This is a genomic window from Enterobacter sp. HNDS-6 (genome assembly GCF_039850505.1).
Classification (GTDB): domain Bacteria; phylum Pseudomonadota; class Gammaproteobacteria; order Enterobacterales; family Enterobacteriaceae; genus Enterobacter; species Enterobacter kobei.
On sequence record NZ_CP156673.1, the window covers coordinates 3,056,394 to 3,284,505 of the forward strand.

At 56.2% G+C, this 228,112-nt stretch carries 210 protein-coding genes, 8 tRNA genes, 4 pseudogenes and 1 other annotated feature (2 of these 223 only partly in view); of the genes and pseudogenes, 104 read left to right on the top strand and 118 right to left on the bottom strand.

The genetic code is table 11. The annotated features are described in order from the left end of the window. The 5 genes from maa to acrA form a co-directional block, all read right to left on the bottom strand. A protein-coding gene (gene maa, locus ABFI50_RS14260; RefSeq protein ID WP_014882801.1) for a maltose O-acetyltransferase crosses the window boundary here: on the bottom strand, positions 1–526 show its 5' portion. Its footprint begins 26 nt before the window's first position; 526 of the gene's 552 nt are visible here — the first part of the coding sequence; it begins with the start codon at positions 524–526; its stop codon lies beyond the left edge, outside the window. 209 nt (positions 527–735) lie between these two features. Then, on the bottom strand, positions 736–954 hold the full coding sequence (locus ABFI50_RS14265; RefSeq protein WP_014882802.1) for an HHA domain-containing protein: 219 nt from the start codon (positions 952–954) through the stop codon (positions 736–738). Between the two features lie 27 nt (positions 955–981). Then, entirely contained in the window at positions 982–1,356 is a 375-nt protein-coding gene (tomB, locus tag ABFI50_RS14270) for an Hha toxicity modulator TomB (RefSeq protein WP_008499288.1), read from the bottom strand. A gap of 511 nt (positions 1,357–1,867) precedes the next feature. Continuing rightward, positions 1,868–5,014 (bottom strand): multidrug efflux RND transporter permease subunit AcrB, encoded by a 3,147-nt coding sequence (gene acrB / locus ABFI50_RS14275; protein ID WP_014882803.1) that lies wholly within the window; start codon positions 5,012–5,014, stop codon positions 1,868–1,870. A 22-nt stretch (positions 5,015–5,036) separates the two neighbouring features. Next, positions 5,037–6,230: a multidrug efflux RND transporter periplasmic adaptor subunit AcrA gene (acrA, locus tag ABFI50_RS14280; protein ID WP_014882804.1), complete on the bottom strand. Its 1,194-nt coding sequence runs from the start codon at positions 6,228–6,230 to the stop codon at positions 5,037–5,039. Between the two features lie 141 nt (positions 6,231–6,371). Between acrA and acrR the strand changes: the two genes are divergently transcribed. After that, on the top strand, positions 6,372–7,025 hold the full coding sequence (acrR, locus tag ABFI50_RS14285) for a multidrug efflux transporter transcriptional repressor AcrR (protein ID WP_014882805.1): 654 nt from the start codon (positions 6,372–6,374) through the stop codon (positions 7,023–7,025). 112 nt (positions 7,026–7,137) lie between these two features. Further along, a complete protein-coding gene (gene mscK / locus ABFI50_RS14290; protein ID WP_248216659.1) occupies positions 7,138–10,485 on the top strand; it encodes a mechanosensitive channel MscK in 3,348 nt (1,115 codons plus the stop codon). A 1-nt stretch (position 10,486) separates the two neighbouring features. Here mscK and rsmS read toward each other — a convergent pair whose 3' ends face one another. Together rsmS and priC are read right to left on the bottom strand one after the other, a co-directional pair. Then, a complete protein-coding gene (gene rsmS / locus ABFI50_RS14295) occupies positions 10,487–10,672 on the bottom strand; it encodes a pleiotropic regulatory protein RsmS (RefSeq protein WP_014882807.1) in 186 nt (61 codons plus the stop codon). 14 nt (positions 10,673–10,686) lie between these two features. After that, a complete protein-coding gene (gene priC / locus ABFI50_RS14300; protein WP_014882808.1) occupies positions 10,687–11,214 on the bottom strand; it encodes a primosomal replication protein N'' in 528 nt (175 codons plus the stop codon). Between the two features lie 50 nt (positions 11,215–11,264). Here priC and ABFI50_RS14305 point away from each other — a divergent pair, with 50 nt between their 5' ends. The 9 genes from ABFI50_RS14305 to ABFI50_RS14345 all read left to right on the top strand — a co-directional run bounded on the left by ABFI50_RS14305 (position 11,265) and on the right by ABFI50_RS14345 (position 20,631). Further along, positions 11,265–11,642 carry a DUF454 family protein gene (locus ABFI50_RS14305; RefSeq protein WP_023332251.1) on the top strand — a complete coding sequence of 126 codons (378 nt, stop codon included), beginning with the start codon at positions 11,265–11,267 and terminating at the stop codon, positions 11,640–11,642. Positions 11,643–11,794: 152 nt separating this feature from the next. After that, positions 11,795–12,346 carry an adenine phosphoribosyltransferase gene (gene apt / locus ABFI50_RS14310; RefSeq protein ID WP_000127359.1) on the top strand — a complete coding sequence of 184 codons (552 nt, stop codon included), beginning with the start codon at positions 11,795–11,797 and terminating at the stop codon, positions 12,344–12,346. An 88-nt stretch (positions 12,347–12,434) separates the two neighbouring features. After that, positions 12,435–14,360 carry a DNA polymerase III subunit gamma/tau gene (gene dnaX / locus ABFI50_RS14315; RefSeq protein WP_248216658.1) on the top strand — a complete coding sequence of 642 codons (1,926 nt, stop codon included), beginning with the start codon at positions 12,435–12,437 and terminating at the stop codon, positions 14,358–14,360. After that, positions 13,690–13,754: a sequence feature (DnaX frameshifting element), on the top strand. It overlaps the preceding gene by 65 nt. A 54-nt stretch (positions 14,361–14,414) precedes the next feature. Further along, on the top strand, positions 14,415–14,747 hold the full coding sequence (locus ABFI50_RS14320; protein ID WP_014882811.1) for a YbaB/EbfC family nucleoid-associated protein: 333 nt from the start codon (positions 14,415–14,417) through the stop codon (positions 14,745–14,747). Continuing rightward, positions 14,747–15,352: a recombination mediator RecR gene (recR, locus tag ABFI50_RS14325; RefSeq protein ID WP_014882812.1), complete on the top strand. Its 606-nt coding sequence runs from the start codon at positions 14,747–14,749 to the stop codon at positions 15,350–15,352. Before ABFI50_RS14320 ends, recR begins: the two co-directional genes overlap by 1 nt. 110 nt (positions 15,353–15,462) lie before the next feature. After that, positions 15,463–17,337, top strand: coding sequence for a molecular chaperone HtpG (htpG, locus tag ABFI50_RS14330; RefSeq protein WP_023332254.1), 1,875 nt, complete (start codon positions 15,463–15,465; stop codon positions 17,335–17,337). Between the two features lie 195 nt (positions 17,338–17,532). After that, positions 17,533–18,177, top strand: coding sequence for an adenylate kinase (gene adk, locus ABFI50_RS14335; protein ID WP_006809841.1), 645 nt, complete (start codon positions 17,533–17,535; stop codon positions 18,175–18,177). A 124-nt stretch (positions 18,178–18,301) separates the two neighbouring features. Beyond that, positions 18,302–19,264: a ferrochelatase gene (hemH, locus tag ABFI50_RS14340; RefSeq protein WP_014882814.1), complete on the top strand. Its 963-nt coding sequence runs from the start codon at positions 18,302–18,304 to the stop codon at positions 19,262–19,264. Positions 19,265–19,326: 62 nt separating this feature from the next. Then, positions 19,327–20,631, top strand: a complete 1,305-nt coding sequence (locus ABFI50_RS14345; protein ID WP_014882815.1) for an inosine/guanosine kinase — start codon at positions 19,327–19,329, stop codon at positions 20,629–20,631. Between the two features lie 184 nt (positions 20,632–20,815). Here ABFI50_RS14345 and ybaL read toward each other — a convergent pair whose 3' ends face one another. Together ybaL and ABFI50_RS14355 are read right to left on the bottom strand one after the other, a co-directional pair. Beyond that, positions 20,816–22,492, bottom strand: a complete 1,677-nt coding sequence (ybaL, locus tag ABFI50_RS14350) for a YbaL family putative K(+) efflux transporter (protein WP_045269148.1) — start codon at positions 22,490–22,492, stop codon at positions 20,816–20,818. Between the two features lie 232 nt (positions 22,493–22,724). After that, on the bottom strand, positions 22,725–23,927 hold the full coding sequence (locus ABFI50_RS14355; RefSeq protein ID WP_023332256.1) for an MFS transporter: 1,203 nt from the start codon (positions 23,925–23,927) through the stop codon (positions 22,725–22,727). A gap of 164 nt (positions 23,928–24,091) precedes the next feature. Between ABFI50_RS14355 and ushA the strand changes: the two genes are divergently transcribed. Beyond that, a complete protein-coding gene (gene ushA / locus ABFI50_RS14360) occupies positions 24,092–25,744 on the top strand; it encodes a bifunctional UDP-sugar hydrolase/5'-nucleotidase UshA (protein WP_248196184.1) in 1,653 nt (550 codons plus the stop codon). Between the two features lie 89 nt (positions 25,745–25,833). Here the strand turns inward: ushA and ybaK are convergent, their stop codons facing one another. The 3 genes from ybaK to copA form a co-directional block, all read right to left on the bottom strand. After that, positions 25,834–26,313 carry a Cys-tRNA(Pro)/Cys-tRNA(Cys) deacylase YbaK gene (gene ybaK, locus ABFI50_RS14365; RefSeq protein WP_248196186.1) on the bottom strand — a complete coding sequence of 160 codons (480 nt, stop codon included), beginning with the start codon at positions 26,311–26,313 and terminating at the stop codon, positions 25,834–25,836. Positions 26,314–26,512: 199 nt separating this feature from the next. After that, entirely contained in the window at positions 26,513–27,307 is a 795-nt protein-coding gene (locus ABFI50_RS14370) for a TraB/GumN family protein (RefSeq protein ID WP_063943361.1), read from the bottom strand. 50 nt (positions 27,308–27,357) lie between these two features. Next, positions 27,358–29,856: a copper-exporting P-type ATPase CopA gene (gene copA / locus ABFI50_RS14375; protein ID WP_045281678.1), complete on the bottom strand. Its 2,499-nt coding sequence runs from the start codon at positions 29,854–29,856 to the stop codon at positions 27,358–27,360. 108 nt (positions 29,857–29,964) lie between these two features. Here copA and cueR point away from each other — a divergent pair, with 108 nt between their 5' ends. Then, entirely contained in the window at positions 29,965–30,375 is a 411-nt protein-coding gene (gene cueR / locus ABFI50_RS14380; protein ID WP_014882822.1) for a Cu(I)-responsive transcriptional regulator, read from the top strand. Here cueR and ABFI50_RS14385 read toward each other — a convergent pair. Then, positions 30,372–30,824 (bottom strand): NfeD family protein, encoded by a 453-nt coding sequence (locus ABFI50_RS14385; RefSeq protein WP_023332259.1) that lies wholly within the window; start codon positions 30,822–30,824, stop codon positions 30,372–30,374. The two genes, cueR and ABFI50_RS14385, sit on opposite strands and share 4 nt — an antisense overlap. After that, positions 30,821–31,735, bottom strand: a complete 915-nt coding sequence (locus ABFI50_RS14390) for an SPFH domain-containing protein (RefSeq protein ID WP_008499312.1) — start codon at positions 31,733–31,735, stop codon at positions 30,821–30,823. Before ABFI50_RS14390 ends, ABFI50_RS14385 begins: the two co-directional genes overlap by 4 nt. A 136-nt stretch (positions 31,736–31,871) precedes the next feature. Here ABFI50_RS14390 and fetA point away from each other — a divergent pair, with 136 nt between their 5' ends. Beyond that, positions 31,872–32,543: an iron ABC transporter ATP-binding protein FetA gene (fetA, locus tag ABFI50_RS14395; RefSeq protein WP_063943365.1), complete on the top strand. Its 672-nt coding sequence runs from the start codon at positions 31,872–31,874 to the stop codon at positions 32,541–32,543. Further along, positions 32,536–33,318, top strand: coding sequence for an iron export ABC transporter permease subunit FetB (gene fetB / locus ABFI50_RS14400; protein ID WP_023336832.1), 783 nt, complete (start codon positions 32,536–32,538; stop codon positions 33,316–33,318). Before fetA ends, fetB begins: the two co-directional genes overlap by 8 nt. An 87-nt stretch (positions 33,319–33,405) precedes the next feature. Here the strand turns inward: fetB and ABFI50_RS14405 are convergent, their stop codons facing one another. The 3 genes from ABFI50_RS14405 to tesA are packed head-to-tail and all read right to left on the bottom strand — an operon-like array spanning position 33,406 to position 35,741. Beyond that, positions 33,406–34,260 carry a co-chaperone YbbN gene (locus ABFI50_RS14405; RefSeq protein ID WP_014882826.1) on the bottom strand — a complete coding sequence of 285 codons (855 nt, stop codon included), beginning with the start codon at positions 34,258–34,260 and terminating at the stop codon, positions 33,406–33,408. A 58-nt stretch (positions 34,261–34,318) separates the two neighbouring features. Then, positions 34,319–35,089: an SDR family oxidoreductase gene (locus ABFI50_RS14410; protein ID WP_014882827.1), complete on the bottom strand. Its 771-nt coding sequence runs from the start codon at positions 35,087–35,089 to the stop codon at positions 34,319–34,321. Between the two features lie 28 nt (positions 35,090–35,117). Next, complete coding sequence (tesA, locus tag ABFI50_RS14415; protein WP_014882828.1) at positions 35,118–35,741, bottom strand: multifunctional acyl-CoA thioesterase I/protease I/lysophospholipase L1; 624 nt, start codon at positions 35,739–35,741, stop codon at positions 35,118–35,120. Between tesA and ybbA the strand changes: the two genes are divergently transcribed. The 3 genes from ybbA to ABFI50_RS14430 all read left to right on the top strand — a co-directional run bounded on the left by ybbA (position 35,712) and on the right by ABFI50_RS14430 (position 40,137). Beyond that, positions 35,712–36,398: a putative ABC transporter ATP-binding protein YbbA gene (ybbA, locus tag ABFI50_RS14420; protein ID WP_014882829.1), complete on the top strand. Its 687-nt coding sequence runs from the start codon at positions 35,712–35,714 to the stop codon at positions 36,396–36,398. The genes tesA and ybbA overlap by 30 nt on opposite strands. Continuing rightward, on the top strand, positions 36,395–38,809 hold the full coding sequence (ybbP, locus tag ABFI50_RS14425; protein WP_180253823.1) for a putative ABC transporter permease subunit YbbP: 2,415 nt from the start codon (positions 36,395–36,397) through the stop codon (positions 38,807–38,809). Before ybbA ends, ybbP begins: the two co-directional genes overlap by 4 nt. A gap of 182 nt (positions 38,810–38,991) precedes the next feature. Then, positions 38,992–40,137 carry a porin gene (locus ABFI50_RS14430; protein ID WP_014882831.1) on the top strand — a complete coding sequence of 382 codons (1,146 nt, stop codon included), beginning with the start codon at positions 38,992–38,994 and terminating at the stop codon, positions 40,135–40,137. A gap of 87 nt (positions 40,138–40,224) precedes the next feature. Here the strand turns inward: ABFI50_RS14430 and mnmH are convergent, their stop codons facing one another. The 6 genes from mnmH to ppiB all read right to left on the bottom strand — a co-directional run bounded on the left by mnmH (position 40,225) and on the right by ppiB (position 44,700). Beyond that, complete coding sequence (gene mnmH / locus ABFI50_RS14435; RefSeq protein ID WP_023338130.1) at positions 40,225–41,295, bottom strand: tRNA 2-selenouridine(34) synthase MnmH; 1,071 nt, start codon at positions 41,293–41,295, stop codon at positions 40,225–40,227. Between the two features lie 94 nt (positions 41,296–41,389). Then, the gene (gene purK, locus ABFI50_RS14440; RefSeq protein ID WP_014882833.1) at positions 41,390–42,457 is read right to left on the bottom strand and encodes a 5-(carboxyamino)imidazole ribonucleotide synthase; all 1,068 of its coding nucleotides are present in this window, start codon (positions 42,455–42,457) and stop codon (positions 41,390–41,392) included. Then, positions 42,454–42,963 (bottom strand): 5-(carboxyamino)imidazole ribonucleotide mutase, encoded by a 510-nt coding sequence (purE, locus tag ABFI50_RS14445; RefSeq protein WP_014882834.1) that lies wholly within the window; start codon positions 42,961–42,963, stop codon positions 42,454–42,456. Before purE ends, purK begins: the two co-directional genes overlap by 4 nt. 170 nt (positions 42,964–43,133) lie before the next feature. Beyond that, entirely contained in the window at positions 43,134–43,343 is a 210-nt protein-coding gene (locus ABFI50_RS14450; RefSeq protein WP_023336837.1) for a YdgH/BhsA/McbA-like domain containing protein, read from the bottom strand. Positions 43,344–43,479: 136 nt separating this feature from the next. After that, positions 43,480–44,202 (bottom strand): UDP-2,3-diacylglucosamine diphosphatase, encoded by a 723-nt coding sequence (lpxH, locus tag ABFI50_RS14455; protein WP_347484356.1) that lies wholly within the window; start codon positions 44,200–44,202, stop codon positions 43,480–43,482. 3 nt (positions 44,203–44,205) lie between these two features. Then, positions 44,206–44,700 carry a peptidylprolyl isomerase B gene (gene ppiB, locus ABFI50_RS14460; RefSeq protein WP_014882836.1) on the bottom strand — a complete coding sequence of 165 codons (495 nt, stop codon included), beginning with the start codon at positions 44,698–44,700 and terminating at the stop codon, positions 44,206–44,208. 175 nt (positions 44,701–44,875) lie between these two features. Between ppiB and cysS the strand changes: the two genes are divergently transcribed. After that, positions 44,876–46,261, top strand: coding sequence for a cysteine--tRNA ligase (cysS, locus tag ABFI50_RS14465; RefSeq protein ID WP_087530083.1), 1,386 nt, complete (start codon positions 44,876–44,878; stop codon positions 46,259–46,261). Between the two features lie 89 nt (positions 46,262–46,350). On the opposite strand, the gene ABFI50_RS14470 is transcribed toward cysS, so the two are convergent. The 5 genes from ABFI50_RS14470 to folD form a co-directional block, all read right to left on the bottom strand. After that, positions 46,351–46,878 carry a metal-dependent hydrolase gene (locus ABFI50_RS14470; RefSeq protein WP_045134738.1) on the bottom strand — a complete coding sequence of 176 codons (528 nt, stop codon included), beginning with the start codon at positions 46,876–46,878 and terminating at the stop codon, positions 46,351–46,353. A gap of 73 nt (positions 46,879–46,951) precedes the next feature. After that, positions 46,952–47,968, bottom strand: coding sequence for a Mal regulon transcriptional regulator MalI (gene malI, locus ABFI50_RS14475; RefSeq protein ID WP_063614028.1), 1,017 nt, complete (start codon positions 47,966–47,968; stop codon positions 46,952–46,954). Positions 47,969–48,054: 86 nt separating this feature from the next. Next, a complete protein-coding gene (locus ABFI50_RS14480; protein WP_023332270.1) occupies positions 48,055–49,554 on the bottom strand; it encodes a PTS transporter subunit EIIC in 1,500 nt (499 codons plus the stop codon). Between the two features lie 283 nt (positions 49,555–49,837). Further along, the gene (gene ybcJ, locus ABFI50_RS14485) at positions 49,838–50,050 is read right to left on the bottom strand and encodes a ribosome-associated protein YbcJ (protein WP_035891785.1); all 213 of its coding nucleotides are present in this window, start codon (positions 50,048–50,050) and stop codon (positions 49,838–49,840) included. Between the two features lies 1 nt (position 50,051). Beyond that, on the bottom strand, positions 50,052–50,918 hold the full coding sequence (folD, locus tag ABFI50_RS14490; RefSeq protein ID WP_014882841.1) for a bifunctional methylenetetrahydrofolate dehydrogenase/methenyltetrahydrofolate cyclohydrolase FolD: 867 nt from the start codon (positions 50,916–50,918) through the stop codon (positions 50,052–50,054). A 309-nt stretch (positions 50,919–51,227) separates the two neighbouring features. Here folD and fimA point away from each other — a divergent pair, with 309 nt between their 5' ends. The 6 genes from fimA (at position 51,228) to sfmF (ending at position 57,238) form a co-directional block, all read left to right on the top strand. Beyond that, positions 51,228–51,791, top strand: coding sequence for a type 1 fimbrial major subunit FimA (gene fimA / locus ABFI50_RS14495; RefSeq protein WP_014882842.1), 564 nt, complete (start codon positions 51,228–51,230; stop codon positions 51,789–51,791). 67 nt (positions 51,792–51,858) lie between these two features. Next, positions 51,859–52,404, top strand: a complete 546-nt coding sequence (fimI, locus tag ABFI50_RS14500) for a type 1 fimbrial protein subunit FimI (RefSeq protein WP_014882843.1) — start codon at positions 51,859–51,861, stop codon at positions 52,402–52,404. Between the two features lie 34 nt (positions 52,405–52,438). Beyond that, positions 52,439–53,131, top strand: coding sequence for a type 1 fimbria chaperone FimC (fimC, locus tag ABFI50_RS14505; protein ID WP_014882844.1), 693 nt, complete (start codon positions 52,439–52,441; stop codon positions 53,129–53,131). 14 nt (positions 53,132–53,145) lie between these two features. Next, positions 53,146–55,707 (top strand): fimbrial biogenesis usher protein, encoded by a 2,562-nt coding sequence (locus ABFI50_RS14510; protein ID WP_014882845.1) that lies wholly within the window; start codon positions 53,146–53,148, stop codon positions 55,705–55,707. Beyond that, positions 55,700–56,707, top strand: a complete 1,008-nt coding sequence (gene fimH, locus ABFI50_RS14515) for a type 1 fimbria D-mannose specific adhesin FimH (RefSeq protein WP_023332274.1) — start codon at positions 55,700–55,702, stop codon at positions 56,705–56,707. Before ABFI50_RS14510 ends, fimH begins: the two co-directional genes overlap by 8 nt. A gap of 9 nt (positions 56,708–56,716) precedes the next feature. Further along, positions 56,717–57,238, top strand: coding sequence for a fimbria assembly protein (sfmF, locus tag ABFI50_RS14520; protein WP_023332275.1), 522 nt, complete (start codon positions 56,717–56,719; stop codon positions 57,236–57,238). Positions 57,239–57,289: 51 nt separating this feature from the next. Here the strand turns inward: sfmF and fimZ are convergent, their stop codons facing one another. The 3 genes from fimZ to ABFI50_RS14535 form a co-directional block, all read right to left on the bottom strand. After that, a complete protein-coding gene (gene fimZ, locus ABFI50_RS14525; protein ID WP_014882848.1) occupies positions 57,290–57,922 on the bottom strand; it encodes a fimbria biosynthesis transcriptional regulator FimZ in 633 nt (210 codons plus the stop codon). Between the two features lie 812 nt (positions 57,923–58,734). Next, positions 58,735–59,451, bottom strand: a complete 717-nt coding sequence (locus tag ABFI50_RS14530) for a LuxR C-terminal-related transcriptional regulator (protein ID WP_176260387.1) — start codon at positions 59,449–59,451, stop codon at positions 58,735–58,737. 24 nt (positions 59,452–59,475) lie between these two features. Continuing rightward, on the bottom strand, positions 59,476–60,174 hold the full coding sequence (locus tag ABFI50_RS14535) for an EAL domain-containing protein (RefSeq protein WP_320729087.1): 699 nt from the start codon (positions 60,172–60,174) through the stop codon (positions 59,476–59,478). Between the two features lie 278 nt (positions 60,175–60,452). Between ABFI50_RS14535 and ABFI50_RS14540 the strand changes: the two genes are divergently transcribed. The 7 genes from ABFI50_RS14540 (at position 60,453) to pheP (ending at position 70,455) form a co-directional block, all read left to right on the top strand. After that, positions 60,453–60,529: transfer RNA gene (locus ABFI50_RS14540), tRNA-Arg, on the top strand. Positions 60,530–60,862: 333 nt separating this feature from the next. Continuing rightward, positions 60,863–61,879: an iron ABC transporter substrate-binding protein gene (locus ABFI50_RS14545; RefSeq protein WP_347484364.1), complete on the top strand. Its 1,017-nt coding sequence runs from the start codon at positions 60,863–60,865 to the stop codon at positions 61,877–61,879. A gap of 24 nt (positions 61,880–61,903) precedes the next feature. After that, on the top strand, positions 61,904–63,478 hold the full coding sequence (locus tag ABFI50_RS14550; protein ID WP_023332289.1) for an iron ABC transporter permease: 1,575 nt from the start codon (positions 61,904–61,906) through the stop codon (positions 63,476–63,478). Position 63,479: 1 nt separating this feature from the next. Next, positions 63,480–64,502 (top strand): ABC transporter ATP-binding protein, encoded by a 1,023-nt coding sequence (locus ABFI50_RS14555; protein WP_045269815.1) that lies wholly within the window; start codon positions 63,480–63,482, stop codon positions 64,500–64,502. A gap of 177 nt (positions 64,503–64,679) precedes the next feature. Next, positions 64,680–66,863 (top strand): TonB-dependent siderophore receptor, encoded by a 2,184-nt coding sequence (locus tag ABFI50_RS14560; RefSeq protein ID WP_047626957.1) that lies wholly within the window; start codon positions 64,680–64,682, stop codon positions 66,861–66,863. 127 nt (positions 66,864–66,990) lie between these two features. Then, positions 66,991–68,964 (top strand): PhoX family phosphatase, encoded by a 1,974-nt coding sequence (locus ABFI50_RS14565; protein ID WP_347484368.1) that lies wholly within the window; start codon positions 66,991–66,993, stop codon positions 68,962–68,964. Between the two features lie 102 nt (positions 68,965–69,066). Further along, on the top strand, positions 69,067–70,455 hold the full coding sequence (gene pheP / locus ABFI50_RS14570) for a phenylalanine transporter (RefSeq protein WP_087530077.1): 1,389 nt from the start codon (positions 69,067–69,069) through the stop codon (positions 70,453–70,455). 110 nt (positions 70,456–70,565) lie between these two features. Here the strand turns inward: pheP and ABFI50_RS14575 are convergent, their stop codons facing one another. Together ABFI50_RS14575 and ABFI50_RS14580 are read right to left on the bottom strand one after the other, a co-directional pair. Beyond that, positions 70,566–70,865: a helix-turn-helix transcriptional regulator gene (locus ABFI50_RS14575; RefSeq protein ID WP_014882863.1), complete on the bottom strand. Its 300-nt coding sequence runs from the start codon at positions 70,863–70,865 to the stop codon at positions 70,566–70,568. Beyond that, a complete protein-coding gene (locus ABFI50_RS14580; RefSeq protein WP_047027750.1) occupies positions 70,853–71,215 on the bottom strand; it encodes a type II toxin-antitoxin system RelE/ParE family toxin in 363 nt (120 codons plus the stop codon). The genes ABFI50_RS14575 and ABFI50_RS14580 overlap by 13 nt, the downstream gene beginning before the upstream one ends. A 205-nt stretch (positions 71,216–71,420) precedes the next feature. On the opposite strand from ABFI50_RS14580, the gene ABFI50_RS14585 reads away from it, so the two are divergent. The 4 genes from ABFI50_RS14585 to ABFI50_RS14600 all read left to right on the top strand — a co-directional run bounded on the left by ABFI50_RS14585 (position 71,421) and on the right by ABFI50_RS14600 (position 75,879). Further along, complete coding sequence (locus tag ABFI50_RS14585; protein ID WP_320729089.1) at positions 71,421–72,656, top strand: MFS transporter; 1,236 nt, start codon at positions 71,421–71,423, stop codon at positions 72,654–72,656. Between the two features lie 15 nt (positions 72,657–72,671). Next, complete coding sequence (locus tag ABFI50_RS14590) at positions 72,672–73,697, top strand: sugar phosphate isomerase/epimerase (protein ID WP_320729090.1); 1,026 nt, start codon at positions 72,672–72,674, stop codon at positions 73,695–73,697. Continuing rightward, on the top strand, positions 73,690–74,832 hold the full coding sequence (locus tag ABFI50_RS14595; protein ID WP_320729091.1) for a Gfo/Idh/MocA family oxidoreductase: 1,143 nt from the start codon (positions 73,690–73,692) through the stop codon (positions 74,830–74,832). The genes ABFI50_RS14590 and ABFI50_RS14595 overlap by 8 nt, the downstream gene beginning before the upstream one ends. A 75-nt stretch (positions 74,833–74,907) precedes the next feature. After that, entirely contained in the window at positions 74,908–75,879 is a 972-nt protein-coding gene (locus ABFI50_RS14600) for a LacI family DNA-binding transcriptional regulator (RefSeq protein WP_045281665.1), read from the top strand. Here the strand turns inward: ABFI50_RS14600 and ABFI50_RS14605 are convergent, their stop codons facing one another. Further along, positions 75,880–77,124 (bottom strand): mechanosensitive ion channel family protein, encoded by a 1,245-nt coding sequence (locus ABFI50_RS14605; RefSeq protein WP_014882869.1) that lies wholly within the window; start codon positions 77,122–77,124, stop codon positions 75,880–75,882. Between the two features lie 66 nt (positions 77,125–77,190). Continuing rightward, positions 77,191–78,627, bottom strand: a complete 1,437-nt coding sequence (locus ABFI50_RS14610) for an MFS transporter (protein ID WP_179120592.1) — start codon at positions 78,625–78,627, stop codon at positions 77,191–77,193. Between the two features lie 107 nt (positions 78,628–78,734). On the opposite strand from ABFI50_RS14610, the gene ABFI50_RS14615 reads away from it, so the two are divergent. Both ABFI50_RS14615 and ABFI50_RS14620 read left to right on the top strand, forming a co-directional pair. Then, positions 78,735–79,604 carry a helix-turn-helix transcriptional regulator gene (locus tag ABFI50_RS14615; RefSeq protein WP_063434030.1) on the top strand — a complete coding sequence of 290 codons (870 nt, stop codon included), beginning with the start codon at positions 78,735–78,737 and terminating at the stop codon, positions 79,602–79,604. A gap of 153 nt (positions 79,605–79,757) precedes the next feature. Further along, positions 79,758–80,360 (top strand): hypothetical protein, encoded by a 603-nt coding sequence (locus ABFI50_RS14620; RefSeq protein ID WP_023336855.1) that lies wholly within the window; start codon positions 79,758–79,760, stop codon positions 80,358–80,360. Positions 80,361–80,387: 27 nt separating this feature from the next. On the opposite strand, the gene nfsB is transcribed toward ABFI50_RS14620, so the two are convergent. The 3 genes from nfsB to ABFI50_RS14635 all read right to left on the bottom strand — a co-directional run bounded on the left by nfsB (position 80,388) and on the right by ABFI50_RS14635 (position 82,110). Beyond that, on the bottom strand, positions 80,388–81,041 hold the full coding sequence (nfsB, locus tag ABFI50_RS14625; protein ID WP_014882873.1) for an oxygen-insensitive NAD(P)H nitroreductase: 654 nt from the start codon (positions 81,039–81,041) through the stop codon (positions 80,388–80,390). 120 nt (positions 81,042–81,161) lie between these two features. After that, the gene (locus ABFI50_RS14630) at positions 81,162–81,530 is read right to left on the bottom strand and encodes an MmcQ/YjbR family DNA-binding protein (RefSeq protein WP_014882874.1); all 369 of its coding nucleotides are present in this window, start codon (positions 81,528–81,530) and stop codon (positions 81,162–81,164) included. Continuing rightward, on the bottom strand, positions 81,520–82,110 hold the full coding sequence (locus ABFI50_RS14635) for a TetR/AcrR family transcriptional regulator (protein WP_014882875.1): 591 nt from the start codon (positions 82,108–82,110) through the stop codon (positions 81,520–81,522). Before ABFI50_RS14635 ends, ABFI50_RS14630 begins: the two co-directional genes overlap by 11 nt. A gap of 190 nt (positions 82,111–82,300) precedes the next feature. On the opposite strand from ABFI50_RS14635, the gene ABFI50_RS14640 reads away from it, so the two are divergent. Together ABFI50_RS14640 and ABFI50_RS14645 are read left to right on the top strand one after the other, a co-directional pair. After that, complete coding sequence (locus ABFI50_RS14640; RefSeq protein ID WP_023332301.1) at positions 82,301–83,404, top strand: RomA family MBL fold metallo-hydrolase; 1,104 nt, start codon at positions 82,301–82,303, stop codon at positions 83,402–83,404. 32 nt (positions 83,405–83,436) lie between these two features. Next, entirely contained in the window at positions 83,437–83,778 is a 342-nt protein-coding gene (locus ABFI50_RS14645) for a RamA family antibiotic efflux transcriptional regulator (protein WP_014882877.1), read from the top strand. Positions 83,779–83,835: 57 nt separating this feature from the next. On the opposite strand, the gene ABFI50_RS14650 is transcribed toward ABFI50_RS14645, so the two are convergent. Next, positions 83,836–84,084 (bottom strand): DUF1158 domain-containing protein, encoded by a 249-nt coding sequence (locus ABFI50_RS14650; RefSeq protein ID WP_023332302.1) that lies wholly within the window; start codon positions 84,082–84,084, stop codon positions 83,836–83,838. Between the two features lie 488 nt (positions 84,085–84,572). On the opposite strand from ABFI50_RS14650, the gene ABFI50_RS14655 reads away from it, so the two are divergent. The 3 genes from ABFI50_RS14655 to ABFI50_RS14665 all read left to right on the top strand — a co-directional run bounded on the left by ABFI50_RS14655 (position 84,573) and on the right by ABFI50_RS14665 (position 91,647). Next, positions 84,573–87,281: a cation-transporting P-type ATPase gene (locus tag ABFI50_RS14655; RefSeq protein WP_023336856.1), complete on the top strand. Its 2,709-nt coding sequence runs from the start codon at positions 84,573–84,575 to the stop codon at positions 87,279–87,281. A 160-nt stretch (positions 87,282–87,441) separates the two neighbouring features. Next, positions 87,442–88,503 (top strand): efflux RND transporter periplasmic adaptor subunit, encoded by a 1,062-nt coding sequence (locus ABFI50_RS14660; RefSeq protein WP_333186419.1) that lies wholly within the window; start codon positions 87,442–87,444, stop codon positions 88,501–88,503. 9 nt (positions 88,504–88,512) lie between these two features. Then, entirely contained in the window at positions 88,513–91,647 is a 3,135-nt protein-coding gene (locus ABFI50_RS14665) for an efflux RND transporter permease subunit (protein ID WP_047344446.1), read from the top strand. Here ABFI50_RS14665 and ABFI50_RS14670 read toward each other — a convergent pair. Further along, entirely contained in the window at positions 91,598–92,719 is a 1,122-nt protein-coding gene (locus ABFI50_RS14670) for a YbdK family carboxylate-amine ligase (RefSeq protein ID WP_014882882.1), read from the bottom strand. The two genes, ABFI50_RS14665 and ABFI50_RS14670, sit on opposite strands and share 50 nt — an antisense overlap. A 105-nt stretch (positions 92,720–92,824) precedes the next feature. Here ABFI50_RS14670 and ABFI50_RS14675 point away from each other — a divergent pair, with 105 nt between their 5' ends. Next, positions 92,825–93,715: an oxidoreductase gene (locus ABFI50_RS14675; RefSeq protein ID WP_059372687.1), complete on the top strand. Its 891-nt coding sequence runs from the start codon at positions 92,825–92,827 to the stop codon at positions 93,713–93,715. Here ABFI50_RS14675 and ABFI50_RS14680 read toward each other — a convergent pair. Then, positions 93,712–94,506: a helix-turn-helix transcriptional regulator gene (locus ABFI50_RS14680; RefSeq protein WP_014882884.1), complete on the bottom strand. Its 795-nt coding sequence runs from the start codon at positions 94,504–94,506 to the stop codon at positions 93,712–93,714. The genes ABFI50_RS14675 and ABFI50_RS14680 overlap by 4 nt on opposite strands. Before the next feature lie 76 nt (positions 94,507–94,582). On the opposite strand from ABFI50_RS14680, the gene ABFI50_RS14685 reads away from it, so the two are divergent. From ABFI50_RS14685 to ABFI50_RS14730, 10 genes are all read left to right on the top strand, one after another. After that, the gene (locus tag ABFI50_RS14685) at positions 94,583–96,565 is read left to right on the top strand and encodes an FUSC family protein (RefSeq protein ID WP_333109185.1); all 1,983 of its coding nucleotides are present in this window, start codon (positions 94,583–94,585) and stop codon (positions 96,563–96,565) included. Then, positions 96,558–96,773 (top strand): DUF1656 domain-containing protein, encoded by a 216-nt coding sequence (locus tag ABFI50_RS14690; RefSeq protein ID WP_014882886.1) that lies wholly within the window; start codon positions 96,558–96,560, stop codon positions 96,771–96,773. Before ABFI50_RS14685 ends, ABFI50_RS14690 begins: the two co-directional genes overlap by 8 nt. Next, entirely contained in the window at positions 96,770–97,654 is an 885-nt protein-coding gene (locus ABFI50_RS14695) for an HlyD family secretion protein (RefSeq protein WP_333109187.1), read from the top strand. Before ABFI50_RS14690 ends, ABFI50_RS14695 begins: the two co-directional genes overlap by 4 nt. Positions 97,655–97,705: 51 nt before the next feature. Further along, positions 97,706–98,143: a DUF1795 domain-containing protein gene (locus ABFI50_RS14700; RefSeq protein ID WP_347484376.1), complete on the top strand. Its 438-nt coding sequence runs from the start codon at positions 97,706–97,708 to the stop codon at positions 98,141–98,143. 17 nt (positions 98,144–98,160) lie between these two features. Then, on the top strand, positions 98,161–102,348 hold the full coding sequence (locus ABFI50_RS14705; RefSeq protein ID WP_347484377.1) for an RHS repeat-associated core domain-containing protein: 4,188 nt from the start codon (positions 98,161–98,163) through the stop codon (positions 102,346–102,348). Between the two features lie 2 nt (positions 102,349–102,350). Further along, positions 102,351–102,908: a DUF1629 domain-containing protein gene (locus tag ABFI50_RS14710; protein ID WP_023336864.1), complete on the top strand. Its 558-nt coding sequence runs from the start codon at positions 102,351–102,353 to the stop codon at positions 102,906–102,908. A 161-nt stretch (positions 102,909–103,069) separates the two neighbouring features. Next, on the top strand, positions 103,070–103,636 hold the full coding sequence (locus ABFI50_RS14715; protein ID WP_198925913.1) for a hypothetical protein: 567 nt from the start codon (positions 103,070–103,072) through the stop codon (positions 103,634–103,636). A gap of 157 nt (positions 103,637–103,793) precedes the next feature. Next, on the top strand, positions 103,794–104,180 hold the full coding sequence (locus ABFI50_RS14720; RefSeq protein ID WP_045134287.1) for a hypothetical protein: 387 nt from the start codon (positions 103,794–103,796) through the stop codon (positions 104,178–104,180). A 443-nt stretch (positions 104,181–104,623) separates the two neighbouring features. Continuing rightward, positions 104,624–104,932, top strand: a complete 309-nt coding sequence (locus ABFI50_RS14725) for an HNH endonuclease (RefSeq protein WP_347484380.1) — start codon at positions 104,624–104,626, stop codon at positions 104,930–104,932. After that, a complete protein-coding gene (locus ABFI50_RS14730; RefSeq protein WP_347484381.1) occupies positions 104,932–105,336 on the top strand; it encodes an SMI1/KNR4 family protein in 405 nt (134 codons plus the stop codon). Before ABFI50_RS14725 ends, ABFI50_RS14730 begins: the two co-directional genes overlap by 1 nt. 468 nt (positions 105,337–105,804) lie before the next feature. On the opposite strand, the gene ABFI50_RS14735 is transcribed toward ABFI50_RS14730, so the two are convergent. The 5 genes and pseudogenes from ABFI50_RS14735 to ABFI50_RS14755 all read right to left on the bottom strand — a co-directional run bounded on the left by ABFI50_RS14735 (position 105,805) and on the right by ABFI50_RS14755 (position 108,530). Then, complete coding sequence (locus ABFI50_RS14735) at positions 105,805–106,278, bottom strand: GNAT family N-acetyltransferase (RefSeq protein ID WP_179120601.1); 474 nt, start codon at positions 106,276–106,278, stop codon at positions 105,805–105,807. Between the two features lie 168 nt (positions 106,279–106,446). Beyond that, positions 106,447–107,037, bottom strand: a complete 591-nt coding sequence (locus ABFI50_RS14740) for a hypothetical protein (RefSeq protein ID WP_014882897.1) — start codon at positions 107,035–107,037, stop codon at positions 106,447–106,449. 131 nt (positions 107,038–107,168) lie between these two features. After that, a pseudogene (locus ABFI50_RS14745) lies at positions 107,169–107,586 on the bottom strand (helix-turn-helix domain-containing protein). Then, positions 107,583–107,892, bottom strand: a pseudogene (locus ABFI50_RS14750) (type II toxin-antitoxin system HigB family toxin). Before ABFI50_RS14750 ends, ABFI50_RS14745 begins: the two co-directional pseudogenes overlap by 4 nt. Before the next feature lie 80 nt (positions 107,893–107,972). Next, a complete protein-coding gene (locus tag ABFI50_RS14755; protein WP_048996277.1) occupies positions 107,973–108,530 on the bottom strand; it encodes a nucleotidyltransferase family protein in 558 nt (185 codons plus the stop codon). A 299-nt stretch (positions 108,531–108,829) separates the two neighbouring features. On the opposite strand from ABFI50_RS14755, the gene ABFI50_RS14760 reads away from it, so the two are divergent. Further along, positions 108,830–109,168: a hypothetical protein gene (locus ABFI50_RS14760; protein WP_088127041.1), complete on the top strand. Its 339-nt coding sequence runs from the start codon at positions 108,830–108,832 to the stop codon at positions 109,166–109,168. Positions 109,169–109,309: 141 nt separating this feature from the next. Here ABFI50_RS14760 and ABFI50_RS14765 read toward each other — a convergent pair whose 3' ends face one another. Together ABFI50_RS14765 and ABFI50_RS14770 are read right to left on the bottom strand one after the other, a co-directional pair. After that, positions 109,310–109,765, bottom strand: a complete 456-nt coding sequence (locus tag ABFI50_RS14765; RefSeq protein WP_088127040.1) for a hypothetical protein — start codon at positions 109,763–109,765, stop codon at positions 109,310–109,312. Between the two features lie 294 nt (positions 109,766–110,059). After that, on the bottom strand, positions 110,060–110,944 hold the full coding sequence (locus tag ABFI50_RS14770; RefSeq protein ID WP_014882912.1) for a LysR family transcriptional regulator: 885 nt from the start codon (positions 110,942–110,944) through the stop codon (positions 110,060–110,062). Between the two features lie 119 nt (positions 110,945–111,063). Here ABFI50_RS14770 and gstA point away from each other — a divergent pair, with 119 nt between their 5' ends. From gstA to ABFI50_RS14785, 3 genes are all read left to right on the top strand, one after another. Continuing rightward, entirely contained in the window at positions 111,064–111,669 is a 606-nt protein-coding gene (gene gstA, locus ABFI50_RS14775) for a glutathione transferase GstA (protein WP_023336874.1), read from the top strand. Positions 111,670–111,880: 211 nt separating this feature from the next. Next, positions 111,881–112,699, top strand: a complete 819-nt coding sequence (locus ABFI50_RS14780; protein ID WP_023336875.1) for an AraC family transcriptional regulator — start codon at positions 111,881–111,883, stop codon at positions 112,697–112,699. Positions 112,700–112,774: 75 nt separating this feature from the next. Beyond that, positions 112,775–113,137 (top strand): cupin domain-containing protein, encoded by a 363-nt coding sequence (locus ABFI50_RS14785; RefSeq protein WP_014882915.1) that lies wholly within the window; start codon positions 112,775–112,777, stop codon positions 113,135–113,137. A 65-nt stretch (positions 113,138–113,202) separates the two neighbouring features. Here ABFI50_RS14785 and ABFI50_RS14790 read toward each other — a convergent pair whose 3' ends face one another. Next, the gene (locus ABFI50_RS14790) at positions 113,203–114,084 is read right to left on the bottom strand and encodes a LysR family transcriptional regulator (protein WP_014882916.1); all 882 of its coding nucleotides are present in this window, start codon (positions 114,082–114,084) and stop codon (positions 113,203–113,205) included. 105 nt (positions 114,085–114,189) lie between these two features. On the opposite strand from ABFI50_RS14790, the gene budA reads away from it, so the two are divergent. The 4 genes from budA (at position 114,190) to ABFI50_RS14810 (ending at position 118,058) form a co-directional block, all read left to right on the top strand. After that, positions 114,190–114,969 carry an acetolactate decarboxylase gene (gene budA / locus ABFI50_RS14795; protein ID WP_014882917.1) on the top strand — a complete coding sequence of 260 codons (780 nt, stop codon included), beginning with the start codon at positions 114,190–114,192 and terminating at the stop codon, positions 114,967–114,969. Between the two features lie 58 nt (positions 114,970–115,027). Further along, positions 115,028–116,662, top strand: coding sequence for an acetolactate synthase AlsS (gene alsS, locus ABFI50_RS14800; protein WP_347486117.1), 1,635 nt, complete (start codon positions 115,028–115,030; stop codon positions 116,660–116,662). Between the two features lie 20 nt (positions 116,663–116,682). After that, entirely contained in the window at positions 116,683–117,453 is a 771-nt protein-coding gene (locus ABFI50_RS14805) for a (S)-acetoin forming diacetyl reductase (RefSeq protein ID WP_014882919.1), read from the top strand. A gap of 131 nt (positions 117,454–117,584) precedes the next feature. After that, positions 117,585–118,058, top strand: coding sequence for a cold shock domain-containing protein (locus ABFI50_RS14810; RefSeq protein WP_347484386.1), 474 nt, complete (start codon positions 117,585–117,587; stop codon positions 118,056–118,058). A gap of 108 nt (positions 118,059–118,166) precedes the next feature. Here the strand turns inward: ABFI50_RS14810 and ABFI50_RS14815 are convergent, their stop codons facing one another. From ABFI50_RS14815 to ABFI50_RS14835, 5 genes are all read right to left on the bottom strand, one after another. After that, positions 118,167–118,871 (bottom strand): ABC transporter ATP-binding protein, encoded by a 705-nt coding sequence (locus tag ABFI50_RS14815; RefSeq protein ID WP_014882921.1) that lies wholly within the window; start codon positions 118,869–118,871, stop codon positions 118,167–118,169. Further along, entirely contained in the window at positions 118,858–119,694 is an 837-nt protein-coding gene (locus ABFI50_RS14820) for an ABC transporter ATP-binding protein (protein ID WP_014882922.1), read from the bottom strand. The genes ABFI50_RS14815 and ABFI50_RS14820 overlap by 14 nt, the downstream gene beginning before the upstream one ends. After that, entirely contained in the window at positions 119,687–120,520 is an 834-nt protein-coding gene (locus ABFI50_RS14825) for an ABC transporter permease (protein ID WP_023332327.1), read from the bottom strand. Before ABFI50_RS14825 ends, ABFI50_RS14820 begins: the two co-directional genes overlap by 8 nt. Further along, positions 120,520–121,533: an ABC transporter permease gene (locus ABFI50_RS14830; protein ID WP_014882924.1), complete on the bottom strand. Its 1,014-nt coding sequence runs from the start codon at positions 121,531–121,533 to the stop codon at positions 120,520–120,522. Before ABFI50_RS14830 ends, ABFI50_RS14825 begins: the two co-directional genes overlap by 1 nt. Positions 121,534–121,630: 97 nt before the next feature. Continuing rightward, positions 121,631–123,199, bottom strand: coding sequence for an ABC transporter substrate-binding protein (locus ABFI50_RS14835; RefSeq protein ID WP_014882925.1), 1,569 nt, complete (start codon positions 123,197–123,199; stop codon positions 121,631–121,633). Between the two features lie 201 nt (positions 123,200–123,400). On the opposite strand from ABFI50_RS14835, the gene ABFI50_RS14840 reads away from it, so the two are divergent. Beyond that, positions 123,401–124,099, top strand: coding sequence for a GNAT family protein (locus ABFI50_RS14840; RefSeq protein WP_014882926.1), 699 nt, complete (start codon positions 123,401–123,403; stop codon positions 124,097–124,099). A gap of 33 nt (positions 124,100–124,132) precedes the next feature. Here ABFI50_RS14840 and ABFI50_RS14845 read toward each other — a convergent pair whose 3' ends face one another. From ABFI50_RS14845 to betI, 8 genes are all read right to left on the bottom strand, one after another. Next, positions 124,133–125,827: a thiamine pyrophosphate-binding protein gene (locus ABFI50_RS14845; RefSeq protein WP_045268283.1), complete on the bottom strand. Its 1,695-nt coding sequence runs from the start codon at positions 125,825–125,827 to the stop codon at positions 124,133–124,135. Positions 125,828–125,860: 33 nt separating this feature from the next. Beyond that, positions 125,861–126,601, bottom strand: coding sequence for an SDR family oxidoreductase (locus ABFI50_RS14850; protein ID WP_333155158.1), 741 nt, complete (start codon positions 126,599–126,601; stop codon positions 125,861–125,863). 274 nt (positions 126,602–126,875) lie between these two features. Continuing rightward, on the bottom strand, positions 126,876–127,523 hold the full coding sequence (locus tag ABFI50_RS14855; RefSeq protein WP_333109205.1) for an anti-sigma factor: 648 nt from the start codon (positions 127,521–127,523) through the stop codon (positions 126,876–126,878). After that, the gene (locus ABFI50_RS14860) at positions 127,520–128,074 is read right to left on the bottom strand and encodes a sigma-70 family RNA polymerase sigma factor (RefSeq protein ID WP_347484391.1); all 555 of its coding nucleotides are present in this window, start codon (positions 128,072–128,074) and stop codon (positions 127,520–127,522) included. Before ABFI50_RS14860 ends, ABFI50_RS14855 begins: the two co-directional genes overlap by 4 nt. Positions 128,075–128,117: 43 nt before the next feature. After that, the gene (locus ABFI50_RS14865) at positions 128,118–128,681 is read right to left on the bottom strand and encodes a fasciclin domain-containing protein (RefSeq protein WP_014882930.1); all 564 of its coding nucleotides are present in this window, start codon (positions 128,679–128,681) and stop codon (positions 128,118–128,120) included. Between the two features lie 150 nt (positions 128,682–128,831). Then, positions 128,832–130,496 (bottom strand): choline dehydrogenase, encoded by a 1,665-nt coding sequence (gene betA / locus ABFI50_RS14870; protein ID WP_088127034.1) that lies wholly within the window; start codon positions 130,494–130,496, stop codon positions 128,832–128,834. 13 nt (positions 130,497–130,509) lie between these two features. Beyond that, entirely contained in the window at positions 130,510–131,982 is a 1,473-nt protein-coding gene (betB, locus tag ABFI50_RS14875; protein ID WP_088127033.1) for a betaine-aldehyde dehydrogenase, read from the bottom strand. 13 nt (positions 131,983–131,995) lie between these two features. Beyond that, positions 131,996–132,583 carry a transcriptional regulator BetI gene (betI, locus tag ABFI50_RS14880; protein ID WP_014882933.1) on the bottom strand — a complete coding sequence of 196 codons (588 nt, stop codon included), beginning with the start codon at positions 132,581–132,583 and terminating at the stop codon, positions 131,996–131,998. A 128-nt stretch (positions 132,584–132,711) separates the two neighbouring features. Between betI and betT the strand changes: the two genes are divergently transcribed. The 6 genes from betT (at position 132,712) to ABFI50_RS14910 (ending at position 141,388) form a co-directional block, all read left to right on the top strand. Continuing rightward, positions 132,712–134,745 (top strand): choline BCCT transporter BetT, encoded by a 2,034-nt coding sequence (betT, locus tag ABFI50_RS14885; RefSeq protein ID WP_023332337.1) that lies wholly within the window; start codon positions 132,712–132,714, stop codon positions 134,743–134,745. Between the two features lie 1,066 nt (positions 134,746–135,811). Then, positions 135,812–136,387: a hypothetical protein gene (locus tag ABFI50_RS14890; protein WP_230278590.1), complete on the top strand. Its 576-nt coding sequence runs from the start codon at positions 135,812–135,814 to the stop codon at positions 136,385–136,387. A 115-nt stretch (positions 136,388–136,502) separates the two neighbouring features. Further along, positions 136,503–137,057: a fimbrial protein gene (locus ABFI50_RS14895; RefSeq protein WP_347484394.1), complete on the top strand. Its 555-nt coding sequence runs from the start codon at positions 136,503–136,505 to the stop codon at positions 137,055–137,057. 57 nt (positions 137,058–137,114) lie between these two features. Next, positions 137,115–137,795: a molecular chaperone gene (locus ABFI50_RS14900; RefSeq protein WP_032628755.1), complete on the top strand. Its 681-nt coding sequence runs from the start codon at positions 137,115–137,117 to the stop codon at positions 137,793–137,795. A gap of 172 nt (positions 137,796–137,967) precedes the next feature. After that, positions 137,968–140,331 carry a fimbria/pilus outer membrane usher protein gene (locus tag ABFI50_RS14905; RefSeq protein WP_347484396.1) on the top strand — a complete coding sequence of 788 codons (2,364 nt, stop codon included), beginning with the start codon at positions 137,968–137,970 and terminating at the stop codon, positions 140,329–140,331. A 73-nt stretch (positions 140,332–140,404) separates the two neighbouring features. Next, entirely contained in the window at positions 140,405–141,388 is a 984-nt protein-coding gene (locus ABFI50_RS14910; protein WP_241449015.1) for a fimbrial protein, read from the top strand. A gap of 138 nt (positions 141,389–141,526) precedes the next feature. Here ABFI50_RS14910 and ABFI50_RS14915 read toward each other — a convergent pair. Next, positions 141,527–141,812, bottom strand: a pseudogene (locus ABFI50_RS14915) (methionine synthase); the annotation flags it as partial. A gap of 18 nt (positions 141,813–141,830) precedes the next feature. Beyond that, positions 141,831–141,960, bottom strand: a pseudogene (locus tag ABFI50_RS14920) (putative oxygenase MesX); the annotation flags it as partial. Between the two features lie 156 nt (positions 141,961–142,116). Here ABFI50_RS14920 and ABFI50_RS14925 point away from each other — a divergent pair. Genes ABFI50_RS14925 through ABFI50_RS14940 form a run of 4 tightly spaced genes read left to right on the top strand, consistent with a single transcriptional unit; the run spans position 142,117 to position 145,527 of the window. Next, positions 142,117–143,028, top strand: a complete 912-nt coding sequence (locus ABFI50_RS14925; RefSeq protein WP_023332345.1) for a metal ABC transporter substrate-binding protein — start codon at positions 142,117–142,119, stop codon at positions 143,026–143,028. Positions 143,029–143,030: 2 nt separating this feature from the next. Then, positions 143,031–143,837: an iron/manganese ABC transporter ATP-binding protein SitB gene (gene sitB, locus ABFI50_RS14930; protein ID WP_032637233.1), complete on the top strand. Its 807-nt coding sequence runs from the start codon at positions 143,031–143,033 to the stop codon at positions 143,835–143,837. Then, positions 143,834–144,691: an iron/manganese ABC transporter permease subunit SitC gene (gene sitC, locus ABFI50_RS14935; RefSeq protein ID WP_347484399.1), complete on the top strand. Its 858-nt coding sequence runs from the start codon at positions 143,834–143,836 to the stop codon at positions 144,689–144,691. Before sitB ends, sitC begins: the two co-directional genes overlap by 4 nt. After that, positions 144,688–145,527, top strand: a complete 840-nt coding sequence (locus ABFI50_RS14940; protein ID WP_014882940.1) for a metal ABC transporter permease — start codon at positions 144,688–144,690, stop codon at positions 145,525–145,527. The genes sitC and ABFI50_RS14940 overlap by 4 nt, the downstream gene beginning before the upstream one ends. On the opposite strand, the gene entD is transcribed toward ABFI50_RS14940, so the two are convergent. Together entD and ABFI50_RS14950 are read right to left on the bottom strand one after the other, a co-directional pair. Next, positions 145,481–146,155, bottom strand: a complete 675-nt coding sequence (entD, locus tag ABFI50_RS14945; protein ID WP_347484400.1) for an enterobactin synthase subunit EntD — start codon at positions 146,153–146,155, stop codon at positions 145,481–145,483. The genes ABFI50_RS14940 and entD overlap by 47 nt on opposite strands. Before the next feature lie 59 nt (positions 146,156–146,214). Next, on the bottom strand, positions 146,215–148,455 hold the full coding sequence (locus ABFI50_RS14950; RefSeq protein WP_023332349.1) for a TonB-dependent siderophore receptor: 2,241 nt from the start codon (positions 148,453–148,455) through the stop codon (positions 146,215–146,217). A gap of 145 nt (positions 148,456–148,600) precedes the next feature. Between ABFI50_RS14950 and fes the strand changes: the two genes are divergently transcribed. The 3 genes from fes to entF are packed head-to-tail and all read left to right on the top strand — an operon-like array spanning position 148,601 to position 153,874. Then, the gene (gene fes / locus ABFI50_RS14955; protein WP_014882943.1) at positions 148,601–149,797 is read left to right on the top strand and encodes an enterochelin esterase; all 1,197 of its coding nucleotides are present in this window, start codon (positions 148,601–148,603) and stop codon (positions 149,795–149,797) included. Between the two features lie 10 nt (positions 149,798–149,807). Next, positions 149,808–150,020 carry an MbtH family NRPS accessory protein gene (locus ABFI50_RS14960; RefSeq protein WP_014882944.1) on the top strand — a complete coding sequence of 71 codons (213 nt, stop codon included), beginning with the start codon at positions 149,808–149,810 and terminating at the stop codon, positions 150,018–150,020. Continuing rightward, positions 150,017–153,874, top strand: a complete 3,858-nt coding sequence (gene entF / locus ABFI50_RS14965; protein WP_347484403.1) for an enterobactin non-ribosomal peptide synthetase EntF — start codon at positions 150,017–150,019, stop codon at positions 153,872–153,874. Before ABFI50_RS14960 ends, entF begins: the two co-directional genes overlap by 4 nt. Positions 153,875–153,982: 108 nt before the next feature. Here entF and fepC read toward each other — a convergent pair whose 3' ends face one another. Genes fepC through fepD form a run of 3 tightly spaced genes read right to left on the bottom strand, consistent with a single transcriptional unit; the run spans position 153,983 to position 156,773 of the window. Then, positions 153,983–154,783: an iron-enterobactin ABC transporter ATP-binding protein gene (gene fepC / locus ABFI50_RS14970; RefSeq protein ID WP_347484405.1), complete on the bottom strand. Its 801-nt coding sequence runs from the start codon at positions 154,781–154,783 to the stop codon at positions 153,983–153,985. Then, positions 154,780–155,772, bottom strand: a complete 993-nt coding sequence (fepG, locus tag ABFI50_RS14975) for an iron-enterobactin ABC transporter permease (RefSeq protein WP_347484407.1) — start codon at positions 155,770–155,772, stop codon at positions 154,780–154,782. Before fepG ends, fepC begins: the two co-directional genes overlap by 4 nt. Further along, positions 155,769–156,773, bottom strand: a complete 1,005-nt coding sequence (gene fepD, locus ABFI50_RS14980) for a Fe(3+)-siderophore ABC transporter permease (RefSeq protein WP_347484409.1) — start codon at positions 156,771–156,773, stop codon at positions 155,769–155,771. The genes fepG and fepD overlap by 4 nt, the downstream gene beginning before the upstream one ends. 108 nt (positions 156,774–156,881) lie before the next feature. Between fepD and entS the strand changes: the two genes are divergently transcribed. Beyond that, positions 156,882–158,117, top strand: a complete 1,236-nt coding sequence (gene entS, locus ABFI50_RS14985; protein WP_014882948.1) for an enterobactin transporter EntS — start codon at positions 156,882–156,884, stop codon at positions 158,115–158,117. 83 nt (positions 158,118–158,200) lie between these two features. Here entS and fepB read toward each other — a convergent pair whose 3' ends face one another. Continuing rightward, positions 158,201–159,160, bottom strand: coding sequence for a Fe2+-enterobactin ABC transporter substrate-binding protein (gene fepB, locus ABFI50_RS14990; protein ID WP_180261970.1), 960 nt, complete (start codon positions 159,158–159,160; stop codon positions 158,201–158,203). 187 nt (positions 159,161–159,347) lie between these two features. Here fepB and entC point away from each other — a divergent pair, with 187 nt between their 5' ends. From entC to ABFI50_RS15025, 7 genes are all read left to right on the top strand, one after another. Then, positions 159,348–160,523 (top strand): isochorismate synthase EntC, encoded by a 1,176-nt coding sequence (gene entC, locus ABFI50_RS14995; RefSeq protein ID WP_180261969.1) that lies wholly within the window; start codon positions 159,348–159,350, stop codon positions 160,521–160,523. 9 nt (positions 160,524–160,532) lie between these two features. Next, positions 160,533–162,143 carry a (2,3-dihydroxybenzoyl)adenylate synthase EntE gene (entE, locus tag ABFI50_RS15000; RefSeq protein WP_045268269.1) on the top strand — a complete coding sequence of 537 codons (1,611 nt, stop codon included), beginning with the start codon at positions 160,533–160,535 and terminating at the stop codon, positions 162,141–162,143. Positions 162,144–162,153: 10 nt separating this feature from the next. Further along, a complete protein-coding gene (locus tag ABFI50_RS15005) occupies positions 162,154–163,008 on the top strand; it encodes an isochorismatase (protein ID WP_045268268.1) in 855 nt (284 codons plus the stop codon). Beyond that, positions 163,008–163,763 (top strand): 2,3-dihydro-2,3-dihydroxybenzoate dehydrogenase EntA, encoded by a 756-nt coding sequence (entA, locus tag ABFI50_RS15010; RefSeq protein WP_045268267.1) that lies wholly within the window; start codon positions 163,008–163,010, stop codon positions 163,761–163,763. Before ABFI50_RS15005 ends, entA begins: the two co-directional genes overlap by 1 nt. After that, entirely contained in the window at positions 163,764–164,177 is a 414-nt protein-coding gene (entH, locus tag ABFI50_RS15015) for a proofreading thioesterase EntH (protein ID WP_045268266.1), read from the top strand. It begins immediately after the preceding gene. 149 nt (positions 164,178–164,326) lie between these two features. Then, positions 164,327–166,432: a pyruvate/proton symporter CstA gene (gene cstA / locus ABFI50_RS15020; RefSeq protein WP_023332362.1), complete on the top strand. Its 2,106-nt coding sequence runs from the start codon at positions 164,327–164,329 to the stop codon at positions 166,430–166,432. A 59-nt stretch (positions 166,433–166,491) separates the two neighbouring features. Next, the gene (locus ABFI50_RS15025; RefSeq protein ID WP_014169079.1) at positions 166,492–166,689 is read left to right on the top strand and encodes a YbdD/YjiX family protein; all 198 of its coding nucleotides are present in this window, start codon (positions 166,492–166,494) and stop codon (positions 166,687–166,689) included. On the opposite strand, the gene ABFI50_RS15030 is transcribed toward ABFI50_RS15025, so the two are convergent. The 4 genes from ABFI50_RS15030 to ABFI50_RS15045 all read right to left on the bottom strand — a co-directional run bounded on the left by ABFI50_RS15030 (position 166,686) and on the right by ABFI50_RS15045 (position 169,442). Then, the gene (locus ABFI50_RS15030; RefSeq protein WP_014882956.1) at positions 166,686–167,090 is read right to left on the bottom strand and encodes a helix-turn-helix transcriptional regulator; all 405 of its coding nucleotides are present in this window, start codon (positions 167,088–167,090) and stop codon (positions 166,686–166,688) included. The genes ABFI50_RS15025 and ABFI50_RS15030 overlap by 4 nt on opposite strands. Then, entirely contained in the window at positions 167,071–167,367 is a 297-nt protein-coding gene (locus ABFI50_RS15035; protein ID WP_200924974.1) for a type II toxin-antitoxin system RelE/ParE family toxin, read from the bottom strand. The genes ABFI50_RS15030 and ABFI50_RS15035 overlap by 20 nt, the downstream gene beginning before the upstream one ends. Positions 167,368–167,550: 183 nt before the next feature. After that, positions 167,551–168,294 (bottom strand): 3-oxoacyl-ACP reductase family protein, encoded by a 744-nt coding sequence (locus ABFI50_RS15040; protein ID WP_014882958.1) that lies wholly within the window; start codon positions 168,292–168,294, stop codon positions 167,551–167,553. A 59-nt stretch (positions 168,295–168,353) separates the two neighbouring features. Next, a complete protein-coding gene (locus ABFI50_RS15045; RefSeq protein ID WP_347484414.1) occupies positions 168,354–169,442 on the bottom strand; it encodes an oxidoreductase in 1,089 nt (362 codons plus the stop codon). Positions 169,443–169,601: 159 nt separating this feature from the next. Between ABFI50_RS15045 and ABFI50_RS15050 the strand changes: the two genes are divergently transcribed. The 4 genes from ABFI50_RS15050 to ABFI50_RS15065 are packed head-to-tail and all read left to right on the top strand — an operon-like array spanning position 169,602 to position 174,418. After that, positions 169,602–171,104 carry a sugar ABC transporter ATP-binding protein gene (locus ABFI50_RS15050; RefSeq protein WP_032637214.1) on the top strand — a complete coding sequence of 501 codons (1,503 nt, stop codon included), beginning with the start codon at positions 169,602–169,604 and terminating at the stop codon, positions 171,102–171,104. After that, positions 171,101–172,096: an ABC transporter permease gene (locus tag ABFI50_RS15055; protein ID WP_023332366.1), complete on the top strand. Its 996-nt coding sequence runs from the start codon at positions 171,101–171,103 to the stop codon at positions 172,094–172,096. The genes ABFI50_RS15050 and ABFI50_RS15055 overlap by 4 nt, the downstream gene beginning before the upstream one ends. 19 nt (positions 172,097–172,115) lie before the next feature. Beyond that, a complete protein-coding gene (locus tag ABFI50_RS15060; protein WP_023336903.1) occupies positions 172,116–173,180 on the top strand; it encodes a sugar ABC transporter substrate-binding protein in 1,065 nt (354 codons plus the stop codon). After that, entirely contained in the window at positions 173,177–174,418 is a 1,242-nt protein-coding gene (locus ABFI50_RS15065) for an LVIVD repeat-containing protein (protein WP_248217816.1), read from the top strand. The genes ABFI50_RS15060 and ABFI50_RS15065 overlap by 4 nt, the downstream gene beginning before the upstream one ends. Before the next feature lie 61 nt (positions 174,419–174,479). Here ABFI50_RS15065 and mtnK read toward each other — a convergent pair whose 3' ends face one another. Further along, on the bottom strand, positions 174,480–175,679 hold the full coding sequence (mtnK, locus tag ABFI50_RS15070; protein ID WP_179120622.1) for an S-methyl-5-thioribose kinase: 1,200 nt from the start codon (positions 175,677–175,679) through the stop codon (positions 174,480–174,482). Between the two features lie 104 nt (positions 175,680–175,783). On the opposite strand from mtnK, the gene mtnA reads away from it, so the two are divergent. Together mtnA and ABFI50_RS15080 are read left to right on the top strand one after the other, a co-directional pair. Next, positions 175,784–176,800, top strand: coding sequence for an S-methyl-5-thioribose-1-phosphate isomerase (mtnA, locus tag ABFI50_RS15075; protein WP_347484417.1), 1,017 nt, complete (start codon positions 175,784–175,786; stop codon positions 176,798–176,800). 42 nt (positions 176,801–176,842) lie between these two features. Then, entirely contained in the window at positions 176,843–177,313 is a 471-nt protein-coding gene (locus ABFI50_RS15080) for an SRPBCC family protein (protein WP_347484419.1), read from the top strand. 52 nt (positions 177,314–177,365) lie between these two features. Here the strand turns inward: ABFI50_RS15080 and ABFI50_RS15085 are convergent, their stop codons facing one another. Genes ABFI50_RS15085 through ABFI50_RS15095 form a run of 3 tightly spaced genes read right to left on the bottom strand, consistent with a single transcriptional unit; the run spans position 177,366 to position 179,205 of the window. After that, complete coding sequence (locus tag ABFI50_RS15085) at positions 177,366–177,908, bottom strand: acireductone dioxygenase (RefSeq protein WP_347484421.1); 543 nt, start codon at positions 177,906–177,908, stop codon at positions 177,366–177,368. Further along, positions 177,905–178,594 carry an acireductone synthase gene (mtnC, locus tag ABFI50_RS15090; protein ID WP_014882968.1) on the bottom strand — a complete coding sequence of 230 codons (690 nt, stop codon included), beginning with the start codon at positions 178,592–178,594 and terminating at the stop codon, positions 177,905–177,907. The genes ABFI50_RS15085 and mtnC overlap by 4 nt, the downstream gene beginning before the upstream one ends. Then, positions 178,591–179,205 (bottom strand): methylthioribulose 1-phosphate dehydratase, encoded by a 615-nt coding sequence (locus ABFI50_RS15095; protein ID WP_347484423.1) that lies wholly within the window; start codon positions 179,203–179,205, stop codon positions 178,591–178,593. The genes mtnC and ABFI50_RS15095 overlap by 4 nt, the downstream gene beginning before the upstream one ends. 121 nt (positions 179,206–179,326) lie before the next feature. Between ABFI50_RS15095 and ABFI50_RS15100 the strand changes: the two genes are divergently transcribed. Then, entirely contained in the window at positions 179,327–180,487 is a 1,161-nt protein-coding gene (locus ABFI50_RS15100) for a pyridoxal phosphate-dependent aminotransferase (protein WP_014882970.1), read from the top strand. Here the strand turns inward: ABFI50_RS15100 and ABFI50_RS15105 are convergent, their stop codons facing one another. The 3 genes from ABFI50_RS15105 to ABFI50_RS15115 all read right to left on the bottom strand — a co-directional run bounded on the left by ABFI50_RS15105 (position 180,488) and on the right by ABFI50_RS15115 (position 183,392). Next, the gene (locus tag ABFI50_RS15105; RefSeq protein ID WP_014882971.1) at positions 180,488–181,114 is read right to left on the bottom strand and encodes a ParB/RepB/Spo0J family partition protein; all 627 of its coding nucleotides are present in this window, start codon (positions 181,112–181,114) and stop codon (positions 180,488–180,490) included. Then, entirely contained in the window at positions 181,099–182,322 is a 1,224-nt protein-coding gene (locus ABFI50_RS15110; RefSeq protein WP_248217818.1) for a phosphoadenosine phosphosulfate reductase, read from the bottom strand. The genes ABFI50_RS15105 and ABFI50_RS15110 overlap by 16 nt, the downstream gene beginning before the upstream one ends. Before the next feature lie 167 nt (positions 182,323–182,489). Further along, a complete protein-coding gene (locus tag ABFI50_RS15115; protein ID WP_048997028.1) occupies positions 182,490–183,392 on the bottom strand; it encodes a LysR family transcriptional regulator in 903 nt (300 codons plus the stop codon). 616 nt (positions 183,393–184,008) lie between these two features. On the opposite strand from ABFI50_RS15115, the gene ahpC reads away from it, so the two are divergent. The 6 genes from ahpC to ABFI50_RS15145 all read left to right on the top strand — a co-directional run bounded on the left by ahpC (position 184,009) and on the right by ABFI50_RS15145 (position 190,679). Beyond that, positions 184,009–184,572, top strand: coding sequence for an alkyl hydroperoxide reductase subunit C (ahpC, locus tag ABFI50_RS15120; protein ID WP_014882974.1), 564 nt, complete (start codon positions 184,009–184,011; stop codon positions 184,570–184,572). A 185-nt stretch (positions 184,573–184,757) separates the two neighbouring features. Continuing rightward, on the top strand, positions 184,758–186,323 hold the full coding sequence (ahpF, locus tag ABFI50_RS15125) for an alkyl hydroperoxide reductase subunit F (RefSeq protein ID WP_014882975.1): 1,566 nt from the start codon (positions 184,758–184,760) through the stop codon (positions 186,321–186,323). Between the two features lie 255 nt (positions 186,324–186,578). After that, positions 186,579–187,085: a molecular chaperone TorD family protein gene (locus ABFI50_RS15130; protein ID WP_347484426.1), complete on the top strand. Its 507-nt coding sequence runs from the start codon at positions 186,579–186,581 to the stop codon at positions 187,083–187,085. Next, positions 187,082–189,358, top strand: a complete 2,277-nt coding sequence (locus ABFI50_RS15135; protein ID WP_347484428.1) for a molybdopterin-dependent oxidoreductase — start codon at positions 187,082–187,084, stop codon at positions 189,356–189,358. The genes ABFI50_RS15130 and ABFI50_RS15135 overlap by 4 nt, the downstream gene beginning before the upstream one ends. Continuing rightward, positions 189,355–189,912 (top strand): 4Fe-4S dicluster domain-containing protein, encoded by a 558-nt coding sequence (locus ABFI50_RS15140; protein ID WP_014882978.1) that lies wholly within the window; start codon positions 189,355–189,357, stop codon positions 189,910–189,912. Before ABFI50_RS15135 ends, ABFI50_RS15140 begins: the two co-directional genes overlap by 4 nt. Further along, positions 189,912–190,679, top strand: a complete 768-nt coding sequence (locus ABFI50_RS15145; RefSeq protein WP_014882979.1) for a DmsC/YnfH family molybdoenzyme membrane anchor subunit — start codon at positions 189,912–189,914, stop codon at positions 190,677–190,679. The genes ABFI50_RS15140 and ABFI50_RS15145 overlap by 1 nt, the downstream gene beginning before the upstream one ends. Positions 190,680–190,718: 39 nt before the next feature. Here ABFI50_RS15145 and uspG read toward each other — a convergent pair whose 3' ends face one another. Further along, entirely contained in the window at positions 190,719–191,147 is a 429-nt protein-coding gene (uspG, locus tag ABFI50_RS15150) for a universal stress protein UspG (protein WP_014882980.1), read from the bottom strand. Between the two features lie 378 nt (positions 191,148–191,525). Beyond that, positions 191,526–191,936: a nucleoside diphosphate kinase regulator gene (gene rnk, locus ABFI50_RS15155; protein WP_014882981.1), complete on the bottom strand. Its 411-nt coding sequence runs from the start codon at positions 191,934–191,936 to the stop codon at positions 191,526–191,528. A 269-nt stretch (positions 191,937–192,205) separates the two neighbouring features. Between rnk and ABFI50_RS15160 the strand changes: the two genes are divergently transcribed. Further along, positions 192,206–192,823, top strand: coding sequence for a flavin reductase family protein (locus ABFI50_RS15160; protein ID WP_023336911.1), 618 nt, complete (start codon positions 192,206–192,208; stop codon positions 192,821–192,823). Here ABFI50_RS15160 and rna read toward each other — a convergent pair. Together rna and dcuC are read right to left on the bottom strand one after the other, a co-directional pair. Beyond that, on the bottom strand, positions 192,817–193,626 hold the full coding sequence (rna, locus tag ABFI50_RS15165) for a ribonuclease I (protein ID WP_032637201.1): 810 nt from the start codon (positions 193,624–193,626) through the stop codon (positions 192,817–192,819). The two genes, ABFI50_RS15160 and rna, sit on opposite strands and share 7 nt — an antisense overlap. A gap of 94 nt (positions 193,627–193,720) precedes the next feature. Beyond that, positions 193,721–195,088, bottom strand: coding sequence for an anaerobic C4-dicarboxylate transporter DcuC (gene dcuC, locus ABFI50_RS15170; RefSeq protein ID WP_014882984.1), 1,368 nt, complete (start codon positions 195,086–195,088; stop codon positions 193,721–193,723). Positions 195,089–195,478: 390 nt separating this feature from the next. Between dcuC and pagP the strand changes: the two genes are divergently transcribed. Together pagP and cspE are read left to right on the top strand one after the other, a co-directional pair. Further along, entirely contained in the window at positions 195,479–196,096 is a 618-nt protein-coding gene (pagP, locus tag ABFI50_RS15175; protein ID WP_023336913.1) for a lipid IV(A) palmitoyltransferase PagP, read from the top strand. A 190-nt stretch (positions 196,097–196,286) separates the two neighbouring features. Then, positions 196,287–196,496: a transcription antiterminator/RNA stability regulator CspE gene (gene cspE / locus ABFI50_RS15180; RefSeq protein WP_002439184.1), complete on the top strand. Its 210-nt coding sequence runs from the start codon at positions 196,287–196,289 to the stop codon at positions 196,494–196,496. A 219-nt stretch (positions 196,497–196,715) separates the two neighbouring features. Here the strand turns inward: cspE and crcB are convergent, their stop codons facing one another. Then, entirely contained in the window at positions 196,716–197,099 is a 384-nt protein-coding gene (gene crcB, locus ABFI50_RS15185; protein ID WP_014882986.1) for a fluoride efflux transporter CrcB, read from the bottom strand. A 67-nt stretch (positions 197,100–197,166) separates the two neighbouring features. Here crcB and ABFI50_RS15190 point away from each other — a divergent pair, with 67 nt between their 5' ends. After that, entirely contained in the window at positions 197,167–197,955 is a 789-nt protein-coding gene (locus tag ABFI50_RS15190) for a deaminated glutathione amidase (protein ID WP_014882987.1), read from the top strand. A gap of 125 nt (positions 197,956–198,080) precedes the next feature. Next, on the top strand, positions 198,081–198,281 hold the full coding sequence (tatE, locus tag ABFI50_RS15195; RefSeq protein WP_014882988.1) for a twin-arginine translocase subunit TatE: 201 nt from the start codon (positions 198,081–198,083) through the stop codon (positions 198,279–198,281). 81 nt (positions 198,282–198,362) lie between these two features. Here tatE and lipA read toward each other — a convergent pair whose 3' ends face one another. From lipA to leuS, 14 genes are all read right to left on the bottom strand, one after another. Further along, positions 198,363–199,328: a lipoyl synthase gene (gene lipA, locus ABFI50_RS15200; RefSeq protein WP_050862827.1), complete on the bottom strand. Its 966-nt coding sequence runs from the start codon at positions 199,326–199,328 to the stop codon at positions 198,363–198,365. Positions 199,329–199,535: 207 nt separating this feature from the next. Beyond that, a complete protein-coding gene (locus ABFI50_RS15205; protein ID WP_176260432.1) occupies positions 199,536–200,489 on the bottom strand; it encodes a YbeF family transcriptional regulator in 954 nt (317 codons plus the stop codon). 291 nt (positions 200,490–200,780) lie between these two features. Further along, complete coding sequence (gene lipB / locus ABFI50_RS15210) at positions 200,781–201,422, bottom strand: lipoyl(octanoyl) transferase LipB (RefSeq protein ID WP_048997024.1); 642 nt, start codon at positions 201,420–201,422, stop codon at positions 200,781–200,783. Positions 201,423–201,517: 95 nt separating this feature from the next. Next, complete coding sequence (gene ybeD / locus ABFI50_RS15215) at positions 201,518–201,781, bottom strand: DUF493 family protein YbeD (RefSeq protein WP_003858718.1); 264 nt, start codon at positions 201,779–201,781, stop codon at positions 201,518–201,520. Between the two features lie 105 nt (positions 201,782–201,886). Further along, on the bottom strand, positions 201,887–203,098 hold the full coding sequence (dacA, locus tag ABFI50_RS15220) for a D-alanyl-D-alanine carboxypeptidase DacA (protein ID WP_014882991.1): 1,212 nt from the start codon (positions 203,096–203,098) through the stop codon (positions 201,887–201,889). A gap of 139 nt (positions 203,099–203,237) precedes the next feature. After that, positions 203,238–204,341, bottom strand: coding sequence for an endolytic peptidoglycan transglycosylase RlpA (rlpA, locus tag ABFI50_RS15225; RefSeq protein ID WP_347484434.1), 1,104 nt, complete (start codon positions 204,339–204,341; stop codon positions 203,238–203,240). 16 nt (positions 204,342–204,357) lie between these two features. Further along, positions 204,358–205,470 (bottom strand): peptidoglycan glycosyltransferase MrdB, encoded by a 1,113-nt coding sequence (mrdB, locus tag ABFI50_RS15230; RefSeq protein WP_014882993.1) that lies wholly within the window; start codon positions 205,468–205,470, stop codon positions 204,358–204,360. Positions 205,471–205,472: 2 nt separating this feature from the next. Beyond that, positions 205,473–207,374, bottom strand: a complete 1,902-nt coding sequence (gene mrdA, locus ABFI50_RS15235) for a peptidoglycan DD-transpeptidase MrdA (protein ID WP_347484436.1) — start codon at positions 207,372–207,374, stop codon at positions 205,473–205,475. A 28-nt stretch (positions 207,375–207,402) separates the two neighbouring features. Further along, entirely contained in the window at positions 207,403–207,870 is a 468-nt protein-coding gene (rlmH, locus tag ABFI50_RS15240; protein ID WP_003858701.1) for a 23S rRNA (pseudouridine(1915)-N(3))-methyltransferase RlmH, read from the bottom strand. Positions 207,871–207,873: 3 nt separating this feature from the next. Then, positions 207,874–208,191: a ribosome silencing factor gene (gene rsfS, locus ABFI50_RS15245; protein WP_003858696.1), complete on the bottom strand. Its 318-nt coding sequence runs from the start codon at positions 208,189–208,191 to the stop codon at positions 207,874–207,876. 268 nt (positions 208,192–208,459) lie between these two features. Then, positions 208,460–209,125, bottom strand: coding sequence for a nicotinate-nucleotide adenylyltransferase (gene nadD, locus ABFI50_RS15250; RefSeq protein WP_032645220.1), 666 nt, complete (start codon positions 209,123–209,125; stop codon positions 208,460–208,462). After that, a complete protein-coding gene (gene holA / locus ABFI50_RS15255) occupies positions 209,118–210,149 on the bottom strand; it encodes a DNA polymerase III subunit delta (RefSeq protein WP_023332393.1) in 1,032 nt (343 codons plus the stop codon). Before holA ends, nadD begins: the two co-directional genes overlap by 8 nt. After that, a complete protein-coding gene (lptE, locus tag ABFI50_RS15260) occupies positions 210,149–210,718 on the bottom strand; it encodes an LPS assembly lipoprotein LptE (RefSeq protein ID WP_014882997.1) in 570 nt (189 codons plus the stop codon). The genes holA and lptE overlap by 1 nt, the downstream gene beginning before the upstream one ends. Positions 210,719–210,732: 14 nt before the next feature. After that, complete coding sequence (leuS, locus tag ABFI50_RS15265) at positions 210,733–213,315, bottom strand: leucine--tRNA ligase (RefSeq protein ID WP_023338167.1); 2,583 nt, start codon at positions 213,313–213,315, stop codon at positions 210,733–210,735. Between the two features lie 214 nt (positions 213,316–213,529). Here leuS and ABFI50_RS15270 point away from each other — a divergent pair, with 214 nt between their 5' ends. Then, positions 213,530–214,012 (top strand): zinc ribbon-containing protein, encoded by a 483-nt coding sequence (locus ABFI50_RS15270; protein WP_248082797.1) that lies wholly within the window; start codon positions 213,530–213,532, stop codon positions 214,010–214,012. 79 nt (positions 214,013–214,091) lie between these two features. On the opposite strand, the gene rihA is transcribed toward ABFI50_RS15270, so the two are convergent. From rihA to miaB, 10 genes are all read right to left on the bottom strand, one after another. Then, positions 214,092–215,033 carry a pyrimidine-specific ribonucleoside hydrolase RihA gene (gene rihA / locus ABFI50_RS15275; protein ID WP_047344396.1) on the bottom strand — a complete coding sequence of 314 codons (942 nt, stop codon included), beginning with the start codon at positions 215,031–215,033 and terminating at the stop codon, positions 214,092–214,094. A gap of 120 nt (positions 215,034–215,153) precedes the next feature. Next, entirely contained in the window at positions 215,154–215,879 is a 726-nt protein-coding gene (locus tag ABFI50_RS15280; RefSeq protein ID WP_014883001.1) for an amino acid ABC transporter ATP-binding protein, read from the bottom strand. Further along, positions 215,879–216,553 (bottom strand): glutamate/aspartate ABC transporter permease GltK, encoded by a 675-nt coding sequence (gene gltK, locus ABFI50_RS15285; protein WP_032637193.1) that lies wholly within the window; start codon positions 216,551–216,553, stop codon positions 215,879–215,881. The genes ABFI50_RS15280 and gltK overlap by 1 nt, the downstream gene beginning before the upstream one ends. Next, positions 216,553–217,293, bottom strand: a complete 741-nt coding sequence (gene gltJ, locus ABFI50_RS15290; RefSeq protein WP_014883003.1) for a glutamate/aspartate ABC transporter permease GltJ — start codon at positions 217,291–217,293, stop codon at positions 216,553–216,555. Before gltJ ends, gltK begins: the two co-directional genes overlap by 1 nt. Before the next feature lie 155 nt (positions 217,294–217,448). Then, positions 217,449–218,354, bottom strand: coding sequence for an amino acid ABC transporter substrate-binding protein (locus tag ABFI50_RS15295; protein WP_014883004.1), 906 nt, complete (start codon positions 218,352–218,354; stop codon positions 217,449–217,451). A gap of 401 nt (positions 218,355–218,755) precedes the next feature. Beyond that, on the bottom strand, positions 218,756–220,294 hold the full coding sequence (lnt, locus tag ABFI50_RS15300; protein ID WP_047027570.1) for an apolipoprotein N-acyltransferase: 1,539 nt from the start codon (positions 220,292–220,294) through the stop codon (positions 218,756–218,758). 5 nt (positions 220,295–220,299) lie between these two features. Then, positions 220,300–221,178 carry a CNNM family magnesium/cobalt transport protein CorC gene (corC, locus tag ABFI50_RS15305; protein WP_014883006.1) on the bottom strand — a complete coding sequence of 293 codons (879 nt, stop codon included), beginning with the start codon at positions 221,176–221,178 and terminating at the stop codon, positions 220,300–220,302. Between the two features lie 89 nt (positions 221,179–221,267). After that, positions 221,268–221,735, bottom strand: a complete 468-nt coding sequence (gene ybeY / locus ABFI50_RS15310; RefSeq protein ID WP_176260435.1) for an rRNA maturation RNase YbeY — start codon at positions 221,733–221,735, stop codon at positions 221,268–221,270. Continuing rightward, positions 221,732–222,778 (bottom strand): PhoH family protein, encoded by a 1,047-nt coding sequence (locus ABFI50_RS15315; protein ID WP_014883007.1) that lies wholly within the window; start codon positions 222,776–222,778, stop codon positions 221,732–221,734. The genes ybeY and ABFI50_RS15315 overlap by 4 nt, the downstream gene beginning before the upstream one ends. 163 nt (positions 222,779–222,941) lie before the next feature. Further along, a complete protein-coding gene (gene miaB, locus ABFI50_RS15320; protein ID WP_014883008.1) occupies positions 222,942–224,366 on the bottom strand; it encodes a tRNA (N6-isopentenyl adenosine(37)-C2)-methylthiotransferase MiaB in 1,425 nt (474 codons plus the stop codon). Between the two features lie 135 nt (positions 224,367–224,501). On the opposite strand from miaB, the gene ubiF reads away from it, so the two are divergent. Then, a complete protein-coding gene (gene ubiF / locus ABFI50_RS15325) occupies positions 224,502–225,677 on the top strand; it encodes a 3-demethoxyubiquinol 3-hydroxylase (RefSeq protein ID WP_050862819.1) in 1,176 nt (391 codons plus the stop codon). 116 nt (positions 225,678–225,793) lie between these two features. Here ubiF and ABFI50_RS15330 read toward each other — a convergent pair. From ABFI50_RS15330 to asnB, 8 genes are all read right to left on the bottom strand, one after another. Further along, positions 225,794–225,868, bottom strand: a tRNA-Gln gene (locus ABFI50_RS15330). A gap of 36 nt (positions 225,869–225,904) precedes the next feature. Next, positions 225,905–225,979: transfer RNA gene (locus ABFI50_RS15335), tRNA-Gln, on the bottom strand. 40 nt (positions 225,980–226,019) lie between these two features. After that, positions 226,020–226,096, bottom strand: a tRNA-Met gene (locus ABFI50_RS15340). Positions 226,097–226,113: 17 nt separating this feature from the next. Further along, positions 226,114–226,188 (bottom strand) — tRNA-Gln (locus ABFI50_RS15345). Between the two features lie 32 nt (positions 226,189–226,220). Continuing rightward, a tRNA-Gln gene (locus ABFI50_RS15350) sits at positions 226,221–226,295 on the bottom strand. A gap of 23 nt (positions 226,296–226,318) precedes the next feature. Further along, positions 226,319–226,403, bottom strand: a tRNA-Leu gene (locus ABFI50_RS15355). A gap of 8 nt (positions 226,404–226,411) precedes the next feature. After that, positions 226,412–226,488, bottom strand: a tRNA-Met gene (locus ABFI50_RS15360). A gap of 224 nt (positions 226,489–226,712) precedes the next feature. Next, positions 226,713–228,112: the 3' portion of an asparagine synthase B gene (gene asnB, locus ABFI50_RS15365; RefSeq protein ID WP_014883010.1), read on the bottom strand. 265 nt of this gene lie beyond the right edge of the window; only the last 1,400 of its 1,665 coding nucleotides appear in the window; its start codon lies off the right edge, out of view; it ends in the stop codon at positions 226,713–226,715.

The window sequence follows — 228,112 nt, forward strand, 5'->3', positions numbered from 1 at the left end:
GGTTACCCCCAACGACGACATTAGACGGGACGTCTTTCGTCACGACGGCACCGGAAGCGACGACCACGTTGTCACCCAGGGTAACGCCTGGGTTAATGACCGCCCGTCCGCCAATCCAGACATTATTGCCAATAGTGACGGGCTTACCAAACTCGACGCCGCTATTACGTTCCTCCGCATCCAGGGGATGGGTTGCTGTATAAATATGAACACCCGGCGCGAGCATACAGTTATCGCCAATATGAACAGGACACACATCCAGCATCACGCAATCGAAGTTCGCGTAAAAGTTTTTGCCCAGATAAATGTTATATCCATAGTCGCAGCGGAAACTCGGCTCAATATAAGCCCCTTCACTTTGCCCCAGCAGTTCCGCCAGAATGGTCTGGCGTTCTGTTTTTTCATCAGGCGCAGTGTGGTTATAGCGATGGATGAGATGGCGTGCCCGCAGTCTGTCGGCGCGTAGTGTCTCATCACCCGGGCGGTAATGTTCACCTGAAATCATCTTCTGTTTTTCAATGCTCATCGTAAACCTCTCTGGATGTGATTCCTGAAGGGTAATCGCAACTGGCCAGAAGGGGAACGTTCCCGAAAAGCCGATGTGAGCAGAGTCACAACATTGTTGCTGATGAGCGCGTTTAACACGGAGACCTGGCTTTCGCACAGGGAGCATAACGGGACAGGTAAATACAGCCTAGAACGTGGCGTAGAAACTCTACAGACACACTTCAAAGATCAACGAACAAATTTCCACACGGATGTGGGGATTTTGTCATATAACTTATTCATCGTTAGCTCAGCGAGGCGATGGTCAGCAGCTGAATAAAATACCGCCAGTTCATTATCAGAAAGCTCGTATTTATTCTTTTCAATGACACGTTCGAGGGTGTCAATTGACTGACAACGACGTAAGCGCATCAAATAATCGACCTTTGTGAGTGGTTTTTCAGACATAAATTCACCTTAGTAATTGTAATAATTTTAACAGGAAAGGCTAACGGGGTTAGCTCTGCTCACGTTGACGAAACAGCGGAATAGTCGGTTTCCCGATTTGCGCCATTTTTGCAAATCCTGAGCGTTAATGCCGTAACTACTGAACAACATAAAGGTGTCGTCCAGGTATTCATCAATTTGCTCAATGAGCTTATTATCTTCATTGTACTTAATTTTATAATTAAGTGCGAAGGTAGCGATATGCTCGATAAGCTCGTTCAACTGTAAATTGATGGCAGACGTTGGATCGTTTACCCAGCCATGGTTACTTTCATCAAGATTGGCAAGGCAGTCATGGTACAAGGATTCGCAGAGAAATTTCAACTGCGCGATATCATGCCGTTTTGGCGAGTACTCGTCCATAGCGCATCCCCTTCTGAGTGATTTATTACTCACCGAACATCATTGTCGGGATGGATACAACTGACTTAGCTACATGAGTGCTGTGTTCCTGATAACCTAACTATAAGCCACTCCTGTCTGGATTTCACCGCGCTATTACGAAAAATTACAAATAAAACCGCAGGCTGCGAGACTCTACGCAAATGTTCATCCGGAACGGAACATTTTTATCCAGATTAACGCTTGTTTTGTTAGCTTCCTTACGTTTCATTAGCTTAGGTTTGCGCCTGAAGAAAAAGTTCAAATCCGGAGTTCTGTTTTTCCGAACTTTTAATTAGGAATATTCCTAACCCTCTGACCGAAGAAATGAATTTAAAAAAATCCTGTATTCTCGGATTACGTTATGCGTTATTTATGATATGTCCTGTTACGCTGGCAGAAAATAAATAAAACCACAATAAGCGTATTTTATGATTTTTTCTTAAAATGAAAAAGGCCGCTAATGCGGCCTTTTTATGATGTGAAACCGGTATCAGTGCGGTTCTACCGAATGACTGTGCTCAACATCTTCATTTTTGCGGCTGAAGCGGCGGCGAACCACCACGAAGAACACCGGAACGAAGAAGATAGCCAGCACGGTCGCGGTGATCATACCGCCCATCACGCCAGTACCGACCGCGTTCTGCGCACCGGAGCCCGCGCCAGAGCTGATAACCAGCGGCAGTACGCCGAGGATAAACGCCAGTGACGTCATCAGAATAGGACGCAGACGCATACGTACCGCTTCAAGCGTCGCCTCGATAAGCCCTTTACCTTCTTTCTCCATCAGGTCTTTGGCGAATTCAACGATAAGTATCGCGTTCTTCGCCGACAAGCCAATGGTTGTCAGCAGGCCTACCTGGAAGTACACGTCGTTGGTCAATCCACGGAACGTCGCCGCCAGCAGTGCACCGATAACCCCGAGTGGAACCACCAGCATAACGGAGAACGGAATCGACCAGCTCTCATACAGTGCCGCCAGACACAGGAATACCACAATCAAAGAAATGGCATACAGGGCAGGGGCCTGGTTACCGGACAGACGTTCCTGATAGGACATACCGGTCCAGTCATAGCCGATGCCAGATGGCAACTTGCTCGCCAGCTCTTCCATCAGGTTCATGGCTTCACCGGTGCTTCGGCCTGGTGCGGCCTGACCCAGGATCTCCATTGATGGCAGACCGTTGTAACGTTCCAGACGTGGTGAACCATATTCCCAGCGTGACGTTGAGAACGCCGCGAACGGAACCATCTGACCATTGCTGCCGCGAACGTACCAGTTGTTAATATCGTTCGGCAACATACGGTACTGCGCCTCTGACATCACGTACACTTTCTTCACACGACCACGGTCGATGAAGTCGTTCACGTAGCTACCGCCCCAGGCCGCGCCCAGTGTGGTATTGATGTCGCTGATGGACACGCCCAGCGCCTGTGCTTTCTCCTGGTCGATATCGATCTTGTACTGCGGCGTATCTTCCAGACCGTTTGGACGCACGCCAACCAACAGGTCAGGGTGTTTCGCCACCTCGCCGAACAGTTGGTTACGTGCCTGCGTCAGTTTTTCGTGACCCAGGCCGCCCTGGTCGATCAGCTGGAAGTCGAAACCGGTCGCGGTACCCAGTTCAACAATCGCTGGCAGGTTAAAGGCGAAGACCATCGCATCCTTAATCTGCGAGAAGGTCCCCATTGCACGGCCAGTGATGGCCTCAACTTTGTTCTCTTCGCCCGGACGATCCGCCCAGTCTTTCAGAGAGACGAAGGCGATACCGGTGTTCTGACCACGACCCGCAAAGCCAAAGCCGTTAACCGCAAACACGGACTCAACGTTCGCTTTCTCTTTAGTAAGGTAGTAGTCCGTCACTTCATCCAGCACTTTCTGGGTACGCTCCTGCGATGCACCCGCCGGAAGCTGCGCCATCGTCAGGAACACGCCCTGGTCTTCATCAGGCAGGAACGAGCTTGGCAGACGAACGAACAGATAGGCCATGCCGACGACAATGATGATATAGAGCAGCAGATAACGACCGGTGCTACGCAGGATGTTGCCCACGCTGTCGGTGTAGTGGTGCGTGCTCTTGTCAAACATGCGGTTAAACCAGCCGAAGAACCCTTTATGCTCGCCATGACCGCCTTTCTGAATGGGCTTCAGCATGGTGGCACACAGCGCAGGCGTCAGGATCAATGCGACCAGCACCGACAGCGCCATCGCGGAAACGATGGTAATCGAGAACTGACGGTAAATCGCACCGGTAGAGCCGCCGAAGAAGGCCATCGGGATAAATACCGCCGACAGTACCATCGCGATACCGACCAGCGCGCCCTGGATCTGGCCCATGGATTTACGGGTTGCTTCCTTCGGCGGTAAACCCTCTTCCGCCATGACACGCTCGACGTTCTCTACCACCACGATGGCGTCATCCACCAACAGGCCGATGGCAAGCACCATCCCGAACATCGTCAGGGTATTTATCGAGAATCCAAAGGCCGCAAGGATGGCAAAGGTCCCCAGCAGAACGACCGGCACGGCGATGGTTGGGATCAGCGTCGCGCGGAAGTTTTGCAGGAACAGATACATCACCAGGAAGACCAGGATAATCGCTTCTACCAGCGTTTTAACCACTTCATGAATCGAAATTTTTACGAACGGCGTCGTGTCGTACGGGTAGACGATTTTCAGACCTGACGGGAAGAACGGTTCCATCTTCTTCAGCTCTGCGCGGATCGCCGTGGCGGTGTCCAGGGCGTTAGCGCCGGTCGCCAGTTTAATACCCAGACCGGAAGCCGGTTTACCGTTAAACTTCGCAATGATGTCGTAGTTTTCGCCACCCAGCTCCACTTTCGCTACGTCGCGCAGGCGAACCTGCGAACCGTCCTGATTCACTTTCAGCAGGATTTTGCTGAACTCATCGGCGGAGGTCAGACGGGTTTGCGCGATAATGGACGCGTTAAGCTGCTGGCCTTTCACAGGTGGTGTACCGCCTAACTGACCGGCTGCCACCTGGGCGTTCTGCGCTTTAATCGCGTTAATCACGTCAACCGGCGTCAGCTGGAAGTTGTTCAGTTTGTTCGGATCCATCCAGATACGCATCGCGTACTGAGAACCGAACAGCTGAACGTCACCCACACCGGAAGTACGGCTGATGGCATCCTTCATGTTGGCGCCCACGTAGTCGGAAATATCCTCCTGCGTCATGGTGCCGTTGGTGTTGATAACGCCAACAACCATCAGGAAGCTACTGGACGATTTCTCGACGCTCACGCCCTGCTGTTGTACTTCCTGCGGCAGCAACGGCATTGCCAGCTGCAGTTTGTTCTGCACCTGAACCTGCGCGATGTCAGCATCGGTACCTGACTCGAAGGTCAGGGTGATCTGTACTGTACCGGTTGAGTCACTGTTTGAGGACATGTACATCAGGTTATCGATACCGTTCATGTTCTGTTCGATAACCTGGGTGACGGTGTCCTGCACCGTTTTCGCATCAGCGCCCGGGTAGGTTGCGGAAATTGTCACCGCCGGTGGCGCAATCGTTGGATATTGCGCGACAGGCAGCTTCAGGATCGCAAGTCCCCCGGCCAACATGATGATAATGGCGATCACCCACGCAAATATGGGGCGATCGATAAAGAAATTAGGCATGTCTTAACGGCTCCTGTTTAAGTTAAGACTTGGTTTGTTCTGACTGGTCAGCGGCCGAAGCAGATTGTTTATCGTCAGATTTCACTTCCTGTGCTTTGACCTGCGCACCAGGACGAACTTTTTGCAAACCAGTAACAATCACGCGATCGCCATCTTTCAGACCTTCCGTCACCAGCCATTTATCGCCAATCGCCTGAGTGGCGGTAATGTTGCGCATTTCGACTTTGTCATCCGCCCCGACAACCAGCGCGCTCGCATCGCCACGTGGCGTACGGGTCACACCCTGCTGTGGAACCAGAAGTGCGGTTGGATTGGTGCCTTCTTCCAGACGCGCGCGAACGAACATACCTGGCAGCAGATTTTTATCAGGGTTCGGGAAAATCGCCCGTAAGGTGATGGAACCGGTAGTCTGGTCGACCGTCACATCGGAGAACTCCAGAGTCCCTTCCTGCGGGAACTTGATACCGTCGTTAGTCACCAGCTCCACTTTGGCTTTGCCGTTTTCCTGTTTCAGGGTGCCGTTAGCCAGCTCCTGTTTCAGGCGCAGGAAATCATTGCTGGACTGGGTCACGTCAACGTAGATCGGATCAAGCTGCTGCACGGTAGCCAGCGCAGTGGTTTGTCCGTTCTGTACCAGCGCCCCTTCCGTGACGGAAGATTTACCAATACGACCGCTGATAGGGGAGGTCACTTTGGTATAGGCCAGATTAATACGTGCGGTTTCGACGGCCGCTTTGGCGGCTACCACGGCGGCGTTAGCCTGCTGGGCATCGGCCAGAGCGGTATCATAATCCTGTTGACTGATGTACTTCGTACCGAGCAGTTTTTGATAACGGTTCAGCGTCAGCTGGGCGATTTTGGCGGCGGCTTGCGCTTTTGCCAGGTCGCCTTTGGCGCTTTCATAAGAGGCCTGATAGGTCGCGGGATCAATCTGATACAGAGACTCACCGGCTTTCACATCACCGCCTTCGGTAAAGTTACGTTTCAGGATAATGCCACTCACCTGAGGGCGAACTTCCGCAATGCGATAGGCATTGGTACGGCCAGGTAATTCGGTGGTGATCTGCAGAGGTTCAGATTTGAGTGTCACTACGCCGACTTCTGGCGCCTGCTGAGCTCCTTGTTGAGCTGGTTTGTCGTCACATCCTGTTAGCGCTAAGCTGCCTGAGAGCATCAGAACGACCGCCAGAGGCGTTAACCCTCTGTTTTTGTTCATATGTAAACCTCGAGTGTCCGATTTCAAATTGATCAATGGTCCTGAGTCCAAAAACCCATTGCTGCGTTTATATTATCGTCATGCTATGGTACATACATTCACAAATGTATGTAAATCTGACTCCTGTAAATTCACTCACCTATGGCACGAAAAACTAAACAACAAGCGCTGGAAACCCGACAACATATCCTTGATGTGGCAATACGTTTGTTCTCTCAGCAGGGTGTTTCATCAACCTCGTTGGCACAAATTGCTCAGGCTGCTGGCGTGACTCGGGGTGCGATTTACTGGCATTTTAAAGATAAGTCAGATCTGTTCAGTGAAATCTGGGAGCTTTCAGAGTCCAGCATTAGCGATCTTGAGAGTGAGTATCGGGCAAAATTCCCTGACGATCCACTCTCAGTATTAAGAGAGATATTAGTATATATCCTTGAAGCTACGGTAGTTGAAGAACGTCGCAGATTAATGATGGAAATAATTTTTCATAAATGCGAGTTCGTGGGCGAGATGGCGGTGGTGCAGCAGGCGCAGCGTAGTTTGTGCCTGGAGAGTTATGACCGCATTGAACAAACGCTCACCCAGTGTATGCAGGCGAAGCTGTTACCGGCTAATTTACTGACTCGTCGGGCGGCTATCCTGATGCGCAGCTATATTTCGGGCCTGATGGAAAACTGGCTTTTTGCGCCGGACTCCTTTGACCTCAAGCAGGAAGCACGCAGCTACGTCGCGATTTTACTGGAAATGTGTCAGTTCTGCCCGACGCTGCGCAGCGATGCCCCTTCGTTACCCGCCTGAGCCATTCCAGGATTTATCTTAGAGGATAACGTTCACGCTATTCTGCTTCAGACGAGCGTGATATTCTTCACGCCGGACTATTATCGGTCATCTGCTGACATCATTCACAACTATGCTGCCCATCAATCGCTCGCAACATCCTGTTTTTGCATTGCTCTTTGCTATGCTGTTTTTCTTCTCCACCGGACCGCTTTCGTGGGCCCGCGCAGATAACAGTACGGATATCCCCTCACGCAGTGATGTTCAGTCGCAACTCGACACCCTGAACAAACAAAAAGAGCTCTCTCCGCAGGAGAAACTCACCCAGCAGGATCTGACAGAGACGCTGGAAAACATTGATAAAATTGAGCGCGTTAAAGCAGAAACCACCCAGCTTCGTCAGAAGGTGGCGCAGGCGCCTGAGAACATGCGCAAGGCCACGGAAGCGCTGAATGCGCTGAGTGACGTCGATAACGACGACGAAACGCGTAAGACGCTCGCCACGCTTTCTTTACGTCAGCTGGAGTCGCGCGTTGCCCAACTGCTCGACGATCTGCAAACCGCGCAGTCCGACCTCGCGACCTACAACAGTCAGCTCGTCTCTCTGCAAACCCAGCCCGAGCGCGTGCAAAATGCGATGTATACCGCGTCTCAGCAGCTGCAGCAGATCCGCAACCGCCTGAACGGTACGACGGTGGGGGAAGGGACGCTTCGCCCAACGCAGCAAACCCTGCTGCTGGTTCAGCAGTCATTACTCAATGCGCAAATTGAACAGCAGCGTAAAAGCCTGGAAGGGAATACGGTGCTGCAGGACACGCTCCAGAAACAGCGTGATTACGTCACGGCGAATATTAATCGTCTGGAACACCAGCTTCAGCTGCTGCAGGAAGCGGTAAACAGTAAGCGTCTGACCCTGACGGAAAAAACGGCCCAGGAGGCGGTGTCGCCGGACGAAACAGCCCGTATTCAGGCCAACCCGCTGGTGAAACAGGAGCTTGAGGCTAACCATCAGCTGAGTCAGCGTCTGATTCTGGCGACGGAAAACGGCAACTTGCTGGTTCAGCAAAACATTAAAGTGAAAAACTGGCTGGATCGGGCGCTGCAGGCGGAACGCAACATCAAAGAACAGATCGCGGTCCTGAAAGGTAGCCTCCTGCTGTCGCGAATTCTCTACCAGCAGCAGCAGACGCTGCCGTCCGCCGACGAGCTGGAAGACATGACTAACCGCATTGCGGATTTGCGTCTGGAACAATTTGACGTGAATCAGCAGCGTGATGCCCTTTTCCAGAGCGATAACTTCGTCGCCAAAATTGAAGAGGGTCATTCCAGCGACGTGAACCCGGAAGTGCATGACGCGCTGCTCCAGGTCGTCGATATGCGCCGTGAGCTATTGGATCAGCTCAACAAACAGCTGGGCAACCAGCTGATGATGGCCATCAACCTGCAGATCAACCAGCAGCAGCTGGTCAGCGTTTCCAAAAGCCTGCAGGAGATTTTGACGCAGCAAATTTTCTGGGTGAACAGCAACAAGCCGATGGACTGGGATTGGGTGAAGTCCTTCCCTGAACAGCTGAAAACGCAGATTAAGAGCATGAAAATCACCGTGAACTGGGAGAAAGCCTGGCCTGCGGTAATGATTGCTTTCCTGGCGGGATTACCCCTGCTGCTGATTGCCGGTCTGATTCGCTGGCGTTTGAAATGGCTTAAACAGTACCAGGCGAAGCTGGCCTCGGAAGTGGGGCAACTGCGCAACGACAGCCAGCTCCATACGCCAAAAGCGATTCTGATCGACCTTATTCGCGCCCTGCCGGTGTGCCTGATTATTCTGGCGGTAGGCCTGATTCTGCTCACCATGCAGCTTAACGTCAGCGATCTGCTGTGGGCATTCAGCAAAAAACTGGCGCTGTTCTGGCTGGTGTTTGGCCTGTGCTGGAAGGTCCTGGAAAAAGACGGCGTTGCGGTCCGTCATTTCAACATGCCTGCCCAACTGACCAGCCACTGGCGTCGACAGATTGTACGTGTCAGCCTGGCGCTTCTGCCGCTTCACTTCTGGTCAGTTGTTTCTGAACTGTCTCCGCTGCATCTGATGGATGATGTGCTGGGTCAGTTGGTCATTATGCTGAACCTGCTGCTGATTGCCATCCTCATGTGGCCGATGTGCCGCGATAGCTGGCGTGATAAAGAGTCCCACAATATTCGTCTGGCCACCGTGACAGTACTGGCGATCATTCCGCTGGCGCTGATGGTGCTCACGGCGACGGGCTACTTCTATACCACGCTGCGTCTGTCCGGGCGCTGGATCGAAACGGTCTATCTGGTGATCGTCTGGAATCTGCTCTATCAAACCGTACTGCGCGGGTTAAGCGTCGCGGCTCGCCGTATTGCTTACCGTCGTGCTATCGCGCGTCGTCAGCATCAGGTGAAAGAGGGCGCCGAAGGGGCGGAGCCACAGGAAGAACCGACCATCGCGCTGGAGCAGGTCAACCAGCAGACGCTGCGTATCACTATGCTGGTGATGATCGCGCTGTTTGCGGTGATGTTCTGGGCTATCTGGTCTGATTTAATTACCGTTTTCGCCTACCTCGACAGCATCACCCTCTGGCAATACAACGGCACCGAAGCTGGCGCCGCGGTGATGAAAAGCGTCACCATGGGCAGCCTGCTGTTTGCGCTGGTGTCGTCGGTGGTAGCCTGGGCGCTGATTCGCAACCTGCCGGGTCTGCTGGAAGTGCTGGTCCTCTCGCGGCTGAACCTGCGTCAGGGGGCGTCGTACGCTATCACTACGATCCTGAACTACGTCATTATTATTGTCGGGGCGATGACGGTATTCGGCTCGCTGGGCGTCTCGTGGGATAAACTCCAGTGGCTGGCGGCCGCCCTCTCGGTAGGTCTGGGTTTTGGCCTGCAGGAGATCTTCGGTAACTTTGTCTCCGGTCTGATCATCCTGTTCGAACGTCCGGTGCGAATTGGCGATACCGTCACCATCGGGACGTTCTCCGGTACGGTCAGCAAGATCCGCATTCGTGCCACCACGATTACCGATTTCGATCGCAAAGAGGTGATCATCCCGAACAAGGCGTTCGTGACCGAGCGTCTGATCAACTGGTCGCTCTCTGATACGGTGACGCGCGTGGTGATCCGCCTGGGCGTAGCCTATGGATCGGATCTGGAGAAGGTGAAAGAGGTGCTGCTGAAGGCAGCCTCAGAACATCCGAAAGTGATGCACGATCCGGCTCCGGCGGTGTTCTTCACCACCTTCGGGCCAAGCACGCTGGATCATGAACTGCGTTTATACGTGCGTGAACTGCGTGACCGTAGCTACACGGTAGATGAGCTTAACCGGTCTATCGATCGTCTGTGCCGTGAAAACGATATTAATATCGCCTTCAACCAGCTTGAAGTTCACCTGCGTAACGAAAAAGGTGATGAGCATACGGAAGTGAAGCGCGACATTAAAGGTGACGATCCCACTCCGGCTTAATCTATTTTCCCTCTCCCTGTGGGAGAGGGTTAGGGTGAGGGCTACTGGCCTTCACCTTTCCTTCGAAATCCCGCTGCACAATCGCCAGCGCTTTCAGCACCGTTTCGGCGGGAATATCATGATTCTCCAGCAGCATAATTAAATCGACGGCCAGCTTGACCTCATCGGGTGCATTTTCCAGTGACATGGGGGTGGCTCCTGTTAGCGGGTCAAACGTTCAATGACGCGTTCAATCTCATCCAGCGCCTGACGGCAGCGCACAATGCGGCCTTCCAGGGCGCTAATCTCGCGCATCAATAATTGTTGTTCTTCCAGCGTTTCGCTGTTATTCAGCCGCACTTCGCGCTCACGTTTCATCTCAAACAGTCGGCGTTCAAACTCCTGATTCTCCAGCCGCTTGCGCTGCCATTTGCCGAGTCCGGGCGAGCCGCTGTCCCAGGCGCGTAGCGGCCAGGCGGCAATTTCGCGATGCAGGGCGGTGATTTGCTCAGTGAGATGCTCTGCAAGCCACGCCACCTGTTCCTGCTGTTCACTTTCAACCGCATGGCAAAGCTCGTCAAGGTGGGTCTGCGCCTCAGCCAGGTAATCCTGAATGACCGTACTGCGGGTACGAAAAAGCTGCCGATCAAAGCGCGGCTTCAGCGTGGCGTGCCCCAGCAGAGGGGTGGCCTCTGCTCGCAGGGTGGTCAACTGTTTTTGCAGCGTCTCCAGAAGCAAGGCTGTTTTCAAAACGCTCTCCAGTGGTAAAGTAGCCGTTCAGTTTGATAACGATTCGCATTATGCAGCGTACTATTTTAATCATCATTGGCTGGCTCGCGGTAGTGCTGGGTACACTGGGTGTGGTTTTACCCTTACTGCCCACCACGCCGTTTATCCTGCTGGCAGCCTGGTGCTTCGCCCGCTCGTCGCCGCGTTTTCACCACTGGCTGCTTTATCGCTCATGGTTTGGTGGCTACCTGCGCCACTGGCAAAAACACCGTGCCATGCCGCCCGGCGCGAAGCCGCGCGCGATTGCGGTGATCCTCATTACCTTTGCTATTTCATTATGGTTGGTGAAAATGATGTGGGTGCGGATCCTGCTGCTGATCATTCTGACCTGCCTGCTTATCTTCATGTGGCGGATCCCCGTGGTTGATGAAAAGCAACAAAAGCACTGAAGCCTCATAATGGCTGTTGCAATTATTGCGTACAGCCAGTAAATTCGACCGTTTTCGAGCACAGGCGCGCCTGGTTAAAGGTTAAACGATTGTTACCTTTACCCACTCCGTTGCGCGTCGTGAGTAACACTGTTTCATTTAGGCACAAACCGATGACCGCAACTGCACAGCAGCTTGAATATCTGAAAAACAGCATCAAAAGCATCCAGGACTATCCAAAACCTGGCATTCTTTTCCGTGATGTCACCAGCTTGCTGGAAGACCCGAAAGCGTACGCGCTCAGCATTGAACTGCTGGTCGAGCGTTACAAAAACGCCGGGATCACCAAAGTAGTAGGTACCGAAGCCCGTGGCTTCCTGTTTGGCGCACCGGTTGCGCTGGCAATGGGCGTGGGTTTTGTGCCGGTGCGTAAACCGCGCAAACTGCCGCGTGAAACCATCGCAGAGAGCTACGAGCTGGAATACGGCACCGATCAGCTGGAAATCCACGTTGATGCGATCAAGCCTGGCGACAAAGTGCTGGTGGTGGACGATCTGCTGGCGACCGGCGGCACCATCGAAGCGACCGTGAAGCTGATCCGTCGTCTGGGTGGCGAAGTGACCGACGCGGCGTTCATTATTAACCTGTTCGATCTCGGCGGCGAACAGCGCCTGGAAAAACAGGGCATTACCAGCTACAGCCTGGTGCCATTCCCGGGTCATTAATCCCGGTTTTCACAACCTCGCTCAATGGGTGAGGTTGTGATAGCATTCCCCTCCATAAATTCACCTTCCAGCGTTGCAGAGCCTGCCCATGAGTTATCAGGTGTTAGCCCGTAAATGGCGACCACAAACCTTTGCTGACGTTGTCGGTCAGGAGCATGTGCTGACGGCCCTGGCGAACGGCTTGTCGCTAGGTCGCATCCATCACGCCTATCTTTTCTCCGGCACCCGCGGCGTCGGTAAGACCTCAATTGCCCGTTTGCTGGCGAAAGGTCTCAACTGCGAAACCGGGATCACCGCCACGCCGTGCGGCGTGTGTGATAACTGCCGGGAGATCGAGCAGGGGCGTTTTGTCGATCTGATCGAGATCGACGCCGCCTCGCGCACGAAAGTCGAAGATACCCGCGATCTGCTGGATAACGTGCAGTACGCCCCGGCGCGCGGTCGCTTCAAGGTCTACCTGATCGATGAAGTGCACATGCTGTCGCGCCACAGCTTTAACGCCCTGCTGAAAACGCTGGAAGAGCCGCCCGCGCACGTGAAATTCCTGCTGGCGACGACCGATCCGCAAAAGCTGCCGGTCACCATTCTGTCCCGCTGCCTGCAGTTCCACCTGAAGGCCCTGGACGTAGAACAGATCCGCGCCCAGCTCGAACACATTCTCGACGAAGAGAAGATCGTCCACGAGCCGCGCGCCCTGCAACTGCTGGCGCGTGCAGCGGACGGCAGCCTGCGTGATGCGTTAAGCCTGACCGACCAGGCGATTGCCAGCGGTGACGGTAAGCTCTCTACCGAAGCAGTCAGCACCATGCTCGGTACGCTGGATGACGATCAGGCGCTTTCACTCATCGAAGCGATGATTGCCGCCAACGGTGAGCGCGTCATGACGCTGGTCAATGCTGCTGCTGGCCGGGGGATTGAATGGGAAGCGCTGCTGGTTGAGATGCTCAGCCTGCTGCACCGCGTGGCGATGCTGCAGCTTTCTCCGTCGGCAATTGGCGCAGATATGGCCGCCATTGAACAGCGGATGCGTGAACTTGCCCGCACCGTGCCACCTGCCGATGTACAGCTTTATTACCAAATCCTGCTGATTGGCCGTAAAGAGCTGCCGTACGCGCCGGATCCCCGGATGGGCGTAGAAATGACGCTGCTGCGCGCGCTGGCGTTCCACCCGCGTATGCCGCTGCCGGAGCCGGAAGCGCCGCGGCAGTCTTTTGCCCCGGTCGCCCCAACGGCGGTGATGTCACCTCAGCAGGTGCCACCGCAGCCGACACCGCCGCCGCAAAACGTGCCGCTGTCGGATGCCACCAGTTCGGTGCTTGCCGCTCGCAGTCAGCTGCAGCGTGCGCAGGGAGTAACCAAACCAAAAAAGAGTGAACCGGCAGCGCCAGGAAGAGCGCGGCCGGTGAACAACGCCGCGCTTGAACGACTGGCCTCGGTAACGGAGCGCGTACAGTCGCGCCCGGCACCGTCCGCGCTCGAGCAGAAAGCCCCGGCGAAAGAAGAGGCATACCGCTGGAAGGCGACCACCGTTGTCGAAACGGTAAAGGAAGAGGTCGCTACGCCGAAAGCGCTGAAAAAGGCGCTGGAGCATGAGAAAACGCCGGAGCTTTCCGCGAAGCTCGCAGAAGAATCTATTGCCCGCGATGCCTGGGCCGCTGAGGTCAGCAAACTCCAGCTGCCGAAGCTGGTCGAGCAGGTTGCGCTGAACGCCTGGAAAGAGCAGGACGGTAATCAGGTGCGTTTACACCTGCGTCCTGGTCAGCGACACCTGAATTCGCCAGGCGCGCAAAAGGCGCTGGCCGAGGCGCTCGCCACATTACAGGGTGCGCCGGTTGAATTGACTATCATTGAAGATGATAATCCGGCAGTGAAAACGCCGCTTGAGTGGCGCCAGGCCATTTATGAAGAGAAACTCGCGCAGGCGCGCGAGGCGATTATTGCGGATAACAACATTCAGACCCTGCGCCGGTTCTTCGACGCCGATCTGGATGAAGAGAGTATTCGCCCCATTTGATCGTGAGTCTGACTTACGGTTGTAATCCTTAAACGTGAAAGAAGAGAGAAGCCTATGTTTGGTGGAAAAGGCGGTCTGGGTGGCCTGATGAAGCAGGCTCAGCAGATGCAGGAAAAAATGCAGAAGATGCAGGAAGAGATCGCTCAGATGGAAGTCACGGGTGAATCCGGTGCCGGTCTGGTCAAGGTGACCATCAACGGTGCGCATAACTGCCGTCGCGTTGAAATCGACCCAAGCCTGCTCGAAGACGACAAAGAGATGCTGGAAGATCTGGTTGCTGCCGCGTTTAACGATGCTGCGCGCCGTATCGACGAAACCCAGAAAGAGAAAATGGCCTCTGTTTCCAGCGGTATGCAGCTGCCGCCGGGCTTTAAGATGCCATTCTGATGCAAACCAGTCCGCTGCTCACGCAGTTAATGGAAGCTCTGCGCTGCCTGCCGGGCGTTGGCCCGAAGTCGGCGCAGCGCATGGCGTTCACGCTTTTGCAGCGCGATCGCAGCGGCGGGATGCGCCTGGCGCAGGCTCTGACCCGCGCGATGTCAGAAATTGGTCACTGTGCGGATTGCCGCACCTTTACCGAGCAGGATGTGTGTAACATCTGCTCGAATCCACGTCGTCAGGAAAACGGTCAGATTTGCGTGGTAGAGAGTCCGGCGGACATCTATGCCATCGAACAAACCGGGCAGTTTTCCGGCCGCTATTTCGTGCTGATGGGGCATCTCTCCCCGCTGGACGGTATCGGCCCGGACGATATCGGTCTTGACCGCCTTGAACAGCGTCTTGAGTCCGAAACGATTAAAGAGGTGATCCTCGCCACCAACCCAACGGTGGAAGGGGAAGCAACCGCCAACTACATCGCCGAGCTGTGCTCACAGTACGGCGTAGACGCCAGCCGCATCGCCCACGGCGTGCCGGTGGGCGGCGAGCTGGAGATGGTGGACGGCACCACGCTGTCGCACTCTCTGGCCGGGCGTCACAAGATTATTTTCTGACCAAACGGCGGCTGCGTTCGCGGCCTCCGCTTGAAATTTCTCTCCCTTATCCCCATCTCTCACTCAACGTTTTACAACCCCATTAAATGGCATTGTTGAGGTCGACTTAGATGAAAGGACAAGAAACCCGTGGTTTCCAGTCAGAAGTAAAACAGCTTCTGCACCTGATGATCCATTCCCTGTATTCCAACAAAGAAATCTTCCTGCGTGAGCTGATTTCCAACGCCTCCGATGCGGCGGACAAGCTGCGCTTCCGCGCGCTGTCTAACCCGGATCTGTACGAAGGCGACGGCGAGCTGCGCGTGCGCGTCTCTTTCAATAAAGAGAACCGTACCCTGACCATCGCTGATAACGGCATTGGGATGAACCGCGACGAGGTGATCGACCACCTCGGCACCATCGCCAAATCCGGCACTAAAGCGTTCCTTGAGTCAATGGGCTCTGACCAGGCGAAAGACAGCCAGCTGATCGGTCAGTTCGGCGTGGGCTTCTACTCAGCGTTCATCGTGGCGGACAAAGTCACCGTGCGTACCCGTGCGGCGGGCGACAGCGCGGAGAACGGCGTGCTCTGGGAATCCAAAGGCGAAGGTGAGTACACCGTTGACGACATCACCAAAGCAGACCGCGGGACTGAAATCACCCTGCACCTGCGTGAAGGGGAAGATGATTTCCTGAACGACTGGCGCGTACGCTCCATCATCAGCAAATATTCCGATCACATCGCTCTGCCGGTTGAGATTGAAAAACAGGAAGAGAAAGACGGCGAAACCGTGGTTTCCTGGGAGAAAATCAACAAGGCGCAGGCGCTGTGGACGCGCAACAAGTCTGAAATTAAAGACGACGAATATAACGAGTTCTACAAGCACATCGCCCACGACTTTACCGACCCGCTGACCTGGAGCCACAACCGCGTGGAAGGGAAGCAGGAGTACACCAGCCTGCTGTACATCCCGGCGCAGGCCCCATGGGATATGTGGAACCGCGATCACAAGCACGGCCTGAAGCTGTACGTGCAGCGCGTCTTCATCATGGACGACGCCGAGCAGTTCATGCCGAACTACCTGCGCTTCGTGCGCGGTCTGATCGATTCCAACGATCTGCCGCTCAACGTCTCCCGCGAGATCCTGCAGGACAGCACCGTCACCCGTAACTTGCGCAACGCCCTGACCAAACGTGCGCTACAGATGCTGGAAAAACTGGCGAAAGACGATGCGGAAAAATACCAGACCTTCTGGAAACAGTTTGGCCTGGTGCTGAAGGAAGGCCCGGCAGAAGACACCGCAAACGTTGAAACCATTGCTAAGCTGCTGCGCTTCGCCTCCACGCACACCGACTCCTCCGCGCAGACCGTGTCGCTGGAAGAGTATGTCTCCCGCATGAAAGAAGGGCAGGAGAAGATCTACTACATCACCGCCGACAGCTACGCGGCGGCGAAGAGCAGCCCGCACCTGGAGCTGTTGCGCAAGAAAGGCATCGAAGTGCTGCTGCTGTCTGACCGCATCGACGAGTGGATGATGAACTACCTGACCGAGTTCGACGGTAAAGCGTTCCAGTCGGTTGCAAAAGCCGATGAGTCCATCGACAAGCTGGCGGATGAGGTAGATGAAAGCGCGAAAGAAGCCGAGAAGGCGCTGGAGCCGTTCGTTGAGCGCGTGAAAACCCTGCTGGGTGACCGTGTGAAAGAGGTACGTTTCACTCACCGTCTGACCGATACCCCGGCCATTGTCACGACCGATGCCGACGAAATGAGCACTCAGATGGCGAAGCTGTTCGCTGCGGCGGGCCAGGCGGTGCCGGAAGTGAAATATATCTTTGAGCTTAATCCGGATCATCCGCTGGTGAAACGCGCGGCGGATACCCAGGACGAAGCACGCTTTGCCGAGTGGGTTGAGCTGCTGCTGGATCAGTCCCTGCTGGCCGAGCGCGGCACGCTGGAAGACCCTAACCTGTTCATTAAACGTGTGAATGCGCTGCTTCTGGCGTAACTGACCACGCCTCCCCTGGTCTTCTCCCTCTCCCCGTGGGAGAGGGCCGGGGTGAGGGCTCCAGACCGCACTCACCCAAATTATCTCCCCCCGTTAACCGTTTCAGCCTTCCCGCCTTCCTTGAGCGATGTCCGTTCTGGTGGTATTGTTTAGCGCTTTTGAAAAATTGAAACGACATTTGAGGGGATTTTCGCAATGCGTATTATTCTGCTTGGCGCTCCGGGCGCGGGTAAAGGAACTCAGGCTCAGTTCATCATGGAGAAATACGGTATTCCGCAAATCTCCACCGGTGACATGCTGCGCGCCGCTGTAAAATCTGGCTCCGAGCTGGGTAAACAAGCGAAAGACATCATGGACGCAGGCAAGCTGGTAACCGACGAGCTGGTTATTGCGCTGGTCAAAGAGCGCATTGCTCAGGAAGATTGCCGTAACGGTTTCCTGCTGGACGGCTTCCCACGCACCATTCCTCAGGCTGACGCCATGAAAGAAGCGGGCATCAACGTGGACTACGTTCTCGAGTTCGACGTACCGGACGAGCTGATCGTTGACCGTATCGTTGGCCGTCGCGTACACGCTGCTTCTGGCCGCGTTTACCACATCAAATTCAACCCGCCTAAGGTTGAAGGTAAAGACGACGTGACCGGCGAAGAGCTGACCACCCGTAAAGACGATCAGGAAGAGACCGTGCGTAAACGCTTGGTGGAATACCATCAGATGACCGCGCCGCTGATCGGCTACTACACCAAAGAAGCGCAGGCGGGTAACACCAAATACGCCAAAGTCGACGGCACCAAAGCCGTGGCTGACGTACGTGCAGAGCTGGAAAAAATCCTCGGCTAATCGCGCGTCTCTCACCCGGGTCCCCGGGTGAGAAATATTCTCACCTTACCTATTACAGCAATGGGTTTCGTTTAAACGCATTTCCGCTACAATTGACAACCTATCAAATGGTTAAGAGGCGTGAATGAGTCAGGCGAAAACCGGCATCCTGCTTGCCAATCTGGGCACTCCAGAAGCACCTACATCAGACGCGGTAAAACGCTACCTGCGACAATTTTTAAGCGACACGCGCGTTGTGGATTTCCCGAGACTGCTGTGGTGGCCGCTGCTGCGTGGCGTGATTCTGCCGATTCGTTCTCCGCGCGTCGCCAAACTCTATCAGTCCGTCTGGATGGAGGAGGGCTCGCCGCTGATGGTCTACAGTCGTCGTCAGGAAAAAGCGCTGGCTGCCCGCCTGCCGGATATGCCCGTCGCACTCGGCATGAGCTACGGAAAGCCGTCCCTGGAAAGCGCGGTGGAATCACTGCTGGCGCAGGGCGTGGACCATATCGTCGTGCTGGCGCTCTACCCGCAATACTCCTGCTCGACGGTGGCCGCCGTCTGGGACGAGCTGGCGCGCATTCTGGCGACCCGTCGCCGCATTCCTGGCGTGACCTTTATTCGCGATTACGCCGATAACGATCTCTACATCAAGGCGCTTGCCAACAGCGCGCGCGCATCGTTTGAAAAGCACGGCGAGCCGGATCTGCTGCTGCTCTCCTATCATGGGATCCCACAGCGTTTCGCCAACGAAGGGGATGATTATCCGCAGCGCTGCCGCGATACCACCCGTGAGCTGGTTTCCGCCCTCGGCCTGCCGCCGGAAAAAGTGATGATGACCTTCCAGTCGCGCTTCGGTCGCGAGCCGTGGCTGACACCGTACACCGATGAAACCCTCAAAATGCTTGGCGAGAAGGGGGTTAAGCACATTCAGGTGATGTCGCCAGGCTTCTCGGCGGACTGCCTGGAAACCCTGGAGGAGATCGCGGTGCAAAACCGGGAATTTTTCCTTGAGGCTGGCGGCGAAAAGTACGAGTACATTCCGGCGCTTAACGACTCGCCTGAACATATTGACATGATGGTCTCGCTGGTGACGAACAGCCGCTGATCGCACTCCAGGCCGGGTTTGTGCTACCATTCCCGGCCCATATTCTTCATACAGTTCAGACCATGAAATTTCCCGGTAAACGTAAATCCAAACACTACTTTCCCGTTGATGCGCGCGATCCGCTCCTGCAGCAAATCCAGCCTGAAAATGAAACCAGCGCCGCCTGGGTCGTTGGTATCGACCAGACGCTGGTGGACATTGAAGCGAAAGTGGATGATGAGTTTGTCGCCCGTTATGGTCTGAGCGCCGGTCACTCCCTGGTGATCGAAGACGACGTTGCCGAAGCGCTGTACCAGGAGCTGGTGCGTGAAAATCTCATTACCCATCAGTTTGCCGGGGGGACCATCGGTAACACTATGCACAACTACTCCGTGCTGGCCGATGACCGCTCGGTACTGCTCGGCGTGATGTGCAGTAACATTGAAATCGGTGGTTATGCCTACCGCTATTTGTGCAACACCTCCAGCCGTACCGATCTGAACTATCTTCAGGGCGTTAACGGGCCGATTGGCCGCTGCTTCACGCTGATCGGCGAGTCCGGGGAGCGTACGTTTGCCATCAGCCCTGGCCACATGAATAAGCTGCGCGCCGAGAGTATTCCGGAAGCGGTGATTGCGGGTGCCTCTGCGCTGGTATTGACCTCCTATCTGGTACGCTGCAAGCCGGGCGAGCCGATGCCGGAAGCGACCATGAAAGCGATCGAGTACGCGAAAAAGTACGACGTGCCGGTGGTTCTCACGCTGGGCACCAAATTCGTGATTGCCGATAACCCCGAGTGGTGGCAGGCTTTCCTGAAAGAGCACGTCTCAATTCTGGCGATGAACGAAGAAGAGGCCGAAGCGCTCACCGGTGAGAGCGATCCGCTGCTGGCCTCTGACAAAGCGCTGGACTGGGTGGATCTGGTGCTCTGCACTGCCGGCCCCGTCGGGCTCTATATGGCGGGCTTTACGGAAGAAGAGAGCAAACGAAAAACCCAGCACCCGTTGCTCCCTGGCGCGATTGCCGAGTTCAACCAGTACGAGTTCAGCCGCGGTATGCGCCATAAAGATTGCCTCAACCCGCTGCGTATCTACTCCCACATTGCGCCTTATATGGGCGGACCGGAGAAGATCATGAACACCAACGGGGCGGGTGACGGCGCGCTGGCAGCACTGCTGCACGACATTACCGCCAATGCCTACCACAAAACCAACGTACCCAACTCCAGCAAACACAAGTTCAACTGGCTGACCTATTCGTCGCTGGCGCAGGTGTGTAAGTACGCGAACCGCGTGAGCTATCAGGTGCTGAACCAGCATTCACCGCGCTTAACGCGTGGCCTGCCGGAACGGGAAGACAGCCTCGAAGAGGCTTATTGGGAAAGGTAAAAGCAAAACGGCAACCCGGTTGCCGTTTTTAGTGTTTGTTCCCTCTCCCCGTGGGAGAGGGCCAGGGTGAGGGCATCAGACCGCACAAGGTAAAAGCAAAACGGCAACCCGGTTGCCGTTTTTAGTGTTTGTTCCCTCTCCCCGTGGGAGAGGGTCAGGGTGAGGGCATCAGACCGCAAAAATCTTACCCCGTAACAGCCTCTTCAACCGGCGGTTTCGCCAGCAGCGTCAGCATCGTGTTCGCAATCTCACGTTCGCCCATCACTACCTTATCCGCACCGCGCTCGGTGATGTACTCCACCTCATCGTCATAATGTGCCCGGGCGATAATCTCAATATTGGGGCACTTCTCACGCGCGGTAGCTACAATCTCACCCGCTTCATAGCCATTCGGAATAGTCAGCAGCAGCCAGCGCGCGCAGTCCAGATGTGCCAGCGCCATAATCTCCTCGTTCGCCGCATTGCCCAGTACCGCACGTATACCACGCTCGCGCAGTTCATCAACGCGGGTGCGTGAGGTTTCAATCACCACCAGCGGAATGCCCTGCGCCATCAGCTTCTCACCGAGCAGGCTGCCCACGCGACCAAAGCCGACCAGCAGCGCATGGTTGCAGATATCCACCGGGATCTGCTTCTCCTCTTCGATGGCTTCTTCCAGCGTCTGCTCTTCCAGCGTTTCGGTTTTATCGAGGTATTTTTCCAGCAGGGCAAACAGGACCGGGTTCAGCATAATCGACAGAATTGCCCCCGCCAGCACCAGATTCTGCCCGGCCTGGGGCAGCAGGTTCAGAGCCATACCCAGACCCGCGAGGATAAAGGCGAACTCACCAATCTGCGCCAGGCTGGCGGCAATCGTCAGCGCCGTACGCGGGGAGTGGCCGAACATCCGCACCAGGAAGAAGGCGGCGAGCGACTTACCGAAGATAATGATCGCCAGCGTGCCCAGCACGGCCAGCGGTTGCTGAACCAGAATCATCGGATCAAACAGCATGCCGACGGAGACAAAGAACAGCACGGCGAAGGCATCACGCAGGGGCAGGGTGTCATGCGCGGCGCGGTGGCTCAGCTCAGACTCGTTCAGCACCATTCCGGCGAAAAACGCGCCCAGGGCAAAGGAGACGTCGAACAGTTCAACAGCGCCAAAAGCGATCCCCAGCGCCAGCGCCAGCACGGAAAGCGTAAACAGCTCGCGGGAGCCGGTCGCCGCGCTGCGGGACAGGATCCACGGCACCAGACGACGGCCCACCAGCATCATGATGGCGATAAACGCCACCACTTTACCGATGGTGATACTCATATCCAGCGCCAGCGAGGCGAAGCCGATGTTGTCTTTTTCCATCATTCCGGCGACGGCAGGCAACAGCACCAGCGTCAGCACCATCACCAGATCTTCCACAATCAGCCAGCCTATCGCGATTTGCCCGCGCTGGCTGTCTATCAGCTGTCTCTCTTCAAGCGCGCGCAGCAGCACCACGGTACTGGCGGTTGAGAGACACAGCCCAAATACGATACCGGTCATCAACGACCAGCCCAGCACGGCCGAAAGCGCCATCCCCAGCAGCGTCGCCACCCCTATCTGGGCGATCGCGCCAGGTATGGCGATCGACTTTACCGCCATCAGGTCCTTCAGGGAAAAGTGCAGGCCAACACCAAACATCAGCAGAATCACGCCTAATTCCGCCAGCTCAGGCGCCAGCCTGGTATCCGCGACAAAACCTGGCGTAAACGGTCCCGCCAGAACCCCCGCTAATAAATAGCCGACAAGAGGAGAAATACGCAGTTTATTGGCAATCATGCCAAGGATAAAAGCGAGCACAAGTCCACCAACAATGGTGGTGATAAGCGGTGTGGCGTGGTGCATTCCGTCTCCTTTCGCGGTGAGTGTTCCATTTTTGGCGTGAATACCAAAAGACCAGGTAATAGTTTATGACAATTTTTGCCCTTATGTTTATGAATAATTGTTGAAGTTTGAATAAAACGGCAATATGCGCGTAAAAAAGCGCATATTGATAAATTCAGGTCAGGGATGGAGAGGAAACCCTTATGGCATAAGGGGGGCAGGTAGCCAAAGTTTTACTTTGGCTACCTCTAATTCACGCTTTGTGACGATTATCAGGCAGGAATATGGTCAACATCCCCAGAAGTGGCAGGAAAGCGCAGATTTTATAAACCAGGAAGATGCTGGTGTGATCCGCGACCATCCCCAACACCGCTGCACCAAGCCCGCCCATACCGAAGGCGAAACCGAAAAAGAGTCCGGAAACCATACCGATACGGCCCGGTAACAGCTCCTGGGCATAGACCAGAATGGCGGAAAATGCCGAGGCGAGGATAAAACCAATGATCACGGTTAAAATGCCCGTCCACTCGAGGCTGGCATACGGCAAAATAAGGGTAAACGGCGCGACACCGAGGATAGAGCCCCAAATAACATATTTCCGGCCAATCTTATCGCCCACCGGCCCGCCAATAACCGTTCCGGCAGCAACCGCGAAAAGGAAGGCAAACAGGTGGATTTGCGCATTTTGTACCGATAATCCGAATTTTTGCATCAGATAAAAGGTGTAATAGCTGCTGATGCTTGCCATGTAGAAGTATTTCGAGAAAATCAGCACCAGCAGTACGGAAACCGCCAGAATGACCTTATTCCGGGGCAGGGGATTGATAACCTTCGCTTTAGGTTTCCCCTTATTTACGCGATGCTGAGCGGCATACCAGCGGCTGATCTGCGCCAGCACGATAATCGCCAGCAGTGCGGCCAGCACAAACCACGCCACGTTCCCTTTGCCATACGGGGCGATAATCACCGCCGCCAGCAAGGGGCCGAGGGAGCTGCCAAAGTTACCGCCGACCTGGAAAAGTGACTGCGCCAGCCCGTGACGGCCGCCGGAGGCCATACGCGCCACGCGTGAGGACTCAGGGTGGAAGACGGACGACCCGGTACCCACCAGCGCGGCAGCAATCAACACCGCCTCAAAGCTGCCAGCCATCGCCAGCAATACCAGACCGCTCAGGGTAAAGCACATGCCAATCGGCAGCGACCACGGCATCGGGTATTTGTCCGTCCAGTAGCCCACCACCGGTTGCAGCAGCGAGGAAGCCAGCTGGAAGGTGAGGGTGATCATTCCGATCTGCACGAAAGTTAACGAAAACTCGGACTGCAGCAGCGGATAAATTGCCAGAATCAACGACTGGATCATGTCGTTGAGCAGGTGCGAAAGACTGATTGCGCCTAATACCTTAAAAGAGGTGCGCGATTTTGGCGGCGACGCCGGGGTTGATTCGCTGATTGCCATAAATACCACGTTGTTTTGTTATTAGAGATGCAGGGTGTAATTATTATCCGACTAACATACCCGCCCGGGACATTTGAAGAAAGTCGCAATTCTGAAAACTTATTTGTCTATTATTGTGAGTCACTGTAATTTTTGCCTTTGTCTATTGGTCAGGGAGAGAGAAGATGAAGTTAATGAAGCGGGGCGTCGCGCTGGCGCTCATCGCCGCATGGGGTCTGGTAAGCCTGCCCGCGCAGGCGTATGAAAAAGATAAAACCTATAAAATCACCATTCTGCATACCAACGATCATCATGGTCATTTCTGGCGCAGTGAATATGGCGAATATGGTCTGTCGGCGCAAAAAACGCTGGTGGACGGCATTCGCAAAGAGGTGGCAGCCCAGGGCGGCAGCGTGCTGTTGCTCTCAGGCGGTGATATTAATACCGGCGTGCCGGAATCTGATTTACAGGATGCCGAGCCGGATTTCCGTGGCATGAATCTGATTGGCTACGACGCGATGGCCGTCGGTAACCATGAGTTTGATAACCCGCTGACGGTGCTGCGTCAGCAGGAAAAATGGGCCAAATTCCCCTTCCTCTCCGCCAACATTTACCAGAAAAGCACCGGCGAACGGCTGTTCAAACCCTGGGCGCTGTTTAAGCGTCAGGATTTGAAGATCGCAGTCATTGGCTTAACCACCGACGATACGGCAAAAATCGGCAATCCCGAGTTCTTCACGGATATTGAATTCCGCAAACCGGCAGACGAAGCGAAGCTGGTGATTCAGGAACTGCAGCAGAACGAAAAGCCGGACGTGATTATCGCCACCACGCACATGGGGCACTACGACAACGGTGAGCACGGCTCCAATGCACCCGGCGACGTGGAGATGGCGCGCAGCCTGCCTGCAGGGTCACTGGCCATGATTGTGGGGGGGCACTCACAGGATCCGGTGTGCATGGCATCGGAGAATAAAAAACAGGTGGATTACGTGGCGGGCACGCCGTGTGCGCCGGACCGTCAGAACGGTATCTGGATTGTGCAGGCCCACGAATGGGGTAAATACGTGGGCCGGGCGGACTTTGAGTTCCGTAACGGCGAGATGAAACTGGTGCACTACCAGCTCATTCCGGTCAACCTGAAGAAGAAAGTGACCTACCCGGACGGGAAAAGTGAGCGCGTACTTTACACGCCAGAGATCGCTGAGAACCCGCAGATGCTCTCCCTGCTGACACCGTTCCAGAATAAAGGCAAAGCGCAGCTGGACGTGAAAATCGGCACGCTGAATGGTCGTCTGGAGGGGGACCGCAGTAAAGTCCGCTTCGTGCAGACCAACATGGGACACCTGGTGCTGGCGGCGCAAATGGCGCGCACCGGTGCTGATTTTGGCGTGATGAGCGGGGGCGGCATTCGTGACTCTATTGAAGGCGGAAATATCACCTACAAGGATGTCCTGAAGGTGCAGCCGTTTGGTAACGTAGTGGTCTATTCCGACATGACCGGCAAAGAGGCGATTGACTACCTGACCGCCGTCGCGCAGATGAAGCCGGATTCCGGGGCCTATCCGCAGTTTGCCAACGTCAGCTTTGTGGCAAAAGACGGCAAGCTGAATGATCTGAAGATCAAAGGCGAACCGGTCGACCCGGCAAAAACCTACCGTCTGGCGACGTTGAGCTTTAACGCCACCGGCGGCGACGGTTATCCGCATATTGATAATAAACCGGGCTATGTGAATACCGGCTTTATTGATGCGGAAGTGCTGAAGCAGTACATCGAGCAGAATTCACCGATTGACGTGAACGCGTATGAGCCGAAGGGTGAGGTGAGCTGGCAGTAGTCTGGTATTTTGCCGGGTGGCGGCTTCGCCTTACCGGGCCTACATGCGAATCGTAGGCCCGGTAAGCGCAGCGCCACCGGGCAATTTTCTCAATCCCTGCGCGCAATATCCGCAAACTTCGCGTCCAGCATTTTCGCCAGATCGCCCGCCGCCAGCTCGATATCCAGCCCGCGTTTGCCGCCTGAAATATAGATCGTGTCAAATTCCTGCGAAGGGGCATCAATCAGCGTTGGAAGGCGTTTTTTCTGCCCCAGCGGGCTAATCCCGCCCACCACGTAGCCGGTGGTCCGTTGCGCAACCATCGGATCTGCCATATCCACCTTTTTCGCCCCCAGCGCCTTCGCCACTTTCTTGAGATCGAGCTGTCCGGCGACGGGCGTGACCGCCACGGCGAGATGTTTCATATCGCCGTTCACCGCAACCAGCAGCGTTTTATAGACCTGGTCAGCGTTCAGCCCCAATTTGCGCACCACTTCGTCGCCAAAGTTGGTTTCATTCGGATCGTGATCGTAAGTGTGGATCCGGAAAGAAATGTTGTTTTTTTCGAGTAATTTAACGGCGGGAGTCATAGCTATCCTTCTTACGACAGACAAATCATGCCAACAGCATACGCCTGACGTTTGTCTAAAAAATAGCACCATCTTGCGCAATAGTATTGGCAGTGATGGTCACTTTGAGCGACAATCGGCTCAACCGAAGGTCTCCTTCGGCATAATAAAAACGATGAAATTCCTCTTTGACGGGCCAATAGAGATATTGGCCATTTTTTTATTTCAGCAGCGACGGCAAATTCCCTTCTCCGTACAAATGTAACGCCCCGACCGCAACCACGTATTCCCCGGCAGGTAATGCATGCAGCGTCTCTCGCCAGGCATTGTTGCGCGCATTCATCAGCACATCATACAGCGATTCGCTGAACGTTGACGGCAGCGCCAGCTTTCCGTCTGCTGGCGGCGCATCCAGCCACCAGCCAATCATGGTTTGCAGCAGACGTGCGTTGGTGTGCCAGTGGGTCAGCGTATCATCCAGCAGCATGCGGCCGTCGTCCGGAAGCTGACGCAGGAGCGCAATTTGGCTGTCCGTTCCTTCCAGTTCAATGATGGGCAGATTGTGCGCTCTTGCCAGATTGAGCAGTTGGTAATCAATACCGTAGTCACCGCGCAGACCCAGTCGCTGCGCCTGCGTGGCCTGTAGCACCATCGCAATTTGCCAGAGTGGCAGGGCGTCAATCATAGAGAGCGACACGCCGGTTTCTTCGGCGACGCGCGTCAGTTCCGCCAGTTGGGCTTCGTCCAGACGTTCCGCCAGGGTCAGATCGCTTTCAAGCCCGGCAAACGGTGACTCCTGGCCCGAAATATCCGCCTCGACGACCAGCGCGTCGGCGCGCTTCAGCCGTTTTATCAGACCGGGGGGCAGAGGTGACATATCCTGAGTACCCATATGGATGCTGCCGACCAGATGCAGGTGCTGACCGCCGGGCAGGGAGATATCCAGGCCGGGCCACGCATAACGGCGGGGAAAGAGGGCGCGAAACGAGGTTTTTATACGATTAAACAGGCTCATACGCGCTCCATAAACGGAAAGGTTCATGCTAGCGCGTACGAGAACAAGGTTCAATCTTTCGGTTTAAAGCGCAACAGGCGGTTGGCATTGCTCACCACGGTGATGGAGGAGAGCGCCATTGCCGCACCTGCAACCACCGGGTTAAGCAGCGTGCCGGTCAGCGGCCACAAAATGCCGGCGGCAATTGGAATACCGAGCGAGTTATAGATAAATGCCCCCAGCAGGTTCTGCTTCATGTTGCGCAACGTGGCTTTCGAAATGGCCAGCGCATCAGCAACGCCCATCAGGCTGTGGCGCATCAACGTGATGGCGGCGGTTTCAATGGCAACATCGCTCCCGCCCCCCATGGCGATACCGACGTCTGCCTGGGCCAGCGCCGGGGCATCGTTGATGCCGTCGCCCACCATCGCCACCTGACGTCCCTGGCGTTGCAGGTTCTTAATCGCATCCGCTTTGCCATCCGGCAGAACGCCTGCAATGACTTCATCAATACCGGCTTCTTTCGCAATAGCGTTTGCCGTCGTCGGGTTGTCCCCGGTCAGCATCACCAGGCGATAGCCCGCGCGGTGCAGACGCGCCAAGGCATCCACGCTGTCCTGACGAAGTGGATCGCGCACGGCCAGCAGGGCAGCGGCTTTGCCATCCACCGCCAGCAGAACCGGGGTTGCCCCCTGAGATGCCTGCGCTTTCAGTTCGCTTTCCAGCGCCGCGGTATCAATACCATTATCATTGAGCAAGGCCTGGTTACCCAGCAGCAGCGTATGCCCCTCGGCTTCACCGCTGACACCGAGCCCGCGCAGCGTGCGGAAGTTACTGACCTGCGGCAGAGCCGCAGCATTCGCTTTCTCGAGAATGGCGCGCGCCAGCGGGTGGCTGGAGCCTTGCTCCAGCGCGGCGGCGAGACGCAGCGCGTCCTCCTGCGCGATGCCTGCGGTGTTCACGGCCACAACCTGCGGTTTCCCCTCGGTCAGCGTGCCGGTTTTATCAAACACCAGCGTATCTAGCGTACTGGCCCGCTGCAGTGCGTCCGCATCCCTGACCAGCACGCCAAACTCGGCGGCACGGCCTACGCCGGAGATAATGGACATCGGCGTGGCCAGGCCAAGCGCGCATGGGCAGGCAATAATCAGCACCGTGGTGGCAATCACCAGGGTGTAGACAATCTGTGGCGCAGGGCCGAAGAAATACCAGATCGCCGCGCTCAGCAGGGCAATACCGACCACCACCGGCACAAAAATGGCCGAGATTCGGTCAGCAAGCTGGCCAATCTCCGGCTTGCTGCTCTGGGCCTGGCGCACCATTCGGATAATACGCGACAGCGTAGTATGGCTACCAACCGCACTGGCGGTGAACAGCACGCTGCCGTCCTGAACGACCGTGCCGGCATGGACTGCATCGCCGTCGGATTTCTGCTGAGGGATGGGTTCCCCGGTCAGCATCGCTTCATCCAGCCAGGCTTCGCCCTGGGTTATCGTGCCGTCAACGGGCACGCGATCGCCGGTGGTCAAACGCAGCGTCATGCCGGGCTGCACTTCCGCCAGCGGGACGCTTTTTTCCCCCTCATCCGTGACCACGCGGGCCGTCGGTGGGGTTAAATCGAGTAATCGTTCCAGCGCTTTGGAGGAGCGCTGACGGGCGCGGGCTTCCAGCATATGGCCTAAGTTAATCAGGCCGATAATCATCGCGCTCGCTTCATAATAGAGATGGCGCGCTTCCATCGGGAACCACTGCGGCCAGACGTTAACGCTCATTGAATAGAGCCACGCCGCGCCGGTACCGAGTGCGACCAGCGTATCCATCGTCGCGGTGCGGTTTTTCAGGCTCTTCCAGGCGCTGGTATAGAAATGGCCGCCTGCAAACACCATGACCGCAAGGGTAATCAGACCAATCACCAGCCACAGCGTGCGGTTGTCGGCGGTGACCATCATATTGTCACCCATCATGCCCCAGACCATCACCGGGATCCCCACCAGCAGGGCGACAATCGCCTGCCAGCGGAAGCGCTTCATGGTGGCGATAGCCGTTTCCTGCTGGCGCTCGCGGCGTTCGACATCATCTTCGATGGCCTCTGCGCCGTAGCCCGCTTTCTCCACGGCCTGCACTAACTCTGCGGCGGAGGCACTGCCCATCACCAGCGCAGTACGCTCCGCAAGGTTTACCCGTGCCTGTGCGACGCCCGGTACCGCCTGTAAGGCATTCTGTACCCGGGAGACGCAGCTGGCGCAGCTCATACCGTTGATCAGCAGCTGTTGGCTGTCATCAATATCATCCGCTGCCGGAAGCTCAGGAGTGGCCGCTGTCAGTGCTTCCGACGGGGATGATGACTCTGCCAGCGGTTTAGCCTTTGGGTGGCTCAGCTCCGCCCCATAACCCGCTTGTTTAATGGTATCGATCAGCGCATCCGCGCTGGCGCTGCCGGTCACGGCGGCATGGTCGATAGTCACCTCAGCGCTTTCAACATCAGGACGCTGTTCCAGGCTTTCTTTAACGCGTTTGACACAGTGGCCGCAGGAGAGGCCGTCCAGCGTCAGGTCAATAGTGTGAGACATAACAAAACTCCCGTATAATGAACTGGTCAGTTGTTGACCGGAGTAACGCTTTTCGCTAACTGTTATGAAGGTTAAACCTTCCATCAAGGGGAAGGTCAAGGGGGAAATGTGAATATCAGTGACGTGGCAAAAAAAACCGGCTTAACCAGCAAAGCCATTCGCTTTTATGAAGAGAAAGGGCTGGTAACGCCGCCGTTGCGCAGTGAAAACGGCTACCGCAGCTACACGCAACGGCATCTTGATGAACTGACGTTACTGCGCCAGGCAAGGCAGGTGGGGTTTAACCTGGAAGAGTGCGGCGAGCTGGTAAACCTGTTTAACGATCCGAAGCGCCACAGTGCCGACGTGAAAAAACGCACGCTGGAAAAAGTGGCGGAGATCGAACGCCATATCATCGAATTACAGTCGATGCGTGAACAGCTGTTACAGCTTGCGGATTCCTGTCCGGGTGATGACAGCGCCGACTGCCCGATTATCGACAATCTTGCCGGCTGCTGCCACCGCAAAACCCACGCTTAACAGGCTTTTACCCGCAGGGTAATGCCTTCTACCGCAATGACCTCAACCCGTGTTCCGGCGCTGAGGTCGTCGTCGGCCACCACCGGCCACGAGCTGTCACCTACGCGCATATGCCCGCGCCCGTTCACCAGCGGGGTGTCGAGCGTAAAACGCTTGCCGACGATCTGCTGTCCGCGCTGGTTAAGGTGGGCATCCAGCGGTTTCTGTTCACTTACCTGTCGGTTCAGCCAGCGCCACCACAGCCAGGCGGCCACCAGCGTCAGCACGGCAAACAGCGCCCCCTGCCATGCCCAGTCAAGCGGCAGAAGCCAGACGACCAGGCCGGTAATGACCGCGGCAACACCGCTCCACAGCAGGTAACCGTTGCCGCCCAGCATCTCGGCGGCCAGCAGTAAGCCACCGAGGCTTAGCCAGAACGCATGAGGATGTGCGACGATCAGTTCAATCATTTTTTACGCTCGTTTCCGCTGTCTTTAATCAGTTCGGCAATCCCTGCGATAGAGCCCATCAGGCTGCTGGCATCCAGCGGCATCATCACCACTTTGCTGTTGTTCGCGGAGCCGATCTCTTTCAGTGCATCGGTATATTTTTGCGCGACGAAGTAGTTCACGGCCTGGATATCACCGGCGGCAATCGCCTCGGATACCATCTGGGTCGCGCGGGCTTCCGCCTCTGCAGAACGTTCACGCGCTTCTGCCTGTAAGAATGCGGACTGACGATCGCCTTCCGCTTTCAGGATCTGCGACTGTTTTTCCCCTTCTGCTTTGAGGATTTCGGCCTGACGCACCCCCTCGGCTTCCAGAATATAGGCACGCTTGGTTCGCTCAGCCTTCATCTGGGCGTTCATGGAGGCGATCAGTTCTGCCGGCGGGCGCACGTCGCGGATCTCGATACGGGTGACTTTGATCCCCCACGGGTTCGTGGCCTCATCGACAATGTGCAGCAGGCGGGTATTAATGCTGTCGCGCTGGGAGAGCATCTCGTCCAGCTCCATCGAGCCAAGCACGGTACGGATGTTGGTCATCGTCAGGTTAACGATCGCCAGCTCCAGGTTGCTCACCTCATAGGCCGCTTTCGGCGCATCAATCACCTGAATAAAGCAGACGGCATCAATGGTAACGTTGGCGTTATCCTTGGAGATCACTTCCTGAGAAGGGATATCCAGCACCTGTTCCATCATGTTGATCTTGCGACCGATGCGATCCATGAACGGGACAATCAGGCTCAAGCCAGGCTGTAGCGTGTTGGTATAGCGGCCGAAGCGCTCGACGGTCCACTGATAACCCTGAGGGACAATTTTGACGCCTGCGCCGACGATAACCAGCGCAACGAAGATAAGGACAGGAACAACGATGAGCATAAAAACCTCCTGTTTTGCATGCTATGGCAGAAATGAAAACACTTTTTGTTGATCCTAAGTATACGAGGAAAGTCGCTTTATTATCACTCATCGCCGTAAACTACTGCTCATTATTGGGATAAAGGCAGAAGATCACATGAAGGATAACAGCGCGGTATTAACCATTGAGGACGTGGGCTACCGCACAGGCGGTACCACCATTCTGAATAATGTCAGTTTTAGCCTCTTGCCGGGCGAGTTTCGACTGATTACCGGCCCCTCAGGCTGCGGGAAAAGTACGCTGCTTAAAATCATTGCGTCGCTGCTCACGCCAACGTCGGGAAAGATCTTCTTTGAGGGGAAGGATATTTCAACGCTTTCATCCGAGGCTTACCGCCAGCAGGTCTCTTATTCGGTGCAAACCCCGAGCCTGTTCGACAGCACGGTGTACGATAACCTGCTTTTCCCCTGGCAGATCCGACATAAGACGCCCGATCCTGAACGGTTTTCCGCCGACCTGGCACGCTTCAATCTGCCGCCGGACACGCTGACAAAGTCCGTTTCCGAACTGTCGGGCGGCGAAAAGCAGCGCGTCTCGCTGATCCGTAATCTGCAGTTCTTACCGAAGGTGTTACTGCTCGATGAGATCACCAGCGCGCTCGATGATGCCAACAAGCGCAACGTCAATGAAATCATTCATCGTTACGTCCGCGAGCAGAATATTGCCGTGCTGTGGGTGACGCATGACGCTAACGAAATTACCCATGCGGATGACGTACTGACGCTCCAGCCGCATGGCGGAAAAATGCAGGAGGCAAACCGTGGGTGAGCACAATATTACGAACGAATCCCTGGCGTTTTCGATGGTGCTGGTGCTGATCGCGATTGTCGTCAGCTACCGTGAAAAGCTGGGGCTGGAAAAGGACATTGTGTGGAGTATCTGCCGCGCGGTGATTCAGCTCATTATTGTCGGCTATGTGCTGAAGTATATTTTCAACGTCAACCACGCGGTGCTGACGCTGCTGATGGTGTTGTTTATCTGCTTCAATGCGGCGTGGAACGCGCAAAAGCGCAGTAAATACATAGATAAGGCGTTTGTCTCGTCGTTTATCGCCATTACCACCGGAACCGCATTAACGCTGGCGGTACTAGTGCTTTCCGGCTCAATTGAGTTTACGCCGATGCAGGTTATCCCTATCTCAGGGATGATTGCCGGGAACGCCATGGTGGCCGTCGGGCTGTGTTATAACAATCTCGGCCAGCGCTTCAGCAGTGAACAGCAGCAGCTACAGGAGAAATTAAGCCTGGGAGCGACGCCTAAAGTGGCCTCCGCGCGGCTGATTCGTGAAAGCATTCGCTCATCGCTGATCCCCACGGTAGATTCAGCCAAAACGGTCGGGCTGGTGAGCCTGCCGGGCATGATGTCGGGGCTGATTTTTGCCGGTATCGATCCGGTAAAAGCGATTAAGTATCAGATTATGGTGACATTTATGCTGCTCTCAACGGCAAGCCTGTCCACCATCATTGCCTGTTACCTGACCTATCGGAAGTTTTACAACGCGCGCCATCAGCTGGTGGTGACGCAGTTGAAAAACGTGCGGTGATTATGCCGGGCGGCACTGCGTTTGCCCGGCCTACGATCCGCACTTTTCCAGGCCCGGTAAGCGAAGCGCCACCGGGCATTTTTTTTGTTAGTAGAGCAACGCGTACAGCTGACGACGATACTTCGACGCCAGCGCATCGCCGGTGCCCAGCGCGGCCAGGATCTCCTGGAACATCTTGCGCGCCTGACCGTCTGCAGCAGCGAGGTCTTTTTGCAGATGGCTAAACAGCAGCTCAAGCGCTTCTTCGTTACGCCCCACCTGATGCAGCTGCAGCGCCAGCTGGCTTGCCAGAGCCGCATCGGCCGGGTTGTCAGCGACCTGCTGCTGCAGTTGCTGAATTTCCGGCGTATCTGCCGCCTGTTTCAGCAGTTCAATCTGCGCGACCAGCCCCTGATAGCGGGTGTCCTGATCCTGCAGGGGAACCGTTTTGAGCACGGCTTCGGCGTCTTCTGAACGGTGCAGAGCAATCTGCGTTTCCGCCAGCAGCAGGCCAATCTGACTGTTTTGATTCGAGAGCTGCCACGCGTCTTTAAGCAGCGGCAGCGCCTCGTCGTATTTGCCTTCCTGCATCAGCGCCATGGCTTCCTGCGCTTTCAGCTCTTCTTCGCGCGGGAGGACTTTATCCAGCAGGGCGCGAATGGCCTCTTCCGGCTGTGGCCCCTGGAAGCCATCGACAGGCTGACCGTTCTGAAACAGGTAGACGGTAGGGATGGCGCGCAAACCAAACTGAGACGCCACCATCGGCTCTGCGTCACAGTCCAGTTTGGCAAGAATGAACTGACCGTTGTACTGCGCGGCAAGGCTTTCCAGCACCGGCGTCAGCTGTAAACAGTGCTGGCTGCGTTCAGACCAGAAGTAGAACAGCACGGGTTTTGCCATCGACTGTTCGAGGATCTGTTGCAGGTTTGCTTCAGTAATATTGACGATATTCTGTACGGACATGCGGCCTTCTCTTTTATCGGTTTGTTATTTACATGGGGGTGAGCGCTGTCGCTTCAACTCAACCGTGTAAAATTTTGTCCATCATCCGGCCCGGTAGCAGACGTTTTAACCAGCCAACGGCATGAGTGACCAGCGTTACCGGGTAGCGCATTTTGGGATGTTCACTCTCAAAAGCATGGCGCACTTTGGCAACCACCGCTTCGGGCCCGAGCGTAAATCGTGCGGCAATGCCGGGGTTTTCGACCGGTTTATCCGCCTGCGTCTGGTTAACGTTTTCGGTAAAGCGGGTGCGGATCGGGCCGGGTTCAATCAAGCTGACCTTAATGCCGCTGTGACGTAACTCCATGCGCAGGGCGTCGGACCAGGCCTCCAGCGCATATTTGCTGGCGGCGTAGGCGCCGCGGCCGGGCGTTGATATCAGACCCATCACTGACGATGTCATCACGATGCGCCCCTCGCCGTGCGGCAGCATGGCGGGGAGCAGACGCATGGTGAGCTGGTGGACACCAAAGAAGTTGGTTGAAAACTGCTTTTCCAGCGTTTCGCGCGAGAGCGTATCCAGCGGGCCATACACGCCGTAACCGGCATTATTAAAAAGCCCGTACAGACGATTGTCGGTCAGGGCTATCACCTCATCGGCGGCGCGTTCGACGCTTTCCGGGGAGTCCATATCCAGCAGCACGCCGGTAAAGCCCAGCCCGTTCATGCGTTCGACATCGTCGGGTTTGCGGCAGGCCGCCAGCACCCGAAATCCCTGACGCTTTAATTCGAGCGCGCTTTCAAGACCGATTCCGCTGGAACATCCTGTAATTAAGACCGATTTTTGCATAACTTTACCTGTCAGGATCTCCGCTTAATCAGGAGTCATGTTTAACTAAAGGAGCCAGACGCGTTGCCATCCAGTCGGCAATAAACGGCTGCGCATCGCGATTGGGGTGGATCCCGTCGTCTTGCATCCACTGGGGTTTGAGATAGACCTCTTCCATGAAAAATGGCAGCAGCGGAATATCAAACTCTTTGGCAAGCTTAGGGTAGATCGCGCTAAAGGCTTCATTATACCGACGACCGTAGTTAGCGGGCAGGCGAATTTGCATCAGCAGCGGCTGGGCGTTTGCCGCCTTGATGTCCTGCAAAATGGTGCGCAGCGTCTGTTCCGTCTGCTGAGGCTGGAAACCGCGCAATCCATCGTTGCCGCCAAGCTCAACCAGCACCCAGCGCGGCTGATGCTGTTTGAGTAGCGCAGGCAGGCGCGACAGGCCCTGCTGCGAGGTATCGCCGCTGATGCTGCCGTTGATAACCGTCGTCTTGCTCTGCCATTTATCGTTGAGCAGAGCGGGCCAGGCTGCGCTGGCCGCCATGCGATAGCCCGCGCTCAGGCTGTCGCCGAGAATCAGTAACGTGTCCGCTGCCGCCGCGCGGAAGGTCATCAGAATCAAGAACAGGAAGGGCAAATGCCAGCGGAAAACAGTGTTGAAGTTCATCGTCTTAAGAAGTCCGTCGGTCAGGGGGAACACGAGCTTTCCATCCTTACTGGAGTTGAACTCGTTGTCAAACGCGCTGAAACCATCGCGCTGATTGGCGAATCCGGTTCCGGCAAGTCCACGCTGCTGGCGATTCTGGCCGGTCTGGACGACGGGAGCAGCGGCGAGGTTCATCTTGTCGGGCAGCCGCTGCACCAGCTTGATGAAGAGGCGCGTGCTGCGCTGCGTGCGCGCCACATCGGGTTTGTCTTTCAGTCTTTTATGCTGATCCCCACGCTGAACGCGCTGGAGAACGTCGAACTTCCGGCGCTGTTGCGCGGTGAAAAGAGTCGCGAAAGCCGCGCCCATGCGAAGGCGTTGCTGGAACAGCTCGGTCTGGGCAAGCGCCTCAGCCATCTTCCCGCACAGCTTTCCGGCGGGGAGCAACAGCGTGTGGCGCTGGCGCGCGCCTTTAATGGCCGCCCGGAAGTGCTGTTTGCTGATGAACCCACCGGCAACCTTGACCGTAAAACCGGCGACAAAATCGCGGATCTGTTGTTCTCGCTTAACCGTGAACACGGTACCACGCTGATCCTCGTGACCCACGATCCGCAGCTGGCCGCCCGCTGCGACCGGCGTCTGCGGCTGGTCAACGGTACGCTTCAGGAGGAAGCATGATTGCCCGCTGGTTCTGGCGCGAGTGGCGCTCGCCCTCGCTGCTGATAGTCTGGCTGGCGTTAAGCCTGGCGGTGGCCTGCGTGCTGGCGCTCGGCAGCGTCAGCGACCGTATGGAAAAAGGGCTCAGCCAGCAGAGCCGGGAATTTATGGCCGGGGACCGGGCGCTGCAAAGCTCGCGTCCTGTTCCGCCGGGCTGGATTGAGGAAGCGCACAAAGCAGGGTTGAAGGTGGGGGAGCAAATCACCTTCCAGACCATGACCTTTGCGGGAGACACGCCGCAGCTCGCCAGCGTGAAAGCCGTGGATGATGTCTACCCGATGTACGGTGACTTACAAACCAGTCCGCCGGGGTTAAAACCAACGCCCGGCACGGTGCTGCTGGCATCGCGTTTAATGGCGCTTCTGAACCTGAAAGCCGGTGACAGTATTGACGTGGGCGATGCCACGCTGAAAATTGCCGGGGAGGTGGTGCAGGAGCCCGACTCCGGCTTTAACCCCTTCCAGCTTGCGCCACGCCTGCTGATGAACACGGCGGATGTTCCGGCAACCCATGCTGTCCAGCCGGGCAGCCGCGTCACCTGGCGCTACAAGTTTGGCGGCACGCCAGCCCAGCTTGATGGGTATGAAAAATGGCTGCTCCCGCAGCTTAAACCGGAGCACCGCTGGTACGGGCTGGAGCAGGACGAGGGGGCGCTCGGTAAATCTCTGGAGCGCTCTCAGCAGTTCCTGCTGCTTTCGGCGCTCTTAACCCTGCTGCTGGCGGTAGCGGCAGTGGCGGTGGCGATGGGGCATTACTGCCGCAGCCGCTACGATCGGGTGGCGATCCTTAAAACCCTCGGCGCGGGACGGGCGCAGCTACGCAAGCTGATCGTCGGCCAGTGGCTAATGCTGCTGGTTTTGTCAGTGTTCACTGGCGGAATCATAGGGCTGCTGTTTGAAAAACTGCTGATGGTGATGTTAAAACCGGTGCTTCCGTCCGCATTGCCACCCGCCAGCTTCTGGCCGTGGCTGTGGGCGATTGGTGCGATGGTCGTGATCTCGGTGCTGGTGGGGCTGCGGCCCTACCGGCTGCTGCTCGCGACGCAGCCGCTGCGCGTGCTGCGTAATGATGTGGTGGCGAACGTCTGGCCGCTGAAGTTCTACCTTCCGGTGATTATTGCGGTCGCGGTGGGGCTGCTGGCCTGGCTGATGGGCGGCAGCACGCTGCTGTGGGCGGTGCTGGCCGGTGCGGTTGTGCTGGCGCTGCTGTGCGGCGTACTGGGCTGGATACTGCTCAACGTTCTGAAGAGGCTGACGGTGAAATCGCTGCCCGTGCGCCTGGCCGTTAATCGTCTGCTGCATCAGCCCTGGTCTACGCTCAGCCAGCTGTCGGCGTTTTCACTGTCGTTTATGCTGCTGGCCCTGTTGCTGGTGCTGCGGGGCGATCTGCTGGATCGCTGGCAGCAGCAGCTTCCCCCGGAAAGTCCGAACTATTTTCTGATCAATATCGCGCCTGAGCAGGTTACGCCGCTGAAGGGTTTCCTCTCTGAGCATCATATTGTCCCGGAGTCGTTTTATCCGATTGTTCGCGCCCGTCTGACGCAAATCAACGGGCAGTCGACGGAGGGGAACAAGGACGAGTCGCTGAACCGCGAACTTAACCTGACCTGGCAGGAGAAACGGCCCGACCATAACCCGATCACGGCAGGCACCTGGCCGCCGAAAGCGGGGGAGGTATCAATGGAGGAAGGGCTGGCGGTGCGCCTGAACGTGAAGCTCGGGGACAGCGTGACCTTCACCGGCGATACCCAGGACTTTACCGCCAAAGTCACCAGCCTGCGAAAGGTGGACTGGGAAAGCCTGCGGCCCAACTTCTTCTTTATCTTCCCCCCTGGGGCGCTGGATGGACAGCCGCAAAGCTGGCTGACCAGCTTCCGCTGGGAAAATGGCAACGGCATGCTGACGCAGCTTAACCGGGAATTCCCGACGGTCAGCCTGCTGGATATTGGGGCGATCCTGAAGCAGGTGGGACAGGTACTGGAGCAGGTGAGCCGCGCGCTGGAGGTCATGGTGGTGCTGGTGACCATCTGCGGCGTGCTGTTGCTGCTGGCCCAGGTGCAGGTGGGCATGCGTCAGCGCCATCAGGAGCTGGTGGTCTACCGCACGCTGGGGGCCGGGAAGCGGTTGCTGCGGATGACGCTCTGGAGCGAGTTTGCGCTGCTGGGGCTGGTGGCTGGTCTGGTGGCCGCGATTGGCGCCGAGACGGCGCTGGCGGTGTTGCAGACACGTGTCTTCGACTTCCCGTGGGAGCCTGACTGGCGTCTCTGGCTGATTCTGCCTCTCTGCGGCGCGGTGCTGCTCTCCCTCTGCGGGGGCTGGCTCGGAACGCGCCTGTTAAGGGGCAAAGCGCTGTTCCGGCAGTTTATGGGGTAATCCAGCTCCGTGATAATTGCACGCCGGTTTTTATGCCGGTGTGCAATATTTTAAAAGCACAAAGTGATAATACCCACGTATTTAGTAGCACAAAACATTAAAAACCCGTCCACACAGCCCGATTATTTCCAGTTAATATTCACCCGCTAAATATTTAGCAGCGTGTCTATTAAGGAAAAATAATGACTATAAAAAAATCAGCGCTGGCGGTAACGATTGGCGCGGCAGTGGCATTAACGACCTTCGCTTCTCAGGCGGAAATCACCGTTCTTAAACAGGATCCGCAGGCGGGTAACCCGCTGAGCCGTCTGAACTTTACCGTTGGCGGCAGCATTCGTCCTCAGTTCCAGAACATGACCGGCGACGACGGTAAAAACAGCTACAAACGTAACGGCTTTGACGGCGGTACCCGTTTCCGTTTCGCGGCTGATTACTACCTGTTTGATGATATTAGCTGGATAAGCTACTACGAACTGGGTGTGAACATCCCTGCCCAGTTTAACTGGGATCATCACTATGCAGACGGCGCACACGATACCACTCGCCGTATGCTCTACACCGGCCTGAAGAGCGATACCTGGGGTACGCTGACCTTCGGTCAACAGAACAGCGTTTACTATGATGTGGTGGGCGCGAAAACCGATATCTGGGACTACGACATGATTGCTCAGGCACCAGGTAACGGGATCAATGGCGACTACGACGGTTCTTACCGTTCACGCCAGATGTTGAAATACAAGAAAACCGTGGGTGATGCCGACATCTATGCATCTTACCTGTTTGAAGACAGCGAATACCTGCCGGGTAACGGCCTGCGCTATAAGCGTAAAGGCGGCGGTTCACTGGGCCTGGATTACCACCTGACCACCGACCTGACCTGGGGCGCAGCGTGGAACTACACCCGTGCGGACATGCGTAACCCGGACAACGGCGACAGCAAAACCTACGACCAGAACATCCTCGGTACCGCGCTGAGCTGGACGCCGGACAACTGGACCTTCTCCGCAGGCGGCGGCTGGTACCAGAACTTCCTGACCACCAAAAAAGTGTCTGTTAACGACTACTTTGCGGGCGACGCGTGGGGTATTGAATACTTCGCAGGGTATAAATTCCCGATCGGCCAGTATGCGGTGAAATCCATCCAGCCTTACTTCATGGGTGACCGCATTGAGTATGTGAATGGCCGTAACTACCAGCGCATCGACAATGGCGTGGGTATCAGCTTCCAGCTGGATTACGGTTTCCGCGTGGATTACGAACACGTGTTCACCTCCAGCACCGACAACCTGGGCGACATGAACCTGGTGCGTCTGCGTTACGACTTCTAAGTCGTCTGTTCCCCGGTGGCGCTGCGCTTACCGGGGCTACAAAAGCACGCGTAGGCCGGGTAAGGCGTAGCCGCCACCCGGCTTTTTTCAGCGATTCAACCAGCCCGCAACCTCTGCGAACGTGCCGCGATAAATAATCTTCTCCGCTTTCTTCTCAAGCTGATAGCCGTACATCGGGTCGTAATAGTCGTTAAGCAGGGGCGCAAGCCAGCTAAAGTGAACCTCGGTGCAGCCTGTCCGTTGCTGTTCAAGCAACGCGGAATCGAGTAGGGCTGTCAGTTCCGCAAAACGCTGTAGCCCCAGGCGGCGGCGAATGGCGAACAGCCCGTGGTGCAGATACGCGCTGTACTCTTTCCAGCCGGCCTCTTCACCATAAGCGGCAGAAAAATCCGCCCACATGTGGTCGAAGTACTCTTCACGCAGACGCTCAAGACGAATATCAAACGGATCCTCGACAACCGCGATGGGCGCTTCATTCATGCGGTCGCGCAGGCACTCCGGCAGGTGGTTGGAGCCAATCATTCGACCTTCATCTTCCAGCACCCAGCGTGCGGCATCTTTTTTTAACAGCTCGACGGCAAGATGATTTTCAAAGCTGGCCTGGGACAGTTGCGGAGTAAGCGTGCGGCCAAAGGACGAACCGCGGTGGTGCGCCAGCCCTTCCAGATCGATACCCTGCGCATGCTGCTTCACCAGCAGGGTTTTCCCGTTTCCGGTACAGCCGCCGATAAGCACCATCGGCTTTTGCGATTGCTCAATCGTCACCTGAATCGCCGTCTGGCGCAGGGCTTTATAGCCGCCGCGGATCAGCGGGTAATCGACACCGGCCTCTTTCAGCCAGGCCTGGGAGATATGTGAGCGCTGGCCCCCGCGCGCGCAGCAGAGATAACCTTCAGGGTGAGCAAGGCTGGCTTCACGCCAGGCGTTAATGCGCGCCTCACGCGTCTCGCCGTTGACCAGACTGTGGCCGAGCGCCAGTGCGGCCTCGGGGCCCTGACGTTTATAGCAGGTGCCCACGGCGGCGCGTTCGTCGTCGTTCATCAGCGGCAGGTTAAGGGCGGCGGGCATCGCGCCCTGGGCAAATTCTATCGGCGCGCGAACGTCGATTAAAGGGGTATCAGACGCGAGGATCGCGCGATAGTCCGTTCCATCGTTCATGGGTATTCCAGAAATAAAACCAGCAATGGCGGGGATTTTACGCGCGAGAGGAGAGGCCGGGGAAGGGGAAGATCAACTCCCCGGCACTTATCGCTTATTTAAGCTTTGACTGAGCCCAGACAATGCCGCTCGCATATTCCGGCGGCAGGAGAGGGATCATGGCTTCCAGGGTGGCGCTCAGGCGGCCCGTGTCGCTATCGTTCAGGTTCAGGTGACCCACTTTACGACCCTGGCGGACCTCTTTGTCATACCAGTGCAGATGCACCAGCGGCAGCTTGAGCCAGTCGTAGTTCAGATCGGTCCCGATCAGGTTGATCATTACCGACGGGCTGTTCACGACCGGCTGCGGCAGTGGCAAATCGGTGATGGCACGCAGGTGGAGCTCGAACTGGCTGATGGAGGCACCGTTTTGCGTCCAGTGGCCGCTGTTATGCACGCGCGGCGCCAGCTCGTTGATCAGCAGGCCGGATGGGGTAACAAAACACTCCATCGCCATCACGCCCACGTAACCCAGCTCGTGCATTATGGCTGAGAGCATGTCTTCCGCTTGCGCCTGCTGGTCGGCGTTTGCCTGAGGGAAGGCGACGCTCGTGCGCAGAATGCCGTCCTGATGCAGGTTATGCGTCAGCGGATAAAAGACGGTGTGTCCGTCATGCCCGCGTGCGCCAACCAGGGACACTTCGCCGCTAAAGTTGATGCCCTGCTCAACGATACACTCGCCGTAGCAGTCGTCCGGCAGCTCCGCGGTTTCGTGCGCACGCAGACGCCACTGGCCGCGGCCGTCGTAGCCGCCGACGCGGCGCTTCACGATCGCCAGCTCGCCCAGCATCGCGAACACGTCATTCCACTCGCCTTTATCGGACAACAGCTGCCACGGCGCGGTCGCCAGACCGAGCTTGTCGAACAGCTGCTTTTGCGTCAGACGGTCGGCAATGATCGGAAACACGTCGCGGTTAACGAAGGCGTTATGGCGGGCCAGCTCGCGGGTCAGCGCGGTTTCCGGCCAGCGTTCGATCTCGGCGGTGATCACGCTCTGGTGGAACGGAACCGCTTCCGGTTCGGCATCCAGCCCGACAGGCCAGACGGCAATACCCAGCGGTTCACCGGCCTGGCGCAGCATGCGGCCTAACTGGCCGTTACCGAGGACGCAAACCTGCTTCATGCCGCACCCCGCGGGTCTGGATTATCCAGCACCTCATCGGTCTGGGCTTTACGCCACTCCGCCAGACGCTGGTGTAATGCTTTATCGTGCGTCGCAAGAATTTGCGCCGCCAGCAGGGCTGCATTAGCCGCACCCGCTTTACCAATCGCCAGCGTGCCGACAGGGATACCGCGCGGCATCTGGACGATGGAGTAGAGGCTATCCACACCGCTTAACGCGGCGCTTTGGACCGGGACACCGAGAACCGGTACTAGGGTTTTAGCGGCAATCATGCCGGGCAGATGTGCTGCGCCGCCCGCACCGGCAATGATCACCTCATAGCCATTCTCTTCGGCGCTTTCGGCGAAGCTGAACAGTTTGTCCGGTGTACGGTGCGCGGAGACCACTTCGACGTGGTGCGGAACATTCAGGATTTCAAAGATTTCGGCGGCGAACTGCATGGTAGCCCAGTCGCTTTTGGACCCCATCACGATGGCGACACGCGCCGGATTATTGCGGGAAGACATGCGTCTTAAAACTCCTGTGGTGCGAAACACACTGCTTTCGAGGGCACAGAGAATAGCATGTTATACGGGCAAGGAAAACGGTTGCGCGGTTAAATCTTGAGCCGTTGTAGGCCGTAAGGCATAACAAAACAGACCGCATCTGGCGGTCTGTTTTCGTCGATGGGCAATCATTATTTAGTCAGTTCTGCCGTCATGTGTACGCGGTTGTTGAACTGGGCGCTCGTGATTTTGTAAGACGCGCCTTGTTCAGCAGCCTGCGCGGCAATTTTCGCTTCTGCACGGTCAAGGGTTGAGGCGGTTGCGCTCACGCTTTGAGCGAAAGAACCGAAAGATACCAGGGAAAGAGCGGCAACTGCAACGAAAGTTTTGATGGATTTCATGGTCGTATTCCTAAAGTATTTTATCTGTGATAGGGCGTGTTGCCCTGATGTGATAAATAATAGGCCGACCACGGGCTGATTAAAATCGAAACAATTTGCCAATATTGTTCAAAAAAATAGAATGATAGTGTGAGGGTTAAAACGGAAACGCAATCAGCTCAACACCCTCAGGTGTCACTTTGACCATGGAACCTTCGCTGTGCCAGGCACCCATTACGACGCGATGGGCCGGTTCGCCGTTGGCAAGAAGGGAATGAACGTCAGGGCGGTGGGTATGACCGTGGATTAACCACTGAACCCCATGTTTTTCCATTACGCTCACTACGGCCTGCGGATTGACGTCCATGATGGTCATGGATTTACTGCTGTTAGCGGCTTTACTGCCCGCACGCATTCTGGCTGCGATGCGTTTACGGATAAAGAGCGGCAGGGCAAGAAACAGCGTCTGGATCCAGGGGGTGTGAACTTTGGCGCGAAACGCCTGATAGCCGGTATCGTCCGTGCAGAGCGTATCGCCGTGCATAATCAGCAGCCTGCGGCCATAGAGGTCGAGCACCTGTTCTTCCGGCAGCAGCGTCATGCCGCTTTCGCGGGCGTAGCGCTTGCCGAGCAGAAAATCACGGTTGCCGTGAATGAAATAGCAGGGGACACCGGAATCAACCAGCGCCTTAATGGCGGAGGCGATTTCACGATGCAGCGGGTCAGGATCATCGTCGCCAATCCAGGCTTCAAACAGGTCGCCCAGGATGTACAGCGCATCGGCGCTTTTCGCTTCACCGCGTAAAAAACGCAGAAAACCGGCGGTGATCGCCGGTTCTTCTGTTTGCAGATGCAGATCCGCAATAAAGAGTGTCGCCACGAATTACTCGCTGACGGTCACGCTTGTAATCACAACGTCTTCTTTAGGAACGTCCTGGTGCATGCCGCTGCGGCCAGTAGAGACGGCTTTGATCTTATCGACCACGTCCATACCTTCAACAACTTCTGCGAACACGCAGTAGCCCCAACCCTGCAGGCTTTCGCCGGAGAAGTTCAGGAAGTCGTTATCAGCCACGTTGATGAAGAACTGCGCGGTCGCAGAGTGAGGCGCCTGGGTACGGGCCATTGCCAGCGTGCCACGGGTGTTTTTCAGGCCGTTGTTGGCTTCGTTTTTGATCGCTTCTTTCGTCGCTTTCTGCTTCATACCCGGTTCAAAACCGCCACCCTGGATCATAAAGCCGTTGATCACGCGGTGGAAAATGGTGTTGTCGTAGAAACCTTCGCGGCAGTAGTCCAGGAAGTTTTTAACTGTTTCAGGCGCTTTGTCATCAAAGGTTTTGATTACGATATCGCCATGATTAGTGTGGAAAGTAACCATTTTTGCATCCTGTTCCGTTATTGTGGTACGTCGACCCGCGTTCGGGTCACATATAGGGGCTTGTTATAGCATAACCACAGGACGCGATCACCTTGCATTGTGTGCTGATCCTATTCCGAATTATAGGTATTATAGGGAACAAACAACCCACACACGTGTTTACATGGAATCTTCGATGTTAAAAATCTTTAATACAATGACGCGCCAAAAAGAGGAATTTAAACCTATTCATGCCGGGGAAGTCGGCATGTACGTGTGTGGTATTACCGTTTACGATCTCTGTCACATCGGCCATGGGCGCACCTTCGTTGCCTTCGACGTGGTGTCACGTTACCTGCGTTTTTTAGGCTACAACCTGAAGTACGTCCGCAATATCACCGACATCGACGACAAAATCATCAAACGCGCGAATGAAAACGGCGAGAGTTTTGTTGCGCTGGTGGATCGCATGATTGTCGAGATGCACAAAGATTTCGACGCTTTAAACATTCAGCGTCCGGACAGCGAGCCGCGTGCAACTCACCATATTCACGAAATCATTGAGATCACCGAGAAGCTGATCGCACGCGGTCACGCCTATGTGGCGGATAACGGCGACGTGATGTTCTCCGTGCCAACGGACCCGACCTACGGTGCGCTTTCCCGTCAGGATCTGGATCAGCTGCAGGCTGGGGCCCGCGTGGACGTGGTCGACGTGAAGCGTAATCCGATGGACTTCGTGCTGTGGAAGATGTCCAAAAAGGGTGAGCCAAGCTGGCCATCTCCGTGGGGTGAAGGGCGTCCGGGCTGGCACATTGAATGTTCCGCGATGAACTGCAAACAGCTGGGCAAACACTTCGACATTCACGGCGGCGGTTCGGATCTGATGTTCCCGCACCACGAAAACGAAATTGCGCAGTCCACCTGTGCCCACGGCGGCGAGTACGTGAACTACTGGATGCACTCCGGAATGGTGATGGTTGACCGCGAGAAGATGTCAAAATCGCTGGGCAACTTCTTTACCGTGCGCGACGTGCTCAAGTATTACGATGCGGAAACCGTGCGTTACTTCCTGATGTCCGGCCACTATCGCAGCCAGCTGAACTACAGCGAAGAGAACCTGAAGCAGGCGCGTTCGGCGCTGGAACGTCTGTATACCGCGCTGCGCGGTACCGACAAGTCTGTTCCTGCCGCAGGCGGCGACGCCTTCGAAGCCCGCTTTGTTGAGGTGATGAACGACGACTTCAATACTCCGGAAGCCTACTCCGTGCTGTTCGATATGGCGCGCGAAGTGAACCGTCTGAAGTCAGAAGATATGGCGGCGGCGAATGCGCTGGCCTCTCATCTGCGTAAGCTCTCTTCCGTGCTCGGCCTGCTGGAGCAGGAGCCAGACGCCTTCCTGCAGAGCGGTGCGCAGGCGGACGACGGCGAAGTGGCGGAAATTGAAGCCTTGATCAAGGCACGTCTGGAAGCGCGTCAGGCGAAAGACTGGGCGGCGGCAGATGCGGCACGTAACCGTCTGACAGAGATGGGGATTATTCTGGAAGACGGCCCGCAGGGCACCACCTGGCGTCGTAAGTAATTTTCCCCTCACCCTAACCCTCTCCCACAGGGAGAGGGAATTGTTAGGTTTTCTCCCTCTCCCTGTGGGAGAGGGCCGGGGTGAGGGCATCAGCGCGCACGTTTTCTCCACCACAGCAACCCCATCAGCACCACTCCCGGCAGCCAGACCCACAGCAACTCTGAAATGATCACCTGATGTCCGTACGGCGTGGTATAGCGCGACAGGGCAAACGGCGCGACTTTTATCACCTGCCACGGGGCAAAGAAGCGTTCATCTGACCACGGCCACAGCCAGCCGACCCCTTTTCCGCCGGTCGTCACGGAATCCAGCAGGCTGTGAGACAGCAGTGACACGGTCAAAAAAAGCCAGCAGCGCGTCAGAGGGGTTTTGAACCATCGTCGGCCAATCAGCACGCAAAGTATCGGCACCACAAAGGCAAACAGCAGGGAATGGGTAAAGCCACGATGGCCGAAAACATTGCCGTAAGCAACGCCGAACTTAAACGCCAGCACGTCGGCGTCCGGCAGCATGGCGAGGACAATTCCGGCAAATAACAGGCGGGGAGGGATGACTTTACTTCCCAGGCCTAAGCCCAGGCAAAGGGGAACAGCTGCGTGAGTGATAACGGTAGGCATTGCATTTATCCATGGCAAATCATGGAAATATAGCAGGGTAATGGCGGAAAATACGCTGTGCTATATTCTGATTTTACGCCGACTCGCGTGCGATAAGCTGCCCGGAGAGGGTGATGCGTTGCGTTTGCAGATCTGGCTCTTTCAGCTTACGGATAATCAGCCCTGCCGCCTGACGCCCGGTTTCATCGCTCGCTGAGGAGACATAGGTCAACGACGGTGAGGTAAGGTTAACGTGAAGCATATCTTCAAAACCGACCAGCGCGACCTGCTGCGTCAGGAACACATCTTTACCCACCGTACGCCCCACCTGGTGAATGCCTGAGATGGAGCCGAGCATGGCATCCGGGGAGTGGCAGAGCAGGGCGGTGATGGTGTTGTTCTTCTCAAGCAACTGGCGCGTTGCCATCGCCGCCGCCTGGGTATCATCGGGGCAGGGGGGAGAATATTCGTCACGCCAGACCAGCCCGCTTTGCGTCATGGCACTGCGAAAACCGAGCAGGCGTTGCTCGCGGAGAAGACAGCCGTCGCGCCCGCCAATGTAGGCAATATTGCGATGTCCGCGCTCGATAAGATAGCGCGCGGCCAGGTTCGCGGCCTGGCGGTTATCGCGCATGACCAGGTTACATTTTTCATCCAGCAACGACTGGGAAACGACCACCAACGGCAGCGGGCAGTGGCGAATGTGTTCCGGCAGCGTTGCGGTGCGGGTGTCGGACGCCAGATAGATGACACCCGCCACGCCCTGCTGCTTAAACGAGAGCAGGGTGCGTTCAAGATGTTCACGGTCATTCAGTGGCTGACCGAGAAACACCATATAGCCTTGCTTCTCCAGTTCCTGAACAATGCTCGCCATCACCTTGATGGAAAAGCTGTCGCTGAAGTCCCGCAGGATCAGGCCAATTAAATTAGAGGTGTTGGCGCGAAGGTTGGCAGCGGCGACGTTATGAACATAGCCCAGCGTCGTGATGGCGGCGTTGACCTTCCCGATCGTTGCCTCTGAGATTTTCCCTTTCTGGCGCAGCACCAGTGAGACGGTCGAGACCGAGACGCCCGCGTGCTTTGCGACATCAATAATGCTGACTTTCTTCAAAACCGCTCCCTGAAATTAACCGATTATCAGCCAGATAAAGTAATGCGTCCCCCAGCGTACAGGAGACGCATCACGCCGGCATCTTATTATTTGCCAATCATGGTGGACATGGTCTGGGCGATAAACTGTGCTCTGGCACCGAAAATCACCTGAATACCGTTGTCGCCAACGAAGACCACGCCGCGGGCGCCGAGTCCGTTCAGCCCGTCTTTATCCACTGCCTCGCTTTTCGCCACTTCCAGCCGCAGGCGGGTAATGCAGGAGCCAACGGAATCAATATTCTGCGCGCCGCCCAGCAGGCTGATAATCTCTGTGGCAAGTTCGGAATCGGACTTGTCATTTGCATTGGCAGTGACATCGGTACGACCCGGAGTTTTGACGTCGAAGCGACGGATCACGAAGCGGAACGTAAAGTAGTAAATCAGCCCCATTGGAATGCCGATGATAATGGCATTCAGGAAGTTGGTCTTGTAACCGTTAAAGGACGGCAGGATCCCGAACGACAGGTAGTCGATAAAGCCCGCCGAGAACGATTTGGCGATATGCGCATGCAACAGGTACATGGTCATGTAGGCCAGGCCCGCCATGATGGCATTAAAGACGTAGAGAATCGGTGCCACGAAGATAAAGGTAAACTCTACCGGTTCGGTGATCCCCGTCAGGAAGCAGGTGAGCGCTGCCGAGAACAGAATACCGGCCGCAATCTTTTTGTTTTTCGTGTGGGCTTCGTGATACATCGCCAGGCACGCCGCAGGCAGCGCGAACAGCATCAGCGGGAATTCACCCTGCATGAATTTACCGGCGTTCTGGTAGGTGTCGCTGCTGAAGGATTTCACCCCTTCTTCCAGCATCTTGAACCAGATGGTCTGGTCGCCATGAATCACCTGGCCTGCCTGAGTTGTGTAATCCCCAAACGAATACCAGAACGACGGATACCAGATATGGTGCAGACCGAGGGGGATTAGCGCACGCTCCACCAGGCCGAAGATAAAGGTCGAGGCCGCCTGATTATCGCCGTTAACTACCACGGAGAGGGCGTCGATACCGGCCTGGATATGCTGCCAGACGTACGGCAGCAGCAGACCCATCAGGAATGACAGAAACGCGGTGGCAATCGCCACGAAGCGCTTACCGGAGAAGAAGCCAAGGAACTCCGGCAGCTGCATGGTGTGGAAGCGGTTAAAACACCAGGCCGCAAGGATACCGCAGATCAGACCGCCGAAGACGCCCATCTGCAGCGTTGGTATGCCGACCACCATGGCGTATTTCCCGCCCTGCGAGGCCATTTCCGGCGTGATGCTCAGCACGGTGCTGATGGTGATGTTGGTGACAAACACCGAGACCGCCGCAGAGAGCGCCGCAATACCGGACTCTGACGCCAGGCCCACGGCGGAGCCAATGGCGAACAGCATCGGCAGGTTGTCAAAAATCACCCCGCCCGCGTTCATCATCAGCGGCAGATGGAACTTGTCGCCGAAGGCCAGCAGCAGGCCCGCAGCGGGAAGCAGTGAAATTGGCAGCATTAAGGCGCGACCAATCATCGATAACTTAGACAGCGATTTAACAAACCCTGATATCAGACCCATGCTGATTTCCCCCGAGTAGCGCTTTTTTTGGCGCTGTTATTGTAAGTAGAACGTTTTAGTAGAACGTTCTACTTATCGTGGAGAAAGCATGAAAAACGCGCAACTGAATTCTCACCTTTCAACAGATGAAATAGTGATTATTTGAAGTTGATCGATAATTAACCGTGATGATTGTGGGGGGATGGTGAGAGAAATTGCCGGGTGCGGCTTCGCCTTACCCGGCCTACTAAATGGAGACAGTACGAAGGCCCGGTAAGCGCAGCGCCATCGGGCATCAGACGGCTCAGGCCGTAACCGTCACGTTCTGTCCTTCAAAACTCACGGTCTGGCCCGCGACAATTTTGCAGCGCTTACGGGTTTCCACCGCGCCGTCGACTTTTACCAGTCCATCGGCAATGGCGATTTTGGCCTGCGCGCCGCTTTCGCTCCAGCCTTCCAGCTTCAGCAGATCGCACAGCTCTACGTGCGGGTGTTTACCTAATGAAAATGTCGCCATCTTACGCGTCCTCTACGTCGTGATACTCTTCGCATGCCTGCAACGTATTCTGAATCAGTGTTGCTACGGTCATTGGGCCTACGCCGCCCGGTACTGGCGTGATGTAAGAGGCGCGTGCCGCCGCATCTTCATATACCACGTCGCCGACCACTTTGCCGTTTTCCAGACGGTTAATACCGACGTCCACGACAATTGCGCCTTCTTTGATCCACTCTCCAGGAATAAAGCCCGGCTTGCCAACCGCCACGATCAGCAGATCGGCGTTCTCGACGTGGTGTCGCAGGTTTTTGGTGAAGCGGTGGGTCACGGTGGTCGTGCAGCCAGCCAGCAGCAGCTCCATGCTCATCGGGCGGCCCACGATGTTGGACGCACCGATGACAACGGCGTTAAGACCGTAAGTGTCGATGTTATAGCGCTCCAGCAGCGTCACGATACCTCGCGGGGTACATGGGCGCAGACGCGGCGCGCGCTGGCACAGACGACCCACGTTGTACGGATGGAAACCGTCAACGTCTTTATCCGGAGCGATACGCTCCAGCACCTTCACGTTGTCGATGCCTGCTGGCAGCGGCAATTGAACCAGAATACCGTCGATCTCTTTATCGGCGTTCAGGGTGTCAATCAGTTCCAGCAGTTCCGCTTCGCTGGTGGTTTCAGGCAAATCGTAAGAGCGGGAGACGAACCCCACCTCTTCACACGCTTTGCGCTTGCTACCGACATAAATCTGCGATGCCGGGTTGCTACCAACCAGCACAACGGCGAGCCCGGGAGCGCGTTTTCCGGCAACTTTACGCGCCTTCACTTTTTCCGCGACCTCAGAGCGCACCTGCTGCGCAATCGTTTTACCGTCAATTATCTTTGCTGCCATCAGAGAGATGATTCCGTCTGTAACGTTTGAAAGGGGGGATTGCCTGTATTTTGTCAGAAGCGAGCGCCGCTGTCAGTCACCCTTTACGCGTTTTTATCAGCGAGACGCAAAAACCCTTCTTAGTGGGTGGTCAATTTCTTAGGCAGTATTAGGATGTGACCTGGCGAAATGGCAGCGTTTTGACATATTTAAAAACCTATTCCTGCGCTACTTTGTCTCCTCCGAAATAAGCTTTCAATTAATCAATTGAACGTATTTCTTATTCCCGATTTTCGCGGGAAGGGTTATTTACATTTTAAAGGAATAGACATGAAACTCAGCAACATTGCTTCTACTGTTATTGCTACACTGGCCCTGGTCGCGGGTGCCGCTCATGCTGAAGACCCAGCCACGCCGGTAACCGTAAATGGCGGTACCGTGCATTTTAAAGGTGAACTGGTTAATGCTGCTTGTTCAGTAAATACTGATTCTTCCGAGCAGACCGTTAATCTCGGTCAGTATCGTACCGCGAAATTCACCAAAGTGGGCGACACCACCTCTAATATTCCATTCAACATTGAGCTGAATGACTGCGATCCGCTGGTCGCTAAAACCGCTGCGGTTGCCTTCACCGGTCAGATCGACCCAACCGACAAAACCCTGCTGGCCGTGACGTCCGGTAACAACGACAACACCGCAAAAGGCGTGGGTATCGAGATCCTCGACAGCAAATCCAGCGTGCTGACCCCAGACGGTGCGACCTTCTCTGCCGCTCAGACGCTGATTGAAGGGACTAACACCCTGAAATTCACCGCGCGTTATAAATCAACGGCTGCGACCACTGAGCCTGGCCAGGCGAACGCTGACGCCACCTTCGTAATGAAATACGAATAATTCCCTCGCACAAGGATGTTCAGGCCTCAGGGATGAGGCCGTCATACGCAAATGCCAGGAATGAAGGATGACAAGGACTGGAACACTACTGCTGTTAACCCTTGCGATGGCTGGCCCGGCATCGGCACATACCGTGGTGATCGACGGTGGCAAAGTGCATCTTCGCGGGGAGCTGGTAAACGGCGGCTGCGCCGTGGCGCCCGACAGCCAGAATATGCGCATCGACATGGGGCAGTACCGAACCAATTCATTTTCCGGTGTGGGCAGTTTCTCAACGGTTAACGTGCCCTTCACCGTGCGACTGCTGGATTGCAGCGTGGATGTCTCGCGCACCGTAGGGATCCAGTTTCAGGGTGTTACACCAGAGGAAGATCCGCAGGTTTTTCTGGCGACATCGCGGCCAGGCGAAACACCTGTCAGCAGCGGCGTGGGGTTGGCGCTTTTTGATGAACAGCAGCGTCAGATTATCCCAAATGCAACGGCCGTCAGTTGGTTGCCGGTGAATACCAGCGAGCTCGCATTTCATTTTAGCGCCCGCTATCGCGCTATTTCCGAACACCTCGTGCCAGGCAATATTCAGTCGGATGTCTGGTTTACGTTGATTTATCCATAACACCTGCGAACACATTATTAAAGGTACGGTTTTGATGAATATGCTAATTAAACCAGGACTGATGTTATCGTTTATTTTAATGATGGTTTCTACTTGCGCGAATGCTTCCGGCGGTATTGCGCTGGGGGCCACACGCGTTATTTACCCGGCGGATGCGAAGCAAACGTCGCTGGCGATCACCAACAGCAATAAACAAGAACGCTATTTAATTAACGCGTGGATCGAAAATGCAAACGGGCAGAAGGAGAAAACTTTTGCCGTCACGCCGCCGCTGTTTGTTAGCGAGCCGGACAGTGAAAACACGCTGCGTATTATTTACGCCGGGCCAGCGCTGCCCGCCGATCGCGAGTCGCTCTTTTACATGAACGTGAAGGCGATCCCGTCAGTGAACAAAGCAAAAACAGAAAACAATAACGTGCTGCAGCTGGCGATCCTTTCACGTATCAAACTGTTTGTACGCCCGAATAATCTGGCGATGCAGCCAGAAGAGGCACTCTCTCAACTGCGTTTTGAGCGCGTTGGTAACCATCTCAAGGTCAGCAATGCGTCTCCTTACTACATCACCCTGGTCAACCTGAAGCTGGGCGGTCAGACGCTGGAGAACCTGATGGTGGCACCGAAAAACTCGGCTCAGCAGGTGCTGCCAGCCGGTGCCAGCGGTACGCTCTCATGGCAGAGCGTGAACGACTACGGTGCCATTACACCGGCGCGTAGCGTCAACCTGTGAGCAGAGACAGGGCGATGAAAAACCATCAGGGACGTTACTGCCCGGTTGCGCTGGCGCTGATGGCCGCGCTCTGGCCCCAGGCTGGCTGGAGCGAAAGCTACTTCAACCCGGCCTTCTTGTCTGACGATACTGCCAGCGTGGCGGATTTGTCGCGTTTTGAACAAGGACACCAGCAGGCACCCGGCGTTTATCGCGTGGATATCTGGCGTAACGATGAGTTTATCGGCACTCAGGACGTGCGTTTTGAGCAGGCTGAGAACACGCCACCGGTGGCGGGCGGTCTGACCCCGTGCATTACGCGCGCGATGCTCGATCGCTTTGGCGTCAACGTTGCGGCGTTTCCCGAACTGGCTAACGTGCAGGGCGAAACCTGCGTTCCGTTGACCACGGCCATTCCCGGCAGCGAAACGGTATTTAACTTTGCCTCACAGCGTCTGAACGTCAGCCTGCCGCAGGTGGCTATGCAAAACAGTGCGCGCGGCTACATCCCGCCCGAACAGTGGGATGAAGGTATTCCCGCCGCCCTGGTGAACTACAGCTTCACGGGCAACCGGGGAAGCGAAGACGACAGCTACTATCTCAACCTGCAGAGCGGGCTGAACTATGGTGCCTGGCGTTTACGTAACAACGGCGCATGGCGTTACACCCAGAATAACGGGCAGCGGCACAGTGAGTGGGAGAATATTGGCACCTGGGCGCAGCGCACCGTTATCCCGCTCAAAAGCGAACTGGTGCTGGGCGACAGCAATACCGGGAATGATGTTTTCGACAGCGTCGGTTTTCGCGGCGGACGACTCTATTCGTCCGACAGCATGTACCCGGACAGCCTGCAGGGCTACGCCCCGACCGTGCGCGGTATTGCCAGGACGCCAGCCAAAGTTGTGGTGCGTCAAAACGGCTACGTTATCTATCAAAGCTACGTTCAGCCTGGTGCCTTTGCCATCACCGATCTTAACCCGACCTCCTCAAGCGGTGACCTGGAGGTGACGGTGGAAGAGAAAGACGGCAGCCAGCAGCGCTACACCGTGCCGTATTCCACCGTCCCGCTGCTGCAGCGAGAAGGGCGCTGGAAATACGATCTCGTGGCGGGGGACTATCGCAGCGGTAACAGCGACCAGGATACGCCGTTCTTCACCCAGGGCACCCTGGTGACCGGTCTTGCCAACGGCTTTACCCTGTATGGCGGTACGCAGCTGGCGTCACGCTATACCGCGCTGGCCGTCGGGGCCGGGAAAAACCTCGGTGACTGGGGCGCGGTATCGGTCGATATCACTCATGCCCGCAGCCAGCTCGCGGACGACAGCAAGCACGAAGGGCAGTCGCTGCGTTTTCTTTATGCCAAATCGCTCAACGGCTTCGGCACCAACTTCCAGCTGCTGGGCTACCGCTACTCCACCAAAGGGTTTTACACCCTGGATGATGTCGCCTGGCGCTCAATGGAAGGCTATCAGTATGCCGATAATCAGGACGGTAACGATGTGCCTGACGTACAGAGTTATCACAACCTGACGTGGAACAAAAAAGGCCGCTTTCAGCTCAACGTCTCTCAGTCACTGGGGGATTACGGCTCGGTCTATATTTCCGGGAGTGAGCAAACCTACTGGGGGACGGACGAAACGAACCTCTGGTATCAGCTGGGTTACGCGGGGGGCGTGAAGGGGATCAACTATTCCGTCTCGTGGTCGTGGAACAAATCCGTCGGGATCGACGGGACTGACCGGATCGCGTCGTTCAACGTCTCCGTGCCGTTTAGCTTGTTTACCCGTCAGGGCTATCGCCGGGACAGCGCGATTGACCGCGCCTACGCCACGGCATCCGCCAGCCGAAACAGTGAGGGTGATACCAGCTGGCAAACCGGCGTCAGCGGCACGCTGCTGGAGGACCGCAACCTGAACTACAGCGTGACCCAGGGACACGCCAGCACCAACGGCTCAAGCGGAAGCGCCAGCGCCAACTGGCAGGCAACCTACGGCACGCTGGGGGTGGGCTACAACTATTCCCGCGATCAGCACGATTTCAACTGGCAGCTCTCCGGCGGGGTGGTCGGCCATGCTGACGGCGTGACCTTTAGCCAGCCGCTGGGCGACACCAACGTGCTGATCAAAGCCCCGGGGGCATCAGGCGTCAGCGTGGAAAACCAGACCGGTGTGAAGACCGACTGGCGCGGCTATGCGGTGATGCCGTATGCCACCGTCTATCGCTATAACCGCGTGGCGCTGGATACCAATACCATGAGCAACAACACCGATATCGAAAATAACGTGAGCAGCGTGGTGCCGACCAAAGGCGCACTGGTGCGCGCCAGCTTTGACACCCGTATTGGCGTGCGTGCCCTGCTGACCGTCACACGTGGTAACCAGCCCGTGCCGTTCGGCGCCGTGGTGCGTGAAACCCAGAGTGGCGTGACCAGCATGGTGGGGGATGACGGGCAAATTTACCTGAGTGGGCTGCCGCTCGAAGGCGAACTGCTGATCCAGTGGGGGAACGGGGCACAGTCCCAGTGCCGTGCGCCTTACAGCTTGCCTGAAAAGAGCCTGCAACAGGCAATCACACTTAAGGGGATCCGCTGTGATTAAAATCCACATTTTTGCTTTATCACTTCTGGCTTTACTGCCCGCGTCACACGCACTGGCGACCGTGTGCGTCAACGAAAATGGCGTGCCGACAGAGGTGTACTACGACCTGACGGATAAATTCAACAGCTCGAATAACCAGGTGGGTCAGATTGTGACCCTCAGCGAAAAATCGCAATGGGTGGGGGTGAATGCCGTCTGCCCGAAGGGCACGACCGGCAATACCACCAGACGCAGCTACGTCACCGATTACCCGATCACCGGGACCAGCGATCGCTACCAGTATCTGAAGCTTAACGACTATCTGGATGGGGCCATGAAAATCACGGACAGCTATGCTGGCGAGTTTTACCCCCCGCAAAACTATATCCAGATGGGGAGCCATCCGAACGTCTCAAAAAACAAACCATTTGGCGTTAAGGATTCCAACCTGGTGTTCCGTCTTAAGGTGACCCGGCGTTTTATCAACATGGTGGTGATCCCGCGTGCCACGATGTTCCGTGTTTACGTGACTACGACCGCCTCTGACCCGTTAACCACACCGGTCTATACCATCAGCTACAGCGGAACCATTCAGGTACCGCAAAGCTGCGCAATCAATGCCGGTAATGTGGTTGAGTTTGATTTCGGGGACATTGGCGCCTCCTTGTTCAGCAAAGCGGGCGCGGGTAACAAGCCGGAAGGGGTTTCATCGCAGAGTAAAACCATCGCGATTAAATGCACCAACGTCGAGGCGAATGCCATGCTGACGATGCGCGTTGAGGCTGAAAAGGTCTCCAGTAACGCACTGGTATCGGATAACCCGGATGTGGGGTTCATCATTGCCAACGAGAGTGGTACGCCGTTAACGCCTAACAACCTGACGAGCAAAATTCCGTTCCGTCTGGACGACAGCGCGCAGGCGCAGGTGGGGATCCGGGTCTGGCCAGTGAGCGTGACGGGCAATAAGCCCGCGGAAGGGCGCTTTACCTCGCGCGGGTATTTGCGTGTGGATTACGATTAAGGAGCCGATATGCGAAACGGGATCCGTTTTATCACCGTAGCGATCTTTGCGCTTTGCACACAGGCTCAGGCGGAAACCGCGTTGGGCGAAATTAACATTCAGCTCTACGGCAATATCGTCGATTTTACCTGCGTGGCCGAGGGGAACGACAGTGACAAAACCGTCACGCTGGGCACCTGGCCCACGAAGCAGCTCAGCACTACCGGGAGCCGCACGCAGCCCATGCCTTTTACGCTGAAACTGACCGGCTGTCCGCCAGGGGCCGCGTCCATTACGTTTTCCGGTAAAGCTGACGGGAGCAACAACGGGTTGCTGGCACTGAACGACGCCAGCACGGCAAGCCGCGTCGCCGTCGAGATCAGGGATGCGGATAAATCGCGTCTGGATCTCCAGCAGGCCAGCCAGCCGGTCACGGTCGATGCGCAGGGGAATGCGACACTGTCATTTTATGCCAATTATATTGCTACTGCCGATAACCCTCAGCCCGGAAAGGCTGATGCTGATGCGACCTTCATGATTAATTATAATTAGCACTGACCGCACTCCCTGCAGCTCAGATAAACTGCAGGGAGTGAATTCAGGTTATAGCAGTTCGTGTGCTTTAGCGTAATCAATTAATTCCACGATGCTTTGCACCCCCAGCTTGGAATAAATATTGGATTTGTGCGCGCTAATGGTCTTGTTGCTTAATAGCAATTGCTCCGCAATTTCCTTATTGGACAGCCCATTCGCCAGATAACGTAATACCGTAACCTCGCGATTCGATAACGGCATATCTGCCAGCTCTCCCTTTCCCGACCCCATATGGTTTATAAAATTCAGCGTCTCCGACGGGAAAAAAGAATAGCCCATCAGGATCATCTCTACGGCGTTGTAGATCTCACCCAAATCTTTTCGTTTACTGACAAAGCCGTTGGCCCCGGCGCGAATGGCACGTCCGGCGTAAAACAGTTCTGATTTAGATGATAAGAAAAGAACCTTAATGTCTTTATTTAAGTTTTTGATTCTCTTAAGTAAAGCAAAGGCATCTGTGCCCGTAAGTTCAATGTCAAGGATCACCAAATCGATAGGGTGATTGCGGATGCAGTCAAGAACTTCATGGCTATCGCCAGACTTAAGCTTGACGATGATATTCTTATTTTTCTGTAGCAGGACTTCTATCGACATTCTGACGATAGGATGTTCGTCCATAATGATAACGGATGCCGGTTTCATTTTTAATGCCTCAGATTGTTAAAAGCGTTATGTAGAGTTTTGTAAAACTCTCGAAATGCCGGAAGGATATAATGAGCAGATCCCTATACCGTAGTATTTCCCTGGAAAGAGCGAAAGCATCCCTGTTTACGTAATGAAAAGAACTCTGCCTCAGCGCGGTCGTCTCATTTGGCTGGTGTTGGCAAAAAGGTTTTTCTTATTCAATTTTGATACGCATCTTATTATACAGGGTAAGTTTTTTCCGAAAACCCTGTAAATTACGTTCCGCTTATTGGTTTGTATTATCTTCTGGATCTGAATGGCCTCCTTTTTAAATTTAGCGGAATTATCCTGGTATCCCATTTACCGCATCTTTTCATCTTTATGTAATAACAAAAAATAACAGATGTCTCTTTATGTTGCAAAAATGTTAATGAAATGGCGTCTCGATTTCAGGCAGGATCTTGAGAAGAGGAGGCGAAAAAGTGCCCTCTCAGGGCCTCAGACCTTCATCTGAAAGTCCTTAAGCGATATCAACGTCGCTCCATCATCGTACAGGAGAACGTGCTGCCAGCTTCGCTTCCCGCTCCTGGTGCGTAAAGGGAAGCTGCTTGTTTTTACATCATTATCATCTCGTTAACGCCTTCTGCATTCACTTAACGGATGGAGGAAAGTGCTGCAGTTGATTCAATCTGTGACATTTCACATGGTTCAAGGCCATAAATTAGGAATAGTTATAAAATCGACTTTATTGTTAATATTTAACATTAAATTAACATAATGGGTAAGTAAATTCTTAAAGCGCTTTAGGAAATAAGGGGTTAGGACGTAAGTTAAAACGAGCAGTCTGAGAGGTTATTAAGAAGGTGTAACAATTCCTGGCGATGGCTCAGCCCGAGCTTCATCAGGATGCAGCTGAGGCGATAGATAATGCGGCTATAGGGACGATTCTGCAGAAGGGCAATCTGTCGTAACGTCTTGCCACGGGCAAGCTCCTGCAAAATGGGCCATTCGTTGCGCGAGAACCAGTCTCTATCGGAGCCCTGAAGGGGGCGGGGTTCCATCAGGCTGTGCTGAAGCCCTGCTGCGTTCATCTGACGTTCGAGCACATGAAAAGGACCTGCCGCTTTGCAGAAGAGACGCGCGTCATAATTATCAGCCCGGATCAGCAGCCACGGCGTCAGGAAGGGGGGATACAGGCTATGTCTTCTTAACTGATCCAGCTGATCAATCAGCCCCGTGGAACGGCTTTCAATATCCACTACCAGACGGGCCGAGGGCCATTGGCTCTGCGCGCTCAGCGCATCGTCCAGCGACGTGAAGTCGCAACAGCTGCTTAGCGGAAACTGCCCATTGAGAAAACCGGAGCGCAAAAAATTGTCCTCCGTTACCAGGATGATAAACGGGGCATCGGTTTTTCGGGGCTGGTTGATGGACTGGCTCAAAAACTCGAGTCGGTCGAAAAAGGGGGGGGCAAAAGGTGAGTGCGTAAATCCCAGTGCATCACTTCCTGTACGCCGCCGCCGGTAACGGCGCACTGTCATTCGCATGGCCTCCCTCCTGGAAATGGCGTGTTAATCCTCCGGCCATGTCCAGGACGGCCAGTAATATCCCTGGCCGAGATCGGCACCCGCCTGCAGTGCCCAGATACGATCGCGTTCAGTCTCAATACCTTCGATGAGTACGCTTCCGGCCAGCTGAAAGCAAAGTGAAACCAGTTTCCTCAGTGCAGGTGTGGCGCGTAAACGCCAGAATGCGTTCTTATCGATTTTGATGCCGTTCAACGGTAATCGACAAAATAAAAACGGCTGAATGATAGTTTCGTCGATATCATCCAGCCAGATAGAGTATCCCCGTTCCTGAAGTTGCCGCAGGTTGTTGACGACGCTCTGCTTCTGTGCGGCGGAGAGCGCCAGAAAGAGAGGGAGGTCGACAATCTCAATATTCAGCGGCGCGGTTTTCATATTGATGAGCCGCACAAAAGGCGCAGGTGCCGTCAACACGGTTATCGGCAGATTAATAAAAAGATTATTGCCGTGCGGGGTATTTTTTAATGCGGCCAGTTGCGCTTCAAGCAGCGTCAAAGACGCGTCTGCCGACTGATGGCGGAAGAAGTCCTCGCTATGCTCGGTGTCGGACAAGACGCTCAGGACCTCCACGCCGACCCGGCGCCGGGCGTTGAGGGCGACGATAGGCTCCAGTTTGATGCCGACGATGTCCTGAGAAATAGACTGTAATCGGGGGGGCGTATCGAACGGGTTTTGCGCTGTCACTCCATTGTCCTGTTGTCTGTCAGCCTCCAGGCGGCCGGGATACCTCGCTCTAGTGTGACGAGCTGACGTTCAGGAAAACAGCAGGCGTTACTTAAATGCAACTAAGCCTTTTCGCAGCGCTAAATTTTAAGGTGAAACAGCGAGAAATGTTGAGAAAATAGCCGTATTTACAATCGGCTAGCGGTAATTGCCTCTGAAAGCGGAAAAGGCATTGACTCACCTGCCATTGACCGTATAATTCTTCGCGTTTCACCGCCGCGAAGTTCACTCTTCTCAGTGCGCCCTTAGCTCAGTTGGATAGAGCAACGGCCTTCTAAGCCGTAGGTCGTAGGTTCGAATCCTACAGGGCGTGCCATTTAGTTTCAGATGTTAACGCCTCTTCCTCTTCTCACTATTCCCCTTAGATCTGCAACGAGCTCTATTATTTTCCCTTTTCAGATAAATAACCGCTTAATAAATAGAAGCCTAATTAAAATCCATTAGGGCTGGTCTTAATGTTTTCTTAATCTTTAATTAATCCGTTTTTTAAATCTGGATTTTTATCACTTCACTCCCCGCAAAAAAGAAATTTTACACTTTTACGCTTAAACTGGATTGATACTAATTATCATTAGCGTTTTTGTATGCTTTAATCCTGTCCCACAACGCTATGCGTCATTATTCCCGTTGCTCTATTAAGGATATGTTCATGAATTCTCGCCTGCTGTCCTGCTTCTCGCTTGCCTTGTTGTCATCATCGCTTTTCCTTTCCACACAATCCGTTGCCGCTGATAACAGCGAAGGCATTGTGGTATACAACGCGCAGCATGAAAACCTGGTGAAGTCGTGGGTTGACGGTTTTACCAAAGAGACCGGCATTAAGGTCACGCTGCGTAACGGCGATGACAGCGAGCTGGGTAACCAGCTGGTTCAGGAAGGCAGCGCATCACCTGCAGACGTATTTCTGACGGAAAACTCGCCGTCCATGGTACTGGTGGATAACGCCAACCTGTTTGCCCCGCTGGATGCAGACACCCTGAAGCAGGTACCGGCAGAGTACCGCCCGGCGCATGGCCGCTGGATCGGCATTGCCGCCCGCAGCACCGTATTCGTCTATAACCCGGCAAAACTGAGCGAACAGCAGCTGCCTAAGTCGCTGATGGATCTGGCCAAACCCGAGTGGAAAGGCCGCTGGGCGGCATCACCGTCAGGGGCGGATTTTCAGGCCATCGTGAGCGCAATGCTGGCGCTTAAAGGCGAAAAAGCCACGCTGGAATGGCTGAAGGCGATGAAAGCGAATTTCGTTGCCTATAAAGGCAACAGCACCGTGATGAAAGCCGTCAACGCCGGCCAGATTGATGGCGGGGTGATTTATCACTACTACCGTTTTGTCGATCAGTACAAAACGGGTGAGAACAGCAAAAACACCAAACTCTACTACTTCAAACACCAGGATCCGGGCGCGTTCGTCAGCCTTTCCGGTGGTGGCGTGCTGGCGTCCAGCAAACACAAAGCGCAGGCCCAGGCATTCATCAAATACATTACCGGTAAAGAGGGCCAGGAAAGCCTGCGCACCAACAATGCCTTTGAATATGCGGTGGGCGTGAACGCGGCCTCTAACCCGAAACTGGTCCCGCTGAACGATCTGGATGCACCGAAAGTTGAACCTTCAACGCTCAACAGTAAAAAAGTTATCGAGCTGATGACGCAAGCCGGTCTGCTGTGAGCCTGAGAGTGAAGTGAAGGTCTTATGTCTGGTCTGAGTCTCGACCTCGGCAAAAACAGCGTGCGGGAGCCTGGCCGCAGGCGTCCCGCACTGCCGATGGTAGCGTTAGCTGTCCTTTTTTCTTTACTGGCACTTCTGCCCCTGGGTTTTATCATTGCCATAGGCGTTGAGACGGGCTGGGAAACGATTAGGGCGCTGGTATTTCGCCCACGTGTTGCTGAACTGCTCAGCAACACGCTGTGGCTGACGGCGCTGGCGGTACCGCTGTGTATCGTGACAGGCGTGGCGATCGCCTGGCTCACGGAGCGCACGCAGCTTGCCGGGCGAGGGATCTGGTCCGCGCTGGCGGTCGCCCCTCTGGCGATCCCCGCGTTTGTGCAAAGCTATGCCTGGGTGAGCGTGGTTCCCTCGATGCATGGCCTTTCCGCGGGCGTGTTCCTCTCCGTTTTAGCTTACTATCCGTTTATTTATATGCCGGTTGCGGCGGTGCTGCGTCGTCTTGACCCGACGCTGGAAGATGTGGCCGCCTCGCTCGGCACCCCGCCGTGGCGGGTCTTTTTCCGCGTGGTGCTGCCGCAGCTAAAACTGGCTATCTGCGGCGGCGCGCTGCTGGTGGCGCTGCACCTGCTGGCGGAATACGGTCTGTACGTGATGATCCGTTTTGATACCTTTACAACGGCCATCTATGACCAGTTTCAGTCCACCTTCAGCGGCCCGGCAGCGAACATGCTGGCGGGCGTATTGGCCTTATGCTGCCTGGCGATCTTAGTGCTGGAAGGCGTGACTCGCGGGAAAGCGCGCTATGCACGTATTGGCGCTGGCGCGGCACGTGAACAGAAACGCTGGCCGCTGAAGCCTGCGGCGGCTGCGCTGGGACAGCTGTTTTTCCTCGCGCTGGTCATTCTGGCGCTGGGCGTGCCGTTACTTGTCCTGTGCCGCTGGATTTGGCTCGGCGGCGTACAAAACTGGATGAACGCCGATCTCTGGCACTCCCTGCGCCAGACGCTGATGCTCGGCGTGGGCGGAGCGCTCCTGACGACGGCCTGCGTGATCCCCATCGCGTGGCTTGGGATCCGCTACCCGCACCGTATTTTCCGGATGCTGGAAGGGTGCATCTACATCACCAGTTCGCTGCCGGGCATTGTCACCGCGCTGGCGCTGGTCACGGTCACTATTCATTACGCTCGCCCCATTTATCAGACGGAAATCACCCTGTTCCTGGCCTATCTGCTGATGTTTATGCCCCGCGCGCTCATTAACCTGCGGGCAGGGATTGCCCAGGCGCCGGTTGAGCTGGAAAACGTGGCGCGCAGCCTGGGCAGCACGCCTGCGAAAGCGCTCTGGAGCGTTACCCTGCGGCTGGCCGCACCGGGCGCTGCGGCAGGCGCCGCGCTGGTATTCCTTGGCGTCAGCAACGAATTGACCGCCACGCTGCTGCTCTCGCCGCTGGGAACCCGCACGCTCTCCACCGGATTCTGGGCGCTGACCAGTGAAATTGATTATGTGGCCGCCGCGCCCTACGCGATGCTGATGATCCTGATTTCACTCCCGCTGACCGCCATTCTCTATATGCAGTCGAAAAAAATTGCAGGGCTATGACATGCTTGAATTAACCGCCATTTCAAAATCGTTTTCGGACGTGCAGGTGCTCGACAGCTTAAACCTGAGCGTTGCGCCGGGGAGCCGCACGGCGATTGTCGGCCCCTCCGGGTCGGGGAAAACCACGCTGCTGCGTATTCTCGCCGGGTTTGAGACGCCGGATACCGGCCGCATTGTCATGCAGGGAAAAACGCTGTTTGATGAAAATCATATTGTTCCTGCTCACCTGCGCGGGATCGGTTTTGTGCCCCAGGAGGGCGCTCTGTTCCCCCATCTCAACGTGGCAGATAACATTGCCTGGGGGCTGGACGGTACCCGCCACGAGAAGCGCCAGCGCGTTGAGGTGCTGATGGAGATGGTCTCTCTCGACAGGCAGCTCGCGACGCACTGGCCCCATGAGATTTCCGGCGGACAGCAGCAGCGCGTGGCGCTTGCCCGTGCGCTGGCCCAGCGTCCTTCGCTGATGCTGCTGGATGAACCGTTCTCGGCGCTGGATACCGGCTTGCGCGCCATGACGCGTAAAGCAACGGCCGATCTGCTGGCGGAAGCGGGCGTGGCCTCAATTCTGGTCACCCACGATCAGAACGAAGCGTTGTCTTTTGCCACGCAGGTTGCCGTGATGCGTTCTGGCCGCTTCACGCAGGTGGGAGCGCCTTATGACGTCTATACCCGTCCCGTTGACGAAGAGACGGCGCTGTTTCTTGGCGATGCCGTGATCCTGCCTGCTCAGCTCGCTGGCGGTTACGCCGTGTGTGCACTGGGCGAGGTGCCGACGGACAATCCGCATGCAACAGGAGAGGGGCGGGTAATGATGCGTCCTGAACAATTGCGCGTGACGGCATGTGCGCCTCATGAAAGCCCGGTCTCCATTCTTGATGTCGACTTCACCGGTCAGCTGTCTACGCTGACGCTGGGATTAGCCGGGCATGAACAGCCCGTTATCCTCAGGACCGTCAGTCAGCCGGGCTGGCACCCGGGCGCGGCGGTACGCATTGATGTGACGGGCACTGCGCGCGTTTTATAATCGTAACCACCCCAAAACGGGGTGGTTGTTCCCCATCGTCCTCATTACCTCCCTTCATGAACGCGTGACGCTTGCCAATGCATAGATAATGCGTATAGTTCTCATTTGCATTGCAGTTAATACATTCTAAGGCCCGACAACGGGTCATTTTTTCGCGCACTTTCAAATGAGTTAACGATGGACAACACCAAAATACACAAAACGCTGCTGGCGCTCGCCATTGGGGCGGTGACACATTCCGTCCAGGCGGCGGATGATAAAAAAGAAGATACGCTTGTTGTGCAGGCTGCACCTGCCAGTGACTTTAAACCCGGCGGCGACCAGCTGGTACCGGCCTTTCTTGACGGGCAGGTGGCGAACGGCGGGCGCATGGGGATGCTGGGCCAGCAGAACGCCATGGACGTGCCGTTTAACATCATCAGCTACACCTCGAAGCTGGTGGAAGATCAGCAGGCGAAAACCATCGCTGACGTGGTCGCCAACGATGCGGGCGTGCAGTACGTTCAGGGATACGGTAACAGCGCTGAGACCTACCGCATTCGTGGCCTGAAGTTTGACGGGGACGACATGACGTTTGGCGGGCTGTCCGGCGTACTGCCGCGTCAGGTGGTGGATGCGCAGATGGTTGACCGTATTGAGATCTTCAAAGGCGCCAACGCGCTGATGAACGGCGCGGCAAGCTCTGGCGTGGGCGGGATGATCAATCTTGAACCGAAACATGCGGGCGATACCCCACAGGCAAAAGTGGGCGTGGATTACACCTCAGATTCGCAGTTTGGCACCACGCTGGATGCAGGCCGTCGCTTTGGCGACAGCGACCAGTTCGGCGCGCGCGTGAACCTGGTCCACCGTGAAGGGGAAACCGGCGTACCGAACGACCGTCGCCGCACCACGTTGCTCTCCACCGGTCTCGATTATAACGGCGACAACGTCCGCACCTCGCTGGACCTGGGCTATCAGAAGAAAACCTTCCATGGCAGCCCGACCAGCGTCAACATCTCGGCGGTGGATTTCGTGCCTGAACCGCCGAAAAACGATCGTAACTTCTCGCAGAAGTGGGCCTACAGCAACATCGAAAACGAATTTGGGATGTGGCGCAGCGAATACGACATCACCGATAACTGGACCGCCTATACCGGCCTGGGCGCGCAGCACGCGCACGAAGAAGGGATCTACAGCGCGCCGAAGCTGCTGGACAAAAGCGGCAAAGCCACGGTCAGCCGTCTGGATACTAACCGCATTAGCGATTCCGTTAGCGGGATGGCGGGCATTCGCGGGAATTTCAATACCGGCTTTGTGTCGCACAAGGTGAACGTTGGGTACTCGGCGACGACCAAAAACGAAAAAATCGCGTGGAAAATGTCTGCGACGAAGGATAACCCGACCACCAACATCTACCACAACACCGGCGTTGATATGCCGGACAGCTCCAACTTCAATGGATCAGGTGGCAAATACAGCGATCCGCTAACCAGCGGGCGCACCCGTACTCAGGGCTGGCTGCTGAGCGATACGCTGGGCGTCCTGGACGACAAGCTGCTGTTCACCGCGGGGGCGCGTCATCAGAAAGTGGTCATCCGCGGGTATAACAAAATTACCGGTGCGGAAAACGACGCGGACGGCTTCGACGGTAGCCGCTGGATGCCAACCTACGGCGTGGTTTATAAACCGTGGGAGCAGATTTCCCTTTACGCCAACCACACCGAAGCGCTGCAGCCGGGAAAAACCGCGCCGGACACCGCCACCAACTACGGTCAAAGCACCGGTATTGTTCACTCTAAACAGAATGAAGTCGGCTTGAAGGCAGACTTTGGACGCGTGGGCGGCTCTCTGGCGCTGTTTGAGATCAAAATGCCATCGGCGATCCTCGACGATGACAATCACTACGGCCTGGACGCTGAACAGCGTAACCGTGGCGTAGAGCTCAACGTTTTTGGCGAGCCCATGCTCGGGATGCGCCTGAACGCCAGCGCCACCTGGCTGCAGGCCGAGCTGACCAAAACCAAAAACGGCGTGAATCAAGGCAACGATGCGATTGGCGTGCCGAACTTCTATGCCGTGCTGGGGGCAGAGTACGACATCAAGCCAGTTGACGGCCTGACCGCCACCGCACGCGTGAACCACTCGGGCACGCAGTATGCCGATCTCGCGAACAGCAAAAAGCTGGACAGCTATACCACGCTGGATCTGGGCATGCGCTACCGCTTCGCGCTGAACCACAATGCAAACCAGATGACCGTGCGCGCAGGCATCGACAACGTAACCAATGAAAACTACTGGGCCAGCGTGGACGATTCCGGTACCTACATCACTCAGGGCGAACCGCGAACCTTTAAGGTCTCGGTGGGCTACGAGTTCTAAGCGTTCCACCTCGTTATCCGGGGCAGGGACGCCCCAATCCCGCCGTTATCCTGTTATAAAATTGTAACAAAAGCTTCTTACACTGTTCGCCAACTCCTTACCTCTTGGCCAATGACAGGAAGCCGCTATGGGCAGACCCCTCAAATCCGTTTTTAAAAAAGAACATCGCGACGACATCACTAACCGCAGCGCTAACCCGGTTTTCTCCGAGGTTGCAGAGGTTTTCCTCTCCCGCCGTCGTTTTCTCCAGATGGGCGCCGTGGCGGGTGCTGCCGTTTCCTTTCCCTTTTTGATCAAACCTGATAGCGCCATTGCCGCGGTATCGAAGCCGTCCGCGCTGGCAAAAGCGGTGTCGCTTGGGTTTACCAGTATTCCCGTTTCCACGGACGATACGGTGAGGGTGCCGGAAGGTTATATTGCCCGCCCGTTTTATCGCTGGGGTGACCCGACGGGCATCAAAGACCACATGCCGGCATTTAAGCCGGATGCCAGCAACACGACCGACGAACAGGCCGTGCAGGCGGGGATGCACCACGACGGTATGGCGTGGTTTAGCCTGCCGCAGGGGGAGCAAAACCCGGAACATGGTCTGCTGGCGTTGAACCATGAATACATCGATAACGGGATGCTGTTTACGGACGGTATGGCGAACTGGAACCTCGACAAAGCCCGTAAGGGGCAGAACGCGATGGGCGTGTCGGTGGTGGAAGTGAAAAAAACGGGCAGTGACTGGCAGGTGGTTCGCCCGTCTTCTTATGCCCGCCGTATCACTGTCAATACGCCGATGCAGCTTACCGGTCCGGCACGGCATCAGGACTTAATGAAAACCGCCGCCGACCCGCAGGGGGAGCGCGTGCTGGGCACCATGCAAAACTGCGCCAACGGCCACACGCCGTGGGGCACCTACCTCACCTGCGAGGAGAACTGGTCGGATATTTTCGTGAAAAAAGCCGAACGTAATCCGCTGGAAAAGCGCTATGGCATCAGCGACAGCGACGAATCTTACCGCTGGAACGAGGTGGATGAGCGGTTTAGCGTCGATAAAACGCCTAACGAGCCTAACCGGTTCGGCTGGGTGGTAGAGATTGACCCCTACGACCCGACCTCCACACCGCGCAAGCACACCGCACTTGGCCGCTTCAAGCACGAGGGGGCCGCCGTTACGCTCGCCGCCGATAATCGCGTGGTGGTCTATATGGGGGACGATCAGAAGTTTGAGTACATTTATAAATTCGTCTCTGACAAAAAATACGATCCTGCGAACCGTGAGGCCAATATGCAGCTGCTGACCTCGGGTACGCTGTATGTTGCCAGGTTCAATGAAGAGGGAAGCGGCGACTGGCTGCCGCTGATCTTCGGGCAGAATGGCCTGGATAAAAGCCACGGTTTTGAAAACCAGGGCGATCTGCTGATTAAAACCCGCCTGGCGGCTGACGTGGTGGGGGCGACGAAAATGGATCGCCCGGAGTGGATAGCCGTCGATCCGCACGCCAGCGGCAGCGTCTACTGCACGCTCACCAACAACAGCGATCGCGGTAAAGAGGGGAAAGCCCCGGTCGATGCCGCCAACCCGCGTGCTAATAACGTGTTTGGTCATATTATGCACTGGCACGAAGAGGGGGCCGATCCTGCTGCCGCACGCTTTAAATGGGATATTCTGGTCATGGGCGGGCTCACAGACAGCGACGATCCGAAGGCCAAAGGCTCTATGCAGGGTGCGGCATTCGGCAGCCCGGATGGTCTGTCGTTCGATCATCAGGGCGTTCTGTGGATCCAGACCGACGTCTCTTCCAGCACGATCAACAAAAAAGCGTATGAGGGGATGGGCAATAACCAGATGGTGGCCACCATTCCGGGCAGCAATGAGTTTCGTCGTTTCCTGACGGGCCCGCGTGGGTGTGAAATCACCGGTATTGCGTTTACGCCGGACAACCGGACGCTGTTTATCAATATTCAGCATCCGGGAGAGGGCGGGGATGACATTACCGACCCGGCCAATCCGCGTGCCGTTTCTAACTGGCCGGACGCCAGCCCGAACGGACGCCCGCGTTCGTCAACGGTGGTGATCGTCAAAGCGGACGGCGGGATCATCGGGTCGTGACGTTAATCCGCCGGGCGCATGCGCTGGCCCGGCGTTAAACTTGCTACCACCAGCATGAAGTGTTAAAACGTGCCCCTTCTAAAAAAGAGACAGGGGTAGGGCGTGAAAGACGCGTCATCCGCTTCAGGCCATGGTAGCGCTGAAGCCTCGTCGGATCAGAATCCGACGCTGCAACGTGGTTTGCAAAATCGACATATTCAGTTAATTGCCCTCGGCGGCGCGATTGGTACCGGGTTGTTTCTCGGCATCGGCCCCGCCATTCAAATGGCTGGCCCTGCGGTACTGCTGGGATACGGCATCGCCGGGATTATCGCCTTCCTGATCATGCGCCAGCTCGGCGAAATGGTCGTTGAAGAGCCGGTGTCAGGCTCCTTCGCACACTTTGCTTACAAATACTGGGGCCCGTTTGCAGGCTTCCTCTCCGGCTGGAACTACTGGGTGATGTTCGTGCTGGTGGGGATGGCCGAACTGACCGCCGCAGGCATCTACATGCAGTACTGGCTCCCGGATGTCCCGACGTGGATCTGGGCGGCGGCCTTTTTCATCATCATTAATGCCATTAACCTCGTCAATGTGCGCCTGTATGGCGAAACCGAGTTCTGGTTTGCGCTGATCAAGGTACTGGCGATTATCGGGATGATCGGCTTTGGCCTGTGGCTGCTGTTCTCTGGTCACGGCGGCGAGCGGGCAACCCTTGATAACCTCTGGCAGCACGGCGGCTTTCTGGCAACCGGCTGGAAAGGACTGGTTCTCTCTCTGGCGGTGATCATGTTCTCCTTCGGCGGGCTGGAGCTGATTGGTATTACCGCTGCCGAAGCGCGCGACCCGCATAAAAGTATCCCAAAAGCGGTCAACCAGGTGGTGTACCGTATTCTGCTGTTTTACATCGGCTCGCTGGTGGTTCTGCTGGCGCTCTATCCATGGGTGGAAGTGAAATCTGACAGCAGTCCGTTCGTGATGATTTTCCACGATCTGAACAGCAATGTGGTGGCGTCGGCGCTGAACTTCGTCATTCTGGTGGCGTCGCTTTCGGTCTATAACAGTGGCGTTTACTCCAACAGCCGTATGCTGTTTGGCCTTTCCGTACAGGGGAACGCGCCGAAGTTCCTGACCCGCGTCAGCCGTCGCGGTGTGCCGATTAATTCCTTGTTCCTTTCCGGCGCGATTACGTCATTAGTGGTGCTGATCAACTACCTGCTGCCGAAAGCGGCATTTGGCCTGCTGATGGCGCTGGTTGTCGCCACGCTGCTGCTGAACTGGATCATGATCTGCCTGGCGCACCTGCGCTTCCGTGCGGCGATGCGACGCAAGGGACGCGAGACGCAGTTTAAAGCGCTGCTCTACCCGGCAGGAAACTATATCTGTATCGCGTTCCTGGGGCTGATTCTGGTGCTGATGTGCACGATGGATGAGATGCGTCTCTCAGCGATGCTGCTGCCAGTGTGGGTGGTGTTCCTGTTTATTGCGTTTAAATTATCCCGTAAAAAGTAGTACGTTTTTCGCCCGGTGGCGCTGCGCTTACCGGGCCTACATGTTCGGGGCCGTTATTATTTTGTAGGCCGGGTCAGGCGAAGCCGCCACCCGGCTTTGAATGTGCAATATCAAATCTGAAACGCTATTCGTTTCCCATTCGGTAACGTCACATCAATGCTCATTTCACCGCCGAGCGCACTGACATAGCGTTTGAGTGTTGAAAGCCTGGGATCGTTTCCCGGCTGTTCGATTTTTGCCACAGTGGGTTGTTTTACCCCCATTGCCGCGGCCAGTTCTGTCTGCGAAATATTGAGCTCTTCCCGCAGTTGGTTCAGGGCAACAATTCTGCGTATTACATCAACTTTAGCCGCAATACGCTCCTGACTTTCCGCGCTCTGTTGTGCCATGAGTTCTTTTAGCGTTGCCATATGGCCTCCTTATCCGCCAGATGTCTGCTGTACTCAACGTCAGCCAGCGTAATCATTTCGTTATAAAACAGTTTTTGATTGCAACCGGTTTTATCTCCAGCACAGAGCACAATTGCCTTACGGTCAGGATCAAAAGCAAAAAAGGCTCTGATGGGATTTCCCGCATGTTGAATCCGTAACTCTTTCATGTTTGCGTAGGCTGAAGCCTTCACGGTATCTACGTATGGCCGCCCAAGCGTTGGGCCAAACTCAGCAAGAATATGCATCATCGCCAGCACATCTTCTTTTAATGCTGTTGTTTGTTCAAAGTACCATTGATCAAATCTGTCCGTTGTCTCGACATTCCACATCGTTTCTCCTTTAGCTTCCTCGCTATATTATTTTATAGCCTTTAGGCTATAGTGACAATCAGAACGCCTCGTTTTGTCATACATCGACCTTTATCGTGACCCCTCTCCCAATTCTGTTTCGATCCACAGGATCTTTATTTTGTAATCGATTACTTTTTATTTGCTGTCATTTGTAATCGATTACTTTTTCCGGGTGAGGCTTATCATGGTGTCAACTGAAAGTAGTGAAAAGGCGATAACACAGCACCGGCTGCTGGTGCCGCGTCTGTCGTTGATGATGTTTCTGCAGTTTTTCATTTGGGGTAGCTGGTCAGTCACGCTTGGCCTGGTGATGACCCGGCACAACATGTCTCTGTTAATTGGCGATGCGTTCTCCGCCGGGCCCATCGCCTCCATTCTCTCGCCGTTTGTGCTCGGCATGCTGGTGGATCGTTTCTTTGCCTCGCAGAAGGTGATGGCGGTGATGCACCTGGCGGGCGCGGCAATCCTCTGGTTCGTGCCGGGGGCGCTGATTGCCGAAAACGGCGCGCTGCTGATTGGCCTGCTGTTTGGTTACACGCTCTGCTATATGCCAACGCTTGCGCTGACCAACAACATCGCATTTCACAGCCTGGCGAACGTGGATAAAACTTTCCCGGTGGTGCGCGTGTTCGGCACCATCGGCTGGATCGTGGCGGGAATTTTCATCGGCGTGACCGGCGTGGCGTCCAGCGTCACCATCTTCCAGGTGGCGGCAGCCAGCTCCCTGCTGCTCGCACTCTACAGCCTGACGCTGCCGCACACGCCAGCGCCAGCGAAAGGGCTACCGGTGCAGGTGCGCGATCTCTTTTGTGCCGATGCCTTTGCGCTACTCAAAACCCGCCATTTCTTTGTCTTCTCCGTCTGCGCGATGCTGATCTCCGTCCCGCTTGGCACCTATTACGCCTATACCGCCTCGTATCTGGCGGATGCCGGTATTGCAGACGTCAGCACCGCCATGTCCTTCGGGCAGATGTCAGAGATCTTCTTCATGCTGGTCATTCCGCTGCTGTTCCGCCGTCTGGGGGTGAAAGTCATGCTGCTGATCGGCATGCTGGCGTGGTTCGTGCGTTATGCCATGTTCGCGCTGGGCGTCAGCGAGGAAGGACGCATCCTGTTGTACCTGGGGATCCTGCTGCACGGCGTCTGCTACGATTTCTTCTTCGTCGTCGGCTTTATCTACACCGACCGCGTGGCGGGTGAAAAGGTGAAAGGACAGGCGCAAAGCATGATTGTCATGTTCACCTACGGCATCGGCATGCTGCTGGGCTCTCAGATTTCCGGCGCGCTTTATAACCGTCTGGTGGCCGGGCAGACCTTGCCGCAGGCATGGGTGACATTCTGGTGGATCCCGGCGGTGGCTGCCGCGGCGATCGCGCTGATTTTCCTTCTCACGTTCAGGTATGACGATGACAAGGCGTAATGTTCAGGAGGGGCTATGAGGACGATGAAAGGACCGGGCATTTTTCTGTCGCAATTTATTGGCGAGAAAGCGCCGTTCAACACGCTCGACGGACTGGCAGGCTGGGCGGCGGCGAAGGGTTACAAAGCGGTGCAGATCCCCTGCAACCATCCGCCTGTTTTTGATGTGGAAAAAGCCGCTGAGAGTCAGGCCTACTGCGATGAGGTCATCGATAAGCTGGCCAGGCATGGGCTTGCGATCAGCGAGCTCTCGACTCATCTGGAAGGCCAGCTTGTGGCGGTGAACCCTGTTTACAGCGACGCGTTTGACCACTTCGCCCCCGCCGCCGTGCGCGGTAATGATACGGCTCGTCGGGCATGGGCAACGGAAAAGCTAAAGCAGGCGGCAGTCGCCTCGGCCAGACTCGGCCTGAAAGCGCACGCCACCTTCTCCGGCTCGCTGGCGTGGCCGTTTTTCTATCCATGGCCGCCGCATAACGAGCAGCGTTTTCAGGCGGCATTCGAGGAGCTGGCAAATCGCTGGCGACCGATTCTGGATACCTTTGACGAACAGGGCGTGGACGTCTGTTTTGAGTTGCATCCGGGCGAAGACTTGCACGACGGCGTGAGCTTTGAGCGTTTTCTGGCGCTTCTGGATAATCACACGCGCTGCAATATCCTTTACGACCCGAGCCACATGCTGTTACAGCAGATGGATTACCTGACCTTCATCGACATTTACCACGCGCGCATCAAAGCCTTCCACGTCAAAGATGCCGAGTTCCGTCCTAATGGGCGCAGCGGCGTGTACGGTGGTTACCAGCCGTGGATCAACCGCGCCGGGCGCTTCCGTTCGCTCGGCGACGGACAGATCGACTTCAAAGGCATTTTCAGCAAGCTGACCCAGTACGATTATGACGGCTGGGCGGTGCTGGAGTGGGAGTGCTGCCTGAAAGATGGTGATACCGGCGCAAGTGAGGGAAGCGAGTTTATCCGCCGCCACATCATCCCCGTATCCGGGCGTGCGTTTGATGACTTCGCGGCAGGGGGCAGCCATGATTAACGTCGGGATTGTCGGCAGCGGGTTTATCGGCCCGGCGCATATCGAGGCGCTGCGGCGTCTCGGGTTTGTGCAGGTGGTGGCGCTCTGCGACGGCACGCTTGCCAGCGCGCAGGAAAAAGCACGCCAGCTTAACGTGCCCCACGCCTGCGCCAGCGTGGCGGAACTGCTCGCACTTCCTGACCTGCACGTGGTGCACAACTGCACGCCCAATCATCTGCACGCGGAGATTAACCGTCAGATCCTGCGCGCGGGAAAACATGTCTTTTCTGAAAAACCGCTCTGCATGACGTCGGACGAGGCGCGTGACCTGGTGGCGCGGGCGGAGCAGGCTGGCGTGGTGCACGGCGTGAGCTTTGTCTATCGCCAGTTTGCGATGGTGCGCCAGGCGGCGAGCATGATGCGCGCGGGCAGCCTCGGGCGGCTATTCGCCTCACACGGCAGTTATTTACAGGACTGGATGCTGCTGGAAACAGACTACAACTGGCGGGTGGATGCCGCGCTTGGCGGGGCTTCGCGCGCGGTGGCGGATATCGGCTCCCACTGGTGCGATACGGTGCAATTTGTGACCGGCAGGCGCATTACCGAGGTCATGGCCGATCTCTCCATCGTCTGGCCGACGCGTAAGGCCAGCATGGGCGGTCATCAGACTTTCTCCCACGATGAGGCGGCGACGTATACCAACACACCGGTCAGTACCGAAGACTTTGGCTCAGTGCTGTTCCGCTTTGACGATGGCAGCAAAGGTTGCTTTAGCGTCTCGCAGGTGAGCGCCGGGCGTAAAAATCGCCTGACGTTTGAGATTAACGGCAGCGAGCAGTCAGTGGCGTGGGATCAGGAGGTGCCGCAACAGCTGTGGATCGGCCATCGCGCGCTGGCAAATCAGACGCTCACCGATGATCCAGGCCTGATGAACCCTGACGTGGCCAGCAGCGCACACTTCCCCGGCGGGCACATCGAAGGCTGGCCTGACGCCTTTAAAAATATGATGATGCAGTTCTACCGCGCCGTGCAGGCGGGAGCGATGCCGGAGGCGCCGCAGTTTGCGACCTTCCACGATGGCGCAAACGTGATGTATATCATTGATGCCATAGTGAAAAGCCATCAGCAGCAGCGTTGGGTACGCGTGGCGCAATGACGTGTTGCCCGGTTCGCCGGGCAACAAATTTATGGTAGCCTGCACAAAACGCTAACCGCAGGATGTGTCGTCGCTATGTCAATTCAGAAAATCGCTCAGCTGGCCGGGGTCTCCGTGGCGACGGTCTCCCGCGTGCTCAATAACAGCGACACCGTGAAGGCAAAAAACCGCGAGCGCGTCCTGCAGGCCATCAAAGAGAGCAACTACCAGCCTAATTTACTGGCCCGTCAGTTACGTACTGCCCGGAGCTATATGATCCTGGTGATGGTCTCAAACATTGCCAACCCGTTCTGCGCCGAAGTGGTGAAGGGCATTGAAGAAGAGGCGGAGAAAAACGGCTATCGGATCCTGCTGTGTAACTCCGGGTCGGACATCGAACGTTCCCGTTCGGGCTTAAGCCTGCTGTCGGGCAAAATCGTCGACGGCATTATCACCATGGACGCTTTCTCAAAGCTGCCGGAACTGGCCGCGCTGATTGGCTCCGCACCGTGGGTGCAGTGTGCCGAATATGCCGATGCCGGCGCGGTTTCCTGCGTGGGGATTAACGACGTTGATGCGTCGCAGCATGCCGTCAGCCAGCTTGCCGACGGTGGACGCAAACGCATCGCGATGATCAACCACGACCTGAGCTATAAATATGCCCGTCTGCGCGAGCGCGGCTATAAGAGCGTGATCCACCTGAAAGATCTGGAGTATCAGGCGGTTGAATACGCCAGCGATCTCAGCTTCCGCGCGGGGATGGTGGCGATGCAAAATTTGTTGCAGGATAATCCACCGGATGCGGTGTTTGCCGTCTCCGATACGCTGGCGGCGGGCGCGCTGCGCGCCATTCAGCAGGCCGGGCTGCGCGTGCCGGAGGATATTGCTGTTGTGGGATTTGACGGCACCGAGCTGGCGGACATGATTTCGCTGACCACCATCGAACAGCCGTCGCGGGATATCGGGCGCAAGGCGGTCGACCTGCTCTTAAATAAAATCGACAACCCCGATGCGCCCACGGAAAGAGTGATGATGGACTGGCGCTTTATTTCCCGCGCCAGTACCTGATTATTGCGCTATAACCCCTGCCAGGGAGCGAATATCGTTCCCGGTAGGTGACTGATGAATACGCAAACCAAACTCCTCCACCACCGCAAAAATATGATCGAAGATGTCAGCCTGAATCTCCTCATATTCTGCCCAGATCACCGTGTTGGTGAAAGCGTATATTTCAATCGGCAGGCCGTTGGCATCCGGTGCCAGCTGACGCACCATTAACGTCATATCTTTGCGAATGCGCGGGTGGTTACGCAGATATTCATTCAGGTAGGCGCGGAAGGTACCAATATTGGTCATTTTGCGCAGGTCTAATACCGATTCACCTTCGCCATTTTTCTGATTCCACAGGCTAATTTCCTCATGTCGCGCGGCCAGATAGGGCTTGAGCAGTTTCGCCTGAATCAGCTTCTGCTGCTCCTGCTCGTCCAGGAAGTGAATGCTGGTGGTATCGATATTCAGGCTGCGCTTAATGCGTCGGCCGCCGGAGGCCGACATGCCGCTCCAGTTGATAAAGGCGTCAGAGACCAGCGCCCACGTTGGGATCGTGGTGATGGTGTTATCGAAGTTGCGCACTTTAACGGTGGTCAGGCCGATGTCCGTCACCGTGCCGTTGGCACCGTATTTCGGCATCTCCAGCCAGTCGCCAAGCTTGAGCATGTCGTTGGCGGAAAGCTGGATCCCGGCGACCAGTCCCAGTATCGGGTCTTTAAAGACCAGCATCAGAACGGCGGCCATAGCACCCAGGCCGCTAATCAAAATGGCCGGTGACTGACCGATCAGCAGAGAGATAATTAAGATCCCCACCAGAATCGCGCTCACCAGCTTGATGCCCTGGAAGATCCCTTTCAGCGGCAGCTGTGAGGCGGTCGCCATTTTCTGCGAAAGATTGAATATGACGTCCAGCAGCGAGAAGAAGGAGAGCAGGGCATACACCATCACCCACAGCTTCGCGCAGGTGGTGAGCATTTCTGCCGCTTCGCTCCCTTTTTGCAGCCAGAGAACGGCCTGAACGTTGACGATTATCCCCTGAAGGGTAAATGCCAGACGGTGAAATAATTTATTCTGGGTAATGATCTGCAACCATAAATGGCTGCTGGCCCGGGCGCGTTTCTCGAATGCGCGCAGCACGACTTTGTGCAGAATAAAATGAACGATGATGGCAGTAAGAAAAATAATACCAAAGATAATCACTAAAGAGGTGGTGTGATTAATTTCAATGCCTAACTCTTCAACCTGAGCAATTAATTCCTGCATAACGTCTCCTGTATTGATGCAGCCCCATAATGGCGGCTGCGGATCTATTATGCAAATACCTCAGGCTTATTTGCTTGCCTGGCAGACCTTCACGACGGGTAAACACAGCCGATGGCGGATGCGCAGCGTTGCCAGCGCCAGGATGACCATCAGGCCGGTTTCCACCGTCAGGAAAAAGTTAATCGCCTGGGCGTAATCCCCGTGATGATGTTGCAGCCCGTGCAGCAAAATCGCCCCGAAAATGGCCGGGCCAAGCCCCAGCGCGGCCTGCTGCAGGGTGCTTAAGATGGCGCTGGCGGCCCCTGCGTCATCAGGCTGAATATCGCGCATCCCGATGCGGTAGAAGCTGTTCACAATCAGCGCCTGACCGTAGCCTACCAGCCCGGTGGCTGGCGCCAGCGTCAGCGCCGTATTTTGCACTCCCCAGTAGCGGAACGTGGCGATCAGCGCCAGCAGGCCGATTATCTGGATTGCCAGGCCGGTGAGCAGAATCGTGCTGGTGCTGTAGCGCGCAATCAGCCGCGGCGCGAACCACGCGGAGATAAAATAGGTCACCCCGAGGGCGATAAAACTGTTCCCGGACTGCCACGGCGCCATTCCCAGACCCGTTTGCATGGTCAGCGCCATACAGAACATAAACCCGGACCAGACGCTGAAAAAGAGCAGCGCAATTACGATGCCAAAGCGAACGCTGCGGAGCTGAAGCAGACGCGGTGGGATCAGCGGATGGGCATTTCCACGCTCTTTTTTGCGCGCATTCTGTGCCATCAGCCAGACCAGCGGAATAATGGCGAGAAGCATAACCTTTAGCGACCACGGCCAGTGCCACTGTGGGCCGAGCGCCATCGGGAACAGCAGACAGCAGAGCATGATGGCCAGCAAGACGGTCCCTGCCCAGTCGATGCGCGACGGCGTTTCACGGCGGGTTTCCGGCACGTAGCGACGGCTTAGCGCCAGCACCACCAGGCAGATGGGGACGTTAATAAAGAAGGCGTTACGCCAGCCCAGTCCGGCGATATCCGCCGATACCAGCCAGCCGCCGCCCATCTGGCCGACGATAAACGCAATCCCCCCAATGCCGCCGAACAGGCTAATCGCCTTCGCGTGGGCGGTGCCTTTTAACGTGACGTGCAGCGTGGCAAGAATTTGCGGCATGATCAGGGCGGCACCCGCCCCCTGAACAATACGCGCGGCCAGCAGTTGTTCAATGTTCCCTGCCATTCCGCACAGCAGCGAGGCCAGGCCAAAGATTGCCACACCCCACATAAACAGGCGACGGCGGCCAAGATTATCTCCCAGCTTGCTGCCGAGCGCGAGGCAGACGGCAAACGCCACGCCATAAAGCGCGACAATCAGCTCCAGCTCGGTGGCGGTAGCGTGCAGTGAATGGGTAATGGCGTCCAGCGCCACGTTAGTGATTGAGGTATCAATCATGGGTAGCATCTGGCCGGTTAACAGCAATATCAGGCCTGCGCGACCCGGTGAAACAACTGACGTATTCATGGTAACTCCATTGCGTCATTCATCAGATGGTCGTAGCATCAACTATCTGATAAACGGGTACCAGTTCTTGCTTATACTGGTACTGGTACTACCATGCAGGGGGATTTATGGCGTTGATGTCTGAACCCGTCGCCTCACTTCAGGATGACACGCGAAAACAGCTGGGCGCATTTTTACGCGCCCGGCGTGAAAGCCTCGATCCGCAGCGTCTCGGTTTGCCGCGCAGCGGACGCCGCCGCACGCCGGGTCTGCGCCGCGAAGAGGTGGCGATGCTCGCCGACGTGGGTGTGACCTGGTATACCTGGCTTGAGCAGGGCAGGGACGTCAATCCGTCCAGCGCGGTGATGGCAGCCATAGCGAAAGCCCTGCAGTGTACTCCGACCGAAGCCCGGCATCTTTTCGTGCTCGCCGGTTTGCCGCCGGGCGAAGCACCGCAGGCGGTCTGCTGCGAGGGGATCAGCGAAGGCACGCGTCGCCTGCTGGATACGCTGATGCCAAAACCTGCCAGCATCCAGAAACCCAATTTCGATATCGTGGCGTGGAACGACAGTTTTGGGCACCTGATGGGCGTTGATTTCAATGCAATCCCGCCGGAGGACCGCAACTGTATTTACCTGTTTCTCACCCATCCCGCGTGGCGCGCGCGGCTCGGCAGACGCGACGATGTACTGCCGATTTTTGTCTCCTATTTCCGCGCGGCGATGGCCGAGCACCGGGGCGACCCGCTGTGGGAAGCCAAACTGGCGCGCTTCTTTGCGGTGTCTGAGGAGTTCAAAACGCTGTGGCACCAGCGCAACGACGTGCGCGGCGTGGAGAACCAGCTCAAGCTGTTTACCCATCCCGAGCTGGGGGATTTTACGCTGCAGCAGATGTACTGGTACTCCGCACCGCGAAACGGGTCGCGGCTGCTGGTCTATTTACCGGTGGACGAGGCGGGGGAGAGGGCGATGGCATGGCTGGCTGAACAGGCTAAATAATTTTTTTGCGAGGCGTTTTCAGGGAATCAGCACGGATCCTGCCGTGTCGGTTCACATTGCGTAAGATAAGGTCTGAATGAGACCAACCTGCTGAATCTACATCATTTAGATGAGTAGTGAAGTGGACTATACTTACGCGATGAGAAACCACCGATGTCGCCACTGATGATTGATTCCGCAGAATTTAGCCAAAAACTTGGGCTTATCACTCAAAACGTTGAACATACTGAAGCGTTTCTGTTGCGGGGCACGGTGGATTTTCATCTGCCTGGTTTTTTGTTGCCTGTGGGGTATCGGCTTCTGAAGTCGCGCTATAGCGATGAATACCGTCTCGTGACTACCGACGACGGTAAGCCTTATACGGCATATGCCGTGAAGCTGACGTTTCATAAAGAAATTACCTTTCCTCACGGTGCCGCCACGCAAGTGATGGTCTGGCGTACGCCCCGCGCGGTCCATCAATCCGTTATCAGCGGGTTGCCACAACTTTTCTTTCAGTGGGTGCTCAGCGAATACGATATCGTGGTCTCAGACAGCGAGCAAACGGGAGACGGGCAGCGGTTTTGGTTGCGGATGATAGACTGGGCGTTCAGCATGAATTACCAGATAAGCGTGGCGGACGGTACGGTAGGCGCAGAGTGGGAATTAACACCAGTGAGTTCATACGCTGAACTGGAAGAACGCTGGATTGCTTTTGCCTGGGGAAACGATCGTGATGTCCATCCGCATCGCAGACTGGTCATCAGTAAAACGTAACGGGCCGCGCGCGGCGGCCCGTCGGGATTAGCACTCGGTCACAATCGTGCTCAGCGGCAGGCGAGACTTCGGCAGCGTGGCGTTGAAATCTTCCACGCTGTGATGGCCAACCGGCACCACCACTACGCTGGTGAAGCCTTTCTCTTTCAGGCCAAACTCTTCGTCGAGGATCGCGGCATCGAAACCTTCGATTGGCACTGCATCCAGACCCATGGCACCCACGCCCAGCAGGAAATTACCGACGTTCAGGTAAACCTGTTTCGCCATCCACTGGTCATCATCTTTCAGATCCACACGGTGCATATCGGCGAAGTAAGTCCGGCCCTTATGGTTCGCGGCTTTGGCTTCTGGCGTGTTAAAACGACCATCGGCTTCTTCCTGATCCACGACGCGCTCAAGCCAGGCATCGTCCATCGCGGTTTTCGCGCAAAACACCACCACATGAGAGGCGTCCAGCATTTTGCGTTCGTTGAACACATAGGTCCCTGCGGCGGATTTCGCCACGCGCGCTTTACCTTCCTCGGTGCTGGCCACAATAAAGTGCCACGGCTGGGAGTTGGTGCTGGACGGGCTGTACTGCAGCAGGGTTTTGATTTTTTCTGCTTCTTCAGCGGTCAGTTTTTTAGTCGGGTCGAACGCCTTGGTGGAGTGGCGTTTCAGGGCGACAGAAATGATATCCATAACTACTCCTGGTAATGAAATTCGCCCGTACGCGGGCGCGAAAGGAGAGCAGATTACCGCGCAAAGCGGCAAAAGATAAGTGCATTTCGAGCGCTTAATCTGTTCGTCTCAGACGAACAATCAGGCGGGGCGTATCCACTTCTGGTCTTTCTTCGGCAGTTTATCAACGACCAGATTCCAGGAATCTGCAATCAGGTCGGCAACCAGTTCCGGGGTGATGTCCTCGGTGCCGTAAAGGGAAATCCAGTGTTTTTTATTCAGATGGTAACCAGGCTCAACGCCCCGGTAGATCTGCTGATTTAACAGCGACGTTTCCGGATCGGATTTCAGGCTAACGTGCGGCCGTCCGTGTGCGGTTGCCATCAGCATGAAAATTTTTCCGCCGACCTTGAAGACGTCGTACTCCGGGCCGAACGGCCAGCAGTGTTCGGTAAAAGGCATCTCCAGCGCGACGCGCTTCGCGTGTTCCTGCAAGGATTTACTGTCCATCGCTCTCCTCCTGAGCCAGTCCACGCCACATCACTTCAAAACCCAGGGCTTTAAAATCGACGGCGCGGGACGGATCGCGGGTGGCAAACTCCATCGTGCTTTCGGCCAGCGATAAAAACAGCGCATCGCCAAACGTTTTGAATTCATCCGACATAAACACCGGGCGCACCGAACGACGGCACAGTTCATGCAGTTCCGGGAACATCTCTTTCACCGCCATTTCCGTTTCGGCGCTCAGCTTTTCACTGACCCCAATCTGGCGGATAGCCGCATGCGCCACGGGGTTACGAATCCCCCAGTCCACATAGCTGTTCCAGATATTGCGGGTATGTTCTTTCGGCAGCGTGATGGTGCGATCGAGGTTCGCCAGCATGGTCTGGCAGAGATCCTGCTTCAGGTGCAGATAGAGGGCATTCAGCAGATCGTCTTTGGTAGCAAAGTAGCGGAACAGGGTGCCTTCGGCGACGCCCGCCTTACGGGCAATGAGCGCCGTTGAGGCGGCAATACCTGACTGTGCAAATGCCGCCGTTGCGGCGTCCAGTAAGGCCTGTTTTTTATCTTCACTCTTCGGACGTGCCACTAAATTTTTCCCCCTTTCACTGATAAAAACCCCGATTGAAACACGTGCTTTGACACGCTGCAACGCGGAATGTCAAAGATCGAAAACGTCTTGACGACTTTCTCATCATATCTATAATGAGTGCTTACTCACTCATAATCAAGTTTACCCCACGCAAACCATCGGATGGCTCGCGTTTTCGGGTCAGGATATGAAAAAAACTCTCTTCATCTGCGTGGTGTTCGTCATGATTATTGCTTCAGCTGCGAGTTTACCGTTTGTTCTGAATGCCGGTTTTGGCCAGCCACCGCAGGGTGCGCAGCTCACGGAAGTGGAAGCGTCTCCGCACTACTACGAGGGGAAATTCCACAATACGCTCCCGACGCCTGGCTTTACCGGCCAACAAAATATGCTGGTGGCGTGGTGGCAATTTCTGACCCGTAAAACCGAAAACGCCCGCCCGGCTCAGCCGCTGCCGCTGGTGAAAACCGATCTGGCGAGCCTGCCGCTGGAGCAGGACACGCTGGTGTGGCTCGGCCACTCCTCCTGGTATCTGCAGCTGGCGGGAAAACGCATCCTGATCGACCCGGTCCTTGGTAACTATGCCGCGCCGTTTTCGTTTCTCAATAAAGCCTTTGCGGGGGAGTATCCGTGGCGCGCGGCGAGCATGCCGGAGATCGACCTGCTGATTATCTCTCACGATCACTACGACCACCTGGATTACGCCACCATCAGGGCGTTATTGCCGAAGGTGAAACGCGTGGTGACGCCGCTCGGGGTAGGGTCACACCTGCGCTACTGGGGGATGAAGCCAGAGATTATCGACGAACGCGACTGGAACCAGTCGGTGCACATCAGCGATGCGCTGACGGTTCACCTGTTGCCCGCGCGTCACTTCTCCGGGCGAGGCATCAAACGTGACCAGACGCTGTGGGGCAGCTTTATGTTTGTCACCCCAGAGCAGAAGATCTACTACAGCGGAGATTCTGGCTACGGCCCGCACTTTAAGGCAATCGGCGAGCAGTTTGGTGATGTGGATTTAGCCATCATGGAAAATGGCCAGTATGACCAGGACTGGAAGTACATCCACATGCTGCCAGAGGAGACGGCTCAGGCGTCGGTCGACCTGAATGCAAAGGCGGTGGTGCCAGGGCATAACGGTCGTTTTGTGCTGGCAAAACACACCTGGAACGACCCACTGATCCAGCTGGCAAAAGCCAGCAAGGATAAAAACTATCGACTGCTCACGCCGGAACTGGGCGAGCCCGTTCGGGTGAGTGATACCACACAAACTTTTCGTCAGTGGTGGGAATAATGTTTAAGCAAGAAGCAGAAGGGGAGAGCAGTATGACCATTTCCGCTCAAGTCATTGATACGATCGTCGAATGGATCGACGACAACCTGCACCAGCCGTTACGCATTGAAGACATTGCCCGCCATGCGGGTTACTCCAAATGGCATTTGCAGCGGCTGTTTATGCAGTATAAAGGTGAAAGCCTGGGGCGCTATATTCGCGAACGCAAGCTGCTGCTGGCGGCGCGGGATCTGCGTGAATCGGACGAGCGCGTTTATGAGATCTGCCTGCGCTACGGGTTTGAATCGCAGCAGACGTTCACGCGCATCTTTACCCGCACCTTCCATCAGCCGCCAGGGGCGTACCGCAAGGAAAACCACAGTCGGACGCACTGAAACTGACAACACACAGGCCGGGTAAGGCGAAGCTGCTACCCGGCTTTTTTTATGCATTCATGACGCCAGTGAAAACCAGCGGCGCCAGACGAAACGCAGCACGAAGAATTCGATAGCGCCAAGCAGTAAAAACCACACGCAAAACAAAATGGTGTAAAGCTGGTTCAGATCGACCATGTGAAAGGTCGTCATCAGCTTTTGCGCCAGCACCAGGCCCAGCGACGGCGCGGGTAACAGCAGGCAAGAGATCAGCGCCAGTAATAAAATGCCCCCGGCAGTCAGCAGCGATTCTAACGGGTGTTTCATCGTAATGTTAATCGTCAGTTAAAAATGTCATTGTCCGGCATCCTTTAACGTAAAGCAATATCAACCTGCCTGGGCTTTTTTAATGAAATAATCACCTTCTCCGGCAAATAAAGCGCGTAAGGAGAATGATTTAATCGTGGTGATTAAATTAATATTGTGCCGTGTAAATAAATGTCTGCGTCATGAAAATAATTTTACAAAACTATATGTGCTATATCCAATTAACGTCGCAATAACAATGGCTGCGACAATGTATAACGCCAAGCGTCGTCCGCGATAAATACCAAACATGCTTCCCCCTCGTTTAGCGTTGGTTTAGAAATATTTTGTAAAAATCAGCTTGTCGAAATAATCGTAATTAATTTTGAATAACCCAGCGGTAAATATATTGCGGTAGATCAATTTTAGCCGCAAGACTTAAAAATGAATAAATTAAAGCCCGAAAGGAATTCAGGCTTCTGTTCACCGGATATTGAAGGAAAAATACGATGACCGAAAAAAAATTATCCCCAAACATGCCGCCTTCCGGCGGGCTGGCATACCAGCAGACCGTAGAGCAGGTGCTGGCTCATACGCAGAGCCAGGTGAGCGGTCTGGACCGCGCAGAGGCGCAGGCGCGTCTGCAAAAACATGGCCCGAATGCATTGCCGGAGAAAAAAGGCAAGCCGGGCTGGCTGCGCTTTCTCGCGCATTTTAACGATGTACTGATTTACGTCCTGCTTGCCGCCGCGGTATTAACGGCGGTCATGGGGCATTGGGTTGATACGCTGGTTATTTTAGGCGTGGCGGTTATCAATGCCTTAATTGGTCATATTCAGGAAAGCAACGCGGAAAAATCCCTGAAGAGTATTCGTAACATGCTCTCCAGCGAAGCGCGCGTCATTCGTAATGGCAATCATGAAACGCTCCCCACAACTGAAATAGTCCCGGGCGATATTATTGTATTACGCGCCGGGGATCGTATTCCGGCGGATATGCGTTTAATTGAGGCGCATAATTTACGCGTGGAAGAGGCGATTCTGACCGGTGAATCCACCGTGGTGGATAAACATACTCAGCCGCTGAACGGTGAGCTGCCGCTGGGCGATCGCACCAACCTGGTCTTCTCCGGCACTACCGTGAGCGCGGGCGGTGGCGTGGGCGTGGTTATTGCCACCGGGCAGGAGACCGAGCTTGGCCATATCAATCAGATGATGGCGGGCATTGAAAAACACCGCACGCCGCTGCTGGTGCAGATGGACAAGCTGGGTAAGGCGATCTTCGCCATTATTCTGGCGATGATGGCCGCGCTGTTTGTCTTCAGCCTGGCATTCCGCGAGATCCCAATGGGCGAGCTGCTGCTCTCCCTCATCAGCCTGGCGGTCGCCTCCGTACCGGAAGGTCTGCCTGCAATTATCTCCATTATCCTCTCCCTGGGCGTGCAGGCGATGGCGCGCAAGCGGGCGATCATCCGCAAGCTGCCGACGGTTGAAACCCTGGGCGCGATGACCGTGGTCTGCTCGGATAAAACCGGCACCCTGACCATGAACGAGATGACGGTCAAAGCCATCATCACCGCCGACACCTGCTACCGCGTGGACGGCAACAGCTATGAGCCGGTGGGCAACATTTATCTGGAAGGCAGCGATGAGCCAGTGCAGATCCAGCCGGGCACCGTGCTGGAGCAGTACCTGCGCACTATTGACCTCTGTAACGACAGCCAGCTGATTCAGGACGAGCGCGGCCTGTGGGGCATCACCGGGGGGCCAACCGAGGGCGCGCTGAAGGTGCTGGCGGCGAAAGCCAACCTCGCGCCGGTAACAACGACGCTGGTTAACAAGATCCCGTTTGACTCGCAGTACAAGTACATGAGCACCCACTACCAGATTGGCTGCGAGGAGCAGATCCTGATCACCGGCGCGCCGGACGTCATTTTCGCCCTGTGCGCGCAGCAGCAAACCCGCCACGGTGCAGACGCCTTCAACCGCGCGTACTGGGAAAACGAGATGGAGCGCTATGCGCGTCAGGGACTGCGCATGGTTGCGGCGGCGTTTAAGCCAGCCAATGGCGAAACGGCGCTCACGCACGACGATCTGAGCCACGGGCTGATCTTCCTCGGCATTGCCGGAATGATGGATCCGCCGCGCCCGGAGGCGATTGATGCCATTAACGCCTGTCAGCAGGCGGGGATCCGCGTGAAGATGATCACCGGGGATCACCCGCAGACGGCGATGAGCATCGGCCAGATGCTGGGGATCACCAACAGCGAGCAGGCGGTGACCGGCTATCAGCTTGAGAAGATGAACGATGCCGAGCTGGCGGATGCGGCGGTGACCTATGACATCTTTGCCCGTACCAGCCCGGAGCATAAGCTGCGCCTGGTGAAAGCGCTGCAGGAGAAAGGTGAAATCGTCGGTATGACCGGCGACGGCGTGAACGATGCCCCGGCGCTGCGTCAGGCGGATGTCGGCATCGCAATGGGCATCAAAGGCACGGAAGTGACCAAAGAGGCGGCGGACATGGTCCTGACGGACGATAACTTCGCCACAATCGCCAGCGCGGTGAAAGAGGGGCGTCGCGTTTACGACAACCTGAAGAAGACTATTCTGTTCATCATGCCGACCAACCTGGCGCAGGGGCTATTGATTGTGATTGCGCTGCTGGCGGGGAACATCATTCCGCTGACGCCGGTGCTGATTCTGTGGATGAACATGGCGACCTCTGCCACGCTCTCCTTCGGTCTGGCCTTTGAAGCCGCCGAGCGCAATATCATGCGCCGTCCACCACGTCAGACCGGGCAGCACGTGATGGACGCCTACGCGGTGTGGCGCGTGGCCTTTGTCGGCACCATGATTGCCATTGCCGCCTTTGCGCTGGAGGCCTGGCTGGCCCCGCGCGGCCACAGCGCGGAGTTCATCCGCACCGTACTGCTGCAGATGCTGGTCTGCGCCCAGTGGGTGTACATGATTAACTGTCGCAACACTGAAGGGTTCTCCCTGAACCGTGGTCTGCTGGCGAATAAAGGCATCTGGCTGGTCACGGGCGTGTTGTTCCTGCTCCAGGCCGCCATCATCTACCTGCCGTTTATGCAGATGCTGTTTGGCACCGAAGCGCTGCCGCTCCGCTACTGGTTTGTGACGCTGGCGGTTGCAATGGGAATGTTCTTCGTCGTCGAAATCGAGAAGCGACTGACCCGCAGGTTCCGTAAGGCTGCATAACCAAAACCTTACCCCTCACCCTACCCCTCTCCCCTAAGGGGAGAGGGGACAGCCCGGTTTTCTCCCTCGGCTCTGAGGTGAAGGGGCGGCTCGATTTTCTCCCTCGCCCCTTTGGGGAGAGGGCCGGGGTGAGGGGTGAAATTACGCTGAGGTACTCTCCATGAAATTCCCACTCCTGTTCGCACTCCTTGCCTGCACCCTGCAACCCGTCTTCGCCGCCATTCCCGTGCGCGTCGCCACCGTTGAGCAGACCGCCCACGCCGCCGAGCGTCAGATCCCGGGGCGCATTGAAGCCATCCACACCGTTGAGCTGCGCGCCCGCACGGAAGGTGTTATCACTAAAATCCACTTTCGCGACGGGCAGTATGTGAAAAAAGGGGATGTGCTGTTTGAGCTGGACGATGCCGAGCCGCGTGCCGCCGTGCGTCTGGCGCAGGCCGAAGTCAACAGCGCTGAAGCCACGCTGCGCCAGGCGCAGCAGCAGCTTTCCCGCTTTGAAAGCCTGGGCAGCAGCAAGGCCATCAGCCGTCATGACGTGGACAACGCGCGTATGCAGCGCGACGTCGCCCGCGCCGCGCTGGAGCAGGCCAAAGCCCGGCTCGACGCACGCAACGTCACCCTGAACTACACCCGCATCACCTCGCCGATTGACGGTCGCGTGGGGCACAGCAACTTCCACGCAGGTAGCCTGGTCAACCCCGCAAGCGGCGTGCTGGTGGAGGTAGTACAGCTTGATCCGATCCGCATCGCTTTTGCGCTGGAAGAGGGCGCCTTTGCCACCAAAGCCGGACAGCATGCAGATATCAGCGCCATGAAACAGGCGTGGCAGGTATTCATTGACAGCAACGGACAGCGTATCCGGGGTGAACTGACCTCGGTGGATAACCGCATCGACCCGCGCACCGCCAGCGTGATGCTGCGCGCCGGGTTTGCCAACCCGCACCATCAGCTGTTGCCCGGCGGCAACGTAAATGTGACGCTGCGCCCGGCCAGCGAGCAGCCGGTACTGACGCTCCCTGCCGCTGCGGTCCAGCAGAATGGCGATGGATTCTTTGCCTGGGTGGTGAGTGCCGACGGAAACGCCGAAAAACGCCCGCTAAAAATTGCCGGGCAGGTTGGGCAGCGGTTCCAGATTGCTTCCGGTGTTAAGCCTGGTGAGCGAGCGATCACTGACGGTGCACAGCGTGTACAGCCCGGTGCTGCCGTCCAGATACTGAATTAAGGAGCCATCATGCTGACGTTTTTCATCAAACGCCCGCGCTTTGCGATGGTGATAGCGCTGGTCATTACCCTGCTGGGGGCCATTGCGCTGAAGATTATCCCGGTGGAGCAGTATCCGCAGATCACGCCGCCGGTGGTGAATGTCTCTGCCAGCTGGCCGGGGGCCAGTTCGGCTGACGTGGCGGAGGCCATCGCCACGCCGCTGGAGACGCAGCTTAACGGCGTGGATCACATGCTGTACATGGAGTCCACGAGTTCGGATGAAGGCACCTACAGCCTTAACATCACCTTTGCCGCGGGGACCGATCCGGATTTAGCCGCCATCGACGTGCAAAACCGCGTGGCGCAGGCCGTGGCGCAACTGCCAGCGGAGGCGCAGCAAAACGGCGTGCAGGTGCGCAAACGCGCCACCAATCTGATGATGGGGGTAAGTCTTTACTCACCTGACAATACCCACACGCCGCTGTTCGTCAGTAACTACGCCAGCACCCAGGTGCGCGAGGCGCTGTCGCGCCTGCCGGGCGTCGGTCAGGTGCAGATGTTTGGCGCGCGCGACTACAGCATGCGCATCTGGCTGCGTCCGGACCGCATGAACGCCCTGAACGTCACCACGGACGACGTGGCGCAGGCGCTGCGCGAGCAGAACGTGCAGGGAGCGGCGGGCCAGGTCGGCACGCCGCCGGTGTTTAACGGCCAGCAGCAGACCCTGACCATCAACGGGCTGGGGCGCCTGAACCAGGCTGATGATTTTGCGGACATCATTATCCGCGCCGGCGAGATGGGCCAGCTGGTGCGCCTGAAGGACGTCGCCACCATCGAGCTTGGCTCGCGTAGCTACAGCTCCGGCGCGCAGCTGAACGGACACGACTCCGCCTACCTCGGCATCTACCCGACACCGTCCGCCAACGCCCTGCGCGTGGCCGACGCGGTGCGCGCCGAGCTGGAGCGCCTCGCGTCGCGCTTCCCGGACGACCTGGTCTACGAGGTGAAATTCGATACCACCACCTTCGTTGCGGCCACCATCAAGGAGATCGGCGTCTCGCTGGCGCTGACGATGCTGGCGGTCGTTGTTGTTGTATCCCTGTTCCTGCAAAGCTGGCGCGCGACGCTGATTGTTGCGCTCGCCATTCCGGTGTCGCTGGTGGGTACGTTTGCGGTGCTGTACACGCTGGGCTACTCCGCCAACACGCTCAGCCTGTTCGCCATCATTCTGGCGCTGACGATGGTGGTGGATGATGCCATCGTGGTGGTGGAGAGCGTCGAAACGCTGATGGCCGAAGGGCAGAGCCGCACGGCGGCGACCGCGCTGGCGCTGCGCCAGATTGCCGGACCGGTGATAGCCACGACGCTGGTGCTGCTGGCGGTATTTGTGCCGGTGGCGCTGCTGCCGGGGATTGTCGGTGAGCTTTACCGCCAGTTCGCGGTCACGCTTTCCACGGCGGTCACGCTCTCAAGCCTGGTGGCGCTGACCCTGACGCCCGCGCTCTGTGCAATGCTGCTGCGCCCGCGTCCGGCACAGCCCGCTGCGATTTTTCGCGGATTCAACCGCGGGCTGGATGCCACGCGCAATCGCTATACCCGGATCGTAAGCGTATTCACCCTGCGCCCGTGGCTGGCGCTGCTGGCCACCGCAGGCGCGGCGGCCGTGGTGGCGTTCAGCTTTACCTCGATGCCAAAAGGCTTCCTGCCACAGGAGGACCAGGGCTACTTCTTTGCCAGCGTTCAGCTGCCGGAAGCCGCCTCGCTGGAGCGCACCGAAGCGGTAATGACCACCGCACGCGAATTAATCGCTAAAAATCCGGCGGTGGAGGATGTGATTCAGGTCTCCGGCTTTAACATTCTTAACGGCACCAGCGCCTCCAACGGCGGGTTTATCTCCATCATGCTCAAAGACTGGAGCGAGCGCCCGCCGCTGGACGAGGTGATGGCTACCCTGCAGCGTCAGCTTCTGGCCCTGCCGGAAGCGACCATCATGACCTTCGCGCCGCCGACCCTGCCGGGGCTGGGCAACGCCTCCGGCTTCGATCTGCGCATACAGGCGCAGGCGGGGCAAAGCCCGGCGGAGCTGGAGCGCGTGACGCGCGGGGTGCTGATGAAAGCCAATCAGCACCCGCAGCTAAGCCGTGTGTTCACCACCTGGAGCAGCAACGTCCCGCAGCTGACGCTGACCGTCGATCGCGAGCGTGCGGCCCGTCTCGACGTGCCGGTATCGCGCATCTTCAGTAGCCTGCAAACCGCCTTTGGCGGCACGCGCGCCGGGGATTTCAGCGTCAACAACCGCGTTTACCACGTTGTTATGCAGAACGAAATGCAGTGGCGCGAGCGCGCTGAGCAAATCAGCGAGCTGTTTGTGCGCAGCAACAGCGGCGAGCGGGTGCGCCTGAGCAACCTCGTCACCATCACGCCGGGCGTTGGCGCGCCGTTCCTGCAGCAGTACAACCAGTTTCCGTCCGTGTCGGTGAGCGGCTCGGCGGCGGAAGGGGTGAGCAGCAGCACCGCGATGGCGGTGATGAGCGAAATTCTGGCAGAGATCCTGCCTGCCGGATACGACTACGCCTGGAGCGGCATGTCGTATCAGGAGCAGCAGACCGGCAATCAGGCGATATGGATTGTGCTGGCGGCGGTGGTGATGGCGTGGCTGTTTCTCGTCGCCCAGTATGAGAGCTGGACGCTCCCGGCGAGCGTGATGCTCTCGGTGCTCTTCGCCCTCGGCGGGGCGCTGGTCTGGCTGTGGATGGCGGGCTACGCCAACGATGTCTACGTGCAAATTGGTCTGGTATTGCTGATCGCGCTGGCGGCCAAAAACGCGATTCTTATCGTGGAGTTCGCCCGCGCCCGGCGCATGGACGGAATGACGATTGTCGATGCGGCGAGGGAAGGGGCATCGCGCCGCTTCCGCGCGGTGATGATGACCGCCGTGTCGTTTATTATCGGCGTCATGCCAATGATGCTGGCGACCGGGGCGGGTGCCCAGAGCCGTCGCATCATTGGCACCACGGTGTTCAGCGGTATGCTGGTGGCGACCGTCGTGGGGATCGTGTTCATCCCCGCTCTGTTCGTGCTATTCCAGCGTCTGCGTGAGTGGGGCCACGGCCTTACGGACTCGTCGCCCACAGCTCGCAGTGCTTCTGAACCAGAGAAATAAGCGAGCCGCCGTCGGCAATAAAGTCCCGCATGCGCTGCGCCTCGCTCTTGCCCTGCTTTAACAGCAGGGCAATTTCAGTGATTGCGCTTGTCGCGCCGAGCTTCTCGGCCGATGGCGCAACCTGTTCCAGCAGCCAGGCGATATCTTCCGCTACGGTTTTCTGTTCGCCGGTATGCACGTCCGTCAGAATCCCCTCCAGCCCGTAGCGACAGGCCTGAAAACGGTTAAATCGGTACAGCAGAAAATCCTTCTCCTGATGCTTATAGGGCCGCGTGGTCAGCAGCCAGTGGGAGGTTGCCTGGATCAGCCCGGCAATGTTTATCGCGTGGCCGAGCGTCAGCGGCGTATCCATCACCCGCACTTCCACGGTACCAAAGTGCGGGCTGGGGCGAATGTCCCAGTGCAGGTCTTTAATGCTGTCGATCATGCTGGTGGCGCTCAGGCGGCGGAACAGCCCTTCGAACGCCTGCCAGTTGTTGACCCACGGCATCTGGCCGTTATCCGGAAATCCCGAAAAAATATTCAGACGCGATGAGGCGAACTTCGTGTCCGTGCCCTGCATGTAGGGTGATGCGGCGGCGAGGGCGATAAAGTGCGGCACAAAGCGCGACAGACCGTGCAGCAGGTAGATGGCATCGTCCCCGGTTCGACAGCCGACGTGTACGTGCTGGCCAAACACCGTGGCCTGCAAAATCAGGTAGCCAAAGCGCTCCAGCGTGACGTTATAGCGCTCGTCATCGCACACCTCCTGGCGCTGCCATTTCTGGAACGGATGCGTCCCGCCGCCGCAGATCTGGATATGCTGCTCCGCCGCGGCGCGCAGAATACTCTGCTGCATCACCGAGAACTGCGCCGCTGCCTGGTCGATGGTCTGGCATACGCCGGTGGCGATTTCGAGCATGCTTTCGGTGATGTCGTGCTTCACTTCTCCGCCTTTGATGTCGTCTTTGACGGCGGCGATCAGCGCGGAAGAGTCCTGGCTCAGATCGTACCCGGGCGGATTAACCACCTGCAGTTCGAGCTCGATGCCGAGGGTGAACGGTTCAGAGGACGTGAAATCGGGTAAAGGCATGGCGCACTCCGTTGTCAGTTGTGTGTTGAGTATAGACAACGACGTGGCGCTCACTTTTCAGGGTGGTATAACTGTTAGCAGGCTTAGCGAAAAGGGGAGTTAATCATGTCTGACAATCCAGTGATTGCGCTGATAGGTCCCGGTGCGATTGGGACCACCATTGCCGCGGTGCTGCATGATGTGGGCCGCACGCCGCTGCTGTGCGGACGTACCGCACATCCGGAATTACGCCTGCGTTATGACGAGGGCGAAACGGTGGTACCCGGTCCGGTCTTAACCGATCCTGCCGTCATTACGCGTCCCGCCGATCTGGTTTTTATCGCGGTAAAAACGACGCAAAATGCCGACAGCGCCGGATGGCTGCGCGCGCTGTGCGATGAAAACACCGTGGTCTGCGCCCTGCAAAACGGCGTGGAGCAGAAAGCCCAGCTTGAGCCGTGGGTCAACGGCGCAACGGTGCTGCCGTCGGTGGTCTGGTTCCCGGCACAGCGCGAGCCGGATGCCTCCGTGTGGCTGCGTGCCAAACCGCGCCTGACGCTGCCGGAGGTGCCGCAGGCGCAGCGGGTGGTGGATGCGCTTCGCGGTACGCGCTGTGAAGTGGAACTCTCGGCAGATTTCGCCACGGTCGCCTGGCGTAAGCTGCTGCAAAACGCGGTCGCCGGGCTGATGGTGCTGGCTAACCGCCGTGCCGGAATGTTCAGGCGTGAGGATATCAGTGAACTTGCGCTGGCCTATCTGCGCGAGGGGCTTACCGTTGCCCGCGCCGAGGGGGCGAAGCTTGACGATGCGGTGGCCGGGGAGATCCTGGCGAACTTTCAGCGTGCGCCTGAAGACCTGGGCACGTCGATCCTGGCCGATCGTCAGGCCAACCGTCCAATGGAGTGGGATATCCGCAACGGCGTGATCCCGCGCTATGGCCGCAAACACGGGATTGCGGTGCCCATCAGCGACGTGGTGGTGCCGCTACTGGCGGCGGGGAGCGAAGGGCCGGGTTAACGGCCGCTGTTTTTCCGTTCGGCAAAATAATGCGCGGGTGTGCTGCCCATCGCTTTTCTGAACATGGTGATAAACGCATTCACGGATTCATACCCAAGCGTTGCCGCCACGTTCTGGACAGGTACGCCGCTGGCCAGCTCCCGCAGGGCAATAATCAAATGCAGCTGCTGGCGCCAACGTCCGAAGCTCAGCCCGGTCTCGCGCTGCATCAGGCGTGCAAACGAGCGCTCGCTGAGGGCGAGCCGTTTCGCCCAGTCTTTCAGGGTGCTTCTGTCCTCAGGGCGGCTGACCAGCGCGTCGGCCATGGCGCGAATTTTCGGGTCGGTCGAGACCGGCAGGCTGAGCTTCTGCTGCGGCATGCTGGCGAGCTCATCCAGCGTGACCCGGGTCAGCCTGGCGGCGTGGCTGTCGGGAGGATAATCCACGCCTTCGCGCGTCAGGCGGTCGACCAGCTCCGTAATCAACGGCGAGATCGCCAGGGTGCAGCACCTCTCCGGCAGCGCCGCCGCGCCGGGCTCAATAAACAAATAGTTCAGATGCGCGTTCCACGTCGCTTTCGCGCTGTGCGGGATCCCGCCGGGGATCCAGACTGCGCAGTCTGGCGGCACGATCCAGATGTCATTCTCCGCGTAACAGCTGACCGCGCCGTAACGGGCAATAATCAGCTGGCCCTTGCGATGGGTATGCACCGGCACTTCCGCAGCGTAGTCCACAAAGTCCAGATGACGCGCCACGGCAGGAGAGGCGGTAGAGTCAGGGTCATACAGCGTATTAGCGGATTGCGGCTTCATGATTCTGGCAACATTTAGGTATTTTTTGACAGAATAGAGTATTTAAGCGGGTCTGCAAGCCGGTAATAATCCCGGCATGAATAAAATCTTCTCTCATCACGTGCGTCTCCCCGCCACATTGCGAAACGATGCGGGCGCGCTGATCTACTCCGCGAAGAGTTTTGCCGCGGCGATGCTGGCTTACTACCTCGCGCTGTCGATAGGTCTCGAACGTCCCTCATGGGCCATTATTACGGTTTACATCGTCTCGCAGACGTCGGTCGGGGCGTCGCTGAGCAGAAGCCTCTACCGGCTGGTCGGGACCGTGGCGGGGGCCAGCGCGACCGTTCTGATCGTGCCCATCTTCACGAATATGCCGATCCTGTGCAGCGTGGTGCTGACCGGCTGGATCACGTTCTGCCTGTGGCTCTCCCTGCTGGAGCGCACGCCCCGGGCCTATGCCTTCGTGCTGGCCGGTTACACCGCGAGCCTGATTGGTTTTCCCGCGGTATCCGATCCGGGTGGCATTTTTAACGTTGCCCTCGTCCGCGTGCAGGAGATCGCGATTGGGATTTTCTGTGCGGGGCTGATTCACCGCTACGTGCTGCCCGCACGCGTATCAGGGCTATTCAACGCGAAATTATCCCAGACGCTACAGGCCGCGCGCGGTCGGGTGGGGGACACCCTGGCGGGTAAACCCGGCGCGGCTTCCGGCCCCCTGCATCTGGCCCTGGCGCTGCAGTTCCTGCAGGGGATAAGCCACCATGTTCCGTATGATTTTGCCCTGTCCGCTCCGGTGCGGCAGGCCAGAAAAGCGATTCACGATCGGCTGGCACGGCTCGCGATCGTCAACTGTGAACTACACGATCGCTTGCTGACGCCCGGAATTCTGCCCGCCGACATGCAGGCATTGCGGGAGGATGTTCAGGCCTGGCTTGCCGCTGAAGACGCGGGTGCCAGCAGCGCGGCTGAGGCGTTGCGGCTCCGCTGTACGCTTCTTATCGATCGGTATGCCGCGCATGCGCAGACGATTGACGACGCGCTGCAGGTCAGTTTTATTCGCTACCTCTCAGAGGCCATCGCGCTTCTGGAGCAGTGCGAGCGTCTTTCCGGGGCTATCCACCACGCAAAACCTGCGTTTGGGGAGATGCAAACCCGCGCGGCAAAAGGCTACGTTTTCCACCGCGATCCGCTTACCGCCGCCCGCACGGCGCTTGGGGCTTTCGTCATCATTATGAGCGGTTGTCTGGTCTGGATTTTCTCTGCGTGGCCGGATGGCGGTACGGCGGTCTCTATCCTTGGCGTCTGCTGCACGCTGTTTGGCAGTTTCGACACGCCGGCGCCCCACATCGTGAAATACATCATTGGCTCGTTCTGGGGCGTGGTGATTAGCCTGCTCTACAGCTTTGCGCTGCTGCCGCAGGTAAGCGATTTCCCGGTGCTGGTGGCGGTGCTTGCTCCGGCGTATCTGCTGGCCGGGTCGCTTCAGGCGCGCCCGCCAACCACGTTTATGGCGATGGGTATCACCCTGACGCTGCCCATTCTGTGCGAGCTGGGCGCGCACTACAGCGGCGACTTCGCCGTCGCGGCTAACACCGCCATTGCGCTCTTTGCAGCGACCGGCTTTGCCGTCATCAGCATGAGCCTGATGCAAACCGTGCAGGCGGACGCCGCCATCACGCGTCTGCTGAACCTCTGCCAGCGCGACATTCGCCGCAGCGTGAAAGGCACGCTGCGGGTCGACGAAACGCACTGGATCAACCTGATGATGGACCGAACTGCCCTGTTGCTGCCGCGTTTGCAGCGCAGCGAGCGTGCGCCAGAGCAGGCGCTTGAAAGGCTTTTGCACGCGCTGCGCCTGGGGCTTTCAGTCATGCATATACGCCGCAGTGACACACCGCCCGGCAGGGAGGTTGACGCGCTATTTCATCGGATAAACGCCGCGGACCGCCACGCCTTAGGCGAACGCATTACCGCCATCATCGAGCAAAACCTGCCTGCCGCAGATGAACCTACGCGCCAGTTTGTCTTCAGGCTGGTGGATCTTCACTGTGCATTACGGGGGCCAGACCATGGTTAACGATATTAATATCGGCGGCGTTTTTATTCCGGGGCTGCTGATGGCCGCCCTCGCGACGCTGGTCTGCACGCTGAGCCTCGTCGCGCTTTTCTCTCTCAGCAGGGTCTACCGGCGCTTGCCGTTTCGCCCGCTGATGGATGTTTCAATCTGGATTGTCATCTTTTACCTGCTGATGCAGGGCCTGATCGCGTTGGGGTTATTGTCATGAAATCACTGCTCTCTTTACTGGCTCGCTATGCGCTGACGTTAAGCGCCGTCGCAGCGGCCACGCTGCTGGCGTTTATGATGTGGAAACACTACGCGCAAACGCCGTGGACCCGCGACGGCCGCGTGCGGGCGGACGTGGTGCAGATTGCGCCGGACGTCTCCGGGCCCGTCATCAGCGTGGCCGTGCGGGACAACCAGTGGGTGAACCGGGGCGATGAGCTCTACGCCATCGATCCGCGCTGGCTCAGGCTGGCGGTGGCCAGCGCGCAGGCGGATGTGGAATCGAAACGCCATGAGATGCTGATGCGCCAGGACGCGGCCCATCGCCGCACGCTGATTAAAAACGCCATTTCGAGCGAGGATGTGCAGCAAACCGGCAGCGCGGCGAACGTCGCGGCGGCCAATTATCACGGCGCGCTGGCCGCGCTGGATCTGGCAGAGCTGAATCTGGCGCACGCCACCGTGCGTGCGCCGGTCTCGGGGTACATTACGCACCTGCGGCTTCGGCCCGGAGACTACGCGACGGCGGGGGAGACAAAGGTCGCCATCGTCGATACCCACAGCTTCTGGGTGGTGGGGTATTTTGAGGAGACTAAACTGCGCCATATTCGCGTCGGGGATGCCGCGCAGATAGTGCTGATGGGATACGATCCGGTCATCACGGGGCACGTGGAGAGCATCGGGCGTGGGATCGGGGACAGCAACGACGAAACGGGCGGGCTGGGGCTGCCCGACGTCGAACCCACCTTTAGCTGGGTGCGGCTGGCGCAGCGCGTGCCGGTGCGTATTCATATCGACAGGTTGCCGGAGGGGGTTGAGCTGGTGGCGGGGCTGTCGGCGAGCGTGGCGGTGGGGCGAAAATCTGGGGATAGTCAGCCTTAAACACATATGCGAAACTTACCGCTTCTGAAAATATGTGGTGGGACCCGCTCAATGTCAGAACCAACTTCGCAGTGCCTTTTCAGTGAAGGTCTGATCGATTTTCCTGAAGGTTATCAGGATCGTACCGTCAACGTCTTCGCGCCGCCCGCAGCGGACGCGCCGGCGTTCAACCTCTCCCGTGATGCCCTCAACGCTGGCGAAGCGCTTGCCGCGTACATCGATCGCCAGCTCGCCCTGATGGAAAAACACATCAAGGGATGGAAGCAGGGGGAGCGTAGCGCCGCTACGCTGGGTGACGGCCTTTCACAGGGTGAAACCGTCCATGCCAGCTACCTGCGCGACTGCAAACGCATCTGGCAGCAGCAGGCCGTGTTTAACGTCGACGGCAATAAAATTCTGGTCTTCACCATGACCTGCACCCGCGCGCCGGGCGATGCTGACCGCGCGCTGTTTGGCGATCTTCTCAGGAGCTTTCGCTTCCACCATTAACATCAGGGACCGTTGTTATGTTTGAAGCTGCACGCGTAGGTGATGATATCGGCCACTCCGGTGCGCTTGCCGGGATGATTGCCGGAACGATTGTCGGCGGCCTGATTGCCGCCGCCGGGGGCATTCTGGCGGGGGCGATGTTTATTGCCGGACTTGGCTCATCCTGCCTGGGCGTGGGCGTCCTGCTCGTCGGCGCGAGCCTGGCCGTGGGGTACTACACCGGGGAGCTGGCGACCGCCGCCCGCGACAGCATCGCGGACGCCGGGGCATCCAGTATGACGAAGAAAGGCGTCATCACCTCAGGCTCGCCCAATGTGTTTATCAACGGTAAACCCGCCGCGCTTGCCACCGATAGCACCGTCGACTGTTCTGACGACGGCTCGCAGCAGATGGCCGAAGGCTCTATGCGAGTCTTCATTAACAGCCAGCCTGCGTCCCGCATCGGGGATCGTACCACCTGCGACGCGAAGGTGATGACCGGTTCGGACAACGTCATCATCGGCGGCGACCCGCAGCAAACCCTGCCCATTCAGTCTGAAGTCCCCGAGTGGCTGTATAAAGTCTCCGATCTTACCCTGTTGTTCGCCGGCCTGCTCGGCGGGTGGGGCGGTGCCGCTGGCAAAGTTGGGGCGCTGTCTAAGCTGCTGGGGAAAATTCCCGGTATCAATAAGCTGGCCCGTATCGCCTGCCGCGCCGGCACGCTGATGACCGGCGTTGCCGCCGCGGGGATCATCGCCCGCCCGGTGGATATCGTCAGCGGACAGAAGTTTCTCAGCGGGGATGATGAGCTGGACTTCGTCCTGCCTTCCCGTCTGCCGGTGCGCTGGCAGCGCTACTGGCGCAGCGGCAACCCCGGTGACAGCGTGCTGGGCCGCGGGTGGAGCCTGTTCTGGGAAAGCCGCCTGGAGCCGTATCAGGACGGGCTGGTGTGGCGCGCGCCGTCCGGTGATTGCATCGCCTTCCCGAAGGTCCCGAAAGGGATGCGCACCTACTGCGAAAGCGAAAAAAACTGGCTTGAGCACCACTCTGACGACAGCTGGTCGGTGTATGACGTCAGCGGCGAGCGCTGGCACTATGCGCCGCTTAAGGATGATGCCCCGTCGCTGCTCCAGCACATCTCTGAACCCTGCGGCAACGCTATCCTCTTCGAGTGGAATGCGGATAATACCCTGCATGCCCTGACCGACAGCGCGGGCCAGCGCGTAGTCTGTCGCTACGACAATGACAGGCTTGCCGGTGCCTGGCTGGATGACGAGATCTGCCTGGTCAGTTACGCTTATGATGAACAGCGCCAGCTGGTCTGTGTGACCGGCCGGGGCGGTAGCGTGCGCCGACGCTTCCGCTGGCAGGACGGGCTGATGAGCGCCCATGAGGACGCCAACGGCCTGCTGAGCGAATACCGCTGGCAGGAGATTGATGGCCTGCCGCGCGTGGTCGGCTTCCGCCACAGCGGCGGCGAACAGCTGACGTTCGAATACGATTTTGATAACGGCACCCGCCGTGCGACCCGCGATGACGGCGCGCAGGCGCACTGGCTGGTGGACGACGACGACAACGTTGCGCGCTTCATGGATTACGACGGTCGTCAGACGACGTTTGTTTACCGCGACGGCGAACTCTGCGACGTCATTCTCCCCGGCGGCGCGATGCGCCGCAGCACGTGGGACAAATACGGCCGCATGACCAGCGAGACGGACCCGGCGGGCCGCCGTACGGAGTATCACTGGTATCGCCTGACCGACCGCATCACCCGGACAGTGTATCCGGACGGTACCTCATCGCAGGCCATGTACGACCTTCGCGGTCGCCTGCTGTCGGAAACGGATCCGGCCGGTAACGCCACCGCGTATGACTATCCCGACGATCAAGAAAACCTGCCGGAGAGCATCACCGACGCCATTGGCGGCGTGGTGCGTCTGGTCTGGAACCACCAGGGGCTACTGACGCAGCGCACCGATTGCTCCGGCAGCGTGACCCGCTTTACCTACGACCGATTCGGGCAGCTGATTGCCAGCGAGGATGCGGAAGGGAATATTACGCGCCGGGAATGGAGCCGTGCCGGGCTGCTGAGCGCCGTGATCCACCCGGACGGCAGCCGTGAGTCGCTGGTGTGGAACGAACGCGGCCAGCTCACGGGCTGGCGCGACCCGCTGGAAAGCGAAGTGAGCTGGGCCTATAACGCACTCGGCCTCCCGGTCAGCCTTACCGACCGAATTGGCCGCGTGCGCCAGTGGCGCTATGACCCGCGCGGTAACCTGTTGCGACTCGATAACGGCAACGGGGCGGAATACCGCTTCACCTACGACGCCGTGGGCCGCCCGCTCAGCGAAACGCGCCCGGACGATACCGTGCGCCATATGGAATGGGACGCGCGAGGGTTCCTCTGCGCGCTTGAAGAGAACGGCCGGCCTGCCGCCGACGGCGGCATCGCCCGTCGCGTCCAGCAGTTCAGCTATGACGACAGCGGGCTGCTGATCGGGCGCACTCAGCGCCACGCGGAGTACCGCTACTTCCGCGACCTGAGCGGCCAGATTACCCGCATCCGCCGCACGCCAACCGCAGAAGGCGTTGCCCTGGGTATCGAAAGCGATGAGATTGTTTACCGGCATGACGCCAACGGGCGCGTGCTGAGCGAATCCGGTATTAACGGCGCGGTGGGCTACGAATGGGATGCCCTGAGCAACCTGACCGGCCTGACGCTGCCCGGCGAGCAAAAGCTGGCCTGGTTGCACTACGGATCCGGCCACGTCAGCGCCATCCGCTTCGGGCAGCAGCTGGTGACCGAGTTCACCCGCGACCGCCTGCACCGCGAGGTGCGCCGCACCCAGGGCGCGCGCGAGCAGCTCCGTCAGTATGACAGCCTCGGCAGACGGACCCTTCAGCGCAGTGAGCTGAACACGGACGTGACCCTGCCGGAGAAGGCGCTCCTGGAACGGCTGTATCGCTACACCGCGCGCGGTGAGCTTTCCGGCGTCAGCGACACCCTGCGCGGTGAGGTAGATTACGGCTACGACGCCGAAGGTCGTCTGCTGAAGCACTACGAGGCCCGACAGGGGCACAGCCGCGCGCAGTTCAGCTATGACGCCGCGGATAACCTCGCCGCCAATGATGATGCGGTACCGGTCACGGATAACCGCCTGCAGCACTGGCAGGCGCTGTTTATGAAATACGACCACTGGGGCAACCTGGTCAGCCGCCGCAACGGGCTGTATGAACACCATTATGCGTATGACTCCGAGAACCGGTTGGTATCCGCCCGCGGAACCGGCCCGGAAGGGCGGTTTGAGGCGCGCTATCACTACGACGCGCTGGGCCGCCGCACGCGTAAAATCGTCACTACGACGCACGGCTCCACCGAAACGCGCTTCCTGTGGCAGGGCTACCGCCTGCTGCAGGAGCAGCAGGAGAGCGGGCTGTGCAACACCTATATCTACGACCCGAATGAAGCCTGGAGCCCGCTGGCGCGGGTGGATCATCTTCGTGACCAGAACAGCGGTGAGATTTACTGGTTCAACACCGACCTGAACGGCGCGCCGCTGGAAGTGACCGACGAGCGCGGCGCGGTGCGCTGGAGCGGCCAGTACGGCAGCTTTGGCGAGGTACGTCATCAGAGCGAAGGGTTCTCACGGCTTGTGAATCGCACGGCGATGGCGCATCAGCCGCTTCGCTATGCCGGGCAGTATGCTGACGGTGAAACGGGGCTGCATTATAACCTGTTCCGCTACTACGACCCGCAGGTCGGGCGGTTTATTGTGCAGGATCCGATTGGGCTGAATGGCGGGTGGAACCTTTATCAGTATGCGCCGAATCCGTTGGGGTGGATCGATCCGCTGGGATTGCTGACCTATAACACGATGCCGAGTATTACTGGTTTCCAAAAGCATCATATTATTCCACAACAGTTAAAAGGCCATGATTTAATAAAAGCGGCTGATTTTAATATCCATGATATTAAAAATGTTATTTATTTACCTAAGTCAGCTGATTACCATCCGACAAGAACAATCCATAGTGGGTCTCACCCTGTTTATACAAAAAATATAGGTGACCAGATGGATGCTATATATGAATATGGGAAGGAAAACGGCTGGAAACAAGCAGAGTATAAACAAGCTGTTAGTGAAATTATAAAAAATGAACGTGCCGATTTACGCGGTGGAAAAACTATTCTTAACAAAAACTCGGTTAGAAAAGCGAGGTGCTAAGTATGTATGAACTACGAATTGCTTCTGATTACCCCAATAGTTATTGGTTTGAATACCAGCACCCTGACATATCTGGAAGTGCTTTCTCGCAATGTAAATCAATTGAAATTAACGAGGGGTATTTTTTTAAATTAAAATCTAAGGTGAGTGAGAAGGCACTGCTTGCATATGATTTTTATTATAGTGATGGGCCTATATTCATATCACCCAGACTAGCATCACTAATTTCTTGCCACGATGTTTTTCGGACTGATGTTCAACTTATTGACGCAACTGTATCTATAAATGAAACCCAATATCAAGGGTATAAAATAATTAATATACTAAGAGAGGTTTCATGCATTGATATGGAAGCTTCAGAAAGTCAACCTATATTAAGTTATTTACCTCATGGTCCAAGGAAGTTTAGTAAAATAGTCTTCAAAGAAAATGTTATTGAAGATTTTAGTATGGCAAGATGTAGTGAATATAAATCTTGCATAATTATTTCAAATGAATTTAAAGAGTTCCTTTCTAAGAGTAATGTGAAAGGAATAGATTTTGCAGACCCTATTTATTAATGTGAGTATGATTTAAATTAGCCAAAATGGTCCGGGGAAATATTTTCCCGGATTATAATAATTCATTTAAATTAAAGTTCAATGGGATATATTATTTTATCATTAACTACTTGCTTTGCAAAGTATAAAAAATAAACCTCAAAGATTGTGCGTTTGAGACAATGGTGGATGAGATTGAAAAAGCATTTAAACAACTTATTGTCATTTGCAATAAATACTCGCTGTCAGGGAGTTTCAGAACCGTCAAAGATCTGGACAATGCCTTCCCGTCCAACTTACCTCGTTCGACAGAGGTGGAATTTTTATATGAAAATTATAATCCTGAAAAATTAAAGATTGAAACAGGCTTCGCGCCAATTAAACTTCACTCAGTCAGTGAGCTCTTAAAGGCTCAAAATGGTTATGAGTACTTACTAAAAAATTACCTTGTTATTGGTGATGATTTAGGTGGAGGTAAACCTATAATTGCGGTTGTCGATGAAGGGAATACCCCTATTTATGCAAGTTATGATGTAATTGAACCATTTAAAATAGCTTGTAGTCTCTCTGGATTTATATTTTCATTGGCTGAGCTTATTGATTTGGTATATGGTCAATATGATATCTTTGATATAGCAGATGATAATGACGAAGTAAAAGATGATTTTATTGATGAGTTGCGGAAAAGAATTGTGCCTCTTATCGGTAATGAAAGTTTTAATGCGTTTTATAATTATTTTTATGGGTAAATTGTTTTCGTTCAAAAGAGAGTCAGCGATAATATTATTTTTTTTCAAAGGGGTGCTCTCTCTGATTCTTACAGATATTTTATGCAAGAATTAAAATGGTTATGCTGTGTATTTATTTAATTGAATTAATCATCATGAATGAAAGGAGAGGGATTCTATGCAGACTACGCGAGTAATGGGAGAAGGATATGAACCTTACGTTGAGCAATTAGGCGACAAACTGATTTATTCATTACCTGTTGAATCTGGATTTGTCAGCTTTTATTTTAAGTTTGATATTCGTCAGACCGATCTTGACGTCCTGCTGTCCGATCATTACCGGCGGGCCGTCATGGAAGTGACCGCACACACTCTGCTTCAGCACTCGACGTTGAAGGGACACAAACGATTTACTCAGAACGATTTTGATAACCTTATTGCCACTACCCTTCATGCATCGCAAGAGCATCTTAGCGCATTCATTTCTCAGATTAATCGGGAGCACAATATTTCGATTGAACATTATGTGAATGACATAGTGAATAAACGCATTACTAAAGGGTGAAAAGACCGATTCCAGATAAAATCAATATTCATCTTAGAATCACGCTTTAACTACAACTCTTTTCAACCTCTTACTTCCCTAAGAGGCCAAATCGATTTCGTGATAACTGACGAATGCTGCGAGGTACATCATCAGAGCGAAGGATTCTCACGGATTGTGAAACACATCAGCCGTTTCGCTATGCCGGGCTATAAGCTGACGGTGAATCTGGACCGTACTATAACCTGTTTCGCTGCTATGACCTACAGGGCGGTCGGTTTATTGTACAGGATCAGTTTTGGTTGAATGGTGGATGAAACCTTTATCATTATGCAGCTAATCCTTGGGGATGGATTGAGCTGCTGGGTCTTGCCATCGATCCAATCGCTAAGCTTAGTGAGCGTGGATACAGTACTGTTGATCAAACCCCTACAGGTGGGCTGGATTATTCGGGAAGTAATGACTTGTATAATAAAGCTGGCATTAATCCTGTTGTTTATATTGAATATACCGGAGATTATTTGCAAGATTTACATGCTGCAAATACAGAGGCTGGATTGAATCAAAAAACTACGCCAAGTGTTTATGTTTGGCATCATCTTGATGATTATAATCCTGAAACTAACAAAGGGACTATGCAATTGGTTAAACAAAGTGCTCATCAGGTAATTTCGCATACTGGTGGCGTAAGTCAGTACAAAGCTGCCACTGGAAATGCCTATATCCATCCAGCCAGAAACCGTACCCGCAGATCAGTTGGAGGAAAATGCTAATGTACCTTACTGATTCAGAAAAGAAACTGACTGTAGACGAAATAAACGCGTTCAATGCGTACTTTGATTATCATCTTCCTTCATCATTTCTTGATTTTTATCTTAAAAATAATGGTGGATATCCTCACAATAATGAAGAGGGTAATCCTTTTATACTTGGCGGTTTTAACCCTATAAAATATGGTGACCTGCCAATTGAGCAACTCTATCATGACCTTATCGAGTCATTTGGCGAGTTAAGGAATATGGTTCCTTTTGCTTATGATGACGGGGGGAACACTTTTCTATTATCTCTCAAATCTGATGATTCATTAGGGAAAGTGATTATTTTTCTGATGGATTATAAAGAGGTTGAGTTGGTCGATGATTCGTTCTCGGAATTTTTAGAAGAATTATTTGCATGAAAGTAAAGAGGCTGTTTCTAAAATTATCGGTGGTGAGGTTTTCTTTTTGGAAACTCAAAGTCAGAGTCTGGCTTAAATATTTAAGTTCAGTCATTAATTTTAGATTTTATAGATTTATAACCCGGCTTATGCCGGGTTTATTAATAGGGTATGGTAACTATTAAATTTTCATATCCGATAACAGCTTTGCCTCAAAGAACTGATGCATAACCTAATATTATTTATGGTTATGCAGAGCCGTTTCGTGCAGATGGCACAATTGTTGAGCCAACTTCAACGGCGAAAAGAATAGCTGCGTCACTTTTTTCTTAACACCTGGTTGAATTCCATCCTAATCAATTCCCCACAAATGTCCCTACCGGCACGCCAAAACGCTTCGCCAGCGCGCGCATATGCTCCAGCGTTAATGTCGGGGTCGTGCTCGACAGTGGGCATTACCTCGACGGAATTCTTTTTAATAAGCGCCGATTAAATAGCGCGCTTCATCATCACGTAATCGCCAAAGATAACATCTGGCTCCCAGCCATCGTTTTTATAAAACGCAAGGGCAGGCAAGTTTTTTTGATAAACACCCAGCTTCAGCGTTTTAATATTTAACGCATTGGCTGCCTGATAAAGTTGCGCCATTATACGTTTAGCCAGGTATTGTCGGCGATATGACGGAGCAATAGCAATCGTTAACTCAGGACCCGAAATCCCAGGTTTGTCCCCTTCGGGGAAATTCCTGAGCCAGGCAGCCCCTGCTGGAGTTCCATCTGTGGATTCCGCAATAATACCCACCTCGCCCGCCTCAGGGAAATTTTCTATATATGCATATGAGTGGGGAGAATTTTCAATGTTATCTATGTCAAATGTTTGTTCAGAGGCTATCGTTGCTTCATAAAGCATCTGCACCATAAAAGGGCGATCTTCTGCTGTAATTAATCTAAATCTAAAATCCATTTTCAGTATCTTCCATAACGTATTGTACCCAATTGGCTTAAGGCGCAAGCGATACATGCCATCTGTGATGATCTCAACGTATAAGAAGGTTATTTACAATCAGCTGGCGGTTTGAGTCCAAATGGCATTAGCGTTGCTGATAAACGCTGTAACGTTTTCGTTAGCATCTCACTCCAGCCCTTCAATATTCGACTTAAGTGCCTTCAGCGTTCTTTTACGGATCCAGCCGCTGCCTGCCCGAATGACCAGCCAGTAAGCTGTCATTTTTAGCTGAGTGCTTCTGTCGGGACAATAAACAAAGGTTTCCGTGGAGAGCTCATGTTGGCCTGGTGCGCGTTCCGTTACCTGATAGCGCAGCAGCAGCTTTGCTTTACCCGCAGCGACTGGCGTCTGAAAAGCGCTGGCATCTGGCATGTTTTCAAGGTTGAAATCTGTACGCCAGAATTGTCCTCTTAACCCGTAACAGATCTCTGACGCTGATTGGGTCAAAAGGGTAAAACTGTGCAACCCAAAGTTACTCATCGACCCGGCCTGTTTATTCCGTAATAATTTTTTCGGTATTTGCCGCAAAGACATTAACCGCCGAATCACGGCATCCTGACGAATGTCAAAGTTTGCAATCAACGGCAGAATATTTTCAGGGTGGGAAGTGTGGATGACCATTTGGTGTTTTTCATGAAACTGGAACTGGGGGAGAAAAGCGGGAACATCCTGCCAGTTAGCAAGCGCTTTGCGGGTAACGAATCCTGGGTTCAGCATCTCTTATCCTTGTCACTCCTTGAGTTCAGCCAGAGTAACAGATGGTGTGCCGCAGACAATTACCAGGAAAAGGGAGTGGGGAAGCGTTACGATGTCTTCATTAATTCCCTGTCACCTTAACCTGCTTTCGATCAATTCCCCACAAACGCGCTCACTGGCAATCCAAAACGCTTCGCCAGCGCGCGCATATGATCCAGCGTTAACGTGCGCTGTCCGTTGAGGATCCGACTCACCAGAGACTTCTTGCCAATCTCGTTCTCAAAGTCGCTCTGAGTGAGTTGGTACTGATCCATCAGCGTTCTCAGCAGCGCAACACCTGACGGAATGCTGGCAGCGCGCGCGTTAAATTCTGCAAACTCCGGGGACTCGTTTTCGTACTTATCGATTTTGGCTGTGCAATTCTACCAGCGGGCTATCGGGGTCATGCTCAATCAGATACTCCACAAGTGTCAGCGCATCCTCATAATCTTGTCGTGACGGGCTTGATCCCAGGAAAGGGAGCTCGTTTGTCAGATCATTTGCCGCTTTGATGGCTGCTGCATAATTCATTCTTTCGTTCTGCGGTAGAGGTCCGTGAGCTTGTCACACTCTGCGTGTGTGCTGATGTGTTTGATGACGATCTTTCCCCGCTCAAAATCAGCAAAAACATTATCCGTAAAGGCCAGCCACCTATATCGATGACCTGCCCGTTTTCCCGATACTTTATCCTGTCCAGGTTGGAGAAGCGCTTTCGCATATAGTCTGGTGTCGGTAGTGCTCCATTTTTAGTACCCGATAAAGATCGTTTGCGGCGACTGCTTGATTTGGAAATTGTCTGGTGGCCAGAGTACAAACACTGAATGAGGTGACTGTGATAGATATGTCCGCTTTGTGCCAGTAGCGGACTGTCAATCATACAATCGAACCGCAAGAAACGAGATATGTGTATATTGTGGTTATAAGGAAACGATGAGCTGTAACCTGGGATAACGTTCCAACCATTGCTTTGCAGTGACTCGTTGTTTAAAAGAGTCCAGCTTTTCACGTTCAAATGCAGGAGTCGGTCGTAAACGCAGTTCAAATAAGTCAGAAAGTCCATAAGGTGCGGCGATATCGAGACCTTCCTTCCCCAATCTGACAGCTACGGCCGTAGCTGTTTCAGGCCAGTGCAGTAGAGCATTTCCCGTTGAGGTATAGGGATGATCACCATTACGTTGATGCATTCTGGCTTGATTCTTCACCGACCAGTCTAACGAAGGTAATTGTTGCCTAAGCCTGTCTTCCAGGTAGCGATCATGGTCTGGGTTGCAGTACTCACAGTCAAACCAGACGACATCTACATCACCAGAAACAGGACTTAACCCATACCCATGTAAGTGATCCCAAACAGCGTCTCGTACAAATCCCGCTCCAATCCAACCATCATTGAGTTCCAGTTCTCGAACTGCATATAGGATCTGCATTCTTACAGGGTCATCTGACAATATTTTCTGCAATGACGTTTGGTATTTCATTCGAACCCCTGTCGGAAACAGTAATTCACTGGGGGAAATATTATCAGCATCCTCATGTCCATGTCCGCTCCTCGCGGACCTTTTGCTGGGTCAGTTCGTCCGCTCCGTGTTGGGAGCGGGCGTTTGTAGTTCATGAAACATACCTTATAATGCGGTTTGGTTTCGTTGGCCATTTCACTGGAAGAAATAAGAAGCTCCATTGTGTTATCTGCTGTCGCCCAGCATGTCAGTTGGTGCTATATTAACTTAATGAATTTATTAGAATTCATCCCCTTAATCATGTATGTAGAAAATAAAGAATGAAAAGACTGCTGATATTGATTCTTTTAGGGTATTCCTGTGTATTACAAGCCAAGTCAGTAATGCGTTGTGAGGGCGACAAAGAGGTCATCTTCGACAAAGAACGGGCAACTATTGTTTATGAAGGGCGTGTTTTTGAAAATGCATACCAGAGAACGTTGAGTGGGATGGTCATAATCGCCGGTACTGACGATCTAGGATATGAAGGTGAATTGTTGTTTTCGAGAGCCAAAGATGTTGGTTCATGGAGCTTCAATATCAGCGAAAGCGAGGAAATGACCCCTCCAGAAGCTAAGTCACGGAAAACGATTTTATCCATAAATTGCACTCCACAGTAGGATGGAGGGGCGGGCGTTACTATTGAACTGCCATAGTTCCGCTCCTCGCTCTTATCAGACATTCAACAAACAAAATTGCATTTTGCGTAAGGACGACATCCTGTTTTTCATCAAGCAGAACCCGGCCCTTCATCATCCGCCTCAATGCGCCGTAATATAAGGCTCCTTCACAAACTCCGCCAACAGCCAGACCATATCATGCAGCAGCCCCGTGAGTTCTTTCGCCACGCTCATAGGCAGTGTCTCGCCCGCCAACGCCAGCGTTAACGCGACGGCATAGTCCACTTGTAGCGTCGTCTCCTGCCAGCAATCCGGCACGCAGGAGGTCATCTTTTCCCCTGCGATCAACTGTTCAACCAGATACGACGGCAGTTCAGCATCACAGCACTTCCGCAGCCGCTTCAACGCAGCCAGTAATCGCTTGCAGAGCGTTTTAACCGTCACCGCGTCGTCAGTGTCCACCAGCACGCTGACATAAGCGGTACAGGCATCGACCAATTCAAAGAGATCCGCAGAATCGGAAATTGAAGTATTGATAAGGTGATGAACTGCGCTTTCTTCACAGAACGCGTAAGAAACTTCAGGGGTAGTAGCCATTTAGCATCCTCTTTGTCCAAAATAAGTCATGTTATGCTAACGGGTTCCTACGCCCGGTTACGGATGCGCCGCAACGCAGGCACTTTAAAACCGCGAAGAAGGGAAGAAAAGCGATACACCTGGATTACATAAGGTTGCTTGCAGGTTTGCGAGGCGGCTTCCAGAGCAGCATTGCCGGGTGGCGGCTACGCCTTACCCGGCCTACAACGCCGCCAATCAGCTTACCCGCGACACGAACCGTGGGCCCGCGCAAGCGCAGCGCCGCCGGGAACTGTTTGCACCGCGGTTACGCCTTCACGCAGATCTTTTCATTTTGAGCAACCCTTCTAATAACGCCTGCGTTGCCTGGGAAGATTTTCCCGCCGCCGAACAAACCAGCCCAAATTCCCGGCAGAGTGAAGGCGTCACGGGCACGACGCACAACCCGCGTAATTCACCAGGCAGGGCGGATTCTGGTATCAGCGTGACGCCCATGCCTTCGCGTACCAGCAAGCAGGCGCTGATCCAGTCGCGGACGGTCACACGTACATCAGACAGCTGCAAACCAGCCTGTTCCATCAGGCTTTCTCCGTTGACGGCACAACCGCCCGTGGCGAGCACGAAGGGCTGGTCCGCCAGTTCCTCAAGCGTGATGCCGCGCGAACGTACATAGCGAGCCTGACGGTGACTGGCCGACAACACCGCGACCCATGCATCTTGTCCTAAGATCGCTTCAGCACGTCCGGGAACAGGGTTCATGACCACACCCACATCAACCGTATCTGCCGCCAGCCACTCTTCGACCTCCTGGTCCGTTCCTTCGAGTACGACCACCTCAATTTCAGGATGCAGGCGCTTAAAGTCGCGCAGCAGTCCTGGCAAAAATGTGGCTGTCACCGAGGGAAAACTGGCAAGACGAATGCGCCCGCCACTCAGCCCCCGGCTCTTATCCGCGAGTACGCGGATGGCGTCCAGCCGCGCCAGCATGCTCCTTGCTTCTTTGACCACCCGTTCACCCTGGGCAGTCACGCCGACGTGGCGTCGCTCACGCGTGAATACCGCAAATCCTAATGAAGCCTCTAACTGAGCGATCGCCTGGCTGGCACCCGATTGCGTCATGCCGACCTCTTCAGCGGCACGCGAAATATTACTGGCATCGGCCACGGCAACCAGTAAGCGCCAGTGTAAAAGATTCATCATATTTATCAGTAGCTCAGCTAATGGCTTATTTATGGATCATTAATTTTACAGCGAAGGCGGCTTTAAGCACAGTGTATTCAAACCGAAGTGTCACCCCTCACAGCTTTAACGGAGAGATTATGAAACTCTATTACGCCCCGGACACCTGTTCACTTTCACCCCATATTGTGCTTCGCGAACTGGCGATTGAGTTCGAACTGGTTAAAGTAGATAACAGAAGCAAGCTTACCGCTGACGGGCGCGACTTCCTGACCATCAACCCCAAAGGTTATGTCGCCGCGCTTGAACTGGATGACGGGAAAATCCTGACCGAGGGGCCAGCCATTTTGCAGTATCTTGCAGACCTCAAGCCAGAAAGCGGGCTGGCACCGCGAGCAGACAGCTGGGAGCGAGTGCGGCTTCAGGAATGGCTTAACTTTATCACCAGCGAAATACACGCGGGATCGGCACCTCTTTTTAACCGCCAGCTGCCCGAAGAGGTCAAATCCATTTTTCGTGAGAAGCTGTTCAGGCGGTTCTGTTTTCTTCAGGAGACGCTTTCCGCAAACGCTTATCTGACAGGCTCGTCGTTCAGCGTGGCGGATGCCTATCTTTTCACCGTGCTGGGATGGTGCACGTTCTTCTCAATTGAACTGAACGACTGGCCAGCACTACTGGCATTCAGAGAAAAAATCAGTACCCGCCCCGCAGTGCAGGCCGCAATGCGTGCGGAGGCGAAAGTCTAGTTCTGCGTATTCCGCCGCATGGAGTAATGCCTGAAGCAGGAGTCTAGTGAGGATGGGGAGCCAGGATGCGTTAGCATCCTGTCACTGTGCATCTGATTGCCCTGCGCTGAGAGGGTGCTCTCCGACCCCGCGATGCCTACAACGACTTTCCAAACTCCACTCGATGCGTTTATGGTGTTGTTTCACCCTCACTGGGCATCAGGTGTCAGCTATGTCGAATGCAAAAGCCAACAAAGACTGGGTCAGACTGGCGCAACAACCCGGAAAAATAGAGCGCATAGAGGCGTATTTCAGCGGACATGGCTATGAGCCGCATCGTCATGACACTTACGCCATAGGACGGACCTTATCCGGGGTGCAGAGTTTTCACTATCGGGGGAGTAAACAACATAGCTTGCCGGGCGGGACAATGGTCCTGCACCCTGACGAAATACATGACGGAGAGGCGGGAACGAACGACGGATTCCAGTATCGGATGCTGTATATCGATCCGGCGTTAATTCAAAAAATCCTGGGCGGAAAGCCTTTGCCGTTTATTCCCGGCGGCATTTCATCCGATCCCCGGCTTTTTGCAGCGACCGAACCGCTGTTAAAAGCGCCAGAAGAATCTTTCGATACGCTGGAAGAAGACGATGCGCTCTACGATCTCGCCCACACGCTGGCCGTTGTGGGAGGGCAACGTTTTCGCCGGAATTGCGTGGATTATCACTCCGCAGAACGCGCGCGCGAATATATACACACTGAATTCATTCAGAACATTACGCTGGATACCTTATCCGCCGTAAGTGGCAGAGATCGCTGGAGCCTGAGTCGGGACTTCCGTGCGCTTTATGGAACGAGTCCTTATCGCTATGTGACCATGCGTCGTCTTGAGTACTGTCGGCGCCTGATTCAGGCGGGCCTGTCGCTTGCTGAGGCTGCCGTTGCTTCGGGATTTTCAGATCAAAGCCACATGACTCGTCAGTTCATCAAAACGTTGGGTATGTCACCGGGGCGTTGGCAAAAATTCATCAAAGGTAACCCTGCCTGACTTGCACGATCGTTCAAGACCGGCACTCCGACCTTATTCTATCCTGGACGTTTCTCAACCATAGGGAATGTCACCATGTATCAACCTGTTAATCTGGAAAATAAGTTTTCTCTCTTCGACGCACACTGGCAGCCGAAAGTCATCGCCCAGATGAACGACTATCAGTTTAAAATCGTCAAAATATCGGGTGATTTTATATGGCACGCGCACCCGGAAACCGATGAAGCATTCATCGTAGTTGAGGGTGTGTTACGTATTGATTTTCGTGACGGACATGTGCTCGTCAATCCAGGGGAAATGTACGTTGTGCCAAAAGGCGTTGAACATAAAACGTCTGCTGAAACAACGGTAAAAATGATGATGATAGAACCTTGTGGGGTCCTGAATACCGGACACGAAGGCGGGGATCGCACCGCAGAAAACGACGTCTGGATTTAACGACGGAGTCTATGTTGCCGGGTGGTGGCTACGCCTTACCCGGCCTACAAAAACCTATACAGCCGCTACCCCTCACTCATCATCGTCAAAAACCGCTTCACTGTCCGCGAACGCTCAAACCGACGCCAGCAGAGCGCGATATCGGTATAAAGTTCCGGTGAGTTCAACGCATGATAGGTGACATTCGGCGGAGAAATGGCCGCCATCGATTTCGGCACCAGCGCGAATCCGCCGCCCGCGGAAACCATGCTCAGCGAAGATGAAAGCTGTGACGCCTGCAGCGCGTGCTGCACGTCGATTCCGGCCCGCTCGCAGTAGCTGTAAACCCTGTCATACAATCCCGGCGCGACCTCCTGCGGGAACAGCACCACCGGTGTATCCCGCAGCTGCTCTAAGGCCAGCGAATCGCTCTCCGCCAGCGGATGGTCGCGATGCAGCGCCACCACCATCGGCTCGCGGTCGAGAATTTTGATTTCAAACATCTTGCTGCTTTCGCACGGCAGGCGCACGAAGGCGATATCCAGTTCACCGTCCGCCAGCATCGTCGTCAGCGACGACATATTGGCTTCCACCTGATGAACCTGCACCGCCATGTTCTGCACCTGAAACTGACGGATTAGCGCGAAAATCTGAGGATGAAAAGCGTCGGAGCTGGTGATGCCTATCGACAGGCTGCCGTTCAGCCCGCGCGCGATGCCGCGCGCTTTCTCCAGCGCGGCGTCGCTCAGCGCCAGGATCTTACAGGCGTCCTCATAGAAGGCTTCTCCCGCCTCGGTCAGCTCTACGCCCCGCGTCAGACGCCTGAACAGAGGGGTGCCCACTTCCTCTTCGAGCCGTTTGATCTGCTGACTCAGAGGTGGCTGTGAAATGCCCAGCGCTTTGGCTGCTTTGGTGAAGTGTCGCTCGCGTGCAACCGCGACAAAATACCGCAGATAACGAAGTTCCATATCTAAAACGTCTCAAACCAGCATGGTTTCTATATTGGAACTCTCTGCTGAATCGGGTCAACATTTATTTAACCTTTCTAAATAAAGTTGAAGAGGACGAGCATGATGATGCATTCATCTGCCTGCGACTGTGAGGCCAGCTTGTGCGAGACCCTGCGTGGGTTCTCCGCCCAGCATCCTGACAGCGTGATCTATCAAACATCGCTAATGAGCGCCCTGCTAAGCGGCGTATACGAAGGTGAGACCACCATCGCCGATCTGCTGGCACACGGTGATTTTGGCCTGGGTACGTTCAACGAACTGGATGGCGAAATGATTGCCTTCAGCAGCCAGGTATACCAGCTGCGTGCCGACGGCAGCGCCCGGGCCGCGAAGCCGGAGCAGAAAACGCCGTTCGCGGTGATGACCTGGTTTCAGCCGCAGTACCGTAAAACCTTTGATACGCCGGTCAGCCGTCAGCAGATCCACGATGTGATCGACCAGCAAATCCCGTCCGATAACCTGTTCTGTGCGTTGCGTATCGACGGTAATTTCCGCCACGCCCACACCCGCACCGTACCGCGCCAGACGCCGCCGTACCGGGCGATGACCGACGTGCTGGATGACCAGCCGGTGTTCCGCTTCAACCAGCGCGAGGGCGTGCTGGTCGGGTTCCGCACCCCACAGCATATGCAGGGCATTAACGTGGCCGGTTATCACGAGCATTTTATTACTGACGACCGTCAGGGCGGGGGACACCTGCTCGACTATCAGCTTGAGAGCGGTGTGCTCACCTTCGGCGAAATTCACAAGCTCATGATTGACCTGCCCGCCGACAGCGCATTTTTACAGGCCAACCTTCACCCCAGCAATCTGGATGCAGCGATCCGTTCCGTCGAAAACTAACAGGAGAACTACCGTGAACAGTGAGAAACAGTCACGTCAGTGGGCGCATGGCGCCGATATGGTTGTCGGCCAGCTGGAAGCGCAGGGCGTGAAGCAGGTGTTCGGGATCCCGGGGGCGAAAATCGACAAAGTGTTTGACTCCCTGCTGGACTCCTCCATCGAGATCATTCCCGTGCGTCACGAAGCGAATGCGGCGTTTATGGCGGCAGCGGTAGGGCGGTTGACCGGTAAAGCCGGGGTGGCGCTGGTGACCTCCGGTCCCGGCTGTTCCAATCTGATCACCGGCATTGCCACCGCCAACAGCGAGGGCGACCCGGTGGTCGCCCTGGGCGGGGCGGTCAAACGCGCGGATAAAGCGAAGCTGGTGCACCAGAGCATGGACACCGTCGCCATGTTCAGCCCGGTGACCAAATATGCCGTTGAAGTCAGCTCGCCGGACGCGATTGCCGAGGTGGTATCGAACGCGTTTCGCGCTGCCGAGCACGGCAGGCCGGGGGGCGCGTTCGTCAGCCTGCCGCAGGATATCGTCGACCAGCCTGCGACGGGGGCGATTTTACCCACCAGCGGTGCGGCGCTGATGGGTCCGGCACCGGAGTCTGCGATTAACGACGTGGCGAAGCTTATCGAAAACGCTAAAAACCCGGTCATTTTACTTGGCCTGATGGCCAGCCAGCCCGCGAACAGCGATGCCCTGCGTAAGCTGCTGGAGAAAAGCCGTATCCCTGTCACCAGCACCTATCAGGCCGCCGGGGCGGTGAACCAGGAGAACTTTACCCGCTTTGCCGGGCGCGTCGGTCTGTTCAATAACCAGGCGGGCGACCGGCTGCTGCATCTGGCGGATCTGATTATCTGCATCGGCTACAGCCCGGTGGAGTACGAGCCGTCTATGTGGAACAGCGGCGACGCCACGCTGGTGCACATTGACGTGCTGCCTGCCTATGAAGAGCGTAACTACGTGCCGGATCTTGAGCTGGTGGGGGATATCGCCGGAACGCTGAACCTGCTTGCCAGCCGGATCGAGCATAAGCTGGAGCTGAGCCAGCGCGCCTCTGAAATCCTGGTCGATCGTCAGCATCAGCGGGATCTGCTCGATCGTCGCGGCGCCTCACTCAACCAGTTTGCTCTGCACCCGCTGCGCATCGTGCGCGCCATGCAGGACATCGTCAATAACGACGTGACCCTGACCGTCGATATGGGCAGCTTCCACATCTGGATCGCCCGCTACCTTTACAGCTTCCGCGCGCGTCAGATGATGATCTCCAACGGCCAGCAAACCATGGGCGTTGCCCTGCCGTGGGCGATTGGTGCCTGGCTGGTGAACCCGGGCCGCAAGGTGGTATCGGTCTCCGGTGACGGTGGCTTCCTGCAGTCGAGCATGGAGCTGGAAACCGCGGTGCGCCTCAACGCCAACGTGCTGCACATCATCTGGGTGGATAACGGCTACAACATGGTGGCGATCCAGGAAGAGAAAAAATACCAGCGCCTTTCCGGCGTCGAGTTCGGCCCGGTCGATTTCAAAGTCTATGCCGATGCCTTCGGCGCGAAAGGCTTTGCCGTGGAGAGTGCTGAAGCGCTCGAACCGACGCTGCGCGCGGCGATGGATGTCGATGGCCCGGCCGTGGTGGCCATTCCCGTCGACTACAGCGATAACCCGCTGCTGATGGGCCAGCTCCATCTCAGCCAGATTTTGTGACTCAATATAAGGACAGAGAAATGCAAAAAGTTGCTCTCGTAACCGGCTCAGGCCAGGGGATTGGTAAAGCGATTGCGCTGCGCCTGGTGAAGGATGGCTTTGCCGTTGCCATTGCCGACTATAACGATGAGACGGCAAGAGCCGTCGCCGATGAAATCATCCGCAACGGCGGCAAGGCTGTCGCCGTGAAGGTGGATGTCTCTGACCGCGAGCAGGTGTTTGCGGCGGTGGAAAAAGCGCGCACCGCGCTGGGCGGATTTAACGTCATCGTTAATAACGCCGGGATTGCGCCGTCCACGCCTATCGAATCCATCACGCCAGAGATTGTCGACAAGGTCTACAACATCAACGTGAAAGGGGTGATCTGGGGTATTCAGGCTGCCATCGACGCGTTCCGCAAAGAGGGGCACGGCGGGAAGATCATCAACGCCTGCTCCCAGGCAGGCCACACCGGCAACCCGGAACTGGCCGTGTACAGCTCCAGCAAGTTCGCGGTTCGCGGCTTAACCCAGACCGCAGCGCGAGACCTTGCTCCGCTGGGCATCACCGTTAACGCCTATTGCCCGGGCATCGTCAAAACGCCGATGTGGGCAGAAATCGACCGTCAGGTCTCCGAGGCGGCGGGCAAACCGCTTGGCTACGGGACGGAAACTTTTGCCAAACGCATCACGCTGGGTCGTTTGTCCGAGCCGGAAGATGTCGCCGCCTGCGTTTCATACCTTGCCGGGCCGGATTCTGATTACATGACCGGGCAATCCTTATTGATTGATGGTGGGATGGTGTTCAACTAAATACTAATAAGCTCTGACATGAGTTTTCCCCTGCTCCCGTGCAGGGGCTTTTTTTTGTCTCCTTAGCCATTGTGCATTACACTGCGCGCTGCAAAACTTTAGTCATTACGATCTGACAGGCGGTAACAGCGATGAACGGAACAATCACAACGTGGTTTAAAGATAAAGGCTTTGGATTTATCAAAGATGAAAACGGCGATAACCGCTATTTTCATGTGATTAAGGTCGCCAACCCTGATCTGATTAAGAAAGATGCGGCGGTGACGTTCGAACCGACGACGAATAACAAAGGCCTTTCCGCCTATGCGGTGAAGGTGATCCCCGAGAGTAAACACCTCTATATTGCGGGCGAGCGCGTGAAGCTCACCTCGATCAAATCCTTCGTGGTGTTCAGCGAAGAAGAGCCGGTTGAAACCAAAATCGACAAAGAAAACGCGGTGCTGTCGGTGGGTCTGCTGATGAACAGCATTAAACCGAAATCCGAGGTAAAATCGGGTGAAATGCGCGCCGTGAAGAAGCTGGCGATCACGACCTTCCAGAACACGACGCTGATCTTTACCGAAGATGAAATTGACATTGACGCTACGGTCAAGCTGCTGAAGTGATTTGTTGCCGGGTGGCGGCGATGCCTTACCCGGCCTACGAAAAACCCTCAACGCGGCACGAAACGTAGGCCCGGTAAGCATCGCGCCACCGGGCACAGCCGCACCCGTTTACCCCATCCTGTGCTCGCCCCGTAACATCGCCTCCCGATCAAACACCTTCTGGATCTCCCCGTGTGCCATAAATGCCGCCCGGTCGGACATATGGGCAATCACGTCCGCATCGTGGCTCACCAGAAGATAGGTCATGTCGTGGGCGGCTTTCAGGCGGTTGAGCAGGTTCAGAATTTCCGCCTGCACGGACATATCCAGTGCCGAGGTCGGTTCATCCAGCAGCAGAAGCTGCGGGCGCAACAGCAGCGCACGGGCAATCGCCACGCGCTGACGCTGGCCGCCGGAAAGCTGGTGCGGATAACGTTTCCCCGCATCGGCAGACAGGCCCACCTGTTTAAGCGCATCCGCCACCTTTTCCGCAATCTGCGTTTCGCCATGGATGTTCAACGGCTCCGACAGCGTGCGTGCAATGGTGTGGTTCGGGTGCAAAGACGCCCACGGATCCTGAAACACCATCTGCACGTTGCGACGCAGCGTGCCTTGAAAACGTCGCCCGGGCGTTAACGTCTCTCCCAGTAGCGTAATGTTCCCGCGCCACTCGCGCTGCAGCCCCGCCAGCACGCGCAGAAGGGTCGATTTCCCGCAGCCGGATTCCCCGATCAGGCTGAAGGTTTCGCCTTTCGCGATGGTAAAGCTGGCGGCAGAGACCGCCGTCTTTTCCCCGAAGGTGACCTGAACCTGGTTAACCTCAACGAGCGCCATCGTTCGCCTCCTTCCACGGCTGCGAACGGTCGAGCGTCGGCAGCATCTGCCCAAAGGTATTGGCATTTGGCCTGCAGGTCCACAGGGTGCGCGTATACGGATGCGTTGCCTGAGGGAGTTGGCTTGCCGCCATCTCATCAACCTTTTCGCCCTGATACATCACCAGCACGCGGTCGCAGTGTTCCGCCACCAGCGGCAGGTCATGGCTGATTAACAGCATCGCCATCTGGCGCGCTTCACACTGCTGCACCAGCAGTTCGAGGATCTGGTTGCGCAGGCGAGCGTCCAGCGCTGAGGTCGGTTCGTCGGCAATCAGCACCTGCGGGTTGTTGATGAGCGCAATCGCAATCATCACCCGCTGGCCCATGCCGCCGGAAAGTTCGCCGGGATAACGCTGAAGCACATGTTCGCTCAGTCCGACAGCGCGAATGATGTCGTGAATGCGCGCCACGCGTTCTGAACGGGGCAGGCGCTGATGCAGCGTGAGCGCCTCGTCAAGCTGAGCGGCAACGCTTTTCACCGGATTGAGCGCGTAGCGCGGGTCCTGCAAAACCATCGCAATCCCGTTGCCGCGCAGCGCTTGCCAGCGGCGGGCGTTCAGAGTCAGCAGATCGTTGCCCAGCACGTTAAGTTGCCGGGCGCTCACCATGCCGGGCTTACGTACCAGCCCCATCAGGGCGCGGGCAGACATCGATTTACCCGAGCCGGATTCACCCACCAGCGCCAGACGCTCGTTGCCAAGCGTAAAGCTCAGGTTGTTGACCACGCGTGCGGCGGGGTAGTCGATATTCAGCGCATCGACGATAACGCGGTGTTCAGTCATGTTGCGGCTCCAGTACGTCACGCAGGCCATCGCCTAGCAGGTTAAAGGCCAGGCTGGCAAACAGAATGGCTCCGCCGGGAATGGCGGCGATCCACCACTGGTCGAAAATCACCTGCATGCCGTCAGCAATCATTGCCCCCCATTCAGCCATTGGCGGACGGGCGCCAAGGCCGAGGAAACCGAGCCCGGCGGCGGCCAGAATAATGCCGGCCAGATCCAGCGCCAGACGCACAATCGCAGACGGCAGACACAGCGGCAGAATATGGCCGACCAGCAGGCGCGGGCCGCGAATTCCCATCATCTCGGCAGCGGCCAGATAATCGCTGTGGCGCAGACGCTGAATTTCGCTTCGCGCCTGACGTGCATAAGCAGGCCAGGTGGTTAAGGCCAGCGCCAGCGCGCCGTTGACCAGCCCCGGACCCAGCATCGCCACAAACGCGAATGCAAGGATGAGGCGCGGCATCGACATCACCACGTCGGTAAAGCGCATCAGGAGGCGCTCCATCCAGCCGCCGTAGTAGCCGGACAGGATCCCCACCAGCAGCCCGGTGGGCAGGGTAATGACCGTCACTAAGGCCACCAGCCCGAGCGCCGGACGGGTACCGTAAATCAGGCGCGAGAGCAGGTCGCGCCCGTAGCTGTCGGTGCCGAGCCAGTGCTGGCTATTCGGTGCCTGCAGGCGCGAGGCGGCATCCTGCCAGTTCGGGTCAACCGGTGCAAGCCAGGGGGCGAACAGGGCGATCACCATCAGCAGCACGATGGCAATCAACCCGCAAAAGGCGGCAGGCGAACGGCGCAGGCGACGTATAAAGAGATAAAACGGCATCAGCGCACCCTGGGATCGGTTGCCTGCACAAGCAGGTCGGTAAGGTTATTGATCAGCACAAAACAGATGCCAATCAGCAGCGTGCCGCCCATGACGGCGGTAGTGTCTCCGGCGAACAGGGCGGTGGTGAGGTAGCGTCCGATGCCTGGCCAGGAGAAGACGGTTTCCGTTAATACCGCACCTTCCAGCATGCTGGTGTAGGCCAGCGCAATCACCGTCAGCAGGGTGCTGCGAATGTTCGGCAGCACGTGGCGCAGCAGAATAGTCATCTCCCCGGCCCCCTTGGCGCGAGCGAGCAGGATGTACTCTTTGTTCATTTCGCTCAGACAGGCGGAGCGCGTCAGGCGGGTAATGCTTGCGAGCGAGTAATAGGCCAGCAGCAGCACCGGCAGCACAAGGTGGCTGAGGGCGTTGCGAAACGCCTCGCGATCGCCAGAAAGCCAGGTATCCACCAGCGCAAAGCCGGTGCGTGGTTCTACGGTGAACTGCCAGATGTCATCCAGCCTGCCGGGACCCGCGCTCCACTGCAGCTTCGCGTAGAACAGGGCCAGCATCAGCAGGCCAAGCCAGAAAATCGGCACCGAGTTGCCGAGCAGGGTGAGCGTTCTGAGCGTTAAATCAAGCGGCGAACCGGCATAGCGGGCGCACAGCACCCCGGCAATCACGCCGAGCACGGCGCCGATGATTAAGGCCAGCGTAGCCAGTTCGAGCGTGGCGGGAAAAGCGTGCAGCAAGTCCTGCAACACCGGCTGGCCGGTGGCGCTGGCAGTGCCCAGATCACCGTGGGCAAGGTCTTGCAGGTAGTGCCAGAACTGCACGGGCAGGGGGCGATCTAACCCGAGCTGGTGGCGAACCTGATCGTAGGTGGACTGGCTGGCGTGATCGCCGACGATCTGCAGCACGCGATCGACCGGAGAAAATGCCGAGAGCGCAAACGTGACGAGCAGCAGCCCGAAAAGCGTGAGCAGCAGAGTCAGCAGAGCCTGAAGCACGCGGGTGGAAAGATGTGGCATGGGAAATCTCTTCATGCCGGGTGGCGGCTTCGCCTTACCCGGCCTACAAAACCGAGAACACAGGCCGGGTAAGCGCAGCGCCACCCGGCAACAAAGGCTACTTCGTGACGCGATCGTACCAGACCATGTCCGCGTTCAAGCCCTGCTGATATCCCTTCACGTTATCGCGCACCACGATCTGGGTTTTGCCCTGATCGACGAATACATACGGCGAGCTATGTTGCAGCTGTTCCTGCATTTTCTTGTACAGATCCAGACGTTTCGCCGGATCCGGCTCGGCAACCGCCGCCAGCGTGGCTTTGTTAAGCTCGGGAATTTTCCAGCTGTTCAGACCGGCTACGGTACTGGATTTGCCATCGTTCCACGCAAAGGCGCTGGCGTTAGAGTGCGCATCAAAGTAGTCCGGGATCCACAGACGAATCGCCGCCTGATGCTGCTTTGCGCGCACGCGGGCATAGACCTGGCTCCCGGCAGCGGGCAGCAGATCGACCTTCACGCCCCCCTGAGCAAAGCTCGCCTGCATGGACTGGGCGATGGTGATAAACGGCGGCTTGTTCTCCACGTCCAGCGTGAAGTGCGCGTCTTTAATGCCCGCTTTGGCGAGAATTTCTTTCGCCTTAGCCGGGTCAAACGTGAATGGATTCGCTTCCAGCGCGCCCGGCAGACCGACCGGCAGGAAGCTCTGATGCACAAAATACTGGCCTTTCAGCAGGTTTTTGGTAATGCCTTCATAATCAACCAGCCAGCGTGAAGCCTCCCAGAACGCCGGGTTGTTGAGCAGCGGGTTAGCGCTGTTGCCGGTGTTAAACACCAGATAATTTTGCTCGGCGGACGGAATGCTCAGCACCTTCACGCCCGGCTTGCCCTCCAGGGCGCTAATCTGGTCTGCACCCAGATCGCGCGCCACGTCGGCATCACCCTGCTGGATCAGCAGGCGACGGGAAGCCGGATCGGGAACGTTTTTAATGATGATGCTTTTAAGCTTCGGCGCGCCGCCGGGAGCCGATTCGTTGGCTTCCAGCACGATAGCCTGATGCGGCTGATAAACGCGCATTTTGAACGCGCCGCTGCCTGCCGAGTGCATTTTCAGCCAGGCGTTGCCGAAGTCGTTGTCCTTCACGTTCGCCACCACCTGCTTTTCATCGACGATGGAGGCAATCGGCGTGGAGAGAATATTCAGCGCCACCGACGGGCTAACGTCCGCCGTCCAGTGAAGCTGGAGGGTATGGTCATCCACTTTTTTCAGCTGGCTGGCGATGTTGCTCGCGTCCCAGCCCAGCACGTTGAGGATAAACGCCGGGGATTTGTTCAGCGTCACGGCGCGGGTATACGAGAAGATCACGTCTTCCGGGCGCAGTGGGTTTCCGGAAGCGAATTTCGCATCGGGCTTAAGCTTGATGGTCAAGGTTTTTGCTGCCGCGTCGGCTTCCCAGCTTTCCGCCAGAATCGGCGTGATTTTTTCCGGGTTATCGCGGTCCGGTTGCACCAGACGCTGATACAGGCTCGGTACGGTCTGGATGCTGGAGAGCTCGTTGGCTTCGGCCGGGTCGAGGCTTACGATGTCATCAAGCCCCTGGGCAACCACCAGCGTATTCGGCGGAGTAGCGGCGTGGACTGCGTTTGAGAGCGCGGCCAGCACCAGTAACGGCAACAGTTTTTTTGTCATAGCGATCCCTGAAATAACTCTATTGTGATTGTTTTATGCTCCGCTACGTTAGGTCGACTAAGACATTCCGCAAAGTCGAAATTCAGCTTTGCTTATGCCATCCGGGAATAACGCATACGCTAAGGCTATTAGAATGCGCTGCTTTTCGTCCGCTTTTTAACCTGCTATAACAAACTCCTTACCTTTCAGGGAGTCACCGCCGTGCCCGAAATCAATCAACATGGTCAAACCGTTAACGATATTGTTCCAGACTGGAAATGCGCCCGGATCTTAACCCGCACCCCACTTACCGGTCAGTATTGCCGACTGGAGCCGCTGGATACCGATCGCCATTCGGCTGATTTATACGAAGCCTACGCGCTGGGTGATGACAGTGACTGGACGTGGCTTGCCAGCACTCAGCCGGAAAGCGTTGAGGCCACTGCGCACTGGGTGCTGGGAAAGGTGATGGATGACGATCTGGTGCCCTTTGCCGTAATCGATTTACGCACTGAACAGGCTGTAGGGCTGGTGAGTTACATGGCGATTGAGCGGTTTCTCGGCTCGGTGGAAATCGGGCATGTCACCTGGTCGCGCAAAATGAAGGGCACGCGTTTGGGTACCGAGGCGGTGTGGCTGCTGCTGAAAAATGCCTTTGAGCATAAGTACCGTCGACTGGAATGGAAATGCGATTCAATGAACATTGCCTCGCGCAATGCGGCGGAGCGGCTGGGTTTTGTCTGGGAAGGTCGCCTGCGGCAGAAACTCGTGCGCAAAGGGCGTAACCGCGACAGCGATATGCTCTCCATTATTGATGGCGAATGGCCGCAAAGAAACGCGGAGCTGTGCGCCTGGCTGGCTGCGGAGAATTTTGACGCAGAAGGGCGGCAGATTCAGCGGCTTGAGGCATTTCGGTTATAAGTCTTGTATGTAGGGTACAGCTGGAACGGATAATTAATCTGCGGAAATGGCAATTTCAATCAGGTTGGTTTCTCCGGACTGGACGCCCTTTGTCACCGCTGCGGCGATATCTGCGGCATCGGTGATCCGGCAGCAGTGAACGCCCATGGCGTTGGCCAGCGACTGAAAATCGATATGCGGGTTAACCAGGTCCATCCCGATAAAACGCCCGAGCTGCGTTGAGCTGTAGTCAGCCTGGCTCTTCATAAAGTTTTTCAGGATGTTGTACTCCCGGTTGTTCATGACGATAAAGGTGACCGGCAGGTTTTCGTGCGCCGCCGTCCAGAGCGCCTGCGGGGAGTACAGGGAGGCACCGTCGCCCAGCAGACAGACCACCGGCTCGCGGCCCAGCCCCAGCGAGTGGCCTACTGCCGCAGGCATACCCCAGCCCAGCCCGCCGCCGCGCATGAAGAAGTAGCGTTGATGCTGCTGGTCGGAGATAAACCGACGGACATGTCTCGCTGTTGCAATGGCTTCATCGACGATGGTGGTGCCTGGTGGAACGGCCTTAATGACTTCATATGCCGCCACCATCGGTGAGATCGCCGGGCGCAGCCGCTCGGCCGACAGGCGCTCTTCCTGCTGCTGCCACTCTTTTTCACGTTCGCTGCGCGCGGTTTTCAGCAACTGCTGGTGGATCAGCTTGCCCGCCACCAGACGCTGCTCAAGCATCGGTAACAGCGCCTGCAACGAGAGTTTGATATCCCCCATCACCGAGAGTCGGGTGGCATAGGTGCGACCCAGCTCGTTCATGTCGGCGGAGAGCTGATAGACCGCGCATGAACCCGGAATCGCGTCCCCCTCGCTGTATAAAATGGTAATCAGGCTTCTGCCGCCGATGATAAAAACGGCGTCGTAGGCATTGACAATGCCCGCGATTTCACTGGCGGTGGTGGGCATATTGCCGCGCCAGAGGGCATGCTGCGTGGGGAAGGGTAAATTCAGCGGCCAGGAGGAGCCGTAGACGTGGGCGCTGAGCGCTTCCGCCAGCTGGACAATCTCCTGCGTCGAGCCGCTGGAGTGGACTTCATCTCCCGCCACAATCATGATCCTGCCTGGCGCGATCTCGCTGAGCGCCTCAGCCAGTTCGTCCAGCGAGCCCGCGACGGTGTGGTAGTTCACTCTGGACGCCGTCTGTATTCCGGCGTCGCTCAGTTCCTCCATGACGTTCATTGGAAGAGAAAGCAGAACCGGGCCGGCCGGAGGATAGCTGGCAGCGTGAAACGCGCGGCGCACCAGCACAGGGAGCTGGTCGGCGCTGGTGACCTCCTGCGCCCATTTCATTACCGGGGAACCAATGGAGACAATGTCATCGTACAGAAGCGGGTCGCGAACGTAGTGCCGCGTATCCTGCTGCCCGACGGTTACCACCAGCGGGGTTTTCATGATCCGCGAGTTAATGAGATTCCCCATGCCGTGCCCCAGGCCGCTGGCGGTGTGCAGGTTGATAAACCCCGTTTTACCGGAGGCTTTCGCATAGCCGTCGGCAATGGCGACCACGCTGCTCTCCTGAAGTGCCAGAATATAGTGAATATTTTCATGGCGAAGCAGGGCATCAATGAGCGGCAGTTCGGTTGTGCCGGGGTTGCCAAAAATATATTCCACGCCTTCACTCTCCAGCACTTCAAGGAGAATATCGGCGCCCGTTCGCATATTGAGATCTGATAAGGACGTTAATGATTTAATCATAATGACACCTCATTCAGTATTATTTAACGCAGGCTAAAATTCTTCCTGCGTCGGACGAACAACAATTTCATTAATATCAACGTCGCCAGGCTGTTCAATGGCAAATAAAACCGCGCGGGCAATCGCATCAGCCGGAATAGCCTGCTTATAAAATTCATGGAGAAATTTTTTACTCTCTACGTCAGAGCTGCCGAATTGAAGTTCGCTTTCGACGGCACCGGGCGAAATAAGCGTCGTGCGGATGGTTTTTCCCGCCTCCTGACGCAGGCCTTCGCTCAGCGCGCGAACGGCGAATTTTGTGGCGCTATACACCACGCCGCCAGGGGCCAGTACCTTGATGCCCGCAACGGAGGCCACGTTAATAAAATGCCCGCTGCCCTGACGCTGAAACACCGGTAATGCCGCCGCGATGCCGTACAGCACGCCTTTCAGATTGGTATCAATCATCTTGTCCCATTCGTCGGTTTTCAGCTCGCTAAGGGGGGCGATAGCCATAAAGCCCGCGTTGTTGATCAGCACATCCACACGCTGGTAGGCGGCAACGGCGGCATCAATGGCGCGCCGAACCTCTTCCTGACGGGTCACATCCGCCTTCACGGCAATGGCCTTTCCCCCTTGCTGAATTATTTGATCCACCAGGGCATTAATTCTGTCGAGGCGGCGCGCCACCAGCACCAGCGAAAAGGCCTTATTCGCTAAATACAGGGCAATGGCCTGACCGATGCCGCTGCTGGCGCCGGTGATAACGACAACGTTGTTTGCACTGTTATTCATGATCTTATCTCGCTGTTGAGTAATGCAAAAAATAAAAGGCAGGGAGGTGTTAATGAATAATGACAAATTCATTAACGCGGATTTTTGATATATTGTGTATCGGAATTAAAATGATGGCTGTTTAAAACTTAATGGAGTGTGGAAGATTCTGTCAATATCATATTTTTAATATTTAAACGGATTGCATGCCTAATGTTTATTTCTTATATGTAAGCGAGAATAGTATAAAAAGAAATAGAGTGACGCTGCAGGCCCTGCGAACAGGGCCTGAGGATTATATTTTTCCACTGTAAAGCACCGGGCCTGTTGGCAGGCCAGTGGGCGATCCGCCCTCCGGTTCAAGGCTTATCGCTATCGTGGCGTCAGGAGGAAGCGTTGTGTTCCTGAGGGCCACCGTCGTTGGGATATCGCTATGCAGCAGCCCCAGCGAGACAGGGGCCTGTCCGGTCGGGATCAGCCAAAGCTGCAGGCTGTGCTGCGCCGGGACGGCGGCGGGGCCGAGAGGTGCAACACTCAGCTGCTGACGGCGGCTGTCCGCACTCACTACCCACTGCCCGCGCTGTTGGGCATCGTTGAGCACCATCAGCGGTGCGAGCGCTGGCGTGCGGGTGGAGTACCACGTCACGACGCTAAAGGCGGCAAGGCCGGCGGCCACCATCCAGCCGAGGTAAGGTCGCCAGTTGCGCACCGGCCGGTTGGGCGGCAGTTCGAGGGCAATTTTTTTCCACACCGACTCAGGAGGAGGAATGGGGACAAGATGGCTATCGAGCGTGCTGAGCATTTCCTGCCAGTACGCTACGCGGGCGGCCAGAGCGGGCTCATTGGCAAGCCTTTTCTGGAACTGAAGCCGCGCGCCTCCCCGCAGGGTGCCGAGGGCATATTCTGCTGCCAGCATGTCGTCGCGTTTTTCTGCGTCATTCATAGCCCCACACACTCCCGAAGATGATCCATTGCGCGACGTATCCAGCTTTTCACTGAGCCTACGGGCTGCTGGAGCCAGTCGGCAATATCGCTGTGAGACATCCCCTGATAGTAGGCGAGCGTAATGCTCTGGCGCTGCTCGCTACTCAAATGCTCGAGACAATGCCTGAGCCGTTCTGCCTGCACATCGTCGTGCCAGTTGTTCTGCTCGTCATTCTCGCTCGGCAGAAGCGCGTCGGTATACGGCATCTCGCGGTCGGCTGCCCGGATTTGCCCACAACGCAGCCAGTCAATACAGCGGTTGCGAACAATATGCGTAAGCCAGGTCATCGGGGAACTGAGGGCGGCGTTATAGGTTTCGGCTTTACTCCAGACCGTGAGAAAACAGTCGTGAAGGATCTCTTCTGCCCATGCCCGGTCACGCAACATACGCAGCGCGACGGCAAACAGATGCGGCGAGGTGAGTCGGTAGAGTTGTTCAAATGCACGGCGATCGCCTTTCGCGACCGCCTGCATTAATTTCTGCTGCTGTTCAGCCAGCGCGTTATCCATGTTTTTCCCGAAAGGCAACGGCACACTTCCGAAGTATAGACAACTACTTAGGCATCAGAACGGTATCAATGACATCGATTACGCCATTTTTTTGATGAACGTCGTAGGTGCTGATGTTTGCCACATTGCCCTGACCATCCTTAAGCTGAATATTGTGCAGGCCGTTGCTCATGATCCACAGCGGCTGACCGTTAACGGTCTTCAGCTCCGCGCGACCGCCACCCTGTTTAATTTTCTGCTCCAGCGCTTTCATATCGTAATTACCGGCAACAACGTGATAGGTCAGGATGCTGGTTAGCAGTGCTTTGTTTTCGGGTTTGACCAGGTTATCGACCGTGCCGGCGGGTAATTTCGCAAACGCCGCATTGGTCGGCGCAAACACGGTGAACGGTCCTTTGCTCTGTAGCGTATCCACCAGTCCGGCAGCTTTGACAGCGGCCACCAGAGTCGTGTGATCTTTCGAGTTCACGGCGTTTTCAACAATATTTTTGCTCGGGAACATTGCCGCTCCGCCCACCATCACGGTGTCAGACGTCATGGCTGCTGATGCGCCTGCACAGAAGAGTAAAGCGCTGGTTACGAATGCAACACGGGTTAGCTTTTTCATCATCATTCCTCGGATTGGGGAGCAAAGGGGTTGCTCACATACCCATATACGAAGGCAGGGTGGAAACTGGATGCAGGGAAATGAAAATAAATTCAGGAGACGTTTATTCCCTCTCCCCAATGAGGAGAGGGTTAGGGTGAGGGGCACCCCTTAGCGGCGAACCGGCGCGCCGTTCGCCACGTAATACGCCGCCGTGCTCTTCGCCAGCGGTTCCCGCCCGCGAATCGCATCGGCAATTTTCTCGCCGATCATGATGGTGGTGGCGTTCAGGTTGCCGGTGATGATCTGCGGCATGATCGACGCATCCACCACGCGCAGTCCTTCCAGCCCGTGAACGCGGCCTTCGCCGTCGACAACCGCCATCTCGTCATAGCCCATCTTACAGGTACCGCACGGGTGGAAGGCGGTTTCGGCGTGGTTGCGCACGAACTCGTCAAGCTGTTCGTCGGTCTGGCACTCGACGCCCGGGCTGATCTCGCGACCGCGGTACTTGTCCAGCGCAGGCTGGTGCATGATCTCACGGGTGATACGGATCGCGTCGCGGAACTCCTCCCAGTCCTGCTCGTGGGACATGTAGTTGAACAGGATCGCCGGATGCTGATGCGGATCGCGCGACTTGATGCGCACGTGGCCGCGGCTCGGCGAGCGCATGGAGCCGACGTGGCACTGGAAGCCGTGCTCTTTTACCGCATTCGAACCGTTGTAGTTAATCGCCACCGGCAGGAAGTGGTACTGAATGTTCGGCCACGCGAACTCCTCGCGGCTGCGGATAAACCCGCCCGCTTCGAAGTGGTTGCTCGCCCCCACGCCGGTGCCGCCAAACAGCCATTCAGCGCCAATCTTCGGCTGGTTCCACCACTGCAGGGCAGGGTAGAGGGAGACCGGCTCTTTGCATTCGTACTGGAGGTACATCTCCAGGTGATCCTGCAGGTTTTCGCCCACGCCGGGCAGGTCGTGCACCAGCGGGATATCGAACTGCTTCAGCAGCTCCGCGCTGCCCACGCCGGAACGCTGGAGGATCTGCGGGGAGGCAATGGCGCCTGCGCTCAGCAGCACCTCTTTGTTCGCCGTCGCTTTCGACGGAATCGTGCTTTCGCCTTCCAGCCACTCGACGCCCACCGCGCGCTTGCCTTCAAAGAGGATGCGGTCGGTCATGGCGTGGGTACGGATGGTCAGGTTCGGGCGTTGCTTTGCCTGGTCCAGATAGCCGCGCGCGGTGCTGGCGCGTCGGCCCTTCGGCGTGACCGTGCGGTCCATCGGGCCGAAGCCTTCCTGCTGATAGCCGTTGAGATCGTCCGTGCGCGGGTAGCCCGCCTGCACGCCCGCTTCCACCATCGCCTCAAACAGCGGGTTCACGCCCGGTTTGGAAGTGGTAACGCTCACCGGACCGTCGCCGCCGTGGTAGTCGTTCGGGCCCACGTCGCGCGTCTCTGCCTTGCGGTAGTACGGCAGGCAGTTGAGATAGCTCCAGTGCTCCAGACCCGGCTCTTTCGCCCAGTGGTCGAGATCCATCGCGTTACCGCGGATGTAGCACATGCCGTTGATCAGCGACGAACCGCCCAGCCCTTTACCGCGCCCGCACTCCATGCGGCGGTTGTTCATAAACGGCTCTGGCTCGGTTTCATACGCCCAGTTGTAGCGCTTGCCCTGCAGCGGGAACGCCAGCGCGGCAGGCATCTGGGTGCGGAAGTCAAAGCGGTAATCCGGTCCGCCCGCCTCAAGCAGCAGCACGGTGGTATTCGGATCTTCAGTCAGTCGTGTTGCCAGTACGTTGCCGGCAGAGCCGGCGCCGATAATGATGTAGTCAAATTGCAAATAAACCTCCCGGTTAAAATATGGACTGGAATTTACCCATCTCAACCTGGATGGACTTCACCTGGGTGTAGCTCTGCAGCGTCATAACGCCGTTCTCGCGGCCAATGCCGGAGTGTTTATAACCGCCCACCGGCATCTCTGCGGCGGATTCACCCCAGGTGTTGATCCAGCAGATGCCCGCTTCGAGCTGATGAATCGCGCCGTGGGCGCGGTTCAGATCGGCAGTGACGATACCCGCCGCCAGTCCGTAGTCGGTATCGTTGGCGCGGCGAATCGCTTCTTCATCGGTTTCATAGGTGAGGATGGACATCACCGGGCCGAAGATCTCTTCGCGCACGATGGTCATCTCGTCGGTGCAGTCGGTGAACACGGTCGGGGCCACCCACGCGCCGTTATCAAACCCTTCGCCCTTCAGCACGTCGCCGCCGCACAGCACGCGCGCGCCTTCTTCTTTACCTTTGGCGATGTAGCGCAGCACGCTGTCGCGGTGCGGGAAGCTGACCATCGGGCCAAAGTTGGTTTTCACATCGAACAGATCGCCCGCGCGGATGCGGCCCACGCGCTCAACGATTTTCTGCTCAAACGCGGCCTTAAATTTCGCGGGCACGAACACGCGGGTGCCGTTGGTGCAGACCTGACCGGAGCTGAAGAAGTTGGCCATCATGGCGATGTCTGCCGCCAGATCCAGATCCGCATCGTCGAAAACAATCAGCGGCGATTTGCCGCCCAGCTCCATCGTCACCTCTTTCAGGGACGAGGCCGCCGAGTTGGCCATCACCTTTTTGCCGCTGGCAACGCCGCCGGTAAAGGAGACCTTCGCGATGCCCGGATGCTCGGTCAGGTACTGGCCGGTCTCCGCGCCTACGCCTGGCAGGACGTTAAACACGCCGTCCGGCAGACCCGCTTCGGTATAGATTTCGGCAAGCCTGAGGGCGGTGAGCGGCGTCACTTCGCTCGGCTTGAAGATCATCGCGTTGCCCGCCGCCAGCGCCGGGGCCGATTTCCACAGGGCGATCTGGATCGGGTAGTTCCACGCGCCGATGCCCGCCACCACGCCCAGTGGCTCGCGGCGGGTGTAGACGAATGAGGTTTCGCGCAGCGGGATCTGGCTGCCTTCCAGCGCCGGGATCAGCCCTGCGTAATACTCCAGTACGTCCGCGCCGGTGACGATGTCCACGGTCGAGGTTTCGGAATACGCTTTACCGGTATCGAGGGTTTCCAGCTTCGCCAGCGCGTCGTTACGCTCGCGCAGGATATCCACGGCGCGACGCAGGATGCGTGAGCGCTCCATGGCGGTCATTGCCGCCCAAATTTTTTGCCCGCGTGTTGCGCTTTCCACGGCGCGGTCGACGTCTTCACGCCCGGCGGCCTGAACGCTCGCCAGGACTTCACCGTTGGCCGGGTTGATGGTCTCGAAGGTGCGACCGCTGGTGGCGGGTGTATAACCACCATTGATATAAAGCTGCTGTTCTGCCATTCGGGACATACTTTCTCCTCGGTTATTCGGTCGGTAAATGCTGGCTGATAAAGTGGCTGGTGAGCGACTGGGCCAGCGTTTTATCCAGCGGTTTGCCGCTCAGTGCGGCACGCAGCCAAAGCCCGTCGATCAGTGCCGCCAGCCCGTAGCCCGCTTCCTGCGCCTGCTCGCGCGGCAGTTCGCGGCGGAACTCGTACACCAGGTTCGACAGCAGGCGGCGGCTGCTGACCTGCTGCAGACGGTAGAGCATCGGCTGGTGCATGCTGCTCGCCCAGAAGGCCAGCCAGGCTTTCATTGCCGCGCTGCTGATCTGGGTTTCATCAAAATTGCCGCCGACAATCGCCTGTAATCGCTGCTCCGCACTGCCGTCCGGCAGGGCGTGCAAGCGGCTTAATACCGCATCGCGCAACTGCCCGGTGATGTCGCGCATGGTCGCTTCCAGCAGACCGTTTTTGTCTTTGAAATAGTGACTGATGATCCCCGTGGAAACGCCCGCCCGGCGGGCGATCTGCGCGATGGTTGCGTCGTGCATTCCCACTTCATTTATTGCTTCCAGCGTGGCGTTAATAAGCTGCCTGCGCCGGATCGGCTGCATCCCCACTTTGGGCATTGTTGCCACTCCATTCATCAGCGTTGGTAATACATTAAAGCGGTTTTTGATTGGACGTTCAATATAAAATGTGTCTTAATTGTTGCGGATTTGGATTTTAATAGTTACAAAAACAGTGGGGATACTGGATGACAGACCTTTCACAAGACAGAGAAAAAGACAAAATCAACCCAGTCGTTTTTTATACTTCCGCCGGGCTGATTTTGTTGTTTTCCCTGACGACGATCTTCTTTCGTGATTTTTCCGCCGAGTGGATTGGGCACACGCTGAACTGGGTGTCGAAGACCTTTGGCTGGTACTATCTTCTGGCGGCGACGCTCTATATTGTCTTCGTGGTTTGCATCGCCTGCTCGCGCTTCGGTTCGGTGAAGCTTGGGCCAGAGCAGTCCAAGCCCGAGTTCAGCCTGCTGAGCTGGGCCGCAATGCTGTTTGCTGCGGGTATCGGCATCGACCTGATGTTCTTCTCCGTAGCTGAACCGGTCACGCAGTATATGCAGCCGCCGGAAGGGGCAGGGCAGACGATGGAAGCCGCGCGCCAGGCGATGGTCTGGACGCTGTTCCACTACGGCCTGACAGGCTGGTCGATGTATGCCCTGATGGGGATGGCGCTCGGATACTTTAGCTATCGTTATAATTTGCCCCTCACTATCCGCTCTGCGCTGTACCCGATTTTTGGCAAAAAAATTAACGGGCCGATTGGTCACACCGTTGATATCGCAGCGGTGATTGGCACCATCTTCGGCATCGCGACCACGCTCGGTATCGGCGTGGTGCAGCTCAACTACGGGCTAAGCGTGCTGTTTGATATTCCGGATTCAATGGCGGCGAAAGCGGCGCTGATTGCGCTCTCCGTGATTATCGCCACCATCTCGGTGACCTCCGGCGTGGATAAGGGTATCCGCGTGCTCTCCGAGCTGAACGTCGCGCTGGCGCTGGGCCTGATCCTGTTCGTGCTGTTTATGGGGGACACCTCGTTCCTGCTCAATGCCTTAGTGCTGAACGTGGGCGACTACGTGAACCGCTTTATGGGGATGACGCTCAATAGCTTCGCCTTCGACCGTCCGGTGGAGTGGATGAATAACTGGACGCTGTTCTTCTGGGCGTGGTGGGTTGCGTGGTCGCCGTTTGTCGGCCTGTTCCTGGCGCGAATTTCGCGCGGGCGCACCATCCGCCAGTTTGTGATGGGCACGCTGATTATCCCGTTCACCTTTACCCTGCTGTGGCTGTCGATTTTCGGCAACAGCGCGCTGCACGAGATCATCCACGGCAATGCCGGTTTTGCTCAGGAAGCGATGGCGCACCCGGAGCGCGGCTTCTACAGCCTGCTGGCGCAGTACCCGGCGTTCACCTTTAGCGCCTCCGTGGCGACCATCACCGGGCTGCTGTTCTACGTCACCTCAGCGGACTCCGGCGCGCTGGTGCTGGGCAACTTCACCTCGAAGCTGAAGGACATCAACAGCGACGCGCCGAACTGGCTGCGCATCTTTTGGTCGGTCGCCATCGGTCTTCTGACGCTCGGCATGCTGATGACCAACGGTATTTCGGCGCTGCAGAACACGACGGTGATCATGGGGCTGCCGTTCAGCTTCGTCATCTTCTTCGTGATGGCCGGGCTGTATAAATCGCTCAAGGTGGAAGACTACCGCCGCGTCAGCGCCAGCCGTGATACCGCGCCGCGTCCGATGGGCGCGCAGGACAGGCTGAGCTGGAAGAAACGTCTGTCGCGCCTGATGAACTACCCGGGCACGCGTTACACCAAACAGATGATGGAGACGGTCTGCTTCCCGGCGATGGAGGAAGTCGCACAGGAGTTGCGCCTGCGGGGTGCCTACGTGGAGCTGAAAAATCTGCCGCCGGATGAAGGCGAAAACCTGGGGCACCTGGATCTGCTGGTGCACATGGGCGACGAGCAAAACTTCGTCTACCAGATCTGGCCGCAGCAGTATTCCGTGCCCGGGTTTACCTACCGGGCGCGCAGCGGGAAATCGACCTACTATCGGCTGGAAACCTTCCTGCTGGAAGGTAGCCAGGGGAACGACCTGATGGACTACAGCAAGGAGCAGGTGATTACGGACATTCTGGACCAGTACGAACGCCACCTGAACTTTATCCATCTGCACAGGGAAGCGCCGGGGAATAGCGTGATGTTCCCGGATACCTGATTTCCTTCAAACGTCTTCCGATGATCTACGGGCAAGGTTGTTAGCAAACCTTGCCCTTTTTTTTGCCTGCATGAAGCCGCGACCATTATTGTTAATTTGCGACGAGAAAATTGATCTGGGAACAGTTAATAACTCAAGCTTTTGATTTTATTTATTTAAATGTGATTTTTGGAACTGCCGGGACTGTTTTGAATGTAAAGAATGTTCAGTATTTGTCAGCTTTCACTTGGGAAAATCGCAAAAGATGTCACGAAAAATCCTAATTTAACCCTATTAAGACTAGGTTTAACAGGGGTAGGATATCCTTGTAACTTATTGATTATAAATAAATGTTCACTTTTTGTGGGTTTTATTGCTAATTGTTCGTTAATTTTAGATAAATATATTGATGTGAAATTTTTGTTTCTGTGTGCGGCAATGAAAAACATAAATGAAACATTTGTGTTTTTAAACTTAAAAAATCAAATTAAGTGGTTTTTTATATCGCATTTAATATTTTTTACAGTGTTTTGCTTTGATAAATTAGTCTCATTGTCACATTTTCTTCATTTTAATAACATTTCAGTGCATCAGATGAACACCGAACCCCTTTCGAATGGAGAAGACGCCGACATGGAAATGAGAATGATAAACTTCTAAGGAGTCTTTGTGCCTTTTGTCTCTGACGAGCTTCTGTATGGATACACGATTTTTCATCATCTTGAGTACCGGCTTTCAACCAGAACGCTTATCAATATCAAGAATGGACGTATTAAAAGATTCGGCATGACGAAAGCAAGACTGTTCGAGTATCTCCTGGCGGGGATGGATAACGAAATTGTCTACGATAATGACATCATCATACACGTGTTTGATGATTATGGACTACGGTGCTCGAAATCCTATTTGTTGTCCATGATGAAGAAAATCCAGAACGCATTTAATACCGTGGGCTTTGAACGATATCCTTTTACCAGAATCTATGGGAAAGCGTACAAAATCGACTTCGGTTCGTTAGAACGGATATATGTTGTAAAACCTTCTTCACATTGACGATGATAAATTTCATAAGGAATGAGTTTTGACGGTGCTATTAGTTTTTTCAAGAAACTTTGCCATGAGGCAGGCAATTAAAACATTGAACTCAGCCAATAGAGAAATATTTTATTTTGACAATCGGCTGGAGTTCTTAGTAAGCGCGACCATTCTGGATAAATCTTACATTCTCATCGATACAATAGGAGAAAGTAGCGAGAATATCCGATGGCTCTATTATCGCCTTGCGGCGAGGGGATTAATGCGCCTTACCTATTTTATTGCGCCAGAGAACAATGCGGAGAACGGCTTTTTAAAATTCTTCCGCCTTGTTACTACGCTTAAGGATCTCAAGCAGCTGTGCGAGCGCGCCTCTAAACATCGGGCGAATGAAAACCCCTGCGTATTAAAAGACGTGCTGTATCAGAGGCTGTCGACGCGACTGTCGGACGACCATTTGAACTTTCTCCTGAAAATTTATGATAAATCGACGAGCCAGTGCCGAATTAAAAATAAATACGAAATTAACAAAAATTACTATGTTAGAAGTCGACTGGCGTTAGGCAATGGTCTGGAGATGAAACAACTTATTTTACTTTTATCATCGCAAAGCCTGAGATGCTCATAACGATATAACGTCTATTTATTGGCTTAAACGAACATAAATTTAGCGGTCCAGTTCCGCTCTTCCTGCGCAACAGTGAACGTTGTGCAGATACCTTCAATCCTAAGGATATATAGCTATGCAAATGAAGTTAAACAGTGTCATTCGAAATATGGTTATGGCAGCATCCGTTTCTGGAATAACCTTTGCCGCCAGTGCAGCCGATGGACAGATCAACTTTACAGGCACCATTCTGGATTCTGCCTGTACGATTGATACCAATACGGCGAACCAGACCGTTAACCTTGGTAAAATTCCAAAGAGCTCGTTCAACGCGGCCGGGGCCGTTGCTGCCGCAACCCGCTTTAGCATTGTGTTGAATAACTGCCCTGCGGCCGTCACCTCTGCCTCCGTTAAGTTTGACGGCACGGCGGACAGCAGCGACACCAATATTCTTGCGCTGAACAGCGGTCAAACGGCTAAAGGCGTCGGTGTGGCGTTCTATGAAGAAGATGGCATCACCGCAATCCCGCTGGCGACCCAGTCTAAGAGCATCACGCTTGACACCAGCACAGGCGAAGATCCTGCTAACAGCAACAAAATGACCTTCGTGGCGAAATATAAGGCAACGCAGGCTGCCGTAGTTGCGGGTACGGCAAACGCAACGTCAGATTTTACCATTACCTATCAGTAATAAGCCGGGCGTACCCAGGGTACGCCCCATTTTTTCCTGCTGGAATATCGGGGAAGTATGATGAGTCAACTTATTCGAACGATTGTATTATTAGGCACTTGCCTACTCTCCCTGCCGGGCCAGGCCAGCATAACCGTTGGCGGAACGCGCTTAATTTATAATGGAGCTGAAAACGAAGCCTCACTCCCTGTGAGTAACAGTAAGGATGCTGTCCCCTATTTAATTCAGTCATGGATTGAATTAAGCGAAAACTCGAAGGAGCAGGTTCCTTTTATCGTCACGCCACCGCTGTTCCGCCTCGACGGTGGTCATGAAAATACGCTGCGGGTCATTTATACCGGCGAGACGTCGCTGCCTGAAAACCGAGAGTCTGTATTTTGGCTTAACGTAAAATCAATTCCCTCAATGACCCGGTCAGATGAGAACAGGCTGCTTATTGCCGTTAAGACGCGCATGAAGCTTTTCTACCGGCCTGCGGCTCTGGCGTCGGAAAATGCGGGTGAGGCATGGACGCGATTGACGTTTGAACCGCGCGGCGAACGCCTGGTGATTAATAATCCGACGCCGTTCTACGTTTCTCTTTATTCATTAACGGTTGGCAATAAAACGATCGCGCCGCCGCCAATGATTTCCCCCTTGAGTTCCGTAACGGTCGCCGGCAGTGGAAAGCAGGTGGCGTGGAAAGCCATAAATGATTTTGGTGGCGTAACGACAGAAAAGCGCCAGATGCTGAAATAAAAAATATTAACAACACGCTATGTCACTCGCGCAGGTAAGCAAAGTGAATATTGTTTCTTATTCCCGATATGGTTTTTTCTCTGGCTCGTGGCCTCACCGCGTAAGTCGACTCTCGACGATAGCGCTTTTTATTTCGGGCGTTTTTCCCGCGGGCGCGGGCGAACTCTATTTTATGGCTGATGCGCTTGAAAAAATACACTCGACTTCCCAGGGCATCGATCTGGGCCGCTTCGAGCGCGGAGAGCAGTTACCCGGCACCTACAGGGTAGAAATTTGGCTTAATGAAAATTATATCCGAACGGAAAATATCTCTTTTGTTCCTGTAAACGGCATCGGGCTGGCGCCGGAACTTAACCGCAGAGAGCTTGAGTCGCTCGGCGTCAGGGTTAAAGCATTTCCTGAATTAGCCATGCTTCCGGTCGAGACGATTATTACCGACCCCGGCGCATTCATACCGGACGCTACCGCCCGGCTGGATTTTGACAGGCAGAGGCTGGACATCTCTATCCCGCAATCGGCGCTCAACGCGCGCGCGCGCGGCACCGTTGATCCGTCGCTCTGGAACCAGGGCATTTCTGCGCTGCTGGTCAATTACAGCATCAACGGGTCGCGCAGCTGGAGCCGGTACGGTGAGACGCAGGATCAGCTTTATACCAACCTGCAAAGCGGTATTAACGCGGGGCCGTGGCGCCTGCGCAACTACAGCACCGTGACCAAGAACAACGGGAAACAGTCGTTTTCGTCGCTGAATACGACCCTGAGCCGCGACGTCCAGTTTTTGAGGGGGCAGTTCCAGGTGGGGGAAACCAGTACCCCGGGCGACGTGTTTGACAGCGTGATGTTTCGCGGTGCGCAGATTTTTTCTGATGACACCATGCTGCCGGAGAGCATGCGCGGCTTCGCTCCTGTCATTCGAGGGATCGCCCGCACCAACGCCACGGTCACCGTGAAGCAAAACGGCTACACGGTTTATCAAACCTACGTGGCGCCCGGCAGCTTTGAAATTCGCGATCTCTATCCTACCTCGGCGAGCGGCGATCTGGACATTGTCGTCACCGAAGCCGACGGCAGCGTCCAGCATTTCGTGCAGCCATTCTCTGCGGTTCCCGTCATGCTGCGGGAAGGCCGCGTGAAGTATGCGCTGAGCGCAGGGGAGTATCGAACAACGAAGCATGGCGCGGAAACCCCCTCATTTGGGCTGGGCACGCTGGCCTATGGCCTCTCCAATCATCTCACGCTGTACGGTGGCGTTTTGGGGGCGAGCAACTATGCGTCTGGCGTGCTCGGTACGGGTCTCAGCTTTGGCGACATTGGCTCGCTGTCGGCTGACGTTACTGTTGCCGACAGCCAGCTTGATGATGAGAAAAAACGCCGCAGCCGCGGGCAGTCCTATCGCGTGCAGTATTCGAAAACGGTGGCCACGACCGCTACCACCGTGACGCTCGCCAGCTATCGCTACTCTACGGAAGGGTTTTATACCTTCCAGGAAGTGAATGAATTTAGCAGCCAGCGCTACAACAAGCGAAGCCGACTGCAGCTCAACCTCAGCCAGTCGCTGCAGAGCTGGGGAAACTTTTATATTTCGGCCTATCAGCAGGACTACTGGAGCAAGCGAGGCTATGAGCGCAACGTCAGCACCGGCTTTAACACCAGTATCAGCGACATCAACTACTCGCTCGGCTACACCTACAGTGAAACGCCGGGCAAAAACCGTAAGGACCAGATTCTGGCCTTTAGCCTGCAGGTGCCGCTGAGCAAATGGCTACCGCAAAGCTGGGCCAGCTACAGCGTGAATATGCAAAAGAACGGTCCTGAAACGCATCAGGTGGGGCTGAGCGGCACCGCGCTTGCCGATAACAACCTGAGCTACCTGGTCCAGCAGGGCTATACCTCGTCGGGCGGGGAGTCGAGAAGCGCCGTGAGTGGAACCTATAAGGGCGGCTACGGCACCGTGAGCGCGGGTTACAACCATAGCCGACAGAATAGCCAGCTGAACTTCGGCCTGCAGGGGGGGATCGTGGGTCATGAACACGGCGTGACCTTCTCGCAGCCGCTGGGAGATACCGTTGTGCTGCTGGAGGCGCAGGGCGCGCCCGGCGTAAGGGTACGCAACAACCCCGGCGTTAGAACGGACTGGCGCGGCTACGCGGTGGTGCCCTATGCCAGCGCCTACCAGGAAAACCGGATTGCGATAGACACCGGCTCGCTGGGACCGGACGTGGATGTGGCCGAATCCGTGGTCAACGTTGTGCCGACGCGCGGTGCCGTGGTGCGCGCCACATTCAACGCGCGAACGGGGTACAGGGCCTTGATAACGCTCCTGTATCAAAACTCGCCGGTGCCCTTTGGCGCAATGGTAAAGCTTAACGAAAGCGACACGATGAGCATTGTGGGAAGCGATGGCGAGGTTTATATGAGCGGCCTGAATGATGGGGACACTATCACTGTAAGGTGGGGGGCGAAAACCTGCCGCGCCAAAATAACCTTGAACGCCTTACCGGGGAAAATTCAGCGTACCACCGCGGCATGCCGTTAAATTTCTCATGGCCTTGACGCGCATGATGACTTTGGCGAGAGAAGGCCTAAGCCTCACCTAAATGAAGGAACATATGATGTCTACCGTAATGAAAATCGCGACGGCTGCAGTGGGAAGCGTTATATCTCTGAATGCTTTTGCGCTGTGTTCTGCAAACGACGTCGCGGTGAACGTAGATCGGAATATTGTCGTTCAGCGGGATGCGCCCGTTGGAACGGTTTTAGCGACGATAACCACCGTTAACCCCATGACGTGCGATCCTGAGGGCCAGCAAATTGGATATGATGGCTCGTGGTTTATTCAGCTCTCGGGGACGAATGCGGATTATGGCGCCTCGCCGCTGGCCAACGTGCGGGCGACGGAGGTTCCGGGCATCGGCATCCGCTGGAAGAACTTTTCCAGCACCACGCAAAGCAGCGAGTTTGTCACCCGGATGAATCTCAATAATGCGAGCTGGAGGCGAGGGATCCTCCAGAATGGCGTATCAACGTTCACGGATACCTTCGAGCTGATTAAAACCAGCACTACCCCCGCGACGGGCTCAATACCGGCGCTGACGCTAAATATGGAATACAGCACGCCGGTCAGTAATAATATTAAACGCCTGCCGCTTTATAAATATATCTTTTCGCCGATGAACATCAGCACTGCATCCTGTCAGATTCAGGATAAAAATTTGAATATCAATATGGGGATTGCGCTGTTGCCGAAGTTTAACGGCGTGGGCAGCACCCAGAATCCGGTAACGTTTTCCATCCCGCTTATTTGTGGTGAACAGACCGCGGTGAATGTAACGCTGGATAACGTCAGCCCGCTTGCCGATGCTGCCAACGGCGTCCTGGGGTTAAACAGTAGCTCGACGGCAAAAGGCCTGGGCATTCAGCTGAAATATAATGATGCGCCGGTACAGTTCGGCAAGTTAATTAAATACGGCACGACCACCTCGCCGGGGGAGGTGGTGAATATTCCCTTCAAGGCCGCGTATTACATGACTTCAGCGAATGCGCGGTCAGGCTCGGTGAGCGCCACGGCGTCCTTCACCCTGACCTACCGCTAGCACATTATTCGCGGCGATAAGCGAAAGGGGGCCATCTGGCCCCCTTTACCCCTGTCTGAACGTTGTGCTTATTTCCCCAGCAGCTCCCTGCGCACAATTTCTGCCCCCGCGCTCAGCGTGGCCAGCTTGCCGCGCGTTCCAGTCGCTCACCTCGTCAAAGAAGACGTTAAACGCGGTTCGTCGAACTGGATAATGTCCACGCCCGCCGCCTCAAGCTCTTTCGCCTCCTGGTTAAGGATGCGGGCAAACTCCCAGGCCAGCCTTTCGCATCTTCAACGAAGACCGGCTTCAGGCGCGATAGCGCACCTACCACCGCCGGCACGCTCGCGTCATAGCGATTGCGGATTTTCACCACTTCGCGCTTCTCAAAATCCACGCCGTTCAGGTGTTCAATAAAGGGGGGGTCGAAGTGCTGGCGCGTCCTGCTGGTATTCAGCGCCTAACGCAGGTTTTGCTGACGGCTTTCTCCGCGCGCTAAATTCGCAAAGTTGGTGGTAATACGCGTTTTTTGAAGGGGTTATAGTCTCATCGAAACGAATGCTTTTTAAGGTGAAGACAAAAGGTTTTGTCATCGTAAAGGGCGGGGCGGCGGCACCAGTTTCGCGCAGCGTCACCCGTCGCGCCAAAATCAATAATGATAACTATTTTCATTTGATTATAGCCTGTGCTATACAATATAGCTAAGGCTAATTTCGGTATATTTTTAACCACTTCAGGAGAGTTCTGCGATGCACCTACTGCAAGGATTGAAGCGTCTGTTGTTCAGCTCGCTGCTACTGACCGCGGCCACCGCGGGCGCACAGGCGGCTGAAAAATTCCAGGTCATCACCACGTTTACCGTCATAGCGGATATGGCGAAAAACGTGGCGGGGGACGCCGCAGAAGTCACTTCCATCACCAAACCGGGCGCTGAAATCCATGAGTATCAGCCGACGCCCGGCGACATCAAGCGCGCCCAGAAGGCGCAGCTGATCCTGGCCAACGGCATGAACCTTGAGCTGTGGTTCCAGCGGTTTTATCAGCATCTGAACGGCGTGCCGGAAGTGATTGTCACCAAAGGCATTACGCCGATGGGGATCGGGGAAGGGCCGTATAACGGCAAACCCAACCCGCACGCGTGGATGTCTCCGGATAACGCCCTGATTTACGTCGATAACATTCGTGACGCGCTGGTGAAGTACGACCCGGCGAATGCGCAGACCTATCAGCGCAACGCTGAAGCCTATAAGCAGAAGATCACCGCCACCCTCGAACCGCTGCGTAAGCAGGTTGCGGAGATCCCGGAAGATAAACGCTGGATGGTCACCAGTGAAGGGGCGTTCTCCTATCTGGCGCGGGATCTGGGCCTGAAAGAGCTTTACCTGTGGCCGATCAACGCCGATCAGCAGGGCACGCCTCAGCAGGTGCGCAAGGTTATCGATCTGGTGAAAAAACATCGCATCCCGGCGGTGTTCAGCGAAAGTACGGTCTCCGATAAACCCGCGCGCCAGGTGGCACGGGAAACCGATACCCATTACGGTGGCGTGCTGTACGTTGACTCCCTGAGCGCAGAAAACGGCCCGGTGCCGACCTATATCGATCTGTTGAACGTCACGACCCGCACGCTGGTGCAGGGCATCCGTGACGGCATGAAGGAGTAACCATGCAGAAGGGGATTGTCGTAACCGATTTGACCGTGACCTACCGTAACGGTCATACCGCATTGCGTGATGCCTCGTTCAGCGTGCCGGGCGGTTCGATTGCCGCACTGGTCGGCGTGAACGGTTCCGGCAAATCTACGCTGTTTAAGGCGGTGATGGGCTTTGTACGGGCGGCAAGCGGCACGATCACTATTCTGGGATTACCGCCTCACCGGGCGCTCCGTCAGAACCTGGTCGCCTACGTGCCGCAGTCGGAAGAGGTTGACTGGTCGTTCCCGGTGCTGGTGGAAGACGTGGTGATGATGGGCCGCTACGGACATATGGGTTTTTTGCGTCGGCCAAAAGCGCTGGATCGGCAGATCGTCACCGACGCTCTGAAACGGGTGGATATGCTTGAGCTGCGCCATCGGCAGATTGGCGAGCTCTCCGGCGGGCAAAAGAAACGCGTGTTTCTGGCGCGGGCGATTGCCCAGCAGGGCGAGGTGATCCTGCTCGACGAGCCGTTTACCGGCGTGGACGTTAAAACTGAAGCCAGAATTATCAGCCTGCTGCGGGAACTGCGCGATGAGGGCAAAACCATGCTGGTATCGACCCACAATTTAGGCTCCGTCTCCGGGTTTTGCGATTACACGGTCATGGTCAAAGGTACCGTGCTGGCAAGCGGCCCGACGGAAACTACCTTTACCGCCGAAAATCTGGAGCGCGCCTTCAGCGGCGTGCTGCGCCACGTGGTGCTCAGCGGCTCTGAAGATCGCATTATTACCGACGATGAACGCCCCTTCGTGACGCACCGTCAGGAGGTAAAATGAGCGTACTTCTGGAACCCTTCGGCTACGAGTACATGCTGAACGCGATGTGGGTTTCGGCGATGGTGGGCGGGCTGTGCGCGTTTCTCTCGTGCTATTTGATGCTCAAAGGCTGGTCGCTGATTGGCGATGCGCTCTCGCACTCCATCGTACCGGGCGTGGCGGGAGCCTACATGCTCGGGCTGCCGTTTTCGCTGGGGGCGTTCCTGTCGGGCGGGCTGGCGGCGGGCAGTATGCTGTTTCTCAACCAGCGCAGCCGCCTGAAAGAGGACGCCATCATCGGGCTGATCTTCTCCTCCTTTTTCGGTCTGGGGCTGTTTATTGTCTCACTCAACCCGACCTCGGTGAATATTCAGACTATCGTCCTCGGGAATATCCTCGCCATTGCCCCGGAAGACATCGTCCAGCTGGCGATTATCGGCGTGGTGTCGATGCTTGTTCTGCTGTTCAAATGGAAAGATTTGATGGTGACCTTTTTTGATGAGAACCACGCCCGCGCCATCGGTCTGCGTCCTGAACGTCTGAAGATCCTGTTCTTTACCCTGCTGGCGGTTTCCACCGTGGCTGCGCTGCAAACCGTCGGCGCATTTCTGGTGATCTGTCTGGTGGTCACGCCCGGCGCGACCGCGTGGCTGCTGACCGATCGCTTCCCGCGACTGCTGATGATTGCCGTCGCCATGGGTAGCATTACCAGCTTCCTCGGCGCGTGGGCGAGCTATTATCTCGACGGCGCGACCGGCGGTATTATCGTGGTCGCCCAGACGCTGCTGTTCCTGCTGGCGTTCGTCTTTGCGCCGAAGCACGGGCTGCTCACCAGCCGCCGCCGGGCGCGTCAGGCGCAGGAGGTCCACCCATGATCGCGCTGCTCCTTGAACCCTTCCAGTTTGCGTTTATGAACAACGCGCTGCTGATTTCACTCCTGGTCGCCGTGCCCTGCGCGCTGCTGTCGGTTTTTCTGGTGCTCAAAGGCTGGGCGCTGATGGGCGACGCCATGAGCCATGCGGTGTTTCCCGGCGTCGTGCTGGCCTGGATGATGGGGCTGCCGCTGGCGCTGGGCGCATTCGTTGCCGGTCTGTTCTGCGCGGTCGCCACCGGATACCTGAAAGACAACAGCCGCATCAAGCAGGATACGGTTATGGGGATCGTCTTTTCCGGCATGTTCGGTGCCGGGTTGATCCTCTACATCGCCGTCAAACCCGAGGTGCATCTCGACCATATTCTGTTCGGCGATATGCTGGGTATTAACGGGATGGACATTCTGCAAAGCGGGATTGTGGCGGGGCTGATTGCGCTGGTGATTGGCCTGAAGTGGCGGGACTTTTTGCTGTTCTGCTTTGATTATCAGCAGGCGCAGGCGAGCGGGTTGCGCACTCGCTGGCTGCACTATGGATTACTGTGCATGGTTTCGCTGACTATCGTGGCGACGCTGAAAGCGGTGGGGATTATTCTGTCGATTTCGTTGCTCATTGCGCCCGGCGCGGTGGCGGTGCTGATCACCCGGCGCTTCCACATGGCGCTGCTGGTGGCGGTAGCCGTTTCCGCGCTCGTGTCCGTAAGCGGCGTCTATGCGTCATTTTATCTCGACAGCGCGCCTGCCCCGACTATCGTCGTGCTGTTCGCGGTCGTGTTTATCGTGACGTTTGTGGTCACCAGCGTGAAGGCCCGTCGACAGGAGAGTGTGACAGCAGGGTGATCGCCTGTTCGCCGTGCTGTTGCCAGTGAACGGTAAAGGCGGTGCCTTCGGGATAGCCCGCGCGCTGGCAGGTCAATGCCAGCGTAAGCGTCTTATCGACGAGCTGCATGACGCGGGCGCTGTCAAATCCCATCCAGGCCTGCACCTGCGGAAAGAGGGCTTTGAACAGGCTCTCTTTGGCGCTAAACACCAGCGTCAGGGCGAGGGCGAACGGGTAACCCGAGCGGGAAAGGACGCTCTCTTCCTGCGCATCAATAATGCCGTCTTTGATTTCCCGGGCTTCGTTTTCGGGGAGGATCGTTTCGCAATCAATGCCGATAAGCGCAGGGTGGTCGCGCGTAACGACAGCCATGGCCTGCGTGCTGATGTGGGTAATGCTGCCAGACACTCCCTGTGGCCAGAGTGGTTCCCCGCTGGGGCCGATGCCGGGTACGGTGTGGTCCGGTAAGGCGTGCGCCGCGGCGATGCGCCCGGCAAGATGCTCGGCTTTGCGTTTGCGTCCGGCGTTTGAAAGCTCGGCGTGATGGGGAAGCCAGAGGAGATCGGCGTCGGTAAAGGTGGTGGGGTCGAAGGTGACGCGGTGAACGGTGCGATCGGCGAGAATGAACGTGCTGTGGGTTGCGTGCATGGTTTCCCCTCACCCTGACCCTCTCCCCGGAGGGGAGAGGGAAGGTTTACTTCAGTGCCTTAAAAATGGGTATTCACACTCATATACCACGTGCGACCCGGCTCATTATACGTATACGCTCCCGCACCGTACATATACGCGCCGGTGGTGGCATTCCCCGTGGTTTGGGCATTACCCGCACGCCACTGGCGCTTGTCGAAGACGTTATCCACGCCGCCGGTCAGGCTGACGTTTTTAGTCACGTCCCAGGTCGCGCTCAGGCCAACGATGCTGTACGGGCTAACTTCGTCTTTCTCTGACCCGCTTACCGGTTCACCCTTGTAGTTGTATTTCTTCGGCTGCTGCTTGCCGTACCAGGTGAAGGTTGACTGCAGCGACACATCCTGATGCACCTGCCAGCTCAGGGTCGAGTTTAGCGTGTACTCCGGAATGATCGACAGACGGTCGCCGGTCTCCTTGTTCTTACTCTGCAGCATGTAAGTGATGTTATTGGTCCAGTTGATCGTGTCGCTGACCGGCACGTTCAGGGAGCCTTCCAGCCCTTCAACCACCGCTTTCGGGACGTTTTCCCACTGGTAAATATCCGTCTGCACCTTGCCGGAAGAGGTGTGGCCAATTGGCGCATAGCCCGCTTCAATCTTGTCGCGGTAGTCGTTGCGGAACCAGGTCACGCCCGCCAGCCAGCCGTCGCGTTTCCACTCCAGACCGATCTCTTTGTTGATGCTGGTTTCGGCTTTCAGATCGTCGTTGCCCATCATGTAGCAGCCGACGCCGTCGCCGCTTGCGTAGCAACCCTGGCCTTTACTGTAGAGCAGATAGTTCGGGTTGGTCTGATACAGGCTTGGCGCTTTGTAAGCCCGCGCAATACCCATCTTCAGCGTGAAGTCATCCCCCAGACCTTGCGACAGGTTAAGTGACGGGCTCCAGTTATTGCCGACGATGGTGTGGTGATCGAAGCGCAGGGCAGGGGTCAGCATGGTGCTGTCGGTCAGCTCCATGTTGTTCTCCGCAAACAGGGAGAAAATCTCCGCCGAGGTGTACGGACTACGGTCGTTGCTCATGCCCGGAATGGTGCCGCCCTGCTGGGTTTGCGTGAAGGAGGTCGAATCCTTCATGCGCTGCTGGTTCCACTCGGTGCCCAGGGTCAGATTCTGGTTAACGAGGAAATCAATCGGCAGATTGATTTCGCTGTGCAGCATCACGTCGGCCAGATCGGTGTCGGTGAATTTATCGCTGTTAAACAGACCTTCCGTCCCACCAGCCAGCCCTTCGCCCAGACGGGAGTTGCGGGTGTGTTCGTACTGCGCCCAGTTGCTGGTGGTAATGCCGTTATCCCAGCCGCCGTTCCAGGTCACCGCGAAGTTCTGGCGATAAATACGGTTGGTCTCTTTGCCGTAGTTTTTCTTCACCAGCGCGTTGTCGTTATTGGTGTTCTGCGTGTCGCCCGCATAAAGGTTGTTCTGGCGGCTATAGCCTGCTTCAAACTCCAGGGACTGCATGGGGGCGAAGTCCCAGCGCACGACGCCGTTGATGTCTTTGTTCTCTACACCTTCACGACCTGCGGGCAGGGTGTTGGCGTAGGCGCCGGTACGGTCAGACTGATGGCCCTGGTTGATGTCCCACGCGTCGGCCTGGGTTTTGTCCAGGTTACCGAACATGCGGAAGCTGAAATCGCCGCCCAGCGGGCCGCTCAGGCTGAAGTTGGTGCGCTTAGTGGAACCTTCATCTTTATGTTCCGGCGCATTCAGGTAGGTGTTCCAGGAGCCGTGCCACTGGTCGTCGAATTTTTTGGTGATGATGTTGACCACGCCACCTGCCGCGCCGTTGCCGTAGCGGGCGGCCGCCGGACCACGGATCACTTCGATGCGCTCGATCATCTCCGGCGGTACCCAGCCGGTATCGCCCCGGGTATCACGCTCGCCGCGCCAGCCCAGACGGATGGAGTTACGGCTGGTAACCGGTTTACCGTCGATCAGGATCAGGGTGTTTTCCGGGCCCATGCCGCGGATATCAATCTGACGGTTATTCCCGCGCTGGCCGCTGGTGGAGTTACCGGTGAGGTTCACGCCCGGCATGGTGCGGATGATTTCCGACACGTCTCGCGCGGGCGGGTTTTTACGGATCTCATCGGCGGTGATGGTCGATACGCCCGGCGCCTGCAAATTTTGCTCGGCGGCGGTGATCACCATCGTGTCTTCGTGCTGCGCGGAGGCGGCGTTGTCGTCTGCCATGGCGGGCAGCGCGACGCCATAAATCCCTAAATTGACCAGCAAGGCCAGAGAGTGAATCTTCTTATTCATTGTACGTCCCGCTTTTATGGTTATTCATGAACGCGCTTCCCACAGCGCGGGCATTACGCTATTGCAAATGCAAATAGTTATCAATAATATTATCAATAAAATTTGTCCTGAAACAAAAAAGTCTGTTAAACATGAGGTTATAAGGGTGACGGCGTTAACAACGGGCAGTGAAGCGTGGTGGCAGTCGAAAAGCGGGCCTGACTTGAAACCTGAAAACGGTAAATTTCGCGTCACGTTCTGGTGGCGCGATCCGAACGGAACGCAGACCTCGTCACCGATTAAACACGTCTGGCTCAATATCACCGGCGTGACCGATCACCATCAAAATGCCCGCCCGCAGTCCCTCAAACGCATCCCGGATACCGACGTCTGGCAGTGGGAGGGAGAGTTCAGTCCCGCGTGGCGGGGGAGCTACTGTTTTATCCCTTCCGTGAATGAAAACGATTTTGCCGACGCGGTGTTTGAAGGCGAGAGTCCGGACCGTATGGCGCTGCGCGAAGGCTGGGGTAAATTGCTGCCGCACGCGGTTTCCGACCCGCTTAACCCGCAGAGCTGGCGCGGTGGCCGCGGTCATGCCGTTTCGGCGCTGGAAATGCCGGGCGCACCCGTTCAGCCAGGCTGGGATCGTCCTGATACGCCCCACCACGCGCCGGTCTGCATTGATTGGGAAAGCGCACGCCTGAAAAACCGCCGCCGAGTCTGGATTTTTACCACCGGGGAGGAAAACCCCGAGCGCCCGCTGGCGGTGCTGCTTGATGGCCAGTTCTGGGCCGAAAGCATGCCCGTCTGGCCCGCGCTGGCCGCGCTTACCCGTGAAGGCAAACTGCCCCCGGCGGTCTATGTCTTAATTGATGTGATTGATACCGCACACCGCAGCCGCGAGCTGCCCTGCAACCCCGATTTCTGGCTGGCGGTGCAGGAAGAACTCCTCCCACAGATACAACGCATTGCCCCCTTCAGCGACCGCGCCGACCGTACCGTGGCGGCGGGTCAGAGCTTCGGCGGGCTTTCCTCCCTTTATGCGGGCCTCAACTGGCCGCAGCGCTTTGGCTGCGTGCTCAGTCAGTCCGGTTCCTACTGGTGGCCGCACCGCGGCGCACAGCAGGAGGGGCTACTCATCGGGCAGCTTAAAGCGGGTGAAAAAACCGCACGCGGACTGCGCATCGTCCTTGAGGCCGGGCGCAACGAACCGCTTATCTTCCGCGTGAATCAGGCGATTTACGCCGAATTGCACGCGCAGCAGGTTTACTGGCGTCAGGTTGACGGCGGACACGACGCGCTTTGCTGGCGCGGTGGGCTGACGCAGGGGCTGATGACCCTCTGGCAGCCGCTTATTCAATAACGGAGTCTGTATGGAATTCAGCAATCCTTTCGATAATCCGCAGGGACAGTTTGTCATTTTGCAAAACGACCAGGGGCAGTACAGCCTGTGGCCGCAGCAGTGCGAATTGCCCGCGGGCTGGCGCGTGGTATGCGAAGCGCAGCCTCAGGACGTGTGCCAGCAGTGGCTGGCGGAACACTGGCAGACGCTTGAGCCGTCGTATTTTGCGGGGGAAAACGCATGAGCCGTCTTCCGCTTGTCGCCGCCCAGCCCGGTATCTGGATGGCGGAGCAGCTGTCCGCGCTGCCAAATACCTGGAGCGTGGCGCACTACACTGAGCTAAAGGGCGATATCGACGCGCCGTTGCTGGCAAAAGCCATTGCTGAAGGCATGATGCAGGCCGATACCCTGCGGATGCGTTTTGCCGAAGATAACGGTGAGGTGTGGCAGTGGGTGGATGAAACCGTCATGCTGCCGGAACCGTCCATCGTTCGCGTGGACTCTCATGATGCCGCCGCGGCGCTGATGGAAGCCGATCTCAACCAGAACCTGCGCGTCGACAGCGGTCAACCGCTGGCGTTTCATCTGCTGATTCAGGTGGGGGAAGAACGCTGGTACTGGTATCAGCGTTATCATCACTTAGTGGTGGATGGCTTCAGTTTCCCGGCGATTACCCGCCAGATTGCCGCCATTTATGCCGCATGGAAAAAGGGCGACCCCACGCCACCTTCTCCTTTTTCACCCTTCGCCGAGGTGGTGGAAGAGTATCAGCGCTATCGTGAAAGCGAGGCGTATGCACGCGACGGTGACTTCTGGGCAGCGCAGCGCAGACAGCTTCCTCCTCCGGTCTCTCTTTCTTCCGCGCCGCTGCCGGGGCGCGCCGCGACAACTGACATCCTGCGCCTGAAAATCGTTGCCGACAGCAGCGCGTTTAGCCAGCTTGCGCAGGCTGCAGGGCAGGTTCAGCGTACCGATCTGGCGCTTGCGCTGGTCGCGCTGTGGCTGGGCCGCCTGACCGGGCGTCTGGACTACGCCGCCGGGTTTATCTTTATGCGCCGCATGGGCTCCGTCGCGCTGACCGCAACCGGACCGGTGCTCAACGTCCTGCCGCTGGCGGTGAATATCGATCCGCAGGAGAGCCTGCCTGGGCTGGCGCTGCGTCTGGCGAGCCAGCTGAAAAAAATGCGCCGCCATCAGCGCTACGACGCGGAGCAAATTCTCCGCGACAGCGGTAAGGCGGCGGGTGATGAAGCCCTGTTTGGCCCGGTGCTGAACGTTAAGGTGTTCGATTATCAACTGGAACTCGACGGCGTAGAGGCCATCACCCACACGCTGGCGACCGGACCGGTGAACGATCTCGAGCTGGCCTTGTTCCCGGACGAGCAGGGCGGATTAAGCATTGAAATTCTCGCCAGCAAACAGCGTTACGATGAAACAACGCTGAAGGGCCACGTCGCGCGCCTGAACGCGATGCTGGTGCAGTTTGCCGCTAACCCGGACCTGCGATGTGGGGAAGTGGAAACCGTGTCAGAGCAAGAGTACGCGCAGCTTGCGCGCATCAATGACACCGGGCTGGCGCTACCCTCCACCACGCTCGCGGAGCTGGTGGCGGAACAGGCGAGCAGGACGCCGGACGCCCCCGCGCTGGCGGATGCGCACATCGAGCTGAACTACCGCCAGATGCGCGAGCAGGTGGTCGCGCTGGCAAACCTGCTGCGTGCGCGCGGCGTGAAGCCGGGCGACAGCGTGGCGGTGGCCCTCCCGCGTTCGGTATTCCTGACGCTGGCCCTGCACGGCATTGTGGAAGCCGGCGCCGCGTGGTTACCGCTGGACACCGGTTACCCGGACGACCGCCTGCGGATGATGCTGGAGGACGCAAAGCCGTCCCTGCTGATTACCACCGATGAGCAGCTTCCGCGCTTTAGCGAACTGCCCATAGCTTCGTTTAGTTACAACATGCTTTTGCCTGCTGCGGGTACTGAGCCTCTGCGCGTGGCGAAACCGGAGCAGACGGCGTACATCATTTTTACCTCGGGTTCAACCGGGCGTCCGAAAGGGGTGATGGTTGGGCATACCGCCATCGTTAACCGCCTGAAGTGGATGCAGAACCACTACCCGCTGACAGCGAATGACGTGGTGGCGCAGAAAACGCCGTGCAGCTTTGACGTCTCGGTCTGGGAGTTCTGGTGGCCGTTTATCGCCGGGGCGAAGCTGGTGATGGCCGAGCCGGACGCGCACCGGGACCCGCAGGCGATGCAGAGCTTCTTCGCCCGGTATGGCGTCACGACGACCCACTTTGTGCCGTCGATGCTGGCGGCGTTTGTCGCCTCGCTGACGCCGGAAAACGTCGACTGCTGCAGGACGCTTAAGCAGGTGTTCTGCAGCGGCGAAGCGCTGCCGACCGGGCTGTGCCGCGAGTGGGAGCAGCTCACCCGTGCGCCGCTGCACAACCTCTACGGCCCGACCGAAGCGGCGGTGGACGTGAGCTGGTATCCGGCGTTTGGCCCTGAGCTGGCGGCCGTTGAAGGCAATAGCGTGCCGATTGGTTTCCCGGTGTGGAACACGGGGATGCGCATTCTGGATGCAATGATGCGCCCGGTGCCGTTCGGCGTGGCGGGGGATCTGTATCTCACCGGCATTCAGCTGGCGCAGGGATATCTGGGGCGTCCGGATCTCACCGCCAGCCGCTTTATCGCCGACCCGTTCGCGCCGGGCGAGCGGATGTATCGCACCGGTGACGTCGCCCGCTGGCTGGATAACGGGGCGGTAGAATATCTGGGCCGCAGCGATGATCAGCTAAAAATTCGCGGCCAGCGTATTGAGCTGGGCGAAATCGACCGGGCGATGCTGTCGCTGCCGGACGTGGCGCAGGCCGTGGCGCATGCCTGCGTGTTCAACCAGGCGGCGGCAACGGGGGGTGATGCCCGCCAGCTGGTGGGATACGTTGTCTCCGAATCCGGTTTACCGCTGGATCGCGATGCGCTGCTGGAATCGCTGAAGGCGCAGCTTCCGCCGCATATGGTGCCGGTGGTGCTGCTGCAACTCAGCGCGCTGCCGCTCAGCGCGAACGGCAAACTCGACCGCAAGGCGCTGCCGCTGCCGGAGTTGACCAGCAAAACCACCGGACGCGCGCCGGAAACGGACACCGAAATCGGCGTGGCGCAGGCGTTTGCCGCGCTGCTGGATTGCGAGGTGAACGATATCGAAGCCGACTTCTTTGCCCTCGGCGGCCATTCGCTGCTGGCGATGCGGCTGGCGGCGCAGCTCAGCCGCACGTTCGCCCGCAAGGTCACGCCGGGGCAGATTATGGTCGCCTCGACGGTGAGCAAGCTCAGTGCGCTGCTGGACTTAAAAATGAACGACGAGCAGGCGCAGCGTCTGGGGCATGAAGCCGTTCTGCCGCTGCGTGAAAGCCATGGCCCGACGCTGTTCTGCTTCCATCCGGCGTCCGGTTTTGCCTGGCAGTTCAGCGTCCTGGCGCGCCACCTCAGCCCGCGCTGGTCTATCACCGGCATTCAGTCTCCCCGACCGGAAGGGCCGATGCAGCAGTGTGCGGATCTGGATGGGGTGATTGATCATCACCTGAATACGCTGCGTAAGCAGCAGCCGCAGGGGCCGTATTATTTGTTCGGCTATTCCCTCGGCGGCACGCTGGCGCAGGCTATTGCCGCTCGTTTGCGCGCGCAGGGTGAAGAGGTGGCGTTCCTTGGCCTGCTGGATACCTGGCCACCGGAAACCCAGAACTGGGCGGAGAAAGAGGCCAACGGCCTCGACCCGGCAGTGCTGGCGGAAATTGAGCGCGAGCGGCAGGCGTTTATCGCCGCGCAGCAGGGGCAGGGCAGCAGTGAGCTGTTTGGCGCCATCGAGGGCAACTACGCCGATGCGGTGCGCCTGCTCACCACGGCGCACAGCGCGCGGTTTGACGGCAAAGCGACGCTGTTTGTCGCCGAGCGCACGCGCACGATGGAGCCGCAGATCGCCTGGGCACCGTGGGTGGCGGAGCTTGCGGTGCATAGCCAGGATTGCGCCCACGTGGATATCATTTCGCCGCAGGCGTTTGAGAAGATTGGGCCGGTATTGAAAGGGATATTGGGGTAACGTCAAAAGCGCCGGGTGGCGGCTACGCCTTACCCGGCCTACGGATCCGTGGTTGATGTTTGTTGGGTTTGCTCCCTCTCCCTGTGGGAGAGGGCTGGGGTGAGGGCATCAAACCGCACGTTTTCCAAGCGGCACCACCAGCGGCGTCCCCGCCACCGGATCGTCAATAATCATGCAGCGCATACCGTAGATCTGCGCGATCAGATCCGGCGTCACAATCTCCTTCGGCGCGCCCTGCTCCACAATCTCACCGTCGCGCAAGGCAATCAGATGCGTCGCGTAGCGGCACGCCTGGTTCAAATCATGGAGCACCGCCGCCAGCGTATATCCTTGGGTGCGGTTCAGCTCGCTCAGCAGCTCCAGCAGGTCAATTTGATGGCTGATATCCAGCCACGTTGTTGGCTCGTCCAGCAGCATGATGGAGGTTTCCTGCGCTAACACCATCGCAATCCAGGCGCGCTGGCGCTGGCCCCCGGAAAGGGTGTCGACGCTTTGTTGGGCGAGAGCGGTAATCCCCGTCGCCTGCATCGCGCGGTTTACCGCTTCATCGTCCTCTTTACGCCAGCGGGTAAACAGCGGCTGGTGCGGATAGCGCCCGCGCGAGACCAGTTCCTGCACCGTGATGTCCCCCGGCGTGGTGGCGTTTTGCGCCAGCAGCCCGATGCGCCTGGCCACCTCTTTGCTGGCGAAGCGCTGGATCTGCTCTCCGTCCAGAAACACGCTGCCCTCAACCGGGGTCATCAGGCGGCTCAGCGTGCGCAGCAAGGTTGATTTGCCGCAGCCGTTCGGGCCGATAATCGCCGTGAAGTGGCCGTCCGGAATAGCGACGGTTAAATCACGGGCAATGATTTTTTTGCCGTAGCTAAGGGTAAGGTTTTCGCCGCGCAAGCGGGTTGTTGTGTCTGTCATTTCTTGCGTGACTCCTGAACGAGCAAGACGATGAGGTAAATCCCGCCGAGGCTGACGGTTACCACGCCCACCGGCAGTTGATAAGGCATAAACAGCCGCTGGGCGCAGAGATCGGCGGCCAGTAGTAACAGCGATCCACACAGCGCCGCCTGGGTTAATCCCCAGCGCGCGGTGCCGCTAAGACGCCGGGCGATGTGCGGGGCGACAAGCGCAATAAAGGATATCGGCCCGGCGATGGCGGTGGAGGCGGCGGTCAGTAATACGGCCACCAGCATCAGCATCAGGCGCGAGCGCTCAACGCTCACGCCCAGCGCGCAGGCGCTGTCGTCGCCCATCTCCAGCAGCCGCATGCGGCGCACCAGCAGCAGCGCGCCGATAAACATCAGCAAAATCAACGGCGCGGCGGGCCAGGTTTTGCCCCACGTCAGGCCGTTGAGTGAACCGGCATACCACAGCCCGGCGGAGATCGCGGTGTCCAGCGAGGCCTGCAGTAACAGCCAGGTGTTAAAGGCCATCAGCATGGCGCGCACGCCAATACCGATGATGATCAGGCGGAAGGTATCGATGCCGTTGCGCCAGGCAAGGAGCCAGATAACCAGCGACGTCAGAATACCGCCCGCCATCGCCGTAAAGGTGATGGCTGTCAGGTGCTGGCCGAACAGCACCATCGCCACCAGTACGCCACTCCAGGCTCCGGTATTCAGGCCCATTACGTCCGGGCTGCCGAGCGGGTTGCGCATCAGCGACTGGAAAATCGCGCCGCTGACCCCGAGCGCTGCGCCCACCAGAATCGCCATCGCCACGCGCGGCAGTCGCCATTCGGTGACCACCAGGGTGATATTGCGCGGGGCGCTGCCCGTGAGGGCGTGGAAGACCTGCACGAAATCGAGCGTGACCGCACCGCTTTGCAGGCTCCAGACCGCCAGCAGAACCGTGGCGATAACCAGCAGAGATACGCTGGTTATTAAACGACGGGTCAGAACCCTCATGCGCCACCTCCGCGTCTGCGTCGTACCAGGACGATCAGCACCGGCGCGCCGATAAAGGCGCTGACCACCGAAACGCGCAGTTCGCCTGGCACCAGTAGACGGCCGAGCACATCGGCAAACAGCAGCAGGGCCGGGGTGGCAAGCAAGGTGACCGGCAATGACCAGCGGTGATCGGCCCCCACCAGCCAGCGCGCCATGTGCGGCATCATCAGGCCGATAAAGGCAATCGGGCCGACCACGGCGGTCGCGCAGCCGCACAGGACGGTGATGGCGAGCAGGCCAACCAGCTGCGTACGCGCCACGCGGTTGCCGAGTGCGGTCGCGGTGTCGCTGCCAAGACTGAGGCTGTTGAGCGCCCGGCTTAACAACAGCGCCACGGCGGCGGCGATAATGACCGGGAGCGCCACCACTTTCAGCGTGTCGAGAGTACGGATATCCAGCGAGCCGGCCTGCCAGAAGCGCAGCTGGTCGTAGACGTCCGGGTTGAGCAGGGCTATGCCGTTGGATAAGCCTTCCAGCACCGCTGCGAGCGCTACGCCAGCCAGCGTCAGGCGTACCGGGCTTAGCTGTCCGCCGCCCTGGCTGCCGGTAAATGCGACCACCAGCGAGGCGGCCAGCGCGCCGCAAAAGGCCATCACCAGTTGCTCAAAAGGTGAAGTCAATCCGAACAGCGCCGCGCCGAGCACGATGGCAAAGCTGGCGCCAGAGTTCACGCCGAGAATGCCGGGGTCCGCCAGCGGGTTACGGGTGAGGGTTTGCATCAGGGCCCCGGCAAGACCGAGGGCACCACCGGCCAGCAGTCCGGCGAGGGTTCGGGGCAGACGAGCGTCGAGCACGATAACGCAGTCGGCGCTCTGGCAGCTTCCGGAGAGCGCATCGACAATAACGGATGCGGGCAGGGACTTCGCGCCAACCAGCAGACTGAGTGCAATCGCAAGGATCAACAGCAGCAATAATACGGGCACGGCAATGGCGCGCACCGTAGAAGAGGAAAACGACATAGCAACATCCATGATTTGATAATGATAGTGATTATCGTTATCTATCTTATTTGTCTATGTTAGCATGTGCGCCCATGGAATGGGTAGAAATAGACTCAAGGCTTTGTCATGAATCAAAAATCCTGGCTGCTCAACCTCAGCCTGCTCAAAACGCACCCGGCGTATCGCGCCGTTTTTATCGCGCGCTTTATCTCCATTTTGTCCCTCGGGCTGCTCGGCGTGGCGGTGCCGGTCCAGATCCAGGCCATGACGCACTCCAGCTGGCTGGTGGGGTTATCGGTTACGTTAACCGGCAGCGCAATGTTTATCGGCCTGATGGTCGGCGGCGTGCTGGCGGACCGCTACGAGCGTAAAAAACTGATCCTGCTGGCGCGCGGCACCTGTGGCGTGGGCTTTATCGGGCTGTGTATTAACGCTTTGCTGCCGGAGCCGTCGCTGATGGCAATTTACGCCCTGGGGCTGTGGGACGGTTTTTTTGCCTCGCTAGGCGTGACGGCGCTGCTGGCGGCGACGCCTGCGCTGGTGGGGCGTGAGAATCTGATGCAGGCGGGGGCGATCACCATGCTCACCGTTCGCCTCGGCTCGGTGATTTCGCCGATGGTGGGTGGCCTGCTGCTGGCCACCGGCAACGTGGCGTGGAACTACGGGCTGGCGGCGGCGGGAACCTTCATTACCACGTTGACGCTGCTGCGCCTGCCGTTGTTGCCACCTCCGCCGCAGCCGCGTGAGCATCCGCTGAAGTCCCTGATGGCGGCCATTCGTTTTCTGTTCAGCAACCCGCTGATTGGCGGCATTGCGCTGCTCGGTGGCCTGCTGACCATGGCGAGTGCGGTGCGCGTGTTGTACCCGGCGCTGGCGGGCGAGTGGCAGATGAGCGCCTCGGAAATCGGTATTCTCTACGCCGCCATTCCGCTCGGCGCGGCGTGTGGCGCGTTGACCAGCGGTCATCTGGCGCAGAGCGCGCGTCCGGGGCTGATTATGCTGCTTGCCACGCTGGCCTCGTTTGTTGCCATTGGCTTCTTCAGCCTGATGCCGGTGTGGGCGCTCGGGGTGATGTGTCTGACGATTTTTGGCTGGCTGAGCGCCATCAGCTCGCTTTTACAGTACACCCTGATCCAGACCCAGACGCCGGAGGGGATGCTCGGGCGCATTAACGGTTTGTGGACCGCGCAGAACGTGACGGGGGATGCGATCGGTGCGGCGATCCTTGGCGGACTGGGAGCCGTCATGAGCCCGGTGGCCTCGGCGAGCAGCAGCGGGTTAGTGTTAGCCGTTGTTGGCGTGATTTTACTGGCGGTTTTGGTGGAGTTGCGTCGGTTCAGGCAGGAGAGTGCTCCGGTGTGATTTGCCGGGTGGCGGCTGCGCCTTACCCGGCCTACATTTTGCACCCGTAGGCCCGGTAAGCGAAGCGCCACCGGGCGCAGTTATTACCTGAAAATTGCCTCTAAACGCTGTAACACCAACATCGCGCTGTAATAATCCAGGCGGAACGTCTCCGTTCCCAGCGCCCAGACGCGCTTGTTCTGCACAGCTGGCAGGTGCGCCAGCAGCGGGTTGGCGTAGATCGCATCCACGTCTTTCTGGTCGCCGGCAAAGACAAACAGCCCTTCGCCGTTTAGCCCCGTCGCCAGGTTTTCCCCGCCCAACTGAATAATGTCGTGGCGTTTCCCCTGGCTTTTCGAGGTATGCAACCCGGCAGGCAGGTCCGCCAGCGTAAAGCCCAGCTGGTGCAGAAGCTTGCCCTGGGCCGATTCCGTGGTCCACAGGTTCGCCGTGTGTGCGGCAGCGGTATAGACGATGGCGTTCACTGGCTGCGGCGGCAGCGTCATCTGCTGCTTCACCTGGGCGAGCTGTTCATCAAATGCGGCAATGCGCTCGGCGGCCTGCTTTTCGTGTCCGGTCATCGTGCCCAGCTGCGTCAGCAGTTCCTGCCAGCTTTTGTCGTCGTAGTTGATGATAAGCGTGGGCGCGATGGCCGAGAGCTGATCGTACAGCGCCAGCGCCGAATCCCCGCCGGTGGCGCTGATCAAAATCAGATCCGGCATTTGGGCGGCCACCGCCTCTGCGCTGGGTTCACCAATATACAGCCGCGCAACCTTACGCTGTTTCGCAATGTCTCCCCACTGGCGCAGGAAACCCTGCGCATCCGCGACGCGGTTATTCGGCGTGGTCGCACCGCTGGCGATAACCGGCGCATCAATTGCCAGCAGGGAGCCGGTCAGGGTCACGCTGGTGGAGACAATGCGCGTCGGTTTGTGCTCAAGGGTATGAACGCCACGGCTGTCGGTGACCTGACGCGGCCAGTCGGCGGCGACCGCTGAGGTTAGTCCTAAAACAAAAAATCCTGTCAGAAGAATGGCATTGCGGCATATGGCAAGGAGTTTCACAGAGCGGCATCCTGTTTTTATTGAAGATAATGCTTCTCATTTTCATGGTTGCCGGGGAGGGATGCAAGCGTTTGTCGAACAAGTTATTTGTCCGGCGGTTGACAGCGGGACGCTGTGGGATTAGGTTAGCCGACGAAAATATAAATGATAATCATTATTGCTTCTTTTATCGTTTGTGGAGGATGATATGGACACGTCCCTGGCTGAGGAAGTTCAGCACACCGCGACCACGCTGCCATCAGACAGCTTTTTCTTTATGTCGCCTTACCGCAGTTTTACCACCTCCGGCTGTTTTGCCCGCTTCAGTGAACCCGCCGTCGGCGGCGACGATCCGGCAGGTCACTTCCAGCAAAAATTAGCCCAGGCTTTCCGGAATGCGAAAGCCAGCGGCATTGCCCATCCGGTGATGGTGGGGGCCATTCCCTTTGATACCCGCAAGCCGTCGTCGCTGTTTATTCCGCAACGCTGGCAGACCTTTTCCCGTCCTGCGCGTCAGCAATCCGCACGTTATTTCTCCGGTTCACAGGCGCTGAAGGTGCAACAACGCACCGAGATCCCTGCGCAGCCCGTGTTTGAAGAGATGGTCGCGCGTGCAGCGTCGCTCACCGCCACCCCGCGGGTGAACAAGGTGGTGTTGTCGCGCCTGATTGATATCGCGGCTGACAAAAAGCTGGACAGCGGTGTCCTGATGGAGCGCCTTATCGCCCAGAATCCGGCCAGTTTTAACTTCCACGTACCGCTGGAGGACGGGGGTGTGCTGCTCGGCGCCAGCCCGGAACTGCTGCTGCGCAAAGAGGCCGCGCACTTTAGCTCGCTGCCGCTGGCAGGCTCCGCGCGTCGTCAGCCGGACGATGTACTGGATCGCGAGGCGGGTAATAAGCTGCTGGCGTCCGAAAAAGATCGCCACGAGCACGACCTGGTCACCCAGGCGATGAAAGCGATTCTGGAACCGCGCAGCCATCACCTGAGCATGCCGTCTTCTCCGCAGCTCATTACCACGCCAACGCTGTGGCACCTGGCAACGCCGGTGGAGGGCGAGGCGCGTGAAAACGAGAACGCCCTGACGCTGGCCTGCCTGCTGCACCCGACGCCTGCCCTGAGCGGCTTCCCGCATCAGGCGGCGAAAGCGCTGATTGCCGAGCTGGAACCGTTTGATCGCGAGCTGTTCGGCGGCATCGTCGGCTGGTGCGACAGCGAAGGGAACGGCGAGTGGGTGGTGACCATCCGCTGCGCGCGGCTGCATAACAATACCGTTCGCCTGTTTGCCGGCGCGGGCATTGTGCCTGCCTCCTCTCCGGTGGGCGAATGGCGTGAAACCGGTGTGAAGCTTTCCACCATGCTCAACGTGTTTGGTTTGCACTAAGGAAGACTGATGACCATTCCCTTTACCCGCTGGCCGGAGGATTTTGCCCGTCGCTACCGAGAAAAAGGCTACTGGCAGGATCTGCCGCTGACCCACATCCTGACGGACCATGCGGACAGCGATGCCGTGGCGATTATCGACGGCGATCGGCGTATCACCTATCGTAACTTTAATCAGGCGGTGAACAACCTCGCGTCCGCACTTCAGGCGCAGGGGCTGCACCGTGGCGAGACCGCACTGGTACAGCTCGGCAACGTGGCTGAGTTCTACATGACCTTCTTTGCGCTGCTGCACATTGGCGTCGCGCCGGTCAACGCGCTCTTTAGCCATCAGCGCAGCGAACTGAACGCCTACGCTATGCAGATCAAACCCGCCGTGCTGATTGCCGATCGCGATCACGCGCTGTTCGCGGGCGATGATTTCCTCAACACCTTCGTGGATGCGCATCGGTCGGTACGCGTCGTGCTCCTGCGCGGCGATAAGGGCGAACACGCCCTGGACGCGGCGATTGCGCGTCCGGCGGACCATTTCATCCCGAACCCGACGCCCGCCGATGAAGTGGCCTTCTTTCAGCTTTCCGGGGGGAGCACCGGCACGCCGAAACTGATCCCGCGCACGCACAACGATTACGACTACAGCATCCGCCGCAGCAACGAGATTTGCGGCATTACCGCGAAGACCCGTTATCTGAACGCGCTACCCGCAGCACATAACTACGCCATGAGTTCGCCGGGATCGTTAGGCGTTTTCACGGCGGGTGGCTGTGTGGTGTTAGCGAGCGACCCGAGCGCCACGCTCTGCTTCCCGTTAATTGAGCAACATCAGATCAACGTCACCTCGCTGGTGCCACCGGCGGTCAGCCTGTGGTTGCAGGCGATTGCCGACGGCGCGGGGAACGCACAGCTTAAATCTCTCAAGCTCCTGCAGGTGGGCGGTGCGCGCCTTTCCGCCACGCTTGCCGCGCGCATTCCGGCGGAAATCGGCTGTCAGCTTCAGCAGGTATTTGGCATGGCGGAAGGGCTGGTGAACTACACCGCGCTCGACGACGCGCCGGAACGCATCATCAATACCCAGGGCCGCCCGATGTGTCCGGACGACGAAGTGTGGGTGGCAGATGAACACGGCAATCCGCTGCCGCGCGGGGAAGTCGGGCGTCTAATGACGCGCGGGCCGTACACCTTCCGCGGCTATTTTAACAGCCCGGAACACAACGCCAGCGCCTTCGATGCAGAAGGTTTTTACTGCTCCGGGGATCTGATCGCCATCGACGAGCAGGGCTATATCACCGTGCAGGGGCGCGAGAAAGATCAGATCAACCGCGGCGGAGAGAAGATCGCCGCGGAAGAGATCGAAAACCTGCTGCTGCGCCATGAGTCGGTGATCCACGCCGCGCTGGTGAGCATGGAGGACAGCCTGCTGGGCGAAAAGAGCTGCGCGTATCTGGTGGTGAAAAAGCCCCTGCGCGCGGTCGAGGTGCGCCGCTTCCTCCGCGAGGAGGGCGTTGCCGAGTTTAAACTGCCGGACCGCGTGGAGAGCGTGGATGCGCTCCCGCTGACGCCGGTCGGCAAAGTCGATAAGAAACAGTTGCGCCTGTGGCTGGCTGAACGGGCACAGGGCTGAGGAACAGAGTATGGCCATTCCAAAATTAACCGCTTACGCGCTGCCGACCGCTGCAGAACTGCCAGCCAATAAAGTGAACTGGGCGTTCGAGCCAGAACGTGCCGCGCTGCTGATCCACGACATGCAGGAGTATTTCCTGAATTTCTGGGGCGAAAACAGCGCCATGATGCAACAGGTGGTCGCGAATATCGCCAGACTTCGCGCGTACTGCAAAGCGCACAATATTCCGGTGTACTACACCGCGCAGCCAAAAGAGCAGAGCGATGAGGACCGCGCCCTGCTGAACGACATGTGGGGGCCGGGCCTGACCCGCTCGCCGGACCAGCAGCGTATTGTGGCCGAACTGACGCCGGACGAAGCGGACACCGTGCTGGTGAAGTGGCGCTATAGCGCGTTCCATCGTTCGCCGCTGGAGCAGATGCTGAAAGAGACCGGCCGCAACCAGCTGCTGATTACCGGCGTGTACGCCCACATCGGCTGTATGACCACTGCGACCGATGCCTTTATGCGCGACATCAAGCCGTTCTTTATCGCCGACGCGCTGGCGGATTTCACCCGCGACGAGCACCTGATGTCCCTCAACTACGTTGCCGGGCGTTCAGGCCGCGTGGTGATGACCGACGAGCTGCTGCCGTCCATTCCGGCAACGAAAACCGCGCTGCGCGCGCTGATTCTGCCGCTGCTGGACGAGTCCGATGAGCCGATGGATGACGAAAACCTGATCGACTATGGTCTGGACTCTGTGCGCATGATGGCGCTGGCCGCCCGCTGGCGCAAAGTGCATGGCGATATCGACTTCGTGATGCTGGCCAAAAATCCTACCCTCGACGCCTGGTGGGCGCTGCTCTCCCGCGAGGTGAAGTGATGGCGGGATTCGATTTCAGCGGCAAAACCGTCTGGGTGACGGGCGCGGGGAAGGGGATAGGCTACGCGACGGCGCTGGCGTTTGTTGACGCGGGCGCGCAGGTGACCGGGTTCGATCTGGCCTTCCCGCAGGACGACTACCCCTTCGCGACTGAAACGCTGGACGTAGCAAATGCCGCGCAGGTGAGTGACGTGTGTGGCCGCGTGCTGGCTTCGCTTGAACGCCTGGACGTGCTGGTCAACGCGGCGGGTATTCTGCGTATGGGGGCGACGGACCAGCTCTCGCAGGAGGACTGGCAGCAGACCTTCGCGGTTAACGTTGGCGGCGCGTTCAACCTGTTCCAGCAGACGATGGGCCAGTTTCGCCGTCAGCAGGGCGGGGCGATCGTCACCGTCGCCTCTGACGCGGCACATACGCCGCGTATCGGGATGAGCGCCTACGGCGCCTCGAAAGCGGCACTGAAAAGCCTCGCCCTGACCGTCGGCCTGGAGCTGGCGGGCAGCGGCGTACGCTGTAACCTGGTGTCGCCGGGGTCAACGGACACCGATATGCAGCGCACCCTGTGGACAAACGACGATGCACAGCAGCAGCGCATTCGCGGTTTTGGCGAGCAGTTCAAGCTTGGTATTCCGCTTGGCAAAATCGCCCGTCCGCAGGAGATTGCCAGTACCGTGCTGTTCCTTGCCTCCGATGCCGCCAGCCATATCACTCTGCAGGATATCGTGGTGGACGGCGGCTCCACGCTGGGGGCGTAAATGATCTGGAAACGTCATTTATCGCTCGACGAGCTGAACGCGACCAGCATGAACACCCTGGTGGCGCATCTGGGCATCGTCTATACCCGCCTCGGCGACGACACGCTCGAGGCCGAGATGCCGGTGGATGCGCGTACCCATCAGCCGTTTGGCCTGCTGCACGGCGGCGCCTCAGCCGCGCTGGCGGAAACGCTGGGGTCGATGGCCGGATTTCTGATGACCCGTGACGGGCAAAGCGTCGTGGGCACCGAACTGAACGCCACCCACCACCGTGCCGTGGCGCAGGGGAAGGTGCGTGGGGTGTGCCAGCCGCTGCATCTGGGGAGAACCAACCAGAGCTGGGAAATTGTGGTTTTCGACGAGCAGGGACGACGATGCTGTACCTGCAGGTTGAGTACGATGGTGTTGGGGTAAGTCATTTAGCTGAAAGTGATCGGCTTAACACTGTGGTGTAAATCTCTGGTTTGACCACACATTATTGCGTTTCAGAGTTGTTAAATATTTGCCGTTGTTCTAGAAACAAAATGTAACATCTCACTGTTTCACAACAACGGATAACCACAATGAACAACTCAGGGAAATACCTTACATGGGCAGGGCTCTCCGTTGTGGGAGCTTTTGCCCTGGGCTATATCGCCCTCAACCGGGGGGAACAGATCAATGCGCTCTGGATCGTTGTCGCCTCCGTCTGCATTTATCTGATCGCGTATCGTTTTTATGGCCGCTATATCGCGAAAACCGTCCTGGGCGTTGATGCGACGCGCATGACGCCTGCCGTACGTCATAATGACGGTCTGGACTACGTCCCGACCGACAAAAAAGTGCTGTTCGGTCACCATTTTGCTGCGATTGCCGGGGCGGGTCCACTGGTGGGGCCGGTGCTGGCTGCGCAGATGGGCTACCTGCCCGGGATGATCTGGATCCTCGCGGGCGTGGTGCTGGCGGGCGCGGTGCAGGACTTCATGGTGCTGTTCGTTTCCACTCGCCGCGACGGCCGTTCACTGGGTGAGCTGGTGAAAGAGGAGATGGGCGCAACCGCCGGGGTGATTGCCCTGGTGGCGACCTTTATGATCATGGTGATCATCCTCGCGGTGCTGGCGATGATTGTGGTGAAAGCGCTGACCCACAGCCCGTGGGGGACGTACACCGTCGCGTTCACCATACCGCTGGCGCTGTTTATGGGAATTTATATTCGCTATCTGCGCCCGGGACGCATTGGTGAAGTGTCGGTGATTGGCCTGGTGTTCCTGGTCTTCGCCATTATTTCCGGCGGCTGGGTGGCGGAAAGCCCGACCTGGGCACCGTTCTTCGACTTTACCGGCATACAGCTGACCTGGATGCTGGTGGGGTATGGCTTTGTGGCAGCGGTACTGCCGGTATGGCTGCTGTTGGCCCCGCGTGACTACCTCTCTACGTTCCTGAAAATCGGTACCATCGTCGGGCTGGCGATCGGCATTCTGATTATGCGTCCGACCCTGACCATGCCTGCGCTGACTAAGTTCATCGACGGTACCGGCCCGGTCTGGACCGGCAACCTGTTCCCGTTCCTGTTTATCACCATCGCCTGCGGTGCGGTGTCTGGTTTCCACGCGCTGATTGCCTCCGGAACCACGCCGAAGATGCTGGCGAATGAAAATCAGGCCTGCCTGATTGGCTACGGCGGCATGCTGATGGAATCCTTCGTCGCCATTATGGCGCTGGTTTCCGCCTGTATTATCGACCCGGGCGTCTACTTCGCGATGAACAGCCCGATGGCGGTACTGGCCCCGGCCGGGACCGTTGACGTCGTGGCGTCTGCTGCGCAGGTGGTCAGCGGCTGGGGCTTTGCGATTACCCCGGAAACGTTGACGCATATCGCTAATGAGGTGGGCGAGCAGTCAATTATCTCCCGTGCGGGTGGTGCGCCAACGCTGGCGGTGGGTATGGCCTACATTCTGCACGGTGCGCTGGGTGGGTTGATGGACGTGTCGTTCTGGTATCACTTCGCCATTCTGTTCGAGGCGCTGTTTATCCTGACGGCGGTGGATGCCGGTACGCGTGCGGCGCGCTTTATGCTGCAGGATCTGCTGGGGGTGATCTCCCCGAACCTGAAGCGTACCGATTCGCTCCCGGCAAACCTGCTGGCGACGGCGCTGTGCGTGCTGGCGTGGGGCTACTTCCTGCATCAGGGCGTGGTGGATCCGCTCGGCGGCATTAACACGCTCTGGCCGCTGTTCGGTATTGCCAACCAGATGCTGGCAGGCATGGCGTTGATGCTCTGCGCGGTGGTGCTGTTCAAAATGAAGCGCCAGCGCTATGCGTGGGTGGCGCTGGTGCCGACCGCGTGGCTGCTGATCTGTACCCTGACGGCAGGCTGGCAGAAAGCCTTCAGCCCGGATAACAAAGTGGGCTTCCTGGCGATTGCCAATAAGTTCCAGGCGATGATCGACAGCGGCAAGATCCCGGCGCAGTACACTGAGTCTCAGCTGTCGCAGCTGGTGTTTAATAACCGTCTGGATGCCGGGCTGACCATCTTCTTTATGGTGGTGGTCGTGGTGCTGGCGTTGTATTCTCTTAAAACCGCGCTGGCAGCATTGAAAGTGGATAAGCCAACGGCGAAAGAGACACCGTATGAGCCAATGCCTGAAAACCTGGAAGAGATTGTCACCCAGGCGAAAGGGGCGCATTAACCAGTGTGCCGGGTGGCGCTAGCGCTTACCCGGCCTACATTTTCTGTGAGACCAGAACGATGTTCGACACCCTCTCCAAAGCAGGTAAGTACCTGGGCCAGGCCGCCAAAATGATGATTGGTGTGCCGGACTACGACAACTACGTTGAACATATGCGCGTCAACCACCCGGACCAGACGCCCATGACCTACGAAGCCTTTTTCCGCGACCGCCAGGACGCCCGCTACGGCGGCAAGGGCGGGGCGAAGTGCTGTTAACCCTCTTTTGGTAAATAGAGGCTGATCTGCTCCTGCTTGCAGCCGTAAATTGCCGCCAGCTTTTCGCGGGTACGTTTTTGCGGGCGGGAGTCCAGCGCTTCCAGCTGTGAGACGGCGGACTGGGTGATGCCGAGTTTCTGCGCCACCTCCTGCTGGGATAACCCGCAATGGATGCGCCACGCGGCCTGCAGGCTGACGTTCTCGTTATGCATGATGTCGCACACTTCCCCCGGTAAACCTACGTCATCATAACAATCGTGTTCGACTTCAATATCCTCCAGATCATCGTCGGTTTCGTCGTCGATTTCTGCCATCTGTAAGCACATACGAAAGTATTCATCATAGGGAATAACCACGTACTGCGTTTTTCCGTCATCGTCCTTAATTAGCTGAACAGCCATAGGGGGCTTTCTCCTCGTGAAGGTAGGTCGTTGATGTTCTGCGCTTGACGGCCAAAACATAACAATGTTTATCGGGATCGTCCCGAAGTGTAATCAGAATGCGGTAATCGCCAACGCGTAGCCGGAAATGATTTTCTGCCGCCGATATTTTTTTGATATCGGGCCGGGGAGCTGAGCGATCGTCTAGCTCAGAAAGTTTAACTTTGATTCTTCGCTGATATCGGCCATCGATTTTGGAAAACTCTTTCTTTGCATTCTTTGACCAGACAATCTTCATCCGTACCTCCACTGTACGCCCACACAAAATATAAGGAAATAATAAGACTATTAGATAAATTCCGAATTTCTAATGGGGTACTGTAGAGCGGCGAAAAACTGCGAGAAAGCGGCAAAACGCAAACCGTCGAGGCGGCCCGGAAGAGCCTCTGCCGGGTGACAGAGGCTTGCAGAAAATATGCGATCAGGCGTTCAGACCGCCGTCGACATCCAGACCGGTGCCGGAAATTTGCCCGGCAGCCGGGCTGGCGAGGAAAGTGACTGCCGCCGCGATGTCTTCCGGCTGACCGTAATGGCCGACCGCAATCATCTGGCGCTGGGCTTCCGCCTGTTCCCCGTCCTCCGGGTTCATATCGCTGTTGGTCGGACCGGGATGCACCAGGTTGACGGTGATGCCGCGCGGGCCGAGATCGCGCGCCAGGCCGCGGGTAAGAGAGTTGAGAGCCGACTTGGTCATGGAGTAAACGGCAATACCGGGCATGGCCACGCGGTTTGCCAGGCAGCTGCCGATGTTAATGATGCGCCCGCCGTCAGACATGTGCACCAGCGCTTCCTGAATGGCGATCACCACGCCGCGGATGTTGACGTTGATCAGGGCGTCAATGTCAGCCAGCGTCATGGACTCCAGCGGACCACCGCGCGCGATCCCGGCGTTGTTGACCAGAATGTCCAGCCCGCCGAGCGCGCGCGCCGCATGGGTGACGGCATCCTGAATCGCCTGCGCGCTGGCGCTGTCAGCCTGTACGGCTTCACCGTATCGGCCAAGCGCTTTTATCTCATCGGCGACCGCCTGGGCTTTATCGGCTGATTTTTCATACGTTATAACCACATCGGCACCGGCGCGGGCCAGCGACAGGGCTATCGCACGGCCCAACCCACGGCTGGCGCCGGTAACCAGCGCTTTCTTACCTGTTAAATCGATCTGCATGATGACCTCGTTGCGAGAGAGTGGTGAGAATCATCATTAGGTATAGACGGTCGGCGCATTTAACGGGGGAATGTTTCCACCTTCTCAAACGCGGCGCGCAGAACGTAAGGGGTTAACTCAACGGGCAGATAATGAATCGACTCCACCGGACGCAGAGTGTGGGTAATAACCTTATCCAGCGCGTCGCGGTTATTAATATCAACGTCCAGTTCGCGTAGCCGGGTCGGCAGGTTAAAGCGTTGATAGGCCGCCACCAGCTGCGCCAGCACGTCGTCCTGGCCGAGCAGGGCGCTTTGCACCAGAATGCCGTAGGCCACCTTGGTGCCGTGCAGGTATTTTTCCGTCTGCGGCAGCACGGTTAACCCGTTATGTACGGCATGCGCCGCCGCCACGCGGGTGTAGCGCTCGCCCAGACCGCCGACCATTCCACCGCCGGCAACGATCGCATCCACTACGTCCCGGAACGCCTGCGATAACTCGCCACGCTGTTGGTCTGCCAGCGCTTCCTCGCTGCGTTCCAGCAGCACGTCGCGGATCGCCAGCGCGCTGTTGATGCCCAGCCGCACGGTCAGGGGCAGGTTTTCCGGCTCAGGTGCCAACACAACCGCTTCGTACCACTTCGCCAGCGTGTCGCCGATGCCCGCCAGCAGGTATTCCGCCGGGGCATTGAGAACGATCTGCGGCTCCACCAGCACCAGGAAGTTCGCGTCGTCGAAAATCTCAAACTGCAGCGCCTGGCCTTCATCGTTGTACCAGACGGAGAGCGGGGTCCACGCCGCGCAGGTCGCGGCGATGGTGGGGATGCCCACGAACGGTACACTTGAACGGCGCGCCACGGCTTTGACGGTATCCATCACCGCGCCGCCGCCGATGCCTATCACCACGCTGACGTCGCTGCCGGCTTCATTCACCAGGTGGCTGACGTCGCGCTCGCTGCAGTGGCCCTTAAACAGCAGGTGTTTTGCCCCCGGCGCGTCAAAGCTCGCTGGCAGGAAAGGGCGCGCGGCTTCGATGGCGCGCTCGCCGTAAATCCACACCGCGCGGGAAAGCTGCTCCGGCGTGAAGAAATCATTGAGATGCGCAAGGCTGCCTGGGTGGGAGAAGTAGTTCGCCGGGCCGGGCACGACGCGGATATCGGTATTGCTCATGGTGTTGTCCTTTTTTAGCACGCGCTAACCCGATGTTATGTCTGGACATCCGGATGGCTAATAATATTTCGCTTTATCTTATGCCTTTTCCGTCGTTGTCAGTCAACCGGCGCTGTGAAAAATTCGATAAATCAGAAGAGTAATGAAGGATTTACGCGGATGGTTTCCAGTCGCCTTGAGATGCGTGGTATCAGCCTGGCCTTTTCCGGCTTTCAGGCGCTGTCACGGGTGGACTTTACCCTGAGCGGCGGGTCGGTGCATGCGCTGACCGGCGCCAACGGCGCGGGGAAATCGACGCTGATGGCGGTGCTGTGCGGAACGCACGATCGCTATGAAGGCGAGATTTGCATTAACAACCAGTCGGTGACGATCCGCGAGCCGCTGGACGCCAAACGGCTGGGCATTCACCTTGTGCAGCAGGAAGTGGACGTGGCGCTGATCCCGGGGCTGAGCATTGCCGAGAACATCATGCTCGACCAGCTTGCGCAGCCCGGGCACCGCTTCAGCTGGCGTGCGGTTCGTCACCAGGCGAGACAGGCGCTGGCGCAACTGGACGTGTCCATGGATGTTCGGCGATCGGTCGACAGCTGCACGCTTGCTGAAAAACAGCAGATTTTGCTGGCGCGAGCGCTGTCCCATCATTGCCGTTTTTTAATTCTGGATGAACCCACCGCACCGCTGGATGCACATGAAAGCGAGCGCCTGTTTGCGGTGGTGAGACGCCTGCAGCAGCAGGGCATCGGCGTAGTGTTTATCTCGCACCGTATTCACGAGCTGAAAGCCATCTGCGACACCCTGACGGTGCTGCGTGACGGCAAGCTGATTGAGTCCGGCCCGATGGCCGATCTCAGCGGCGAAGCGATCGTTGAGAAGATGCTTGGCCACGTGCTGAGCGATATTTACCCGCCTGCTCGCCCCCCGCACAGCGACGAAACGTTGCTGCGCGTAGAGGGCCTGCACGATGACGCGCTGCTGAAAGATATCTCCCTTCACCTGCGCAAAGGCGAAATTCTGGGCATTGCCGGGCTGGCGGGCGCGGGCAAAACCGAACTTTGCAAGGCGCTGTTTGGCGCCACGAAAAGCCGGGTGGCACAAGGCGAATTGAATCATCAGCCCTGGAAACCGCACGACCCGGCCGACTCGGTGCTGCGCGGGCTGGCGCTGGTGCCGGAGGAGCGGCGCAAGGAGGGTATTTTTATCGACGAGCCCGTGAGCATGAACCTTGCCGTGTGCGCCGATAACAGCTTCTCGCGCTGGAGCCTGTTTGGTCATCGTCAGGCGTGGCGCTGGGCAGAAGAGGTGATTGACCGCGTCGGCGTGCGCGCGCGGGGGCCGGGGCAGGTGCTGCGCCGTTTGTCCGGCGGCAACCAGCAGAAGGTCGCCATCGGTAAATGGCTGCGTAATGATGCCAGCGTGCTGATTTTCGACGAGCCGACTAAGGGCGTGGACGTGAAAGCCAAAACCGATCTGTTCCAGCTGATTGACGGCCTGGCGCGCGAGGGCAAAGGGGTGATTTATGCCTCGGGTGAATTTGCCGAGCTGGTCGGGCTGTGCGACCGCATCTGCGTGCTGTGGGACGGACGTATCGTGGCGGAAATCGCCGGGGCCGAGGCCCGTGAAGAGACACTACTTTATTATTCAACCGGAGGATCGGCGTCGTGAGTAAGGCCCTTTCAGTGACTGCGGCGGCGTCAGGCCGTCAGCATATTTTCGATTTTCTCTACAAGTGGGGCATGCTGCTGACCGTCGTCGCGCTGGTGGCGGTGTTTGGCCTGGCCTCGGACAACTTCCTCGATCCGAACAACATCATCAACATATTGCGCGCGATCGCCATCGTGACGGTGATTGCCATTGGCGTATCGATTTCGCTGACCGTCGGCGGGTTCGATCTCTCCGTGGGATCCACCGCGTCGCTGGCAAACGCGCTGGTGATATCGCTTTTCGTCTGGCACGGCTTCGGCACTACCGAGTCGATTCTGATTACCCTTGCGCTCTGCACGCTGGTGGGGCTGTTCAACGCGTTTCTGATCGTCATCCTGCGTATTCCGGACATGCTCGCGACCCTCGCCAGCCTGTTTGTGATCCAGGGCGTGGCGATGACTTACAGCTATGGCGGGTCGATTACCGAAAACATGGTGCTGCCGAGCGGTGATATGGCGGAAGGGACCATTCCGGCGGCGTTCAGCCTGCTGGGGCAGGTGCCGACCATCGTCATCATCATGCTGGTGGTGACGGTTCTCGCGCAGCTGGGACTGTCCCTCACCACGCATGGCCGACGCATGTACGCCATCGGCGGCAACCCGGAAGCCGCGCGCCTCTCCGGTATTCGCACCACGCGCTACAAGGTGGCAGCTTACGTGATCGCCTCGCTGCTGGCGGGGCTGGGCGGGATTTTGCTGGCCTCGCGCATTGGCTCGTCGCAGGTGAATGCCGGGGGCGGTTATCTGATGGATGCGGTGGCCGCGGCGTGGATCGGCTTCTCGCTGGCGGGTTCCGGCAAGCCGAACGCGCTGGGGACGCTGGTTGGGGCAGTTATTCTCGGCGTGCTGTCGAACGGGCTGGTGATGCTCTCCGTGCCGTATTACGCCATGGACATTATAAAAGGGCTGGTGCTCGCGGTGGCGCTGGCGATGACCTACATACAAAAACGCTGATAACACAACAGGATAAAAAATGAAAAAAATTGCACGCTCATTGGTAGCACTTGGATTATTGACTGCGCTGCCAGGCTTCGCGGCCACGCCCGCACCGGTGCCGGCTGCCATTGCGAACCACGAGGGTCCGATCCGCATCGCGGTGATCCGCAACCTCGGCTCCGACGACAACACCACGCAGTTTGTGGCGGGGGCGATTCAGGAAGGGAAGAAACTCGGCTTTAAGGTCAGCACTTTTTTAAGCAACGGGGACGATGCCAAATTCCAGGACTTCGTGAACCAGGCAATCAGCCAGAAGTACGACGGGATTATCCTGTCTCAGGGGCGCGATCCGTACTCCACCGCGCTGGTGAAGAAGGCGGTGGATGCCGGGATTAAAGTCGCCGTGTTTGATACGGCGGTGAACGGCGAGATCCCGGGCGTGACCGTTACTCAGCAGGATGATGCTTCGCTGACGAACCTCTCCTTCGGCCAGCTGGCGAAAGATTTCAACGGCAAGGCCAATATTGTCAAGCTGTGGGTGGCGGGCTTCCCGCCGATGGAGCGTCGTCAGGCGGCGTACAAGGAACTGCAAAAACAGTATCCGGAGATCAAAGAGCTGGAATCAATTGGTGCGGTCTCCTCTGACGTGCAGGGGGATACCGCCAACAAGGTGGGCGCTATCCTGGCGAAATACCCGAAAGGAAAAATCGACGCTATCTGGGGCACCTGGGATGCCTTCAGCCAGGGCGCGTATAAGGCGCTGAAAGAGAACGGACGCACCGAGATCAAACTCTACAGCATCGATATATCTAACCAGGATCTGCAGCTGATGCGTGAGCCGGGCAGCCCGTGGAAGGTAAGCGTGGCGGTGGATCCGAAGTTGATTGGCGCAACCAACGTGCGTTTGATCGCCAATAAGATTGCCGGAGAAGCGACCCCGGCAACCTATGACTTTAAAGCCGCTGCCATTCCGCAGGCGCTGCTGACCGCCCAGCCGGGTGGGGTGAACGTGGCGTCGCTTGGGAAAATCATTCCGGGCTGGGGCCAGACGGACGATTTTATCGCGCCGTGGTTTGCGACGCTGGAAGCTAAAAATAAATGAGTGTGCTCCCTACGCCCGAATACAGCCGCAATATGCGGCTGATTGGCCATAGCGACCAGGGCGGTCGCCCGGACGGCGTGCAGCTGATGGTGCATCACGGTTTCGCGTATATCGGTCATATGGTGTCGCAGGGTTTTTCCATCGTCGATGTGCGCGACCCGAAAAACCCGAAAGCGGCAGGTTATGTTCCCGCGCCGCCCGGCACCTGGAACGTGCATTTGCAGGCACATGACGATCTGTTGCTGGTGATCAACGCCCGGGATCTGTTTGCCGATGCCCGCTTTGCCGATGAGAAGGTTTACTACACCCGTCAGGTGGGGGAGACCGTCAGCGACGTGCGGGACAAAGGCTGGAGCGCCGGGCTGCGGGTGTTTGATATCTCTACCCCGGACAAGCCGCGTGAAATCGGCTTTCTTTCGCTGAGCGGCATCGGGATCCACCGTATCTGGTATGTCGGAGGGCGCTGGGCGTACGTGTCGGCGCTAATTGACGGCTTTACCGATTATATCTTTCTGACCATCGACCTGGCCGACCCGCGCAAGCCTGAAGTGGCGGGGCGCTGGTGGCTGCCGGGGATGAACCAGGCCGAAGGGAAAAAGCCCAGTTGGCCCGAAGGAAAGCGCTACGCGCTGCACCACGCGATTATCGCCGGCGATACCGCCTATGGGAGCTGGCGCGACGGTGGCCTGACGCTGCTGGACGTGAAAGACCGCACTCAACCAAAGCTGATTAGCCATCGCAACTGGAGCCCGCCGTTTGGTGGCGGGACGCATACCGCGCTGCCGCTGCCGGACCGTTCCCTGCTGGTGGTGCTCGACGAAGCGGTGCTGGATAACCAGGAGGATGGGGAGAAGCTGATCTGGCTGTTTGATATCCGCGAGCCGTCGAACCCGGTGAGTATCTCGACTTTCCCGCAGCCGGATGAAACCGACTACGTGGCGAAAGGGGCGCACTTTGGGCCGCACAACCTGCACGAGAACCGGCCGGGGAGTTTTGTCAGCTCGACGCTGATTTTTGCCACTTACCAGAACGCGGGCGTACGCGCGTATGACATTTCCAACCCGTATCGCCCGGTGGAGACCGGTGCGCTGGTGCCAGCTGCGCCGGAAAGAATGATGGATACGCGGCCGAATCGCCCGCAGGTGATCCAGTCCTGCGACGTGTTTGTGGATGCTCAGGGGATTATCTACAGCACGGATTATAACGGTGGGTTGTCGGTGATTGAGTATTTGGGGTGAGTGCGGATTGGTGTCCTCACCCCGCCCTCTCCCACATGGAGAGGGAGAAAACCAGAAGCACTCAGCTGTACTGCCGCACGCGTGCCACCAGCTCTTCCGCGCTGTCGATGCGCTCGGCAATGACAATCAACGCCTTGCCGAGGGTAATCGCATGGCGCAGGCATTCGTGGCGCATGGCGTCATCCTGAATGGTGTCGATATCCGCGACGTGGGAAAGCCCGACGCTGCGGCGAATCAGTTCGGTGCCGCAGAAACCAATGGCGTCATGCCAGACCTTTTTCAGAAACGCGGAAGCATAGCCCGGCGCACTGAGCGCGGCGTCTCGCGTTTTTTCGTTTGCTAATGCCTGGAAGCGCTCCGCGAAGGTGTTCCACAGCGCCTGAATGTCGATCAGGCGCTGCTCGCGGGCGGCGGCGGCATCGCGAATACCCAGATGCCCCGGCAGGCCGCAGAAGTTGAGCAGCAGGTTGCCAATGGCCGTGCCGACGTCAAAGCCAATCGGGCCAACGTAGCCGAACTCGGCGTCAATGGCCTTCAGGCTGCCGTCCGCCACAAAAATGGAGCCGCTGTGAATATCCCCGTGCAGCAGCGCTTCAGCGTGTGAGAAAAAGCGATGCTTCAGGGAGGCCACGGCAATTTTCAACTGGGCATCGTCGCGCAGGGCGGCGACGTCATTTTCCAGCTCGACCGGGTAGTTGTTGCGTTCGTGGATCTGGTACGGATCGTTGAAGAACAGATCTTCGGTGATCTCACACATCTCCGGGTTGATGAATTTCGCTACCTGCGCTTTTTTCGCGTGCGGATGCAGGTAGAAATCGCTGGTGTGGAACAGCGTGTATGCGAGGTATTTACCCAGCTGACGCGCGGCCTGTGGATAGTGATTGTTTTTAATCAGCTCGCCGCGCCAGATGCGATGGCTGGAGAGATCCTCCATCACCATCACCGCCAGTTCCGGGTCAAAGTGGTGGATTTTCACGGTGTGCTGCGGGCTGTGCTGGTAATGCTCGACCAGGGTTTGTGCCTCCAGACGGGCGCGGTCCAGCGTCAGCGGCCAGGACTCGCCGACGCAGCGCACGTAGGGCAGCGCCTGTTTGACGATGACGCGGCTTGTGCCCTGGGCATCGAAAATTTTGAAGACCAGATTGAGGTTGCCGTCGCCCACTTCCTGCGCCTCCACCAGCGAGGAAGGATCGTCGAGTCCACCAAACTGCCTGGCATACTCCACGGCGTCCTGAGCGGTAAAGGTACGGTATTGCGACATGGCCTGCTCCTCACGAGTTTGCTAATAAAGACATGTAGACGTCTATACATCTGGATTTCATCCTGACACAATGTGCTACAACAACGCAACAGGGAATTAACGACATGCAGACATTACAGACGACCAGCCTGCGGCTGGCGGATAATCAGCTCTTTATTCTCGACCAGCAGGCGCTTCCGCAGGAGAAACGCTGGCTTGAGGCCTCCACGGTAGAGACGCTGGTCGGGCATATCCATGCTCTGCGCGTGCGCGGTGCGCCGCTGATTGGTCTCTCTGCAAGCCTGCTGCTGGCATTGCTGGCGGAAAGCGGCAAAAGCCGTGATGAACTCGCCGTGGCGCTGGAAACCCTGCGCGCGTCCCGCCCGACGGCGGTGAACCTGATGAACAACCTTGACCGTATGAAGCTGGCGCTCTGGCAGGAAGATTTCGTTTCGGCGCTGGTGTCTGAAGCGCTGCGCCTGATTTCTGAAGACAGGCAGTTGTGCGACGCTATCGCCCGCGCGGGCAGCGCGCTGGTGACGCCCGGTAGCCGCCTGCTGACTCACTGCAACACCGGCGGGCTGGCAACGGCGGGCGTGGGGACGGCGCTGGGCGTGATTGCCCGCGCCTATCAGGAGGGAAATGTCAGCAACGTCTGGGTGGATGAAACCCGTCCGCTGCTGCAGGGGGGCAGGTTGACCGCGTGGGAGCTGGGCGAGCTGGGCGTGCCGTATCGGCTGATTACCGACTCCATGGCGGCAAGCCTGATGGCCAAAGGACAGGTCGACGCCGTGTGGGTAGGGGCCGATCGCATTGCCGCTAACGGCGACGTGGCGAACAAAATCGGTACCTATTCCCTTGCGGTGCTGGCGAAATTCCACGGCATTCCGTTCTACGTTGCTGCCCCGCAAACAACCCTCGACCCGGAGTGCCCGAACGGAGATGCGATCCCGATTGAGCAGCGCGCCGCCAGTGAGGTGACGGGGGTGGCCGGAAGCTTTGGGGCGGTGCAGTGGGCGCCGGAAAACGCCCCGGTCTATAACCCGGCGTTTGACGTTACGCCAGCCTCGCTGATTAGCGGCTGGGTGCTGGATACGGGCGTAGTGACGCCGGAAGAGGTGGCAAACGGGAAATTCGCCTGAGTCCGGCTATCCTTTAAGGGGTTCCCTTTAGAGGACGATATCGTGACGCTTGATCCTGATACTGACTTAAAACTGGAGCGCGTGGTGGATGCACCGCGCGACCTGCTGTGGCTCTGCTGGACCACGCCCGAGCACATCAAAAACTTCTTCGTTCCTGCTCCCCATAAAGTGACCGAATGCGACCTCGACCTGCGCGTGGGCGGTCGGTTCAATACCGTATTTGAGGTGGACGGACAGCGGATGGATAACCGGGGTGTGTTTCTTGAAATCGACCCGGGAAAAAAACTGGTCTTTACCGACGGTTATACGGAAGGCTGGAAACCGGCCGAGAAGCCGTTTATGACGGCGATTTTGCTGCTGGAGGAGGTGGGCGAGGGCAAAACCCGCTATACGGCAATTGCGCGCCACCCGACGAAGGAAATTCGTGAGCAGCATGAACAGATGGGCTTCCACGAAGGGTGGGGGATTGTGCTGGATCAGCTGGTGGGGTATGTGAAAGGGCTTAACGCGTAGTGCGCGTTAAGCCCTCACCCCAACCCTCTTCCACAGGGAGAGGGAGAAAAGATTATGCCAGACGTGGATACGCATCCGCGATCGCATCACCGGTAAACTGCGCAACCCAGCCTTCCGGGTTATCAAAAATACGGATCGCGGTAAAGTTCGGCTCTGAACCCATATCAAACCAGTGCGGCGTACCCGCGGGTACGGAGATCAGATCGTTTTTCTCGCACAGCACCTGATACACCTCATCGCCAATGTGCAGGCAGAACAATCCCGCGCCTTCCACGAAGAAGCGCACTTCGTCTTCGCCGTGAGTATGTTCGCTCAGGAACTTTGCGCGCAGCGCGTCTTTTTGTGGGTTATCGGCCCGCAGGCTGATGACGTCCCAGCTCTGATAACCTTTCTCTGCCATCAGTTTGTCGATCGCATGCTGGTAAGCCTCAATCACCGCCTCCGGGGCGGGATCCTGACCTAAATCGCGGTCCGCGTCCCAGCGTTCAAAACGTACGCCTTTGGCGTTGAGCTGCCGGGCGATCTCGGCGGCGTCGGTGCTGTGCCACTTTGGTTGACTGGCGTCTTTATCAGAATAGACAGTTAATGCGCTCATGAAGGGATCTGCTCCGGGTTTATCTCGTCAAACTGGTGGACCTGATGGTGATGGCTTGCCCCGTCATCATCGCCGCGAATCAGCTGCAGGGTACGAAAGCCTGCCTGTTCAGCCGCGTCCAGCTCCTGATGAATATCTGACAGGAACAGGATCTGCGACGGCGCGATGCCCGTTTGGGCCGCAATGTTCTGGTAAGACGCCACCTCGCGCTTGGCGCCGATGTGGGTATCAAAATAGCCGCTGAACAGATGAGTAATATCACCTTCGTCGCTGTAGCCAAATAACAGTTTCTGTGCGGCGACCGATCCCGAGGAATAAACATAGAGATCAATCCCTTGCGCTTTCCATTTTTCCAGCGCTGGCAGGACGTCCGGGTAGAGGTGGCCGGTAAAGTCGCCATTCACGTAGCCATCGTGCCAGATGATCCCCTGCAGCGCTTTGAGCGCCGTGGATTTACGGTCTTCATCCATAAAGGCAAAGAGGGCGTCAATAAGCTCGCTGACGCTGGCGTGCGGGTTACCGATTTCATCGCGCAGATTGTCCAGAATGGATTTGACCGGCTCGGCGTACTGCTGCGCGGTGACGAACGCCGCCAGCCGCTCACGCGCGTAGGGGAACAAAACATCGTGGACAAAACGGATATCGCTGGTGGTCCCTTCAATATCCGTCACAATTGCGCGAATCATACTCTCTCCAGTTGTCGTAAACGCATTTCGCATTCAAAAAGAAATTCCAGTCCTTCCAGATGACGGCGGGCCTCGGCCACATCGCGTCCCCAGCAGGTTAAGCCATGACCGCGCAGAAGAAAACCATAATTAAGCGGGCGTTCCTGCGCGTAATGGGCGATTCGCGAGGCGAGGGCGTCGATATCCTGGTCATTATCAAACACCGGGATGGAGACGGTATCCAGATGGGTGGCCTGTCCGGTAAGCGATTTTTGCATCTCAAAGCCGCTGATGTTCAGCTCGGTTTCCCTGACCAGACGTGACAGCACCGTCGCGTTGACGGTGTGAACGTGCAGGACAGCGTTGGCCTCGGGGAACAGGCGATAAATGAGGGTGTGTAGCCCGGTCTCTGCCGACGGCTTGCGGCCTGACGGCACACGGTTTGTGGCGATCTCGACCTGCAGAAAATCCGCCGTGGTCAGGCTGCCTTTGTCTTTACCGGATTCGCTCAACCAGCAGAGGTGTTCATCCTGTCGCACAGACATGTTGCCACCGGTGGCGGGTGCCCAGCCTTTGGCGCCAATCCAGCGGCAGGCGTCGACAAGTTGTGTGAGTTGCAGGTTGTCTGCCATTGCCTTTTACCTCTCGACCAGGAATATTGATATGGTATAGACGTCTAAGCGTCTTGATTGCCAAATGGTAACATCGTGTTATAGTGGCAGCAACATAAGTATTACATGCAGGCACCGCATAATGAGTAATAACGCATTGATTCCTCAGAGTAAACTTCCTAATCTCGGCACCACCATCTTTACGCAGATGAGCGCTCTGGCGCAGCAACACAACGCCATTAATCTCTCTCAGGGATTCCCGGATTTTGACGGACCGGCCTGGTTGCAGGAACGACTGGCGTACCACGTTGCGCAGGGAGCAAATCAGTATGCGCCGATGACGGGCGTGCAGGCGCTGCGGGAAGCCATTGCGGATAAAACGGCGGAATTGTATGGCCATAAACCGGATGCGAATAGCGACATTACGGTGACGGCAGGGGCGACCGAAGCGCTGTATGCGGCCATCACCGCGCTGGTGCGCGCGGGCGATGAGGTCATCTGTTTTGACCCCAGTTACGACAGCTACGCGCCTGCGGTTGAACTCTCTGGCGGCGTGGTGAAACGCGTGGCGCTGCAGCCGCCGCATTTCCGCCCGGACTGGCGGGCGTTCGCTGCGCTGCTGAGCGATAAAACGCGGCTGGTGATCCTGAATACGCCCCATAACCCGTCTGCGAGCGTGTGGCAGAAAGCCGATTTTGCCGCGCTGTGGCAGGCCATTGCCGAACGTGAAATTTATGTCCTGAGCGACGAGGTGTATGAGCACATCTGTTTTACTAAAGAAGGGCACGCCAGCGTGCTGGCCCATCCGCAGCTTCGTGAACGTGCCGTGGCCGTGTCGTCATTTGGCAAAACGTACCATATGACCGGCTGGAAGGTGGGGTATTGCGTGGCACCTGCCGCCATCAGCGCTGAATTACGTAAGGTACACCAGTACCTGACGTTTGCGGTGAATACCCCGGCTCAGCTGGCGCTGGCGGACATGCTACGCGATGAACCACAGCATTATCGCGACCTGCCGGATTTTTACCGTGCACGCCGGGATCTGTTTGTGACCGCACTGGCTCAAAGCCGCCTGGAAATTTTGCCTTCCGAAGGGACGTACTTCCTGCTGGCTGACTACAGCGCCATTTCCGATCTGGATGATGTCAGTTTCTGCCAGTGGCTGACAAAAGAAGTCGGCGTGGCCGCTATTCCGTTGTCGGTGTTCTGCGCCGATCCTTTTCCGCATAAACTGATTCGTCTCTGCTTTGCGAAGCAGGAATCGACGCTACTGGCTGCGGCAGAGCGTTTGAACACGCTCTGATTATTTCACCGTCCAGGCTTCTGAGTAACGACGGTCTGCAAACAGTTCCAGCAGGCCGTTGATTTGTTTGAGACGCAGCACCTCGTCACCATCCATACCGAGCTCTTCGCTAATTCTTTCATTGCTCCAGCCAAGCTGCGCAAGTTCTCGAACGATTTCAGACATCGCGTTGATTTGATGCCGCCCGCGTGCGCGGTTGTGTCGGATGGTTGAGGCCATGCGGTCATATTTACCGAGTCGTTCCTGACGCAGGCACGTGACAGGCAGGTAACCCTTCAGCTTGCGCTTTAACGCAGCCCGACTTTTGCCAATCTCATGACGATGAAAACCATCCACAATTTCATAATGTTGTGGTTCGTTTTCTGTTACAACAATAGGCTGGGTGAATCCATCAAGTTCCAGCGACTTAATGAGCAACCGTTTTTCCGGTGGGGCCACATTATTCGGGTTGTAATCGTTAGCCGTGATAGCGTCCTGTTTGATCCACAATACGCAGTCGATGGGTTGATCGTTAAACGGGCTATATTTATGCAGTGCCTGGCGAAAGGCATTAATGGCGTTAATTTGGTCCTCTTCAGGAAGTGACTGAAGGTACGTTTCGATTTCGTTGATTATTCTTTGTCGCATAAAATGCCCCACTCCTTGCGTTTTGCCTTCACTCTGTCGCTGTAGCGCTGATAATGTTTGGGTTTGTTTGGGCTGAAAGACAGCGCTCTGCACCAGTAGTCGTTATTAAGTAAAACCTTACAAACGCGCCGCCATGAAGGGATGTCTTTGGCACCGACATCGCCCTCCTGGGTATCGGGAATATCCTCCATGCCCCTCTTCTGGTACCAGTGCAGATATATGGCGATTTTATTGCGGTAATGCTCGGCCGTATTCTGCGGCATGCTGTCGAGAAGCAGCAGGGCATATTCCCGCCAGCAAAGATGGTCCGGCTTGAGTATTTTGCGGTGGCCGTAAAAATGGTTGTCGTGCCCGGCGTAAATTCCGCCGCTGCGCGCGCCGCTGACGCGTGCACACATGGTCGCCCAGCGTTCGGGCTCTACAACATGATAGAGCCATAAGCCCTGACGCTGTTCCGGGCCAAAAGGTTCGCAGATGCGCATATAGCGCGGTGGTACGCCGGCCTGATACATAAGGTCATAGAGTGTGTTATAGCTATTGCCGGTTTTTGCAAACCAGGTCCAGATATCCGCGGTTTTCCAGTCGTAGAGAGGATAGATATACCAGGCATGCCCACCCGGGGCGACGGTCGTCCAGGGTTTATCATCGGCAAAGCGTTGTTTACGCGCTGATGCGATAGCCAGAAAACGGTTGTATGACTCATCGGCGCGTATCCCGACCATGACGGCGGCCGGGCGGTTGAGAGAGAACCAGTCCGAGAAACTGCGCACAAAGGTCTCAAAAGACATTCCCCCCTGGTAAAAGGGGAAAAAGGCGGGATCTGTTATGGCATCGTCAGGCGGTTGCCGTACCCACTCGGTATTGGGTTCCCAGCATTGCCACTCTGGCTGGAATTGCGACAGGGAATTTTGCGTGGTGAGGGGAAGCGCTACCCACCAGAAACGATCGATGACATCGCTGTATAAGGCGCGCATATGTTCGACATGATTAATGGTGTAAGTAAATTGCGCTTCCCAGTCTATAAAGAGAACGTCTATTTTGCGTTTCATTTTACGGGCGCATAATGCCGTCAGATGTAACATGACGGTGGAATCTTTTCCCCCTGAAAAAGAGACGCACACCCTGGATAAATTCTCCAGGGTCCATTTTATTCGCTCTTGCGTGGCATCGACTACGTTTTGATTCAATGGAAATTTGTAAAGTGACATATCAATCCATTACTGAGTGATAATGATCAGATGGCGCATGAATAATGGGGATGATACTCTTAGAAAGAAGATAATTATAGGTAAAAATTAATCATATAATTACGCTAAATACATTTCCCTTGTGAATGCATTAAAAGTAACTGACTGCTGTAAACAGTCAGTTATAATTATTGGGGTAAGTTTAAGTCATCAATAAAATTGGAGAAGGAAGCATTATTCAGTGCTGAGCGATTGTACATCATATAAACCGGGACTGTCGGGAAGGTAATGTCAGTCTCAATCTTACGGAGATTTAATGCCGGGCCATACTGCTCAAAGGCTGGCGTAGGGGCTAATCCAATCAGATCGGAATTGCCTATCATCGACAGCAGTGAGATAAACGAGTCGCTGCGGAACAGGATATTTCGTTCGGGAAGCAGTTGCTCAGTATGCTCCTGAAAATTCTTTACGCTCAACTCATCACTCAGGTAGGCCGTAAATTTTTCCTGAAGAATTTCGTCACGCGTCGCCTGTAAACCCAGGCGGGGGTGATCCTGACGGCAAACCAGCGTAAAAGACATCTGCTGGAACAAGCAGCAGGCCGTTGAACGGCTATTCAGCGGGGCGAAAGAGAAGACAAGGTCCGCTTTCCGGTATGCCAGCAGGTCTTCTGCTGAGTCCGGGGCAAGGAAGACATCATGCAGCTCAACCTGATAGTTATACTTCTCGATCAGGATTTTCATCGGATCCAGCATGATTTTAGGCGTCATAAACTGCGGACCGTAAATGACAAAGCTCTTCTTCAACCCGTTGCTGTGCATCATATTGATGGTTTGCTCAAGCTGATTGAGGTTTTGTTCAAGATGATGATGAAGGTTGACGCCAACCGTAGTGGGGGTGATGCCCTTACCTGAACGGATAAACAAGGGATCGTTGAGTTGTCCGCGCAGACGTTGCAGTGACTGACTCACTGCTGAGGGGGTAATATAGAGCGTCTCAGCCGCTTTACTGATACTCAAATGTTGATAGATACATTCAAAAATGACTAGCAGGTTGAGATCAAATTTTTTAAGATCGTAGAGATTTGCCATGTGTCGTCCTGAGGATGCCGTGTTTGCATGGGTTATCATATCACTGATAACTATAGTTTGAAGTTAACCATTTACAATCCTTTCGGTTAACTCTCTTAATTTTAAATTAAACGCGCCTTAATATATCACGACGTCATATTATTAAAATAGTACTTCAAAGATGATTAAGATAATTTTATCTCGCTAAGAGGCACCTTAATTGACAATTGTCATTTATATATTAAGTTATTTTTATAATAAAAATTAATTTATAACGCCCCGTCATTATGTTCGAAACTGCCTATCACAGCCATAGGCAGGAATGCCTCTCCCGTGGATTGCTCAAGCCTGGCACGGATGGTGTAATTAAACGGCTGTTACCACCTTGATGTTAAGGGCGTAGAGCGCAACGCAACGCCAGCTTAAGCTGGCACTGAATGTACCTGCGGGGAATTCAGGTAAAAGGGCCGCCCGTAGAGGCGGCCTTTTTACTTTTGGCGTTTCCTTTAAAAGGTTCACCTTACTGTCTTGTTGATGTTGTTAGGTATGGCTGATTGATTTGATAAAGCAAACGCATTAGCCCCGATGAGCAAAGTTAGTTACCTTACATCTCAACGAAAACACGGAGGAAGTACAGATGTCTTTGATTAATACCAAAATTAAACCTTTCAAAAACCAGGCGTTCAAAAACGGTGAGTTCATTGAAGTCACTGAGAAAGATACTGAAGGTCGCTGGAGCGTGTTCTTCTTCTATCCGGCTGACTTTACCTTCGTTTGCCCGACCGAACTGGGTGACGTGGCTGACCACTATGAAGAACTGCAGAAGCTGGGCGTAGACGTTTACTCTGTCTCTACCGATACCCACTTCACCCACAAAGCGTGGCACAGCAGCTCTGAAACCATCGCGAAAATTAAATACGCGATGATCGGCGACCCGACTGGCGCCCTGACCCGTAACTTCGACAATATGCGTGAAGATGAAGGTCTGGCCGACCGCGCGACCTTCGTTGTTGACCCGCAGGGCATTATCCAGGCTATCGAAGTTACCGCTGAAGGTATCGGCCGTGATGCGTCTGACCTGCTGCGTAAAGTGAAAGCCGCTCAGTACGTGGCTTCCCACCCAGGCGAAGTGTGCCCGGCGAAATGGAAAGAAGGCGAAGCGACGCTGGCTCCATCTTTAGACCTGGTCGGCAAGATCTAAGTCTGCAAAGCCTGGCGGCGCCGCGTTTGCACAGGCCTACAGTATCGTAGGCCGGGTAAACGAAGTGCCACCCGGCAATCCATGGGCGCGCCCGCGCCCATTTCATTAGCACCATGATGCAAGTTGCATTCAGGCCGCCCCTATAAGGCAGCTTGCATGATGACGTCTTAAGAGAGGGAAGAACAATGCTCGACGCGAATATGAAAACCCAGCTCAAGGCCTACCTTGAGAAACTGACCAAACCTGTTGAGCTGATTGCCACGCTGGATGACAGCGCGAAATCGGCAGAGATCAAGGAACTGCTGGCAGAGATCGCTGAACTGTCACCGAAAGTGACCTTCAAAGAAGACAATACGCTTGCTGTCCGTAAGCCTTCTTTCCTGATCGCCAACCCGGGTTCTGATCAGGGGCCGCGCTTTGCCGGCTCTCCGCTGGGGCATGAATTTACCTCACTGGTGCTGGCGCTGCTGTGGACCGGTGGGCATCCGTCTAAAGAAGCGCAGGCTCTGCTGGAGCAGATCCGCGACATCGACGGTGATTTCGAGTTTGAAACCTATTACTCACTCTCCTGTCACAACTGCCCGGACGTGGTGCAGGCGCTGAACCTGATGTCGGTGCTGAACCCGCGCATTAAACACACGGCGATTGACGGCGGTACGTTCCAGAATGAGATCACCGAGCGTAACGTAATGGGCGTGCCGGCGGTCTATCTGAATGGTCAGGAGTTTGGTCAGGGCCGCATGACGCTGACGGAAATTGTTGCCAAAGTGGATACCGGCGCAGAAAAACGCGCAGCAGAAGCGCTGAACAAACGTGATGCCTACGATGTGCTGATCGTCGGTTCCGGCCCGGCGGGCGCGGCAGCGGCGGTTTACTCCGCGCGTAAAGGGATCCGTACCGGTCTGATGGGTGAACGCTTTGGCGGCCAGGTACTGGATACCGTGGACATCGAAAACTACATTTCCGTGCCGAAAACCGAAGGCCAGAAACTGGCTGGCGCACTTAAAGCGCACGTCAGCGACTATGACGTGGATGTCATCGACAGCCAGAGCGCCAGCAAGCTGGTTCCTGCTGCGGTCGAAGGCGGTTTACACCAGATTGAAACGGCATCCGGCGCGGTGCTGAAAGCGCGTAGCATTATCATTGCCACCGGCGCGAAATGGCGCAACATGAACGTTCCGGGTGAAGATCAGTACCGCACCAAAGGTGTGACCTACTGCCCGCACTGTGACGGTCCGCTGTTTAAAGGTAAACGCGTAGCGGTGATCGGCGGCGGTAACTCCGGCGTGGAAGCGGCTATCGACCTGGCGGGGATTGTGGAACATGTGACCCTGCTGGAGTTCGCGCCAGAGATGAAGGCCGACCAGGTTCTGCAGGATAAAGTTCGCAGCCTGAAAAACGTCGACATCATCCTGAACGCGCAGACCACGGAAGTGAAGGGCGACGGCAGCAAAGTGACCGGCCTGGAATACCGTGACCGCATCAGCGGCGACGTGCACAGCGTTCAGCTTTCGGGGATTTTCGTGCAGATTGGTCTGCTGCCAAACACCACCTGGCTGGAAGGCGCGATTGAGCGCAACCGTATGGGCGAGATCATCATTGATGCGAAATGTGAAACCAGCGTAAAAGGCGTCTTCGCCGCAGGTGACTGTACGACCGTGCCGTACAAACAGATCATCATTGCCACGGGCGAAGGTGCGAAAGCGTCCCTGAGTTCGTTTGACTATCTGATTCGCACCAAAACCGCATAAAAAAAAGTAAGACGATACCTGCAGTAGCCACCTCATCATGGGGTGGCTTTTTTATTGGTTTTTTTTATTCTCAATTATTGTCGTGATTGAACGCTTCATGCGTTAACTACCTGCTTCGATCAAAGAAATTAATAAGCCTGCTGATAATATCTCGTCGTTTTCTGTTGATAAATATTTATATTTAACATGAATGATAAAGATATATTCACACCTTCAATATATGAGGCGTTAACACCCTTTGAAATAAAGGGGTTGATGTTTCGTGATTTCTTCAACGCGGCGGATATGACCTCGCGATGCGCCTCGTTACGCTATTTTTTCCCTGAGAGTGAGTCCTGGCCGCAGGATGAGGCGTTAAACGTCGAGTATGACTTTAATGCGCTGTTTGTCGGCCCGGCGACGCTGCTGGCGCCACCTTATGCCTCGGTTTATCTGGACGACGAGCCTCTGCTGATGGGGGCGACGACGCTGAGCGTGCGCGAATTCCTGCAGAGCATTGGGCTGTCCGTCACCGCGGAAAATAGCGTCCCCGACGACCATATCAGCTATGAAATTGAACTGGCCGTGATGCTATTAGTGCATGCCAGACATTCACCACAATATCATGAAGCACTTACCCGTTTTGTCCGCGCGCATCTCGAATTATGGCTCCCGGCATTTATCGCAAAAATAAAGGATTATGCGAAAACAGCCGTAATTAAATGCCTCGCCGTGCTACTGACTAATTGGTTTGATGAATTAAAAACGAGAGTAATATTATGACTATTGATAAAGGGCAGCTTAACCGGCGCTCCTTTTTAAAAGGACTGATTGCGCTAGGTACCGTCGCCGCATTACCCGGCGGATTATTATCCTCCCGATGTGCCATGGCACAACCGCCCATTCCGTTTAACCCGAAAACCTACAAAATCTTCCGTAACGCCTGTCCGCGTAACTGCTATGACACCTGCAGTCTAAAAACGTGGGTGAAAGATGACGTGATTACCTTCGTCGAGGGGGCAAGCGAATCCACCTTTACCCACGGTGCGCCGTGCGTGAAAGGGCTGACCTACCCGCGCCGGGTCTACTCGCCGGACCGTATAAAATACCCGATGATTCAGGACGGACGCGGCAGCGGCAAATGGCGACGCATCTCCTGGGATGAGGCCATGCAGCGGATCGCCAGCAAGATGCTGGAGATCAAAAAGAAAGATGGCTCCCTGCTTGGCCTGGCGCTGACCAAATATTCCGGCAACCTGGGGGTGATGAGCTATGCCGTGGAGGGGATGATGTCCTCGCTCGGCTACACCACGCGTTTTGCCGGTACGCCGTGCTGGCCTGCGGGCATTGACGCACAGCACTACGACATGGGCGACATGTGGTGTAACGACCCGGAAGATCTGGTTAAAGCCAAATACATTATCCTCTGGGGGGCGAACCCGGCCTGGTGCTCCATGCACACCATGAAGTACATCTATCAGGCCCGCGAGAAAGGGGCGAAAGTGGTGGTTATCGATCCGCTGTTCTCGCAAACTGCCGCGAAAGCCGACCTCTATCTGCGCGTGCGTTCAGGTTCAGACGGTGCGCTGGCGCTGGGTATGGCGCGCCATCTGGTGGACACCGGCCGCGTGGACCAGGAGTTCGTCAATCATTTCGCGCACGGGTATCCGGAGTTTGAGCAGTACTTGCTCAACAACATCACGGTAGAGTGGGCATCGGAAATTTGTGGTCTGGCGCCGGATGTGATTCGCCAGCTTGCCGAGGAGTTCACGGCGGTTAAGCCTTCCACCGTCTGGATTGGCTACGGTATGCAGCGCCACGTGAACGGCGGTGCGAACGTGCGTGCGATTGATGCCTTTGTCGCCATGACCGGCAATATCGGCGTAGAAGGCGGTGGCGCTCGCTACGGCCATCTGCAGACCTGGGGCTATAACTACCACGCAATGACGCAGACACCCCCGGTGGGTTCTGTAGGGATGGAAGGGCTATCAGGCCCGGTGGGCGAGTTTGTCAGCGATAGCGGCGAAAAGCGCAAGTACTCTGACCGCGCGCTCAACCTGAACCAGACTGCGCAAAGCATTCTGGACGCCAACGATCCCCCTATCCGCATGCTGTGGGTGGCCTGTAAGAACCCGTTTGCCCAGGACTTCGACCACAACAAGATGAAAAAAGCGTTCGACAAGCTGGAAATGGTGGTGTGCGTGGATCAGTTCTTTAACGAGACGGTTCAGCACGCGGATATCGTTCTGCCTGTCACCACCACCTTCGAGCACTGGAGCGCCTCTTCGTCTTACTGGCACTACTGGCTGACGGTAAACGAACCTGCCATCAAGCCGATGTACGAATGCAAGAGCGACCTGGATATTGCCGTGTTGCTCTCCCGTACCATCAACAAAATGGAACCGGGCTCTTGCACCTTCCCACAGGATGTTGACCAGAAAAAATGGCTGGATCTGGAATTCAACGACGGGCTGGCGAAGCAGTTTGGCATCAGCTCCTGGGACGATCTGCTGAAGGGGCCGGTGAAGGCCAAAATGCCGAGCAGCGCAGCCTGGCACGATCGGAAGTTCAAAACGCCGTCAGGCAAGTATGAGTTTTTATCCGCGCGCTGCGAAGAGAACGGCCATAAAGCGCTGCCGGAATATCTGCCAGCCGCAGAAGGTAAACTGCCGTTCCAGCTCTTTACGCCGCACCTGCAGTACGGCCTGCATTCGCAGTTCGTTAACCTTGACTGGATGCAGGTCTTCTGGCCGGAGCCCTTTGTCTATATCCACCCGGTTGCTGCGAAGAAAAAGGGGATCCGAGACCTGGCGACAGTGCGGGTATTCAACGAGATCGGCGAGGTTCAACTGCGTGCCAAAGTCACCACCAATGTACCGGAAGATTTCCTGGTCATGTACGAATCCTGGTTCAACAAGCTCAGCTATAACGTGCAGAACGTGGTGAAAGATACCCCGGCCGATATGGGTAAAATGGCCACCGGTGCACCGGGCGCGGCTATTCACGATCAGTTTGTCGATATTGTCCTCATTGCCAATGAAGGAGCGGACGCATGAGACGCGCATTTTTAGTGAACAGTGATAAATGTATTGGTTGCCGCGGATGCGCCATGGCCTGTAAGAGCTTCAACCAGCTCGAACCCGAACGTTTCTGGCGCTATGTCTACCCGCTGGATAAAGAAATTTACCCGCATGAGGAGCGTGCGTTCTTTTCGCTGGCCTGTAACCACTGTGAAAACCCCGCTTGTCTGGCGGCGTGCCCGGTGGAAGCCTACACCAAACGTGATGATGGCGTGGTGGTGCATAACCCTGAGCGCTGCATCGGCTGTAAAAACTGTATCCGCAATTGTCCGTATGGCGCTCCGCGCTTCAATGAGGAAACGCAGAAGGCCGAGAAGTGCAGCATGTGCTACGAACGTCTGGATATCGGCTTGAATCCTGCCTGCGTTAACGCCTGCCCGGTTGGGGCGCTGACCCTGATCGATCTGGATGCCGATCCGCTGCCAAATAATGCCGTGCAGTATCCGCCGGGCTTCCCAAAAATGCCGCAGCTTAATCCGGGTACGCGCTTCATTCTGGCACGCCAGCCGAAACAGCCGGGGGACAAATAATGGAAAAGTACGAACTGCCGTTGGTGATTTTTACCGTGCTGAGCCAGATGTCCGTTGGGATGACGCTCCTGTTGAGCTGGCGCACGCTGCGTGGCGAAGTGCAGGGCAACCGTCTTCACTGGCTGATCACGGGGCTGATCCTGGGGGTTGCCTCCATCGCCGCGGTATTGCATCTGGCGCACCCGGAACACGCTTATAATGCGTTAATCAACCTGAAACATGCCTGGCTGAGCCGTGAGATTCTCGGCGCGACGCTGTATGGCGGCACAATTGGCCTGGCTTTCCTTACGAAAGGCAACAAAGGCGCAGCGCTGCTGGCGTCCCTGTTCGGGATACTGCTGGTGGTGGTGCAGGGGATGACCTACGCCGCGCCGGCGATGCAGGCCATTGCCAACGGCATCACCATGATGCTGTTCTTTGCCACCGTCTGGGTGCTGGGCTGTGCAGCTACACCGCTGCTCGGGATGAAAGCGTCAGCTGTCGCACTGCGTCAGGGCATTATCGCCCTGATGGCGCTGCTGATTGCCGCACCGGTACTCTGGCTCAGCGGCGGTACCATCATGAAAATGACCGCTCACGCCTGGTTAAGCTCGCCGCTCTATCTGGGCTGCCTGCTGTGCTGCGTTGTGGGGTTCACGTTGTCGCTAAGGCGCCATCCGATGCAGAAAGCCGTATTTGTTATCCTGCTGGTGGGCGTGGTGCTCAGCCGCCTGACCTTCTTCGGTGATACCGTCAGTACCATCGTCAATATTGGTCATCTGTACTGATAAATAAAACCCCGCGCAAGCGGGGTTTTTTATGGGCAGTTAACGGACCACCATCACCGGAATGTGGGTATGGCGGATCACGCTGGAGGCGTTTGACCCCAGCAGGTGAGTGGTGATGGAAGGATTGCGTGAACCGATCACCACCACGTCTGCATTCAGCTCCGCGGCCAGTTCATTGACGGCATCGCGTACGCTACCGAACCGGACGTGGGTTTTGATGCGCGACGGGTCGATGCTGAAATGCCCGACCATAGTTTGCAGGCGCGTCTCGGCTTCGTGCTGTAAGTGCTCTTCGAAGCGACGCACATCGGCGGCAAAGCGGTGCAGACTCAGGCTGGCAGAGCCTGGCAAGACATGTAAAAGGTGAATGATTCCGTCCTGCTGTGCGAGAAATTCCGCGTGACGCACTGCTTTGTCACTCAGTTCCATTTCAAAAACATCAACCGGCATAATGATTCTCTGATACATACCCGTTTCTCCTTGTTTATAAACGCTGAAATCATTCAACCACAAAATAGTTATGGATTCTGTAATCACCCCGTCAATTTTGATGACGATCGTGATGCCGCGAAAAAAATCATTGCGCAGCGTGCGGGGCAGAGCGGTGACGTGAGCGTTCACCAATGGCGTTCAAGGTAAAGCACAGCCGAGACGATGATGGCCACAAAAAGCAAAAAAATGAATGTGATAACCACTATCTCACCCATGACCGTCCCCACGGCACCAAAACAGATTAAGCGTGTATTAAGGGGAATAAGGGTGATATAGGAAAATCAGGTGAATTTGCGGAAAGAGGATGCGGGTGCATCCTCTGTGCAAAGCGAGTGGGCGCTTGTTCAGAAGGGATTAACGCAGGTAATCGCCCGCAGCTTCTGGCTGGTAGAGCAGTTCCAGTACTTCCAGGTGAGTGGAGGCCCCGCCCGGTAAATCCCAGTGGATGGTATCTCCTGTGCGCAGTCCCAGCAGTGCGGCGCCGACAGGTGCAAGAACCGAAAGCTGCGCGCTGCTGTCAGTCATCTGAGCCGGGTAAACCAGCGTGCGGGTCAGTTCTTCACCGGTGGTCAGGTTGCGGAATTTTACCCGGCTGTTCATGGTGACCACGTCATGCGGCATTGACTCAGGTGTGCACATCTGCGCGCGGTCAAGTTCCTCATTCAGGGCATCGGCCACCGGAAGTGAGGCGAATTCGGCTTTTTCCAGCAATCGGTCGATACGTTCTGCGTCGAGTTCATTGATGATAATGGTGGGTCTGGACATTTTTTACTCCATGTCGTTAATGCTGCGTCTAACGCAGAAACCAATCCAAAAGAAAACCCTCGCCGTCTGGCAGCGAGGGTTTAACTTACCCGATGATACTGGCTGAACGCTCAAGTTTGAAGTGATGAAGGTCACATTCATGTCCCATATGAATTTTCGCTGAAATTTATTCAGTCTTAATTCCAGGCGGATTGCGTTACGCTGAGTATCCTGAACCCGGGTGTTGCGCGAAGCATTATGCGTGTCTGCCCCATCAACGAGAGAGCACTATGTATTTCTATCAACCGTCTCAGGGGCACGGCCTGCCGCATGACCCGCTGAACGCCATTATTGGTCCCCGTCCGATTGGCTGGATCTCCTCTTGCGATCGGGCCGGTCAGTTGAATCTCGCGCCGTATAGCTTCTTTAACTGTTTTAACTATCGCCCGCCGATCATCGGCTTTTCCAGCAACGGCTGGAAAGACAGCGTGCGTAATATTCACGAGACAAAGGAGTTTGTCTGGAATCTGGCGACGCGCGATCTCGCACATGCCATGAATCAAACCTCGGCTACGCTTCCTCACGATCGGGATGAATTTACCTTTGCAGGATTAACCCCCGCCGCAAGCCAACTGGTGAGTGCTCCTCGTGTGGCGGAAAGCCCGGTCAATTTTGAGTGCCGCCTTTCTCAGTGCATTCAGCTTACCGGAGCCGATGGCACCCCGGTTGATACCTGGCTGGTGCTGGGTGAAGTGGTGGGGATCCATATAGCGGAAACGCTACTGGAAGAGGGGATATACCAGACGGCGAAAGCGCAGCCCATCCTGCGAGCGGGTGGGCCGACGGCGTACTATGGGATAAGTGATGAACACCGGTTCGATATGGTGCGCCCGGTGGTGGGTCAATAACCGGCTTTATCAATGACAAATTGTTTTCCGCAGTTACCAGGATGTGGCTGCGGGGCAAAGGACGTTGCGGAAAGCGGTTGGTTAATGGTGTCTGCTTTCAGCGAAATCTGCATCTCAGTGAGATACGCCGGGTTGCCATTGCAGGTCAGCTTAAAGGCTTTGATGTTTTCTTTGCCCCAGCTTTTGGCAATGGCGTTGTCAAAATCACGACGACTGACGGCTTTACCGTAGTTAGCCGCGAGGAATTGACCGACGGCACTGTTTTTCATTTCCTGATTCATTCTCACCATGGTGCCGAAATAGGCATCGGGATCAAAACCAAAACAGACGCCATGCTTGGCGTATTCGTACCGTTCCAGGCAGGAGTTTCCGCCCGCGCCTGGCATCACCTCATTAAGTTTTGCCGCACCGGAAAGCGACAGCCCGGTTTCGGCAGCAGCACATTTGCGGCTGGCCTTTGCTTCCGGCATATTCGGGATGGGACGCGTGGCACAACCAAATCGCATCCATCGACGTTCATCCACGCCTCGTGCCGCTATCGATTTCGGCAGACCAGGCCATAACCCGTGGACGGTCAGAAAATCGGCTTTATTTTCGCTCTCTTTTTGCAGACGACATTCATCCGGTTCATTGCGGTTACGCTCAACCATGCTTTGACAAAACCCGGTTTGCCAGGACAGCGCCAGTACATAGCGATCGAAATCGCCATATTGCGTAGCGTTGAGCGGTTCTGCCTGTGCGGAGAAGACACTGAGTGCAAGCGCAACTGCGCCAGACGAGATAACAATATCCTTCCTGAACATGTGATTTCCTGATTGGTTGTGCTCGATTAATTTTTGGGAGTTATTAAAGCACAAAAAGCGCCAGCAGGCGCTTTTTGGAAATCAGGAATTTTACTTAGGCAGCGCCGGGAACCAGCACTTCGGTAGCAATAATGACGATGATCAGGCCAACCAGCACCGGGACTGACGTGCGTTTGACGACCTCAAACGGAGAGATTTTTGCCATACCGGCAACCGCAACGACCACGCCTGAAACAGGAGAGATAGTGCGACCCAGGTTTGAGGCCTGAAGCATCGGAATAGACAGGTAAGCCGGGTTGATGCCAGAGGAGTGAGCCAGCTTAGGGATCATCTCAACGAAAGCGTAAAACGGCGCGTTACCAGAACCGGTGGTCATCGCCGCCAGCATGGTCAGAACGACCAGCACCAGCATCAGGATAATACTGGCTGAGCCAAACGACGTGGCGATGGAGATCAGGCTCTGGATAAAGCCAATAGTGCTCAGACCCTGGGCAAACACGCCTGCCGCAACCAACAGCATCACTACGCCCGCGAAGGCATCCGCCATTCCACGATACGCTACTTCCAGGCCGGAGAAGACTTTTTGCGTGTTGAAACCGCGCACGAATTCCAGCACGGCAGCCAGCAGCATACAGATGACCAGAATAGTAATAATGTGCAGCTGTGGACCCCATTTGCCGTCAAAAATCAGCACGCCGATAATCGGTGTGAACGGCAGAATGGCGTAGAACGCTGGAGCGGTGGTGGTGATTTCGCTGACATCCATCATCTCATGGCTGATGTTCTCTTTTTTATCGAGATAGCGCTGCCAGAAGAAATGCGCGACCCCCATTCCCACAATGGCGACAATCGAGATCGGCAGCGTGGTCTTAAAGGCGAAGTCGATCAGCGACATCTCGGCTGCTTTGGCGGCCAGCACAACGTCGCCAGAGGTTGGGGAAAGAATAATGGCGGCCGGTGATGCGCAAATGGCTGCCGCTGCACCGCGGCTGATGCCCACGTTCACCATCACCGGGAACAGCGTGGCCATTAACAGTACGCCAAGACCGGTGGCCGATGAAACGGCCAGCGACATCAGACAGGCGAGGAAATAGGCGGCAACCATTAACAGATACGGGGAGTTAATATACTGCAGGGGTTTCGAGGCAAGCTTAACCACCATGTCATTAGCGCCGATATGGGTCATGTAGGCGGCAAAACCGCACAGCATCATGATCATCATACCGAGATCGCCGCCACGGCTCATGAGCAGTATTTTAATATATTCAACAATATCCGTGGCAGTATAACCCGTGCTGGCTGCGCTGGCAGGTAATACCTGATGCCCCATTAATGCGCTGACAATCAGGAGAGTTAAGCCGCCAACAAATAAAACGCCCGTGGCTGAGTACCCTTTAATGATGTAGCGGGCTACACCGACAATGACGACGACCCCAATAAGGAGTTCGATAAACGTAAGCATGGTTTCCCCTGTATCCTGTGCCCTGAGGTAGAAAAAAATTAATAAAATAAGAAGGATGAAAATGTGCCGAATTAATGGCCTGTCCTTGCTGATTAAAATCAATAAATAGACGACTAAAGAACAGTATCACAGCGTTTTTGCCATGGCCCAGGCATTTATGTCATCAGGAAGTTGACCGCCAGAAACAGCGTAGCATGTCTCTTTAATGATAACAAAATGTTAAAATTATGTGTTTTTCGGCCTGTTAATCGGGATGGATGAAAATGTTATAGTCATACATATTGTAGGTTTATTTGGGCCAGCCTGAACGCTGCCTTAAGAATATTCCCGAAAAGAGGCCTGATATTTAGGAGTAGTGCTGATGCCGTTAAGACATGGTTCAACTATTGTGTGGTAAACTTTGCTTCGAATATTAAGAATGGTAATTGCATTGTGAGCTTACGTAATACTTTTTTCTCTCTTTTATTGTTTATTTTTGGTCAGTTAACGTTTTCATCTGTTGCACAGGCAGAAGACAACGCGACGAATAAAGGCTGGTTCTCTACTTTTACGGATAATGTTTCGCAGACCTGGTCAGCACCTGAACATTATGATCTCTATGTACCGGCAATAACGTGGCATGCGCGCTTTGCTTATGACAAAGAGAAAACAGATAAATACAACGAGCGCCCGTGGGGGGCTGGTTTTGGTCAGTCACGCTGGGATGAGAAAGGAAACTGGCACGGCATCTATCTGATGGCCTTTAAAGACTCGTTTAATAAATGGGAACCGATTGGGGGTTACGGCTGGGAGAAAACGTGGCGCCCGCTGGCGGACGAGAATTTCCACGTCGGGTTAGGCTATACCGCAGGAGTGACGGCGCGTGATAACTGGAACTACATTCCGATCCCCGTGCTGCTGCCTTTGGCCTCGATTGGCTATGGCCCGGCAACGTTCCAGATGACCTACATCCCCGGGACGTACAACAACGGTAACGTTTACTTCGCCTGGATGCGTTTTCAGTTTTGACTGAAAAAAGGTTACCAGCTGGTGAAAAAACGCGCAGGCATTGATTCCTAAGCGATAAAAATCTGCCAGTGAAAATTAACGCGACTTTAGTCACTTTTTGTCAAAGATCCGCTGGACAAAAGGTCCCACAATTGTTGTACTGGTAACCGACACAGCATTTGTGTCGTTTTTTAATGTAAAGGTAATTTTGATGTCTAAGATTAAAGGTAACGTTAAGTGGTTTAATGAGTCCAAAGGATTCGGTTTCATTACTCCTGAAGATGGCAGCAAAGATGTGTTCGTACACTTCTCTGCAATCCAGTCTAATGGTTTCAAAACTCTGGCTGAAGGTCAGCGCGTAGAGTTCGAAATCACTAACGGTGCCAAAGGCCCTTCTGCTGCTAACGTAATCGCTCTGTAATTCAGACGCGTCAGCAAGAATTTCAAAACCCGCTCATTGAGCGGGTTTTTTTCGTTATGAATCAGCCAAGCAGGTACATTTTCAGGAAGCTGGCAACGATCAGTACGCTCAACAACACCATTCCTGCGCTCATCAGATTCTGTTTCATTCTGTCACCCTCGTTCAGTATGGCCTCCAGAGTGACAGAGAAAAATTAAGCCAACATTAACGCCCCGGCGGTTAATGCGTGCTTACTGAGGAAAATAGCCAAAATGCGATCCCCGTCATCGCGAAGGATCCAAGCATGTTGATCGCGATATTCACCAGCGCCCAGCCGATACGGCCTTCCTGAAAGAGAAAAACCGTTTCCGCAGAAAAGGTTGAGAAAGTCGTTAAACCGCCACAGAACCCGGTGGTAATCAGGACCTTCCACATGGGATCGATGTGCGTCATCCGGTTAAACCAGGCCAGCCCCATACCAATGATAAATGCACCAATCAGGTTGGCAGCCAGTGTCCCCATGGGAATCGCCTGGTGCAGGGGGTTAAACCGCATACTCAGGAACCATCTCGCAACGCTCCCTGTGCCTCCACCAATAAAAACAGCCAAAAGGAGTTGTAACACGCTAAATACCTGCTATTTGATGTGTAAGAGTAGCGAGTTTAACGCTGTTTATGATGAGGGGACAAATATGTATGTGGCGGTAGGGCAGTTTGCAGTCACGCCTGACTGGCAGGTTAATGCACTACAATGCGTGAACCTGATGACACAGGCCCGGCAGAAGGGCGCGTCGCTGTTGGTTCTCCCGGAAGCGCTGCTGGCAAGGGATGATAATGACCCGGATCTGTCCGTGAAGTCCGCGCAGCCGCTTGATGGCGACTTTTTACAGCCGTTGCTCACCGAGAGCGTGGGTAACGCGATGACGACCATCTTAACAGTGCACGTTCCTTCAGCGCCGGGGCGCGCCGTAAATACGCTGGTGGCTATCCGTGATGGCGTGATTATCGCGCGCTATGCCAAGCTTCATCTTTATGATGCGTTCAGCATTCAGGAGTCACGGCGTGTTGACCCTGGAGACCGCGTTGCGCCGTTAATTGATATTGACGGGTTTAAGGTTGGGTTAATGACCTGCTACGACCTGCGTTTTCCTGAGCTGGCATTGCATCTGGCTCTGCAAGGGGCAGACGTGCTGGTATTGCCTGCTGCATGGGTTAAGGGACCGCTGAAAGAGCAGCATTGGGCAACGCTGCTTGCGGCGCGCGCGCTGGACACGACCTGCTATGTCGTTGCTTCCGGGGAGTGTGGCAATAAAAATATCGGGCAGAGCAGGGTGGTTGATCCACTGGGAGTCACGGTTGCCGCAGCAGCGGAAGCGCCGGTGCTGCTGATGACGGAGATATTTTTAGAAAGAATTGCGCTTGCGCGTCAGCAATTACCTGTTCTTCGTAACCGACGCTTTGCGCCACCGCAATTAATGTGATGTTTTTTTCAACAATGCTTGATTCACCTTGTTACAGATTGCTATTGTGTGCACGCGCCAAATGACCGTTAATACAGTCAGGTTTTGGCGCTGAATGCAGCCTGTTTTATGTAAAGAAGGTATCTATGGGTGAGATTAGTATTACCAAACTGCTGGTGGTTGCCGCACTGGTCGTCCTGCTGTTTGGTACCAAGAAGTTACGCACGCTGGGTGGTGACCTGGGGGCTGCCATCAAAGGCTTTAAGAAAGCGATGAACGATGATGATGCAGCCGCGAAGAAAAGCGCTGAGGATATCCCGGCAGAGAAGCTTTCTCACAAAGAGTAATAGCAATGCCTGAGGGCTTGCGAAAAAAAACCGGCTCATCAGGCCGGTTTTTTTGCATTACTGTAAATGGATATTACAGCACTATTTGACTTCTTCGCCTTTTGCCTGCATGTCAGCATGGTAAGAAGAGCGAACAAACGGACCGCATGCTGCGTGGGTAAAGCCCATCGCCAGCGCTTCGGCTTTCATCTCATCAAACTCATCCGGGCTGACGTAGCGCTGTACCGGCAGATGGTGACGGCTTGGCTGCAGATACTGGCCCAGCGTCAGCATGGTCACACCGTGGCGGCGCAGATCGCGCATGACTTCGATGATTTCGTCATTAGTTTCACCCAGACCGACCATCAGACCTGACTTGGTAGGGATATGCGGATGGGCTTCTTTAAAGCGTTCCAGCAGCTTCAGAGACCAGTTGTAATCCGCACCCGGTCGTACCTGACGATAAAGACGCGGCACGTTCTCCAGGTTGTGGTTAAACACATCTGGCGGCATCGCGGTCAGGATATCCAGCGCACGGTCCATACGGCCGCGGAAGTCAGGAACCAGCGTCTCGATTTTAATGTTCGGGCTTTTCTCGCGAATAGCAGTAATGCAGTCAGCGAAGTGCTGAGCTCCACCATCGCGCAGATCGTCACGGTCAACGGATGTGATGACCACATAACGCAGCGCCATGTCAGCGATGGTTTGCGCCAGTTTTTGCGGCTCGTTAGCATCGGGCGCGACCGGGCGGCCATGAGCAACGTCACAGAATGGGCAGCGGCGGGTACAGATGGCACCCAGAATCATAAACGTCGCGGTGCCGTGATTGAAACATTCAGCAAGGTTAGGGCAAGACGCTTCTTCACAGACGGAGTGAAGGCCATTCTTGCGCATCGCCGCTTTGATCCCCTGGATACGCGAAGAGTCAGCCGGAAGTTTGATTTTCATCCATTCCGGTTTTCTTAACAGCGCCTCGCGCTCGGTAGCCACGTTTTTAACCGGGATAAGGGCCATTTTATCGGCATCGCGGTATTTAACACCGCGTTCCATCACAATGGGTTTACTCATAGCGTGCGTGTTCCAGTTGCGAATATCGAAGGAAAGCGTTTCAATTCAAGGGAATGTTGTATTTATCAACTATTTTTGAACGAACGACAGGCAGTATATCATTGAAACGGCCATGAAAGCAGCCTGCCACGTCGCCAATTTGTAAAATAGTTGTTGTTTTGTGCCTTTCGCCCTGCTTGTGGCAGGGGCTTGTGCTGACACTCGCTGTCAGAAGGCCTGACGGATAATGCGGATGACGTTTTCCAGTACCGGATCGCGCAAACTGAGTTTGTTGTAATGCAGTGAAATCTCGATAGATTCCGCATTGAGCTGGCTGAGTGGAATACTCTCCAGCGACCAGCATTTCCGCAGCAGGTGATACAGGCGTGAAGGCATGATGCACAGCATATCGCTGCTGCTAATCAGGGAGGCGGTGGTAAACATATTGTAACTGCTGAAACTGATCTGACGTTCCGGGAAAATTTCATCAATGCGCTGGCGCAGACCATGGTTGGACTGCCCTTCGGTCATGAAAGACGAGTGGTCGTAATTGCGCAGGTTCTCAATGGTTAACGGCTCGCTGAGCGCGGGATGCTGCTGGCGGCAAACCAAAACCAGATTATCGGCATAAAGCACGTTTTGCCCCAGCGCTCTGGCGCTGAAGCTGCCGCTCTCAATAACCAGATCCGTCTGGAACTGGGCAAGCTGAACGTCAGGTTCGTTGAGTGGCACATTGCGCAGCAGAAGCTGGGGAGCATGCTCTTTCACGGCCTGGTAGATGGCGGGCATGACCAGCACGCCCACTGAAGGAGAGCAGCCGATGGTGATCGTTCTTTGTTTGTCATAGCTCCCGGTTAAATCCAGCGCACCCAGAATCGACTCCAGCCCCTGGCTGATGTATTCGTGGAGGTGGGTCGCATAGGCCGTCGGCGTGACGCCCTGGCCTTTACGGATAAATAACGGGTCAGGAAATATAGCGCGTAGCTTTTGAATCGACTGACTTATTGCCGATGGCGTGAGATTAAGAATTTTCGCAGCGTTAACGATACCCTTATGGACATATACTGCCTCAAAAATAGTCAGTAAATTGAGATCAATATTACGTAAAGTCCGAAAAATTTGTGGCTTGTCTTCGCCACCGGGTTCATTCAGTCGTTTGGCTGGTAAATTAGTAGACTCCACGCTTTCACTCCGTATACATTCACAACATGAATGATAGTTGAATTTATTTATTATGCTTGTAGAGATTCGTAAAGTGTTGGTTTTGTTTCACTTGTTTATCAAAAACAAACAGTTGTGTGATTATCACTCACGTTACTTAGCCTGTGTATGCCGTGCTGTCCGGAGGCTAAATAATATGTAACGGCAATATTCGGGCGCTTCGAAAATATAGAATCTGCGGATTATTGTAAAGCGTAAAAGCGGTAAATAAATAGTTGCCCGTCAAATTAACGGGCTCCCCTGTATGATATATTAAGCAGGGATATATTCATGCGGGGGATTGTTAAGTAGCGCTAACACATTCTTCAGAAGAACTGGGCGTATATTATCTGGCGTGGCGGTATCTACCCACTGGCGCATCTGCGTCATTTCCATACCGGCGTAGCCGCAGGGATTTATGCGCTGGAAAGGCGTCAGATCCATATTAATATTCAACGCCAGACCATGGAAGGAACAGCCTTTACGAATACGTAGCCCCAGCGAGCAGATCTTCATTTCGCCAATGTAGACGCCTGGAGCATCGGCCCGCGGATGCGCGTCAAGACCATATTCCGCCAGCGTGTTGACCACGGTTTGTTCCAGCAACGTCACCAGTTCACGCACGCCAAGCTTTCTGCGCTTCAGATTAAGCAGGACGTACATCACCTGCTGGCCCGGGCCGTGATAAGTCACTTGTCCACCCCGATCGCTCTGGATCACCGGGATATCGCCCGTCATTAATAAATGTTCCGCTTTACCGGCCTGACCCTGGGTAAATACCGGCAGGTGTTCAACCAGCCAAATTTCATCAGGGGTCGTGTCATCGCGTGAATCGGTGAAGTCATGCATAGCCTGGGAGACAGGCTCATAAGGTTGCAGCCCGAGATGACGGACCAGAATTTTATCCTGATACAAAACAGCGTCTCCGAAGACGAGGAACCAATGATGAGGGGGAGTATATCACAGCGGGGGAGAGGGGTTACCCGGTAAGCCGGGTAACCGCAAAGGGACTACAGCACCATACGCACAATTTCGATATTGCCGAGTTCTTCGTAGAGCGTCTCAACCTGTTCGATATGGGTCGCGGTGATAGTAATAGAAACCGAGTGGTAGTTGCCCTTGCTGCTTGGTTTTACTGACGGAGAGTAATCACCGGGCGCATGGCGCTGTACCACTTCAACCACCTGATCAACCAGCTCAGGTTTCGCCAGACCCATTACTTTGTAGGTAAATGGGGTAGGGAATTCAAGCAGTTCGTTAAGTTTGGTTTTCATGTCAGCTCCGGCGTAACGTCAAAAAGAATAACTCCCACGTCAGGTGGGAGTTATCAGGATACTTAGTATATGGGGATCAAAATCACACTTTCAAGTGTTCGATTTTTAGCCAAACCAGTGATGGAACATCAATTTAATGTAATCAATGATTTTGCCGAAGAAATTGCCTTCAGGAATTTCCTGCAGAACAACCAGCGGACGCTGATCGATAGTCTTGCCATCCAGCTGGAAGTTGATGGTACCCACGACCTGATTTTTCTGCAGCGGGGCATGCAGTTCGGTGCTGTTCAGGACGTAGCTGGCCTTCAGATCCTTCATACGACCGCGAGGAATGGTCAGGTACAGATCTTTATCCACGCCGAGGGAAGCACGGTCGTTGTCGCCGAACCACACTGGCTCAGACGCAAACTCTTTGCCTGCTTTCAGCGGATTCACGGTTTCGAAGAAACGGAAGCCCCAGGTCAGCAGTTTCTTGCTTTCGGTTTCACGACCTTTAAAGGTACGACCGCCCATCACGGCAGAGATCAGACGCATCTGACCTTCAGTGGCAGAGGCCACCAGGTTGTAACCGGCTTTATCGGTATGACCTGTTTTGATACCGTCAACGTTCAGGCTGTTATCCCACAGCAGGCCGTTACGGTTGGTCTGACGAATACCGTTGAAGGTAAACTCTTTCTCTTTATAGATGGAGTATTCGTTCGGTACGTCGCGGATCAGGGCTTGACCAATCAGTGCCATATCACGTGCGGAGCTGTACTGACCGTCTGCATCCAGGCCGTGTACGGTCTGGAAATGGCTGTTTTTCAGACCCAGCGCGGTGACGTAGCTGTTCATCAGACCGACGAAGGCATCCTGGCTACCGGCGGCGAAATCAGCCATTGCTACGCAGGCATCGTTACCTGACTGCAGGTTAATACCCCGGATTAACTGGGAAACTGGAACCTGCATACCGGGCTTCAGGAACATCAGAGAAGAACCTTTGAACACAGGGTTCCCGGTTGCCCACGCATCGTTACCAATGGTGACCAGATCCGTTTCTTTGAATTTACCGGCTTTCATGGCCTGGCCGATAACATAGCTGGTCATCATTTTGGTCAGGCTGGCCGGGTCACGGCGGGCATCGGCGTTCTGTTCTGCCAGAACTTTGCCAGAGTTGTAATCGATCAGGATGTAGGATTCCGCGTCGATTTGCGGAACGCCAGGGATCATGGTCTTGATATTCAGGTCATCGGCATGAGCAGCAGAGAGTGCTGCTGCGCAAAGGGCCGTGGTCAGCGCCATGCGCTGCACAAAACGAGCAGAAAAAGTGGTCTTCATGGTCAGAACTACGACATCCGTGATGGAATTAAAAAAAGTGCCTTACTATAGCAAATGCTATTCAGGCAGGCATCCGACTTTAAGCATGAGTTTGTGAATGCGTTTTACACAAACTGACATTTCGGATACCGCCGATTAATTATTTTGCAACAGTGACGAAGGACTGCAGTTGTGCTTCGCTCTGCAAACGCTGTTGCAGAGACGCTGCCTGCGATTTACTGGCAAAAGGCCCCATCTGAATACGCCAGACCGCGCCGTTCTGCTCAACGCGTCCAGGTACGCCAAAATGCTGGCTTAGACGCTGTTGATACTGCTGGGCACGGGCCTGATCGCTCACTGCCCCCACCTGAACGACAAAGCCGCCGCTGGCTGCTGGCGCAGCGGCTGCCGCTCTTTGCGTGGTCGCTGGCGCTGTTACCGGCGCTGGCTGCGTCACCGGAGCCGCAACCGGGGCTGGCGTCGGCTCACTGCCTTCCAGCACGCCCGTCGCTAAGGTCGTCGGTGCGCCTAAAAAGCCGCTACTTTTTACCGGTGCGCCAGTGGAATCATCGCTTTGCAGCGTATCATTGCTGATTGGACGTATTTCTCCCGCCGGCTGAGAAGGCTCAGCCGGAGAAGAGACGCTACCCATTCCGCCGTCAAGATTTGGGCGGTCTGGCAGGGCATAGGTCTGCTTCGCCACCGTCGTACAGGCGGTACCCGGCCCGGACATCGAGCCATCCTGCGCCACGATAATCGGGTCAATGCGAACTTTGGTGTTGTTCGACGTGTTCAGGCGATCGGCAGACGCGCGGGACAGAGAAATCACCCGGTCATTACCATACGGACCACGGTCATTAATACGCACGACGATCATGCGACCATTAGCCAGGTTAGTGATACGCGCGTAGCTTGGAATCGGCAGCGTTGGGTGCGCGGCAGTGAGCTGCATGGGGTCAAATGTTTCACCGGATGCCGTGAGGTTACTGCCCGGTTCTGCATCATAAATGGCAGCAAAGCCCGCCTGGCTGAAGCGGGAAGGGTCCTGCACGATTTTGTAGCTTTTGCCGTCGCGCTCGTAATCCTGATTCGCGCTGGCATTCAGCGGTTCATAAACGGGATCGGCCCCACTGATTTCAACGATCGGACCATTACACACCGCAGGCTGCGGCGGCGCGACGGTTGCCTGTTGCTGACCATCATCACTTGTGCAAGCCGCAAGTAAACTTGCCGCGATGCAGATCCCCAGCCACTGCTTACGCATTCCGATCCCCTTATTTTTAAACGCTTTTTGACAACATTTTTCTGTGGGTATGGATCGACATCACGATCCCAAACCCGGCCATCAACACGATCAGTGCCGAGCCTCCGTAACTGACCAGCGGCAGCGGTACGCCTACTACCGGCAGAATACCACTCACCATACCAATATTTACGAAGACATAAACGAATAAAATCAGCATCAATCCGCCTGCCATGACGCGGCCGAAGGTGGTTTGCGCCCGGGCGGCAATCCACAATCCTCGCATGATCAGCAGCACGTAGAGCGCGAGCAAAATCAGGATACCAACCAGCCCCAGCTCTTCAGCCAGTACCGCAAAGATAAAGTCGGTGTGACGTTCCGGTAAAAATTCCAGCTGCGACTGGGTACCGTGCAGCCAGCCTTTACCGCGCAGGCCGCCGGAGCCAATCGCAATCTTGGACTGAATAATATGATAGCCCGCACCGAGCGGGTCAGTTTCCGGGTCGAGAAGCATCATAACGCGCTGGCGCTGGTAATCATGCATCAGGAAGAACCAGAGGATAGGGATAAACGCCGCAATCAGCACCACAGCGATACCAATCAGACGCCAGCTTAGGCCCGACAGGAAAAGGACAAACAGACCGGAGAGCGCGATAAGGATCGAGGTGCCGAGGTCAGGCTGCGCAGCAACCAGCAGCGTCGGCAGGAAGATCAGCACCAGCGCGATCGCGGTGTTTTTCAGCGACGGCGGACAGACATCACGGTTGATAAAGCGCGCCACCATCAGGGGGACGGCAATTTTGGCAATCTCCGAGGGCTGGAAACGAACAACGCCCAGATCCAGCCAGCGCTGCGCCCCTTTTGAGATGGCGCCGAACGCGTCTACTGCCACCAGCAAAATAATACAGAAGATATAGAGATAGGGCGCCCAGCCTTCGTAGACGCGCGGGGGGATCTGCGCCATCACCACCATGATAACCAGACCCATCGCGATCTGGCCGATTTTGCGTTCCATCATACCGATGTCCTGACCACTGGCGCTCCAGATAACCAGGGCGCTGTAAACCAGCAGAGCCAGCAGGATCAGCAGCATGGCTGGGTCGATGTGGATTTTATCCCACAACGATTTTTTGTTTGGATTATCCGTCATGATTATTGGTCCTCCGCCGCAGCGGCGGCCGGGCTTTCAGCCGGCAGTTCGGTGTTGTTATCACCCAGCATAATGTGGTCGAGGATTTGGCGCATGATGGTCCCTACCGCCGGGCCAGCGCCGCCGTTTTCCAGAATCATCGCCACCGCCACCTGCGGGTTATCGTAAGGGGCAAATGCCGTCATGAGCTTATGGTCACGCAGACGTTCAGCAATGCGGTGTGCGTTGTAGGTTTCGTTGGCTTTCAGGCCAAAGACCTGCGCCGTACCGGATTTTGCAGCCACTTTATACGGCGTTCCGGCGAAATATTTGTGCGCGGTACCGTTCGGACGGTTTGCTACGCCGTACATACCGTCTTTCGCGATTTCCCAGAAGCCGGAATGAATGTCACCCACGGGCGCTTCATGGGGCTGTACCCACGGCACCTTTTTGCCGTCTTCAACAGTGCTTTGCAGCAGATGCGGGACTTTGACCACGCCATCGTTAATGAGGATCATCATCGCTTTGTTCATCTGAATCGGCGTTGCGGTCCAGTAGCCCTGGCCGATACCCACCGGAATGGTATCACCCTGATACCACGGCTTCTTAAAGCGCTTCAGCTTCCACTCGCGCGTCGGCATGTTGCCGGATCGCTCCTCTGAAAGGTCGACGCCGGTGTAGTGCCCGTAGCCGAACTTGCTCATCCATTCTGACAGGCGGTCAATCCCCATGTCATAGGCGACCTGATAGAAGAAGGTATCCGCTGACTCTTCCAGAGATTTGGTCACGTTCAGATGGCCGTGGCCCCATTTTTTCCAGTCGCGATAGCGTTTTTCAGACCCGGGTAGCTGCCACCAGCCCGGGTCAAACAGGCTGGTATTACGGTTGATGACACCCGCACTCAGCGCCGAGACCGCCACATACGGTTTCACCGTAGATGCCGGCGGGTAAACGCCTTGCGTGGCGCGGTTTACCAGCGGCGTATTGGGATCATTCAGCAGGCCGGAATAGTCTTTACTGGAGATGCCGTCAACAAAAAGGTTCGGGTCATAGCTAGGCATGGACACCATAGCCAGAATTCCCCCGGTACGCGGATCGGTGACCACGACGGCGGCGCGACTGCCCGCCAGCAGGGTTTCAATATACTGCTGCAGTTTGAGGTCGAGCGTCAGATAGACGTCATGCCCCGCCTGAGGCGGAACTTCTTTCAGCTGTCGAATGACGCGGCCACGGTTGTTAACCTCAACCTCTTCATAGCCGGTCTGCCCATGCAGGACATCTTCGTAGTAGCGTTCGATCCCGAGCTTGCCGATATCGTGCGTCGCGGCATAGTTCGCCAGCTTGCCGTCTTTATCAAGGCGGTCAACGTCTTTGTCGTTAATCTTGGAAACGTAGCCAATAACGTGCGTCAGCGCGGAGCCGTAAGGATAGTAGCGACGTTTGTAACCCTTCACTTCCACGCCGGGGAAGCGGTACTGGTTCACCGCAAAACGGGCCACCTGAACTTCCGTCAGATTGGTTTTCACCGGAATGGAGGTAAAGCGGTGGGAACGGGCGCGCTCTTTTTTGAAGGCTGCGATATCGTCATCGTTGAGATCGACAACGCTTCTTAGCGCCTCCAGCGTGTCCTGAACATTATCGACCTTTTCCGGCATCATCTCGATTTGATAGATGGTGCGGTTTAGCGCCAGAGGGGTGCCGTTACGGTCGTAGATAATGCCGCGGCTGGGCGCGATAGGCACCAGCTTGATGCGGTTTTCGTTTGAACGCGTCTGGTAATCGGTAAAGCGGACGATTTGCAGATTATAAAGGTTGGCGATCAGCACGCCGGTAAGCAGCAAAATCCCCGTAAAGGCGACCAGTGCCCTGCGCACAAACAGCGCGGACTCAGCCGTATAGTCGCGAAAAGAATTCTGTAGTTTCATCCGCTGCTTAATCTACCCTGGTCAGTCATTACTCGCGGTGATAGGGGTGGTTGGTAGTAATGCTCCACGCGCGATACAGACTTTCTGCCACCAGGACCCGAACGAGCGGGTGGGGCAGCGTCAGCGCGGAGAGAGACCAACTTTGTTCTGCTGCCGCTTTGCAGGCAGGGGACAACCCTTCAGGTCCGCCAATCAGCAGACTAACGTCACGGCCATCCTGCTTCCAGCGCTCCAGTTCGTGCGCCAGCTGCGGCGTATCCCAGGGTTTACCCGGGATATCGAGGGTGACGATGCGGTTCTTGCCAGCGGCAGCCAGCATCAGTTCGCCCTCTTTATCGAGAATACGTTTAATATCCGCGTTCTTACCGCGCTTCCCGGCAGGGATCTCCACCAGTTCGAACGGCATGTCTTTTGGAAAACGACGCAGATATTCAGTAAAACCGGTTTGTACCCAGTCCGGCATTTTGGTGCCGACGGCGACCAGCTGCAACTTCACGCATTAACCCCAGAGTTTTTCCAGCTCATACAGGCGACGGCTCTCTTCCTGCATGACATGGACAATCACATCGCCGAGGTCAACCACCACCCAGTCAGCGGTCGCTTCACCTTCAACGCCAAGCGGTAACAGTCCTGCTGCACGCGATTCCTGAACCACATGGTCGGCAATCGAAACAACATGACGCGTAGACGTCCCGGTGCAGATAATCATGCAGTCGGTGATACTGGATTTACCCTTAACGTCGATAGCGATGATGTCCTGACCTTTCAGGTCATCAATTTTGTCGATAACAAAATCCTGGAGTGCTTTACCCTGCAAGTTTTCCCCCTGGGTGAATAAGATGGTGCAACTATGAATTTGTAGCCAGACAGTATACCTGAACTGGCGCCCTTGTCGGGACAAATGTCACCGGCCGGGATTTTGAAGGCGGGTATCATCCCACCCTCTGCCAGAGATTGCATCGCCATTTTTGTAAAACAATTTCTGTAAAGCAATGACTGGCGGGAAAGTCTGGCAGCGGAGGATAACAGTATGGCTTAACCTGTCAAGGCAGGAGAATCAATAAGCCGCTTTTTATGACGCCTGACTAAACATCTGCGCTTTTCTGATACAACCCGTGCGTATGAATATACGCCAGCACCGGGGCAGGCAGCAGATCGTCACACGTTAAACCGTGTTGTAAACGCTCACGAATAAGGGTGGCGGAGATATCGAACCACGGGGTTTCCGCCAGATAAATCTTCCCGGCGGGCTGGTTGTGAAGATCCTCTACGTTATCGGTAAGATGGTCTTCAAGCCACTGCTGATACTGCTCTTCACGCATGGTCAGCGGATAGCCTGGGCGGCGGCAAACGAGCAGGTGGCTGTTCTCCAGAATGGTTTCATACTTGTGCCACCCAGGAAAGTTGAGCAGAGAATCCTGACCAATGATAAACGCCAGCGGCTGGTCAGGCCCTTGCTCAGCTCGCCACTCCTGCAGCGTTTGCGACGTCCACGAGGGGGTGTCGCGACGCAATTCCCGTTCATCAAGCCTGAAAAGCGGTTTGTCCGCAATGGCAAGCGTTAGCATCTCTTTTCGCTGCTCGCTGGTTGCCTCAGGCTGAGGGCGGTGCGGCGGAACGTTATTGGGCATAATGGTGACGCGCTGCAGGCCGATCAAATTCGCCAGGATTTCCACCGGCTTAAGATGCCCGTAGTGTACCGGGTCAAAGGTGCCGCCATACAGGGCCTGTAAAGAATGCATACTATCCATCAATAAATACGTCAGCCAGCGCCTTGTGGCAGAGCAGCAGGGAAAGGCTTTCCAGCTCCGCCCAGACCGACTGGCCGTAATCTTGTTTTAGGGTGAGCTCAGCGCGCATCAGAAGCTGCACGGCCTGACGAAGCTGTTCATGGCTCAGGCGGTTGACGGCCTCGGTGGTCATTGCGCGGCGATTTTGCCATACCCGGTGTTTATCAAACAGCGCGCGCAGCGGCGTATGGGCAGACTGTCGCTTGAGCGTAATCAGCAGCAACAGTTCACGCTGCAGCGTACGCAGCAGAATAACGGGCTCGCTGCCTTCCAGGCGCAGCTGCTGAAGGATATGCAGGGCGCGTTTACTTTTCGCGGCCAGCAATGCATCCACCCAGTGGAACGGCGTGAAGTGCGCGGCGTCATTAACGGCCTGCTCGACGCGGGGGAGTGTCAGTTTGCCATCCGGCCAGAGCAGGGAAAGTCTGTCCAGCGCCTGTGCCAGCGCCAGGAGGTTACCCTCATAGCAGTAGCAGAGCAGTTGATTTGCCGCATCATCCAGCTGAAGGTTGTTCTGCTTTGCTCTTGCGGCCACCCATTTTGGCAGATGCGCCTGCTCAGGTGTCTGACAGGTAACCAGCACCGCGTGGGTCGCCAGTTGAGTGAACCACGCGGCATTTTCCTGCGCTTTGGTGAGCTTATTGCCGCGGACAATTAACAGCAGATCGCTGTGTAACAGGCTCACCAGAGTGGCAAGCTGCTCATTGATGGCCGCGTTAGGGCCGTTTTCCGGCAGCAGGATCTGAATTGTCTGACGCGACGCGAAAAGGCTCATCGCCTGACAGAGTGAGAAGAGGGCGTCCCAGTCGGTATTGTTATCCACCTGGACGGTATGGTGTTCATCAAAGCCCTGAGCACCTGCAGTATGTCGCACGGCATCCAGGCTTTCCTGCAGCAGTAAGGGATCGTTTCCAAGCAGCAGATACGCCGCGCGCAGCCCTTCATTGAGCTGCGCGCGGAGTTGTTCAGGATACAGCCTGATCATCAGTTACCCATAGAGGTAGAAACCGGGGGCGTACTGGCATCCGGTTTTTCAATAATGTCAGAGCCTTCTTTTGTCGACGCGGCAATACCTGGCAGTTTACGGATCAGCTGTTCCGCTGCCTTGTCGTACATTTCGTTGATGATAATCTGCTGTTCGGCATCTTTCGCCAGCGCCGTTTGCGGGTTATCAAAGAACGAACGGTACACTTTTGTGCTGATCGGATAGATGTCTTTACCCGGGATCAGCACGGCTGCGTTAACAGTCATTACCATCTGATACTCTGCGGTACGGCCATCCTGGAAGATAGACGCTGTATCTTTGCTCAGGGTCGTCCCCAGAACGCGGAGAGACGGTACATCCTGGCGCAGCGTGTCTTTCTCAATGAGTTCGACACCGTTCAGGCGCAGCTGGTTACGAACTGCCCGGCTGAATGGGCCATTCGGATCTGATGAGTCGAAAATCATCGTTTTCATCTCAGCAGGCACTGCCGTGGTATTGCGCAGGTGCCAGCCACAGCCAGCGGTGACAAGCACCGCCAGTGATAAGAGTATTGTTGCCAGTTGTCGCACGTTTCCTCCCGCGCTTAGCCAACGACCAGATTGAGCAGTTTACCGGGTACGTAGATCACTTTACGTACGGTAACGCCCTCAAGATATTTCGCGACCAGAGGTTCCTGGCCTGCACGCTCGCGAACCTGTTCTTCGGTTGCGTCGACCGCCACGGTAATTTTACCGCGCACTTTGCCGTTGACCTGGACTACCACCAGCGTGGTGTTTTCCACCATTGCTGCTTCGTCCGCAACCGGCCACGGCGCGTTGTCGATATCGCCTTCGCCTTTCAGTTCCTGCCACAGAGTAAAGCTGACGTGTGGCGTGAACGGGTTCAGCATGCGAACGACGGCCAGCAGCGCTTCACGCATTAAGGCACGATCCTGCTCGCCATCCTGCGGGGCTTTCGCCAGCTTGTTCATCAGTTCCATAATAGCCGCAATTGCGGTATTGAAGGTCTGACGACGACCAATATCATCGGTGACTTTTGCAATTGTTTTATGAACATCACGACGCAGCGCCTGCTGATCTTCCGTCAGGGCAGCAGCGTTCAGCGCCGGAGCATCACCCTGTGCGGTATGTTCGTAAACCAGTTTCCAGACGCGTTTCAGGAAGCGGTTCGCGCCTTCAACACCGGATTCCTGCCACTCCAGCGTCATGTCAGCCGGAGAGGCAAACATCATGAACAGACGCACGGTATCTGCACCGTAACGCTCAACCATCACCTGCGGGTCGATACCGTTGTTTTTCGACTTGGACATCTTGCTCATGCCGGTATAAACCAGCTCATGACCTTCAGCGTCTGTCGCCTTAACGATACGGCCTTTCTCGTCGCGCTCTACGATCGCGTCCACCGGAGACACCCAGTTACGCTCGCCGTTCGCGCCAACGTAGTAGAAGGCATCAGCCAGCACCATGCCCTGACACAGCAGCTGTTTGGCTGGTTCGTCAGAATTCACCATGCCAGCATCGCGCATCAGCTTATGGAAGAAGCGGAAGTAGAGCAGGTGCATGATGGCGTGTTCGATGCCACCGATGTAGATGTCTACCGGCAGCCAGTAGTTGGCCGCGTCAGAATCCAGCATGCCTTCCTGATACTGCGGACAGGTGTAGCGTGCGTAATACCAGGAAGACTCCATAAAGGTGTCAAAGGTGTCGGTTTCACGCAGCGCAGGCTGGCCATTAACGGTGGTTTTCGCCCACTCAGGATCGGCTTTGATCGGGCTGGTGATGCCGTCCATGACCACATCTTCCGGCAGGATCACCGGCAGTTGATCTTCTGGCGTCGGCATCACGGTGCCGTCTTCAAGGGTCACCATTGGAATTGGCGCGCCCCAGTAGCGCTGACGGGAAACGCCCCAGTCGCGCAGACGGAAGTTGACTTTACGCTCACCTACGCCCAGCGAGGCCAGCTTGTCAGCGATGGCATTGAAGCCCTCTTCGAAGCTCAGTCCGCTAAATTCGCCGGAGTTGAACAGGGTGCCTTTTTCGGTCAATGCCTGCTCAGACAGGTCGGGTTCAGAACCGTCTGCGGCCAGGATCACCGGCTTAATGGTCAGGCCATATTTGGTGGCAAACTCATAGTCGCGCTGATCGTGTCCCGGAACGGCCATCACCGCACCGGTGCCGTATTCCATCAGTACAAAGTTCGCCGCCCAGACAGGAATAGCTTCACCCGTCAGCGGGTGAATCGCTTTAAAGCCGGTATCAACGCCTTTTTTCTCCATCGTCGCCATGTCGGCTTCAGCCACTTTGGTGTTGCGGCATTCGTCGATGAAAGTTGCCAGTTCCGGATTGTTCTCTGCCGCTTTCTGCGCCAGCGGGTGACCTGCGGCCACGGCCAGATAGGTCGCTCCCATGAAGGTGTCCGGACGGGTGGTGTAGACGGTCAGAGTCTGGTCGTAGTTCTCAACGTTGAAGGTAATTTCCACACCTTCAGAACGGCCGATCCAGTTGCGCTGCATGGTCTTAACGGTGTCAGGCCAGTGATCCAGTTTATCCAGATCGTTCAGCAGCTCGTCAGCGTAAGCGGTGATTTTGATAAACCACTGCGGGATCTCTTTACGCTCAACTTTGGTGTCACAGCGCCAGCAGCAGCCGTCGATAACCTGCTCGTTCGCCAGAACGGTCTGGTCATTTGGGCACCAGTTAACCGCAGACGTCTTCTTGTACACCAGGCCTTTTTTGTACAGCTCAGTGAAGAATTTCTGCTCCCAGCGGTAATATTCCGGGGTGCAGGTCGCCAGCTCGCGGCTCCAGTCATAGCCGAAGCCCAGCATTTTGAGCTGGTTTTTCATGTACGCGATGTTGTCGTACGTCCATGGTGCCGGTGCCGTATTGTTTTTTACTGCTGCGCCTTCTGCCGGCAGGCCGAACGCATCCCAGCCGATAGGCTGCAGCACGTTTTTGCCCAGCATACGCTGGTAACGGGCGATCACATCACCAATGGTGTAGTTACGCACGTGGCCCATGTGTAGTCGACCAGAAGGATAGGGAAGCATCGACAGGCAGTAATACTTCTCTTTGCTCTCGTCTTCGGTTACTTCAAAGGTGCGCTTCTCGTCCCAGTGTTGCTGGACTTTTGATTCTATCTCTTCCGGGCGGTATTGCTCTTGCATGGCAGCCAGTGGTCCTGTTTTTAATACAGCTACAAATGTAGCCAATGGATGTGGTAATTCAGATCCGCATAGCATAGCCCAAACGTCCGCGTCAAAACAGCCTTTCGCACAAAAGCACTTTGCAGGAATTTACCGGGTCTGTGCTTCACCTGACAAAGCGGCGGTGAAATAAGGTCTATTATTAGAGTTAGTTACTTACCCGGGAGGCAAAATGATGAACAAGGTTGCTCAATTTTACCGCGAGCTGGTGGCGACACTGACGGAGCGGCTGCGTAACGGCGAGCGTGATATTGATGCGCTGGTCGAACAGGCGCGTGCCCGCGTGACGCAAACGGGTGAGTTAACGCGAACCGAAGTGGAAGAGGTGACGCGTGCGGTACGTCGTGACCTGGAAGAGTTTGCGCGCAGCTATCAGGAAAGCCAGCAAGAGGTCTCGGACAGCGTGTTTATGCGGGTGATCAAAGAGAGCCTGTGGCAGGAGCTGGCGGATATCACCGATAAAACGCAGCTTGAGTGGCGCGAGGTGTTTCAGGATTTGAACCATCACGGTGTGTACCACAGCGGCGAAGTGGTAGGGTTGGGAAATCTGGTGTGTGAGAAATGTCATCACCACATCGCGGTGTATACGCCGGAGGTGCTGCCCTTGTGCCCGAAATGCGGTCACGACCAGTTCCAGCGCCGGCCGTTTGAGCCCTAGGTAAAAGCAAAACGGCAACCCTGTTGCCGTTTTTAGTGTTTGCTCCCTCTCCCCGTGGGAGAGGGGTGGGGTGAGGGCATCAGGCCGCACTATAGTAAGCCAGTCTCTCCGCCAGCAAATCTACAAACGCTTCCCGGTCGATATCCACCATCACCGCAGTATTCGGCTCGTTCCCCGTCAGCGAGTAGTAATCCACCACCGTCATTCCCTGGGTATATTTCCCCTGCGTTTCCACACCAACCCAGCGGTCAACCGTGGTAAACATCTCAGGTTTCAACAGCCAGGCAATCGTGCACGGGTCATGCAGCGGTGCGCCATGGAAGCCCCATTTCTCGGCTTTGTGGTACTCCATAAAGAAGTCGAGCAGTTCTGCCACAGTCGTTGCCACCGGATTACCCACAGAGCGGAAGCGTTCAATATCGTCTGCCATAATTTGGGCCCGATGCGTCACATCCAGCCCCGCCATCACAATCGGCAGACCGGACTGGAAAACGATCTCTGCGGCTTCAGGGTCAACATAGATATTGAACTCCGCGGCTGGCGTCCAGTTTCCGAGCCCCATTGCGCCGCCCATGATGACGATCCGGGCGATTTTACCGTGCAGTTCTGGATGGCTGTTAAGCAGCAAGGCCACGTTCGTCTGCGGACCTGTAGCCACCAGCGTCACGGGCTCTGCACTTTCGCGCAGCACCTTCGCCATCAACTCAACGGCGGTGCAGCCTTGTGGCGTGAAGCCCGGTTCCGGCAGTTCAGGGCCGTCCAGTCCACTTTCGCCATGAACGTTATCCGCAATGATCAGCTCGCGCATCAGCGGTTTCACGGCCCCGCCAGCGACAGGAATATCGGTGCGTTTGAGCAGGGTCAGCATGCGCAGCACGTTGCGCAAGGTTTTATCCGGCGTCTGATTTCCGGCGGATGAGGTAACCGCTTTTACGTCCAGTTCAGGGGAGGCAAGAGCGAGGACGAGAGCAATGGCGTCATCATGACCCGGATCGCAATCGAGAATAATAGGCTGTGCCATAGCGTTCTCCATACGTAGCGTTATTTTGTGACAAGGTTAACGCTGCAATGTGACGCCGACGAGAACAAGAGCGCGAAAGCGTGAGGCAGTGCGCAATCCGCAGATTGCGCACTGAGAAGATTAATGCAGGATTTTGGCGAGGAAATCTTTTGCACGTTCGGATTTCGGGTTCGCGAAGAACTCTTCTTTCGGCGAGTCTTCCACGATCTTCCCTTCGTCCATAAAGATGACGCGGTTGGCCACTTTACGGGCGAAGCCCATTTCGTGCGTCACCACCATCATGGTCATCCCTTCGTGCGCCAGCTCGACCATAACGTCGAGCACTTCGTTGATCATCTCTGGATCGAGTGCCGATGTTGGCTCATCAAACAGCATTGCCACCGGATCCATACACAGCGCGCGGGCGATCGCGACACGCTGCTGCTGACCACCCGAAAGCTGCGCCGGGAACTTATCGGCATGTGCAGAAAGCCCAACGCGCTCCAGAAGCTTAAGGCCTTTCTCACGCGATGCTTTTTTATCGCGCTTAAGCACTTTCACCTGCGCCAGCGTCAGGTTCTCGATGATGGAGAGGTGAGGGAACAGCTCAAAGTGCTGGAACACCATACCAACGTGAGAGCGAAGCTGGGCAAGGTTGGTTTTTTTGTCGTTCACTTTGGTGCCGTTAACAACAATTTCGCCCTGCTGCACAGGTTCCAGACCATTAACGGTTTTGATCAGCGTGGACTTACCGGAACCGGACGGGCCGCACACCACCACCACGTCGCCTTTTTTCACTTCCGTGGAGCAGTCGGTCAGCACCTGAAAGTGCCCATACCATTTAGAAACATTTTTCAGGGAAATCATTATACCGTCCTTTTCTTCAGCCAGCTGACCAACAGCGACGCGCTTAAACTAATCACAAAATAGACCGCGCCCGCGAAGAGCACCATCTCGACCTGCGTACCATCACGTTCACCGATGGTTGACGCGGTACGGAAGAAGTCTGCCAGACTCAGGACATACACCAGCGAGGTATCCTGGAACAGCACAATGCCCTGGGTCAGCAGGAGCGGAACCATGGCGCGAAACGCCTGCGGCAGAATAATCAGCTGCATGGACTGCCAGTGCGTCATCCCCAGCGCCAGTGCGGCGCTGGATTGTCCACGGGAGATACTCTGGATGCCCGCGCGGATAATCTCTGAGTAGTAAGCGGCCTCAAACATCGAGAACGCCACCATCGCCGAGATCAGGCGGATATCGGTTTTCGGCGACAGTCCCAGCACGTTCTGTAAGAAGCCCGGAACAATCAGGTAAAACCACAGCAGCACCATCACCAGCGGGATGGAGCGGAACACGTTAACGTAGGCGGTTGCAAACCAGGCGAGCGGCTTAAAGCTCGACAGGCGCATCACCGCCAGCAGGGTGCCCCAGACGATACCAATGATGATGGCAATAACGGTGATTTTTAAGGTAATCACCAGGCCATCCAGCAGGTAAGGTAAGGAAGGAACGATAGAACTCCAGTCAAATTCGTACATTATTTGCCCCCCAGATTGCCCGGCAGGCGTACTTTGCGTTCAACCAGGTTCATCACCAGCATGATGAAAGCGTTAATCAGAACATACGCGAGCGTGATCGCGGTGAAGGATTCCCACGCGTGAGCGGAGTAATCCAGCAGCTTGCCCGCCTGGGCCGCCATATCGACCAGGCCGATCGTGGAGGCGATGGCCGAGTTTTTCACCAGGTTCATCATCTCCGAGGTCATCGGTGGCACGATAACGCGGTAGGCATTAGGCAGCAGCACGTAGCGGTAGGTTTGCGGCAGGGTCAGACCCATCGCCAGACCCGCATTTTTTTGTCCGCGGGGTAATGACTGAATGGCGGCACGCACCTGCTCACAAACGCGCGCAGCGGTAAACAGCCCCAGACACATCATGGAGGAGACAAAGAACTGTACATTTGGATCCAGCTCCGACTTGAACCACATGCCAATATTTTCCGGCAGCAGTTCCGGGATAACCAGATACCAGGTAAAGAATTGCACGATGAGCGGAACGTTACGGAACAGTTCCACATAGAGAGTGCCCAGTGTTGAAAGAAAACGGTTAGGGACGGTGCGCAGAATACCGAACAGCGAACCGACAAGAAACGCGATAATCCACGCTGTTATCGATAGTGCCACGGTGACCTGGAAGCCGCTCCACAGCCAGCCAAGATAGGTGGTGTTGCCGAACGGGGCTTGTTGCAGGAATATGCCCCAGTTCCAGTCTATTGACATAATAAACTCCAGAAAAAAAAGGGTAGCAGCGCTACCCTCGAAGATTGGTGAGAAGCTCATTTTTCGCGCTGAGTGGGGAACGACCACTCAACGTATAGTCTGTCCATGCTTCCCGACAATCGAGAGGGCAGGAGATCCCGCCCCTGTTGTTCTAATTAGTTAAGAGCCTTGTCATTTGGAGATTTGAACAGCGCTTTCATGTCATCAGACAGTTCAAAGTTCATGTTGAGATTTTTTGGTGGAATCGGGTTCTTGAACCATTTGTCGAACCATTTTTCCGCTTCGCCCGAAGTCTGTACCTGGGCGATAGTGTCATCGATCAGCTTCTTGAACTGCGGATCGTCTTTACGCAGCATGCAGCCGTAAGCTTCTTTTGACTGCGCGGTGCCGACGATATCCCAGTTGTCTGGTTTTTTCGCTTTCGCACGCTCACCCGCCAGCAGGGCATCATCCATCATAAACGCGACGGCACGGCCACTTTCCAGGGTGCGGAAGGAGTCGCCATGGTCTTTCGCGCTGATGATGCGCATATCCATTTTCTTCTCGTCGTTCAGCTTGTGCAGCAGCACTTCTGAGGTGGTACCGGACGTTACGACGACCGCTTTGCCTTTCAGGTCAGCAAAATCTTTGATATCACCGCCTTTCTTCGTCAGCAGACGGGTGCCCACGACGAAGATGGTGTCAGAGAAAGCGGCCTGTTTCTGGCGCTCGAGGTTGTTGGTGGTCGAGCCACACTCAAAATCAAAGGTGCCGTTTTGCAGCAGTGGAATACGGTTCTGTGAAGTGATTGGGATCAGCTTCACCTGCAGGTCAGGTTTGTTCAGCTTTTTCTTCACAGCTTCAACGATGGCGTTGGAGTAATCCTGTGAATAGCCCACGACTTTTTGCGTGTTGTCGTAGTAAGAGAACGGGACGGAAGATTCACGGTGGCCGACCACGATGACGCCGTTTTTGGCAATCTTGTCGAGAGTACTGCCTGCTGCCGGAGCATCTTCAGCGTGAACCACGCCGGCAGACATTCCCATAACCAGCATTGCTGTGGCCAGTTTACGTAATTGCATACCCAACTCCTTTCTTATCAGCGCCAGTGACGCATTGATACCCATTGTGATGTTGTTATATCTCGCGCGATGCGAGTGCAGTGTTATGCAAGCTTGTTAACATTTAGTCTGGCTTAATGTAAAGATTTTGCTGCGTTATTGTTTATTTTTGCGAAGCGCGCCGCACCATTCAGAGGCAAATATCTCCCGTTGCACCGTTTCGGTGCTACCGATGATCTACGCTGGTGCGACAAGGTTGCACGTTAAGCCAAACTGCGTTTGCGTGAATATACAAAGCAACAGGCGTGCCAGATTTGGCACTGGAAGGAATTTGTCGGGTGGCGCCTACGCCTTACCCGACCTACGAGAGTCAAAATGTAGGCCGGGTAAGCGTTAGCGCCACCCGGCAACAGAAGGTAAGATTAGCGACGACGCTGACGCAGGCTCATCAGCACGGCACAGAAACCGAACAGCGCGGTCAGGATCCACAGCGGCCAGTTACCTGTGCGTGCGTACGGCGTCAGGCCGGTGGTTGGTGTGACTTTTGTGGTCAGCACCTCACGGGTGAACTGCGGGATCATGGCCTGGATTTCACCCTGTGGACCAATCACGGCGGTGATGCCGTTGTTGGTGCTGCGCAGCAATGGGCGCGCCAGCTCCAGAGAACGCATACGCGCCATCTGGAAATGCTGCCACGGGCCGATAGATTTACCGAACCACGCATCGTTGGAGATGGTCAGCAGGTAGTCGGTATCCGGGCGGAAGTTATCGCGAACCTGCTCGCCGAGAATGATTTCGTAGCAGATGGCCGCCGTCAGGGCAAGGCCGTGCGCATGCAACTGGGGCTGTACGTACGGGCCACGGCTGAAGGAGGACATCGGCAGATCAAAGAACGGCGCCAGCGGGCGCAGAATCGACTCCAGCGGAACAAATTCACCAAACGGCACCAGGTGGTTCTTGTTGTACCGATCCGTGGAGTTGTAGCTGTATTCGCTGTCTTTGCCGAGCGTAATGATGGTGTTGTAGGTGTCATAACGGTTCTGCTGATTCAGACGCGCATCGACAATCCCGGTAATCAGCGTGCTGCCGCGAGCCAGCAGCAAGTCGTTCATCATGTTCAGGAACGGCTGCTGATTGATCTCCAGATCGGGAATGGCGGATTCCGGCCAGATGATCAGCTGCGATTTACCCATCACCTCTTCGGTGGCGTTGGCGTAGATCTTCAGCGTGTTCAGCAGCTCTTTTTCATCCCACTTCATAGATTGCGGGATATTTCCCTGCACCATAGAAACCTGCATGGTGCGCTCAGGCTCAGGCGTGAACCACTGGATATACCGCAGCGGGAAGGGCAGGGCAAACAGCACCAGCGCCACGGCCAGCGGTTTCCAGCAACGCGTGACCAGCGCCAGGATCAGCAGGCCGCTGACCACCATTAGCAGGAAGTTGATTGCCTCAACGCCCATGACCGGGGCCAGGCCTTTCAGCGGGCCATCAATCTGGCTGTAGCCGAACTGCAGCCACGGGAAGCCGGTCAACACCCAACCGCGCAGGAATTCGGTGATCTGCCAGACCACCGGCGCGGCAATGGCGACGCGCAGCCAGGTGGTTTTAGGCCACAGGCGGGAAAGGATCCCTGCGAACAGACCAGTATACAGTGAGAGATATGCCGCGAGCAGGACGACCAGGAAGACGTTAACCGGGCCCGGCATACCGCCAAACTGGGCGATGCTGACGTAGACCCAGTTAATGCCGGAGCCAAAGAGCCCCAGTCCCCAGAAGTAACCAATGGCGGCAGCCTGTACCGGACGCCGGTTCAGGGTCAGACCCTGAAGCCCCATCAGGGAGAGAATAGCCGCAGGCCAGATATCGTAAGGAGAAAAAGCCAGCGTACCGCTGGCTCCGAGTAACAGCGCCAGCAGCAAACGGACGCGCTGGCGTTCAAGTAATGGGGCAAATGCCATTTACATTAATCTTCCAGTTTTGGCACCGGTGAGTCGTCCGGCGTTCTGACATGAACCTGTATAATACGGCGGCTGTCGGCCATTGCCACTTTGAACTGGTAACCGTCGATGTCAACGGTTTCACCGCGCGCCGGAAGGTGGCCAAAGGCCTGCATCACCAGCCCGCCAATGGTATCGACCTCTTCATCACTGAAGTGAGTGCCGAAAGCGTCGTTGAAGTCCTCAATCGAGGCCAGCGCGCGCACGGTCCAGGTGTGGCGGCTGAGCTGACGGAAGTCGATATCTTCCTCTTCGTCATACTCATCTTCGATTTCACCCACGATCAGCTCAAGAATATCCTCGATCGTGACCAGTCCGGAAACGCCGCCAAATTCATCAATAACAATCGCCATGTGGTAACGCTGAGAGCGAAACTCTTTCAGCATCCGGTCCACACGTTTACTTTCCGGCACAACCACGGCCTGGCGTAACACTTTTTCCATGCTGAAGGCTTCGGCATCACTGCGCATAAACGGCAGCAGATCTTTCGCCATCAAAATCCCTTCGATGTGATCTTTATCTTCGCTGATGACCGGGAAACGCGAGTGGGCGGATTCGATGATCACATCGAGGCACTCGTCCAGGGTCTGGTTACGTTTCAGGGTGATCATCTGCGAGCGGGGGATCATGATATCGCGAACACGCTGGTCAGCAATGTCCATCACCCCTTCGAGCATTTCGCGCGTATCTTCGTCGATAAGGTCGTTTTGCCCGGAATCACGAATCAGCTCCAGCAGTTCATCACGGTTCTTGGGTTCGCCGTGGAAAAGCTGGTTCAGAATGAGGGAGAAAAATCCCTTTTTAGTGTTTGTCGTGTCGCTACTGTGTGAATTGTCGTCGCTCATGGCGTTTGTTAAGGGTTCTCTTGTTAGTTCAACATTTACCGCCACGCGAATTCCCTGCGCGGCGGCATAGTCGTCAGTAAGTTAACTGACTATTCTTTCTCGGCAATGTACGGATCCTCATAGCCCAGAGCAAGCATTATCTCTGTCTCGAGGGACTCCATCTCTTCCGCTTCGTCATCTTCAATATGATCGTAGCCAAGCAGATGCAGGCTGCCATGCACCACCATATGCGCCCAGTGGGCTTCCAGCGGCTTTTGCTGCTCTTTGGCTTCCTGTTCAACCACCTGACGGCAGATGATCAGATCCCCCAGCAGCGGCATCTCGATACCCGTCGGGGCTTCGAACGGGAAAGAGAGCACGTTGGTTGGCTTATCTTTCCCACGGTAAGTCAGGTTAAGCTCATGGCTTTCTGCCTCATCCACCAGGCGAATCGTCACTTCTGATTCTTCCTGAAACTGGGGGATAACGGCATCCAGCCATTTCTGAAACTGTGCCTCATCTGGCATACCGGAATTGTCTTCACAGGCCAGCTGTAAATCGAGGATCACCTGACTCATTTCTGTTCTTGCTCCTGCGCGTCGCGCTTACGTTCTGCGGCCAGTTCGGCCCTGCGTTTTTGATCCGCCTCTTCCCAGGCTTCATAGGCGTTAACGATGCGCGCAACCACCGGATGGCGTACCACGTCTTCACTGTGGAAGAAGTTAAAGCTGATTTCATCGACTTCGGCCAGCACTTCAATGGCGTGGCGCAGGCCCGATTTGGTGCTGCGCGGCAGGTCGATCTGGGTAACGTCACCGGTAATGACCGCTTTCGAGTTAAAGCCAATACGCGTCAGGAACATCTTCATCTGTTCGATGGTGGTGTTCTGGCTTTCATCAAGAATGATGAACGCGTCGTTTAACGTGCGACCACGCATGTAGGCGAGTGGGGCCACTTCAATCACGTTACGCTCAATCAGCTTTTCGACCTTCTCAAAGCCGAGCATCTCGAACAGCGCATCGTATAAAGGACGCAGATACGGGTCGACCTTCTGACTCAGGTCGCCCGGCAGGAAGCCCAGTTTTTCACCCGCTTCCACCGCCGGACGGGTCAGCAGGATACGGCGGATTTCCTGACGTTCAAGCGCATCCACCGCCGCGGCAACGGCCAGATAGGTTTTACCCGTACCCGCCGGCCCCACGCCGAAGGTGATGTCGTGGTCGAGAATATTGGCGATGTACTGCGCCTGGTTTGGCGTACGCGGCTTAATGACGCCACGCTTGGTCTTGATGTTGATGGCCTTACCGTAGTCCGGCACACTTTCCGCGCTCTGCTCAAGCACGCGCGCCTCTTTAATGGCGAGGTGAATTTGTTCCGGTTCGATATCCTGAATTTCGCCGCGCATCGGGGCGGTATCGACATACAGGCTGCGCAGGATATCTGCAGCCGCATTGACGCAGATAGGGCGTCCGGTAAGTTTGAAGTGATTATCGCGACGATTGATTTCGATACCCAGACGTCGCTCCAGTTGTTTGATGTTGTCATCAAACGGTCCGCACAGGCTCAGCAGGCGAGCGTTGTCTGCGGGCGTTAGGCTGATTTCACGCGTATCTATGTTCAAACTGTTCCTCTTTGATTGGTTAGCTGACCCGCTGCCACCCGGCGTAATAAAACGGTCATTACCGAAATTATTCACGCCATAGAATAAAGGCGCAAGCATTGCAGATGATATTGGGGACGATGAGAGGAAATACAAGGCCTGCCGAAGCGGCAGGCCCGAAGGATTAAGGCTGGTAAATCCCCACGCCAGAATCGTTTTCTTTGCGGGTACGCGAAATGACGGATTCCGGTGACTCGGCAATACGCAGGCCCATTTCGTCTTCAGTGCGGACCACTTTCGCACGCAGTGAGTTGGTGAGCACTTCGACAATCTCAACGTCCACAAATTTACCGATCATATCCGGGGTGCCTTCAAAGTTCACCACGCGGTTGTTTTCTGTACGACCGGAGAGTTCCATAATGCTCTTGCGCGAGGTGCCTTCTACCAGTATGCGCTGGACGGTGCCGAGCATACGGCGGCTCCAGGCGTTGGCCTGCTGGTTGATGCGCTCCTGCAGAATATACAGACGCTGCTTTTTCTCTTCTTCCGGCACATCGTCAACCATATCGGCCGCAGGGGTTCCAGGACGCGCGGAGAAGATGAAGCTGTAGCTGACGTCAAAATTCACTTCACCAATGAGCTTCATGGTGCGCTCGAAGTCATCCGCGGTTTCACCAGGGAAGCCGACAATAAAGTCGGAGCTTATCTGGATATCCGGACGCGCTTCACGCAGCTTACGGATGGTGGATTTGTACTCCAGAACAGTATGCGGACGGCCCATCAGGTTCAGAACGCGGTCAGAGCCGCACTGAATCGGCAGATGCAGGAAGCTCACCAGCTCTGGCGTATCGCGATAGACATCAATGATGTCATCGGTGAATTCCATCGGATGGCTGGTGGTAAAGCGAATACGGTCGATACCGTCAATCGCGGCCACCAGGCGCAGCAGTTCAGCAAAGGTGCCGGTGGTGCCGTCGTAGTTTTCCCCACGCCAGGCGTTAACGTTCTGGCCCAGCAGGTTCACTTCGCGAACGCCCTGCGCGGCAAGCTGCGCGATTTCAAACAGAATATCGTCTGCCGGGCGGCTGACTTCTTCACCACGGGTGTAAGGCACCACACAGTAAGTGCAGTATTTGTTGCAGCCTTCCATGATGGAAACGAAAGCGGTCGGGCCATCTGCGCGCGGTTCTGGCAGACGGTCAAATTTCTCGATCTCCGGGAAGCTGACGTCAACGACCGGGCTACGATTACCGCGAACCTGGTTGATCATCTCCGGCAGGCGGTGCAGGGTCTGCGGGCCAAAGACGATATCCACATAGGGGGCTCTCTGGCGGATCAGCTTACCTTCCTGTGATGCGACGCAACCGCCCACGCCGATGATCAGGTCCGGATTTTTTCGTTTGAGAAGTTTCCAGCGGCCTAACACGTGGAAGACTTTTTCCTGCGCTTTTTCACGAATTGAACAGGTGTTCAGCAGCAACACGTCGGCTTCTTTCGGATTTTCAGTCAGCTGGTATCCGTGGGTGGTGTCCAGCAGATCGGCCATCTTGGATGAATCGTATTCGTTCATCTGACAGCCCCAGGTTTTTATATGGAGTTTTTTAGTCATCGACTTGCTCAGCTCAGGATTGCAAGCCGCGTATTGTAATGCTTTGGTGGGGGTGTGACCAGTATGAAGGTTATGTGTCTCAGGACCGCAAAAATCCGGTAAACTTAAGGGATTCTCCAATAAGGAAAAATGACCATGACACTCCAACACACCGAAGTTGCCGTTGTCGGCGGCGGTATGGTCGGCGGCGCACTGGCGCTGGGGCTGGCGCAGCAGGGATTTGAGGTAACGGTAATTGAACAGGCTGCACCGCCGGCATTCGATCCCGCCAGCAAGCCGGATGTGCGCATTTCTGCTATCAGCGCGGCGTCGGTCGATCTGCTGCGCGGCCTGGGCGTCTGGGAAACGGTGCAGGCGATGCGTGCGCATCCCTACAGCCGTCTTGAAACCTGGGAGTGGGAAAATGCCCACGTTGCGTTTGATGCTGCGGAGCTGAAGCTGCCGCGCCTGGGCTACATGGTGGAAAACAATGTGCTCCAGCAGGCGCTCTGGCAGGCCCTGGAGGCGCACCCGAAGGTGACGCTGCGTGTTCCTGCGTCACTTAAGGCACTTCATACTCACGAAAGCGGCTATTTGCTGATGCTCGACAGCGGTGATGAGCTGGCTGTGAAGCTGGTCGTCGGGGCGGATGGTGCCAATTCTCAGGTCAGACAGATGGCAGGTATTGGGGTACATGCCTGGCAGTATGAGCAGTCTTGTATGCTGATTACCGTCCAGTGTGAGAATTCGCCGGGTGAGAGCACCTGGCAGCACTTTACGCCGAATGGCCCGCATGCCTTTTTACCGCTATTTGATCATTGGGCGTCACTGGTGTGGTACGACAAACCGGCGCGCATTCGCCAGCTACAAGGGCTTTCAATGGAACAACTGCAGCGCGAGATCCTGCTGCACTTCCCGAGCCGTCTGGGGCATATCACGCCAGTCGCGGCTGGCGCATTCCCGCTCACGCGACGTCACGCTTTGCAGTATGCCCGTGACGGGCTTGCGCTGGTGGGGGATGCGGCACACACCATACACCCGCTGGCCGGGCAGGGGGTAAATCTTGGGTATCGTGACGTTGACGCGTTACTGGACGTTTTAAGTCATGCGCGCGGGCATGCGGAAGCGTGGTCCAGCCATCAGGTACTGAAGCGTTACCAGACGCGACGTATGGCGGATAATTTTATTATGCAGTCGGGAATGGATCTGTTCTATGCCGGGTTCAGCAATGACTTAGCGCCAGTACGTATTCTGCGTAACATTGGCCTCATGGCGGCGGAACGTGCCGGTGGGTTGAAACGTCAGGCCCTGAAATACGCTCTCGGACTTTAATCGCTGCTTCGACTATTCCCTCGCCCCTTTGGGGAGAGGGGGAGGGTGAGGGGGCATCAGGCCGCACAAACAACAAAAACAAAAAAGCCCGCAGAGCGGGCTTATTTGTTTTTAAGTGGCTGGGGTGCAGGGATTCGAACCCCGGAATGCTGGTATCAGAAACCAGAGCCTTACCGCTTGGCGACACCCCAATTGCGTTAAACAAATTGCTTAACGACTTTTTAAATTGGCTGGGGTACGAGGATTCGAACCTCGGAATGCCGGAATCAGAATCCGGTGCCTTACCGCTTGGCGATACCCCAACAATTTGTCTTGATTACCGAAAAATCGACAATCTTAATTTGGTGGCTACGACGGGATTCGAACCTGTGACCCCATCATTATGAGTGATGTGCTCTAACCAACTGAGCTACGTAGCCAGTACTGCAATCTTCGATGGCTGGGGTACCTGGATTCGAACCAGGGAATGCCGGTATCAAAAACCGGTGCCTTACCGCTTGGCGATACCCCAATACCGCGGAGAACCGCAAAATCGAAGAAATATGGCTGGGGTACCTGGATTCGAACCAGGGAATGCCGGTATCAAAAACCGGTGCCTTACCGCTTGGCGATACCCCATCCGTGCAACGCTTACCTGGGAATGGTGCGGGAGGCGAGACTTGAACTCGCACACCTTGCGGCGCCAGAACCTAAATCTGGTGCGTCTACCAATTTCGCCACTCCCGCAAAAAAGATGGTGGCTACGACGGGATTCGAACCTGTGACCCCATCATTATGAGTGATGTGCTCTAACCAACTGAGCTACGTAGCCATCTTTTTTCGCGTTACCTTATCGGCGTTGCGGGGCGCATTATGCGTATAGACCCTTGCAGCGTCAACACCTTTTTCAACGAAAATAGCCGGAATGTGACTGTTTGGTTAGGTTGCGAACAGCGTGACCGAATATTCGGCAATTATTGGTTATTAATCGTTTTTCGAGAGTGAAATGCAAGGCAAAAAAAAGGCCCCAGAGGGGCCTGATTAGAATCGTCGCGATTATTTGTAGGCAGACTGGTGAACGCCTACCGCACGGCCTGATGGATCGTTCATCGCTTTGAAAGATTCATCCCATTCAATCGCTTTGGCAGACGAGCAGGCGACGGATGGGCCACCCGGAACACACTCTGCCGCACTCGGCACCGGGAACAGCTCTTCAAAGATTTCACGGTACAGATACGCTTCTTTAGAGCCCGGCGTGTTGTACGGGAAGCGGAAGCTTGCCGTTTCCAGTTGCTGGTCGGAAATCTGTTTTGCTGCCACCTCTTTCAGGGTGTCGATCCAGCTGTAACCTACACCATCAGAGAACTGCTCTTTCTGACGCCACGCCACGCTCGCGGGCAGGTATGATTCAAAACATTCGCGCAGGATATGTTTTTCCATTTTACCGTTGCCGCACATTTTGTCCTGCGGGTTGATACGCATCGCCACGTCGAGGAATTTCTTATCCAGGAACGGGACACGCGCTTCTACTCCCCATGCCGACATTGCTTTGTTGGCACGTGCACAGTCAAACATATGCAGTGCCTGCAATTTACGCACGGTCTCTTCATGCAGTTCTTTGGCGTTTGGCGCTTTATGGAAGTACAGGTAGCCGCCAAACACTTCGTCAGAACCTTCACCGGACAGCACCATCTTGATGCCCATCGCTTTAATCTTACGCGACATCAGGTACATCGGTGTTGAGGCACGAATGGTAGTAACATCATAAGTTTCAATGTGATAGATCACATCGCGGATTGCATCCAGGCCTTCCTGCACGGTGAAGTGAATTTCATGGTGCACGGTGCCCAGATGGTTTGCCACTTCCTGGGCAGCTTTCAGGTCAGGTGCCCCTTCGAGACCCACGGCAAAGGAGTGCAGCTGCGGCCACCAGGCTTCGGAGCGCTCCTGATCTTCCACGCGGCGAGCGGCGAATTTCTTGGTGATCGCGGAGATCACGGAGGAGTCCAGACCGCCGGAGAGCAGCACGCCATAAGGTACGTCTGACATCAGGTGGCTTTTCACGGAATCTTCCAGCGCCTGACGCAGCTCGGCTTTATCCGTCACGTTGTCTTTAACCGCGTCATAATCGAACCAGTCGCGCTGGTAGTACGGACGGATCTCACCGTCTTTACTCCACAGGTAGCTGCCTGCCGGGAACTCTTTAATGGTGCGGCAGACCGGTACCAGGGCTTTCATTTCAGAGGCAACATAGAAGTTGCCGTGTTCATCGTGGCCCATGTACAGCGGGATAATGCCGATATGGTCGCGGCCAATCAGATACGCGTCTTTTTCGCTATCGTACAGGGCGAAGGCAAACATACCCTGCAGGTCGTCCAGGAATTCCGGACCTTTCTCCTGATAGAGCGCCAGAATCACTTCACAGTCAGACCCGGTCTGGAAGGCGTAGCGGTCGC

Excerpts from the sequence above, each read along its gene's own strand:
- ABFI50_RS14265 (WP_014882802.1), bottom strand. The coding sequence starts at position 954 with ATGTCTGAAAAACCACTCACAAAGGTCGATTATTTGATGCGCTTACGT.
- tomB (WP_008499288.1), bottom strand. The coding sequence starts at position 1,356 with ATGGACGAGTACTCGCCAAAACGGCATGATATCGCGCAGTTGAAATTT.
- acrB (WP_014882803.1), bottom strand. The coding sequence starts at position 5,014 with ATGCCTAATTTCTTTATCGATCGCCCCATATTTGCGTGGGTGATCGCC.
- acrA (WP_014882804.1), bottom strand. The coding sequence starts at position 6,230 with ATGAACAAAAACAGAGGGTTAACGCCTCTGGCGGTCGTTCTGATGCTC.
- acrR (WP_014882805.1), top strand. The coding sequence starts at position 6,372 with ATGGCACGAAAAACTAAACAACAAGCGCTGGAAACCCGACAACATATC.
- mscK (WP_248216659.1), top strand. The coding sequence starts at position 7,138 with ATGCTGCCCATCAATCGCTCGCAACATCCTGTTTTTGCATTGCTCTTT.
- rsmS (WP_014882807.1), bottom strand. The coding sequence starts at position 10,672 with ATGTCACTGGAAAATGCACCCGATGAGGTCAAGCTGGCCGTCGATTTA.
- ABFI50_RS14305 (WP_023332251.1), top strand. The coding sequence starts at position 11,265 with ATGCAGCGTACTATTTTAATCATCATTGGCTGGCTCGCGGTAGTGCTG.
- apt (WP_000127359.1), top strand. The coding sequence starts at position 11,795 with ATGACCGCAACTGCACAGCAGCTTGAATATCTGAAAAACAGCATCAAA.
- dnaX (WP_248216658.1), top strand. The coding sequence starts at position 12,435 with ATGAGTTATCAGGTGTTAGCCCGTAAATGGCGACCACAAACCTTTGCT.
- ABFI50_RS14320 (WP_014882811.1), top strand. The coding sequence starts at position 14,415 with ATGTTTGGTGGAAAAGGCGGTCTGGGTGGCCTGATGAAGCAGGCTCAG.
- recR (WP_014882812.1), top strand. The coding sequence starts at position 14,747 with ATGCAAACCAGTCCGCTGCTCACGCAGTTAATGGAAGCTCTGCGCTGC.
- htpG (WP_023332254.1), top strand. The coding sequence starts at position 15,463 with ATGAAAGGACAAGAAACCCGTGGTTTCCAGTCAGAAGTAAAACAGCTT.
- adk (WP_006809841.1), top strand. The coding sequence starts at position 17,533 with ATGCGTATTATTCTGCTTGGCGCTCCGGGCGCGGGTAAAGGAACTCAG.
- hemH (WP_014882814.1), top strand. The coding sequence starts at position 18,302 with ATGAGTCAGGCGAAAACCGGCATCCTGCTTGCCAATCTGGGCACTCCA.
- ABFI50_RS14345 (WP_014882815.1), top strand. The coding sequence starts at position 19,327 with ATGAAATTTCCCGGTAAACGTAAATCCAAACACTACTTTCCCGTTGAT.
- ybaL (WP_045269148.1), bottom strand. The coding sequence starts at position 22,492 with ATGCACCACGCCACACCGCTTATCACCACCATTGTTGGTGGACTTGTG.
- ABFI50_RS14355 (WP_023332256.1), bottom strand. The coding sequence starts at position 23,927 with ATGGCAATCAGCGAATCAACCCCGGCGTCGCCGCCAAAATCGCGCACC.
- ushA (WP_248196184.1), top strand. The coding sequence starts at position 24,092 with ATGAAGTTAATGAAGCGGGGCGTCGCGCTGGCGCTCATCGCCGCATGG.
- ybaK (WP_248196186.1), bottom strand. The coding sequence starts at position 26,313 with ATGACTCCCGCCGTTAAATTACTCGAAAAAAACAACATTTCTTTCCGG.
- ABFI50_RS14370 (WP_063943361.1), bottom strand. The coding sequence starts at position 27,307 with ATGAGCCTGTTTAATCGTATAAAAACCTCGTTTCGCGCCCTCTTTCCC.
- copA (WP_045281678.1), bottom strand. The coding sequence starts at position 29,856 with ATGTCTCACACTATTGACCTGACGCTGGACGGCCTCTCCTGCGGCCAC.
- ABFI50_RS14385 (WP_023332259.1), bottom strand. The coding sequence starts at position 30,824 with ATGATTGAACTGATCGTCGCACATCCTCATGCGTTCTGGCTAAGCCTC.
- ABFI50_RS14390 (WP_008499312.1), bottom strand. The coding sequence starts at position 31,735 with ATGCTCATCGTTGTTCCTGTCCTTATCTTCGTTGCGCTGGTTATCGTC.
- fetA (WP_063943365.1), top strand. The coding sequence starts at position 31,872 with ATGAAGGATAACAGCGCGGTATTAACCATTGAGGACGTGGGCTACCGC.
- ABFI50_RS14405 (WP_014882826.1), bottom strand. The coding sequence starts at position 34,260 with ATGTCCGTACAGAATATCGTCAATATTACTGAAGCAAACCTGCAACAG.
- ABFI50_RS14410 (WP_014882827.1), bottom strand. The coding sequence starts at position 35,089 with ATGCAAAAATCGGTCTTAATTACAGGATGTTCCAGCGGAATCGGTCTT.
- ybbA (WP_014882829.1), top strand. The coding sequence starts at position 35,712 with ATGCCAGCGGAAAACAGTGTTGAAGTTCATCGTCTTAAGAAGTCCGTC.
- tesA (WP_014882828.1), bottom strand. The coding sequence starts at position 35,741 with ATGAACTTCAACACTGTTTTCCGCTGGCATTTGCCCTTCCTGTTCTTG.
- ybbP (WP_180253823.1), top strand. The coding sequence starts at position 36,395 with ATGATTGCCCGCTGGTTCTGGCGCGAGTGGCGCTCGCCCTCGCTGCTG.
- ABFI50_RS14430 (WP_014882831.1), top strand. The coding sequence starts at position 38,992 with ATGACTATAAAAAAATCAGCGCTGGCGGTAACGATTGGCGCGGCAGTG.
- mnmH (WP_023338130.1), bottom strand. The coding sequence starts at position 41,295 with ATGAACGATGGAACGGACTATCGCGCGATCCTCGCGTCTGATACCCCT.
- purK (WP_014882833.1), bottom strand. The coding sequence starts at position 42,457 with ATGAAGCAGGTTTGCGTCCTCGGTAACGGCCAGTTAGGCCGCATGCTG.
- purE (WP_014882834.1), bottom strand. The coding sequence starts at position 42,963 with ATGTCTTCCCGCAATAATCCGGCGCGTGTCGCCATCGTGATGGGGTCC.
- ABFI50_RS14450 (WP_023336837.1), bottom strand. The coding sequence starts at position 43,343 with ATGAAATCCATCAAAACTTTCGTTGCAGTTGCCGCTCTTTCCCTGGTA.
- ppiB (WP_014882836.1), bottom strand. The coding sequence starts at position 44,700 with ATGGTTACTTTCCACACTAATCATGGCGATATCGTAATCAAAACCTTT.
- cysS (WP_087530083.1), top strand. The coding sequence starts at position 44,876 with ATGTTAAAAATCTTTAATACAATGACGCGCCAAAAAGAGGAATTTAAA.
- ABFI50_RS14470 (WP_045134738.1), bottom strand. The coding sequence starts at position 46,878 with ATGCCTACCGTTATCACTCACGCAGCTGTTCCCCTTTGCCTGGGCTTA.
- ABFI50_RS14480 (WP_023332270.1), bottom strand. The coding sequence starts at position 49,554 with ATGGGTCTGATATCAGGGTTTGTTAAATCGCTGTCTAAGTTATCGATG.
- ybcJ (WP_035891785.1), bottom strand. The coding sequence starts at position 50,050 with ATGGCGACATTTTCATTAGGTAAACACCCGCACGTAGAGCTGTGCGAT.
- folD (WP_014882841.1), bottom strand. The coding sequence starts at position 50,918 with ATGGCAGCAAAGATAATTGACGGTAAAACGATTGCGCAGCAGGTGCGC.
- fimA (WP_014882842.1), top strand. The coding sequence starts at position 51,228 with ATGAAACTCAGCAACATTGCTTCTACTGTTATTGCTACACTGGCCCTG.
- fimI (WP_014882843.1), top strand. The coding sequence starts at position 51,859 with ATGACAAGGACTGGAACACTACTGCTGTTAACCCTTGCGATGGCTGGC.
- fimC (WP_014882844.1), top strand. The coding sequence starts at position 52,439 with ATGAATATGCTAATTAAACCAGGACTGATGTTATCGTTTATTTTAATG.
- ABFI50_RS14510 (WP_014882845.1), top strand. The coding sequence starts at position 53,146 with ATGAAAAACCATCAGGGACGTTACTGCCCGGTTGCGCTGGCGCTGATG.
- sfmF (WP_023332275.1), top strand. The coding sequence starts at position 56,717 with ATGCGAAACGGGATCCGTTTTATCACCGTAGCGATCTTTGCGCTTTGC.
- fimZ (WP_014882848.1), bottom strand. The coding sequence starts at position 57,922 with ATGAAACCGGCATCCGTTATCATTATGGACGAACATCCTATCGTCAGA.
- ABFI50_RS14530 (WP_176260387.1), bottom strand. The coding sequence starts at position 59,451 with ATGCGAATGACAGTGCGCCGTTACCGGCGGCGGCGTACAGGAAGTGAT.
- ABFI50_RS14545 (WP_347484364.1), top strand. The coding sequence starts at position 60,863 with ATGAATTCTCGCCTGCTGTCCTGCTTCTCGCTTGCCTTGTTGTCATCA.
- ABFI50_RS14550 (WP_023332289.1), top strand. The coding sequence starts at position 61,904 with ATGTCTGGTCTGAGTCTCGACCTCGGCAAAAACAGCGTGCGGGAGCCT.
- ABFI50_RS14555 (WP_045269815.1), top strand. The coding sequence starts at position 63,480 with ATGCTTGAATTAACCGCCATTTCAAAATCGTTTTCGGACGTGCAGGTG.
- ABFI50_RS14560 (WP_047626957.1), top strand. The coding sequence starts at position 64,680 with ATGGACAACACCAAAATACACAAAACGCTGCTGGCGCTCGCCATTGGG.
- ABFI50_RS14565 (WP_347484368.1), top strand. The coding sequence starts at position 66,991 with ATGGGCAGACCCCTCAAATCCGTTTTTAAAAAAGAACATCGCGACGAC.
- ABFI50_RS14575 (WP_014882863.1), bottom strand. The coding sequence starts at position 70,865 with ATGGCAACGCTAAAAGAACTCATGGCACAACAGAGCGCGGAAAGTCAG.
- ABFI50_RS14580 (WP_047027750.1), bottom strand. The coding sequence starts at position 71,215 with ATGTGGAATGTCGAGACAACGGACAGATTTGATCAATGGTACTTTGAA.
- ABFI50_RS14585 (WP_320729089.1), top strand. The coding sequence starts at position 71,421 with ATGGTGTCAACTGAAAGTAGTGAAAAGGCGATAACACAGCACCGGCTG.
- ABFI50_RS14590 (WP_320729090.1), top strand. The coding sequence starts at position 72,672 with ATGAGGACGATGAAAGGACCGGGCATTTTTCTGTCGCAATTTATTGGC.
- ABFI50_RS14595 (WP_320729091.1), top strand. The coding sequence starts at position 73,690 with ATGATTAACGTCGGGATTGTCGGCAGCGGGTTTATCGGCCCGGCGCAT.
- ABFI50_RS14600 (WP_045281665.1), top strand. The coding sequence starts at position 74,908 with ATGTCAATTCAGAAAATCGCTCAGCTGGCCGGGGTCTCCGTGGCGACG.
- ABFI50_RS14605 (WP_014882869.1), bottom strand. The coding sequence starts at position 77,124 with ATGCAGGAATTAATTGCTCAGGTTGAAGAGTTAGGCATTGAAATTAAT.
- ABFI50_RS14610 (WP_179120592.1), bottom strand. The coding sequence starts at position 78,627 with ATGAATACGTCAGTTGTTTCACCGGGTCGCGCAGGCCTGATATTGCTG.
- ABFI50_RS14615 (WP_063434030.1), top strand. The coding sequence starts at position 78,735 with ATGGCGTTGATGTCTGAACCCGTCGCCTCACTTCAGGATGACACGCGA.
- ABFI50_RS14620 (WP_023336855.1), top strand. The coding sequence starts at position 79,758 with ATGTCGCCACTGATGATTGATTCCGCAGAATTTAGCCAAAAACTTGGG.
- nfsB (WP_014882873.1), bottom strand. The coding sequence starts at position 81,041 with ATGGATATCATTTCTGTCGCCCTGAAACGCCACTCCACCAAGGCGTTC.
- ABFI50_RS14630 (WP_014882874.1), bottom strand. The coding sequence starts at position 81,530 with ATGGACAGTAAATCCTTGCAGGAACACGCGAAGCGCGTCGCGCTGGAG.
- ABFI50_RS14640 (WP_023332301.1), top strand. The coding sequence starts at position 82,301 with ATGAAAAAAACTCTCTTCATCTGCGTGGTGTTCGTCATGATTATTGCT.
- ABFI50_RS14645 (WP_014882877.1), top strand. The coding sequence starts at position 83,437 with ATGACCATTTCCGCTCAAGTCATTGATACGATCGTCGAATGGATCGAC.
- ABFI50_RS14650 (WP_023332302.1), bottom strand. The coding sequence starts at position 84,084 with ATGAAACACCCGTTAGAATCGCTGCTGACTGCCGGGGGCATTTTATTA.
- ABFI50_RS14655 (WP_023336856.1), top strand. The coding sequence starts at position 84,573 with ATGACCGAAAAAAAATTATCCCCAAACATGCCGCCTTCCGGCGGGCTG.
- ABFI50_RS14660 (WP_333186419.1), top strand. The coding sequence starts at position 87,442 with ATGAAATTCCCACTCCTGTTCGCACTCCTTGCCTGCACCCTGCAACCC.
- ABFI50_RS14665 (WP_047344446.1), top strand. The coding sequence starts at position 88,513 with ATGCTGACGTTTTTCATCAAACGCCCGCGCTTTGCGATGGTGATAGCG.
- ABFI50_RS14670 (WP_014882882.1), bottom strand. The coding sequence starts at position 92,719 with ATGCCTTTACCCGATTTCACGTCCTCTGAACCGTTCACCCTCGGCATC.
- ABFI50_RS14675 (WP_059372687.1), top strand. The coding sequence starts at position 92,825 with ATGTCTGACAATCCAGTGATTGCGCTGATAGGTCCCGGTGCGATTGGG.
- ABFI50_RS14680 (WP_014882884.1), bottom strand. The coding sequence starts at position 94,506 with ATGAAGCCGCAATCCGCTAATACGCTGTATGACCCTGACTCTACCGCC.
- ABFI50_RS14685 (WP_333109185.1), top strand. The coding sequence starts at position 94,583 with ATGAATAAAATCTTCTCTCATCACGTGCGTCTCCCCGCCACATTGCGA.
- ABFI50_RS14690 (WP_014882886.1), top strand. The coding sequence starts at position 96,558 with ATGGTTAACGATATTAATATCGGCGGCGTTTTTATTCCGGGGCTGCTG.
- ABFI50_RS14695 (WP_333109187.1), top strand. The coding sequence starts at position 96,770 with ATGAAATCACTGCTCTCTTTACTGGCTCGCTATGCGCTGACGTTAAGC.
- ABFI50_RS14700 (WP_347484376.1), top strand. The coding sequence starts at position 97,706 with ATGTCAGAACCAACTTCGCAGTGCCTTTTCAGTGAAGGTCTGATCGAT.
- ABFI50_RS14705 (WP_347484377.1), top strand. The coding sequence starts at position 98,161 with ATGTTTGAAGCTGCACGCGTAGGTGATGATATCGGCCACTCCGGTGCG.
- ABFI50_RS14710 (WP_023336864.1), top strand. The coding sequence starts at position 102,351 with ATGTATGAACTACGAATTGCTTCTGATTACCCCAATAGTTATTGGTTT.
- ABFI50_RS14715 (WP_198925913.1), top strand. The coding sequence starts at position 103,070 with ATGGTGGATGAGATTGAAAAAGCATTTAAACAACTTATTGTCATTTGC.
- ABFI50_RS14720 (WP_045134287.1), top strand. The coding sequence starts at position 103,794 with ATGCAGACTACGCGAGTAATGGGAGAAGGATATGAACCTTACGTTGAG.
- ABFI50_RS14730 (WP_347484381.1), top strand. The coding sequence starts at position 104,932 with ATGTACCTTACTGATTCAGAAAAGAAACTGACTGTAGACGAAATAAAC.
- ABFI50_RS14735 (WP_179120601.1), bottom strand. The coding sequence starts at position 106,278 with ATGGATTTTAGATTTAGATTAATTACAGCAGAAGATCGCCCTTTTATG.
- ABFI50_RS14740 (WP_014882897.1), bottom strand. The coding sequence starts at position 107,037 with ATGCTGAACCCAGGATTCGTTACCCGCAAAGCGCTTGCTAACTGGCAG.
- ABFI50_RS14755 (WP_048996277.1), bottom strand. The coding sequence starts at position 108,530 with ATGAAATACCAAACGTCATTGCAGAAAATATTGTCAGATGACCCTGTA.
- ABFI50_RS14760 (WP_088127041.1), top strand. The coding sequence starts at position 108,830 with ATGAAAAGACTGCTGATATTGATTCTTTTAGGGTATTCCTGTGTATTA.
- ABFI50_RS14765 (WP_088127040.1), bottom strand. The coding sequence starts at position 109,765 with ATGGCTACTACCCCTGAAGTTTCTTACGCGTTCTGTGAAGAAAGCGCA.
- ABFI50_RS14770 (WP_014882912.1), bottom strand. The coding sequence starts at position 110,944 with ATGATGAATCTTTTACACTGGCGCTTACTGGTTGCCGTGGCCGATGCC.
- gstA (WP_023336874.1), top strand. The coding sequence starts at position 111,064 with ATGAAACTCTATTACGCCCCGGACACCTGTTCACTTTCACCCCATATT.
- ABFI50_RS14780 (WP_023336875.1), top strand. The coding sequence starts at position 111,881 with ATGTCGAATGCAAAAGCCAACAAAGACTGGGTCAGACTGGCGCAACAA.
- ABFI50_RS14785 (WP_014882915.1), top strand. The coding sequence starts at position 112,775 with ATGTATCAACCTGTTAATCTGGAAAATAAGTTTTCTCTCTTCGACGCA.
- ABFI50_RS14790 (WP_014882916.1), bottom strand. The coding sequence starts at position 114,084 with ATGGAACTTCGTTATCTGCGGTATTTTGTCGCGGTTGCACGCGAGCGA.
- budA (WP_014882917.1), top strand. The coding sequence starts at position 114,190 with ATGATGCATTCATCTGCCTGCGACTGTGAGGCCAGCTTGTGCGAGACC.
- alsS (WP_347486117.1), top strand. The coding sequence starts at position 115,028 with ATGGTTGTCGGCCAGCTGGAAGCGCAGGGCGTGAAGCAGGTGTTCGGG.
- ABFI50_RS14805 (WP_014882919.1), top strand. The coding sequence starts at position 116,683 with ATGCAAAAAGTTGCTCTCGTAACCGGCTCAGGCCAGGGGATTGGTAAA.
- ABFI50_RS14810 (WP_347484386.1), top strand. The coding sequence starts at position 117,585 with ATGAACGGAACAATCACAACGTGGTTTAAAGATAAAGGCTTTGGATTT.
- ABFI50_RS14815 (WP_014882921.1), bottom strand. The coding sequence starts at position 118,871 with ATGGCGCTCGTTGAGGTTAACCAGGTTCAGGTCACCTTCGGGGAAAAG.
- ABFI50_RS14820 (WP_014882922.1), bottom strand. The coding sequence starts at position 119,694 with ATGACTGAACACCGCGTTATCGTCGATGCGCTGAATATCGACTACCCC.
- ABFI50_RS14825 (WP_023332327.1), bottom strand. The coding sequence starts at position 120,520 with ATGCCGTTTTATCTCTTTATACGTCGCCTGCGCCGTTCGCCTGCCGCC.
- ABFI50_RS14830 (WP_014882924.1), bottom strand. The coding sequence starts at position 121,533 with ATGCCACATCTTTCCACCCGCGTGCTTCAGGCTCTGCTGACTCTGCTG.
- ABFI50_RS14835 (WP_014882925.1), bottom strand. The coding sequence starts at position 123,199 with ATGACAAAAAAACTGTTGCCGTTACTGGTGCTGGCCGCGCTCTCAAAC.
- ABFI50_RS14845 (WP_045268283.1), bottom strand. The coding sequence starts at position 125,827 with ATGATTAAATCATTAACGTCCTTATCAGATCTCAATATGCGAACGGGC.
- ABFI50_RS14850 (WP_333155158.1), bottom strand. The coding sequence starts at position 126,601 with ATGAATAACAGTGCAAACAACGTTGTCGTTATCACCGGCGCCAGCAGC.
- ABFI50_RS14855 (WP_333109205.1), bottom strand. The coding sequence starts at position 127,523 with ATGAATGACGCAGAAAAACGCGACGACATGCTGGCAGCAGAATATGCC.
- ABFI50_RS14860 (WP_347484391.1), bottom strand. The coding sequence starts at position 128,074 with ATGGATAACGCGCTGGCTGAACAGCAGCAGAAATTAATGCAGGCGGTC.
- ABFI50_RS14865 (WP_014882930.1), bottom strand. The coding sequence starts at position 128,681 with ATGAAAAAGCTAACCCGTGTTGCATTCGTAACCAGCGCTTTACTCTTC.
- betB (WP_088127033.1), bottom strand. The coding sequence starts at position 131,982 with ATGTCCCGAATGGCAGAACAGCAGCTTTATATCAATGGTGGTTATACA.
- betI (WP_014882933.1), bottom strand. The coding sequence starts at position 132,583 with ATGCCCAAAGTGGGGATGCAGCCGATCCGGCGCAGGCAGCTTATTAAC.
- betT (WP_023332337.1), top strand. The coding sequence starts at position 132,712 with ATGACAGACCTTTCACAAGACAGAGAAAAAGACAAAATCAACCCAGTC.
- ABFI50_RS14895 (WP_347484394.1), top strand. The coding sequence starts at position 136,503 with ATGCAAATGAAGTTAAACAGTGTCATTCGAAATATGGTTATGGCAGCA.
- ABFI50_RS14900 (WP_032628755.1), top strand. The coding sequence starts at position 137,115 with ATGATGAGTCAACTTATTCGAACGATTGTATTATTAGGCACTTGCCTA.
- ABFI50_RS14905 (WP_347484396.1), top strand. The coding sequence starts at position 137,968 with ATGGCTGATGCGCTTGAAAAAATACACTCGACTTCCCAGGGCATCGAT.
- ABFI50_RS14910 (WP_241449015.1), top strand. The coding sequence starts at position 140,405 with ATGATGTCTACCGTAATGAAAATCGCGACGGCTGCAGTGGGAAGCGTT.
- ABFI50_RS14925 (WP_023332345.1), top strand. The coding sequence starts at position 142,117 with ATGCACCTACTGCAAGGATTGAAGCGTCTGTTGTTCAGCTCGCTGCTA.
- sitB (WP_032637233.1), top strand. The coding sequence starts at position 143,031 with ATGCAGAAGGGGATTGTCGTAACCGATTTGACCGTGACCTACCGTAAC.
- sitC (WP_347484399.1), top strand. The coding sequence starts at position 143,834 with ATGAGCGTACTTCTGGAACCCTTCGGCTACGAGTACATGCTGAACGCG.
- ABFI50_RS14940 (WP_014882940.1), top strand. The coding sequence starts at position 144,688 with ATGATCGCGCTGCTCCTTGAACCCTTCCAGTTTGCGTTTATGAACAAC.
- entD (WP_347484400.1), bottom strand. The coding sequence starts at position 146,155 with ATGCACGCAACCCACAGCACGTTCATTCTCGCCGATCGCACCGTTCAC.
- ABFI50_RS14950 (WP_023332349.1), bottom strand. The coding sequence starts at position 148,455 with ATGAATAAGAAGATTCACTCTCTGGCCTTGCTGGTCAATTTAGGGATT.
- ABFI50_RS14960 (WP_014882944.1), top strand. The coding sequence starts at position 149,808 with ATGGAATTCAGCAATCCTTTCGATAATCCGCAGGGACAGTTTGTCATT.
- entF (WP_347484403.1), top strand. The coding sequence starts at position 150,017 with ATGAGCCGTCTTCCGCTTGTCGCCGCCCAGCCCGGTATCTGGATGGCG.
- fepC (WP_347484405.1), bottom strand. The coding sequence starts at position 154,783 with ATGACAGACACAACAACCCGCTTGCGCGGCGAAAACCTTACCCTTAGC.
- fepG (WP_347484407.1), bottom strand. The coding sequence starts at position 155,772 with ATGAGGGTTCTGACCCGTCGTTTAATAACCAGCGTATCTCTGCTGGTT.
- fepD (WP_347484409.1), bottom strand. The coding sequence starts at position 156,773 with ATGTCGTTTTCCTCTTCTACGGTGCGCGCCATTGCCGTGCCCGTATTA.
- entS (WP_014882948.1), top strand. The coding sequence starts at position 156,882 with ATGAATCAAAAATCCTGGCTGCTCAACCTCAGCCTGCTCAAAACGCAC.
- entC (WP_180261969.1), top strand. The coding sequence starts at position 159,348 with ATGGACACGTCCCTGGCTGAGGAAGTTCAGCACACCGCGACCACGCTG.
- entE (WP_045268269.1), top strand. The coding sequence starts at position 160,533 with ATGACCATTCCCTTTACCCGCTGGCCGGAGGATTTTGCCCGTCGCTAC.
- ABFI50_RS15005 (WP_045268268.1), top strand. The coding sequence starts at position 162,154 with ATGGCCATTCCAAAATTAACCGCTTACGCGCTGCCGACCGCTGCAGAA.
- entA (WP_045268267.1), top strand. The coding sequence starts at position 163,008 with ATGGCGGGATTCGATTTCAGCGGCAAAACCGTCTGGGTGACGGGCGCG.
- entH (WP_045268266.1), top strand. The coding sequence starts at position 163,764 with ATGATCTGGAAACGTCATTTATCGCTCGACGAGCTGAACGCGACCAGC.
- cstA (WP_023332362.1), top strand. The coding sequence starts at position 164,327 with ATGAACAACTCAGGGAAATACCTTACATGGGCAGGGCTCTCCGTTGTG.
- ABFI50_RS15025 (WP_014169079.1), top strand. The coding sequence starts at position 166,492 with ATGTTCGACACCCTCTCCAAAGCAGGTAAGTACCTGGGCCAGGCCGCC.
- ABFI50_RS15030 (WP_014882956.1), bottom strand. The coding sequence starts at position 167,090 with ATGGCTGTTCAGCTAATTAAGGACGATGACGGAAAAACGCAGTACGTG.
- ABFI50_RS15035 (WP_200924974.1), bottom strand. The coding sequence starts at position 167,367 with ATGAAGATTGTCTGGTCAAAGAATGCAAAGAAAGAGTTTTCCAAAATC.
- ABFI50_RS15040 (WP_014882958.1), bottom strand. The coding sequence starts at position 168,294 with ATGCAGATCGATTTAACAGGTAAGAAAGCGCTGGTTACCGGCGCCAGC.
- ABFI50_RS15045 (WP_347484414.1), bottom strand. The coding sequence starts at position 169,442 with ATGAGCAATACCGATATCCGCGTCGTGCCCGGCCCGGCGAACTACTTC.
- ABFI50_RS15050 (WP_032637214.1), top strand. The coding sequence starts at position 169,602 with ATGGTTTCCAGTCGCCTTGAGATGCGTGGTATCAGCCTGGCCTTTTCC.
- ABFI50_RS15060 (WP_023336903.1), top strand. The coding sequence starts at position 172,116 with ATGAAAAAAATTGCACGCTCATTGGTAGCACTTGGATTATTGACTGCG.
- ABFI50_RS15065 (WP_248217816.1), top strand. The coding sequence starts at position 173,177 with ATGAGTGTGCTCCCTACGCCCGAATACAGCCGCAATATGCGGCTGATT.
- mtnK (WP_179120622.1), bottom strand. The coding sequence starts at position 175,679 with ATGTCGCAATACCGTACCTTTACCGCTCAGGACGCCGTGGAGTATGCC.
- mtnA (WP_347484417.1), top strand. The coding sequence starts at position 175,784 with ATGCAGACATTACAGACGACCAGCCTGCGGCTGGCGGATAATCAGCTC.
- ABFI50_RS15085 (WP_347484421.1), bottom strand. The coding sequence starts at position 177,908 with ATGAGCGCATTAACTGTCTATTCTGATAAAGACGCCAGTCAACCAAAG.
- mtnC (WP_014882968.1), bottom strand. The coding sequence starts at position 178,594 with ATGATTCGCGCAATTGTGACGGATATTGAAGGGACCACCAGCGATATC.
- ABFI50_RS15095 (WP_347484423.1), bottom strand. The coding sequence starts at position 179,205 with ATGGCAGACAACCTGCAACTCACACAACTTGTCGACGCCTGCCGCTGG.
- ABFI50_RS15100 (WP_014882970.1), top strand. The coding sequence starts at position 179,327 with ATGAGTAATAACGCATTGATTCCTCAGAGTAAACTTCCTAATCTCGGC.
- ABFI50_RS15105 (WP_014882971.1), bottom strand. The coding sequence starts at position 181,114 with ATGCGACAAAGAATAATCAACGAAATCGAAACGTACCTTCAGTCACTT.
- ABFI50_RS15110 (WP_248217818.1), bottom strand. The coding sequence starts at position 182,322 with ATGTCACTTTACAAATTTCCATTGAATCAAAACGTAGTCGATGCCACG.
- ABFI50_RS15115 (WP_048997028.1), bottom strand. The coding sequence starts at position 183,392 with ATGGCAAATCTCTACGATCTTAAAAAATTTGATCTCAACCTGCTAGTC.
- ahpC (WP_014882974.1), top strand. The coding sequence starts at position 184,009 with ATGTCTTTGATTAATACCAAAATTAAACCTTTCAAAAACCAGGCGTTC.
- ahpF (WP_014882975.1), top strand. The coding sequence starts at position 184,758 with ATGCTCGACGCGAATATGAAAACCCAGCTCAAGGCCTACCTTGAGAAA.
- ABFI50_RS15130 (WP_347484426.1), top strand. The coding sequence starts at position 186,579 with ATGTTTCGTGATTTCTTCAACGCGGCGGATATGACCTCGCGATGCGCC.
- ABFI50_RS15135 (WP_347484428.1), top strand. The coding sequence starts at position 187,082 with ATGACTATTGATAAAGGGCAGCTTAACCGGCGCTCCTTTTTAAAAGGA.
- ABFI50_RS15140 (WP_014882978.1), top strand. The coding sequence starts at position 189,355 with ATGAGACGCGCATTTTTAGTGAACAGTGATAAATGTATTGGTTGCCGC.
- ABFI50_RS15145 (WP_014882979.1), top strand. The coding sequence starts at position 189,912 with ATGGAAAAGTACGAACTGCCGTTGGTGATTTTTACCGTGCTGAGCCAG.
- uspG (WP_014882980.1), bottom strand. The coding sequence starts at position 191,147 with ATGTATCAGAGAATCATTATGCCGGTTGATGTTTTTGAAATGGAACTG.
- rnk (WP_014882981.1), bottom strand. The coding sequence starts at position 191,936 with ATGTCCAGACCCACCATTATCATCAATGAACTCGACGCAGAACGTATC.
- ABFI50_RS15160 (WP_023336911.1), top strand. The coding sequence starts at position 192,206 with ATGTATTTCTATCAACCGTCTCAGGGGCACGGCCTGCCGCATGACCCG.
- rna (WP_032637201.1), bottom strand. The coding sequence starts at position 193,626 with ATGTTCAGGAAGGATATTGTTATCTCGTCTGGCGCAGTTGCGCTTGCA.
- dcuC (WP_014882984.1), bottom strand. The coding sequence starts at position 195,088 with ATGCTTACGTTTATCGAACTCCTTATTGGGGTCGTCGTCATTGTCGGT.
- cspE (WP_002439184.1), top strand. The coding sequence starts at position 196,287 with ATGTCTAAGATTAAAGGTAACGTTAAGTGGTTTAATGAGTCCAAAGGA.
- ABFI50_RS15190 (WP_014882987.1), top strand. The coding sequence starts at position 197,167 with ATGTATGTGGCGGTAGGGCAGTTTGCAGTCACGCCTGACTGGCAGGTT.
- tatE (WP_014882988.1), top strand. The coding sequence starts at position 198,081 with ATGGGTGAGATTAGTATTACCAAACTGCTGGTGGTTGCCGCACTGGTC.
- lipA (WP_050862827.1), bottom strand. The coding sequence starts at position 199,328 with ATGAGTAAACCCATTGTGATGGAACGCGGTGTTAAATACCGCGATGCC.
- ybeD (WP_003858718.1), bottom strand. The coding sequence starts at position 201,781 with ATGAAAACCAAACTTAACGAACTGCTTGAATTCCCTACCCCATTTACC.
- dacA (WP_014882991.1), bottom strand. The coding sequence starts at position 203,098 with ATGAAGACCACTTTTTCTGCTCGTTTTGTGCAGCGCATGGCGCTGACC.
- rlpA (WP_347484434.1), bottom strand. The coding sequence starts at position 204,341 with ATGCGTAAGCAGTGGCTGGGGATCTGCATCGCGGCAAGTTTACTTGCG.
- mrdB (WP_014882993.1), bottom strand. The coding sequence starts at position 205,470 with ATGACGGATAATCCAAACAAAAAATCGTTGTGGGATAAAATCCACATC.
- mrdA (WP_347484436.1), bottom strand. The coding sequence starts at position 207,374 with ATGAAACTACAGAATTCTTTTCGCGACTATACGGCTGAGTCCGCGCTG.
- nadD (WP_032645220.1), bottom strand. The coding sequence starts at position 209,125 with ATGGATAGTATGCATTCTTTACAGGCCCTGTATGGCGGCACCTTTGAC.
- holA (WP_023332393.1), bottom strand. The coding sequence starts at position 210,149 with ATGATCAGGCTGTATCCTGAACAACTCCGCGCGCAGCTCAATGAAGGG.
- leuS (WP_023338167.1), bottom strand. The coding sequence starts at position 213,315 with ATGCAAGAGCAATACCGCCCGGAAGAGATAGAATCAAAAGTCCAGCAA.
- ABFI50_RS15270 (WP_248082797.1), top strand. The coding sequence starts at position 213,530 with ATGAACAAGGTTGCTCAATTTTACCGCGAGCTGGTGGCGACACTGACG.
- rihA (WP_047344396.1), bottom strand. The coding sequence starts at position 215,033 with ATGGCACAGCCTATTATTCTCGATTGCGATCCGGGTCATGATGACGCC.
- ABFI50_RS15280 (WP_014883001.1), bottom strand. The coding sequence starts at position 215,879 with ATGATTTCCCTGAAAAATGTTTCTAAATGGTATGGGCACTTTCAGGTG.
- gltK (WP_032637193.1), bottom strand. The coding sequence starts at position 216,553 with ATGTACGAATTTGACTGGAGTTCTATCGTTCCTTCCTTACCTTACCTG.
- gltJ (WP_014883003.1), bottom strand. The coding sequence starts at position 217,293 with ATGTCAATAGACTGGAACTGGGGCATATTCCTGCAACAAGCCCCGTTC.
- ABFI50_RS15295 (WP_014883004.1), bottom strand. The coding sequence starts at position 218,354 with ATGCAATTACGTAAACTGGCCACAGCAATGCTGGTTATGGGAATGTCT.
- lnt (WP_047027570.1), bottom strand. The coding sequence starts at position 220,294 with ATGGCATTTGCCCCATTACTTGAACGCCAGCGCGTCCGTTTGCTGCTG.
- corC (WP_014883006.1), bottom strand. The coding sequence starts at position 221,178 with ATGAGCGACGACAATTCACACAGTAGCGACACGACAAACACTAAAAAG.
- ybeY (WP_176260435.1), bottom strand. The coding sequence starts at position 221,735 with ATGAGTCAGGTGATCCTCGATTTACAGCTGGCCTGTGAAGACAATTCC.
- miaB (WP_014883008.1), bottom strand. The coding sequence starts at position 224,366 with ATGACTAAAAAACTCCATATAAAAACCTGGGGCTGTCAGATGAACGAA.
- ubiF (WP_050862819.1), top strand. The coding sequence starts at position 224,502 with ATGACACTCCAACACACCGAAGTTGCCGTTGTCGGCGGCGGTATGGTC.